This window comes from Acuticoccus kandeliae (genome assembly GCF_003073115.1).
Genome location: NZ_QBBV01000001.1, coordinates 1,874,106 through 2,104,791 on the forward strand (window position 1 = coordinate 1,874,106; position 230,686 = coordinate 2,104,791).

203 protein-coding genes, 1 tRNA gene and 1 pseudogene (2 of these 205 only partly in view) are annotated in these 230,686 nt (G+C 68.8%); 124 read left to right on the top strand and 81 right to left on the bottom strand.

Features of this window, described 5'->3' with window-relative positions; translation table 11 throughout:
• From DBV35_RS08550 to DBV35_RS08560, 3 genes are all read left to right on the top strand, one after another.
• A protein-coding gene (locus DBV35_RS08550; RefSeq protein WP_108659735.1) for a PQQ-like beta-propeller repeat protein crosses the window boundary here: on the top strand, positions 1–414 show its 3' end. The gene continues 915 nt to the left of window position 1, outside the view; only the last 414 of its 1,329 coding nucleotides appear in the window; its start codon lies off the left edge, out of view; it ends in the stop codon at positions 412–414.
• A 4-nt stretch (positions 415–418) separates the two neighbouring features.
• Positions 419–1,813 carry a ribosome biogenesis GTPase Der gene (gene der, locus DBV35_RS08555; protein ID WP_108659736.1) on the top strand — a complete coding sequence of 465 codons (1,395 nt, stop codon included), beginning with the start codon at positions 419–421 and terminating at the stop codon, positions 1,811–1,813.
• A 101-nt stretch (positions 1,814–1,914) separates the two neighbouring features.
• The gene (locus DBV35_RS08560; protein WP_108659737.1) at positions 1,915–3,615 is read left to right on the top strand and encodes a SulP family inorganic anion transporter; all 1,701 of its coding nucleotides are present in this window, start codon (positions 1,915–1,917) and stop codon (positions 3,613–3,615) included.
• An 18-nt stretch (positions 3,616–3,633) separates the two neighbouring features.
• Here the strand turns inward: DBV35_RS08560 and DBV35_RS08565 are convergent, their stop codons facing one another.
• From DBV35_RS08565 to DBV35_RS08590, 6 genes are all read right to left on the bottom strand, one after another.
• Positions 3,634–4,383 (bottom strand): SDR family NAD(P)-dependent oxidoreductase, encoded by a 750-nt coding sequence (locus tag DBV35_RS08565; protein ID WP_245943877.1) that lies wholly within the window; start codon positions 4,381–4,383, stop codon positions 3,634–3,636.
• On the bottom strand, positions 4,380–5,843 hold the full coding sequence (gene purF / locus DBV35_RS08570) for an amidophosphoribosyltransferase (RefSeq protein WP_245943878.1): 1,464 nt from the start codon (positions 5,841–5,843) through the stop codon (positions 4,380–4,382). Before purF ends, DBV35_RS08565 begins: the two co-directional genes overlap by 4 nt.
• 1 nt (position 5,844) lies before the next feature.
• On the bottom strand, positions 5,845–6,642 hold the full coding sequence (locus DBV35_RS08575; protein WP_108659739.1) for a CvpA family protein: 798 nt from the start codon (positions 6,640–6,642) through the stop codon (positions 5,845–5,847).
• Positions 6,642–8,054: a DNA repair protein RadA gene (gene radA / locus DBV35_RS08580; RefSeq protein WP_108659740.1), complete on the bottom strand. Its 1,413-nt coding sequence runs from the start codon at positions 8,052–8,054 to the stop codon at positions 6,642–6,644. Before radA ends, DBV35_RS08575 begins: the two co-directional genes overlap by 1 nt.
• Before the next feature lie 2 nt (positions 8,055–8,056).
• Entirely contained in the window at positions 8,057–9,112 is a 1,056-nt protein-coding gene (gene alr, locus DBV35_RS08585; protein WP_108659741.1) for an alanine racemase, read from the bottom strand.
• 197 nt (positions 9,113–9,309) lie between these two features.
• Positions 9,310–10,065 (bottom strand): SDR family NAD(P)-dependent oxidoreductase, encoded by a 756-nt coding sequence (locus tag DBV35_RS08590; protein ID WP_108659742.1) that lies wholly within the window; start codon positions 10,063–10,065, stop codon positions 9,310–9,312.
• Positions 10,066–10,236: 171 nt separating this feature from the next.
• On the opposite strand from DBV35_RS08590, the gene DBV35_RS08595 reads away from it, so the two are divergent.
• Positions 10,237–11,130 carry an AraC family transcriptional regulator gene (locus DBV35_RS08595; protein ID WP_108659743.1) on the top strand — a complete coding sequence of 298 codons (894 nt, stop codon included), beginning with the start codon at positions 10,237–10,239 and terminating at the stop codon, positions 11,128–11,130.
• A gap of 9 nt (positions 11,131–11,139) precedes the next feature.
• Here DBV35_RS08595 and DBV35_RS08600 read toward each other — a convergent pair whose 3' ends face one another.
• The 6 genes from DBV35_RS08600 to DBV35_RS08625 form a co-directional block, all read right to left on the bottom strand.
• The gene (locus DBV35_RS08600; RefSeq protein ID WP_157961643.1) at positions 11,140–12,495 is read right to left on the bottom strand and encodes a hypothetical protein; all 1,356 of its coding nucleotides are present in this window, start codon (positions 12,493–12,495) and stop codon (positions 11,140–11,142) included.
• 134 nt (positions 12,496–12,629) lie between these two features.
• Positions 12,630–13,148: a VOC family protein gene (locus DBV35_RS08605; protein WP_108659745.1), complete on the bottom strand. Its 519-nt coding sequence runs from the start codon at positions 13,146–13,148 to the stop codon at positions 12,630–12,632.
• 192 nt (positions 13,149–13,340) lie between these two features.
• Positions 13,341–15,647, bottom strand: coding sequence for a xanthine dehydrogenase family protein molybdopterin-binding subunit (locus DBV35_RS08610; RefSeq protein ID WP_108659746.1), 2,307 nt, complete (start codon positions 15,645–15,647; stop codon positions 13,341–13,343).
• A gap of 124 nt (positions 15,648–15,771) precedes the next feature.
• Positions 15,772–17,382 carry a glucose-6-phosphate isomerase gene (pgi, locus tag DBV35_RS08615; RefSeq protein ID WP_108659747.1) on the bottom strand — a complete coding sequence of 537 codons (1,611 nt, stop codon included), beginning with the start codon at positions 17,380–17,382 and terminating at the stop codon, positions 15,772–15,774.
• Positions 17,383–17,475: 93 nt separating this feature from the next.
• Positions 17,476–18,507, bottom strand: a complete 1,032-nt coding sequence (locus tag DBV35_RS08620; protein ID WP_108659748.1) for a glycosyltransferase family 4 protein — start codon at positions 18,505–18,507, stop codon at positions 17,476–17,478.
• Entirely contained in the window at positions 18,504–19,325 is an 822-nt protein-coding gene (locus DBV35_RS08625) for a UDP-2,3-diacylglucosamine diphosphatase (protein WP_108659749.1), read from the bottom strand. The genes DBV35_RS08620 and DBV35_RS08625 overlap by 4 nt, the downstream gene beginning before the upstream one ends.
• Positions 19,326–19,443: 118 nt before the next feature.
• On the opposite strand from DBV35_RS08625, the gene DBV35_RS08630 reads away from it, so the two are divergent.
• The 5 genes from DBV35_RS08630 to DBV35_RS08650 all read left to right on the top strand — a co-directional run bounded on the left by DBV35_RS08630 (position 19,444) and on the right by DBV35_RS08650 (position 24,746).
• Complete coding sequence (locus DBV35_RS08630; protein WP_108659750.1) at positions 19,444–20,442, top strand: hypothetical protein; 999 nt, start codon at positions 19,444–19,446, stop codon at positions 20,440–20,442.
• Between the two features lie 18 nt (positions 20,443–20,460).
• A complete protein-coding gene (locus DBV35_RS08635) occupies positions 20,461–22,623 on the top strand; it encodes an acetyl/propionyl/methylcrotonyl-CoA carboxylase subunit alpha (RefSeq protein WP_108659751.1) in 2,163 nt (720 codons plus the stop codon).
• Positions 22,624–22,712: 89 nt separating this feature from the next.
• Positions 22,713–23,147: a DUF1489 family protein gene (locus tag DBV35_RS08640; RefSeq protein WP_108659752.1), complete on the top strand. Its 435-nt coding sequence runs from the start codon at positions 22,713–22,715 to the stop codon at positions 23,145–23,147.
• A gap of 28 nt (positions 23,148–23,175) precedes the next feature.
• Positions 23,176–23,964 carry a VWA domain-containing protein gene (locus DBV35_RS08645; RefSeq protein WP_425428451.1) on the top strand — a complete coding sequence of 263 codons (789 nt, stop codon included), beginning with the start codon at positions 23,176–23,178 and terminating at the stop codon, positions 23,962–23,964.
• A complete protein-coding gene (locus tag DBV35_RS08650; RefSeq protein ID WP_205648516.1) occupies positions 23,961–24,746 on the top strand; it encodes a J domain-containing protein in 786 nt (261 codons plus the stop codon). Before DBV35_RS08645 ends, DBV35_RS08650 begins: the two co-directional genes overlap by 4 nt.
• 68 nt (positions 24,747–24,814) lie before the next feature.
• Here DBV35_RS08650 and DBV35_RS08655 read toward each other — a convergent pair whose 3' ends face one another.
• Complete coding sequence (locus DBV35_RS08655) at positions 24,815–26,452, bottom strand: D-alanyl-D-alanine carboxypeptidase (protein WP_245943879.1); 1,638 nt, start codon at positions 26,450–26,452, stop codon at positions 24,815–24,817.
• Between the two features lie 274 nt (positions 26,453–26,726).
• Between DBV35_RS08655 and DBV35_RS08660 the strand changes: the two genes are divergently transcribed.
• From DBV35_RS08660 to DBV35_RS08685, 6 genes are all read left to right on the top strand, one after another.
• Positions 26,727–27,626 carry a phosphotransferase family protein gene (locus tag DBV35_RS08660; protein WP_108659754.1) on the top strand — a complete coding sequence of 300 codons (900 nt, stop codon included), beginning with the start codon at positions 26,727–26,729 and terminating at the stop codon, positions 27,624–27,626.
• A gap of 221 nt (positions 27,627–27,847) precedes the next feature.
• Complete coding sequence (clpS, locus tag DBV35_RS08665) at positions 27,848–28,270, top strand: ATP-dependent Clp protease adapter ClpS (protein ID WP_205648517.1); 423 nt, start codon at positions 27,848–27,850, stop codon at positions 28,268–28,270.
• Between the two features lie 9 nt (positions 28,271–28,279).
• Positions 28,280–30,706 (top strand): ATP-dependent Clp protease ATP-binding subunit ClpA, encoded by a 2,427-nt coding sequence (clpA, locus tag DBV35_RS08670; RefSeq protein ID WP_108659756.1) that lies wholly within the window; start codon positions 28,280–28,282, stop codon positions 30,704–30,706.
• Between the two features lie 245 nt (positions 30,707–30,951).
• Positions 30,952–32,400, top strand: a complete 1,449-nt coding sequence (locus DBV35_RS08675; RefSeq protein WP_108659757.1) for a calcium-binding protein — start codon at positions 30,952–30,954, stop codon at positions 32,398–32,400.
• Between the two features lie 87 nt (positions 32,401–32,487).
• Entirely contained in the window at positions 32,488–33,222 is a 735-nt protein-coding gene (locus DBV35_RS08680; RefSeq protein ID WP_108659758.1) for an AzlC family ABC transporter permease, read from the top strand.
• Positions 33,219–33,575 carry an AzlD domain-containing protein gene (locus DBV35_RS08685; protein ID WP_108659759.1) on the top strand — a complete coding sequence of 119 codons (357 nt, stop codon included), beginning with the start codon at positions 33,219–33,221 and terminating at the stop codon, positions 33,573–33,575. Before DBV35_RS08680 ends, DBV35_RS08685 begins: the two co-directional genes overlap by 4 nt.
• Here DBV35_RS08685 and DBV35_RS08690 read toward each other — a convergent pair.
• The 5 genes from DBV35_RS08690 to DBV35_RS08710 form a co-directional block, all read right to left on the bottom strand.
• A complete protein-coding gene (locus tag DBV35_RS08690; protein ID WP_108659760.1) occupies positions 33,562–33,990 on the bottom strand; it encodes an HIT family protein in 429 nt (142 codons plus the stop codon). The two genes, DBV35_RS08685 and DBV35_RS08690, sit on opposite strands and share 14 nt — an antisense overlap.
• Positions 33,987–34,811, bottom strand: a complete 825-nt coding sequence (locus DBV35_RS08695; protein ID WP_108659761.1) for a sulfotransferase family protein — start codon at positions 34,809–34,811, stop codon at positions 33,987–33,989. Before DBV35_RS08695 ends, DBV35_RS08690 begins: the two co-directional genes overlap by 4 nt.
• Complete coding sequence (locus DBV35_RS08700; protein WP_108659762.1) at positions 34,780–35,982, bottom strand: GNAT family N-acetyltransferase; 1,203 nt, start codon at positions 35,980–35,982, stop codon at positions 34,780–34,782. Before DBV35_RS08700 ends, DBV35_RS08695 begins: the two co-directional genes overlap by 32 nt.
• A gap of 180 nt (positions 35,983–36,162) precedes the next feature.
• Entirely contained in the window at positions 36,163–36,894 is a 732-nt protein-coding gene (locus DBV35_RS08705) for a glycerophosphodiester phosphodiesterase family protein (protein WP_281262229.1), read from the bottom strand.
• Complete coding sequence (locus DBV35_RS08710) at positions 36,891–37,358, bottom strand: RidA family protein (protein WP_108660632.1); 468 nt, start codon at positions 37,356–37,358, stop codon at positions 36,891–36,893. Before DBV35_RS08710 ends, DBV35_RS08705 begins: the two co-directional genes overlap by 4 nt.
• 231 nt (positions 37,359–37,589) lie before the next feature.
• On the opposite strand from DBV35_RS08710, the gene DBV35_RS08715 reads away from it, so the two are divergent.
• Complete coding sequence (locus DBV35_RS08715) at positions 37,590–38,447, top strand: EipB family protein (protein WP_108659764.1); 858 nt, start codon at positions 37,590–37,592, stop codon at positions 38,445–38,447.
• Positions 38,448–39,131: 684 nt separating this feature from the next.
• Here the strand turns inward: DBV35_RS08715 and DBV35_RS08720 are convergent.
• The 3 genes from DBV35_RS08720 to DBV35_RS08730 all read right to left on the bottom strand — a co-directional run bounded on the left by DBV35_RS08720 (position 39,132) and on the right by DBV35_RS08730 (position 40,976).
• The gene (locus DBV35_RS08720; protein WP_108659765.1) at positions 39,132–39,608 is read right to left on the bottom strand and encodes a DUF1178 family protein; all 477 of its coding nucleotides are present in this window, start codon (positions 39,606–39,608) and stop codon (positions 39,132–39,134) included.
• 192 nt (positions 39,609–39,800) lie between these two features.
• Positions 39,801–40,064, bottom strand: coding sequence for a glutaredoxin 3 (gene grxC, locus DBV35_RS08725; RefSeq protein ID WP_108659766.1), 264 nt, complete (start codon positions 40,062–40,064; stop codon positions 39,801–39,803).
• 138 nt (positions 40,065–40,202) lie between these two features.
• Positions 40,203–40,976: a ComF family protein gene (locus tag DBV35_RS08730; RefSeq protein ID WP_108659767.1), complete on the bottom strand. Its 774-nt coding sequence runs from the start codon at positions 40,974–40,976 to the stop codon at positions 40,203–40,205.
• 101 nt (positions 40,977–41,077) lie between these two features.
• Here DBV35_RS08730 and DBV35_RS08735 point away from each other — a divergent pair, with 101 nt between their 5' ends.
• Positions 41,078–41,896, top strand: coding sequence for an SAM-dependent methyltransferase (locus tag DBV35_RS08735; RefSeq protein ID WP_108659768.1), 819 nt, complete (start codon positions 41,078–41,080; stop codon positions 41,894–41,896).
• Between the two features lie 22 nt (positions 41,897–41,918).
• On the opposite strand, the gene rpe is transcribed toward DBV35_RS08735, so the two are convergent.
• Together rpe and DBV35_RS08745 are read right to left on the bottom strand one after the other, a co-directional pair.
• Positions 41,919–42,575: a ribulose-phosphate 3-epimerase gene (gene rpe, locus DBV35_RS08740; protein WP_108659769.1), complete on the bottom strand. Its 657-nt coding sequence runs from the start codon at positions 42,573–42,575 to the stop codon at positions 41,919–41,921.
• A complete protein-coding gene (locus DBV35_RS08745) occupies positions 42,572–43,078 on the bottom strand; it encodes a CAP domain-containing protein (RefSeq protein ID WP_205648518.1) in 507 nt (168 codons plus the stop codon). The genes rpe and DBV35_RS08745 overlap by 4 nt, the downstream gene beginning before the upstream one ends.
• A 147-nt stretch (positions 43,079–43,225) precedes the next feature.
• Between DBV35_RS08745 and DBV35_RS08750 the strand changes: the two genes are divergently transcribed.
• Positions 43,226–44,668, top strand: coding sequence for a dihydrolipoyl dehydrogenase (locus DBV35_RS08750; protein ID WP_108659771.1), 1,443 nt, complete (start codon positions 43,226–43,228; stop codon positions 44,666–44,668).
• 6 nt (positions 44,669–44,674) lie between these two features.
• On the opposite strand, the gene DBV35_RS08755 is transcribed toward DBV35_RS08750, so the two are convergent.
• Positions 44,675–46,237, bottom strand: coding sequence for a calcium-binding protein (locus DBV35_RS08755; protein WP_108659772.1), 1,563 nt, complete (start codon positions 46,235–46,237; stop codon positions 44,675–44,677).
• Positions 46,238–46,503: 266 nt separating this feature from the next.
• Between DBV35_RS08755 and DBV35_RS08760 the strand changes: the two genes are divergently transcribed.
• The 8 genes from DBV35_RS08760 (at position 46,504) to DBV35_RS08795 (ending at position 56,698) form a co-directional block, all read left to right on the top strand.
• Positions 46,504–47,376, top strand: coding sequence for a LysR family transcriptional regulator (locus DBV35_RS08760; RefSeq protein ID WP_108659773.1), 873 nt, complete (start codon positions 46,504–46,506; stop codon positions 47,374–47,376).
• Positions 47,377–47,520: 144 nt separating this feature from the next.
• Entirely contained in the window at positions 47,521–48,408 is an 888-nt protein-coding gene (locus DBV35_RS08765) for a D-alanyl-D-alanine carboxypeptidase family protein (protein ID WP_108659774.1), read from the top strand.
• Positions 48,409–48,489: 81 nt separating this feature from the next.
• Positions 48,490–51,999 (top strand): bifunctional proline dehydrogenase/L-glutamate gamma-semialdehyde dehydrogenase PutA, encoded by a 3,510-nt coding sequence (putA, locus tag DBV35_RS08770; protein ID WP_108659775.1) that lies wholly within the window; start codon positions 48,490–48,492, stop codon positions 51,997–51,999.
• A gap of 79 nt (positions 52,000–52,078) precedes the next feature.
• On the top strand, positions 52,079–52,429 hold the full coding sequence (locus DBV35_RS08775) for a hypothetical protein (protein ID WP_108659776.1): 351 nt from the start codon (positions 52,079–52,081) through the stop codon (positions 52,427–52,429).
• 277 nt (positions 52,430–52,706) lie between these two features.
• Positions 52,707–53,711, top strand: a complete 1,005-nt coding sequence (locus DBV35_RS08780) for a metal ABC transporter solute-binding protein, Zn/Mn family (protein WP_108659777.1) — start codon at positions 52,707–52,709, stop codon at positions 53,709–53,711.
• 8 nt (positions 53,712–53,719) lie between these two features.
• Positions 53,720–54,535, top strand: coding sequence for a metal ABC transporter ATP-binding protein (locus tag DBV35_RS08785; protein ID WP_108659778.1), 816 nt, complete (start codon positions 53,720–53,722; stop codon positions 54,533–54,535).
• A gap of 4 nt (positions 54,536–54,539) precedes the next feature.
• Positions 54,540–55,763 (top strand): metal ABC transporter permease, encoded by a 1,224-nt coding sequence (locus DBV35_RS08790; protein ID WP_245943880.1) that lies wholly within the window; start codon positions 54,540–54,542, stop codon positions 55,761–55,763.
• A complete protein-coding gene (locus tag DBV35_RS08795; RefSeq protein WP_108659780.1) occupies positions 55,763–56,698 on the top strand; it encodes a metal ABC transporter permease in 936 nt (311 codons plus the stop codon). Before DBV35_RS08790 ends, DBV35_RS08795 begins: the two co-directional genes overlap by 1 nt.
• A 40-nt stretch (positions 56,699–56,738) precedes the next feature.
• Here DBV35_RS08795 and DBV35_RS08800 read toward each other — a convergent pair whose 3' ends face one another.
• Positions 56,739–57,191 (bottom strand): RrF2 family transcriptional regulator, encoded by a 453-nt coding sequence (locus DBV35_RS08800; RefSeq protein WP_108659781.1) that lies wholly within the window; start codon positions 57,189–57,191, stop codon positions 56,739–56,741.
• Between the two features lie 288 nt (positions 57,192–57,479).
• Between DBV35_RS08800 and DBV35_RS08805 the strand changes: the two genes are divergently transcribed.
• The 6 genes from DBV35_RS08805 to DBV35_RS08830 all read left to right on the top strand — a co-directional run bounded on the left by DBV35_RS08805 (position 57,480) and on the right by DBV35_RS08830 (position 62,264).
• Positions 57,480–58,019: a hypothetical protein gene (locus tag DBV35_RS08805; RefSeq protein WP_108659782.1), complete on the top strand. Its 540-nt coding sequence runs from the start codon at positions 57,480–57,482 to the stop codon at positions 58,017–58,019.
• A gap of 16 nt (positions 58,020–58,035) precedes the next feature.
• Positions 58,036–58,755 (top strand): MotA/TolQ/ExbB proton channel family protein, encoded by a 720-nt coding sequence (locus DBV35_RS08810; RefSeq protein WP_108659783.1) that lies wholly within the window; start codon positions 58,036–58,038, stop codon positions 58,753–58,755.
• Between the two features lie 143 nt (positions 58,756–58,898).
• Positions 58,899–59,315, top strand: a complete 417-nt coding sequence (locus DBV35_RS08815; protein WP_108659784.1) for an ExbD/TolR family protein — start codon at positions 58,899–58,901, stop codon at positions 59,313–59,315.
• Positions 59,315–59,758, top strand: coding sequence for an ExbD/TolR family protein (locus DBV35_RS08820; protein ID WP_108659785.1), 444 nt, complete (start codon positions 59,315–59,317; stop codon positions 59,756–59,758). Before DBV35_RS08815 ends, DBV35_RS08820 begins: the two co-directional genes overlap by 1 nt.
• Positions 59,755–61,380, top strand: a complete 1,626-nt coding sequence (locus DBV35_RS08825) for a TonB family protein (protein ID WP_108659786.1) — start codon at positions 59,755–59,757, stop codon at positions 61,378–61,380. Before DBV35_RS08820 ends, DBV35_RS08825 begins: the two co-directional genes overlap by 4 nt.
• On the top strand, positions 61,377–62,264 hold the full coding sequence (locus DBV35_RS08830; RefSeq protein ID WP_205648519.1) for an aminoglycoside adenylyltransferase domain-containing protein: 888 nt from the start codon (positions 61,377–61,379) through the stop codon (positions 62,262–62,264). The genes DBV35_RS08825 and DBV35_RS08830 overlap by 4 nt, the downstream gene beginning before the upstream one ends.
• Here DBV35_RS08830 and DBV35_RS08835 read toward each other — a convergent pair.
• Entirely contained in the window at positions 62,261–62,839 is a 579-nt protein-coding gene (locus DBV35_RS08835) for an OmpA family protein (RefSeq protein WP_108659787.1), read from the bottom strand. The two genes, DBV35_RS08830 and DBV35_RS08835, sit on opposite strands and share 4 nt — an antisense overlap.
• Before the next feature lie 11 nt (positions 62,840–62,850).
• Complete coding sequence (locus tag DBV35_RS08840) at positions 62,851–63,267, bottom strand: hypothetical protein (RefSeq protein WP_108659788.1); 417 nt, start codon at positions 63,265–63,267, stop codon at positions 62,851–62,853.
• Between the two features lie 302 nt (positions 63,268–63,569).
• On the opposite strand from DBV35_RS08840, the gene DBV35_RS08845 reads away from it, so the two are divergent.
• Positions 63,570–64,757: a patatin-like phospholipase family protein gene (locus tag DBV35_RS08845; RefSeq protein WP_108659789.1), complete on the top strand. Its 1,188-nt coding sequence runs from the start codon at positions 63,570–63,572 to the stop codon at positions 64,755–64,757.
• Positions 64,758–64,818: 61 nt separating this feature from the next.
• On the top strand, positions 64,819–65,574 hold the full coding sequence (locus DBV35_RS08850) for an acetoacetate decarboxylase (RefSeq protein WP_108659790.1): 756 nt from the start codon (positions 64,819–64,821) through the stop codon (positions 65,572–65,574).
• Between the two features lie 5 nt (positions 65,575–65,579).
• Here DBV35_RS08850 and DBV35_RS08855 read toward each other — a convergent pair whose 3' ends face one another.
• Positions 65,580–67,220, bottom strand: coding sequence for a hydantoinase B/oxoprolinase family protein (locus DBV35_RS08855; RefSeq protein ID WP_108659791.1), 1,641 nt, complete (start codon positions 67,218–67,220; stop codon positions 65,580–65,582).
• 8 nt (positions 67,221–67,228) lie between these two features.
• Positions 67,229–69,307 carry a hydantoinase/oxoprolinase family protein gene (locus DBV35_RS08860; protein WP_108659792.1) on the bottom strand — a complete coding sequence of 693 codons (2,079 nt, stop codon included), beginning with the start codon at positions 69,305–69,307 and terminating at the stop codon, positions 67,229–67,231.
• Between the two features lie 185 nt (positions 69,308–69,492).
• Between DBV35_RS08860 and DBV35_RS08865 the strand changes: the two genes are divergently transcribed.
• The 3 genes from DBV35_RS08865 to DBV35_RS08875 all read left to right on the top strand — a co-directional run bounded on the left by DBV35_RS08865 (position 69,493) and on the right by DBV35_RS08875 (position 72,846).
• Positions 69,493–70,641 carry a M20 aminoacylase family protein gene (locus DBV35_RS08865; RefSeq protein ID WP_108659793.1) on the top strand — a complete coding sequence of 383 codons (1,149 nt, stop codon included), beginning with the start codon at positions 69,493–69,495 and terminating at the stop codon, positions 70,639–70,641.
• 87 nt (positions 70,642–70,728) lie between these two features.
• Positions 70,729–71,655 carry an oxygenase MpaB family protein gene (locus DBV35_RS08870; RefSeq protein WP_205648521.1) on the top strand — a complete coding sequence of 309 codons (927 nt, stop codon included), beginning with the start codon at positions 70,729–70,731 and terminating at the stop codon, positions 71,653–71,655.
• A 78-nt stretch (positions 71,656–71,733) separates the two neighbouring features.
• Positions 71,734–72,846: a CaiB/BaiF CoA transferase family protein gene (locus tag DBV35_RS08875; RefSeq protein ID WP_108659795.1), complete on the top strand. Its 1,113-nt coding sequence runs from the start codon at positions 71,734–71,736 to the stop codon at positions 72,844–72,846.
• Between the two features lies 1 nt (position 72,847).
• Here DBV35_RS08875 and DBV35_RS08880 read toward each other — a convergent pair whose 3' ends face one another.
• On the bottom strand, positions 72,848–75,001 hold the full coding sequence (locus DBV35_RS08880) for a N,N-dimethylformamidase beta subunit family domain-containing protein (protein ID WP_108659796.1): 2,154 nt from the start codon (positions 74,999–75,001) through the stop codon (positions 72,848–72,850).
• Between the two features lie 427 nt (positions 75,002–75,428).
• Between DBV35_RS08880 and DBV35_RS08885 the strand changes: the two genes are divergently transcribed.
• From DBV35_RS08885 to DBV35_RS08940, 12 genes are all read left to right on the top strand, one after another.
• Positions 75,429–76,505: a type 2 periplasmic-binding domain-containing protein gene (locus DBV35_RS08885; protein WP_108659797.1), complete on the top strand. Its 1,077-nt coding sequence runs from the start codon at positions 75,429–75,431 to the stop codon at positions 76,503–76,505.
• A gap of 188 nt (positions 76,506–76,693) precedes the next feature.
• Entirely contained in the window at positions 76,694–77,212 is a 519-nt protein-coding gene (locus DBV35_RS08890) for a TRAP transporter small permease subunit (protein WP_108659798.1), read from the top strand.
• On the top strand, positions 77,205–78,515 hold the full coding sequence (locus DBV35_RS08895) for a TRAP transporter large permease (protein WP_108659799.1): 1,311 nt from the start codon (positions 77,205–77,207) through the stop codon (positions 78,513–78,515). The genes DBV35_RS08890 and DBV35_RS08895 overlap by 8 nt, the downstream gene beginning before the upstream one ends.
• A 46-nt stretch (positions 78,516–78,561) precedes the next feature.
• Positions 78,562–78,822: a hypothetical protein gene (locus tag DBV35_RS08900; protein WP_157961646.1), complete on the top strand. Its 261-nt coding sequence runs from the start codon at positions 78,562–78,564 to the stop codon at positions 78,820–78,822.
• 3 nt (positions 78,823–78,825) lie between these two features.
• Complete coding sequence (locus DBV35_RS08905) at positions 78,826–79,140, top strand: NIPSNAP family protein (RefSeq protein ID WP_108659801.1); 315 nt, start codon at positions 78,826–78,828, stop codon at positions 79,138–79,140.
• Complete coding sequence (locus DBV35_RS08910) at positions 79,140–79,943, top strand: alpha/beta fold hydrolase (RefSeq protein WP_108659802.1); 804 nt, start codon at positions 79,140–79,142, stop codon at positions 79,941–79,943. Before DBV35_RS08905 ends, DBV35_RS08910 begins: the two co-directional genes overlap by 1 nt.
• Before the next feature lie 106 nt (positions 79,944–80,049).
• Positions 80,050–80,811, top strand: a complete 762-nt coding sequence (locus DBV35_RS08915; protein ID WP_108659803.1) for an SDR family oxidoreductase — start codon at positions 80,050–80,052, stop codon at positions 80,809–80,811.
• A gap of 15 nt (positions 80,812–80,826) precedes the next feature.
• Positions 80,827–81,603 (top strand): SDR family NAD(P)-dependent oxidoreductase, encoded by a 777-nt coding sequence (locus tag DBV35_RS08920; protein ID WP_108659804.1) that lies wholly within the window; start codon positions 80,827–80,829, stop codon positions 81,601–81,603.
• Positions 81,604–81,742: 139 nt separating this feature from the next.
• Entirely contained in the window at positions 81,743–82,501 is a 759-nt protein-coding gene (locus DBV35_RS08925) for a TetR/AcrR family transcriptional regulator (RefSeq protein ID WP_108659805.1), read from the top strand.
• A 289-nt stretch (positions 82,502–82,790) separates the two neighbouring features.
• Positions 82,791–84,284 carry an ABC transporter substrate-binding protein gene (locus DBV35_RS08930; protein WP_170134892.1) on the top strand — a complete coding sequence of 498 codons (1,494 nt, stop codon included), beginning with the start codon at positions 82,791–82,793 and terminating at the stop codon, positions 84,282–84,284.
• Between the two features lie 113 nt (positions 84,285–84,397).
• On the top strand, positions 84,398–85,345 hold the full coding sequence (locus DBV35_RS08935; RefSeq protein WP_108659807.1) for an ABC transporter permease: 948 nt from the start codon (positions 84,398–84,400) through the stop codon (positions 85,343–85,345).
• Between the two features lie 9 nt (positions 85,346–85,354).
• A complete protein-coding gene (locus DBV35_RS08940; protein ID WP_170134893.1) occupies positions 85,355–86,248 on the top strand; it encodes an ABC transporter permease in 894 nt (297 codons plus the stop codon).
• Between the two features lie 28 nt (positions 86,249–86,276).
• Here the strand turns inward: DBV35_RS08940 and DBV35_RS08945 are convergent, their stop codons facing one another.
• The 6 genes from DBV35_RS08945 to rpsF all read right to left on the bottom strand — a co-directional run bounded on the left by DBV35_RS08945 (position 86,277) and on the right by rpsF (position 91,585).
• A complete protein-coding gene (locus DBV35_RS08945) occupies positions 86,277–87,755 on the bottom strand; it encodes a replicative DNA helicase (RefSeq protein WP_108659808.1) in 1,479 nt (492 codons plus the stop codon).
• Between the two features lie 160 nt (positions 87,756–87,915).
• Positions 87,916–88,719, bottom strand: coding sequence for a class I SAM-dependent DNA methyltransferase (locus DBV35_RS08950; protein ID WP_108659809.1), 804 nt, complete (start codon positions 88,717–88,719; stop codon positions 87,916–87,918).
• Positions 88,716–89,960 (bottom strand): cyclopropane fatty acid synthase, encoded by a 1,245-nt coding sequence (locus DBV35_RS08955; RefSeq protein WP_108659810.1) that lies wholly within the window; start codon positions 89,958–89,960, stop codon positions 88,716–88,718. The genes DBV35_RS08950 and DBV35_RS08955 overlap by 4 nt, the downstream gene beginning before the upstream one ends.
• A gap of 201 nt (positions 89,961–90,161) precedes the next feature.
• Positions 90,162–90,752 (bottom strand): 50S ribosomal protein L9, encoded by a 591-nt coding sequence (gene rplI / locus DBV35_RS08960; protein WP_108659811.1) that lies wholly within the window; start codon positions 90,750–90,752, stop codon positions 90,162–90,164.
• Positions 90,753–90,857: 105 nt separating this feature from the next.
• Positions 90,858–91,106, bottom strand: a complete 249-nt coding sequence (rpsR, locus tag DBV35_RS08965; protein WP_108659812.1) for a 30S ribosomal protein S18 — start codon at positions 91,104–91,106, stop codon at positions 90,858–90,860.
• Complete coding sequence (rpsF, locus tag DBV35_RS08970; RefSeq protein WP_108659813.1) at positions 91,106–91,585, bottom strand: 30S ribosomal protein S6; 480 nt, start codon at positions 91,583–91,585, stop codon at positions 91,106–91,108. Before rpsF ends, rpsR begins: the two co-directional genes overlap by 1 nt.
• Positions 91,586–91,928: 343 nt before the next feature.
• Between rpsF and fabD the strand changes: the two genes are divergently transcribed.
• The 8 genes from fabD (at position 91,929) to DBV35_RS09010 (ending at position 98,863) form a co-directional block, all read left to right on the top strand.
• Positions 91,929–92,876, top strand: coding sequence for an ACP S-malonyltransferase (gene fabD, locus DBV35_RS08975; RefSeq protein WP_108659814.1), 948 nt, complete (start codon positions 91,929–91,931; stop codon positions 92,874–92,876).
• Positions 92,876–93,610, top strand: coding sequence for a 3-oxoacyl-[acyl-carrier-protein] reductase (gene fabG / locus DBV35_RS08980; RefSeq protein ID WP_108660634.1), 735 nt, complete (start codon positions 92,876–92,878; stop codon positions 93,608–93,610). The genes fabD and fabG overlap by 1 nt, the downstream gene beginning before the upstream one ends.
• 170 nt (positions 93,611–93,780) lie before the next feature.
• Entirely contained in the window at positions 93,781–94,020 is a 240-nt protein-coding gene (locus DBV35_RS08985) for an acyl carrier protein (RefSeq protein WP_108659815.1), read from the top strand.
• 45 nt (positions 94,021–94,065) lie between these two features.
• A complete protein-coding gene (gene fabF / locus DBV35_RS08990) occupies positions 94,066–95,325 on the top strand; it encodes a beta-ketoacyl-ACP synthase II (protein WP_108660635.1) in 1,260 nt (419 codons plus the stop codon).
• Positions 95,326–95,427: 102 nt separating this feature from the next.
• A complete protein-coding gene (mltG, locus tag DBV35_RS08995; protein WP_108659816.1) occupies positions 95,428–96,567 on the top strand; it encodes an endolytic transglycosylase MltG in 1,140 nt (379 codons plus the stop codon).
• Positions 96,568–96,569: 2 nt separating this feature from the next.
• Positions 96,570–97,454 (top strand): YicC/YloC family endoribonuclease, encoded by an 885-nt coding sequence (locus DBV35_RS09000; RefSeq protein ID WP_108659817.1) that lies wholly within the window; start codon positions 96,570–96,572, stop codon positions 97,452–97,454.
• Positions 97,451–98,122: a guanylate kinase gene (gmk, locus tag DBV35_RS09005; protein ID WP_108659818.1), complete on the top strand. Its 672-nt coding sequence runs from the start codon at positions 97,451–97,453 to the stop codon at positions 98,120–98,122. The genes DBV35_RS09000 and gmk overlap by 4 nt, the downstream gene beginning before the upstream one ends.
• A 126-nt stretch (positions 98,123–98,248) precedes the next feature.
• Positions 98,249–98,863, top strand: a complete 615-nt coding sequence (locus tag DBV35_RS09010; protein ID WP_108659819.1) for a LysE family translocator — start codon at positions 98,249–98,251, stop codon at positions 98,861–98,863.
• An 18-nt stretch (positions 98,864–98,881) separates the two neighbouring features.
• Here the strand turns inward: DBV35_RS09010 and rsmA are convergent, their stop codons facing one another.
• The 5 genes from rsmA to lptF are packed head-to-tail and all read right to left on the bottom strand — an operon-like array spanning position 98,882 to position 105,497.
• Positions 98,882–99,805: a 16S rRNA (adenine(1518)-N(6)/adenine(1519)-N(6))-dimethyltransferase RsmA gene (gene rsmA, locus DBV35_RS09015; protein ID WP_245943881.1), complete on the bottom strand. Its 924-nt coding sequence runs from the start codon at positions 99,803–99,805 to the stop codon at positions 98,882–98,884.
• Positions 99,806–99,811: 6 nt separating this feature from the next.
• Positions 99,812–100,834 (bottom strand): SurA N-terminal domain-containing protein, encoded by a 1,023-nt coding sequence (locus DBV35_RS09020; RefSeq protein ID WP_281262222.1) that lies wholly within the window; start codon positions 100,832–100,834, stop codon positions 99,812–99,814.
• Between the two features lie 48 nt (positions 100,835–100,882).
• On the bottom strand, positions 100,883–103,225 hold the full coding sequence (locus tag DBV35_RS09025; protein WP_108659821.1) for an LPS-assembly protein LptD: 2,343 nt from the start codon (positions 103,223–103,225) through the stop codon (positions 100,883–100,885).
• Positions 103,225–104,331, bottom strand: coding sequence for an LPS export ABC transporter permease LptG (lptG, locus tag DBV35_RS09030; RefSeq protein ID WP_108659822.1), 1,107 nt, complete (start codon positions 104,329–104,331; stop codon positions 103,225–103,227). The genes DBV35_RS09025 and lptG overlap by 1 nt, the downstream gene beginning before the upstream one ends.
• The gene (gene lptF, locus DBV35_RS09035) at positions 104,328–105,497 is read right to left on the bottom strand and encodes an LPS export ABC transporter permease LptF (protein WP_108659823.1); all 1,170 of its coding nucleotides are present in this window, start codon (positions 105,495–105,497) and stop codon (positions 104,328–104,330) included. Before lptF ends, lptG begins: the two co-directional genes overlap by 4 nt.
• Before the next feature lie 220 nt (positions 105,498–105,717).
• Between lptF and DBV35_RS09040 the strand changes: the two genes are divergently transcribed.
• The 3 genes from DBV35_RS09040 to DBV35_RS09050 all read left to right on the top strand — a co-directional run bounded on the left by DBV35_RS09040 (position 105,718) and on the right by DBV35_RS09050 (position 108,394).
• Positions 105,718–107,244 carry a leucyl aminopeptidase gene (locus DBV35_RS09040; protein ID WP_108659824.1) on the top strand — a complete coding sequence of 509 codons (1,527 nt, stop codon included), beginning with the start codon at positions 105,718–105,720 and terminating at the stop codon, positions 107,242–107,244.
• Between the two features lie 11 nt (positions 107,245–107,255).
• Positions 107,256–107,867, top strand: a complete 612-nt coding sequence (locus DBV35_RS09045) for a glutathione S-transferase family protein (RefSeq protein WP_108659825.1) — start codon at positions 107,256–107,258, stop codon at positions 107,865–107,867.
• A gap of 77 nt (positions 107,868–107,944) precedes the next feature.
• On the top strand, positions 107,945–108,394 hold the full coding sequence (locus DBV35_RS09050) for a DNA polymerase III subunit chi (RefSeq protein ID WP_108659826.1): 450 nt from the start codon (positions 107,945–107,947) through the stop codon (positions 108,392–108,394).
• Positions 108,395–108,513: 119 nt separating this feature from the next.
• Here DBV35_RS09050 and DBV35_RS09055 read toward each other — a convergent pair whose 3' ends face one another.
• Positions 108,514–109,542, bottom strand: coding sequence for a hypothetical protein (locus DBV35_RS09055; RefSeq protein ID WP_108659827.1), 1,029 nt, complete (start codon positions 109,540–109,542; stop codon positions 108,514–108,516).
• A gap of 279 nt (positions 109,543–109,821) precedes the next feature.
• On the opposite strand from DBV35_RS09055, the gene DBV35_RS09060 reads away from it, so the two are divergent.
• The gene (locus DBV35_RS09060) at positions 109,822–110,436 is read left to right on the top strand and encodes a ribonuclease HII (RefSeq protein ID WP_108659828.1); all 615 of its coding nucleotides are present in this window, start codon (positions 109,822–109,824) and stop codon (positions 110,434–110,436) included.
• Positions 110,437–110,439: 3 nt separating this feature from the next.
• Here DBV35_RS09060 and DBV35_RS09065 read toward each other — a convergent pair whose 3' ends face one another.
• Entirely contained in the window at positions 110,440–111,525 is a 1,086-nt protein-coding gene (locus tag DBV35_RS09065; protein ID WP_108659829.1) for a PA0069 family radical SAM protein, read from the bottom strand.
• 80 nt (positions 111,526–111,605) lie between these two features.
• A complete protein-coding gene (gene moaB, locus DBV35_RS09070; RefSeq protein ID WP_108659830.1) occupies positions 111,606–112,136 on the bottom strand; it encodes a molybdenum cofactor biosynthesis protein B in 531 nt (176 codons plus the stop codon).
• Between the two features lie 97 nt (positions 112,137–112,233).
• Here moaB and DBV35_RS09075 point away from each other — a divergent pair, with 97 nt between their 5' ends.
• Positions 112,234–114,516 carry an NADP-dependent malic enzyme gene (locus DBV35_RS09075; protein WP_108659831.1) on the top strand — a complete coding sequence of 761 codons (2,283 nt, stop codon included), beginning with the start codon at positions 112,234–112,236 and terminating at the stop codon, positions 114,514–114,516.
• A gap of 48 nt (positions 114,517–114,564) precedes the next feature.
• Here the strand turns inward: DBV35_RS09075 and DBV35_RS09080 are convergent, their stop codons facing one another.
• The gene (locus DBV35_RS09080) at positions 114,565–115,563 is read right to left on the bottom strand and encodes a KpsF/GutQ family sugar-phosphate isomerase (RefSeq protein WP_108659832.1); all 999 of its coding nucleotides are present in this window, start codon (positions 115,561–115,563) and stop codon (positions 114,565–114,567) included.
• A gap of 164 nt (positions 115,564–115,727) precedes the next feature.
• On the opposite strand from DBV35_RS09080, the gene DBV35_RS09085 reads away from it, so the two are divergent.
• Positions 115,728–116,927: a lytic murein transglycosylase gene (locus tag DBV35_RS09085; protein WP_245943882.1), complete on the top strand. Its 1,200-nt coding sequence runs from the start codon at positions 115,728–115,730 to the stop codon at positions 116,925–116,927.
• A gap of 6 nt (positions 116,928–116,933) precedes the next feature.
• Here the strand turns inward: DBV35_RS09085 and DBV35_RS09090 are convergent, their stop codons facing one another.
• The 3 genes from DBV35_RS09090 to DBV35_RS09100 are packed head-to-tail and all read right to left on the bottom strand — an operon-like array spanning position 116,934 to position 119,697.
• On the bottom strand, positions 116,934–117,653 hold the full coding sequence (locus DBV35_RS09090; RefSeq protein ID WP_108659834.1) for an N-acetylmuramoyl-L-alanine amidase: 720 nt from the start codon (positions 117,651–117,653) through the stop codon (positions 116,934–116,936).
• Entirely contained in the window at positions 117,650–118,342 is a 693-nt protein-coding gene (locus DBV35_RS09095) for a J domain-containing protein (RefSeq protein WP_108659835.1), read from the bottom strand. Before DBV35_RS09095 ends, DBV35_RS09090 begins: the two co-directional genes overlap by 4 nt.
• Before the next feature lie 2 nt (positions 118,343–118,344).
• On the bottom strand, positions 118,345–119,697 hold the full coding sequence (locus tag DBV35_RS09100) for an alpha/beta fold hydrolase (protein ID WP_108659836.1): 1,353 nt from the start codon (positions 119,695–119,697) through the stop codon (positions 118,345–118,347).
• Between the two features lie 148 nt (positions 119,698–119,845).
• Here DBV35_RS09100 and DBV35_RS09105 point away from each other — a divergent pair, with 148 nt between their 5' ends.
• Entirely contained in the window at positions 119,846–120,298 is a 453-nt protein-coding gene (locus DBV35_RS09105) for an Hsp20 family protein (RefSeq protein WP_108659837.1), read from the top strand.
• A gap of 95 nt (positions 120,299–120,393) precedes the next feature.
• Here DBV35_RS09105 and DBV35_RS09110 read toward each other — a convergent pair whose 3' ends face one another.
• The 6 genes from DBV35_RS09110 to pcaQ form a co-directional block, all read right to left on the bottom strand.
• A complete protein-coding gene (locus DBV35_RS09110; RefSeq protein WP_108659838.1) occupies positions 120,394–121,449 on the bottom strand; it encodes a threonine aldolase family protein in 1,056 nt (351 codons plus the stop codon).
• Entirely contained in the window at positions 121,446–122,012 is a 567-nt protein-coding gene (locus DBV35_RS09115) for a DoxX family protein (RefSeq protein WP_108659839.1), read from the bottom strand. The genes DBV35_RS09110 and DBV35_RS09115 overlap by 4 nt, the downstream gene beginning before the upstream one ends.
• 57 nt (positions 122,013–122,069) lie before the next feature.
• Positions 122,070–122,825, bottom strand: coding sequence for an HvfC/BufC N-terminal domain-containing protein (locus DBV35_RS09120; protein ID WP_108659840.1), 756 nt, complete (start codon positions 122,823–122,825; stop codon positions 122,070–122,072).
• Positions 122,815–123,678: an MNIO family bufferin maturase gene (bufB, locus tag DBV35_RS09125; RefSeq protein WP_108659841.1), complete on the bottom strand. Its 864-nt coding sequence runs from the start codon at positions 123,676–123,678 to the stop codon at positions 122,815–122,817. The genes DBV35_RS09120 and bufB overlap by 11 nt, the downstream gene beginning before the upstream one ends.
• A 15-nt stretch (positions 123,679–123,693) precedes the next feature.
• Positions 123,694–124,053: a BufA1 family periplasmic bufferin-type metallophore gene (locus DBV35_RS09130; RefSeq protein ID WP_108659842.1), complete on the bottom strand. Its 360-nt coding sequence runs from the start codon at positions 124,051–124,053 to the stop codon at positions 123,694–123,696.
• Positions 124,054–124,156: 103 nt separating this feature from the next.
• On the bottom strand, positions 124,157–125,071 hold the full coding sequence (gene pcaQ / locus DBV35_RS09135) for a pca operon transcription factor PcaQ (RefSeq protein WP_108659843.1): 915 nt from the start codon (positions 125,069–125,071) through the stop codon (positions 124,157–124,159).
• Positions 125,072–125,157: 86 nt separating this feature from the next.
• On the opposite strand from pcaQ, the gene pcaD reads away from it, so the two are divergent.
• From pcaD to DBV35_RS09180, 9 genes are all read left to right on the top strand, one after another.
• Positions 125,158–125,958, top strand: coding sequence for a 3-oxoadipate enol-lactonase (gene pcaD, locus DBV35_RS09140; protein ID WP_108659844.1), 801 nt, complete (start codon positions 125,158–125,160; stop codon positions 125,956–125,958).
• Entirely contained in the window at positions 125,951–126,376 is a 426-nt protein-coding gene (gene pcaC, locus DBV35_RS09145) for a 4-carboxymuconolactone decarboxylase (protein ID WP_108659845.1), read from the top strand. Before pcaD ends, pcaC begins: the two co-directional genes overlap by 8 nt.
• Complete coding sequence (pcaH, locus tag DBV35_RS09150) at positions 126,373–127,113, top strand: protocatechuate 3,4-dioxygenase subunit beta (protein ID WP_108659846.1); 741 nt, start codon at positions 126,373–126,375, stop codon at positions 127,111–127,113. Before pcaC ends, pcaH begins: the two co-directional genes overlap by 4 nt.
• Positions 127,113–127,718, top strand: a complete 606-nt coding sequence (gene pcaG / locus DBV35_RS09155; RefSeq protein WP_108659847.1) for a protocatechuate 3,4-dioxygenase subunit alpha — start codon at positions 127,113–127,115, stop codon at positions 127,716–127,718. Before pcaH ends, pcaG begins: the two co-directional genes overlap by 1 nt.
• Positions 127,719–127,728: 10 nt before the next feature.
• The gene (locus DBV35_RS09160; protein WP_108659848.1) at positions 127,729–128,847 is read left to right on the top strand and encodes a 3-carboxy-cis,cis-muconate cycloisomerase; all 1,119 of its coding nucleotides are present in this window, start codon (positions 127,729–127,731) and stop codon (positions 128,845–128,847) included.
• A 96-nt stretch (positions 128,848–128,943) separates the two neighbouring features.
• Positions 128,944–129,987, top strand: a complete 1,044-nt coding sequence (locus tag DBV35_RS09165) for a TRAP transporter substrate-binding protein (protein ID WP_108659849.1) — start codon at positions 128,944–128,946, stop codon at positions 129,985–129,987.
• A 26-nt stretch (positions 129,988–130,013) separates the two neighbouring features.
• Complete coding sequence (locus tag DBV35_RS09170) at positions 130,014–130,580, top strand: TRAP transporter small permease (RefSeq protein ID WP_245943883.1); 567 nt, start codon at positions 130,014–130,016, stop codon at positions 130,578–130,580.
• Positions 130,577–131,902, top strand: a complete 1,326-nt coding sequence (locus DBV35_RS09175; protein WP_108659850.1) for a TRAP transporter large permease — start codon at positions 130,577–130,579, stop codon at positions 131,900–131,902. Before DBV35_RS09170 ends, DBV35_RS09175 begins: the two co-directional genes overlap by 4 nt.
• A gap of 37 nt (positions 131,903–131,939) precedes the next feature.
• Positions 131,940–133,046 carry a 5-methyltetrahydropteroyltriglutamate--homocysteine S-methyltransferase gene (locus DBV35_RS09180; RefSeq protein WP_108659851.1) on the top strand — a complete coding sequence of 369 codons (1,107 nt, stop codon included), beginning with the start codon at positions 131,940–131,942 and terminating at the stop codon, positions 133,044–133,046.
• 99 nt (positions 133,047–133,145) lie between these two features.
• On the opposite strand, the gene DBV35_RS09185 is transcribed toward DBV35_RS09180, so the two are convergent.
• Together DBV35_RS09185 and DBV35_RS09190 are read right to left on the bottom strand one after the other, a co-directional pair.
• Positions 133,146–134,756 (bottom strand): calcium-binding protein, encoded by a 1,611-nt coding sequence (locus DBV35_RS09185; RefSeq protein WP_170134894.1) that lies wholly within the window; start codon positions 134,754–134,756, stop codon positions 133,146–133,148.
• A gap of 577 nt (positions 134,757–135,333) precedes the next feature.
• Positions 135,334–136,194 carry a DMT family transporter gene (locus DBV35_RS09190; protein WP_108659853.1) on the bottom strand — a complete coding sequence of 287 codons (861 nt, stop codon included), beginning with the start codon at positions 136,192–136,194 and terminating at the stop codon, positions 135,334–135,336.
• A gap of 98 nt (positions 136,195–136,292) precedes the next feature.
• Here DBV35_RS09190 and DBV35_RS09195 point away from each other — a divergent pair, with 98 nt between their 5' ends.
• Complete coding sequence (locus tag DBV35_RS09195; RefSeq protein WP_108659854.1) at positions 136,293–137,723, top strand: aminotransferase-like domain-containing protein; 1,431 nt, start codon at positions 136,293–136,295, stop codon at positions 137,721–137,723.
• A 13-nt stretch (positions 137,724–137,736) separates the two neighbouring features.
• On the opposite strand, the gene DBV35_RS09200 is transcribed toward DBV35_RS09195, so the two are convergent.
• The 3 genes from DBV35_RS09200 to pobA all read right to left on the bottom strand — a co-directional run bounded on the left by DBV35_RS09200 (position 137,737) and on the right by pobA (position 142,220).
• Entirely contained in the window at positions 137,737–138,534 is a 798-nt protein-coding gene (locus DBV35_RS09200) for a class I SAM-dependent methyltransferase (RefSeq protein WP_245943884.1), read from the bottom strand.
• Between the two features lie 146 nt (positions 138,535–138,680).
• The gene (locus DBV35_RS09205; protein ID WP_108659855.1) at positions 138,681–140,450 is read right to left on the bottom strand and encodes a calcium-binding protein; all 1,770 of its coding nucleotides are present in this window, start codon (positions 140,448–140,450) and stop codon (positions 138,681–138,683) included.
• Between the two features lie 600 nt (positions 140,451–141,050).
• Complete coding sequence (gene pobA / locus DBV35_RS09210) at positions 141,051–142,220, bottom strand: 4-hydroxybenzoate 3-monooxygenase (RefSeq protein WP_108659856.1); 1,170 nt, start codon at positions 142,218–142,220, stop codon at positions 141,051–141,053.
• 48 nt (positions 142,221–142,268) lie between these two features.
• On the opposite strand from pobA, the gene DBV35_RS09215 reads away from it, so the two are divergent.
• Together DBV35_RS09215 and DBV35_RS09220 are read left to right on the top strand one after the other, a co-directional pair.
• Positions 142,269–143,168, top strand: a complete 900-nt coding sequence (locus DBV35_RS09215; protein ID WP_108659857.1) for a helix-turn-helix domain-containing protein — start codon at positions 142,269–142,271, stop codon at positions 143,166–143,168.
• 95 nt (positions 143,169–143,263) lie between these two features.
• The gene (locus DBV35_RS09220; RefSeq protein ID WP_211099943.1) at positions 143,264–145,165 is read left to right on the top strand and encodes an ABC transporter ATP-binding protein; all 1,902 of its coding nucleotides are present in this window, start codon (positions 143,264–143,266) and stop codon (positions 145,163–145,165) included.
• A 1-nt stretch (position 145,166) separates the two neighbouring features.
• Here DBV35_RS09220 and DBV35_RS09225 read toward each other — a convergent pair whose 3' ends face one another.
• The gene (locus DBV35_RS09225) at positions 145,167–146,138 is read right to left on the bottom strand and encodes an alpha/beta hydrolase (protein ID WP_108659859.1); all 972 of its coding nucleotides are present in this window, start codon (positions 146,136–146,138) and stop codon (positions 145,167–145,169) included.
• Between the two features lie 383 nt (positions 146,139–146,521).
• Between DBV35_RS09225 and gltB the strand changes: the two genes are divergently transcribed.
• Positions 146,522–151,261 (top strand): glutamate synthase large subunit, encoded by a 4,740-nt coding sequence (gltB, locus tag DBV35_RS09230; protein ID WP_108659860.1) that lies wholly within the window; start codon positions 146,522–146,524, stop codon positions 151,259–151,261.
• Between the two features lie 24 nt (positions 151,262–151,285).
• Here gltB and folB read toward each other — a convergent pair whose 3' ends face one another.
• Positions 151,286–151,651: a dihydroneopterin aldolase gene (gene folB, locus DBV35_RS09235; protein ID WP_108659861.1), complete on the bottom strand. Its 366-nt coding sequence runs from the start codon at positions 151,649–151,651 to the stop codon at positions 151,286–151,288.
• 94 nt (positions 151,652–151,745) lie between these two features.
• Between folB and DBV35_RS09240 the strand changes: the two genes are divergently transcribed.
• From DBV35_RS09240 to DBV35_RS09295, 12 genes are all read left to right on the top strand, one after another.
• Positions 151,746–152,594 (top strand): 23S rRNA (adenine(2030)-N(6))-methyltransferase RlmJ, encoded by an 849-nt coding sequence (locus DBV35_RS09240; RefSeq protein ID WP_108659862.1) that lies wholly within the window; start codon positions 151,746–151,748, stop codon positions 152,592–152,594.
• A 124-nt stretch (positions 152,595–152,718) separates the two neighbouring features.
• Positions 152,719–153,111 (top strand): hypothetical protein, encoded by a 393-nt coding sequence (locus tag DBV35_RS09245; protein ID WP_157961647.1) that lies wholly within the window; start codon positions 152,719–152,721, stop codon positions 153,109–153,111.
• 151 nt (positions 153,112–153,262) lie between these two features.
• The gene (locus DBV35_RS09250; protein ID WP_245943885.1) at positions 153,263–154,252 is read left to right on the top strand and encodes a 5'-methylthioadenosine/S-adenosylhomocysteine nucleosidase; all 990 of its coding nucleotides are present in this window, start codon (positions 153,263–153,265) and stop codon (positions 154,250–154,252) included.
• A gap of 103 nt (positions 154,253–154,355) precedes the next feature.
• Positions 154,356–155,774, top strand: coding sequence for a glutamate synthase subunit beta (locus DBV35_RS09255; protein WP_108659865.1), 1,419 nt, complete (start codon positions 154,356–154,358; stop codon positions 155,772–155,774).
• A 129-nt stretch (positions 155,775–155,903) separates the two neighbouring features.
• Positions 155,904–157,019, top strand: coding sequence for an AbrB family transcriptional regulator (locus tag DBV35_RS09260; RefSeq protein WP_108659866.1), 1,116 nt, complete (start codon positions 155,904–155,906; stop codon positions 157,017–157,019).
• A 98-nt stretch (positions 157,020–157,117) separates the two neighbouring features.
• Positions 157,118–158,347: a Bcr/CflA family efflux MFS transporter gene (locus DBV35_RS09265; protein ID WP_108659867.1), complete on the top strand. Its 1,230-nt coding sequence runs from the start codon at positions 157,118–157,120 to the stop codon at positions 158,345–158,347.
• Between the two features lie 63 nt (positions 158,348–158,410).
• The gene (locus tag DBV35_RS09270) at positions 158,411–158,587 is read left to right on the top strand and encodes a YdcH family protein (RefSeq protein WP_245943886.1); all 177 of its coding nucleotides are present in this window, start codon (positions 158,411–158,413) and stop codon (positions 158,585–158,587) included.
• Positions 158,588–158,761: 174 nt separating this feature from the next.
• Complete coding sequence (locus DBV35_RS09275) at positions 158,762–160,657, top strand: AMP-binding protein (RefSeq protein ID WP_108659868.1); 1,896 nt, start codon at positions 158,762–158,764, stop codon at positions 160,655–160,657.
• Positions 160,654–161,442, top strand: a complete 789-nt coding sequence (locus DBV35_RS09280; RefSeq protein ID WP_425428452.1) for an SDR family NAD(P)-dependent oxidoreductase — start codon at positions 160,654–160,656, stop codon at positions 161,440–161,442. The genes DBV35_RS09275 and DBV35_RS09280 overlap by 4 nt, the downstream gene beginning before the upstream one ends.
• A 154-nt stretch (positions 161,443–161,596) precedes the next feature.
• The gene (locus DBV35_RS09285; protein ID WP_108659869.1) at positions 161,597–162,766 is read left to right on the top strand and encodes an acetyl-CoA acetyltransferase; all 1,170 of its coding nucleotides are present in this window, start codon (positions 161,597–161,599) and stop codon (positions 162,764–162,766) included.
• A 154-nt stretch (positions 162,767–162,920) separates the two neighbouring features.
• Positions 162,921–164,303: a DUF1800 domain-containing protein gene (locus tag DBV35_RS09290; RefSeq protein WP_157961648.1), complete on the top strand. Its 1,383-nt coding sequence runs from the start codon at positions 162,921–162,923 to the stop codon at positions 164,301–164,303.
• 4 nt (positions 164,304–164,307) lie between these two features.
• Positions 164,308–165,543: a DUF1501 domain-containing protein gene (locus DBV35_RS09295; protein WP_108659871.1), complete on the top strand. Its 1,236-nt coding sequence runs from the start codon at positions 164,308–164,310 to the stop codon at positions 165,541–165,543.
• A gap of 15 nt (positions 165,544–165,558) precedes the next feature.
• On the opposite strand, the gene DBV35_RS09300 is transcribed toward DBV35_RS09295, so the two are convergent.
• Positions 165,559–166,893 carry a capsule biosynthesis protein gene (locus DBV35_RS09300; protein WP_157961649.1) on the bottom strand — a complete coding sequence of 445 codons (1,335 nt, stop codon included), beginning with the start codon at positions 166,891–166,893 and terminating at the stop codon, positions 165,559–165,561.
• 454 nt (positions 166,894–167,347) lie between these two features.
• On the opposite strand from DBV35_RS09300, the gene DBV35_RS09305 reads away from it, so the two are divergent.
• The 8 genes from DBV35_RS09305 (at position 167,348) to aptA (ending at position 175,550) form a co-directional block, all read left to right on the top strand.
• Positions 167,348–167,947, top strand: a complete 600-nt coding sequence (locus tag DBV35_RS09305; protein ID WP_157961650.1) for a GNAT family N-acetyltransferase — start codon at positions 167,348–167,350, stop codon at positions 167,945–167,947.
• 111 nt (positions 167,948–168,058) lie between these two features.
• Positions 168,059–169,846 (top strand): IlvD/Edd family dehydratase, encoded by a 1,788-nt coding sequence (locus DBV35_RS09310; RefSeq protein ID WP_108659874.1) that lies wholly within the window; start codon positions 168,059–168,061, stop codon positions 169,844–169,846.
• Positions 169,846–170,745 carry a 2-dehydro-3-deoxygalactonokinase gene (locus tag DBV35_RS09315; protein ID WP_108659875.1) on the top strand — a complete coding sequence of 300 codons (900 nt, stop codon included), beginning with the start codon at positions 169,846–169,848 and terminating at the stop codon, positions 170,743–170,745. The genes DBV35_RS09310 and DBV35_RS09315 overlap by 1 nt, the downstream gene beginning before the upstream one ends.
• Positions 170,746–170,806: 61 nt before the next feature.
• Positions 170,807–171,433, top strand: a complete 627-nt coding sequence (locus DBV35_RS09320; protein WP_108659876.1) for a 2-dehydro-3-deoxy-6-phosphogalactonate aldolase — start codon at positions 170,807–170,809, stop codon at positions 171,431–171,433.
• Positions 171,433–172,341, top strand: a complete 909-nt coding sequence (locus tag DBV35_RS09325; protein ID WP_108659877.1) for a sugar kinase — start codon at positions 171,433–171,435, stop codon at positions 172,339–172,341. Before DBV35_RS09320 ends, DBV35_RS09325 begins: the two co-directional genes overlap by 1 nt.
• Positions 172,342–172,421: 80 nt before the next feature.
• Positions 172,422–173,387: a M23 family metallopeptidase gene (locus DBV35_RS09330; protein WP_108659878.1), complete on the top strand. Its 966-nt coding sequence runs from the start codon at positions 172,422–172,424 to the stop codon at positions 173,385–173,387.
• A 75-nt stretch (positions 173,388–173,462) separates the two neighbouring features.
• Positions 173,463–174,113 carry a class I SAM-dependent methyltransferase gene (locus DBV35_RS09335; protein WP_245943887.1) on the top strand — a complete coding sequence of 217 codons (651 nt, stop codon included), beginning with the start codon at positions 173,463–173,465 and terminating at the stop codon, positions 174,111–174,113.
• Positions 174,114–174,224: 111 nt separating this feature from the next.
• Positions 174,225–175,550: an omega-aminotransferase AptA gene (gene aptA, locus DBV35_RS09340; RefSeq protein ID WP_108659880.1), complete on the top strand. Its 1,326-nt coding sequence runs from the start codon at positions 174,225–174,227 to the stop codon at positions 175,548–175,550.
• 3 nt (positions 175,551–175,553) lie between these two features.
• Here aptA and DBV35_RS09345 read toward each other — a convergent pair whose 3' ends face one another.
• Genes DBV35_RS09345 through DBV35_RS09360 form a run of 4 tightly spaced genes read right to left on the bottom strand, consistent with a single transcriptional unit; the run spans position 175,554 to position 180,236 of the window.
• The gene (locus tag DBV35_RS09345) at positions 175,554–176,603 is read right to left on the bottom strand and encodes a hypothetical protein (protein WP_108659882.1); all 1,050 of its coding nucleotides are present in this window, start codon (positions 176,601–176,603) and stop codon (positions 175,554–175,556) included.
• Positions 176,600–177,949, bottom strand: coding sequence for a hypothetical protein (locus tag DBV35_RS09350; protein ID WP_108659884.1), 1,350 nt, complete (start codon positions 177,947–177,949; stop codon positions 176,600–176,602). Before DBV35_RS09350 ends, DBV35_RS09345 begins: the two co-directional genes overlap by 4 nt.
• Positions 177,949–179,682, bottom strand: coding sequence for a hypothetical protein (locus DBV35_RS09355; protein WP_108659885.1), 1,734 nt, complete (start codon positions 179,680–179,682; stop codon positions 177,949–177,951). The genes DBV35_RS09350 and DBV35_RS09355 overlap by 1 nt, the downstream gene beginning before the upstream one ends.
• Positions 179,679–180,236 carry a hypothetical protein gene (locus tag DBV35_RS09360; protein ID WP_205648525.1) on the bottom strand — a complete coding sequence of 186 codons (558 nt, stop codon included), beginning with the start codon at positions 180,234–180,236 and terminating at the stop codon, positions 179,679–179,681. The genes DBV35_RS09355 and DBV35_RS09360 overlap by 4 nt, the downstream gene beginning before the upstream one ends.
• Before the next feature lie 405 nt (positions 180,237–180,641).
• Here DBV35_RS09360 and DBV35_RS09365 point away from each other — a divergent pair, with 405 nt between their 5' ends.
• Positions 180,642–183,065 (top strand): glycosyltransferase family 2 protein, encoded by a 2,424-nt coding sequence (locus DBV35_RS09365; RefSeq protein WP_108659886.1) that lies wholly within the window; start codon positions 180,642–180,644, stop codon positions 183,063–183,065.
• A gap of 39 nt (positions 183,066–183,104) precedes the next feature.
• On the opposite strand, the gene DBV35_RS09370 is transcribed toward DBV35_RS09365, so the two are convergent.
• The 5 genes from DBV35_RS09370 to DBV35_RS09390 form a co-directional block, all read right to left on the bottom strand.
• Positions 183,105–184,259 (bottom strand): fumarylacetoacetate hydrolase family protein, encoded by a 1,155-nt coding sequence (locus DBV35_RS09370; protein WP_108660642.1) that lies wholly within the window; start codon positions 184,257–184,259, stop codon positions 183,105–183,107.
• An 84-nt stretch (positions 184,260–184,343) separates the two neighbouring features.
• Entirely contained in the window at positions 184,344–185,627 is a 1,284-nt protein-coding gene (locus DBV35_RS09375) for a TRAP transporter large permease (protein WP_108659887.1), read from the bottom strand.
• Positions 185,624–186,232 carry a TRAP transporter small permease gene (locus DBV35_RS09380; protein WP_108659889.1) on the bottom strand — a complete coding sequence of 203 codons (609 nt, stop codon included), beginning with the start codon at positions 186,230–186,232 and terminating at the stop codon, positions 185,624–185,626. Before DBV35_RS09380 ends, DBV35_RS09375 begins: the two co-directional genes overlap by 4 nt.
• Before the next feature lie 63 nt (positions 186,233–186,295).
• Positions 186,296–187,276, bottom strand: coding sequence for a TRAP transporter substrate-binding protein (locus DBV35_RS09385; protein ID WP_108659891.1), 981 nt, complete (start codon positions 187,274–187,276; stop codon positions 186,296–186,298).
• A gap of 327 nt (positions 187,277–187,603) precedes the next feature.
• Positions 187,604–188,464, bottom strand: a complete 861-nt coding sequence (locus DBV35_RS09390) for an NAD(P)-dependent oxidoreductase (protein WP_157961651.1) — start codon at positions 188,462–188,464, stop codon at positions 187,604–187,606.
• A 497-nt stretch (positions 188,465–188,961) separates the two neighbouring features.
• Here DBV35_RS09390 and DBV35_RS09395 point away from each other — a divergent pair.
• The 12 genes and pseudogenes from DBV35_RS09395 to DBV35_RS31455 all read left to right on the top strand — a co-directional run.
• A tRNA-Ser gene (locus DBV35_RS09395) sits at positions 188,962–189,051 on the top strand.
• Positions 189,052–191,666: 2,615 nt separating this feature from the next.
• On the top strand, positions 191,667–192,752 hold the full coding sequence (locus tag DBV35_RS09400; RefSeq protein WP_157961652.1) for an autotransporter outer membrane beta-barrel domain-containing protein: 1,086 nt from the start codon (positions 191,667–191,669) through the stop codon (positions 192,750–192,752).
• Positions 192,753–193,043: 291 nt separating this feature from the next.
• Entirely contained in the window at positions 193,044–194,396 is a 1,353-nt protein-coding gene (locus tag DBV35_RS09405) for a V-type ATP synthase subunit B (RefSeq protein ID WP_108659895.1), read from the top strand.
• Between the two features lie 3 nt (positions 194,397–194,399).
• The gene (locus tag DBV35_RS09410) at positions 194,400–195,002 is read left to right on the top strand and encodes a V-type ATP synthase subunit D (protein WP_108659896.1); all 603 of its coding nucleotides are present in this window, start codon (positions 194,400–194,402) and stop codon (positions 195,000–195,002) included.
• Between the two features lie 11 nt (positions 195,003–195,013).
• Entirely contained in the window at positions 195,014–196,777 is a 1,764-nt protein-coding gene (locus DBV35_RS09415; protein ID WP_108659897.1) for a V-type ATP synthase subunit I, read from the top strand.
• Complete coding sequence (locus tag DBV35_RS09420; RefSeq protein ID WP_108659898.1) at positions 196,774–197,220, top strand: ATP synthase subunit C; 447 nt, start codon at positions 196,774–196,776, stop codon at positions 197,218–197,220. Before DBV35_RS09415 ends, DBV35_RS09420 begins: the two co-directional genes overlap by 4 nt.
• On the top strand, positions 197,174–197,920 hold the full coding sequence (locus DBV35_RS09425; protein WP_205648526.1) for a hypothetical protein: 747 nt from the start codon (positions 197,174–197,176) through the stop codon (positions 197,918–197,920). Before DBV35_RS09420 ends, DBV35_RS09425 begins: the two co-directional genes overlap by 47 nt.
• 4 nt (positions 197,921–197,924) lie before the next feature.
• Positions 197,925–198,614, top strand: coding sequence for a hypothetical protein (locus DBV35_RS09430; RefSeq protein WP_108659900.1), 690 nt, complete (start codon positions 197,925–197,927; stop codon positions 198,612–198,614).
• On the top strand, positions 198,611–200,476 hold the full coding sequence (locus tag DBV35_RS09435) for a V-type ATP synthase subunit A (RefSeq protein WP_108659901.1): 1,866 nt from the start codon (positions 198,611–198,613) through the stop codon (positions 200,474–200,476). The genes DBV35_RS09430 and DBV35_RS09435 overlap by 4 nt, the downstream gene beginning before the upstream one ends.
• A gap of 545 nt (positions 200,477–201,021) precedes the next feature.
• Positions 201,022–202,107, top strand: a complete 1,086-nt coding sequence (locus DBV35_RS09440) for an efflux RND transporter periplasmic adaptor subunit (protein WP_205648527.1) — start codon at positions 201,022–201,024, stop codon at positions 202,105–202,107.
• A 6-nt stretch (positions 202,108–202,113) separates the two neighbouring features.
• A complete protein-coding gene (locus DBV35_RS09445) occupies positions 202,114–205,275 on the top strand; it encodes an efflux RND transporter permease subunit (RefSeq protein WP_108659903.1) in 3,162 nt (1,053 codons plus the stop codon).
• A gap of 14 nt (positions 205,276–205,289) precedes the next feature.
• A pseudogene (locus DBV35_RS31455) lies at positions 205,290–205,466 on the top strand (integrase core domain-containing protein); the annotation flags it as partial.
• A gap of 154 nt (positions 205,467–205,620) precedes the next feature.
• Here DBV35_RS31455 and DBV35_RS09450 read toward each other — a convergent pair.
• Positions 205,621–206,400: an SDR family oxidoreductase gene (locus tag DBV35_RS09450; protein WP_108659904.1), complete on the bottom strand. Its 780-nt coding sequence runs from the start codon at positions 206,398–206,400 to the stop codon at positions 205,621–205,623.
• Positions 206,397–206,726: a nuclear transport factor 2 family protein gene (locus DBV35_RS09455; protein ID WP_108659905.1), complete on the bottom strand. Its 330-nt coding sequence runs from the start codon at positions 206,724–206,726 to the stop codon at positions 206,397–206,399. Before DBV35_RS09455 ends, DBV35_RS09450 begins: the two co-directional genes overlap by 4 nt.
• 100 nt (positions 206,727–206,826) lie before the next feature.
• On the opposite strand from DBV35_RS09455, the gene DBV35_RS09460 reads away from it, so the two are divergent.
• Entirely contained in the window at positions 206,827–207,723 is an 897-nt protein-coding gene (locus DBV35_RS09460) for a LysR family transcriptional regulator (RefSeq protein WP_108659906.1), read from the top strand.
• A gap of 222 nt (positions 207,724–207,945) precedes the next feature.
• Here the strand turns inward: DBV35_RS09460 and DBV35_RS09465 are convergent, their stop codons facing one another.
• Complete coding sequence (locus DBV35_RS09465; protein ID WP_108659907.1) at positions 207,946–208,734, bottom strand: DUF4394 domain-containing protein; 789 nt, start codon at positions 208,732–208,734, stop codon at positions 207,946–207,948.
• A 163-nt stretch (positions 208,735–208,897) separates the two neighbouring features.
• Between DBV35_RS09465 and DBV35_RS09470 the strand changes: the two genes are divergently transcribed.
• The 4 genes from DBV35_RS09470 to DBV35_RS09485 all read left to right on the top strand — a co-directional run bounded on the left by DBV35_RS09470 (position 208,898) and on the right by DBV35_RS09485 (position 213,035).
• Complete coding sequence (locus DBV35_RS09470; RefSeq protein ID WP_245943889.1) at positions 208,898–209,506, top strand: sigma-70 family RNA polymerase sigma factor; 609 nt, start codon at positions 208,898–208,900, stop codon at positions 209,504–209,506.
• The gene (locus tag DBV35_RS09475; RefSeq protein WP_205648529.1) at positions 209,503–210,243 is read left to right on the top strand and encodes an anti-sigma factor; all 741 of its coding nucleotides are present in this window, start codon (positions 209,503–209,505) and stop codon (positions 210,241–210,243) included. Before DBV35_RS09470 ends, DBV35_RS09475 begins: the two co-directional genes overlap by 4 nt.
• A gap of 385 nt (positions 210,244–210,628) precedes the next feature.
• Entirely contained in the window at positions 210,629–211,276 is a 648-nt protein-coding gene (locus DBV35_RS09480; protein ID WP_108659908.1) for a trimeric intracellular cation channel family protein, read from the top strand.
• 217 nt (positions 211,277–211,493) lie between these two features.
• Positions 211,494–213,035, top strand: coding sequence for a serine hydrolase domain-containing protein (locus DBV35_RS09485; protein WP_157961653.1), 1,542 nt, complete (start codon positions 211,494–211,496; stop codon positions 213,033–213,035).
• A 138-nt stretch (positions 213,036–213,173) separates the two neighbouring features.
• Here the strand turns inward: DBV35_RS09485 and DBV35_RS09490 are convergent, their stop codons facing one another.
• Complete coding sequence (locus tag DBV35_RS09490) at positions 213,174–214,076, bottom strand: transglutaminase-like domain-containing protein (protein ID WP_108659910.1); 903 nt, start codon at positions 214,074–214,076, stop codon at positions 213,174–213,176.
• 248 nt (positions 214,077–214,324) lie between these two features.
• Here DBV35_RS09490 and DBV35_RS09495 point away from each other — a divergent pair, with 248 nt between their 5' ends.
• Entirely contained in the window at positions 214,325–217,687 is a 3,363-nt protein-coding gene (locus tag DBV35_RS09495; RefSeq protein ID WP_108659911.1) for an AAA family ATPase, read from the top strand.
• 60 nt (positions 217,688–217,747) lie between these two features.
• Here the strand turns inward: DBV35_RS09495 and DBV35_RS09500 are convergent, their stop codons facing one another.
• The 4 genes from DBV35_RS09500 to DBV35_RS09515 all read right to left on the bottom strand — a co-directional run bounded on the left by DBV35_RS09500 (position 217,748) and on the right by DBV35_RS09515 (position 221,424).
• Entirely contained in the window at positions 217,748–218,134 is a 387-nt protein-coding gene (locus DBV35_RS09500; RefSeq protein WP_108659912.1) for a carboxylesterase family protein, read from the bottom strand.
• Positions 218,135–218,146: 12 nt separating this feature from the next.
• A complete protein-coding gene (locus tag DBV35_RS09505; protein ID WP_108659913.1) occupies positions 218,147–218,347 on the bottom strand; it encodes a hypothetical protein in 201 nt (66 codons plus the stop codon).
• Positions 218,348–218,620: 273 nt separating this feature from the next.
• Positions 218,621–220,453 (bottom strand): magnesium chelatase subunit D, encoded by a 1,833-nt coding sequence (locus DBV35_RS09510; RefSeq protein WP_205648530.1) that lies wholly within the window; start codon positions 220,451–220,453, stop codon positions 218,621–218,623.
• Complete coding sequence (locus tag DBV35_RS09515; protein ID WP_245943935.1) at positions 220,450–221,424, bottom strand: magnesium chelatase ATPase subunit I; 975 nt, start codon at positions 221,422–221,424, stop codon at positions 220,450–220,452. Before DBV35_RS09515 ends, DBV35_RS09510 begins: the two co-directional genes overlap by 4 nt.
• Before the next feature lie 297 nt (positions 221,425–221,721).
• On the opposite strand from DBV35_RS09515, the gene bchO reads away from it, so the two are divergent.
• From bchO to DBV35_RS09530, 3 genes are all read left to right on the top strand, one after another.
• Positions 221,722–222,630, top strand: coding sequence for an alpha/beta fold hydrolase BchO (bchO, locus tag DBV35_RS09520; protein WP_108659916.1), 909 nt, complete (start codon positions 221,722–221,724; stop codon positions 222,628–222,630).
• A gap of 123 nt (positions 222,631–222,753) precedes the next feature.
• Positions 222,754–223,236: a TspO/MBR family protein gene (locus tag DBV35_RS09525; protein WP_108660645.1), complete on the top strand. Its 483-nt coding sequence runs from the start codon at positions 222,754–222,756 to the stop codon at positions 223,234–223,236.
• Between the two features lie 18 nt (positions 223,237–223,254).
• Complete coding sequence (locus DBV35_RS09530; protein ID WP_108659917.1) at positions 223,255–223,449, top strand: hypothetical protein; 195 nt, start codon at positions 223,255–223,257, stop codon at positions 223,447–223,449.
• Here the strand turns inward: DBV35_RS09530 and DBV35_RS09535 are convergent.
• Together DBV35_RS09535 and crtD are read right to left on the bottom strand one after the other, a co-directional pair.
• Complete coding sequence (locus DBV35_RS09535) at positions 223,422–224,132, bottom strand: carotenoid 1,2-hydratase (protein ID WP_205648531.1); 711 nt, start codon at positions 224,130–224,132, stop codon at positions 223,422–223,424. The genes DBV35_RS09530 and DBV35_RS09535 overlap by 28 nt on opposite strands.
• A gap of 143 nt (positions 224,133–224,275) precedes the next feature.
• Positions 224,276–225,805, bottom strand: coding sequence for a 1-hydroxycarotenoid 3,4-desaturase CrtD (gene crtD, locus DBV35_RS09540; protein WP_108659918.1), 1,530 nt, complete (start codon positions 225,803–225,805; stop codon positions 224,276–224,278).
• Between the two features lie 98 nt (positions 225,806–225,903).
• On the opposite strand from crtD, the gene DBV35_RS09545 reads away from it, so the two are divergent.
• From DBV35_RS09545 to bchY, 5 genes are all read left to right on the top strand, one after another.
• Entirely contained in the window at positions 225,904–226,794 is an 891-nt protein-coding gene (locus tag DBV35_RS09545) for a polyprenyl synthetase family protein (protein WP_108660647.1), read from the top strand.
• An 8-nt stretch (positions 226,795–226,802) separates the two neighbouring features.
• Positions 226,803–227,951, top strand: a complete 1,149-nt coding sequence (locus tag DBV35_RS09550; protein ID WP_108659919.1) for a methyltransferase — start codon at positions 226,803–226,805, stop codon at positions 227,949–227,951.
• 84 nt (positions 227,952–228,035) lie between these two features.
• On the top strand, positions 228,036–228,959 hold the full coding sequence (gene bchC, locus DBV35_RS09555; RefSeq protein WP_108659920.1) for a chlorophyll synthesis pathway protein BchC: 924 nt from the start codon (positions 228,036–228,038) through the stop codon (positions 228,957–228,959).
• Positions 228,960–228,966: 7 nt separating this feature from the next.
• Complete coding sequence (locus DBV35_RS09560; RefSeq protein WP_108659921.1) at positions 228,967–229,977, top strand: chlorophyllide a reductase iron protein subunit X; 1,011 nt, start codon at positions 228,967–228,969, stop codon at positions 229,975–229,977.
• 3 nt (positions 229,978–229,980) lie between these two features.
• Positions 229,981–230,686, top strand: the beginning of a protein-coding gene (gene bchY / locus DBV35_RS09565; protein ID WP_108659922.1) for a chlorophyllide a reductase subunit Y. 854 nt of this gene lie beyond the right edge of the window; 706 of the gene's 1,560 nt are visible here — the first part of the coding sequence; its start codon is at positions 229,981–229,983; its stop codon lies beyond the right edge, outside the window.

The following is a 230,686-nucleotide window of genomic DNA, read 5'->3' on the forward strand; positions in this document are numbered from 1 at the left end:
TTCGCGACCGGCGTCTCGGGCCGCACCATCGCCGTCAATCTCGGCAATGGGGACCTCCGCTGGGAGCGCAATATCGGCTCCGCCCACACGCCGATCGTCTCGGGCGACGCGCTCTTCATCGTGGACCTCGGCGACCGGATGGTCGCGCTCAACAAGTCCACCGGCGTCACGCTGTGGATGACCGAGCTGCCGAAGCCCAACAAGAAGAAGGACCACGCCTATGCCGGGCCGGTCCTCGCGGGCGGGTCGCTCTACGCGGTCTCCAATGACGGACGCCTCGCGCAGATCGAGCCGTCGTCCGGCAAGCTCCTCAGCGAACGCAATATCGGGTCGGCGGCCTACACGGCGCCGATCGTTGCCTCCGGCCAGATGATCATCGTCTCGGACGCGGGCGAGATCACGGCTCTCAGATAACACCATGAAAATCGCCATCGCGGGGCGCGCGAACGTCGGCAAGTCGACGATCTTCAACCGCCTCGTCGGCAAGCGGCTTGCCATCGTCAACGACACGCCGGGCGTCACGCGCGACCGGCGTGAGGCCGATGCCCGCTTGCAGGACCTCACCTTCATTCTCGTCGACACCGCTGGTTTCGAAGGAGCCGACGAGGAGACGCTCGAAGGGCGCATGTGGCGCCAGATGGAGCGCGCCCTCGACGACGCCGACATCTACCTCTTCGTGGTCGATGCGCGCGCTGGCGTGACCCCGCTCGACGAGGTGCTTGCGGGTGACGTGCGCCGGCGCGGCAAGCCCGTCGTGCTCATCGCCAACAAGGCGGAGGGTCGTCTCGGCGACATCGCGAGCCTCGAGGCCTACAGCCTCGGCCTCGGCGACCCGATCGCCTTCTCGGCCGAGCATGGCGAGGGCCTCTCGGACCTGCGCGACGCGATCGCCGAGGCGATGGTCGCCGCCGGCGAGATGGCGGCCACCCATTCGGTCTTTTCCCCCGTCCTCGAGACCGAGCTCGAAGAGGGCTCCGAGGAGGACGGGGAGGCGGTCGACCCCGCGCGACCGATCCACGTCGCCTTCGTCGGCCGTCCGAATGTCGGCAAGTCGACGCTCCTCAACGCCGTCGTCGGCGAGGAGCGGATGCTGACGGGGCCGGAAGCCGGCCTCACGCGCGATTCGATCGCGGTGGAGTTCGCGTCCGGCGACCAGCGCTTCAAGCTCGTCGACACGGCGGGCCTGCGCCGCCGCGCCAAGGTCGTGGCGCCGCTGGAGCGCCTCTCCACGGCCGACACCATCCGCGCGCTGAAATATGCCGAGGCGGTGGTCGTCGTGCTCGACGCGACGCAGCCCTTCGAGAAGCAGGACCTCACGATCCTCGACCTCGTGGTGCGCGAGGGGCGGGCGGTGGTCATCGCCCTCAACAAGTGGGACCTCGTGGAGGCGCCGGATCCGACCATCCGCGCCGCGCGCGAGGCCGCGTCCCGGCTCGTGCCGCAGGCGGCGGGCGTGCGCGTCGTGCCGGTCTCGGCGCTCTCAGGCCGCGGCGTGCCGAAGCTGATGGAGACGGTGACGGACGCGGTGAAGCGCTGGTCGGCGCGCATCTCGACCGGGCGGCTCAATCGCTGGCTGGAGGCCGCGACCCAGCGCCATCCGCCCCCGGCGGTCGGCGGCCGTCGCATCCGCATCCGCTACATGACGCAGGCGAAGACCCGGCCCCCGACCTTCATCGCCTTCTGCTCACGCCCGGACGCGCTCCCCGCCTCTTACCAGCGCTACCTCGTGAACGGCATCCGCGAGCAATTCGATCTCCCCGGCGTGCCCATCCGTTTGACGTTGCGCAAGCAGGACAACCCGTACGCCGACTAAACTCGACCCCGCGCAACCGGGCCTTCCCGGAGCGCGGTGTCCCCGCGTTCCCTGACCGTCCCGGCTGTTCTCACCGATCGAACAGCACCCCGAGGACGAGAATGCGGGACGCGACGCGCCCAACCTTTGCCGAGCTTTTCACCCCGAAGCTCGTGACCGTCTTGCGCGAAGGCTACGGCCTCGCGAATCTCCGATCCGACGCCATCGCCGGCCTCACCGTCGCGATCGTGGCGCTGCCGCTCTCGATGGCGATCGCGATCGCCTCGGGCGCGAGCCCGGCGCAGGGGTTGTACACCGCGATCATCGGCGGCTTCATCGTCTCCGCCCTCGGCGGGAGCCGCTTCCAGATCGGCGGGCCTGCGGGCGCGTTCATCGTCCTCGTCGGCGCGACGGTGGACATGCACGGGATGGACGGGCTCATCCTCGCGACCTTCTTGTCGGGTCTCATCCTCGCCGCGATCGGCTTCCTGCGGCTCGGCACCTACATCAAGTTCATCCCCTATCCGGTGACGGTGGGCTTCACCGCCGGCATCGCCGTCATCATCTTCGCAAGCCAGATCTCCGGCCTTCTCGGCCTCACCCTTCCGGGCGAGGAGCCGCGCGCGCTCCTCGACAAGCTGCCGACCCTCTTCGCCGCGCTGCCGACCATCGACCCGGCGACGGTCGTCGTCTCCATCGGCACGATCGCGATCATCGTGGGTCTCAAGCGTTTCCGGCCGGGGTGGCCGGGGATGCTGATCGCGGTGGGGACGGGGGGCCTCGCGATGGCGCTCCTCGACCTTCCGATCGCGACCATCGGCACTGCCTTCGGCGGCATCCCGATGGGTCTGCCTTTGCCGCACGTGCCTGCCTTCTCCGTCGAGAAGATCATGGCGGTGCTGCCGAACGCGCTCGCCTTCGCGCTCCTCGGGTCGATCGAATCGCTTCTCTCCGCCGTGGTGGCGGACGGGATGACGGGGCGGCGCCACCGCTCGAACTGCGAGCTTGTGGCGCAAGGCGTTGCGAATGTCGGCTCCAGCCTCTTCCACGGCATCTGCGTCACGGGAACGATCGCGCGCACGGCGACCAATGTGCGCGCCGGGGCGCATGGTCCCGTCTCGGGGATGCTGCACGCGCTCTTCCTGCTCGTCTTCATCGTCGCGGCGGCGCCGGTCGCGGCCTATATCCCGCTCGCCTCGCTCGCCGGCGTGCTCGCGGTGGTCTCCTACAACATGGTGGAGAAGCACGCCTTCGCGACGCTCCTGAAGGCCTCCAAAGGCGATGCGGCGGTGCTCCTCGTCACCTTCGGGCTGACGGTCTTCCGCGACCTCACCGAGGCGATCGTCGTCGGCTTCGCGCTCGGCTCCGTGCTCTTCATCCACCGCATGTCGACGACCATCGCGGTGGAGACGGCGACGCCGCTGGTGGCGGAGGACAGGGCCGACGACGAGGACGGCCGCACGCCCTATGACGAGAGCGGGGCCGATCCCGACATCGTGGTCTACCGGATCTCGGGGGTGTTCTTCTTCGGCGCGGCGGCCTCGATCGGCTCCGTCCTCGACCGGATCTCGGGCCGCCAGCGCGCGCTGGTGGTCGACTTCAAGGCTGTGCCGTTCGTCGATTCCACCGCGGCGAACACCATCGAGGGGCTCGCCCAGAAGGCGCGGCGGCAGGGGACGGCGCTGGTGCTGACGGGGACGTCGACGGGAGTGCGGCGCGAGCTCGGTGCGCACGGGCTGCGCCCGCCCCTCGTCCATTTCGCGCCGACCATCGAGGCGGCGCTCGATCATCTGCGCGAGGGAAGGCGGGCGGAGGCGGCCTGAGGGCGCGCCTCCGGCCGGTCAGACGAAGGCGCGCTCGGTGTAGGAGTAGGTGACCCCGTTCGTCTCGAAGGCGGGGGTGCACATCGCGGCGATGCGGGTCGCGACCGCCTCGGGCGGCTCCAGCGTCTGCGGGTCCTCGCCGGGGACGGCGGTGGCGCGCATGCGCGTGCGCAGCGGTCCGGGGCTGAAGAGGTTGGCGCGGATCGGCGTGGACCCGGTCTCCGCCACATAGGTCGCGACGAGCGCGTTGAGGGCCGCCTTGGTGATCGAGTAGGCGCCCCAGTTGGCGCGCAGCTTGGTCGCGGCGCCGGAGGTCACGAACACGCAGCGCCCCGCATCGGAGCGGCGCAGCAGCGGGTCGAGCGTGCGGATCAGGCGCCAGTTCGCCGTGAGGTTCACGTCGATCGCTTCCTGCCAGACCTTCGCCGGGATGTGGGCGAGGGGGGCGATCCGTCCGAGCACGCCCGCGTTGCCGACGAGAATGTCGAGCTTGCCCCAACGGTCGTAGATCGACGCGCCGAGGCGGTCGATGCCGAGCCCGTCGGTGAGGTCGAGAGGGACGAGCGTCGCCGTCTCGCCGCCGGCGGCCTTGATCTTGTCGTCGAGCGCCTCGAGGTCTTCGATCTTGCGGCCGACGGCGATGACGTGCGCCCCGGCCTTCGCGAGCGTAATGGCGACGCCTTCACCGATCCCGCGCGTCGCACCCGTCACCACCGCGATCCTGCCGCCGAGAGGCGACAGGTCGAACCCGTCGAGAGGATCGTTCACTGCGCGTTTTCCAGGAAGGATAGCTGGGAGTGCGGCAGTTGTTCCATACGGTCGGTCAGCTCGGTCGGATATTCGCCCGTGAAGCAGGCGTCGCAATATTTCGGGGATTCGGGCTCGCGGCGCTCCTCGCCCGCGGCGCGATAGAGTCCGTCGATCGACAGGTAGGCGAGGCTGTCGACGCGGATATAGCGGGCGAGCTCGGCAAGGTTCATGCGCGAGGCGATGAGCTTCGACTTCTCCGGCGTGTCGACGCCGTAGAAGCAGGAGTCCGTCGTCGGCGGGCTCGCGATGCGCATGTGCACCTCGGCCGCGCCCGCCTCGCGCACCATCTCGACGATCTTGAGCGAGGTGGTGCCGCGCACGATGGAATCGTCCACCAGCACGACGCGCTTCCCGGCGAGCACCGGGCGGTTCGCGTTGTGCTTCAGCTTCACGCCCATGTGGCGGATCTGCTCGGACGGCTCGATGAAGGTGCGCCCGACATAGTGGTTGCGGATGATGCCGAGATCGAAGGGGAGGGCCGAGGCCTCGGCGAAGCCGATCGCGGCGGGGGTGCCGGAATCGGGGACGGGGACCACGACGTCGGCGGCGGCGGGGGCCTCGCGCGCGAGCTCCTCGCCGATGCGCTTGCGCACCGTGTAGACGTCCCGCCCGGCGACCGAGGAGTCGGGCCGCGCGAAATAGACGTACTCGAACACGCAGAAGCGGTCGGCGCTCGGCGGGAAGGGCCGGATCGATTCGAGGCCGCGATCGGAGATCACGACGAGCTCGCCGGGTTCCACGTCGCGCACATAGCGCGCGCCGATGATGTCGAGCGCGCAGGTCTCCGACGCGAGGACGAAGGAGCCCTCATAGTCGCCGATGACGAGCGGGCGGATGCCGAGCGCGTCGCGGCAGCCGATCATCATGGACGAGGTCAGCGCGACGAGGGCGAACGCGCCTTCGACCTGGCGGACCGCATCGATGAAGCGCTCGATGAAGGTGCCCTTGGTGGAGGTCGCGAGGAGATGGATCAGCACCTCGGTGTCCGAGGTGGACTGGAAGATCGACCCGCGCGCGCGCAGCTCGCCGCGCACGCGGCGGGCGTTGGTGAGGTTCCCGTTGTGCGCAACGGCGAAGCCCCCCATCGCGGTCTCGGCGAAGAGGGGCTGGACGTTGTGGAGCGCGGGTTCACCGGTCGTCGAGTAGCGATTGTGCCCGATGGCACTGTCGCCTTTCAGACGGTCGATGACGGTCTGGCTCGTGAAGTTGTCCCCCACGAGGCCCATGTGGCGTTCAACGCGAAAGCGGCCACGATCGCACGAGACGATCCCAGCCGCTTCCTGACCCCGGTGTTGCAGGGCGTGGAGGCCGAGCGCGGTGAGCGCGCTCGCACCTGAGTTGCGGAACACACCGAAGACGCCGCACTCGTCGTGGAAGCGGTCGCCTTCGCGAATGTCGATGAGGCGGCGTGTTGCCAAGTTAGTTCTGCACTCCGTTGTTGGCGGGCGCATCGGTCGTCCCGCTCGGAGCAGCGGCGTCGGGAGCGGGGGTCGTGGTGCCGCTCGTGTCCGGCGTGGTGGTGCCGCTCGGGGCGGGCGCCACGGTGCTGGAGCCGGTGTCGCTGCTGGTGTCGGTGGAGGGGGCGGGCGCCGTCGGGGCCGGGCTCGTCGGAGCCGTGGCGTCGGGCGCGGGCGTCGTCGTGGCCGGAGCCGGCGTCGTCACGGGCGCGGGGGTCGCGGGGGCCGTGCTCGCAGGCGTCGTCTCTTCCGGCTCGAAGGCACCGCGGATCGCCGCTTCCGGATCGTCGGGGATCGCCGCGAGCAGTTCCTCGCCGAGGTTCGACAGGCGCTCATAGCTCACCGCAGTGGTGACCCAGGCGGGGCGGTTCGCTTCGTCGACGAGCCAGTTGAAGAAGATCACCGCCACGACGACGAGGAGCAGGCCGCGGGCCGCACCGAAGACGAAGCCGATCAGACGGTCGAGCGCGCCGACGGGGCTGTCCATCACGAAGTCGGAGATCTTCATGGTGATGAGGCTGACGATGATCAGCGACACCAGGAAGATGGCCGCAGCGGAGACGCCGATGGCGATCGTCCGATTGTCGACGTACTGGCTGACAAAGGGGAGGAGATCTTCGTAAAACAGGTAGGCCAGGATCGCCGCAGCGACCCAAGCGGCGATGGACAAGACCTCGCGCACAAAGCCGCGGAACATGGCGAGGAGCGCCGAGATCAGCACCACGGCAATCACCACGCCGTCCAGGATCGCGATATTCATCAATCGTCTCCAGAGAAGGTGCTTTGCCGCTCGTCGGCAAAGCCAGCCGGTGCGATCCGGTGGACCAAATTCACGAGCAATGCAACCTCACTCGTGGCGCAACCGTCGATACCTGCACCAACCTGTGGAGGCACGATGGCGCCGCGGAACCCGAGTTTGGCGGCCTCTTTCAAGCGTCCTGGTGCATGGGGCACGGCTCTGACGCGTCCCGATAAACTGACTTCACCGAAGTAAACCACGTCCGCCGGAAGCGCGACACCCGCCCGCGACGAGATCAATGATGCCGCAACCGCGAGGTCCGCGGCCGGTTCGGCGATCCGAAGTCCCCCCGCAACCGCGAGGTAGATATCGTGAGCCGACAAAGCAACCCCGCAACGGGCTTCCAGGACGGCGAGAATCATGGACAGCCGTGCCCCGTCCCAACCGATGACGGAACGTCGCGGCGTGCCGAGGCGGGAGGGAGTGACGAGGGCCTGGATTTCCACAAGAAGAGGACGCGTCCCCTCCATGCCGGCGAAGACGGCGGCACCGGGGGTGGAGGTGTCGCGCTCGCCGAGGAAGAGCTCGGAGGGGTTCGCGACCTCGGCAAGGCCGCCCCCGGTCATCTCGAAGACGCCGAGCTCGTCGGTCGGGCCGAAGCGGTTCTTGGAGCCGCGCAGGAGGCGGAAGGCGTGGCTGGGGTCGCCCTCGAAGGTCAGCACCGCATCCACCATGTGCTCCACGACGCGCGGCCCCGCGATCTGTCCGTCCTTCGTCACATGGCCGACGAGGATGACCGCCGCACCCGACAATTTCGCATAGCGGATGAGCGCCTGCGCCGAGGCGCGGACCTGGGTCACCGTGCCGGGCGAGGCCTCGGCGACGGAGGTGTGGAGGGTCTGGATCGAGTCGATGACGACGAGGGTGGGCGCGGGGCCCGCCCCCAGCGTCTCCAGGATGGTCTCGACGCTCGTCTCGGCGGCGAGGGCGACGGGGGCGGTGTCGGCGCCGAGGCGGCGGGCGCGCAGCTGCACCTGCGCCGTCGCCTCCTCGCCGGTGACGTAGACGACGCGGTGGTTGCGCCGCGCGAGCGCCGCCGCCGCCTGGAGGAGGAGGGTCGACTTGCCGATGCCCGGATCGCCGCCGATGAGGATCGCCGAGCCCGGCACGATACCGCCGCCCGTCACCCGGTCGAACTCGCCGATCCCGGTGATGACGCGCGGCTCGGCCGCGATCGGCGCGTCGAGGCTCGACAATTCCAGCCGCCGCCCCTTGGTGCGCGCGGCCTTGCCCGTCGCCGCCGTCATGATGTCGGCGGTGGAGGCCTCCTCGACGATCGAATTCCACTCGCCGCAATTGTCGCAGCGGCCCGCCCAGCGCGTGGTGACTGCGCCGCAATTCTGGCAGACGAACCGGCTTTGCCGCTTCACCATCCTCAGAGCGGCCCGTAGCGGCGCGCCGCGCGGCGGGAGAGGCCGGTCAGGAGCTCGTAGCCGATGGTCTTCGCCTTGTGCGCCACCTGATCGAGCGGGACGTTGCGGCCGAGAAGCTCGACATAGTCGCCGCGTGCGACGTCGAGCCCGGTCACGTCGATCGCGATGAGGTCCATCGACACGCGCCCGACGAGGCGGGTGATGTGGCCGTTGACGGAGACCGGCGCGCCGCCGCGCCCGTCCGCCCCGCCCGCGATGCGCAGATAGCCGTCCGCGTAGCCGAGCGAGGCGATCGCGACCTTCGTCGGCCGCGAGACATGCTCGGCGGCGCCGTAGCCGACGCTCTCCCCCTCGGCGACGTCGCGCACCTGGATGATGCGCGCCTCGAGGCGGACGGCGACCTCGAGCGGCGTACCCTCGGTGATGGCCGTGCCGCCATAAAGGGCGATGCCGGGGCGGACGAGGTCGTAGTGGGATTGCGGGCGGGAGATGAGGGCGGCGGAATTCGCGAAGGAGGCCGGCACATCGGGGAAGTGGGCCTTCGCCGAACGGAAGGCGGCCTCCTGCGCCGCGTTCAGCGGGTCCAGCGGCTGGTCGGCGCAGGCGAAATGGCTCGCGATCAGGACCGGGCGGCGCGTCACCTGCCGCGCCTCGGCGACGCTGAGCCCGAGCCGGTTCATCCCGGTGTCGATGTTGAGGGCGAAGGGGAGGTCGCCCGGCCAGTCGGCGAGCGCGTCCGGCGAGGAGATGAAGGGGACGAGCTTGTGCGCGCGCGCCTCGGCGGGGTCGAAGATGCCGTTCAGGATATAGATCGTCGCGTCCGGGAGGACCGCGCGCAGGCGCACCCCCTCGGCCGGCAGCGCGACGCAGAACACCTCCGCTCCGGCGGCGGCGAGCGCGGGGGCGATCTCCTCCACCCCCAGCCCATAAGCGTCCGCCTTCACGACAGCGGCGCAGCGCGCCTTGGTGAGGCCGGCGAGGCGCTTGTAGTTCCGCGCCACCGCCTTCGGGTCGATCGTGATCCGCGAAGGCGCCTCGTCGAAGTCCAGTCTGGCCACACAAGCTCCCGTCACCGAGCGCCCGGACGCACCTCGCGATCGAAGGGGGCATCGAGCCGGGCTCGCGCGGGAAGGGTCACGACCCGCGCGAGTGCGCTTCGAGGGGCTGCCGCAGCGTGCGCGGAGTGTATCAGGCTTTCCGCGCACTGCATTGGGGCATTCGGTCGTGGTCCACCGCCGCGTGCGCGCGGGGCGCGTCAGAGGTTGACGCCGCCCGAGACCTCGATGCGCTGGGCGTTCACCCAGCGATTTTCGTCGCCGAGGAGGGCGGCGATCATCGGGCCGATATCGTCGGCGACGCCGACGCGGCCGAGCGCGGTGGCGCGCGCGATCGCGGCGTTGATCTCGGCATTGTCGCGCACGTGCCCGCCGCCGAAATCGGTCTCGATCGCGCCAGGCGCGACGACGTTGACGCTGATCCCGCGCGCGCCGAACTCCTTCGCCATGTAGCGCGTCAGGACTTCCACTGCGCCCTTCAGCGAGCCGTAGGCGGCGTAGCCGGGCATCGCGAAGCGGGCGAGGCCGCTGGAGAGGTTCACGATGCGCCCGCCATCTTCGATCACCGGCAGGAGCTTCTGGGTGAGAAAGAACGGCCCCTTGAGGTGGATCGCGACGAGCGTGTCGAAGTCGGCCTCGCTCATCTCCGCGATCGGCGCGCCGATGCCGACGCCGGCATTGTTGACGAGATAGTCGAACCGGCTCGCTCCGAAGGTCGTGCCGAGCACCGCGACGAGGCGGGCGACGAAGCCGTCGAAGGTGGCGCTCGCGCCGGCATCGAGCTGAAGCGCGGCGGCCTTGCGGCCGAGCGCCTCGATCTCGGCGACGGCCGCGTCGGCCTCCGCCTTGTTGGCGTGGTAGGTGAGGACGATGTCGACGCCGCGACGGGCAAGGCTCAGCGCCGTGTTGCGGCCGAGGCCGCGGCTGCCGCCGGTGATGAGGGCGATTTTCGCCATGGTGGATCCCCGTGATTGTGGGCTCTTTCGGATGACCGGGATCTAGGCGGAGGGGGCATCGCGCTGAATGCCGAGACCTCGAATGATATTGCCCAATCCTCCAGATCGGCTTCCGCCCGGCCCCGGATGGGACTATCTGGCGGGAGAGCCGAGCGGGCGCGGGAGGGGCGGATGAGCGAGACCTTGAAGGAGCGGATCGTCGCCGCCTGCGCCGCCGCCGGCGGAGGCACGGGATCGTTCGAGACCCCGCTCGACGGCCTCACGCTCCTCCGCCTCACCGAGGGGACGATGGCGCGTGTCCCGATGCTCTACGACCCCGCGCTCTGCATCGTCGCGCAGGGGGCGAAGTCGGTGACGATCGGCGCGACCGAGACCCTCTATCGCGAGAACCAGGCGCTGATCGTCGGGCTCGACCTGCCGATGCTGGGGGCGGTCGCGGAGGCGAGCGGTGAGCGGCCGCTGCTGCTCGCGAAATTCGCGCTCGACCTTGCGACCATGCGCGCCCTCCTCGCCGACATTCCCGCCCCGCCGCGTGCGGCCGGTGAGGAGCGCGGAGCATTTGTCATCGACGTGACAGGCCCGCTCGCCGATGCGATGACGCGGGTCATCGCCCTTCTCGAAACGCCGGAAGCGATCCCGGTCCTCTATCCGGCGCTCCGCCGCGAGGTCGGCTACTGGCTCCTCACCGGCCCGCACGGACCCGAGATCGCGCGGATCGTGCGGCCGAACAGCCGCACCGAGCGGATCGCCCGCGCGATTCGTGTCCTGCGCGAGGATCTCACCCGCCCGATTCGGATCGACGAGCTCGCCGCGATCGCGCGGATGAGCCCGTCCTCCTTCCACCAGCACTTCAAGGGGCTGACCGCGATCACGCCGATCCAGTACCAGAAGCGCCTGCGGCTCCTCGAGGCGCGGCGGCTGATGCTGACCGACGGGTCGACCGCCGCGCACGCCGCCCACCGCGTCGGCTACGAGAGCGTCTCCCAGTTCAGCCGCGAATATGCGCGCATGTTCGGCGCTCCGCCGCGCCGCGACATCGACGAGAAGATCGCGGCCGCTGCCTGAGGCCCGGCCTCAGCGAGCGAGCGCGAAGGCGAGGCCGCCGCCGAGGCTGACGGCCGCGAAGAGCAGGATCAGGAAGGCGAGATTGTTGCCGAAGACGAGCTGGCTCCGCGGGATGCGATAGACGGTCGAGGCCGTCAGCAGCGACAGCGAGCCGAGCCCGACGAGCGAGCCGAAGCACCAGCCGAGGAGGACGTGGATCGCGAGGATCAGCTCCTCGACGTGCGAGCCGGTGCCGATGTCCTGGTAGATCGCGAGGACGATCGTCGCCGGCACGATCATGTGCACCCCGACGACCGGGACGAGCCCGATGAGGAGCCCGCCCGCCATGATCAGCGGATAGAGCGGCAGGTGACGCTCGCTGAGGCTATGGAGCACGGACGCAAGGGCCGGGATGTCGAGGATCAGCCCCGCAAGCACGATCGCGAGGGTGAAGAGGGTGAGTTCGCTCGACAGCCGGTCGAGGGAGCCGAAGGTCGCGTGCACGACGCTCTTCGTCGTCCCCGGCCCCATGAAACGCGTCCAGGCGAGGCAGAAGGGGAGGAGGAGGAGCGTCGCCGCCGCGAGCGCCGGACGGTCCCAGACGCGGGCCAGCAGCAGGATCACGATGGTGATGCCGCACAGCGGCAGGAGGATCGGCTGCACCGCGACGAGGATCTTGCCGAGCGCGTCCGGCCGCAACCGGATCTCGCCGAGCGCGAGGCTTGCGAGGAAGGCGGCGAGCGTGATCACCGCGCCGACCGAAGCGATCTGCCAGAAGGGCACGTTGGTGAGGCTCGTCGTCACCGTCGCCATGCCGACGGTGAAGGGCGACCACATGATGATGAGCGCGACGCCGCGGATGCTGAGCTCGGCCGCGCGCCGCCGCTCCTCGTGCGGCGCGTCGCCGATGAGGGGGGCGAAGAAGGACATCACCCCCACCATCAGCACCGAGCCGAGGAGGTGGTTGACGAGGATGATGCCGCCGCTGCGGTCGCCCTTGTCGATCGCGACGAATTTGCGCCGGATCATCTCGAGCGCCGGATGCGCGCCGATCGTGCAACGCAGGAGCACGAGCATCATCAGGAAGGAGGCGATGAGGGTCGCCATCCACAGTCGCTCCAGCCCGCGCCAGGGATCGGCCCCCAGCGCGACGGAGACGATGCCGAGGAAGACGAGGAAGATCGCGCCGCCGCGCGTGAACGGGTCGAGCCGCGTCGCCGAGAGCACGAGAAAGCCGCACAGCGCCACCGCGGAGATCGCACCCGCCACCGTCCAGCCGAAGACGAGATTCAGGAACTCGCCGACCCACACCGTCGCCGCGAACACCCGCATGAGATCGCGGGCGGTCGAATGCCGGCCAGGCCGGACGAAGGCGGGGAGGGGCATGGGTGCCTCGAAGCGGACGGGCGGCGCCACGGGGCGGGGAGCGGCGTGGCGGGAGGAGGCTTCGAGTGTCGCGCCTTTTGGTCCCCGAGGGGAAGGGGGTGGAGCAAAAATGCTCCACCATTTGGTTGAATTTTTTACGCGGCGCGCAGGAGGGCCTGCAGGTCGAGCGGCAGGGTGACCATCTCGAGGTGGCCGTCCTTGTCGATCGGCCACTCCTCGCGCGGGCGGTCCCAGTAGAGTTCGAGGCCGTTCCCGTCCGGGTCCTGGAGGTAGAGGGCCTGGCTGACGCCATGGTCGCTCGCCCCGTCGAGGGGGATTTCGGCCTTCACGAGGCGGCGCAGCGCATCGCCGAGGGCGGCGCGGGTCGGGTAGAGGATCGCCGCGTGGAAGAGGCCGGTGGTGCCCGGCGCAGGCGGCCGTCCGCCTTTGCTCTGCCACGTGTTGAGGCCGATATGGTGGTGATAGCCGCCGGCCGACAGGAACGCCGCCTGGGAGCCGTAGCGCTGCGTCAGCTCGAAGCCGAGGATTCCGCAATAAAAGTCGATCGCGCGGTCGAGGTCCGCGACCTTCAGATGGACATGCCCGATCTGCACGCCCGGATCGATCGGCGCGGGGGTCCGCGTGTTCTCGATCTTGCTCAACACCTCACTCATGGCTCGCCTCCTTCGCCGCGGCCGCCGCCCGCCGCGCCGCGTGCGCGCCGGAATGGTGGCGACCATGCCCCCTTAGATAGGCGCAAAGTACGCTGGCGTGAATGCACCCGAGGGTGCGATTTCGAAAGGCTTACATTGCGTGAGTGCAATCCCGCGGCGTCCTCGGAAGGGCGCCGCGGGAGAGGGCCTTGATCAGGCCGCGGCCTTGTCGGCGTCGTGGATGAGCTGCCACAGGACGCCCGGCGTTGCCGGCATGTCGACCGCCGTCACGCCGACATTGCGCGAGAGCGAGTCGATCAGCGCGTTCATCACGGCCCCGCAGGAGCCGATCGAGCCCGCCTCGCCCGCGCCCTTGATGCCGAAATGGTTGTGCGTCGAGGGGACGTTGCGTGTCTCGAAGTGGAAGGACGGCACGTCGTCGGCGCGCGGCAGCGCGTAGTCGAGGAGGGAGGCGGTGATGAGCTGGCCTTCCTCGTCATAGACGGTGTGCTCGAGCAGCGCCTGGCCGATGCCCTGCACGATGCCGCCATGGACCTGCCCCTCGAGGAGGAGCGGGTTCACGGTCACGCCGAAATCGTCGACGATCGTGTAGCGCTGGATCTCGACGCGGCCGGTCGCCGGGTCGATTTCGAGTTCGCACACGTGCGAGCCGTTCGGGTAGGTGCAGTCGGCCTGGTTGATCTCGCCCTCGCCGGAGAGGCCGCCGGCCTCCTTGGCGAGCTCGGCGAAGGTCACCGAACGGTCGGTGCCGACGATGCGCACCGCGCCGCCGGAGAACTCGAGGTCGCTCTGCGCGGCCTCCAGCTTGTCGCTCGCGAGCGCCTTCAGCTTGTCGGCGAGCTGGGTCGAGGCGACGTCGACGGAGGGGAGGCCGAGCGGGATCGAGCGCGAGCCGCCCGTGCCGCCGCCGGTGCGCACCTTGTCGGTGTCGCCCTGGATCATCTTCACCGCCGAGGGCTCGACGCCGAGATGGTCCGCGATCACCTGCGCGTAGGCGGTGGCGTGGCCCTGCCCGTTCGACTGCGTGCCGATGAGGAGGGTGAGCTGGCCCGCCTCGTCGAGCTGCACCTCGGCCCGCTCGGAGCCGGGGAAGGCGCAGGCCTCGATATAGGTGGCGATGCCGATGCCGCGATAGACGCCGCGCGCCTTGCTTTCGGCCTCGCGCGCCGCAAAGCCCGTCCAGTCCGACTGCTCGAGCGCGCGGGTCATGTGCCCGTCGAACTCGCCACTGTCATAGATGCGGCCGGACGCGGTCTTGTAGGGCATTTGCTCCGGCTTGATGAAGTTGATGCGGCGCATCTCGAGCCGGTCCTTGCCCATCACGCGCGCCGCCTCGTCGACGAGACGCTCGATTGTGTAGGAGGCCTCCGGACGGCCGGCGCCACGATAGGCGTCGACCGGCACGGTGTTCGTGTAGATGCCCTTGATGGTCGCGTGCATCGTCGGGATCGAATAGACGCCAGGGCTCATGGTCGCCCCGCCCCAGGGGATGTAGGGGCCGAACTGGGCGAGGTAGGCGCCCATCGCCGCCTTCAGTTCCACGCGCAGCGCCGTGAACTTGCCGGTCGCGTCCATCGCCACCTCGGCGGTGGTGACGTTGTCGCGGCCCTGGCTGTCGGACATGAACGCTTCGGAGCGCCCGCACACCCACTTCACCGGCTTGCCGAGCTTCTTCGCCGCGACGAGCACCAGCGGATATTCGGAATAGACGAAGATCTTCGTGCCGAAGCCGCCGCCGACGTCCGGGGTGACGACGCGCAGGTCCGCCTCTTCGATCTTCAGGATCTCGGCGATGACGTTGCGCATCCCGTGGCCGCCCTGCGTGCCGGCGGTCAGCGTGTAGCGCCCGCTCGCCGCGTCGAACTCGCCGATCGCGCCGCGCGTCTCCATGTAGTTCGCGACGACGCGGTTGTTGATGAGCTCGACCTTGGCGACCTTGTGAGCGGCGGCGAAGGCGGCGTCCGTCGCCGCCTCGTTGCCGTGGCCGTAGGTGAAGGCGAGGTTGGTGCCGAGATCGGGCCACACGAGCGGGGCGCCGGGCGCCAGCGCAGCAGCGGTGTCGGCGATGCTCGGCGCGGCGTTCCACTCGACGTCGATCAGTTCGAGCGCGTCGTTCGCCGCCTCGACCGTCTCCGCGACGATGAGCGCGACCGGCTCGCCGACGTGATGGACGTGGTCCTTCGCGAGCGCATAGTGCGTCGGAATGGGGGTGTCCGACCCGTCGACCTGCGCCGTGGTGAAGCGGCAGGGGAGCGGGGCGATGTCGGTGATGTCGGCGTGGGTCAGGACGAGGTGGACGCCGGGCGCGGCCTTCGCCGCGTCGACATCGTTGATCGTGAACGTGCCGGACGCGATCGGCGATCGCAACAGAACGGCGTGGAGCGTCCCCTCCGGACGGACGTCATCGACATAGCAGCCGTGTCCGGTGATCAGCGCATTGTCCTCGATGCGCGTGACGCGAGCGCCGATCCCGAACTTCGCCATCGTCATGTCGTTCATGGAGTATCATCCCGCTGGATAGATATTGTTATTGGAAAGACCCTAACGCGCGAGCGCGCACGCCGCCAGCCGATGCGTGCGCGGCCGGGTCCAAGATGAGCCGGGTGGTCATCCGGCAGCGAGGCTAACCCTTGGCGACGAGATGCGCCAGGAGTTGCAATGTCGAGCTGTCGGCATCCGCCGCCGCCTCGCCCTTAACGGCAGGCAGGAGGCCGCCCGCTAGCTCCTTGCCGAGCTCCACGCCCCACTGGTCGTAGGAGTTGATGCCCCACAAGATCCCCTCGACGAAGACCTTGTGCTCATAGAGGCCGAGGAGGAAGCCGAGCGTGCGCGGGTCGAGCGTGCGGTAGGCGAGCGTGTTGGAGGGGCGGTTGCCTGGAAACACGCGGTGGGGGGCGATCGCGTCCGCCTCGGCGGCGCTCATCCCCTTGGCGAGGAGCTGGTCGCGGGCCTCTTCGAGGGTGCGGCCGCGCATCAGGGCCTGCGTCTGTGCGAGCGCGTTCGCGATCAGCTTCGCGTGATGGTCCGACAGCGCCTCGTGCGGCAGCGCCGCGATCAGGAAATCGCAGTGGACGACGTCGGTGCCCTGGTGGAGGAGCTGGTAGAAGGCGTGCTGGCCGTTGGTGCCGGGCTCGCCGAAGACGACGGCCCCGGTCGGGCCGGTGACGGGCGAGCCGTCGCGGCGGACGGACTTGCCGTTCGATTCCATGTCCACCTGCTGGAGGTGGGCGGCGAACTCCACGAGGCGCTGGTCGTAGGGGAGGATCGCGTGGGTCGCGAAGCCGAGATGGCGGCGATACCAGTCGCCGAGGAGGCCCATCACCATCGGGATGTTGTCCGCGATCGGGCGGGTGCGGAAATGGTCGTCCGCCGCCGCGCCGCCGGCGAGGAAGGCGCGGAAGTTGGCCGAGCCGATGGCGATCGCGACCGAGAGGCCGATCGCCGACCACACCGAATAGCGCCCGCCGACCCAGTCCCAGAACCCGAAGATGCGCTCCGGCGCGATGCCGAACGCGTCCACCTTGTCGAGCGCGGTCGAGATCGCGGCGAAGTGGGCGCCGACGGCCGCCTCGCCGAGCGTGTCGACGATCCAGGCGCGCGCCGTGCCCGCGTTCGTCATCGTCTCCTGCGTGGTGAAGGTCTTCGAGGCGATGAGGAAGAGGGTGCGCGCCGGATCGAGCCCGGCCAGCGTGTCGGCGATGTCGGCCCCATCGACATTGGCGACGAAATGCACCGTCGGGCCGCCCTCGCGGTAGGGCGAGAGCGCGCGCACGGCCATGCGCGGGCCGAGATCGGACCCGCCGATGCCGATGTTCACGACATCGGTGAAGCCGCCCCCGTCGGCGGCGACGATGGTCCCGTCGCGCACCCCGTCGGCGAAGGCGAGGACGCGGTGGAGAACCTCCGCGACATCGCCCGAGACGTCCTTGCCCTCGACAGTGAACGGGCCGGGATTGCGCAGCGCGACGTGGAGGACGGCGCGGCCCTCGGTGAGATTGATCGGTTCGCCCGCGAAGAGGCGGTCGCGCCAGCCCTCGACATCCGCCTCACGCGCGCGCTCGGCGAGGAGGCGCATCGTCTCGTCGGTGACGATGTTCTTGGAATAGTCGAAGAGGAGGTCGCCGTCGTGGATCGCAAAGCGGGCGGCGCGGCCCGGATCGGTCCGGAAGGCCTCGCGCAGGTGGAAGTCTGCGAGCGTGTCGCGGTGTGCCGAAAGGGCGTCGGTGGCGGCCATGGTCCTCTCCCGCGTCGCCCATGGGGCGCGACGCTCCACGTGTCGTGAGGGCGGTCGCGCCGGGGAAGGCGCGCGCCGGACTGATGCAACCCGCTAGACGGCCTCGGCGTTCGGCGTGAGGCCGTTCGCGGCCTGCAGATTCTCCCAGAACTGGCGCACGCTCGATTCCCAGGAGAATTGCAGCGCGTACTCGCGGCAGCGGTCGCGCGGGATCTCGAGCGCGTCGAGCGAGGCCTGGCGCAGATCGTTGCTGAGGACGCCGGTGCCCGAATCACCGATCACGTCGAGCGGCCCCATCGTCGGGAAGGCCGCGACCGGGACGCCGCAGGCGAGCGCCTCCATCTGGACGAGGCCCCACGTGTCGGTGAGGCTCGGGAAGACGAACACGTCGGCCGAGGTGTAGTGGGCGGTCAGCTCCCGCCCGAGCTTGTTGCCGACGAAGACGGCGTCCGGATAGCGCGCCTTCAGCTGCGGCAGCGCCGGCCCGTCGCCCACCACGAGCTTGGTGCCCGGCAGGTCGAGGTCGAGGAAGGCCTCGATATTCTTCTCCACCGACACGCGGCCGACATTGATGAAGACGGGCTTCGGCAGGTCGGGCAGGGCGGGCGGCACGTCGGGATTGAAGGTGTCGGTGTCGACGCCGCGGACCCAGCGGATGAGGCGGCGGAAGCCCCACGAGGCGAGCTCGCGCTCCAGCGTGGAGTTCGAGACCATGCAGCCGACGCCCGCATTGTGGAAGGAGCGCACCACCGCATAGGACCAGGACAGCGGGATCGGCGCGCGGGCGCGGACATATTCGGGAAAGCGGGTGTGATAGCTCGTGGTGTAGCCGACATTGTGATGGCGGCACCAACGCCGGGCGATCATGCCGAGCGGACCCTCGGTCGCGATGTGCACATAGTCCGGCTCGACCCTGCTGATCGCGCGATAGACGCGGCCCGGCCAGGAGACCGTGAGGCGGATCTCCGGATAGGTCGGCATCGGCACCGTCCGGTAGTCGGCCGGGGTGATCATCGTGACCGAGATGCCAAGCTTTTCGAGCTCGTTGCGGGTCGTGTCGAGCGTGCGGACCACGCCGTTCACTTGCGGATGCCAGGCATCCGTCACGAGGGCGAGACGGGTCATGCGGCCTGCGCGCGCTCGGTCGCCGGCGCGACCGTCGTCTCGGGCTTCTGCAGGACGCGGGTCCAGCGGATCAGCTCCAGGGTGCCGTCCTCGTGCTCGCCGACGGCGGTGCACGATTCCACCCAGTCACCGGTGTTCACGTAATGGGTCCCATGCATATCGTGGATCACTGCATGGTGGATATGGCCGCAGACGACCCCGTCCGCGCCGCGACGCTTCGCCTCGGAGGCGAGCGCGATCTCGAACTTTCCGATGAAGCTCACCGCATTCTTGACCTTCAGCTTGGCCCAGGCCGACAGCGACCAGTAGGTGAGGCCGAGCTTGCGGCGCACGATATTGACCCACGTGTTCATCGCGAGCGCGGTGACGTAGGCCCAGTCGCCGAGGAGGGCGAGCCATTTGGCGTGGCGGACGACGACGTCGAACTGATCGCCGTGGATAACGAGATAGCGCTTCCCGTCGGCGGTGATGTGAATGGCCGAATCGACCACCTCCACCCCGCCGAAATGGGTGCCGAGATAGTCGCGCAGGAATTCGTCGTGATTGCCGGGCAGATAGGTGATCGATGCGCCCTTGCGGCCTTTGCGCAAGATCTTCTGCACAACGTCGTTGTGGCTTTGCGGCCAGTACCAGGTCTTTTTCAGGCGCCAACCGTCGATGATGTCGCCGACGAGGTAGATCTTATCCGCATCGTGGTGCCGCAGGAAATCAATCAGCAGCTCTGCTTGGCAACCACGGGTTCCCAGGTGAATATCGGACAGGAATAATGTGCGAAACTTGCGGACCTCGGGCTCGTCCGCCGTATTGCTTTCCACCATTGATTCGCGCCGCTTGCCTATGCCGACGGAGGGCTAGCACAGTTCGATCGTCGATGCACATGGTGCGGGCACTCGGTCGATCAATCAATCGCCGACGTGTGGTGAAATGGGATCAGTGATGGAGACGCGCCGCGTCCTTGCGCATATCGGCCTGCCGAAATCGGCGAGCACGTCGCTTCAGGCCGCCCTCGCAGGCGGCCGGGAGGCACTGCACGCGGTGGGTTTTGCCTATCCGGAGCTCGGCGGGCGCGGGACGAAGGACCAGCGGCCGCTTCCGGGCGCGCTCGCCGGGAACGCGGCCGATCGGGCCGCCGTCGCGGCCGGAATCGCGGGCCATGCGGAGAGCGCAGGGCTGATCCTCAGCGGCGAGACTCTCTCATCGTCCGATCCGCGCGCGCTCGTCGCGGTCCTCGCCGAGGGGCCGTTCGCCGGCGCGCCGGTCGAGGCGCTGGCGGTGGTGCGCGATCCGGCGAGCTGGCTGAACTCGATGTACGCCTTCCGCGCGATCCAGTTCCTGGAGGCCGACCATTTCCCCCGCTTCCTCGACCGCCAGCTGAAGGCGGGACGGGCCGATTTCGAGACCGTCTTCGCGGCATGGAGCCGCGCGCCGGCCGCGGACTTCCGCCCGCTGCCGCTGCGCGCCCGTGGCGATACCCGCTCGGTGATCGTGCGCGTGATGGAGGCGTGGGGCCTCGCCGTGACGCTGCCTGAGGACGAGACGCGCAACCCGGCCCCCGATCCGCGCACGGTGGAGGTCGCGCGGCGCCTCGCCGGGCGGGGGCTCGCCAGGCGCGACCAGGCCGCCCGCCGCCGCGCACGCGGGCTCCTTATGAGCGAGGCGAAGGCACGGGGCTGGGCTCGCCGCTTCAGTGGGCTCGACCCGCAGAATGCGGCCGAAATCGCCCGGCGCACGGCCGGCAACGACGCCTTCGCGCGGCGTCACTGGAGGGCCGGATGGGACGAGATCTACGACATGCCCGACCCCGCGACGCTGCGCCCCGCGACGGCGGACGGCTTGCCCGCGGCCGATCAGGGCGCGATCACAGAGGTCGTTGATAGCTTGGCCGCGGCGTTGGCGCTGGAGCGCAAAAGTGTGTTTGGGTGGCTGCGGGCTTAGGTGTGTGGAGACAGCACGGTGTTCGAAAGCGTTTTGATCGCCAATCGTGGCGAAATCGCCGTGCGGATCATGCGCACCGCGAAGCAGCTCGGGATCCGCACCATCGCGGTCTATTCCGAGGCGGACAAGGGCGCGCTCCATGTGCGCGAGGCGGATCAGGCGATCCTGCTCGGCCCGGCCGAGGCGCGACGTTCTTATCTCGACAAGGACCGGCTGATCGCCGCGGCGAAGGAGGCGGGGGCCGAGGCGATCCACCCCGGCTACGGCTTCCTGTCGGAGAATGCCGACTTCGCCGAGGTCTGCGAGGCGAACGACATCGTCTTCGTCGGCCCGCCGCCCGCCGCGATCCGCGCGATGGGCTCGAAGTCCGGCGCGAAGCTCCTCATGGAGCGGGCGGGCGTGCCCGTCGTCCCCGGCTATCATGGCGACCTTCAGGACCCCGCCTTCCTGAAGCGCAAGGCCTATGAGACGGGCTATCCGGTGCTCATCAAGGCGGTGTCGGGCGGCGGCGGCAAGGGGATGCGCCGCGTCGACAAGGCGATCGATTTCGAGGAGGCGCTGGAGGCGGCCAAGCGCGAGGCGGGCGCCTCGTTCGGCGACGAGCGCGTCCTCGTCGAGCGCTATATCGCCCGCCCGCGCCATGTGGAGATCCAGGTCTTCGCCGACCGGCACGGCAACGCCGTCTCGCTCCACGAGCGCGACTGCTCGGTCCAGCGCCGCCACCAGAAGGTGGTGGAGGAGGCGCCCGCGCCCGGTATGAGCGCGGTTCTGCGCGCCAAAATGGGCGCCGCCGCGGTGCGGGCCGCGAACGCGGTCGGCTATGTCGGCGCGGGAACGGTGGAGTTCATCGTCGAGGGCGGCGAGGCGCTCTCCGAGGACCGCTATTATTTCATGGAGATGAACACCCGCCTCCAGGTCGAGCACCCGGTGACCGAGATGGTCATGGGCTACGACCTCGTGGAGTGGCAGTTCCGCGTCGCCGCGGGCGAGCTGCTGCCGCTGGAGGAGGAGATCGCGCCGCCGCCGTCCGGCCACGCGATCGAGGTGCGCCTCTATGCCGAGGATCCGGACCAGGGCTTCCTGCCCTCGGCCGGCCGCATCGCCGCGCTGCGCGTCCCGGACGGGGTGCGCCTCGACTCCGGCGTCGAGACCGGCGACACGGTCAGCCCCTTCTATGACCCGATGATGGCGAAGCTCATCGTCCACGCCGCGGACCGCGAGGGCGCGATCGCCGCGATGGCCGACGCGCTCGACCGCTCGGTGGTGATCGGGCCGAAGACGAACCTCGCCTTCCTGCGCGCGGTCATCACCCACCCCGAGTTCGCGATCGCGCGCCACGACACCGGCTTCGTCGACCGTGAGCTTGCCAACCTCACCGGCGGCCGGGTGAGCGCGAAGGCGATCGCGGACGCGGCGGCCTCGCTCCTCACCCCGCCCCCCGCGCCGCGCGAGGGCTGGGTCGATCCGTTCGATCAGAATGACGGCTTCCGCATCTCCGGTGAGGCGGCGGCCGGGATCGCGATCCTCGTCGACGGGCACGAGCGGGTCGCTCATCTCGTGGCGGGTCCGGGCGGGATCGTCCTCACCGTCGACGGCCATGTCGGCGAGGCGGGCTCGGAACATGTGATCGAGGCCGAAGGCGACGCCTTCGCGATCGAGGCGGGGCGGGCGGTGCGCGTCTCGCTCGTCGACCAGCTCTCGCGCGTCGTCGAGGATGACGATGCGGGCGGCCATGCGCTGGCGCCGATGCACGGCAAGATCGTCGCCGTCTACGTTTCGCCGGGGAGTGTGGTGGAGCGCGACGCGAAGCTCTTCGCGATCGAGGCGATGAAGATGGAGCACACGGTGAAAGCCGGGGCCGCTGCGCGCGTCGCCGCGGTCCGCTTCGCCGCGGGCGACCAGGTGGACGAGGGGGCGGAGGTCATCGTGCTTTCCCCGCTCGACGGGGAGGGGGAGGCGCCCGCCGCCGCGCCTCCCGCCGCCGCCGAGGAGGCCGCGCCCGCCGAGGCCGAGGCCCCGGTGGTGGAGGAGCCCGACGCGGGCGGCGCCGACATCGAGGCCGGCGAGCCGGAGCCGGACGGGGAGACCGAAGCCGCGATCGGCATCGCGGGCGCCGATTCCGATCCGGTCGGCGAGGATGTCGATCCGGACGAGCCGCCATCCTATCTGAGGGGGCAGTAGACCATTTCGGTGGATAGTCCGGTGGACATTTCGACAAGGCGGCGGGCGTCGGCTTGTGCGCTCCGCCCTCTCGCGCCAATGGCGAAGGGATGACCGTCCATCTCCTGAAACTCGCCGTCGGCGCGGCCTCGCTCGATGGATTGAAGGACTGGGTCGCACGCGAGGCGACCGAGCGTGCCGTCTCGGGCCTCGTGCCCGGCGCGCGGATCACCACGCGCATGGCGCCGAAGCGCGCGGACGAGGTGCTCGACGGGGGCAGCCTCTACTGGGTCATCAAGGGCTCGCTCCAGGCCCGCCAGCCGGTGCTCGCGATCGATCCCTTCACCGACGCCTCGGGGATCGGCCGCTATCACATCCTCCTCGGCCCCGGCGTGGTGCCCGTGCGCCCGCGCCCGTGCCGCCCCTTCCAGGGCTGGCGCTATCTGCGCCCGGCCGACGCCCCGGCCGATTTCGCGATGGATGCGGCGGGCGACGACATTCCGCCCGCCATGAAGCGCGACCTGATGGAGCTCTGCCTCCTCTAACCCCCTCCGCCGCCGTGGCAAATCGTGCATGGAGGCATCACCCCCCGTAGCGACTCTTGCGGTTCGCCTTATCTTAGGGGGCGTGAGCAGAGATCGAACGCACCGACCTCCCGTCGAAACCTCCGCCGACACGGCTCCGGCTGCGTCGCGTCGGAGCGAGATCGACGCCTTTCTGGAACGCGCGCGCACCATGGCGCCCGCGACCGGCGGCGCGCGTGGCCGCCTGATGTTCGCGCTCGACGCGACCATGAGCCGTCAGCCGACCTGGGACCGCGCCTGCGCGATCCAGGCGGATATGTTCAAGGAAGCCGGCGCTGTCGGCGGCCTCGACGTCCAGCTCGTCTATTTCCGCGGCTTCGGCGAGTGCCGGGCCTCGAAATGGGTGTCGGACGCCGAGACGCTCGGCGGCCTCATGACGCGAATCGATTGCCGCGGCGGTCTCACCCAGATCGGCAAGGTGCTCGGCCGCGCCTTGGAGGAGACGCGCAAGGCGCAGGTCCAGGCGCTCGTCTATATCGGCGATGCGATGGAGGAGGATATCGACCGGCTTTGCGCCAAGGCCGGCGAGCTCGGCCTCCTCAAGGTGCCGGTCTTCCTCTTCCAGGAGCGCAAGGATCCGGCCGCGACGCGCGCCTTCAAGGAGATCGCGCGGCTCTCGGGCGGCGCGCACCTCACCTTCGACAGCAGCGCCGGCCACGAACTCGCGCGGCTCCTGAAGGCCGTCGCCGTCTACGCGGCGGGTGGGCGCAAGGCCCTCGCCGATCGCAGCGCGAAGGGCGACGACGGCGCGCGCCTCCTCCTGGAGAAGCTCTCGTGATCGTCCTCCTCCTGCCGCTTCTTCTGGGCGTGGCGCTGTTCGGCGCGGCGGTGGTGGCGGGGCGCTGGGTGGCGAACACCAACCCGCAGCAGCTCGCGGCGACGCTGCGCTCGAGCGGCGGTGTCGCGATGATCGCGATCGGCGCGCTCCTCCTGATGCGCGGGCGCGGCCTCATCGGCATGAGCCTCATCACGGCCGGTCTCGGCCGCCTCGGTCTCACGGCGCAGGGGGGAGGGGGATTTGCGGGAGGGCCGTTCGCGGGTGGGCCCTTCGGCCCCGGCCCGTTCGGACCCGGACGGTCGAAGAAGCGGCCGGGTCAATCCTCGACGGTGCGCACGGCGCGCCTGGAGGCGAGCCTCGACCATGATTCGGGCGAGATGAGCGTCACGATGCGGACCGGCCGATTCGCGGGCCGGCGCCTGTCAGACCTCTCGGAGAAGGACGTCATCGCCGTCTGGCGCGAGTGCGCCGACGACGAACAGAGCCGCCTAGTCGTCGAGGCATATCTCGACCGCCGGCGACCCGAGTGGCGTGAAGACGTCGAGGGTCACGCTCACGGCGGGGCGGGCGGCTCGGGCGGCGCGCGCGGCGCTCACAGCTCCGGCGCGATGACGGAGCAGGACGCATATGAGGTTCTGGGTCTTAAGCCCGGCGCTGGCGAGACTGAGATCCGCGCAGCGCATCGCCGCCTCATGAAGGAGATGCACCCGGACCGGGGCGGCTCCGCCTATCTTGCGACCCAGCTCAACCTGGCTAAGGACGTCCTTCTGCGTCGACGGTGACACAACGCTCATTCGGCAACTCACAACTGGCGCACATGGGCGCGCCAGTCATTGGGGGCGCCGGTGCGTTACATCGATACCGCCCAGCATGGCCGGTTGTGGTTAGCGAACTGTTTGCAAGCTTGTTTGGCTTCTTCCTTTGTTTGGAAGCCGGCGAAGCGGGCGCGGTAGAGCGTGCCCTTATCAGTGCGCACTGGAAGCATTAGCCGCTCCTGCTGGCCCATGGCTGGCTCCTGGCGGACAGCGGCCTCCAGGAGATTCGCAGCCTCTTCCTTGCTCGCCACCGCGCCGACCTGGATCTGCCAGCCCGACAATTCCTGCGCGGGGATGGTCACCGCCTCGGTGCGCGCGCCATTGGGGGCTGCGGTGAGGGCGGCGGCGTGGGCGGCGATGAGGTCTGGCATCGCATTCGATTCGCGCGAGCGGGCGGAGCCCATCTCGATCGTGGTGACGCCGGGCGTCGCCTGGGAACGGGCGATCGCCGCGAGAAGGGCGTCGCTGTCGAGCGGCGCGCTCTCGGTCTCGGTGAAGACCGCGAAGGCGGACACGACGCGGCCGTCACGGATGATGTGCTCGGCGGCGATGGTCACGGTCTCGGACTGCGCCGAGCGGGGGAGGGCAGTCGGGCTCGGCATCGGCGCGACGGCGGCGAGCTGGATCTCGGCCGTCTCGACCTCGGCGGGCTCGGTGAGCGCGATGACGGCGGTGAGCGCGTCGGAGGGCACGCGCGGCGCGCTGATCCCGGCCCGCGTCTCGCTCGCGAAGGCGAGCACGGTGTCGGCGATCGGGTCGCCCTCCTTCGCCTTCAGGCGAGAGGCGTAGAGCGTGCGCAGCGAGGGCTTGCGGTCGGGGATCGGCGGCGGGCCGAAATCGCTCCAGGCGGCGAAGAGCATCGGCTGGCCCGACTGCGCCTTCGGCAGATATTTCGCGATGAGGTCCCGCATGTGCGCGTCGCGCGAGGCGCCGGTGTTCCCGCCCATGACGACGGCGACGAGGTGGCGCCCGTCGCGCCGCACCGAGGTCACGAGGTTGAAGCCCGAGGCGCGGATGTAGCCGGTCTTGATGCCGTCCACGCCCTCGACACGGCCGAGCAGCTTGTTGTGGTTGCCGTAGCGGCGGGTGCCGTACTCGAACACGCGCGTCTGGAAGGCGCCATAATATTGCGGGAAGTCGCGCTGGATCGCGATCCCGAGCGTCGCCATGTCGTGCGCGGTCGTGTGCTGGTCGGGGTGGGGCAGGCCCGAGGCGTTGTGGAAGACGGTGTTCTTCATGCCGAGGCGCTTGGCCGTGCGCGTCATGCGCTTGGCGAAGTCCACCTCGGAGCCCTCGATGTTCTCGCCGAGCGCGGTCGCGACGTCGTTCGCCGACTTCGTCACCAGCGCCTTCACGGCGTCGCGCACCGCGATCGTCCCACCCGGCTTGAAGCCGATCTTGGACGGCGGGCGCGCGGCGGCATAGGCCGACACGGTGATCTTGTCGTCGAGCTTGAGGCGGTTCGCGGCCAGCTCCTCGAACGTGATGTAGAGCGTCATGATCTTCGTGAGCGAGGCGGGGTAGCGGACATCGTCCGCGTCCTGCTCATAGAGGACCTTTCCGGCGATCACGTCATAGACGTAGCCGGCATATTTCTCATTCGCGCTCGCACGCCCGGGAGAGAGGAGGAGGGGCAGAAGGAGGCAGAAAACAAAGGTCAGACAGCGCGACAATGCGCTGTGTCGTCGTATGGAGGCGTGCATACGGTCCTTCGACGCTTCGGCTACGGCTGCATCACCGCAAATCGCCGACGGTTGGGGGACAAACACGTCTCCAACAAGGCGCTGGAAGGCGTTACATCCGGGTCAACCGCCGTGGTTGAAAACCGGTTTACGGAATCGGTCTGACTTCAGGCTTGTGGCACGAAAGGCTCGCAAACGTCCAATCTCGCCCCACCGCACGCGCGCCGTGTGGCAGAATCGCGCGGGGGCTGAAGGGTAAATAAAGATGAACGACGCCTCCCTCCTCGCGGTCGATCCCGTCCACGAGAAGGCGATCCGCGCGGCCCGTCCCGACCTCGACGGCGCCCCCCGCGTCGTGCGCTCGGACGGGTGGGACAGCCTCGCGATCGAGGTGGCGGGCCGGGTGATCTTCAAGTTCCCGAAGAACGAGGCGGCGCGGGAGCGTCTCCTGATGGAGCCACCGGCGCTCGACTTCATCGCCCCGCACATCCCGGTGCGGGTGCCGCGCATGCGCCTCCACGAGCGGCCGATCTTCTTCTCCGAGCACGACAAGATCGAAGGCGCGCAGATCGACCCCGAGACCTATGAGCGGCTCGACTCGGCGACGCGCGACCGGCTCGCGGCGACCCTCGCCGAGGTCTACCGCGCCGCCCACGCGCTCGACGTCGACGCCGCGCGTGCGGCGGGATGCGTGCCGGTGGAGGTGTGGCCGGGCGTCGATGCGATCCGCGCCGCCATCGCGCCGCACTTCGAGCCCGAGCTGATGGCCTATGCCGACACCGTGCTCGACGCGGCGCGCGAGGATGACGGCGACGTGACCGTCTTCGGTCACTTTGACACACACGGCTGGAACATGGCCTTCGACCTCGAGAGCGGCCGCCTCGACGGCCTCTTTGACTTCGCGGGGTCAGGCTATGGCGGCCTTCACAGAGATCTTTCCTATCCCGCCTTCGTCCACCCGGATCTCGTCGCGCGCATCCTCGCGCGCTATGCGCCTGGCGCACCCCACCCCATCGATCTCGACCGGGTCATCAACACGAACGCCCAGCTCCGGCTCTACGACGTGATGCGCGCGAGCGAGGCGGAGCGGCCGCGTGTGGTGGAACTCGTGCGCGAGTGGCGGAAAACCTACGATACGTGGCGCGCCGCCCCGGCGGTGGGTTAGCCTTGGCCAAGGGCCGCGGGGCATTCTGTCCCATGGACGATCTTGAACCGGAATGTGGACCATATCATCTAGGATTGGTGTGCCAGCGACCCTTTGACTGCGGCTCCAGAGTCTTTAACATCGAGACCGCGGGCTGCCCTTCATTCCTTCCATCGACCAATTTGGGTGAGAGACGTCCCGCCCGCTTGCGTGTTGATGATCTAAGACCCAGGATGGCAAACATGACGAGCCTTCCGGACCAATCGGCACCGCATGAGACCGGCATCTTGCCGGAGCGGATCTGGCTGTCCGCGCCGAGAGCATCCGACAAAGGCAACGAAAACGGCGGCGATGATGACGGCAACAACGATGCCGGCACACTTGTCATCACGCGGCCGAAGCCGAAGACCAAGCGCCCGAACATGTACCGGGTGCTGCTCTTGAATGACGACTACACCCCGATGGAGTTCGTCGTTCACGTCCTGGAGCGTTTTTTCCAGAAGTCGCGGGAAGAGGCCACTCGCGTCATGCTTCACGTCCACCATCACGGCGTCGGCGAATGCGGCGTCTACACCTACGAGGTGGCGGAAACAAAGGTGACGCAGGTGATGGACTTTGCCCGCAAGCATCAGCATCCTCTCCAATGTGTTATGGAGAAGAAGTGAGGAGCGACCGTGCCGTCATTCTCCCGTAGCCTCGAAAAGGCACTTCATCAGGCGCTCGCCGCCGCGAACGAACGCCGCCAGGAATATGCGACGCTCGAGCACCTTCTCCTCGCTCTTGTCGACGACCAGGACGCCGCCGCGGTCATGCGGGCGTGTAACGTGGATCTCGACCGCCTGCGGCGAGACCTGAGCGAATATATCGACGCCGAACTCGACAATCTCGTCGTCGACGGTGACGACGATTCCAAACCCACCGCGAGCTTCCAGCGCGTCATCCAGCGCGCGGTGATCCATGTGCAATCGTCGGGACGCGAGGAGGTGACAGGGGCGAACGTCCTCGTCGCGATCTTCGCCGAACGCGAAAGCCACGCGGCATACTTCCTGCAGGAGCAGGAAATGACGCGGTACGACGCCGTGAACTACATCAGCCATGGAATCGCGAAACGCGCCGGAATGGGCAGCGAACGCGCACGTGATGCGGAGGATGATACGCCAGCCGAGGAGGGCGGCAGCGGCCCCAAGCGCAAGACCGATGCGCTGGAGGCGTACTGCATCAACCTGAATGAGAAGTCCAAGAAGGGGAAAGTCGATCCCCTCATCGGTCGCGAAAACGAGGTCCGCCGGACCATCCAGGTCCTGTGCCGGCGGCAGAAGAACAACCCCCTCTTCGTGGGTGATCCGGGCGTCGGCAAGACGGCGATCGCCGAGGGTCTCGCCAAGCGCATCGTCGATGGCGAGGTGCCTGAGGTCCTCAACGGCTGCACGATCTTCGCGCTCGACATGGGCGCGCTCCTCGCCGGCACGCGCTATCGCGGCGACTTCGAGGAGCGGCTGAAACAGGTCGTCAAGGAGATCGAGGAGTATCCCGGCGCCATCATGTTCATCGACGAGATCCACACCGTGATCGGTGCGGGTGCGACGTCGGGCGGCGCGATGGATGCCTCGAACCTCCTGAAGCCGGCCCTCTCCTCCGGCGCGATCAAGTGCATCGGGTCGACGACCTACAAGGAATATCGCCAGTTCTTCGAGAAGGACCGCGCGCTGGTGCGGCGCTTCCAGAAGATCGACGTGGCCGAGCCGTCCGTGGACGACGCGATCGAGATCCTCAAGGGCCTCAAGCCCCACTACGAGGAGTTCCACTCGATCAAGTACACGAACGACGCGATCAAGTCGGCGGTCGAGCTTTCGCATCGCTACATCAACGACCGGAAGCTGCCGGACAAGGCGATCGACGTCATCGACGAGACGGGCGCGTCCCAGATGCTGCTGCCCGCCCACAAGCGGCGCAAGCAGGTCGGCGTGCGCGAGATCGAGGCGACCATCGCGACGATGGCGCGCATCCCGCCGAAGACCGTCTCCAAGGACGATGCGGAGGTGCTGCAGACGATCGAGACCAATCTCAAGCGGGTGGTCTACGGTCAGGAAGCGGCGATCGACGTCCTGTCCTCGGCGATCAAGCTGGCCCGCGCGGGTCTGCGCGAGCCCAACAAGCCGATCGGCTCCTACCTCTTCTCCGGCCCGACCGGCGTCGGCAAGACGGAGGTGGCGCGCCAGCTCGCCGAGCTTCTCGGCGTGGAGCTCCTGCGCTTCGACATGTCGGAGTACATGGAGCGTCACACGGTGAGCCGCCTGATCGGCGCGCCTCCGGGCTATGTGGGCTTCGACCAGGGCGGCCTTCTGACCGACGGTGTCGATCAGCACCCGCACTGCGTCCTGCTCCTGGATGAGATCGAGAAGGCCCACCCGGACCTCTTCAACATCCTTCTGCAGGTCATGGACCACGGCAAGCTGACCGACCACAACGGCAAGCAGGTCGACTTCCGCAACGTCATCGTCATCATGACGACGAACGCGGGCGCGGCCGATCTCGCCAAGGCCCCGATCGGCTTCAACCGTCAGCGCCGCGAGGGCGAGGACATGGACGCCATCAACCGGCTGTTCACGCCCGAGTTCCGCAACCGTCTCGACGCGATCGTGCCCTTCAGCCCGCTGCCGCAGGACGTCGTCCACCGCGTGGTCGAGAAGTTCGTCATGCAGCTCGAGGCGCAGCTCGCCGACCGCAACGTCACCTTCGAGCTCTCGGAGGACGCCATCCAGTGGCTCGCCGAGGAAGGCTATGACGAGAAGATGGGCGCGCGCCCGCTCGGCCGCGTCATCCAGGAGCACATCAAGCGGCCGCTCGCCGACGAGGTGCTCTTCGGCGAACTGAAGAAGGGCGGCACCGTGAAGGTGACGATCGTCGAGGACGAGGACGGCAAGAAGAAGTTGAACCTCGAGGCGATCGCCGACCCGGCGGCCCCCGCCCGCGCCATCTCCGACGACGATCCGGACGATTCCGATCCGGGCGACGAGGATGGGCCGGATCCGGAGCCGACCGGCGGCAGCGCCGGCAATGGCGGCTCCTCGCGGATCCCGCGGATCCCGGCATCGAGCTGAGGCTCGGCCGATCGACAATCGGGAAGGGGCGCGCCTGTCGCGCCCCTTTTTCGTTTGCGCCGCCTCACGACGCGCGATGCGTTCGCGCAGCATCGAGGCAAGGCGACCGCTTTCTTTAACAAGACATTATTCGATCTCTGCTGTGATGGCGGGGCCTTGCCGCCGGCCCCTGTGGCCGGCGCAATCGCGCCGGGCGGCGCCGACGCGCCGCTCTCCCTCCTCCAGTGACAGCGGATTGAAGAGTCATGGCGTCTCGCAGGACCTACTCGGACTACTACGATGCACTCGCGTATCGTGAGTCGTCCGACAACTATTTCCTCGAGAGCTCGCAGGGTTATCTCGGCCGCTACCAGATGGGCGAAGCCGCCCTTGAGGAGATCGGCTACTATAGCGGCGACTATACCCCGCAGAACGACTATATCGGCACGTGGACCGGGCGGGACGGGATCCGCTCCAAGCAGCATTTCCTGGAGAATCCCAACGTCCAGGATCAGGCCGCGCGCGAATACACCGAGTGGAACTGGAAGACGCTGACCGAATACGGCTACGACGTCTATGCCGGCCAGGTGTTGAACGGCCAGCGCATGACGGTGTCGGGCATCCTCGGCGCGACCTGGCTCGTCGGCTTCAACGGGATGCGGGCCTATCTGGATTCAGGCGGTCTCAACGTCGCGGTCGACGGCTACGGCACGTCGATGCTCGAATATCTGACCCTCTTCAACGACTACAAATTTCCCGCCAACCGGTTCGGCAACTCGCTGAACGAGGCGAACACGATCGCGGGCGGGGCGGGCGACGACATCCTCTTCGGCAAGGGCGGCGACGACACGCTGATCGGCGGCGAGGGGCGTGACGGGGCGACCTATCGCGGTGCCTTCGACGAGTACGACATCACCGCGACCGAGGAGGGGCTGATCGTCGCGCACGTGCACGGCACCGGCGTCGACGGCACCGACCTCCTGACGGACTTCGAGTTCCTGGAGTTCACCGACCAGACGGTCGAGGTCAGCGATTTCATCGTCGAGGAGCCTGAGGAGCCGGAGAATCCGGAACCCGGTCCGGGCGGGCGCGATCTGGTGGGCACCGCCGACGACGACCTCCTGCGCGGGGGCCGGCGCGGCGACGTGATCGAGGGGCTTCAGGGCAACGACACGCTGAAGGGCGGCGGCGGCGACGATTCGATGCTCGGCGGCCAGGGGGACGACCTCGTGGTCGGCGCGGCGGGCGATGACACGCTGGTCGGCGGCGGCGGACGGGACACGCTCCTCGGCGGCGGCGGGGACGACCGCATCGGCGGCTCGGTCGGCGCCGACACGCTGAAGGGCGGGCAGGGCGACGACAGCCTCGCCGGCGGCGCGAGCCGGGACTTCCTGTTCGGCAATGGCGGCATGGACACGCTGAACGGCGGCAAGGGCAACGACGTCCTGATGGGCGGCCCCGGCGACGACGTCCTCATCGGCGGGGCCGGGTCGGACCGCTTCGTGTTCGACAAGAGCTTCGGCGACGACTGGATCGCGGACTTCGACCCGGACGCCGACCGCCTCGATTTCCGCCGCGCGGACGGGATCGACGTCGCCGATCTCACGCTGTCGGAAAATGATGACGGGGATGCGGTCCTCACCCTCGACGGCAGCACCGTGACGCTCGTCGGCGTCGCCGTGTCCGAGGTGGACCTTCTCAGCATACTCGTTTAGGCGCGGCCGCGTTAGCCCCGAAACGGCGCGCGTGCCACGCGGGCGCGCCTCTAGCGGGGCGGCGCGGCGTCGGCTAAGGCGGACACCATGTCATCCTCCGACGAGTCGTCCGTCCACTGGCAGACATGGTTCTGGCGCGGCGCCGGGCATCTCTTCTCCCTGCCGGCGCTGGTCCTCGTCGGCGCGCAGATCGGCTTTGCCGCGCTCGCGCGCGAGGCGGGTTTCTCGCTCGTCCAGTCGCTGATCCTGACACTCACGGTCTGGGCGCTGCCGAGCCAGGTCGTGTTCGTCGGCATCGTCGGGGCGGGGGCCTCGCTTCCGGCGGTGATGCTCGCCGTGGGGCTCTCGGCGGTCCGCTTCATGCCGATGGTGATGTCGTGGACGCCGGTGGTGCGCACGCCGCAGACGCCGCGCTGGTTCCTGCTCTTCATGTCCTGGTTCGTGGCGGTCACGGCCTGGGTGTTCGCGATGCAGCACCTGCCGGACCTGCCCCGGCGCGGCCGGATGCCCTTCTTCGCGGGCTTCGCGATCTGCCTCACGCTGATGAACACGGCGGTCGTCGGCATCGGCTACACGATGCTCGGCGCCATGCCGCCGGTTGTTGCCGCAATGCTGGTCTTCCTCACGCCCATCTACTTCCTGATGGCGCTTTGGGGCGCGGCGCGGGTGAAGGCGGACCGGTTCGCCCTCGTCGCCGGGCTCATCCTCGGCCCGGTCTTCTCGGTGCTCGCGCCCGACATCGACCTCCTCGCTTCGGGCCTCATCGGCGGCACGATCGCCTATGGGCTCGGACGGCTCGCCTCCCGCAAGGCCGCGTCGTGACAGAAGAGACCGTCAGGACATTCGCCGGGCTCAGCCCCTATCTCGCCATCCTGATCGGGGCGGCGCTGCCGACGCACATCTGGCGCTGGCTGGGCGTTCTCTTCGCGGGCCGGCTCGACGACCAGTCCGAGCTCTTCACCTGGGTGAAGGCCGTGGCGACGGCGCTCGTCGCCGGGGTGATCTCGAAGCTGATCCTGTTCCCGACCGGGCCGCTCGCGACGCTCGATCTGTGGATCCGGATCTTTGCGGCGGCGGCGGGCTTCGGCGCCTATCTGGCGTCGGGTCGCCGCCTGGCGCTCGGCGTCGTGGCGGCCGAACTGGTCCTTCTGATCAGCTGGTTCACGCTCCGCTGAGCGCGGCGCGCAGCTTGTCGGCCGCGGCGCGGATCTCGTCGGCGGGGGCCATCTCGCCGGTGTGCGGGCGCAGCGCCACCCCCTCGAAGCGGGGCAGGACGTGCCAATGGGTGTGGAAGACCACCTGACCGCCCGCGCCCTCCACGAAATGCTGCACCGTCATCCCGTCGGCGCCGAACGCCTTCATGCCGGCTTTCGCGATTCTCTGCACGGTCGCCACGCACGCCGCGAGGTCCGCGGGGGCGATGTCGAGCACGTTGCGCGAGGGGGCCTTCGGAATCACCAGCGCGTGGCCGGTCGTGCGGGGCATGATGTCCATGATGACGATCGTCGCCTCGTCCTCGTAGATCTTTTCGCACGGGAGCTCCCCGCGCAGGATCTTGGCGAAGATGTTTTGCGGGTCGTAGGCGGTCATCGGGTGTCCCCTGGTTCGAGCGTGCGGATCGCGCCGTCCGCGCCGGAGGGGCGCGGCTGGCCGAGGAGGCCGCGCCACCGCCTGTACAGCGCCTGCAGGCGGGTGTCACGGATGCCGAGACGGCGGATCGAGAGTTCGAGCGCGTAGGAATAGAGGCCGAGATCGTCGCCGATCTGGCGGGCGATGGCGCTGCGCGTGTCGCGGTCGACGATCGGCTTCTCGGCGTTGACGTTCGACCAGCGCATCTGGTCGCGCAGCCCGATGAGCGGCAGCATCCGCGAGAATTGCTCGGTGATGCCGACGAAGCCGGCCTCCTCGATCCTCAGCTGTCCGCAATATTGGCTCTGGATGTTTTCGACCTGCGGCAGCGAGACGAACTCATCGAGCGAGATGCCGCGTTCCTGGACGGCCTCGTAGAGCGGCCCGCCATCGCCCTTCGAGGTGCGCACGAAGTGGTAGTAGGAGATAACCTGCTCGACCGGCTCGCGCAGCCAGACCCAGTATCGCGCAGGGTCCGGGATCGTGCGCATGAGGAGGTGGGCGCGCATGTGGCCGTGCAGGATGCGCACGCCCGAGGCGTGAAGGCGGTCCATGAGGTCGGCGTCGAGATCCTTGGGCCGCACCCGCGCCAGGGGATGGGTCTTCGGATTGTTCGGCCCGTAATAGAAGGCGAGGGCGTCGCCATAGCGCGCCTTCAGGATCTGGCCGAACCGGCTCCCGGCGGTCTTCGGGATGTGGATCGAGAGAATAACCGGCCCGTCCCGTCCGACGCGGGCCGCCGGCCTCGCGTCAGGAAGCGCCTTCTTTTCGGAACGGTGCATAGGTGTTGAGCACCTCGTTGTGGTGGTGAACGGCCCGGCGCTCTTCCCGCAGGAACTGCTCGACCGCCGCGCGCAGGCCCGGATGGCTGACATAGTGCGCGGACCGCGTCTCGCACGCCTCGTATCCGCGTGCAAGCTTGTGCTCGCCCTGCGCCCCGGCCTCGACGCGCTGGAGCCCGTGCGCGATCGCGAAGTCGATCGCCTGGTGGTAGCAGACCTCGAAGTGGAGGAAGGGGTGGTCCTCCACGCAGCCCCAATAGCGGCCATAGAGGGTGTGCGAGCCGATGAGGTTGAGCGCCCCGGCGATCGGCCGCCCGCCGCGCTCGGCGAAGACCAGCAGCACCGCATGGGCGAGCCGCTCGCCGAGCATCGAGAAGAAGGTGCGGTTGAGGTAGGGCTTGCCCCATTTGCGCGAGCCCGTGTCCATGTAGAACTCGTAGAACGCGTCCCAATGGTCCTCGGTGATGTCGTCGCCGGTGACCCAGCGGATGGTGATGTCGTTCGCGAGCGCCTCGCGCCGCTCCCGCTTGATCTGCTTGCGCTTGCGGGAGGCGAGGGCGGCGAGGAAGTCGTCCGGGCTCGCATAGCCGCGGTTCGTCCAGTGGAACTGGGTGTCGAGGCGGGCGAGATAGCCCGCATCGTCGAGGACGGCGAAATCCTCCGGCTCCGTGAAGGTGACGTGGACGGATGAGGCGTTCGACTGGTCGGCGAGCGCGACGAGCGCCTGGGCGAGGATCTGTCGCCGCTCCGCCTCGTCTCGGTCGCCGACGAGGAGGCGGGGCCCCTGCGCGGGCGTGAACGGCACCGAGACCTGGAGCTTCGGATAGTAGCTGCCGCCGGCGCGCTCGAAGGCGTCGGCCCAGCCATAGTCGAAGACATATTCGCCGCGCGAGTGGGTCTTGAGGTAGGCGGGGGCGGCCGCGATCGGCGCGCCGTCGGCCCCGCGCACGAAAAGGTGGCGCGGGAACCAGCCGGTGCGCCCGCCGACGCAGCCCGAATCCTCGAGCGCCTTCAGGAAGTCGTAGGTGACGAACGGGTTGAACGGGCGGGGGCCGCGCCCCGACAGGGCGCCCTTCGGACCGAGCGACCATCCCGGATTGGCGAGGTGGTCCCACGCCGCCCGGTCGACCGCCTCGAGACTCCCGACCGCTTCGATCGTCAGTTGGTCCATGATGCACTCCTTCGGCGCCGTGGCGCCGCACACGCCTCAGTCGCTTCAGCCGGCCCCGATCCCGCCAAAGGGTACGAAAAACCCGTCAGCGCGGATGATGGCGCGTCGCCACGGCCGGGAGCGTTGTGCCGAACGCGCGCCGCGCGGCCGTCTCGATCGAGCCGGGATGCAAGGCGCGTGTCAGGCGAGGAAATCCTCGAAGATGATCTGGTCACAGTATCGCGACACCCGGTCGGCCTCGGCGCGGGAGCGGACCGTCCAGGTGAGGACGGGGCGCTTGCGGCGGCCGAGCGTGGTGGCCGGGTGGGGCAATGCCGTGACGTAGTAGGAGATAAAGTCGGGCTGGGTCCGTGCCATGTGGAGCAACATGTCGCGGCCGAAGCGGGTGACCAGAGGGGTCGTGCGTTCCTCGCCGCCGGCGAGGATGCCGAGCGGTGTCGTCTTCAGCGCCTGGCGCAGCATGGCGAGGAGGTCGGGGTCGAAGGTCATGAGCGCCGCGGCGCCGCCATAGGTGTCGAGCGCGCGGGTGATGGCGGCGGCCATGCGTGCCTTGTCCTCGTGCCGCGGCGGCGCCTTCAATTCGATGAAGAGCGCGGCGCGGCCGGCGGTGAGCGCGAGAAGGTCGGTCACGGACGAGAGCGTCTCGTCCGAGCCCGCGATCTGGATCGACCGCAGCTCGTCGAGCGTGCGGTCGAGGATGCGGCCCTTCTCGCGGGTCGTGCGGTCGAGCGTCTCGTCATGGTTGATGACGAGACCGCCATCGGCCGTGAGCTGGAGGTCGATCTCCACCGCATAGTCGGCCGCGATCGCCGCCTCGACCGCGCCCAGCGTGTTCTCCACGAGCGTCTCGTCGTGGAGGCCGCGATGGGCGATCGGCCGGCGCAGCAGCCAGTCGGGGACGATCCCGGTTATGGGAGGACCTCCACCACCGCCTCGACCTCGACGGAGACGCCGAAGGGGAGGTTCGCGACGCCGACCGCGGCGCGGGCGTGCTTGCCCTTCTCGCCGAAGAGGGAGACGAAGAAGTCGGACGCGCCGTTGATCACCTTCGGATGATCGGGGAAGTCCGGGGTGGAGTTGACGAAGCCGTTCACCTTCACGATCCGGGCGATCTTGTCGAGGCTGCCGACCGTGCCCTTGATCTGGGCGAGGATGTTGAGGGCGCACAGCTGCGCGGCGGCCTGTGCATCCTCGATGCTCATCCCGGCGCCGCACTTGCCGACATATTGGAGGCCTTCGGGCGTCATCGGGATCTGCCCCGAGACAAAAAGCAGCGAGCCGGTCTGCACCACCGGAACGTACGAGCCGGCGGGCTTGGCGGCCGGCGGCAGCGACAGGTTCATCGATTTCAGTTTGTCTTCAATGCTATCGGTCATGCTATTCATCCTTGTCGCGCTGCCGATTCATTAGGTGCCATCGGGGAAGACGGTCAAGCCACCGCGCGTTGCGTCTCTTGACGCGCTGCCGTGCGCGTGCGCTAAGCGCGAGCCGATTGGGCGCTCGCCGGGCCGGTTCGGCCGCGGGATCGGGCGCCGACACCATGCAGGTCGCGTTTCCCGCCGCGCGTTTTTGCGCGCGCACGGGAATGACCTTTGAGGAGAGCGCTGATGTTGCTGGCCTTGTCTGTCTCCAACCGCCGCGGGCGCGCGGTCGCCTTCGCGGCGGGCCTGTCCGCCCTTGCCGCAATGTCCGCGCCGGCCGCCGCGGACGGTCTCCTGCCGCACCGGGCCGTCTATGACGTGTCGCTGGCGCGCGCGGAGGCGGGGGCGAGCATGGTCTCCGCCAAGGGCCGCCTGGTGATCGAGATCTCGGGCGGTGCGTGCGAGGGCTATGTCGTCAATTCGCGCTTCGTGACGCGGATCACCGACCGTGAGGGCGACGAGCGCACGACGGACCTGCGCTCCTCCACGTTCGAAACGGTGGATCCGGCGAACTTCACCTTCCTGAACCAGACCTATGTCGACAACGTCCTCGCCGGGGTCGTGAAGGGCGAGGCGAAGGCGACGGCGAGCGGCGTGACGGTGGCCCTCACCGACCCGAAGGAGACGACGATCGAGCTCGGCCGCGCGATGTTCCCGACGAGCCACACGGCGTTCATCCTCCAGGCCGCGCAGGCGGGGGAGACGCTGGTGGAGGCGCCGGTCTTCGACGGCGGCGATTCGGCCGACCAGATCTACCAGACAACGGCGCTGATCGGCCCGCGCCAGACCGGCCTTCCGGGTGCCTCGGCGCTGGAGAAGGACGTGCTCGGCGTCCTCCAGGGCGCGGCGAATGCCGACACCTGGCGGCTCGTGATCAGCTATTTCTCGCAGGACGGCTCGGCGGGCGAGAGCATCCCGGACTACCAGCTCACCTTCCAGATGCTCGACAACGGCATCAGCTACGACGTGAATTTCGACTATGGGACGTTCGCGCTGGTGGGCAAGCTGCGCGAGCTCGAGGTCGGCACCCCGCCCGACTGCTGAGGCGCGGCCATGAAAAATCCCATCGGAGGCGTGAGACCTGCCGATGGGATGAAGGCTAAAAAATATTGCGCGAAAAATAGTCTGAAACAGGGCTTGCGGTGAGTATGTCCTCCAAAAAAGGCTTTGCTTTCCAATAGAGTGCGGACACGGACATGTGGTTTCGCGTGAGCACGGGGCGATAGTCCCAGCCTCCGCGCCATCGCGCCCCCCTCAAATTGAGGGGGCGGTGAATTTTCCTTCCGGCAATGCGCATTGCCTCCCGGAATCGCCAGCGTTTCCTGATCCGCCACTGCAATTGGAAATGAACGCCGGCTAACGGCCGTTCAGGATGAGGCGGATCACGTCGGATTGGCGGCGGGCCTTCAGCTTGTCGCGCGTGCTCGCCTGATAGCCGCGCGCCGTGTGCTCGGTGATGCCGGCGGCTTTCGCGTATTCGATCAGCGTCGCCCCCTCGGCGAGGGCGATCGCGAGCTTCGCTTCCGCCTCCGTCAGCCCGAATTGCAGGCGGGCGGTTCATGTGGCGGACAATGCCGTGCATGTCGATGAGGATGATCCCATCGAATGCCGTGGGCTTCGCTCATCGCGCTCCGATTGCAAGCGCGCCGCGCGGGTCCTCTCTGATGGATTGGTGGCCGCCCTCGGGCGCTCACGCGCGGCGGGAGCGGTCCGCCTTGGCCGGTCCGGTCAGTTGCGGTCGTCCGGCAGGATGGGGAGGGGGAGGATGTCGATGCCTTCCTCGATGAGGGCGCGGGCCTCCTCGATTTCGGCCTGGCCGTAGATGCCGCGCGGCTCGCTCTCGCCATAGTGGATCTTGCGCGCTTCCTCGGGGAAATCGCGGCCGACATCGACGCCGTTCTCTTCCACGGCCTTGCGCAAGGCGAGGAGGGCGGCGCGGAGCCGCTCGGCCCGGTCATCGTTCAGCGTGACGTTGGGGGCCTGGGTCGCCGGGGCGTTGAACTCGGCCTCCGCCGCCGCAACGGCCTGCGGCTCGGCACCGCCTTTGTTGATCGCCGGGGCCATCAGCGCGCGCTCGACCTCGGCCGATCCGCAGACGGGGCACGACAGGAGGCCGGACGTCTGCTGCTTCTCGAATGCGTCGGACGACGCAAACCAGCCGTCGAAGCCGTGTCCCGTGGCGCAGCGCAGAGTGTAGTGGATCATAAGCCGACCGGCGTCTTTCCTTTGGTGGCCAACTTTGCCGTCTTAACTCTCTCGTAAAGTATCGGCCGGAGACCGGGTGGCAAGGGCGCACGCGCCGCTGAATGCCACCACCGGTTCGCAGGCTAATACACCGAGCTTGATCGAGCGTATCCGATTCCGTGCGTGGCGCGTCGCCGCGCTGTCATCGAACCGTCACAGCATCCCTTGCAGGACCGCGTCGAGCTTGCCCGAGCGCTCGAACGTCATGAGGTCGTCCGACCCGCCGACATGGAAGTCGCCGATGAAGACCTGCGGGAAGGTCTGCCGTCCGCTGCGCTTGATCATCACGTCGCGAAGGGAAGGATCCTTCGAGGCGTTGTGCTCGGTGTAGCGCACGCCCTTGGAGTCGAGCAGGCGCAGCGCGCGCGTGCAGTAGCCGCAATAGTCCCGCGTATAGATGTCCACTGTATTGGACATAGGTAAATCCTTAAGATCCGTCTTGGCTGGATATGGTAACGCCGATTGTGCGGGGCAACTGCGTTGACCCATTCGCCGTTGTCAACCGATCGCACCTTGGAAGGCAAGTCCGCCGCCACTTGCGTGCGGCGGATCGGCTCAAGCCGGCTCGCGCACGTCCCCGACCACGCGGGAGAACACCGCGATCGACACCGTGCGCGCGCCGGCCGCCTGGAGGGTGAGGGCGATCGCGTCGGCCGACGCGCCTGTTGTGAGCACGTCGTCCACCACCACCACGGCCTTCCCGGCGACCGCCTCGCGCGTGAAGACGCGGAAGGCCTTGTGAAGATTGTTCGCCCGGTCCTGCCGGTTGAGGCCGACCTGACGGGGCGTGTTGCGCACGCGGCGGACGGCGAAACGGTCGACCGGGACGCCGCTTTCCCCCGAAATCGCGTCGGCGAGGAGGACGGCCTGGTTGAAGCGGCGCGCGGCGAGGCGGCGGCGGTGGAGCGGCATCGGGATGAGGACGTCCGCCCCCGTCGTGATGTCACGGATCGCGGGCAGCATCAGCCGCGCCATCAGCCGCGCGACGCCGGGCACGTCCTGATATTTGAGGGCGTGGACGAGGCGGCGGCTCATCGGCCCGAACACCGTCGCGGCGCGGGCGCGGTCGTAGAGCGGATGGTTCCAGCGCAGTTCGGGCGAGCGGGCGGTTGGGCCCGCGTCGAAGGCGAGCGGCGTTCCGGTGATCGGGCAGATCGGCGGGGTGATGATCTCGAGCGTGCGCCAGCATTCGGCGCAGAGCGCATGCGGCTCCACCACCGGCCGCCGGCATCCGAGGCAGATCGGCGGGACGAGCGCGTCGAGCACGCGCCGCCACAGCCCGTCGGCGCGATCAGGGGGCGGGGCGGAGGGGGCGAGGGCGTCTTCCATCGCGCCACGGTAGCGCGGCGCTTGGTGCAATCATAGGTGTATATTGCGCGGCGCAAGGGGCGGCGGATAGAGGTGGCGTGTCCTCCGCCCGATCAGGTGTCATGTTCGATCGCGCCAAGCTCCGTCACCGCCCGCATCTCGCGACGGCCGATTTCCTCCACACGCTCGTCGCGGGCGAGCTGGTGGACCGCCTCTCGCTCGTGACGCGCCATTTCGAGCGCGGTCTCGCGGTCGGCCCGCTGACGCCGGCGTTGCGCGAGATCTGGGCCGGGATGCCCATCGATTGGACCTTCGCGAGCCCGGACGCGGCCGATCGGCCGGACGTCGTCGCCGACATCGCGATGCCGTTCCGGCGCGCCTTCCCGCTCGCGGTGTCGATCAACGAGATCCACCTCGCGGACGATCCGGTCCGCGTCCTCGGCGAGATGCGCGGGACGCTCCAGGCGGACGGGCTCTTCCTCGGCGCGGTCGCGGCGTCGGGCACGCTCGCCGAACTCGTCGACGCGTTGCTTTATGCCGAGGCGGAGATCTCGGGTGGCGCCGCGATGCGCGTCGCGCCCTTCGGCGACGTGCGGCGGTGGGGGGACGCGCTCTCGCGGGCGGGGTTCGCGCTGCCGGTCGCCGACGAGATCCGCGTGACCGTGCGCTATGACAGCCTCTTCGCGCTCCTGAAGGACATCGGCGCGATGGGGCTGCGGGGCATCCTGACCGAGCGGAGCCCGGCGCCGCGCGCGCTCTTCGCGGCGGCCGACGCGCACTATCGCGCCCACCATGCCGACGCGGACGGGCGGCTGCGGGCGACCTTCGCGTTCGCCCTCCTGTCCGGCTGGGCGCCCGACCCCTCGCAGCAGAAGCCGTCGAAGCGCGGCTCGGCGTCGATGCGGCTCGAGGATGCGCTGAAGGCGATCGACCCGGAATAGGCCGCTCGCCCCTGGCGCGGTCTTAGTCGCGCAGCGCCGCGATCGCCTGGCGATAGTCGGACTTGCCGAAGACGGCCGATCCCGCGACGAGCACGTCCGCGCCCGCCGCCTTCGCGGCCGGGGCGGTCTCGGCGGTGATGCCGCCATCCACCTCGATCCGAATCGGGCGGTCGCCGACGAGGCGCTTCACCGAGGCGATCTTCTCCGGTGCGTTCGGCAGGAAGCGCTGTCCGCCGAAGCCCGGATTGACGGTCATCACGCAGACGAGGTCGACCCGGTGGAGGACATTCTCGATGGCGCTCGCCGGGGTCGCCGGATTGAGCGCGACGCCAACCTTCACCCCATGGTCGCGAATGGCCTCCAGCGCGCGGTCGAGATGGCGCGTCGCCTCGGCATGGACCGTGATCCCGTTCGCGCCGGCATCGACGAAATGGGCGATGTAGGGCTCGAACGGCTCGATCATGAGGTGGACGTCGAACGGGATGTCCGTCGCCGGCCGCAGCGCCTTGATGAGAGCCGGGCCGAACGAGATGTTCGGCACGAAGTGACCGTCCATCACGTCGAGATGCAGCCAGTCCGCGCCGGCCTCTGCGATCGCCGCCGCTTCCGCGCCGAGCCGGGTGTAGTCCGCCGCGAGGAGGGAGGGGGCGACGACGAGGGAGGGAGCGTCCCAGCTCATAGAGGATTGTCCGGGTTGGCGAGGATCAGCACCCAATAGGAGTGGTATCGGCCCTTGTCGGTGAGGGCGAGGCCGATGCCCATGTGGGTCACGTCGCGGATGAGAAGGTTCTTGTTGTGGCCGCTCGACCCCTTCCATCCGTCGACCGCCATGACGAGCGTCGGATAGCCGGAGCCGAGATTTTCGGCCGCGCGGGACGCGCCGTAGCCGGCCGCGTCGAGGCGGCGGGCGAGGCCGCTCGCGGTGTGCATGTCGGTCGCGAGCGTGTCGCGCCGGGCGAGCTCGCGCGCCGTGTTCGCGGCGATCGCGTTGAGGCGCGGGTCGACCGTCAGCGGCGGGCGGCCCTTGGTGGCCCGGTGCGCGTTGATGAGCTCGGCCGCGGTCGCCGGACTGACCGTCCGCTCGCGCGGCACGTCAGGCACTCTCGACGGCGGTTTCTTTTCGCCGAACCCGCCGCAGCCGGCAAGCGCGATGGCGGCCAGGAAGAGGATGAGAAGACGCATTCGCATGTGCGCTCCATGCACGGTCCGGGCGGACCACTCAAGGGGAACTGTTGCGGCCCTGCGTTGCGGAGCCCGCACGCGGGCGTCGCACCGTGGAACCGGAGCCCAGGGTGCGGCGTAGGAAGTAAGACTGGTGTGCGAGGATTTATGGCTGATCGATCGGTCGCCGTCGCCGTGATCGGTGCGGGGACGGCTGGACTTGCGGCATTGCGCGCCGCGCGACGCGAGACCGACAATGTGCTCCTCATCGAGCACGGGCCATTCGGAACGACGTGCGCCCGCGTCGGCTGCATGCCGTCCAAGCTCCTCATCGCCGCCGCGAACCAGGCCGAAGCCATCCGCCGCGCACCCGAGTTCGGGATCGGCGTGGACGCGTGGTCGGTCGACGGCACCCGCGTGATGCGCCGCCTCCATGCCCTGCGCGACCATTTTGTCGGCCACGTCCTGGAATCGGTCGATGCCATTCCGGAGCGGCTGAAGCTCATCGGCCGCGCGCGCTTCGACGGCGACCAGCGCCTCTGCGTCGAGACGCATGCGGGCGAGATCATGGTCGACGCGGAGCGGGTGGTGATCGCGACCGGCTCGCGCGCGACCGTCCCGCCCGAGTTCAGCGGCCTCGACAGCGCCCGCATCAGCGACGACGTCTTCACCTGGAGCGACCTGCCGAGCTCGCTGACGATCGTCGGGGCGGGGGTGATCGGGCTGGAGATCGGCCAGGCGCTCGCCCGGCTCGGCGTGCGGGTGAAGGTGCTGACGAAGGGCGGCCATATCGGCCCGCTCACCGATCCGGACCTCGCCGAGCACGCCCGCGCGATCTTCGAGACCGCGTTCGACCTCGTCGCCGACTACCAGCTCACCGAGATCAGCGACACGCCGGAGTCGGTCACGATCGACTACCGTGCGCAGGGGCGGGACTTCTCGGTGACCGCCGAGCGCGTGCTCCTGACGCTCGGCCGCGCTCCCAACGTCGACGGGCTGGCGCTGGAGACGACCTCCCTCGCGCTCGACGGGGACGGCGTGCCGGACTTCGACCGCGAGACCGGGCGCTGCGGCGAGAGCTCCATCTACATCGCCGGCGACGTGATGGACGAGGCGCCGCTCCTCCACGAGGCCTCGGACACCGGCACGATCGCCGGCCTCAACGCCGCGCGCCATCCGCTGGCGATGGCGGCGCGGCGCAAGGTGCCGATGACCATCGTCTTCAGCGCGCCGCAGACCGCGCTCGTCGGCGAGACGCACCGGGCGCTGACCGATCGCGGGGCGCGCTTCGTGACCGGCGCGGTGGACTTCGCCGACCAGGGGCGGGCGATCGTGATGGGGGAGGGGCTCGGGCGGCTCCACCTCTACGCGGAGGCGGAGACCGGGCGCATCCTCGGCGCGGAAATGCTGGCGCCGGAGGCGGAGCACCTCGCCCACATCCTCGCCCTCGCGATCGATCGCGATGCGCGCCTCGAGGAGATGATGGACCTCCCCTTCTACCACCCCACGGTGGAGGAGGGGCTGCGCACCGCGATCTGCGATGCGCTCGCGAAGCTCGGCCAGCGCGACTGTCTCCTGCCGCACGGCCTCTCCTTCAGCGCGGGCGCGTGAGGTGGGTCAGCTCAGGAGGTCGTCGAAATTGCTGACGAGGCGGAAGTCGCCGGGGTCGACCGTGGCGTTGCCGCTCGTCTCGTAGGAGAAGCCGAAGAGCTTCGTGACCTCGCCGGGCGCGAGGTCCGGACGGGAGGTGCCCTCCCACGGCTCCACCGCGAAGGTGCGGTTGTAGAAATCCGCGCCCCAGACCTCGTTGGTGACTTTGATGTCGCGGTCCACGAAGCGCATCTCGATGTTCTCGAGGTCGGTCAGCGTCGTGTTGCCGATATTGCGGATGTAGACCTCCGCCGACGCCCCGTCTTCGTAGACGTTCGAGATCTTCACCGTGATGCGGAAGCCGACCTCGTTCTTGATCTCGTCCCCGTCGAAATCCACCGGCTTGTAGTTCACGGGGACGAAATCCTCGCCCTCGATGATGACATTGTCCGGCCGGTCGCGGACGAAGAAGCCGAACAGCTCGATCTCCGAATCCTTCGCGACGCTGCGCTCGCCCGCGCTCGCCATGTCGAAGACGCCGTCGCTATAGTCGGCGTTGTACGTGCGGTCGCCCTCGACGGTGACCTTGCCCGCCTCGGTGAAGCGCAGGTCGAGATCTTCGATGTTGGCGATCGTGACGGTGGATTCGTTGCGCAGGAACACCGAGTAGATCTCGACGACGCTGTCGCCGTCCATGAACTGGCCGGTCTTGCGCACGCTGAGGGAGAAAACGTCGTCCTTTTCGACGACGCGGTCGTCTCCGCCGCCGCTGTTGGCGGGCGGCTCGCGGTAGCGGTCGCGGATGTCCTTCTGGGTCAGGATCGCGTTCTTGACGAAGATCTGGTCCCCGGTCTCGACATTTTCGATCAGCGTGCCGCGCCCGTTGAAGAGCTCGATCCGGCCCGACGCGATGACGCGCAGGTCCCCGGTGAGGTCGACGATCTGATCGCCGGCGCGATAGTCGCGGATGATGTCGCGCGAGCGGCCGCCGTCGAAATCACGCGGGCCGAAGATGAAGGCGTCCGCCCCGGCCGAGCCCGCGAGGAGGTCGCTGCCCGGCCCGCCATAGATGATGTCGTTGCCGTCGCCGCCGATGATCGTGTCGGCGCCGGCCCCGCCCTTCAGGAGGTCGTCGCCGCGCGCGCCCTGGATCGTGTCGCGGCCCGCCCCGCCATCGACGAAATCGTCGCCCGCGCCGGCGACCACGCGGTCGTTGCCCCCTTGCGCGAGGATCACGTCGTCGAGCTTCGTGCCGCGCACGCGCGAGGAGGCGTTGTCGTCGATCACCCAAAAGTCGCGGAAGCCGTCGAGCGGCTCGGCATAGTTGATGAGCCCGCGCACGCCGCGCACGTCGATCTGCTTGATGCCGTTGTTGATCGGCTCTTCGCGAAGCTGGACGAGGATGTCTTCGAGGTCGCCCTGCTTCACCCCGCGCGGCAGGCCGATATCGATGAGCTTGTTCGGCTTGCGGGCGAGATCGTCGAGGAAGCGCTGAAAGCCCTGGCGCTCCACATCGTCGGAGATGTTGCTGATGACGTAGCCATCCTTGCGCGTGAAGCGGACGGTCGAAAAGGATCCAATTCGCGCCATATTCGTTCTCCGGGCAGCAACGCCACGATTCGGCCAAATTCAGTGGGGCGCAGACTGATAGCGGAAAGCGCGCGCGATGCGAACTGCCGAAATCATAAGCTTCCGTAATGTCGGTTATCGCACGCGATTTCGCGCTGGATCGTGCGCCGTCATTCTGTGTATCGGGCGCGGACGGTGTTTTCGTCCGGCGATAATGAACTAGAATTTTGCACCGATGCGTGCACGCCCCCTGCCGTGCGCGAAGTCTCACCCATGGAGCCCGTCGAATGCCGCTCAGCTCGTCGCGCGTTCGCGCCTTGAACGCGGTGGTGGAGGAGGGCGGCTACTCCGCGGCCGCGCGCCGGCTCGGCGTGTCACAGCCGGCGATCACCCAGCACATCCGCGAGCTTCAGGCGGAGTTCGACGTGGTGCTCTTCGACCGCACGCCGACGGGACTCGTGCCGACCGCGCTCTGCCGCGATCTCTACCGGATCACCTCCGCGATCAGCCAGCGCGAGGACGACGCGCTTTTGCTGCTGCGCCAGGCGCAGGAGTTCGACCGGGGGGAGCTGCGTGTCGGGCTCGGCAACGCGATGCCGGGGATGCGCCTCATCGGCAGCTTCCAGCGCCGCTATCCGGGCGTGCGCGTCCATGTGGAGATGGGATCGTTCCAAAAGATCATGGAGGCGGTGGTCGAGCAGCGGGTCGATGTCGGCGTGCTGCCCGACGTCCCGGACGACGGCCGTTTCCGCCGCATCGTCTGCGCGCGGCAGGACGTTGTGGCGATCGTCCACCCGTCCGATCCGCTGGCGGAGCGGACGGCGGTGCGTCTTGCCGAACTGATGCCGCACAGGCTGATCTTCCGCGACCGGACCTCGCGCATGCAGCGCACGCTCGACGCCGCGATCGCCGCCGCCGGGCTCGACCCGCGCCCCTCGATGGTGCTCGACACGCGCGACGGGGTGCTCGAGGCCGTCGCCAACGGGCTCGGCGTCGGCTTCATCTGGCGCCATGGCTCCTCGCGCGAGGACAGGATGCACCGGCTGACGGTGGTGGAGCTTGCCGCCAAGATCGACGAGCACGTCTTCCACCTCGCAAACCCCGTCCCGCGGATCGCGCCGCATTTCATGAGCGTGGTGGGCGCCGAGAACCTCCCCTGAGGGGCGCTGCCGCGGCATTCAAGCAACGCCCGCAAGTAAACGACTCCTGCCGGCGGATTCCGTCCCGCTCCACCAACGACAACACAGGGGCGCTGCGCCATAACGGACAGCATTCGAGTTGCGTTGATCTTTCATGGAGCCGGTATGCGCCGCCTACTCGCCGTCCTGTTCGTTGCAGTGCTGGCCGGGTGTACGTCCTCGCCGCCGACGACGCAGGGGCCGAGCCTTGCCGCCGCGCCCGCCGAGCCGCTCCAGCCCGTCGCCGCGCCGACCATCGCCGCCCGCGCCTATGCCGCGATCGTGGTCGACGCCAATAGCGGGAAGATCCTCCACGAGGACGGGGCGCGGAGCCTGCGCTATCCGGCCTCCCTCACCAAGATGATGACGCTCTATCTCTTGTTCGAGCAGCTGGAGTCGGGCCGCCTCACCACCGCCTCCGCCCTCCAGGTGAGCGCGGAGGCCGCGAGCCGCCCGCCGACGAAGCTCGGCCTCAAGGCCGGTTCCACGGTGACGGTCGACACCGCGGCGCGCGCGCTCGCCGTGCGCTCGGCGAACGACGTCGCCGTCGTCGTCGCGGAGAATATCGCGGGGTCGGAGGAGGCCTTCGCCGGGATGATGACGCGCAAGGCGCGCCAGCTCGGCATGTCGCAGACGAATTTCCACAACGCATCCGGCCTGCCGGATCCGCTGCAATATACGACGGCCATGGACATGGCAATTCTCGGCCGTGCCCTCTACGACCGCTACCCGCGCTACGCCAAATATTTCGAGCTCGAGGAGCTCACCTACAATGGGCGCACCTGGAAGAACACGAACAAACTCCTCAACAAGGTCGAGGGCGTGAACGGCATCAAGACCGGCTACATCCGCGATTCGGGGTACAATCTTTGCACGTCCGTCCAGCGCGGCGGAAAGCACATCATCGCGTGTGTGCTCGGTGGCAAGAGCGGGACTGCCCGGAACAAAAAGATGGAGGAGCTGATCGAGAGCAACATGCCGCAGGCCTCCGGCGGCGGGTTGTTCGGGTTCTAGCTTCTCGGCCGGGGTCTACATTGTCACTCTCCGCTGGCAGGATCGGCCGATCGGTCGGCTTGTACGAGCAAGGAGAGTTCTATGGACGCGACCATTGTCGATCTCGAAGGCGCCCGCGCCGAGATCCGTGCCGCGACCCTCGGTGACGAGGCCACGCTTCTGGAGGGGCTCGCCGCCGCCTCCGGCCTCGATGCGGCGACCCGCGCGGCGAATGCCGTCCGCGCGGCCGAGATCGTGGAGGCCGTGCGCAAGGCCGCTTCGCCCGGCCTCATGGAGACCTTCCTCGCCGAATACGGGCTGTCGACCGACGAGGGCATCGCCCTCATGTGCCTCGCCGAGGCACTGCTGCGCGTTCCCGACGCGCAAACCATCGACGCGCTGATCGAAGACAAGATCGCCCCGGCCGACTGGGGCAAGCATCTCGGCCATTCCTCCTCCTCACTCGTGAACGCCTCGACCTGGGCGCTCCTCCTCACCGGCCGCGTCCTCGACGAGCGCGGCAAGGGTGTCGCGGGCGCGCTGCGCGGGGCGATCCGCCGGCTCGGCGAGCCCGTGATCCGGACCGCGGTCGCCGAGGCGATGCGACGTCTCGGCCGCCAGTTCGTGCTCGGCGAGACGATCGACGGCGCGTTGAAGCGTGCGGCGGGGATGGAGGCGAAGGGCTACACCTACTCCTACGACATGCTGGGGGAGGCGGCCCGCACGGCGGCCGACGCCGAGCGCTACCGGATCGCCTACGCCAACGCGATCGACGCTATCGCGACGCGCGCCGACAAGAACGACCCGCGCCTCAATCCGGGCATCTCGATCAAGCTCTCCGCCCTCCACCCGCGCTATGAGTGGGCGCAGCGGGAGGATTGTGTCGGCGCGCTGGTGCCGATCGTGGCGGACCTTTCGCGCCAGGCGGCAGCCGCCAACATGGGCCTCAATATCGACGCGGAGGAGCAAGACCGGCTCGACCTCTCGCTCGACATCATCGCCGCCGTCGCCGCCGACCCCCGGCTTTCCGGCTGGGACGGGTTCGGCGTCGTCGTGCAGGGCTACGGGCGGCGCGCGCTCCCCGTCATCAAGTGGCTCGATGCGCTCGCCCGCACCACGAAGCGGCGCCTGATGGTGCGCCTCGTGAAGGGGGCCTACTGGGACTATGAGATCAAGCGTGCGCAGGTGACGGGCGTCGAGACCTTCCCGGTCTTCACCCGCAAGGCCGGGACGGACGTCTCCTATCTCGGCTGCGCCCGCGCGCTCCTGGACCGGGCGGACCAAATCTACCCGCAATTCGCGACCCACAATGCCCACACAGTGGTGAGCGTCCTCTCCATGGCGAAGGGCGAGCGGTTCGAGTTCCAGCGCCTCCACGGCATGGGCGAGGCGCTGCACGAGGTCGTGCGCAAGGAGACGGACGTGCGCTCGCGCATCTACGCCCCCGTCGGCGCGCACGAGGATCTGCTCGCCTATCTCGTCCGCCGCCTCCTCGAGAACGGCGCCAACTCGTCCTTCGCGAACCAGATCGTCGACCATCGCGTCCCGGCGAGCGTCGTCGCGGCGGACCCGTTCGACAAACTCGCCCGCGCGCCGGTCGTGAACACCAAGCTGCGCCAGCCGCCCGCGCTCTTCGGCACGCGCCGCAACTCGCGCGGGTGGGACCTTGCCGACCCGATCGGCGAGGCGGCGTTCGAGGCCGCGCGCGCCCCCTTCGAGTCCGAGACGTGGCTCGCCGAGCCGCTGACGGTGACCGAGGCCGCGATCTCGGGCGAGGCGCCGGTGGTGAACCCGGCCCGTTCCGACGATGAAGTCGGCCGCGTGCGCGCGCTCGCCCCGGCCGCGGCCTCGGCCGTGATCGCGAATGCCGCGGCGGGGGTGGACTGGGCGAGCGCCGACGAGCGCGCCACGGCGCTGCGGCGCACGGCCGACCTCTACGAGGACCACGCCGGCGCGTTCTTCGCGCTCTGCGCCCGTGAGGCGGGCAAGTCGCCGATCGATGCGGTGGCGGAGCTGCGCGAGGCGGTGGACTTCCTGCGCTACTACGCGGCGGAGGCCGAGCGCGAGGCGCCCGATCCTCTCGGGATCGTGGTCGCGATCTCGCCCTGGAACTTCCCGCTCGCGATCTTCACCGGCCAGATCGCTTCGGCGCTCGCCGCCGGCAACGCGGTGGTCGCCAAGCCCGCCGAGCAGACGCCGCTGATCGCGACCTTCGCGGCGAAGCTTTTCCATGAGGCGGGTGTGCCGCGCGCGGCGCTCCAGCTTGTCCCCGGCGACGGGGCCGTCGGCGCCGCGCTGGTCGGGGAGCCCGGCATCGCGGCCGTCGCCTTCACCGGATCCACGGCGACGGCGAAGGCCATCGACCGCCAGCTCGCCAAGACCGCGCCCGACGCGGTGCTCGTCGCCGAGACGGGCGGGCTCAACGCCATGATTGTCGATTCCACCGCGCTCCCCGAGCAGGCCGTGCGCGACATCGTCGCCTCCGCCTTCCAGAGTGCCGGCCAGCGCTGCTCGGCGCTGCGCATCCTCTATGTCCAGGAGGACGTCGCCGACCGCGTCGTGAAGATGCTGCGCGGGGCGATGGACATCCTCGTCATCGGCGATCCGTGGGCGCGCACGACCGATATCGGGCCGGTGATCGACGGCGAGGCGAAGGCGAAGATCGAGGCGCACGTCTCCGAGGCGGCGAGGGCTGGACGCCTCGCCCTGCGCGTCGGGCCGGAGCATGGTCTCTTCGTGTCGCCGACGCTCATCAAGGTCGGCGGGATCGAGGATCTGAAGGAGGAGATCTTCGGCCCGGTCCTCCATGTGGCGACCTTCGCGGCCGAGCGGATCGACGACGTGATCGCGGCGATCAACGCCAAGGGGTACGGCCTCACCTTCGGCCTCCACACCCGGATCGACGACCGGGTCGACGAGGTGGTCCGCCAGATCCACGTCGGCAACATCTACGTGAACCGCAACCAGATCGGTGCGGTGGTCGGCTCGCAGCCGTTCGGCGGGGAGGGGCTCTCGGGCACCGGCCCCAAGGCGGGCGGGCCGCGCACGATCGCGCGCATGGCGCGCCGCGCCGCCGAGTGGCTGCCGGCGGACGAGGGACCGGCCGCCACGCGGGCCGACATCCAGGCCGCGCTCGACACGGTGCGCCCGCTCACCGAGCCGGTCTCGGTCGCCGACCTTCCGGGGCCGACGGGCGAATCAAACCGCCTCTCCACCTTCGCGCGCGGCAAGGTGCTGTGCGCCGGGCCGACGCTGCGGCGCGCTCGCGCGCAGGCGGCCGCCGCGCGTGAGGCGGGCAACGCGGCGGTGATCGTCGCGCCAGGCGCGGTCGATGCGGGTGATCCGCACCTCGCCGTCGTCGACGGCGTGCTCGACCCGGCGGACCTTGCGACCCTCCACGGCCTCTCCGCGCTCGCCTATGAGGGGGACGATCTCGGACCGGTGCGGCGGGCGCTCGCGGAGCGCTGGGGGCCGATCATCCCGGTGATGGGGGCGAGCGATTCCTTTGTCATCGAACGGCATCTTTGCATCGACACGGCGGCAGCCGGCGGCAACGCCAAGCTCCTCTCCTCGACGGAGGACGACACTTTCGTGGCGTCGGGCGGTGGTTGACTGAAGATTTAATCTTACAGCCGGTCGAGCCGTGTTAGGGTCCCGGCAAGGCCCCGGTTGAGTCAGGAGGAGCCAGCGGATGAACAACACCACCAAGGGTACCGCTGAATTCCTGCGCTTTTTGATCACCCACGCGGCGATCGGGGTGGCCGGCGCGGTTGCGATGGTGGGGCTTTGCCTCGCAACTGACTTCTTGAATCTCTGGACACTCGTGAGTTCCAGTGATGCCGGCCCCCTCGCCGTGGCGGTGATGACGGTCTTCTTCGCGATCACCTTCGCCAGCGTGCAGATGGGCTTTGCCATCATGCTGCGCGCCGAGGACAACGGACCGCCGCGCGCCAAGATGTTCCGCCTCGTCCCCGCCCGCGTGACACCGCGCGAGGGCATGGTCGCCGCGACGGCGCGCGCCTCCGCCCGCAAGAACCGCTGATCCCGCCCGCCGCCACCCGGCGGCGCGACGGACCAACGCGCCTTTCACCCCGAGGGGCCGCGCGCTGACGCCCGCGCTGCCAGGGCGCTTGCCGGACCTCGATCGTTGCGACAATGCGGCGCATCGGGTGGTCGCGATCAGCGCCCTTGCAGATTTTTCAAATTCAAGCTTCTCTTTCGTTCGTACACCCTAAATCGACGGGCTTCTTGCAACTCGTTCGCAATTGCAGTATCTAGATGAGACTGGATCTCATATTCAACTGGCTTTCGGCGGCACGATGACATTCGACGAATACCAACCCGAGCGGACCCCGCTCCCGACCCGCCGCCACCTGCTGACGGCCGCCCTCGCCGCGGCGTCGGCCACAGCCTTCGCCCCGCGTCTCGCCTTCGCGGCGGGCCCGCTCACCGTCGTCGCCACCACGGGCATGATCGCGGACGCCGCGCGCCGCGTCGGCGGCGATCTCGTCGAGGTGAAGGGGCTGATGGGTCCGGGCGTCGACCCCCATTCCTACCGCCAGACGCGCACGGACATCGTGGCGCTCACCCGCGCCGATCTCGTCCTGTGGCACGGCCTCTATCTGGAGGCGCAGATGGAGGAATTTCTCGTCAAGCTCGGCGCGCGCAACACGGTGGTGCCGGTCGCCGACTCCCTCGCCAAGGACCGTCTCCTCGCCCACGCCCAATATGAAGACAAGTTCGACCCGCACGTGTGGATGAGCCCCGGCCTCTGGCACGACGTGATCCCCGCCGTGCGCGACGCGCTGATCGAGGCGCTGCCGGAGGGGGAGGCGACCTTCCGCGCCAACGCCGAGGCCTATGAGGGCGAGATCGCCGCCCTCGGCGAATACGTCGCCAAGGTGATGGCGACGGTTCCGGCGGAGCGGCGCGTCCTCGTCACCGCGCACGACGCCTTCTCCTATTTCGGCCGCGACTATGACGTGGAGGTCGTCGGCGTCCAGGGCATCTCGACCGAGAGCGAGGCCGGCCTCGCGCGGATCGAGGAGATCGTTGACGCGCTCGTGACGCGCAAGATCGAGGCGGTCTTCGTCGAGACCTCGGTCTCGGACCGCAACATGCGCGCGCTCGTCGAAGGGGCCGGTGCGCGCGGCCACGCGGTGCGGATCGGCGGCGAGCTCTTCTCCGACGCCATGGGCGAACCCGGCACCTACGAGGGCACCTATCTCGGCATGATCGACCACAACGCGACGACCATTGCGCGCGCGCTCGGCGGGGATGCGCCGGCGCGCGGGATGGTCGGCGCGCTGAGCGCGACCATTTAGGACAGAGTATGACCGCAAGCGCTCTCGAACTCGCATCGATGGACGGGCGGACCGCCAGCGCCGCCGACCTCGCCATCGCGCAAAGCCCGCTCGCCGTGCGCGGGCTCACCGTCTCCTACGGCGACAAGCCGGCGGTCTTCTCCGTCGACGCCACCTTCCCGGCGCAGGCGATGACCGCGATCATCGGCCCGAACGGGGCCGGCAAGTCGACCCTCCTGAAGGCCGCCCTCGGCATCATCCCGCGCCTCTCCGGCATCGTCACCGTGTTCGGCGCGCCGATCGAGACGGCGCGGCGGCGCGTCGCCTACGTCCCCCAGCGCGCGAGCGTCGACTGGGACTTCCCGACCCGCGTCATCGATGTCGTCCTCATGGGGATGTACCAGCAGCTCGGCCTCATCCGGATCGTGCGGGAGAGCCACCGGGCGAAGGCGCGCGCGTGCCTGGAACAGGTCGGCATGGCCGATTTCGCGGACCGCCAGATCGGCCAGCTCTCCGGCGGCCAGCAGCAGCGCGTCTTCCTGGCGCGTGCGCTCGCGCAGGACGCGGACATCTACCTCCTCGACGAACCCTTCGCCGGCGTCGACGCGGCGACCGAGAAGGCGATCATCGACGTCCTCAAGACGCTGAAGGCGGCCGGCAAGTCGGTCGTCTGCGTCCATCACGACCTTGCGACGGTGGTCGACTATTTCGACCACGTCTTCTTCATCAACGTGCGCAAGATCGGGGAGGGGCCGGTCGCGACCACCTTCACCGCCGAGATGCTCCAGGCGACCTATGGCGGACGCCTCGCGAGCACGCACATCGACCAGCTCCGCTTCGGCTGATCCCGTGAGCCCGTTCCTCGCTGCGCTCACCCTCCAGGCCGGCTACAATTCCGCGCTCGTTGCGATCGGCGCGGCGCTCCTCGGGCTCGCGGCCGGGGCGGGCGGCACCTTCCTGTTCCTGCGCAAGCGCGCCCTCGTCAGCGACGCGGTCGCCCACGCGACGCTGCCGGGTGTCGGCCTCGCCTTCATCCTGATGGTCTCGCTCGGCGGTGACGGGCGCAACCTCGTCGGCCTTCTCGCCGGCTCGGCGCTGTCGGCCTTCATCGGCCTCGTCGCCGTGGAGTGGATCTCGCGCCGCACGCGCCTTGCCGAGGACACCGCGATCGGCGGCGTCCTCTCGGTCTTCTTCGGCTTCGGCGTGGTGCTTCTGACGCTGATCCAGACGATGTCGTCCGGACGGCAGGCGGGCCTCGAAAGCTTCCTCCTCGGCTCCACCGCCGGGATGCTGATGGCGGACGCGGCGGTCATCCTCGCGGGCGGGGCGGTCACCGCGCTCGCGATCGTGCTCCTGCGCCGCCCGATGACGCTCGTCGCCTTCGACCCCGAATATGCCGCCGCGATCGGCATCAACGTCGCCCGCGTCGATATCGCGATGATGGGCATCGTGATGGCGGTGACGGTGATCGGACTGAAGCTCGTCGGCCTCATCCTGATCGTGGCGCTCCTCATCATCCCGGCCGTCGCCGCGCGCTTCTGGACCGAGCGCTCGAACGACGTCATCTGGATCGCGGGCCTCATCGGCGGCGCATCTGGCTATGTGGGCTCGGCGCTGTCGGCCTCCGCGCCGGCGCTCCCCACCGGGCCGATCATCGTCCTGACGGCGGCGGCGATCTTCCTCGTCTCGCTGCTCTTCGCGCCGGGCCGGGGCGTGCTCGCGGCGGTGATCCGCCACCGCCGCTTCCAGCGCCGCGTCCACCGTCGGCAGGGCCTCCTCGCGCTCTCGCGCGCCGAGCCGATCCACGACCCCTTCACCCTCTCCGAGCTGATCCGCGAGAAGCTGATCCGCGCCGACGGCGTCGCGACCGAGGCGGGCCGCGCGCAGGCCGCGAAGGCCTCGCGGGACGAGCGGCGCTGGGAGATCGCGCGCGTCCTCTACCAGGACACCGCGCTCGCCGGCCGCTATGACGGACTGACCCCGATCGAGGCCGTCTTCACGCAGGACGAGATCGCCGACATCGACCGCCGCCTCGGCCCCCCGGTCGCCGTGCCCCAGGGAGGGATCGCTTGATGGGTGCCGAGTTCGTACAGCTGAGCCTCACGCCGATCCTCATCGGCACGCTCGCCTCGATCGCCTGCGCGATCCCCGGCAACTACCTGATCCTGCGCCGTCAGGCGCTGATCGGGGACGCGATCAGTCATGTCGTCCTCCCCGGCATCGTCGTCGCATTCCTCGTCACGGGCTCGGTGCAGAGCATCCCGATGATGCTCGGCGCGTGCGTCGCGGCGAGCATCGCCGTGGTGCTGATCGAGGCGATCAAGCGGCTCGGCCGGGTCGAGCCGGGGGCCGCGATGGGGGTGGTCTTCACCTCGCTCTTCGCGGCGGGCGTGCTGATCCTGGAGCAATCCGACACGAGTTCGGTCCATCTCGACGTCCAGCACGCGCTGATGGGCAATCTCGAAAGCCTCATCTGGTTCTCCGCCGACGGCTGGGCCTCGCTCCTCGACCCCGTGGCGCTCGCCGACCTCCCCGTGGAGCTGCCGCGCATGGCGGTGGTGTGCGCGATCGTGGTCGCCCTCGCGGTCCTCTTCTGGCGCCCGCTCGCGATCACGACCTTCGACGAAGGGTTCGCGCGGACGCTCGGCCTGCCGGTCAATCTCGTCGGGTTCGGTCTCGTGGTGGTGGCGGCGGTCGCGGCGGTGGCGGCGTTCGACGCGGTCGGCTCGATCATCGTCATCGCGATGTTCATCTGTCCGCCCGCCACGGCGCGGCTGATGACGAACCGGCTCCTCCACCAGGTGCTCCTCAGCGCAGCCTTCGCGGCGCTCGCCTCCGTGCTCGGCTATGTCGCGGCCGGATACGGGCCGATCTGGCTCGGCGGCACCGACGCGGTCAGCGCGGCGGGGATGATCGCGGTGGTCTCGGGCCTGCTCCTGGGGCTCGCCTGCCTCTTCGGCCCGCACCGTCACCGGGTCGGGGCGTCCGCCGGGGTGGGGGCGGTCTAGAGCGATCGTCTCGTCCGCGCCCGGTCGAGCGCGGGATGAGCTAGCGCGCCTTCATCGACGGCGTCAGCTCCAGCGACGCCGCGATATCCTCGCGCAGGAGGTCGACGATCGTCACCTGGTCGAGCGCGGTGAGGAAGGCGCGGAAGCCGTGGCCGAGCGCGCGGTTGAGGTTGCGCTCCACGATGTCGTTCTGCGCCGATTCGATGGTGAGAAGCTCCGCCGGCGCGCAGTCGCGGAAGCGCGGCTCGAACGTGCGCACGACCGACCCGAGGCTCGTGAGCTGAGGCTCCCGCGCGAGGCGGATCCCCCCATTGCGTCCCCGCACCGTCACGATGAGGTCCGCGCGCGTCGCCGTCTTCAGCAGCTTGAAGATCGTGTATTCGGTGAGTTGCGTCGATTGCGCGATCGCGCCGACCTGAACAAGGTTGGGATGTTGCGAAGCGCACTCGGCGAGGACACGCAGGGCATGGCGGGTTTGTTCGGTCAAACGCATAGGCGCATTGGTACTGACTTTTTTCAATTCCTCTAGATAAAAATTAGCCTCCCGGCGTGCGTTGGATCAATCCACTCTAATTCGCGACTGGACATGGCGAGGTTTGGGTGGCGACGTTGCGCCGCAATTCAATGTTCGCAAGGAATTGTGCCACCTCGGCGTGGACGAAAACGCCTTCAGTTTGCGCGTGCGAAGGGAAACTTGTCAGGATAACCGAACTCCGATAGTCAACTTTCCGGCCCCAACACGCTTCGGGCGATTTCATAAAAAATCATGTGGAGATAACGAATGCGCCACGCTTTGCTGCTCTCGGCGGCCTTTGCCATCATGGCCTCGGCCGGTGCGGTCCAAGCGCAAGACGGACCGTCGAGCGGCAAAACGAGCGCTCCGGCGGCGGCGCCTGCCGTTGAGGTGGCGTCTCCCGCAGCGCCGGAAGCGGCCGCTACAATCCCCGTGGCCGACGCGCCGGCGGCATCGCCCGCCCACCTCGTCCTCGACCTCAACGCCCTGTCGCCGCACGAGGGCGGGTGCCGCGTCTCCTTCGTGGTGCGCAACCAGATGGCGACGGAGATCGAAGATCTGAGCCTCGAAGTTGCAATCTTCGGAGATTCGGGCGCCCTCGATCGTCTGCTGCGACTGAATTTCGGCCTTCTTCTCGACGGGAAGACGCGTGTTCGGCAGTTCGATCTTGACGGCACGGCGTGTGATGGGATCGGTAGCGTCCTCGTCAACGACGTTTCCGCGTGCTCGGGCGCCGACCTGACACCGCTTGCTTGCCTGCGGGCGTTGGAGACGCGCTCCGAGCTCGATGTAACCTTCGGCCTATAGCTTTACAGGATACGCCATGGACATGAACTCCGTCGTCACGACCCTCCGGTCGGTGGACTTTGATGGGCTGTTCGGGATCCTCACGCTCGGCGGGCCGGTCGTCGCGTTGCTGCTCGTCCTGTCGGTGGTGGCGATCGCGGTGGCGATCGCGAAGGCGTGGCAGTTCAGCCTCGCCCGCGTCGGCCGTCACGGCCGGGCGAGCGATGCGGTCCGCCTCTGGCGCGAAGGCCGTACGCGGGCCGCGCGCGATGCGCTGCGCGGCCGCGCCCTCAGCGTCGAGGTGATCGAGCGGGCGATGGACCTTTATGAAGACGTCAGCATCGAGGCCGCGCGCGAAGGATCGGAGAGCTACGCCGCCGTCCGCCTCCACGAGCTGCGCAAGATGACGGGCGTGCTGGAGACGATCGCGCAGGTCGCCCCGCTGCTCGGCCTCTTCGGCACGGTCATCGGCATGATCGAGGCGTTCCAGGCGCTCGAAGGGGCGGGCTCGGCGGTCGATCCGTCGATCCTCGCGGGCGGCATCTGGGTCGCGCTGCTGACGACCGCCGTCGGCCTCGCCGTCGCGATGCCCGCCTCGGTGCTCGCGGCCTGGTTCGACGGGCGGCTCGAGAACGAACGCATCGCGCTCGACGCGCTCCTCACCGACATGTTCACCGGCTCGGTCGAGATCGACGTGCCCTTCGAGGCGAGCCTCGCGAAGGCCACCCCGAAGCCCGCGCCCGCGCCGGCCGAGTAAGCCGGGCGCGACCGGTCGGACGGCGAGTGGACAGAGTAGAGATCGTGATGGCGGCGAGACGGGCCTCGATCCTTCTGCGCGACGGCGGCGCGGCCGTGCGCGGCCCCGCGCGCCCGCGCGGCTGCGCGGTTGAGGGCTGAACCATGGCGATCCGCGCCCCCCACCGCATCAAGCGCCGCCTGCCGCTGACGCCGCTGATCGACGTCATCTTCCTGCTTCTCCTCTTCTTCATGCTGTCCTCCACCTTTCTGCGTTTTGCCGCCGTCGACATCGCGACGACGCCGCCCTCGGCGACGCGCGCGGCGAGCAGCGGCCCCTCGCGCACCGCGCTCCTGAAGCTGCGCAATGACGGCTCGCTCGCGCTCAACGGCGCGACGGTGTCGGCTGACGGCCTCATCGACCAGCTCGGCACGCTGAAGGAGACGGGGATCACGCAGATCCTCCTGTCGAGCGAGACCGGCGCCTCGGTGCAGGACCTCGTCACGCTGATGGAGCACCTGAAGACCGGGCCGCTGCCGGTCGCGCTCTCCGCCTCGCGCGTCAACCGGGGGACGCCCTGATGGCCCACCGGCGGCGGCGCCCTCTCTCCACCCCCGCGCGGCGGCGTGATGTCGGCGAGAGCACGATTCCGCTCATCAACGTCGTCTTCCTGCTCCTCATCTTCTTCCTCGTCGCGGGCACGCTCTCCGCGCCGCGCGATCCCGAGGTCGATCTCGCGACGGCGCAGGAATTCACCCCCGTGCCGCTCGCCCCGGACGCGCTCTACATCGCGGCGGACGGGACGCTGCGCGTCGGCGGGGAGGCGATGAACCCGGCAGAGGCTGTCGCCGCGATCGCCGCCGTCAACGAGGCGGCCGGCGATGCGACGGACGAGATCACCGTCATCCCCGACCGCAATCTCGACGCGCCGACGCTGCTCGGCCTTCTCGGCGAGCTGCGCGTCGCGACCGAGATTCCGCTCCGCCTCATCGTGCGCCGGCCGAGCGCGGGGGAGGGGCAATGATCCCCGCTCTCACCCGTCGCGCCTGGATCGTCGCGTTCGTCCTCTCCCTGATGCTCCACGCTGTCTTCGCGGGGTGGATGTTCCTGCGCGATCCGGAGACCGAAGAGGAAGAGGCCTACAACGAGCCGATTCCGGTCTATATCGACCCGTCGACCTTCCGGGACGTGGAGACCGCCGAGGCGGCGGCCGAGACCGCGCCCGAGGTCGAGGTGGCCGAAGCCGAGAGTGCCGAGGCCGCCGAGACGCCGCCATCTTCCCTTCCCGAGGTCTTGGACACGGCGAGCGCCGAGGCGCCGGAGGCGGACGCGCCCGTCGAGGCGGAGACCGCGCCGGTGGAGGGGGCGGACCCCGTCGACGACGAGATCGCGACGCCCGCGGTTGAGCCGCCGCTCTCGCCCGTCGTCCCGCCGGAGACCACCGCGCCGGAGCCACCGCCGGTCGAGCCGCAGCCTGCGCCCGCGGCCGTTGCCGAGGTCGTCGAGCCGCAGCCACTCGAAGCGCCCGAGACGCCGGAGGCGCCCGCCGAGCCTGAGGTCGCCGCGCCGCAGGAGTCCGCACCGCCGGCCGAGCCCGAAATCGTCGAGACGGTCGAGGCGGAAGCCGTCGAGCCGGAGGCCGAGGAGGTCGCCGAGGCCGCGCCGGAGGCGGCGCCCGAGATGCCTCAGACGATCGAGGCCCCGGCGGTCGAGCCCGTGCCCGAGGAGACCGCGCCCGCCGAGCTTGCCGCGCAGCCCGCGCCGCTCGTGGAGGACGAGGCCGCGCCGGGCATCGCGCTCGCCGAGGCGGTCGAGGCGGAGGAGCCGGCCTTGCCGACCGAGGCGGAAGCTGCGCCCGAGACCCCGCCCGAGCCCGACCTGCCGCTCGCGGGCCTCGAAGTCCCCGACATTCCGATCCCGACTCCGTCCCCGCTCGCGCGCCCCGCCGAGGCTGAGGCCGAGCAGGAGGTCGCCGCCGTCGATGCGACGGAGACCCCTGTCACAGCGCCCGCCGCCGCCGCGCCGACGATCGAGCCGGAGGCGCGGCCGGACGACAACTGGATCCCGTTCCCGACGCGCCGCCCGCCGCCGGACGCGCCGAACACGATCACCGACCCCGAGGCGCTCGCGAAGCTCGAGACGATGCCGATGCCGCGGAGCAACCCGGTCCCGTCCGAGACGCGCGAGAGCGCGCCCCTCAGCGAAGTCGCCCAGCGCAACGCCGAGCGTCGCGAGGCGGCGGCAGCCGCGGCCGCAGCGGCGGCGGCCCAGCGTGCGGCAGCCGCGCGCGCCGCGGCTGCCGCAGCGCAGCGCAACGTCGCCGACACCGCGCCGAGCGGGGCGGAGGGCGGCCAGCCACCCGCGCAGAACAGCGCGCGGGCCGAGGCGAACTACGCCCGCGTGGTCCGCTCGCGCATCGCGGCGAGCTTCCGCGGCCGTGACGCCCTGTCGACCGCGACGGCGACCGTCTCGGTGACGATCAGCAGCAACGGCCGCGTGACCGGCGCGCGCCTCCTGCAGAGCTCGGGTGACAACGCGGTCGATCAGGCCGCGCTCGACGCCGTGCGCAGCGCCCGCTACCCGCCATTCCCGCCCGACATCTCCCGCCCGAGCCTCGTCTTCGCCGTCCCGCTGCGCGTGCGGTGAGCGGCGGCGCGGGCGATCCCTGGTCCGCGCTCGACGGGGGCGCGGCGGGGCAGGTCCGGGCCGTCGCCGAGGCGCTGCGGTCGATCTTCGGTGAGGCGCTCGTCGCCCTGCTTCTCCACGGCTCGGCCGTCTCGGGCGGCATGCGACCGGAAAGCGATATCGACCTCATCGCGGTCCTCGACCGGCGGCCATCCGCCGCCGAGCGTTCAATGCTCCTCGCGCATCTTCTGAGGATCTCCGGCCTTTATCCCGCAAGAGCGGGCGGGCCGCGGCCGATCGAGCTCACGGCCTTCACGCGCGCAGACCTCGACCCGCCTACCGAACCGGCGCACGCCGAATTCGTCTATGGCGAGTGGCTGCGGGCGGGGTTCGAGGCGGGCGCGGTGGCGCTTCCGTCGACAGACCCCGAGTTCACGCTTCTGCTGGCGCAGGCGCGGCGGGAGGCGCAGCCCCTGTTCGGTCCGGCGCTCGGGTGTCTCATGTCTGAGATTCCGGCCGATGCGGTCCGCCGCGCCATCGGTGCGGCGATGCCCTCTCTCCTCGACGGGCTCGACGGCGACACGCGCAACGTCCTCCTCACCCTCGCGCGCATGTGGCGGACGGTAGTCGTCGGCGATTTCGTCCCGAAGGACTCGGCGGCGGAGTGGGCGTTGGCGCGGCTGCCGGAGGGGGAGCCGGCGGCGATGCTCGACCTCGCGCGGCGCGGCTATCGCGGCGCGGCCGAGGGGCGCTGGGACGACCGGCGGGAGGCGGTGAGGAGGGCGGCGGATGCGCTCGCCGAGCGCGTGACGCAGAGCCTTCGAGCCGGGGGAGGAGGGATCGCGCCGCTGGGGCGCGATCCGGAGCTTGGGGGCGCCGTCTCGGGGACGGCGCGCGGCGTTTAGCGGCCGAGGTTGATGATCTGGACGCGGCGGTTCAGCGCCGAGGTCGGGTTGCCCGGATCCTGGAGCTGCTCTTCGCCGAGACCGATCGAGATCACCTCGGTCGCCGGCACGTTGAACGTCGTCGTCAGGGCGGCGGCGACGGAGGCGGCGCGCTGCTTGCTGAGGTCGAGGTTGAACTGGCGCGGGCCGCTCGCGTCGGTGTGGCCGACCACGAGGAGGCGCTGGCCCATCAGCTGCGGCGTGTGGAGCGCGTCGGCGATGAGGCCGACCGCGCGATAGCTCTCCGGCCGGATGCGGGCGGAGTTCAGGTCGAAATTGATCTCGACGCTGAGCTGCGGGAGCTGCGCGATGCGGTTCGAGATCGGACCCGGCGCGTTGTCGCCGCCCATGGCGGCGGCGCGCTCGGCCTCACGCTGGAGCGCCATCGGGTCGAAGGCGCCGATGGTGCCCTCTGTGCGCTGGAGGCTGTTCACGATCTGGTTGCGCGTGAGCTGCGACTGGGCGTACGCGCCGACGGCGCCGCCGAGGATCGTCGCGCCGGCCAGGATGGCGGCAAGAAGCTTCGTCGTCTTCATGGTCGGTCCTCTCAACGCCAGCCGGCGTTCGTGATCGCTTGGTTGCAGGCCTGGCTGACGCTGCGCTCGGCGGTGATGAGGCAGGCAAGCACGAAGCCGCGGCCGCGCTGGGTCATCGGGCAGCGGCGCTGGGCGTCGCGGTCACACACGCGCCAGACCTCGGCCTGCGCCTGCTGGCGGGCGGCGAGGGAGTTGCGCACCTGCACGAGCGAGGTCGAGCACTGACCGCTGATGCGCGAGGCGTTCTCGGCAAGGCAGCGCGTGATGCCGAAATTGGCGAGGTTCGCCGTGCGGCAGAAACGCTCGATGTCGTTGCCGCAGTCGCGGGACAAAATCGTCACCGCGTCGGCATAGCCGAGCGTCTGCGCCTTGGCGGTCGCGCCGAGACTGAAGGCGATGAGGAGCGATAGGGCGAAAGTGCGTAGCATGGTCACCTCTCGTGTTTTCTTGTCTGGGATCGTTCGTTTCGCCATCACGACATGAGAGATCCCGCAGGTCGCTCTCCTGACATGTTCCGCGTTTGCAACCCGACACATGCAGGCAACACTTTTTGAAATTTTTTCGCGAGCTTCGCCACTCTCATCGCCGATTCGTTCACAATGACGCCACCAAAAGGCTTTGATATAAAAGTGCTCGATTTCTCCGGCATTCCCATGCACGTGGGGAGGGGAGCAGATTTGCGCACGCTGCAGCGCGCAATTGGCCAAGTTCTCGCCATGGATGATCGTCGATGAGCCCACCGAGCCCCGCGAAACTCAAGAATGTCGGCCCTCGATCCTCTGTCCCGTTCGAGAGGATCGCGCTTCTGTTACAGGGGGGCGGCGCCTTGGGCGCGTACCAGGCGGGCGTCTATCAGGCCCTTTCGGAGGCCGATCTCCACCCGGATTGGGTTGCCGGAATATCGATCGGCGCCATCAACTGCGCGCTGATCGCCGGAAACCCCAAGGAAAAGCGGGTCGAGGCGCTGCGCCGCTTCTGGGAGCGCATCACGACGCCGCCGGCGAACGCGACCTCGGCGATGCTCTCGTTCCTCGGCGACATGACCCCGCGGGGCGACTTCGCCCACCAGATCCTCAACCAGACGCGCGCCTTCTCGACGCTGATGGGCGGCGCGCCGAACTTCTTCCAGCCCCGCACGATCCCGCCCTTCTTCCACCCGCCCGGCAGCATCGAGGCGCAGAGTTTCTATGACGTGAGCCCGCTGCGCTCCACGCTCGAGGAGCTCGTGGATTTCGACCGCCTCAACGCGGGCGAGATGCGCTTCAGCGTCGGCGCGGTGAACGTGCGGTCGGGCAATTTCGCCTATTTCGATTCCACCAGCCACCATATCGGCCCCGAACACGTGATGGCGAGCGGGGCGCTGCCGCCCGGCTTCCCGGCCGCGAAGGTCGACGGCGAGTTCTATTGGGACGGCGGGCTCGTCTCCAACACGCCGCTCCAGTGGGTGCTGGAGAACAAGCCGCGCAAGGACACGCTGGCCTTCCAGGTGGACCTGTGGAGCTCGCGCGGCGAGTTCCCGCGCGACCTCCTCAGCCAGGAATTGCGCCAGAAGGACATCCGCTTCTCGAGCCGCACCCGCGCGGCGACCGACCAGTTCCGCAAGATGCAGCGGATGCGGCGCGCGCTCTGCAATCTCCTCGAACATCTGCCGGATCGCGCCGCGCTGGAGGATGATCCGGAGCTCGCCGCGCTGATGCACGAGGCGGACAAGAAGGTCTACAACATCGTCCACCTGATCTACCGGGCGAAGAACTACGAAGGGTCCTCCAAGGACTACGAGTTCTCGCGCCTGACCATGGAAGAGCATTGGGCGAGCGGGTACAACGACGCGATCCGCACGCTGCGCTTCCCGGTGGTGCTCCAGCGGCCCCAATCGCCCGACGGCGTCGCCACCTTCGACATCGCCGAACTGACCTGACGCGCCGCGCGCGCGTCGTCCCGGCCCCTCCGTCCCCGTCTCACGCAACACGGATGAACCCATGAAGATCGCTGACGTGCGCGCCAAGGCCTTCGCGATGCCGCTCAACAACCCGGCCTATCCGAAGCCACCCTACAAGTTCTACAACCGCGAATTCGTTGTGATCACCTATCGGACCGATCCGGAGAAGCTGCGCGCCATGGTGCCGGAGCCGCTGGAGGTGGTCGGCGACCTGGTGGCCTACGAGTTCATCCGGATGCCGGACTCCACCGGCTTCGGCGACTATACCGAGACCGGCCAGGTCATCCCCGTGCGCTACACGACGCCCTCGGGCGAGGTGCAGACCGGCGGCTATGTCCACGCGATGTATCTCGACGACAATTCGCCGATCGCCGGCGGGCGCGAGATCTGGGGCTTTCCGAAGAAGCTCGCCTCACCCAAGCTCGTCCACGAGCAGGAGACGCTGGTCGGGACGCTCCACTACGGCTCGGTCCTCTGCGTCACGGCGACGATGGGCTACAAGCACCGCGAAGCCGACATGGACGCCGTCCTCAAGGGGATGAAGAACCCGGCCTTCATGATCAAGATCATCCCGCATGTGGACGGCACGGCGCGCGTGTGCGAGCTCGTGCGCTACTACATGGAGGACATTGTCCTGAAGGGTGCGTGGGAGGGGCCGGCCGCGCTACAGCTCTTCGAGCATGTGAGCTGCGACGTCGCCAAGCTCCCCGTCCTCGAGGTCGTGAAGGCGAGCCACTATATCGCCGACATCACCCTCGGCCTCGGCGAGGTGATCCACGACTATCTGAAGGACTGAGAGCCTCAGCGCTCCCAGCGCACGCCATAGATGCGCGCCGCCCCGTCGGGGGAGAGGAAGCCCTTCTCGAGGTCCTTCTTCACCTCCACCGTCGGGCGCCGCGCGGGCGGGCCGTAGCCGCCGCCGCCCGCCTGGTGGAGCGTCAGCGCGCTGCCGGGGGCGAGCACGTGGCGGCCCTGCGCGCTCACCTTCTCCCCGTCGATCCAGTGCTCGCGCAGCGCGCCCGGCTTGCCACCGAAGAGGCCGGTCGCCGGGAACTGGGTGCGGTTGCCCATGGTGAAGACGGTCATGTCGTGGCCGGACACGTTGCGCAGCACGATCGTCTGCCCCGCGCCGCCGTGGAACTCGCCGGCGCCGCCGGAGTCCGGCCGCATCGCCTTCTTTTCGATCAGAAGGCCGCTCATCGGCTCGAAGATCTCGACCGGGTTGGTGCCGATATTGGAGGAGCCCGGCGTCGTCTGCCGCCCGTCGAGGCCGGAGAGGGCGCCGAAGCCGCCGGCCGCGAAATAGGTCGCCGAGAGGGGCGTCCCGTCGGGGTGCCGGCCCTGGACGGTCAGGATGTCGGTGAGGCCGGAGGCGGCGGTGACGCGGTCCGGCACGATCTCGGCCATTGCGCTGAAGATCAGCGGCACCACGAAATGGCCGATCGTGTGGCGGCCCGCCGAGGGGGCGGGCGGCAGGGCGTGCAGGATCGAGCCGACGGGGGCGACCACGTCGATCGGCACGGTCGAGCCGTCATTGTTCGGGATGTCCGGCGTCGTCAGGCACTTGATCGCGTAGAGCGCCATCGAGCGCGTGTAGGGGAAGGGCACGTTGATGCCCGCCCCGACGCAGGGGCCCGTTCCCTCGAAATCGACCGTCAGCGTGTCGCCCGTCTTGATGACGCGGCACTTCAGCGTGCGGATCTCGTCGAACGCCTCGACGTCGGTCTCGCTCGTATATTCGGCGTCCGGGAGGGCGAGGAGGGCCTTGCGCACCGCCGCCTCGGTCTGGCGCAGGATCTCGTCGGCGAGCGGTGTCAGAGACGCGAGGTCGTACTCCTCCATGAAGTCGAGCACGTGGCGCGCGACGACCGTGGTGGACGCGACGCTCGCATGGATGTCGCCCATCACCTGGTCGGGGACGCGCACATTGAGGCGGATCAGCTCGATCACGTCCTCGTCGATCACGCCCGCCTTCACGAGCTTCAGGATCGGGAGGCGCAGGCCCTCATGGTAGATCTCGCGTGCGGAGACGGAGAAGCCCATGCCACCGATATCGGGCAGGTGCGTGATGCTCATCGCGTAGCCCGCGACCGTCCCGTCGCGGAAGATCGGCCGCATGACCGCGAGGTCGTACATGTGGCCGGTGCCGATCTGCGGGTCGTTCGAGATCACGACATCGCCGGAGACGAGCTTGCCGCCATACTTCTTCAGCATGTGCGAGAGCGTGACCGGCGCCGTCCCGATGAAGACCGGGATGCATTTCTTGCTCTGCGCGATCATCCGCCCGTCGGCGTCGAAGATGAGGACCGAGAGGTCGAACCCCTCACGCACCAGCGTGGAGAAGGAGGTGCGGATCAGCGCCGTCGCGCCCTCGTCGGTGATCGAGCAGAGCCGGTCCCACAGGATCGAGAGGTCGACCGGATCGAATTGGGTCTCAGCCATGGGGTGCCTCAGCTCGACGCGATCATGGCGACGATGTCGCCCGACGGGGTGACGAGGCCGACATCGCCCGAATCGAGGAGGACGGTCGATTCCCGCTCCTCGATCAGCGCCGGCCCCATGATGTCGCTGCCGGGGGCAAGGCGGTAGCGGTCGTAGACCGGCGTCTCGATGAGGCCGCCGGCGGTGGGGAAGTAGGCGAGGCGCGAGCCCTTGAGCGCGGCCTCCGCGTCCCCATCGCCGCCATAGCCGGAGACGGCGAGCGTCGCCGGGCGCGGGCCCGATGCCTCCACCTTGAGGCTCACGATCTCGATCGGCTCGGCGAGGGTCACCTCGAAGATGCGCCCATAGGCCTCGGCGAAGAGGCCCGGAAGGGCGGCGACGAGCGTGTCGGCCGGACCGTCGGGCAGGACGATCTCGATGTCGTAGCCCTGGCCCGAATAGCGCATGTCGAGACGGCGCTCGACGCGGATCTCCTCGTCGGAGAGGCCGGAAGCGCGCAGATAGGCGCTCGCCTCGTCCGCGAGTTCGGCGAGACGCGCGGCGAAGGCGTCGGGCTCCAGGGCGTCGAGGCGGACGCTCTCGGAGCGGATCACCTCGAACTGCACCTCGCCCGCGAGCATCCCGAACGCGGACATGACGCCGGCGCCTGCCGGGAAGATCACGTGGGGGACCTTCAGTTTGCGCGCGATGCGGGCGGCGTGGATCGGCCCGCCGCCCCCGAAGGCGGCCATGCCGGAGCGGCGATAGTCGAAGCCGCGCTCGGTCGCGTGCATCCGGAAGGCGCGCGCGATGTCCTCATTGGCGATGTCGTGGATGCCCCAGGCGGCGCGAAGCGGCTCGAGGTCGAGTGGCTTTGCGACCGCGGCGAGCGCCCGCTCGGCGGCCGCGGCGTCGAGCGGCATCGTCCCACCGAGAAAATAGTCGGGGTCGAGATAGCCGAGGGCGAGGTTCGCGTCGGTGAGGGTGAGCGCCTTGCCGCCGCGCGCGTAGGCGACGGGGCCGGGCGCCGCGCCCGCGCTCTCCGGCCCGACGCGCAGGAGGCCGAGCGCGTCGACGCGCACGATGCTGCCGCCGCCCGCGCCGATCTCGACCATGTCGATGACGGGGATCTGGAGCTTCAGCCCGCTGCCGCTCATGTGCTTGTAGGTGTGGGCCGCCTCGAAGGTGTAGGCCTTCGCGGGCTTGCCGCCGCGCACGAGCGCGCCCTTCGCCGTCGTCCCGCCGAGGTCGAAGGAGAGGAGGCTCTCGGTGCCGTGCACGTCGCTGAGGCGCGCGGCCATCAGGACGCCGGCCGCGGGGCCGGATTCCAGGAGCCGCACGGGGTAGCGCCTCGCGGTCTCCGGGCTGAGGAGCCCGCCGCCGGAGCCGATGATGGCGAGGCTTCCGGCGAACCCGATGCCGGTCAGCCCGTCGAGGAGGCGGGCGAGATAGCGGTCCACCATCGGCTGCGCGTAGGCGTTGGCCGCGGTGGTCGTCCACCGCTCCAACTCGCGCGCATAGGGGAAGACGCCGGACGAGGTGGAGACGAAGAGGTCCGGATAGCGGGCCGCGATGAGGGCGCGCGTCGCCTCCTCATGCGCGGGGTTGCGGTAGGCGTGGAGATAGCAGACCGCGATCGCCTCGCACGCCTCCGTCTCGACGAGCGTCGTGAGGGCCTCTTCCACCGCCGCCTCGTCGAGCGGGGTCAGCACGGCGCCCGTGTGGCTGATGCGCTCCTTGATCTCCATGCGGTGGCGCCGGGCGATCAGGGGCTCGGCGAAGCGCAGGCGCAGGTCGTAGAGGTCGTAGCGCTGTTCCTGGCCGATATCGAACGTGTCGCGGAACCCTTCCGTGACGAGCATCCCGACCTTCGCGCCGCGCCGCTCGATGAGCGCATTGGTGACGAGCGTCGTCCCGTGGACGATCTCGCCGATGTCGCCGACGGCGATCCCCGCCTCGGCAGCGATCGCGGAAATTCCGTCGATCACCGCGCGCGAAGGTTCGTCGGGCGTCGTGAGGCGTTTGTGAACGACCGTGCGCTCTTGCGCACCGTCGATGAGGGCGAAATCCGTGAAGGTTCCGCCGATGTCGATACCGAGTCGAAGCATCCCAGGGTCCAGCGAGGCGCGGCGAACCTAACGAGGGGCCGGGCCGCGGGTCAATCCGGGGGACGATGGGCGCGCAAATGGCCGCGTTTCGGGCATGTCGCGGCGTCGCGCCGGCGGCGGCCGGGCCTTCCGGTCGGCCGCGATCCCCGATAGACCCGTTCCGGACAGCCCCGGAGACGCGCGCGATGGACGACACCACCAACGAGACCCTCAAGGCCTGGCGCCGCCACCTGCATGCCCACCCCGAGCTCGGCTACGAGGAGAAGGCGACGTCGGATTTTGTCGCGCAGAAGCTCGCGAGCTTCGGCCTCAGCGTGCATCGCGGCCTCGGCGGCACGGGTGTCGTCGGCACGCTGTCACGCGGCGAGGGGCGAGCGATTGCGCTGCGCGCCGACATGGACGCGTTGCCGATCGAGGAGATGACCAACCTCGAATACCGCTCCAAAACGTCCGGCGTGATGCACGCCTGCGGCCATGACGGGCACATGACGATGCTGCTCGGCGCCGCCCAGGCCCTCGCGGCGAGCGACAAGGTGACCGGCACCGTCCACTTCGTCTTCCAGCCCGCCGAGGAGACCGGCGGGGGCGGGCGCAAGATGGTCGAGGACGGGCTCTTCAAGGAATTCCCGGTCGACGCGGTTTACGGCGCGCACAACTGGCCGGGCCTGCCGTTCGGCGCCGTCGCGGTGCGTCCCGGCCCGGTGATGGCCGCCTCCGACATGTTCGAGATCACCATCGAGGGGAAGGGGATGCACGCCGGGATGCCCAATCTCGGCGTCGACGCGATCGTCATCGCGGGCGAGATTCTGGGCGCGCTCCAGCTGATCGCGAGCCGCAACACCCATCCGGCCGACGCCTCGACGGTGAGCGTGACGCAGATCCACGCCGGCGACAGCTGGAACGCGGTGCCGCAGACGGTGGTGCTGCGCGGCACGGCCCGCTCCTTCCGCGCCGAGACGCGCAAGATGATCGAAGCGCGGATGAAGCAGATCGCGAACGGGATCGCCGCCGCGCACGGCGCGCGCGCCGAGGTCGATTTCCGCCGCGGCTATCCGGCGACCGTCAACGACGCGGAGGCGGCCGCGTTCGTGACCGGCGTCGCGATGGAAGAGGTCGGCGCGGACAAGGTGCTGACGGGCGAATTGCCGTCCATGGGGACGGAGGATTTCGCCTACATGCTGGAGGCGGAGAAGGGGTGCTATTTCTGGCTCGGCGCCGGGCCGGCCGAGCACGGCCACATCCTCCACAATGCCGGCTACGACTTCAACGACGACCTGATCCCGGTCGGCGTCGACTTCTGGGTGAAGCTCGCCGAAGCCTCCTTCGCGCGCTGACGGTGCGGCGGCGCGGCGGATGAACCCCGCGCCGCCATCGACCGTTCCTCCTGCGCGAAGCGGCATCGGCCGCAAGAGGGGGAGCCGATGAGCATGGATCCGGCCCACGCGCCGATCCGGCTGCCGCGCCCGATCGAGGCGCGCGCGGGCGAAGCGCTGACCCGCCTCCTCGAAGGCGACGGGCGCGGCTTCGATTTCCTCACACCCCCCGGGGAGCCCGCGCTCGTCGCCGCGGATTCGGTCTCCTGGCGCGTCTACAAGAACCCGCTCGCCCTCTTCATCGGCGGCGTCGCCGCGGTCTTCCTGGAGCTCGCGGAACCCAGCGTGCGCACGGGCGTCTGGGAGCACACCTCGTTTCGCGACGATCCGGTCCGCCGCCTCCAGCGCACCGGGCTCGCCGCGATGATCACGGTCTACGGCGCGCGCTCCAAGGCGGAGGCGATGATCGCCGGAGTCGGACGCGCGCATGCGCAGGTGAGTGGGAAGACACCGGAAGGGGTCGCCTATCGCGCCGACGATTCTGACCTTCTCGACTGGGTGCAGGCGACCGCGATGTGGGGCTTCGCGACCGCTTATTCGCGCTATGTCGCCCCGCTCTCGCCCGCCGAGTTCGACAGCCTCTATGCGGAGGGCGTCACCGCCGGCCGCCTCTATGGCGCGCTGCACACGCCGCGGAGCGTCGCGGAGATGGAGGCGCTCTTCGCGCGGATGGATCCCCGCCTCGTCGCCCACCCGATCGTGTTCGAGTATCTCGCGACCCTCCGGCGGGCCCCGCTGGTGCCCCTGCCGCTGCGCCCGGTGCAGGCGCTCCTCATCCGCGCCGCGGTGGACCTCGTGCCCGTCCCTTTGCGCGAGCGGCTGGGGCTCGGCCGCCGGCATGGGCTGCGCCCCGGCGAGGCCTTTCTCGTGCGGCGGATGGGGGCGCTCGTCGACCGGGTCATGATCGCGCGCCACCCCGCCGTCCTCGCCTGCCGCCGCCTCGGCCTCCCGGCCGACACGCTCTACACGCGCTGACGGCCGCCTCTTGCGGTTCGGGGCGCAATCACCGGATGATGCGGCAACGCGCCGGGACGAGCGCGACGGGAGGTGCGCATGGCCGGACCGCTTCAGGGCCTGAGGGTCGTCGAGTTCGACGCGATCGGCCCCGTTCCCCTCTGCGCGATGCTGTTCGGCGACCTCGGCGCCGACATCGTCCGCATCGCCCGGCCGGGCGGACAGGCCGCCTACGCGGAGGCCGGCAACCGCATCCTCCACCGAAGCCGCCCGAGCGCCCCGCTCGACCTCAAGACGGCCGAGGGGCGGAGCGCGGCCCTTGCCCTCGTCGAGAAGGCGGACGTGCTCCTCGAAGGCTTCCGCCCCGGCGTGATGGAGCGGCTCGGCCTCGGACCGGACGTGGCGCTCGCGGCGAACCAGCGCCTCGTCTATGGGCGGATGACGGGATGGGGGCAGACCGGCCCGCTCGCCGACCGCGCAGGGCACGACATCAACTACATCTCGCTGACGGGCGCGCTGTCGGCCGTCGGCGAGAAGGACGGCCCGCCACTCCCGCCCCTCAACCTCTTCGGCGACTATGCGGGCGGGGCGATGTTCCTCGCCTATGGCGTGCTCGCGGCGGTGATTTCCGCGCGCGCGACCGGAACGGGGCAGGTGGTCGACGCGGCGATGATCGACGGCGTGCCGCTCCTCCTCAGCCTCTTCCTCGCGCTCGCGGATGCCGGCGAATGGGGGGAGGAGCGGGGGACGAACCTCCTCGACGGGGGCGCGCCCTTCTACCGCTGCTATCGGTGCGCGGATGGGCGCTATGTGGCGGTCGGCGCGATGGAGCCGAAATTCTTCGCCGCGCTCATCGGCGGCCTCGGGATCTGCCCCGAGAGCGTAAACCAGCACGACCGGTGCGCCTGGCCGGCGCTCGCGCAGCGGATCGGCGAGCGTTTCCTGACGCGGAGCGTGGCCGAATGGGCGGAGCATTTCGCGGGCACCGACGCGTGCGTGACCCCCGTCCTCACGATGGCCGAGGCGCCCACCCACCCGCAAAGCCGGGCGCGCGGGGCCTATGTGCCGCTCGGCGATGGGGATGGGTGCCCGCAGCCCGCCCCCGCGCCGCGCTTCAGCGCGACGCACGCGGCGCCGACCGAAACGGGCGCCACGACGGCCGAGGCGGTGCTCGCCCGCTGGAGCGCCGCCGCCGCGACCGCGCGCGGCTGAGCTACGCGGTCTCGCGCAGCGGGCCGCGGCGGAAGCGGCGCAGCACGTTCTCCACCATGCGCGCGACGTCGTTGTCGAAGTCGTTGTGGGGGAGGCTGCCGCAGAACGTGATCGAGCCGACCGAGAAGACCGACCCGCCGCCCGGCAGCGTCATCAGCACGATCTCCGCGCGCAGGAGATCCTTCGGCGGCTCACCCGTCACCGTGCGGGTGTGGGTCAGCACCTCCTCGGGGACGAGGACGAAGCTTTCGCTGTGCGCCTCGCTGCGCGCGAGGATGATCGCGCCCTCCGGCGTGCCGAGCTCGCGGTCGGCCCGGTCGAGCTCGAACCCCGCCGCGCCACCGCCCGAGAGGCCGTAGTCGCCGATGATCTCGTTCTCGATCCCCTCGAACACCCAGGCGACTTCGGGGTCGTGGGAGGCGGGGAGGCGGCGATAGTAGGAGCCGTCGAAGAGGCCCTGCGCCGAAAAGCCGACGCCGACGAGCGCCTGGGGCGGACGTCCGTTCCGTCGCCAAAGGCCGCCATAGGCCCCGTCGAGCGCGTTGTAGTTCTCGCCGGGCTCGGTCGCCCAGGCGCGGATCCCGGTCTCGGCCCGCCGGATCTCAAGGACGCCCGGCAGCGCGTCCGACTTCGCGATGCGCCAATAGAAGCCGTTGCCGCCGAGATAGATGAGATTGCCGCCCCCGTCGCGGTAGGCGGCGAGCGCGTCGAGCGTCTCCTTGGTGTGATATTCGGGGTGGCTCCCGGTCACCACCACCGGATAGTCGGCGAGGAGGCCGACGCCCTCGCGGTGAAGCTCCTCGTCGGTGACGATGTCGAAGGCGAGGTCCTTGCGGCGCATGAATTCGAGGAGGTGGGAGTCGGCCGGAAAGTGGCGCAGGCCCGAGCCGCGCGGGTCGGCGAAGGTGAGGAAGCCCGGCCGGAAGGTCAGCACCGGCCGCAGGCGCGAGGAGTAGGACGTGCCGCTCCCGTCCGGGTGAAAATTGTAGGTCGAGAAGCCGTAATCGCGCACGCTGTCCGGCCCCGGCGGCGTGCCCCATTCGGCGATCCGCCCCTTCATCGCGTCGTCGAGATTGCCGCGCGCGTGATTCGCGTAGGCCTGATAGGTGAAGGTCGAGGCGAGATAGCAGATGTCGGCCGTGCGTGTGCCCCGCGGCGGGGGGACGAAGAAGGGGATGATGTCCTCGTGCGCGTCCGCCCCGGTGAGGCGCACCCCGTAGACGCCCGTCGGCAGGTCGTCCGGGATCGTGATCGCGAAATCGGTCTCCCACGCGCAATCGTGGATGTCGTCCTCGTGGAAGTGGACGGCGGCGTAGTGCGTCGGCGCATGGCGCCAGCATTGTTCCGTCCCGTCCCAGAGCGAGCCCCGCACCGCGCGCGTCGGCAGGTTGACGAAGTGGCCGTGAAGGCCGCTCGGGCCGACATCGATGATCGCCTGGGTGTCGATCATCCGCGAGAAATCCCACGACGCGACCATCTCGCCCTCGGCGCGATCGGCGTGGACTGACACCGTCTCGATCCGCCCGTTGAAGTGGCCGCCCATCGTGCCGCCCTCGGCATGGGCCGCGATGAAGAGCGGCGCGTCGGCGGGTGAGGCGGGCAGCGCGCCCTCGGCCGAGCCGGTCGCCTGCGGCCCGTCGATCGCGAGGCGCGCGCGCCCGGCGGCGCGGTCGAGGGTGAGGGCGAGCGCGTACCAGGCGCGCCGCCTCATCGCGACGGGGAGGGTGAGACGCGGCGTGCTCTCGCCGGCGGCCGTGAGGGTGAGCGCGTCCTTCGTGGCTGCCAGCGTCCACCCGATGCCGTCGCCGAGCGAGAGGAGGGCGGACGGGGAATCCTTCAAAAGCCAGGGCTGGACCTTGAAGCGGACGACGCTCACCGGCCGGTCGAAGACGCGCCCGGTCGGCACCGTCCCATATGAGCCGAGCGTCACGCTCTGGAGGCGCGCGGGGAAGGTGCCGGCGAAGATCGTATCCAGCGATTCGAACTTGAGGCCCGGTCCCGCCGGGTTCGCGTCCGCACACAGGATGCGCAGAAGCGTGGCGGTATAATGCTCACCCTTTGCGCTGACCTTGATCTCGATGCGCTCCCCGGGGCGGGCCGAGACCCGGTCGGTGTAGCCGACGATCGGGAGCGTCTGTGTGTGCGGTGATGTCACGGATCGCGTTCCGGCTTTGTGGATCTTGCCGGGGATTGTTCGATGGTCCGGCGCGCCCTGTCCACCCTTCGGCCGGCGAGACGGGTCCGTCCCGCCGCGCCAAAACCCAGTTGGCGAGGGTCTTGCATTGGCGCCGGCTGCCGCGCCGCAGCACACACACCCTGCCTAATTGTTGCGCCGCAATAGCCATTGACAGGGGGGACGCATCTGCTCCTACTTACCTACAGGTTAGTAAGTGAGTGGGCCCGCTCCGGGACTGGACAAGGCAGCTCCGCCGAGGCGCAGACCGCGCCGTCGGTGCGATGTTGCATTGCACAATGACCGGGTGCCGAGCGGGCAGAATTGTGCGGCCTTCGACGCGATCGCCGACGCGGTGAGCCCCGCGTTCGACGCACTGAGAAACGAGCAACCTCGAAAGGAAGACTGGATGAGCAAAGTGAGGACGACCCTGGGTGCCGCCATGATGGCGCTCGCACTCGGCACGGGTTCCGCCGCGGTCGCGCAGGACACCCTCGAAATCAACATGGCGACCCCCTGGGCGGGCGGTCACTGGCTTGAGATCGGCGCGACGCGCTATGCCGATATCGTCAACGAGATCACCGACGGCCGCATCAAGATCAACGTCTTCCCGGCGGGCGCCCTCGGCCCGGCCCTCAAGGTCACCGAGACCGTGCAGATGGGCATCGCCGACATGGGCCATGCCTGGGGCGGCTACGACTGGGCGGTGGATCGCACGAGCGCCCTCTTCGGCGGCTGGCCGGGCGGCGGCACGCCGGAAGAGCTCATGATGTGGCTCTATAACGGCAACGGCCTCACGCTCTGGAAGGAGTGGCGGGACGACGTGTTCGACGTGGTCGCGATCCCCTGCGGCGTGACCGAGACCGAAATCTTCATGCACGCCCACAAGCCGGTCCGCACCGTCGAGGATCTGAACGGCCTCAAGCTGCGCACCTCCTCCGCCTGGGCCGAGATCGCGCCGAAGCTCGGCGTCTCCACCGTCGTCCTGCCAGGCTCGGAAGTGTTCTCCGCGCTGGAGCGCAAGGTCGTCGACGCCATCGAGTGGGGCGGCCCCGGCGGCAACCTCCAGGAAGGCTTCGACAAGATCGCACCGTACATCATGATGCCCGGCGTGCATTCCCCCGGCGCCATCCATGACTGCATCTACAACAAGGCGGTCTGGGAGAAGATCAGCGACAAGGACAAGTCGCTCCTGGAACTCGCCGGCAAGATGACGATGCTGGAATCCTATCTCGGCTACGTGAAGCTCGACATCGCGGCCTATGACGTGATGAAGAACAACCCGAACGTCGAGATGATCGTCGTGGAGGACAGCCTCGTCGCCGCCGTGAACAAGGCCTCCGCCGAATGGGCCGAGGAGCAGTCCGCGAACAACGAGTGGTTCAAGCGCGTCTACGAGGACCAGTCGGCCTTCCTGAAGTCGCTCGCCGGTCTCTCCGAGTTCCGCTTCCAGCCGGGTGCTCGCGCGGCTGCGTCCGCCGAATAAGCCGGACGGCGCCCCTCGCGGGCGCCCCCAACTCCGCGATGGCGCAGGCCCCGCCCGCGCCATCGCTTCGCTTACGAAACGCGGCCCGGCCGCACCCCACCCACAAGACGAGATCGCATGGCTTTTCCCATCGTCCGCCGACGCGTCACGGGCCGACACGGCCCTGATGTCATGTTCTGGAGGCGCGCATGCAGCCTGTAATCACCACGATCGGACGGATATCGCTCTGGTCGGGCCGGATCGCGGCGCTCCTTGTGCTGCCGCTCGTGCTCGCCATGGTCTACGAGGTGCTGAGCCGCTACCTCTTCGACGCGCCGACCCAGTGGGCGTTCGAAGTCAGCTACATGATGATGGGCACGATCTTCCTGCTCGGCCTGTCCTACGCGCTGTCGGTCAACCAGCACGTCCATGTCGACTTCATCCATCAGCGCCTGCCCAAGCGCGCGATCGCGGTGATCGACACGCTCGGCTACATCGCGCTGACGGGCCTTCTCGTCTGGCTCACCTACACGCTCTTCAACAACATGCTGCGCGTCTACAACACCGGCGAAGGGTCGGGCCTGTCGGCCTGGAACCCCAAGGTGTGGCCCTACCGCCTCGTCTACATGATCGGCTTCGGCCTCTTCGCGCTGCAGGCCTTCGCGAAAATCCTGGAGAATCTGTTGATCATCCTCGGCCATGAGAGCGGGGGCGACGCCCATGGGTGATTACGTCCTGTGGATGTTCCCCGTCCTCCTGGGGCTCGTCTTCCTCGGCTTCCCTGTCGCCTTCTCGATGATGCTCGCAGCGCTCGGGTTCGGCCTCTACCGCTTCGGCGACATCCTGATCCTCCAGTTCGCACAGCGCGTCGACGAGATCGCGTCGAACTACGTCCTCGGCGCGATCCCGCTCTTCATCTTCATGGGTGCGGTGCTGGAGCGGGCGGGGATCGCGGAACGCCTCTTCGACGCACTCTACATGTGGACGCGGCGGCTGCCGGGCGGCCTCGCCGTGGCCGCGCTCCTCATGTGCACCATCTTCGCCGCCGCGAGCGGCGTGGTGGGCGCGACGGAGACGCTCGTCGGCATGCTCGCGATCCCGGGGATGCTGAAGCGCGGCTACAACAACTCGCTCATCGCCGGCACCATCTGCGGCGGCGGCTCGCTCGGCACGATCATCCCGCCCTCGATCCCCGTCGTCGTCCTCGCCCCGATCGCGGCGCTGCCGGTCGGCGACCTTCTCGCCGGCATCATGATCCCCGGCCTGCTGATGTCGGGCCTCTTCATCACCTACATCCTCATCGTCTGCACGCTGAAGCCGAGCCTCGCCCCGGCCGACCTCGAGGATGACGGGATGAGCTTCGGCGAGAAGGTGCGCTACACCGCCTTCGCGCTGGTGCCGCCCGCGATCATCATCGCGACGGTGCTGGGCACGCTCTTCCTCGGCCTCGCGACGCCGACGGAGGCGGCCGCCTGCGGCTCGTTCGGCGTGGTGCTCCTCACCATCCTCTATCGCCGCTTCAGCCTGCGCCTCATCTTCGAGGCCTCGATCCAGACCGTCTCGCTGACGGCGATGATCCTCGCGATCGTTCTCGCCGGCTCGATGTTCGCGGGCGTCTTCTTCGCTTCGGGCGGCATGATGGCCACCAAGGGCATCCTCGACGCGTTCGGGCTCGATACCTGGTCGGTGATCGCGGTCATCCTGGTGGTGACCTTCCTCCTCGGCTTCGCGGTCGACCTCATCTCGATCGTCCTCATCATGATGACGGTCTCGATCCCGATCCTGCGGTCCTACGGCGTCGACCCGCTCTGGTTCTCGGTGGTCTTCCTCGTGACGCTCCAGACGAGCTACCTCTCGCCCCCGATGGCCCCGTCGATCTTCTATCTGCGCGCCATCGCACCGCCGGAGATGAAGCTCAAACAGATGTATTGGGGCGTCATCCCCTTCATCGGCTGCCAGCTCGTGGTCCTCGCGCTCCTGCTCATGTTCCCAGGGCTCGCCACCTGGATGCCGAAGCTGATCTACGGCTGATCGTCTGGCAGAGGGGCCCAAAAAGATGCAGGAATCCGAGACAGCGATGACCACCCCGACGGCCGGCGGTGCCGGGGCCCTCGGCCACGATCGCAAGCATCGCTTCATCAACCCGGCCGATGAGCGGTTGACCTTCGTCCGGTTCTGCATGCCGGGTGGGCTCGACCATGTCTTCGGGGAGATCGGCCGTCCGCGCACGCCGGGAGCGCGTGCGCCCGAGCCGTTCGGGCGTCCGGGGCATGTCGAGGAAATCGAGCAGCGCACTGTCTTCGGCCGGGCCGACGGCAGCCACACACCGAAGAATTGAGCCATGATCTACGAAGAACGCGACTATCGGGTGAAGGTCGGCAAGCTCGCCGAGTTCGTGAAGCTCTATGGCGAGTACGGCCTGCCGCTTCAGAAGAAATATCTCGGCACCTTCATCGCCTATTTCACGACCGAGATCGGCGAGCTGAACCACGTCGTCGCGCTGTGGGGCTATAACAGCCTCGACGAGCGGGCCGAGAAGCGTAAGGCCATGCTCGCCGACCCCGCGTGGCAGGACTATCTCGCCCGCGTCACCGACCTTCTCGACCGTCAGGAAACGCGGATCCTCACCCCCGTCTCCTACTCGCCGCTCCAGTGATGGGGACGGCGTTCGAGGTCACGACCGCCGACGGCGCCGTCCTGACGGCGAGCCGGGACGGGGAGGGGCCCGCGCTCCTTCTCGTCAGCGGCCTCGGCGGCACGGCGAGCTTCTGGGGGCCGACGATCCCGGCCCTCAGCGCGCATTTCGACGTGATCCGCTTCGATCAGCGCGGCATCGGCGGCGCGACGCGGGGAACGGCACCCGTCGACATCGCCCAGCTTGCCCGCGACGCCGTCGCCGTGCTCGACGCGGCGGGGGTGGAGAAGGCGATCCTCGTCGGCCATTCGACCGGCGGCTGCATCGGACAGGCCGTGGCGCACACGATGCCGGAGCGGCTGACGGCGCTCGCTCTCAGCGCGACCTGGCTCCGCCCGAGCCACTATATGAGTGCGCTGTTTCAGACGCGCCGCGCGATCCTCGCCGACAATCCCGAGGCGTACGCCGCGACCGCCGCGCTCCTCGCCTTCCCGCCGGACTGGCTGGAGGCGAACTTCGCGCAATATGGGACCTCGGTCGCCAAGGCTCCGAAGAGCGAGGCCGCCCGCACCATCGTGCGCGAGCGGATCGACGCGCTCCTCGCCTTCGACGGCCGCGACAAGGTCGGCGCCATCACGATGCCGACCATCGTCATCGGTGCGGTGGACGATATGATCGTCCCGGTCTTCCTCCAGCGGGAGCTTGCCGAGGCGCTGCCGTCGCCGCGCCTGGAACTCTACCCGAGCGGGGGGCACTTCTTCCCGATCTCCCGCACGGACCTCTTCACGACGACGCTGATCGACTGGGCCGCGACCCTCGCGTGAGCGGGCGACGTGCCGACGAGACCGGCATCGGCGGCATGGCCCGCCGGCGCCACGCGGATTTGGATGAACTTACCTACCTGTAAGTCAAGAAACTCTGGGGAATAGAATGAAGCTGGCCGGCAAGGTTGCAATCATCACCGGCGCGGGGTCCGGCATCGGCCACGAGGCGGCGCTCCTGTTCGCATCCGAGGGGGCGACCGTGGTCGTCGCGGACCGCAACGCCGCCGCCGCGAGCAAGGTGGTGGACGAGATCGTCGCCGCCGGCGGCAAGGCGACGCCGTTCACGGTCGACGTCTCGCAGGAGGCCGAGATCGAGGCCATGATCGCGGACACCGTCGCCCGCCACGGCAAGCTCGACGTCCTCGTCAACAATGCCGGCTACGGCATCGCCGGGACCGTCCTCGACACGAGCGTCGAGGACTGGGACGCGCTCTTCAGCGTCAATGTCCGTGGCGTGTTCCTCGGCTGCAAGCACGCGATTCCCGTGATGGAGAAGCAGGGCGGCGGCGTCATCGTCAACACGGCGTCCGGCGTCGCGATGGTCGGCATCTACAATCGCGCCGCCTATGTCGCCTCCAAGGGCGCGGTCGCGGCGCTGACGCGCGCCATCGCGATGGACCATGCGGGCGCGAAGATCCGCATCAACTCCGTCGCGCCCGGCACGATCGAGACGCCCTATTTCACGAAGATCTTCGCCGAATCGCCCGACGCGGCGGAGCTGCGCCACAATCTGGAGCAGCGCCAGCTCATGGAGCGCCTCGGCAAGCCGATCGAGATCGCCCGCGCCATGCTCTTCCTCGCCTCGGACGATTCCTCCTTCTGCACCGGCTCCACGCTCGTCGTCGACGGCGGCTGGACGGCGCGCTGAGCATACGGACCCAACATGTACGGATTGACTGGAAAAACCGCCATCGTGACCGGCGCCGCGCACGGCATCGGCAAGGCGATCGCGACGCGCCTCCTGAAGGAAGGCTGCGCCGTCGGCATCTTCGACTTCGACCCGGTGGCCGCCGAGGCGACGGTCGAGGCGCTGAAGGCGACGACCGGCGGGACGGTGGCGCTCGCCATCGGCGACGTGTCGAAGGGGGACGAGGTCGGCGCGGGCGTCGCGGCGCTGAAGGCGACCCTCGGCGCGCCGATCGACATCCTCGTGAACAATGCCGGCATCTGCCGCCTCGGCAAGGTGCTGGAGACGACCGAGTCCGAGTGGCGCGCCCACTTCGCGGTGAACGCGGACGGCATCTTCCACACGACCCGCGCCGTCGCGCCGGAGATGGTGGAGCGCCGGGCGGGGGCGATCGTCAACATCGCGTCCTGGATGAGCAAGCAGGGCGCCGAGGCCTATGGCGCCTATTGCGCCTCGAAGGCGGCGGCGATGTCGATCACGCAGACCTTGGCGCTGGAGCTCGCCGAGACGGGGGTGCGCGTCAACGCCGTCGCGCCGGGCCTCATCGTCGAGACCAAGATGCGTGACGAGTCGGAATTGCTGCGACGCCAGCAGGGCTTGCCCACCGCGCAGGATCGCGCCAAGTCGATCCCGCTGCGCCGCGCGGGCGTGCCGGAGGACATCGCCAAGGCGGTGCTGTTCCTCGCCTCCGACGAGGCCGCCTACATCACCGGCGAGACGATCAACATCACCGGCGGCATGTACAACGACTGACCCGTCAGCGGTCGGCGCGCAAGCGAACGAGAAGGGGGAGGACGGACGAGATGGATCGGATCGTGGGGGCTGACGCCGCCGGACGGAGCACGGGCGACCGTGCCGCCTTGGTGCGGGCGCCAGCCGCGATGGCCTGTCCATGAGCCGTCCTCGCCAAGGCGCGCCCGTTGCCCAGGCGGCGCGCCCCGCCGCGCCCGCCGAGACGGGCCAGGCCGTGCGCCACGCGCTTGGCTTCCCCGACGTTCCCGACCCCTACGCCCCGGCGATCGACGGGCCGGGGACGAAGGCCAAGATCGAGGCGCTCTCGGTCGAGCTTCTCGTACGGGACGGCTACCAGGGTTTCCGCTTCCGCGACCTCGCCGAGCAGCTCGGCGTGACGCGCGCGACGATCCACTACTACTACGGCAGCAAGCAGAATCTGTGCGAGGAGGTGGTGGTCGAATATGTCCGCCACACGCTCGCGCGGTGGGAGAAGAACTGGCTGAGCGACGCCACCTTCAGCCAGAAGATCGTCGGCATGATGGAGGCGAACCGGGCGCGCTATCTGCGCGTCAATCCGAACGGGAAGTCCGGCAACCCGTGGAGCCTTCTCGGCCGGATGCGGCTTGAGCGCGACCAGATCGGCCCGCGTGCCCGCGAGGCGCTCGTGAGCTTCGCCGTCACGCTTGAGGGCTTCATCATCGAGGCGATCGATCAGGCGGTCCTGCGCGGCGAGCTCTCGCCCGAGATCCCTCGCGCCGACGTCGCCCTCCAGCTCGTCGCGATCGCCGACAGCGCCGGCGCGATCACGCAGGACGAGGGCAATTTCGACCGGCTCGACAAGCTCTACCGCTCCTTCGCCCGCATCGTCGACCACGCCTACGGCACGGGGCGCGACCGGGCGCACACCGCCGACTAACGGCGCGCCACCTCTCGACAATTTGCGCCACGACGCCCCCGCCAGTCCCCTCTGGCGGGGCGATTTCGCATGCCCGATCGCATGGCACGCCGCCTCTTATTTAATCGTGACACCCGCCTGCCGCCAAAATAGGCTTCGATCAATCGAGCGCGTTCCCGCGTCTGTGTAGATCACCACCCGGATTGAACAAACATCAGAGAAAGGGATCACGGCGATGATCTCAGCGAAGATGATCAGGCCTTGGCTCGCGGCAATCCTTCTGTCGACTGGATTGTCCGCGACGAACACGATGGCGCAGGAATCCGTCCTGCGCGTGGTCCCTTACGCCGACCTGCGCAACCTGGACCCGGTGTGGACGACTGCGATGATTACGCAGCACCACGCCTACATGATCTATGACACCCTCTTCGGCCTCGACGAGCAGCTGATGCCGCAGCCGCAGATGGTCGGCGAGTATTCGGTCAGCGATGACGGGCTGACCTACACCTTCACCCTGCGCGACGGCATGACCTTCCATGACGGTGCCCCGGTCACGACGGCCGACGTCGTCGCCTCCATCAAGCGCTGGTGGGCGCGCGACAATGCCGGCGGCTCCCTCGCCGAGGTGACGGCGAGCCTCGAAGCTGTCGACGACAAGACCTTCACCCTCGTCCTGTCCGAGCCCTACGGCCTCGTCCTCGACACCTTCGCCTCGCTGACCGGCCCCTTCATCATGCCCGCCGCCGTCGCCGCGACCGACCCGTTCGAGCAGGTCGAGAGCCACATCGGCTCCGGTCCCTTCGTCTTCAACGAGGAGGAGTGGGTCCCCGGCAACAAGGTCGTCTACGACAAGTTCGAGGGCTACGTCCCGCGCGACGAGCCGCCGAGCGGGGCGTCCGGCGGCAAGGTCGTGAAGGTCGACCGGGTGGAGTGGTCGTACCTGCCCGATCCCGGCACCGCGATGGCCGCCCTTATCAACGATGAGGTGGACTATTGGGAGGCCCCGCCGGTCGACCTCGTGCCGGTGCTGGAGGGCGATCCCAACATCACCGTCGGCGTGCAGAACCCGTTCGGCCTCATCGTCATCCTGCGCCCGAACCACCTCTATCCGCCCTTCGACAAGAAGGAGGCCCGCCAGGCGCTCGCCTACATGGTCGACGAGACCGAGTACATGACGGCGATGGTCGGCGACCCGAAATATTGGCAGGTCTGCGTCTCGCTGATGATGTGCGGCACGCCGGGCGAGACGAGCGCGGGCGGGGCCGAGATCATGACGTCCTCCGACATGGCGAAAGCCAAGGAGCTGATGGATTCGGTCTATCAGGGCGAGACCGTCGTCGTGATGCACCCGACCGACCACCCGTCGGGCCCCGCCGCCCTCATCACCGCGGCGAAGCTGCGCGAGCTCGGCGTCAACGTCGAGCTCCAGGCGATGGACTGGGCGACGCTCACCTCCCGCCGCGCCTCCAAGAACGAGCCGACGGAGGGGGGCTGGTCGATCTTCCACACCCGCACCGGCCTCGGCTCGGCCTCGCCCGTCTCCCATCTCGGTGTCGCGGCAGGTGAGAATGCGTGGTTCGGCTGGCCCGCGAACGAGAAGATCGAGGAGCTGCGCGCGGCCTGGGGTGCGGAGGCCGACCCCGACAAGCGCGCCGAGATCATGGACGCGCTCCACGAGGAGATGATGGATTACGCCCCCTTCGTCATGCTCGGCCAGTACCAGATGCCCTCCGGCTGGCGCTCCAACGTCTCCGGCGTCGTGAAGGGCTCGATCCTCGGCTTCTGGAACATCGAGAAGCAGTGAGAGCGGCGCCTTCGGGCGCCCAGCAGACCGCAATCCTCTCGTCCGGGTCGGGTGGCAACGCCTGACCCGGCGCCGTTCGGGCCCACCGGCCCCACTCGAACCCCAGGGGATCCATGCTCGCCTACACCGTGCGGCGCCTCCTCGCGACGATCCCCGTTCTCTTCGTCGTGGCGGTGCTGATCTTCCTGCTCCTCCATCTCGGCCCGAACGATCCGGCCGCGGTGATCGCGGGTGACTTCGCCCAGCCCGAGCACATCGCCAAGATCCGCACCCAGCTCGGTCTCGACCGGCCGCTCTATGTCCAGTTCGTCGACTGGCTCTGGCACGTCCTCCAGGGCGATCTCGGCCAGTCGATCTACAACAAGCAGCCCGTCACCAACCTCGTCCTCCAGCGCGTCGAGCCGACCATCGCGCTGACGCTCTCCACCATCTCCTTCGCCGTCCTCGTCGGCATCCCGATGGGCGTCCTCGCGGCCTGGAAGGCGGGGAGCCTCCTCGATCGCGGCGTGATGATGGTCGCCGTCACCGGCTTCTCGCTGCCGGTCTTCGTGCTCGGCTACATCCTCGTCTACGTCTTCGCGCTCCAGCTCCAGCTCCTGCCGGTGCAGGGTTATACGAGCTACCGCGACGGGGTCGTCCCCTTCCTGCGCAGTCTTGCCCTGCCGACCCTGTCGCTCGGCATGATCTACGTGGCGCTGATCGCGCGGATGACGCGCGCGAGCGTCATCGAGGTGCTGAACCAGGACTATATCCGCACCGCGCGGGCGAAGGGGCTCACCACCCCGCCGATCCTCCTGATCCACGCGCTGAAGAACGCGGCGATCCCGATCGTCACCACCGTCGGGCTCGGCATCGCGCTCCTCATCTCGGGCGTCGTCGTCACCGAGACAGTGTTCGCGCTGCCGGGGGTGGGGCGCCTCACGGTCGATGCCATCGTGCGCAAGGACTACCCCGTCATCCAGGGCGTCCTCCTGATCTTCACGGTCGTCTATGTGCTGATCAATCTCCTGGTCGATCTCAGCTACTCGCTGTTCGACCCCCGCATCCGCTACCAGAGCTGAGGGCGCGCCGTGGCCATCTCCTCCGTCCCGGTCGAGGCTGCGCGCGAGGGGCGCCTCGCCGCCGCCCTCGGCGGCGCCGGCACCTTCACCCGGCGCAACCCGACGCTCGTGATCGGCGGGGCGGCGCTCTCGCTGCTGGCCCTCTGCGCGATCGCGGCGCCCCTCATCACCGGCTACGACCCGATCGCGCTCGACGTCGTCTCGCGCCTCAAGCCGCCGACGGCCGAGCACCTCTTCGGCACCGACATGATGGGGCGGGACATCTTCGCCCGCGTCATCTACGGCAGCCGCGTCTCGCTGACGGTCGGCCTCTCGGTCGCGGTGATCGCGACGGCGATCGGCCTCGTCGTCGGCCTCGCGGCGGGCCTCCTGCGCTGGGTCGATGTCGTGGTGATGCGCGTCATGGACGGGCTGATGGCGATCCCGTCCGTCCTCCTCGCCATCGCCTTCATGGCGCTCGCCGGCTCCTCGATCCGCAACATCATCATCGCGATCACGATCCCCGAGATCCCGCGGATCGCGCGCCTCGTGCGCGGCATCGTGATGAGCGTGAAGGAGCAGCCTTTCGTGGAGGCGGCGATCGCGGCGGGCACGAAGGACATCGCGCTGCTGCGCCGCCACATCCTGCCGAGCACGATCAACCCGCTGATCGTGCAGGCGACCTATATCGCGGCGTCCGCCATCATCTCGGAGGCGTATCTCTCATTCCTCGGAGCGGGCACGCCGCCGGAGATCCCGAGCTGGGGCAACATCGTCGCCGAGGGGCGCTCGCTCTTCACGATCGCCCCCGGCGCGGTGCTCTTTCCGAGCGCCTTCCTGGCGCTCACCGTGCTTGCGGTGAACATGCTCGGCGACGGGCTGCGCGACCGGCTCGACCCGCAGATGCAGCGCGGGCTGCGCTGACGACAGACGCGCGGGAGAGGGGGCGGCGCTACTCGTAGCCGCCCTGGAAGCCGTCCTGCACGGCAAGGTTCGAGAAGCGGGTGATCTCGGCGTCGAACTGCAGCTTCACGGTGCCGGTCGGGCCGTGGCGCTGCTTGCCGACGATCACTTCGGCAACGCCGTGGCAGGCCTCCATCTTGGCCTCCCACTCGAAGAATTCCTGGCTGCCCTCGGCGGGCTTGCGGCTCTGCAGGTAGTACTCCTCGCGATAGACGAACATCACGACGTCCGCGTCCTGCTCGATCGAGCCCGACTCGCGAAGGTCGGAGAGCTGGGGCCGCTTGTCGTCGCGCTGCTCGACCTGACGGGAGAGCTGGGAGAGGGCGACGATCGGCACCTCGAGCTCCTTGGCGAGCGCCTTCAGGCCGGTGGTGATCTCGGTGATCTCGTTCACGCGGCTGTCGGAGGCGCGCTTGCCGGAGCCGGAGAGGAGCTGGAGATAGTCGACGATCAGGAGGTCGAGCCCCTTCTGGCGCTTGAGGCGCCGGGCGCGCGCCGCGAGCGCGCCGATCGTGATGCCGCCGGTCTGGTCGATATAGAACGGCATCGTCTGCATGGCCTTCGAGGCCTCGACGAGGTCGTGGAACTGGTTCTCGTCGATCGAGCCGCGGCGGATGTGGGAGGAGGAGATGCCGGACTGTTCGGCGAGGATACGCGTCGCGAGCTGTTCGGCCGACATTTCAAGGCTGAAGAAGCCGACGACGCCGCCGTCGGTCGTCTTCGGCACCCCGTTCTCCAACTTGGTGCGGAAGTTCCGCGCGATGGCGAAGCCGATATTGGTGACGAGCGAAGTTTTGCCCATCGCCGGACGGCCGGCGAGGATGATGAGGTCGGACCGCTGGAGGCCGCCCATCAGCCGGTCGAGATCGGTGAGGCCGGTCGCGATGCCCGAGAGGCCGCCCGCGCGGTGGAAGGCGGCGTCCGCCATGTCGATCGCGGCGGTGAGCGCGTCGGAGAAGCCGACGAAGCCCTGGTCGAAGCGCCCGGTCTCGGCGAGCTCGTAGAGGCGCCGTTCCACCGCCTCGATCTGGTTGCGCGGCGTCGTCTCGGGCGGCGCGTCATAGGCCTCGTTGACCATGTCCTCGCCGATCGAGATCAGCGAGCGGCGCAGCGCGAGGTCGAAGAGGGTGCGGCCGTAATCCTCGGCGTTGATGATGGTGGTGGCGTTCGCGGCGAGGCGGCCGAGATATTCGACGACCTGAAGCTCGGCGATGCGCTCCTCGGCCTTGAAGAAGGTCTTGACCGTGAGCGGCGTCGCGACCTTGCCCTGGCGGATCAGCTTGGTCGCGATGTCGTAGACGCGGCGGTGCGGCTCGACGAAGAAATGGTCGATCTTCAGGAAGTCGCTGACGCGGTAGAACGCCTCGTTGTTGACGAGGATCGCGCCGAGCAGCTGCTGCTCCAGCTCCACATTCTGCGGGGCCGTGCGAATGAGTTCGAGTGCGGCATGGTCCAGCGGTTGGTTCATGAAGCTCGCCTTTCGTTGGCGGCATTTCTACGCCGCCTCAGTGGCGGGCGCGCGGCGGCACAGCAGATCAAAACGAGAACCGCCGTGCTATCCACTCTTGCTGTCCACACACTCCATCCGCGTTCGCAAAAAGAAGGTTAACGCCTTGACTGCGACCCGCTCATTCGGCGAGGCGCGCGACGAGGAGGTCGCCATCGACGGGGACGCCTTCCTCGTGCCGCACGGTGACGGGGGTCTCGGCGAGGATCGCGAAGCCCGCCGCGCCCAGCGTCTCGTGGAGATAGGCCGTCGCGTGGGCGAAGCGCTGCGTGGCGGTGACGCGCCAGCCGGTCTCGGCCCGCTCGGTGGAGGCGATGAGCAGCCCGCCCGGCGTCAGCGTCTTCGCTGCGGCCGCCACGAAGGGGGCGAGGTCGCCGAGATAGGGCCAGACGTCGGTCGCGACGATCACGTCGAACGGCGCCTCGTCCCACTCCTCCAGGAAGTTGACGGCCTCGGCGATGTAGAGGTCGGTGTAGACGTCGCGCTCGTCGGCCATGGCGAGCATCGTCTCGGCGAGGTCGACGCCGACGAGCTGGCCCGCGCGGTCGGCGAACGCCTCGCCCGCGAGGCCGGTGCCGCAGCCAAGATCGAGGATGCGCAGATGCTCGCCGAGGAACGGCTCCGCAAGCGCGCGCGAGAGGGCCGGCACGTCGTAGCCGAGCCGCGCGACGAGGATCTCGTCGAACATCTCGGCGTGCTGGTCGAAGAGGGTCGCGACGTAGGCGGCGGGCGCCTTGTCCGGGCTCGCGAGGCCGAAGGCGGCGAGCCGCATCGTCACGCCGCAATGGTCCTCGGGGTCCATCTCCAGGCATTCGCGGAAGAGGCGGGCGGCGGTTTCCACGTCGCCGGCATCCTCGGCCTCGCGCGCGGCGGCGTAGAGGTCTCCGAGCGCGTCCGCGTCGAAGGCGGGGGACTCGGCGCTCACCCGTGTCGCGCCACGAGAGAGGGGGTCGAGGCGCGGCCGGAATCGCGCGCGGCGAGGGCGCGCTCGGCCGTCGGGATATAGTCGCGCGTCAAGGGCACTGCGAACGCGTCCTTCGTGAGCTGGATCTGGAACACCATCATGTCTCCGACGCGGAAAGAGGCTTCGGACCCGGCAAGATAGAACTCCCACATGCGCAAAAACGCCTCGTCCATGATTTCCACGACCTTGTCGCGTTGGGCCATGAAGCGTTCGCGCCAATGTTTCAGCGTCTCGGCATAATGAAGGCGCAGGATCTCGACGTCCGTCACGATGAGGCCCGCCCGCTCGATCGCGGGGATCACCTCCGAGAGGGCCGGGATGTAGCCGCCCGGAAAGATATATTTCGCGATGAACGGGTTGGTGGAGCCCGGCATGTCGGTCCGGCCGATGGAGTGGAGGAGCATCACGCCGTCATCCTTCAGGAGGCGGGCGCAGTTGCGGAAATACTCGTCATAATAGCCGACGCCCACATGCTCGAACATGCCGACCGAGACGATCCGGTCGAACCGCTCGGCGACGTTGCGATAGTCCTGGATGCGGAAGGTGACGTTCGACCGGCCGGCGGCGCGCTCGTTGGCGCGGGCGGCCTGGTTGTCGGCGAGCGTGATGCCGACGACGTCGACATTCGCGTTGTCGGCGAGATAGAGCCCCATCCCGCCCCAGCCGCAGCCGATATCGAGCACCTTCTGCCCCGGCTCCAGGAGCATCTTCGCCGCGATGTGCCGCTTCTTGGCGAGCTGCGCCTCCTCGAGCGTGATGTCGGGCTGGTAGAAATAGGCACAGCTATATTGCCAGTCCTCGTCGAGGAAGAGGCGGTAGATGTCGTTGCCGACGTCATAATGGTGGGTGGCGTTCTTGCGCGCGGCGCTCTGCGTGTTGTGCTGCGTGATCGGCCGCAGCCACTTGCGAAGGGCGAGGCGGAGGCGGGACGGGTGCTCCACCTTCATGTTGTTCATGAAGAGGATGAGGAGGCCGATCAGGCTTCCCTCGGTGACGGTCCACCGGCCTTGCATGTAGGTCTCGCCGAAAGTCAGCTCGGGGTGGCGCATCAGCGCGGTTTCGACGCCCTTGTCGTGGAATTTGATGGCCTGGCGCGGGCCGGTGCCGTCACCGAATTCATGCGTGCGCCCGTCCGCATCGGTGATCGTGAGGGCGCCACGACGAATGACGCGCTTCATGAGTCGAGACAGAAGAGAATTCATCGTAGGGGCTTGCCTTTCGCAACCCCGAAAATTCTCTGGACGGGAGAAGATCTGTCAAGGCCGAGAACGGCCGAATTCGCCCGCACAGGCTGACCTTAGCCCTGTCCGTGGCGTCAATGCTGGCGATTTGTGTGCGCTGGCACCTATCGAATGTGCCGGCGCGGGGAGCAAGGCGCGCCGAGCGCGCCTTGCAGAAGCGAATCAGAGCGGCTGGGGACCCGTGCCGGGCGCGCCCTCGGACTCCTCGTCCGTGGTCTCGTCGGCTTCGTCCTCGAACTCTTCCTCGTCGTCCTCGTAGACCTCGGGGGCGAGCACGTCTTCGCCGGCGGCCTGACGGTCGGCCTCGTCGCGCGAACGGGCGACGTTGATCGTGACGGGCACGATCACCTCGGGGTGCAGGACGAGGCTGATCTCGTGGAGACCGATCGTCTTGATCGGCATCGACATGTCGACCTGGCGACGCTCGACCGTGAAGCCTTCCTCGGCGAGGACGTCGACGATGTCGCGCGTCGAGACCGAGCCGTAGAGCTGGCCGGTCTGGCCCGCCTGGCGGATGGCGACGAAGGTCTTGCCGGACACGCGGCCGGAGAGGGCGGCGGCCTGCGCGCGACGCTCCTGGTTGCGCTGGACGAGGTCGGCGCGGTCGGCCTCGAAGCGGGCGCGGTTCGCGTCGTTGGCGCGGAGCGCCTTGCCCTGCGGCAGGAGGAAGTTGCGGGCGAACCCGTCGCGGACACGGACTTCTTCGCCCATGTCGCCGAGCTTGGGAACGCGCTCGAGCAGAATGACTTGCATTGGATTGTCTCCGATCTGTCCCGCGCGGAGGCGGTTAGGAGCCGGGGCCCCAGATGGAGGCCGGGCAGGGAGCCCGGCCTTGGAAGAGACGGCCGGAGGGCCGTCTTATTTGATGACGTAGGGGAGGAGGCCCAGGAAGCGCGCGCGCTTGATGGCCTTGGCAAGCTCACGCTGCTTGCGCGCCGAAACGGCGGTGATGCGCGAGGGGACGATCTTGCCGCGCTCGGACACGTAGCGCTGCAGGAGCTTCACGTCCTTGTAGTCGATCTTCGGCGCGTTCGGCCCAGAGAAGGGGCAGGTCTTGCGACGGCGGAAGAACGGACGGCGGGTGGGGAGCTGCGCGATATCAACCATTAGGAATACTCCCGCTCGCGCCGCTCAGGACGATCACCACGTTCGCCGCGCTCACCGCGCTCCGGGCGATCGCCACGCTCCGGACGATCGCCGAAGCGGTCGCCACCTTCACCGTCTTCACGGCCGCCACGCTCACGGCGACGGCGATCGTCGCGGTCACGCTTCTGCTTCATGACCGACGGGCCGTCCTCGTGCTCTTCCACGCGGATGGTGAGGGTGCGCAGCACGTCTTCGTTGAGACGCATCTGACGCTCCATCTCCTGCACGGCGGCAGCGGGGGCTTCGATGTCCATCAGCGCGAAGTGCGCCTTGCGGTTCTTGGCGATGCGGTAGCTGAGGGTCTTGAGACCCCAGTTCTCGACACGGCCGACCGAACCACCATTCTCGGCGAGGACGGACTTGTACTGCTCGACAAGCTCGTCCACCGCCTGACCCGACACATCCTGTCGGACCAGAAACACGGTCTCGTATAAAGGCATCTGTTCCTCAGTTCCTTGCGCCGACCATCGGCGCGGCACTCCGTCGGCGCCAAGCCTCGTCGAAAGCCCCGTGAGGCTGCCGACCTTCGCGAGCAAGGACACGGGAGGATCGGGACACGGGAAAACCCGCGCCCGGGATGCGAACATGACGCACCCCTCCGTTCAGCCCTTGGCCAACGTGAGTGAGCGCCCACATAGGCGCTGTCCTGCACACAAATCAAGCGTGAAATAGGTTGTGACGCACACTTTCTGGTCTTCCGGACTTGACGCGCCATTTGAGCTAGTGGTCTTTGCGCCCACGCTGCGGCTTTCGAGTCGCGCCTCACAATAAGTCGGCTAATCGATGACGTTTGCGTACACCTTTCCAGGACAAGGCAGCCAGAGCGCCGGGATGGGCCTTTCGCTCTATCAGGCCTACCCCTCCGCACGCGCTGTTTTCGAAGAGGTCGATGACGCGCTGGGCGAGCATCTGTCCCGTGTCATCTTCGAGGGGCCGGAGGAGACGCTCCGCCTCACCGCCAACGCGCAACCCGCGCTGATGGCCGTCAGCCTCGCCGCCATGCGCGCGCTTGAGGCCGAGGGCGTCGGGCTCGACAATGCGCTTCTCGTCGGCGGTCACTCGCTCGGCGAATATTCCGCGCTCGCCGCGGCCGGCGCGCTCACCGTCGCCGACGCCGCCCGGCTCCTGCGCCTGCGTGGCGAGGCCATGCAAGAGGCCGTGCCGGAAGGCGAGGGCGCAATGGCCGCGCTCCTCGGTCTCGACCTCGAGACGGCCGAATCGGTCGCCCAGGCCGCCTCCGAAGGCGAGGTATGCGAGGTCGCGAACGACAACGCGCCCGGCCAATGCGTGGTATCGGGCACCCGCTCCGCGGTCGAGCGGGCCATCTCCATCGCCCGCGAACGTGGCGCCCGCCGCCCCGTCCTCCTTCCCGTCAGCGCCCCCTTCCACTGCTCGCTGATGGCCCCGGCCGCCGCCGCGATGGCCGCCGCGCTCGAAAGCGCCACCATCAACGCCCCGAAGGCGCCGCTCCTCGCCAACGTCTCGGCCTCCCGCCTCATCGATCCGTCCAGCATCAAGCGCAGCCTCATCGCCCAGGTGACGGGCCGCGTGCGCTGGCGCGAGTCGGTCTCGCAGTTCGCCAATCTCGGCGTGCGCACAGTGCTCGAGATCGGTGCGGGCCGCGTCCTCACCGGGCTCGCCAAGCGCATCGATTCCTCACTGGAGGCGATCTCCATCAACAGCGCCTCCGACGTCGCCCTCATCGCGCAGCGCGGATCCGCGGCGGCATGATGTTCGACCTTTCCGGAAAGACCGCCCTCGTCACCGGTGCGACCGGCGGGATCGGCGGGGCCATCGCCGCTGCGCTGAAGGCGCAGGGCGCGAAGGTCATCGTGACCGGCTCGACGCTGGAGCGCGCGGAAGCGGCAAAGGCGCGCATCGGCGCCGACGGCGCGCTCGCCGCGAACCTTGCCGACCGCGCCGCCGTCGACGCCCTCGCGACCGACGCCGAGGCGCTCGGCCCTGTGGACATCCTCGTCAACTGCGCCGGCGTGACGCGTGACGGTCTCGTCATGCGCATGAAGGATGCCGACTTCGACGACGTCATCGAGGTCAACCTCACCGCCGCCTTCCGCCTCTCGCGCGCGCTCGTGCGCGGGATGATCAAGCGGCGCGGGGGCCGAATCATCAATATCGGCTCCGTCGTCGGATCGACCGGCAATGCGGGCCAGGTGAACTATTCCACCGCCAAGGCGGGTCTCACCGGCCTCACCAAATCGCTTGCCCGCGAGCTCGCGGCGCGCAACATCACGGTCAACCTCGTCGCACCCGGATTCATCGGCACCGCGATGACCGACGTGCTGACGGACGACCAGCGATCCGCCATCATGAAGGACATCCCCGCCGGAACGCTCGGGCAGCCCGAGGACGTTGCTGCGGCGGTCGTTTATCTCGCGAGTGCGGAGGCGCAATATGTCACCGGCCAGACACTTCATGTGAATGGCGGGATGACAATGGGTTTCTAAGGGCAGGACCGGCGCAACGCCGCTTTTCAAACGGCAAACTGTTGTGATACCGGCGATCCCACATTCAAGCCCCACCGGTTCGGTGGGGATCTGCACCACTCGTCACGCGCCGTGCCGCGCCAGACACCATCCCACAGGCCGATGAGGCCAAGAGACTTGAAGGACAATCCATGAGCGACACCGCAGAACGCGTGAAGAAAATCGTCGTTGAGCACCTCGGCGTCGAGAAGGAGAAGGTCACCGAGGAAGCGAGCTTCATCGACGACCTCGGTGCGGACTCCCTCGACACCGTCGAGCTCGTGATGGCGTTCGAGGAAGAGTTCGGCGTCGAGATCCCGGACGACGCGGCCGAGACCATCCTCACGGTCGGCGACGCGATCAAGTTCCTCGACAAGAACGCCGTCGCCTGATTCGTCAGGTAACGACTTTCGTCAATCTCGATAGGGAGTGTGATGGTGCGGCGCGTCGTGGTGACCGGTCTAGGAACCGTCAATCCGCTGGGCAGCGGGGTTGACGCCTCCTGGAGCGGCATCCTTGAGGGGAAAAGCGGCGCAGCGCCGGTCACGCGCTGCGACGTCAGCGACCTGGCGGCGCGAGTCGCCTGCCAGGTTCCGCGCGGAACCGGCGTGGCGGGCGCGTTCGACGCCGACGCCACGATGGACCCGAAGGACCAGCGAAAGTTCGACGAGTTCATCGTGTTCGCGACTGCGGCCGCCGACGAGGCGATCGCCGACGCGGGCTGGCGGCCGACGGACGAGGAAGAGCAGAACCGGACCGGCGTGCTCATCGGCTCCGGCATCGGCGGGTTGCTCGGCATCGAACGGGCGGCTCTGATCCTCGCCGAGAAGGGGCCGCGCCGGATCTCTCCGTTCTTCATTCCGGGCGCGCTCATCAACATGGCGTCGGGCTACGTGTCGATCCGCTACAATTTCCGCGGACCGAATCACGCCGTCGTCACGGCCTGCTCCACGGGCGCCCACGCCATCGGCGATGCCGCCCGCCTCATCGCGCTCGATGATGCGGACGTCATGATCGCCGGCGGCGCGGAGGCCCCGATCGGCCGCCTCGCGATCTCCGGCTTCGCGGCCTGCCGCGCGCTGTCCACGGGGTTCAACGACACGCCCGAAAAGGCGTCTCGCCCCTATGACCGTCAGCGGGACGGGTTCGTGATCGGCGAGGGCGCGGGTGTCGTCGTCCTCGAAGAGCTCGAACACGCCAAGGCCCGCGGCGCGAAGATTTACGGCGAGATCATCGGCTACGGCCTCTCGGGCGATGCCTTCCACATCACCGCTCCGGCGAGTGACGGGAACGGTGCCTATCGCTGCATGAAGGCGGCGCTGAAGCGCGCGCAGATCGATTCCTCCGCGATCGATTATGTGAACGCACACGGCACGTCGACGCCGCTCGGCGACGAGATCGAGCTCGCGGCGGTCCATCGTGTCATGGGCGGCGACGGCAAGGGGCTCACCATGAGCTCCACCAAGTCGGCGACCGGCCACCTCCTCGGTGCCGCCGGTGCCGTCGAGGCGATCTTCTCGCTGCTCGCGATCCGGGACAATATCGCCCCGCCGACGATCAATCTCGACGATCCCTCTGTGGAAACCGCGGTAGACCTCGTGCCGCACTCCGCACGGGAGAAGAAGATCGATACGGTGCTATCGAATTCCTTCGGATTCGGGGGCACGAACGCCTCTCTGGTGTTCCGTCGATATTGATCAGAGGAGGCGCTTGTGCGGCATCGTCGTCGGGGCCAGGTCGGGGACAACGAACCCACGCAACCTGAGCGGCATGACCGTCGCGCGAGCGACAAGGCACGGATGGGCGGGGCGGACGAGATCCGCCCCACGAAGCGCCGCCCCGAGCCGCTGGTGTCCAACTCCACCAAGTCGCGGGGCGGGACGCGGCGGCCCTCCGAGGCGCCGCCGCCCGTGAAGCGCCGCTCCCGCGCGGCGCGCCACCCGCTGATCCTCGCCGCCAATCTCGTGATCTTCCTGATCGTGCTCGTCCTCATCGGGGGCGGGGCGCTGCTGCTGCTCGGCCGCCAGGCCTATGTCGCGGCCGGTCCGCTCGCCGAGGATGTCGGCGTGATCATCGACCGGGGCGCCTCGGTCGAGGCGATCGCCGCCGGGCTCGAGGAGCGCGGCATCATCACGAACCGCTACGTCTTCCTCGCCGCCGCCTATGGCACGGGCGCGACGCGACGCCTCCAGGCCGGCGAATATCTGATCCCGGCCGGCGCCTCGATGGAGGCGGTGATGGACCACATCGTGTCCGGCCGCGTCGTGCGCCACGCGATCACGCTCGCCGAAGGGCTCACCTCGGCGCAGATCGTCGCGCGCCTCAATGAATCGGACCTCTTGTCGGGGCGGATCGATTCCATCCCGGCCGAGGGCTCGCTCCTGCCGGAGACCTACCAGGTCACCCGCGGCATGTCGCGCCAGCGCCTCATCGAGACGATGCAGACCGCGCAGGCCCGCGTCCTTTCGGAGATCTGGGCGAATCGCGACCCCAGCGTGCCGCTCTCCTCGCCCGAGGAACTGGTGACGCTCGCCTCGGTCGTCGAGAAGGAGACCGGCGAGCCGGATGAGCGCGACCGGGTCGCGGCGGTGTTCATCAACCGCCTGAACCGCAAGATGCGCCTCCAGTCGGATCCCACGATCCTCTACGGCCTCTATGGCGGTGACGCGTGGGCGCAGGCGCGCACCATCTACCGCTCCGACCTCGAGCGCCCGAACCCGTACAACACCTACCAGATCGACGGGCTGCCACCCGGACCGATCACCAATCCGGGCCGCCAGGCGATGGAAGCGACCGCCCACCCGGCCGAGACGAACGAGCTCTATTTCGTCGCCGACGGCACCGGCGGCCACGCCTTCGCCGTCTCCTATGACGAGCATCAGCGCAACGTCGCGCGGTGGCGCGACATCGAGCGCCAGCGCGGCACGGCGGCGAACTGAGGATGGGCGCACCGATCCAGTCGATGACCGGCTTCGCCAGCCTCGAAGGCGAGGTGAACGGTTTCGCCTACCAGTTCGACGCGCGCTCGGTGAACGGGCGCTCGCTCGACCTGCGCCTGCGCCTGCCGCCGGGGATGGAGCGGGTGGAGCCCGAGCTTCGCCGCCTCGTCAACACCACCTTCAAGCGCGGCAGCGTCTCGCTCTCCCTCTCGCTGAAGCGCGGCGAGGTTGCGACGCGCTACACGGTGAACCAGGTCCAGCTCGACGCCTATATCGAGGCGATCCAGGCGCTGGCCGCCAGCGGCTCGGTCGCCGCCCCGCGCGCGGACGGCCTCCTCGCCCTCAAGGGCGTGATCGAGACCGCGACGGAAGAGGAAGAGGCGAGCGTCGACGAGGCGACCATCGCCGCGCTCGGCGCCGAGCTTCTCGCCGCGCTCGAGGTGAACCGGCGCGAGGAGGGGGCGCGGATCGCCCCCATCATCCTCGACCAGCTCTCCGAGATGGACCGCCTGCGCGTCGAGATCGACGCCCACCCCGAGCGCACGATCGCGGCCATCAAGGCCCGTTTCGACCGCCAGCTCTCCGACCTTCTCGCCGGCCGCGAGGGCATCTCGCCCGAACGCCTCCACCAGGAGGCGGCGCTGATGGCGACCCGCGTCGACGTGCGCGAGGAGCTCGACCGGCTGAGCGCCCACATCGCCGCCTCACGTGAGCTCCTGGAGGAGGGCGGCCCCGTCGGCCGCAAGCTCGATTTCCTGTGCCAGGAGTTCAACCGCGAGACGAACACCATCTGCTCGAAGGCCCCCCATCACGCGATCACCGCGCTCGGCCTCTCGCTGAAGGCCGTGGTCGAGCAGATGCGGGAGCAGGTTCAGAACCTCGAATGAGCGCGCCGAAGCGGTACACGCGGCGCGGGCTCCTCGTCGTCCTCTCCTCGCCGTCGGGCGCGGGCAAGAGCACGATCTCGCGCCTCCTCCTGGAGCAGGACAAGAACCTCTCTCTGTCGATCTCCGTCACGACGCGCGCGCGCCGGCCGAGCGAGGTCGACCACGTCCACTATCATTTCGTCACGATGCGCGAGTTCGAGCGGATGCGCGACCGGGGCGAGCTCCTCGAATGGGCCGAGGTCCACGGCAATTGCTACGGCACGCCGCGCGATCCTGTGGAGCAGGCGCTCTCCGAGGGGCGCGACGTGCTCTTCGACATCGACTGGCAAGGGGCCTCGCAGCTCCAGGCGGCGATGCCGGACGATCTCGTCTCGATCTTCGTCCTGCCGCCCTCCGGGGCCGAGCTGCACGCCCGCCTGGTGCGCCGCGCCGAGGACGACGAGGCGACCATCCTGCGCCGCCTCACCAACGCGCGGGACGAGCTGACCCACTACATCGAGTACGACTACGTCATCGTCAATGACGAGCTGCAGTCCGCGCTCGCGAGCGTCGGGGCGATCCTGTCGGCCGAGCGCGTCCGCCGCCGCCGCCTCTCCGGGCTCGACCGCTTCGTGAGCGACGTCTCCACCGCGCTGGCGGACGGGACCGCCGAGAAGGCGCGCGACTGAGCCGGCCGCACCGCGCGGCGCCGATGTGACACGATTTGTGATCGGCCGGGCGATTTCCAACGCACGCGAACGCCTCTACCTCCACCGGCGGCCGGGCGCTTACATCCCGTGCCGTCGGAGACGCCGATGTTCCTGCTGACGGTCGCCCTCATCTGGCTCGTCGCCGCGATCACGCCGGGGCCGAACTTCCTCGTCGTCGTGCGCTGCGCGCTGACGGGCTCGCGGCCCGTCGCTTACGCCGCCGTGGGCGGGACGCTGTTCGGGACCTTCCTGTGGGGCCTTGCGGGCTGGCTGGGGATCACTGCGCTCTTCGCCGCCGCGCCCTACGCCTACGCGGCGCTGAAGCTCGTGGGCGGCATCTACATCGCCTATCTCGGCGTCCGCATCCTGTGGCGGCTCCGCCGTGCGGGCGACGCGGCGCTGCCCGACCGCGCGCTCGACCTCACGCCGCGCGCCGCCTTCCGCCTCGCCCTCTTCACCAATCTCGCGAACCCCAAGTCGGCGGTGTTCGTCGCGAGCCTCTTCGCCGCCGCGCTGCCGCAGGATCATCCGTGGTGGGCGGGGCCGGTCGCGGTGGCGATGATGGTCTCGATCTCGGCCCTCTGGTACGCGATCCTGTCGACCTCGCTCTCGCACCGCTCGGTCGCGAACGCCTATCTCGGGGTGCGCCGGGCCGTGGATGCGGCGACGGGCATGGTCTTCGTCGCCTTCGGCACCGCGCTCGCCGCCGCGAGCCGATAGCCCGGCGCGGCCGCCCGCTTAGGCGGCGGCCTTCTCCCGCGCGTAAAGTTCGGCAAGGCGCACGAAATCGGCGATCGCAAGCTGCTCGGCCCGCTCGGTGGGGGTGATGCCGGCTGCTTCGAGGAGGCCTTCCGGGTCCTTCGTCAGAGACTTGAGGCTGGAGCGCAGCATCTTGCGCCGCTGGCCGAAGGCGGCCGCCGTCACGGCCGAGAGAGCGGCGATCGGCACCGCCCCGCCCTCGGGCTTCGGGTCGAGACGCACCACGGACGACCACACCTTCGGCGGGGGCACGAAGGCGGCGGGGGCGATGTCGAACACGCTCGTTGCGTGCGTGCGCACCCCCGCGAGCACGCCGAGGCGGCCATAATCGTCGCCGCCGGGGGCGGCGGTGATGCGGTGGGCGACCTCGCGCTGGACCATGATCGTCGCGCTCGCCCACCAGGACGGCCAGTTGCCCTTGGTGAGCCAGCCGACGAGGAGCGGGGTCGCGACATTGTAGGGAAGGTTCGCGCAGATCACCGCGCTCTCGGGCGCGATCTCGCGCCAGTCGGCGGTGAGCGCGTCGGCGATGTGGACGGTGAGGCGACCGTCGGCCACCGCGGCGAGCTGGTCGAGGACGCCCGCCGCGCGCGCATCCTTCTCGACCGCGATGACCCGCGCCCCGGCCTTCAGGAGCGAGCGGGTGAGGCCGCCGGGGCCGGGCCCCACCTCCACGACCGTCCGCCCGGCGAGCGGCGCGTCGGCCGGCGCGCCCGGCATCCGCGCCGCGCGGGCGATCTTGTCGGTGAGGTTGAGGTCGAAGAGGAAGTGCTGGCCGAGCGACTTCTTCGCCGTCAGCCCTTCGCTGGCGAGCACGTCGCGCAGGGGCGGCAGCGCCTCGATCCGGGCCCGCAGGGCGTCGAGCCCGGCCGTGTCGGCCTCATCCCCCGCGAGCGTGTCCACCGGCCCTCAGCGCTTCTCGATGACGGCGTCGCGGCGGAGCTGCCGCATGTACTGCTTGGTGAAATCCTCGCCGCGCTTGCTGGTCAGCTCCGGCTCCAGCGCCTTCATGGCGGCGTTGGTGGACTGGAAGGTGCGCTTGTCGCAGACCGCGAACATGACGAGGCCGCGCGGGGTTTCGATCGGCGCGGCGAGCTTGCCGATTGCGACGTCCTTCAGCGCGTCGCGCGCGTCGGTGGTGAGCTCGGCCTCGGTGCGGCGGCCGAAAGGGCGCACCACGACGTTGCGGGTCTTCTTGGCCATCGCGAGGCCGTTGGCGCAGCCGTTGAACTTGCTGCGCAGGTCGTTGGCGCGGGCCTTCTCCTGCGCGAGGCGCTGCGGGGAGGGGTTTTCCGGCAGCGCGATGATCACCTGCTCCAGCGTGTACTCGGCGGTCTCGATCTGCCGCTCGGCGTCCTTGTCCTTCAGGAGGGCGGCGACGAGGTCCTGCTCGGAGACCTGGACCTGGGTCTGGAAGCGGGCGCGCACGAGGCGGCCAAAGGCGATCTGCGCGCGGATGCGGTCGCGCAGGGTCGAGATGGCGACGCCCTGCTGCTGGAGCGCCTGGCCGAGCTGGCTCGGCGACAGCTTCACGCGGCTCGCGATCTCGCCGATGGCGCGGTCGACGTCGGAATCGGCGACCTCGATATTCGATTGCTGCGCCGCCTTCAGCTGCAGCTTCTCATCGATGAGCTCGTCGAGCGCCATCGTGCTCAGCGCGCCGCGCGAGCCGGTGAGGCGCAGGAGCCGCTCGCGCTGGCCGACATCATAGGAGGTGATGGGGACGCCGTTCACCACCGCGACGATGGAGGTCGCGGAGGCGGGGGCGGTCTGCGCGGCGACGAGGAACGCGAGCAGGACGAGGACGAAACGGACCATGACAACACACTCTCGGCTACGGGGCGGAGACGCTGCCCCAGTCGGATTTGTCGTTATGGGAGACCGCCGCCGATCGGCGTCCGCGGATCTTGAGACGTTCCCCCCTCCAATCACCTGTCACTCATAAAGGACGTGGCGGGAGTTTCAACGCGCCCGACGGTCTCAGTTATCAAGCCCGGTTGAGACGGTGCCGTCGCCGATGGTGCGCAGGCCGATCCGGAAGAAGATCGTGCGGTCGACCGGATCCTCGGGCAGGCCGCCGCGATCCTCAGAGTAGGCGACCGAGACGGACAGCGAATCGTCGTCATAGGCGACGCCGACCCCCTCGCGGATCACGTCGCGATCCTTGAGGTCGTAGCGGAGCTGGCCGAAGACGCGGATCCGGTCGAGCGCGCGCACGGAGGCGGCGAGCTGGATCTCCTCGCGATCGTCGATGATGCCGAGCTCGGGCTGCTTGGCGAGGAAGGTGTAGATCGCGCTGCTGGTGACGGGGCCGGTGCGGGCCGCGGCACCCACCTCGGCGCGCTGCACGTCGAGCGTCTGCTGGTCGAAGCGGCCCTTCGCGGTGACGGCGAGGCCGCCATTGGTGTCGAGATAGAGGCCGGCGACGAGGTCCGATTCGTCGGAGGAGAGGCCCGAATCGCCCGTCGAGTTCATGATGTCGGCGACATCGTAGGAGTTGCGTCCGGCGAGGTGATAGGACTGGCCGATCGTCGCGGCGAGCATGCCGCCCGAATAGGTCTGCAGCACGTAGCGCACGCCGAGATTGGCGCGCACGCCGCCTTCCACCCGGTCATAGCCGGAGAATTTGGTGACGCCGAAGAGGTCGGTGTCGTCGAACACCACGCTCTGCGCATCCTCGTTCGGCAGGTCGCCAATATGGGTCTCGTTCGGACGGGCGATGATCTCGGCGATCGGCTCGATCGTCTGCGTGCCCCAGCTCGACGCGATGAGCCACGGCCAGCGATAGGTGAGGCCGACCCACGGCATCGCGCGGCCGAGCACGTCGTCCTCGAGCTGGGTGACGTTCGGGTCGCGATTGTCGAGGGCGAAGACGTCGCCGCGGAAGCCGGCGAACGGGGTCAGCACCTGGCCGACGGGGGCGAAGACGCGCTTGCGCCAGGAGACCTCGGCGCTGCCGCGGGTGAAGGTGCCCTCGACGCCGCGGAAGCGAGCGATGCGAGTGCCGTCCTCCATCGCGCCGAACGCGTCCGTCTCCTGCCGGCTCAGCGAGGTGATGTTGAACTTGTAGGAGAGCTCGCCCGACAGGACGCTGCCGTCATAGACGCCCTCATAGTCGATCGCCGGATGGACATAGGCCTGCTTGCCCTGGAGGCGCTGGCCGACGCCGCTGAAGGGGGCAGGTGGGTTCAGCACCTGCTCGGACACATAGTCGTCCTGCAGGATGCGGAAGGCCCACAGGCGCGCGTCGAAGATGTTCCGGTCGCCGAGGCCGGTCAGGTAGAGCGTCGTCGGCGCGGTGAGGTCGTCCCCGGTCGACTGCTTGTAGTCGCTGAGATAGCGCCGGTCGGTGGTGATCGTGCTTTCCCAGCCCCACTGCCAGTCGGGGTTCAGGTAGAAATTGCCGCTCGTCGTCACCGACCCGCGGAAGCGCCGGCTGCCGGACGAATCGTCGAACGCGTCCGGGTCGAGCTGGTAGATGCCCGTGCCGCGGACCTTGAAGTTCCCGTTCGCGGTGCGCTGGCGGTATTCGAGATCGGTGAAGAGGCCCTGGCGGCTGAGCGGGGTCAGGCCGAGCGTCACGTCGCGGCTCGGGCCGAGCGTCTGGAAGTAGGGGACGCGGACGCCGAAGCCGAGGAGGTTCGAATAGATCGCCGTCGGCGTGAGGACGCCTGACTTGCGGCGCACCGACGGGTCCGGCACCGAGAAGGACGGGAGCACGGCGACGGTGTTGCCGAAGAGGTCGAACTCCGGATGCTCGAAGCGGAGCGACTTCTCGTTCTCGTCATAGACGACGCGACGCGCCTTGATCACCCAGGTGGGCGGCTGGTCCGGCCGGTTGCGGCAGGAATAGCAGGCCGTGTAGGCGGCATCCTCGAAGATCGTGACCGAGCCGCCATTGCGCTCGGCCCGGTTCGCGGCAAGGCGCGTGCGGTAGATCGTGTCGGCGCGCAGCCCCGTCAGGAACCCGTCGCGCAGGTCGTCGGAGAGCTCGACCTCCTTGGCGACGACGATGTTGCCGTTCGGCTCCTCGAGGCGCACGCCGCCGGCGGCCGACAGCCTGTTGCTCGCCTGGTCGTAGCGCACGCGCGAGGCGAAGAGCTGGTAGCCGTTATATTCGATGAACACGTTGCCGATCGCGTTCACCTCGCCGGTTTCGACGTTGTAGGTGAGCGTATCGGTCTCGAGCAGCATCTTCGCGCCGGGCTCCGCCTGGAGCGGCTGGTCAAAGAACTGCGCCGCCGCGGGGATCGGGGCCGTGGCGGCGAGGCCGACGAGGCACGTGAGGGTGAGCGCCAGGTGGCGCGTCGAGAAGCGCGCCATTACCCGTCCTCGCTGTGGAGGAGGGAGGAGACGCCGAAGAGCACCGCGCCGATGCCGGGGAGCCACGCGGCGAGGACCGGGGCGACCGCGCCCGCCTCGCCGAGATCGGAGGCGACCGCCGAGGCGATGTAGAGCGCGAAGCCGGCGACGATGCCGCCCGTCACCGCGCGCGTCACGCCGCCGAGCCGCACGAGGCGCAAGGAGACGCTCGCCGCGATCAGCACCATCGCCGCAAGGAGGAGCGGGCGGGCGAGGAGCACCTGGAATTGGAGGGCGAAGCGGTGTGTCGGCAGGCCCGCGCGCTCGGCGAGGGAGACGGCGTCCGGCAGGCGCCAGAAGGAGATCGAATCGGGCCGCGCGACGGCCTCGCGCACCTCGATCGCGGTGAGCGCGGTCTCCACCGTGGTCGTGTCCTGGTGGACGCTGTTGCCGTCGACATCGTAGCGGGTGACGTCGGTCAGCAGCCATTCGCCGGGCTCGAGGCTCGCCGTCGCGGCCTCGACGCGGCCGGCGAAGCGGTTCTCCGCGTCGAGAAGGTGGGCCTCGACGCCGAAGAGGGTGAGGCCGTCCGAGCTTGCGGCGCGGGCGTGGATGATCGAGCCGCCATTCGGCCCTTCCTGGCGGAACCAGACCGACTGGGCGCTCCCCGTCAGGATGCGGGCCTCGTTGCCGAGGACGCGGGCGCTCAGTTCTTCCGATCGCTCGCGCGCGGCGGCGGAGAGGGGGTTGTAGACCGTCGTCGAGAACACGCCGATGAGGAGGACCGTCACGATCCCCGGCAGGATGAACTGCCAGGCGGAGATCCCCGCGGCGCGCATCACCGCGAGCTCAAGCCGGCGGTTGAGGGCGAGGAAGGCCGCGATCGCCCCGAAGAGGACGGCGAACGGCATGAACTCTTCGCTCAGCGACGGCGTCTTGAAGAAGGACGCCGCGACCGCCTCGGCCGCGTTGAAGGTCTCACGGTCGGACGCGCGGCGCACGAGCTCGATCACGTCCGCGAGGAAGATGATCGCGGTGCCGAGCAGGAAGAAGCCGACGATCCAGCGGAAGAAGGTCGTCGCCAGATAGAAGGAGAGGGTGCGGCCGGGACCGATGCGCGCCATCATGCGGGCGCCCCCGCCGGTGTCTTCGTCGCAAGGCGCGAGAGGGCGGCGCCGAGCGAGGCCCAGAGCCGCTCGTGGATGGTGACCGAGCGATCGGTCGCGATGAGAGTGAAGGCGACGGCACCCGCTCCGAGGAAGAAGGGATAGACGAGGATTGCGAGCTGCGGTGTCTCTTCCACCGCGAGGAGGAGGCCGTAGGAGGCGCCGCGCACGACCGCGACGCAGATCGCGGCGGCGAAGATGCCGGCCATGCGGCCCTGACGGTGCATCCGCGGGTCGCCGACGAACAGGAACACGATCAGCGCGTAGACGAACGGAGCGAGTGGCTGGGACAGGCGGTCGTGCAGCTCGATCGTGAAGCGCGCCTCGCGCTCGGCGCGGTAGGTGTCTTCCGGCGAGGGGTTGAGCAGCTCGAAGAGGGTCCGCTCGGACGGGCGGAAGGTCGGGGTCACCGGGCCGGCCGTGAGGTCGGTGAGGTCGAAGGCGTAGGCGTCGAACGCCGCGACGGAGAGCTCGTTCGAGGGGCGCTCCATCCGCTGGGCGCTGCCGTTGGTCATGACGAGGAGCGTGTTGTCCTCCGCCTCCACCACGCGGCCATTCTCCGCGAGATAGGTGATCGCGAGATCGGGCCGGCGCTGATCGTCGAGGAGGAGGCCGCGCAGCGTCCCGTCGGCCTGGCGGTCGCGGATGTGGACGGTGAGCCCGTCCTCGATGTCGATGAAGCGGCCGGGCTGCACGATCGAGGTCACGACGTCGGCGCGCACGCTCGTCAGCATGACGCGCGCTTCGGCAAGGCCTGCCGGGCCGATATAGGCCGCGCCCAGCGCGACGAAGGCGGCGCAGACCGCGGCGGCGGCCATCGCCGGCTGAAGGAGGCGCAGGCGGCCCGCGCCCGCGGCGCCGATGACCACGAGCTCGCTGTCGCGGTTCATCGTGTCATAAACGACGACCATCGCGATCACGAAGGCGATCGGGGCGAGCATGGTGGCGAGGAAGGGGACGGCGAGCGCGGTCAGCGCGAAGAAGACGGCAAAGGTCTGGCCCTTGGCGGTCACGAGGTCGAGCCGCTGCAGCGCCTGCGTCGACCAGATCACGGCGGTCAGGATCAGGAGAGCCGCCGGAAAAATGGTCAGGATCCGCCGACACATATACCAATTGATCAGCGGCATGTGGCTTTCCAGACTCTCCCTGGGCAACTCCGGCAGCCCCGCGCGACGGTGCGCGACGCTCCCCACCCAACTCGCCTACACTAAGGTGCGCCAGGGTTGAAGAATCGCTCGCAATATAGGTGAACGAATGATTGCCGGCGTGGCATCCCGGCCGCACTTGGGGGCAGTTGTGAACAACGGCGAAACGGTCTAGGTGCGGTTCAGCAGCGAAAGGACCGTCATGGCCAAGAGCCCACTCATCCAATTCCGCCCTGTTGAATTGCCGAAAACCGGAACGCTGGTCGTGTTCGCCGGGGACAATATGGCCCTTGGCGAAGCGGCGCGACGCGTGGATGGTGCGACGGATGGTCTGATCACCTCGGCCGCGAAGGCGCAGGGCTACAAGGGCAAGCGCTTTGCCACGATGCTGCTGCCGTTGCCGCGCGGCATGGACGTTTCGGCGCTCCTCGTCGTGGGCCTCGGCGATCTCACCAAAATGAAGGAAGCGGACTGGACGCGGCTCGGCGGCGCCGTCATGGGCGCGCTCCCGAACGGCCCGCAGACCGACGTCACCGTCTTCGCGGAGACGGCGGACGGCCCGCTCGGCGCCTATCAGGCGGCCGACCTCGCCCTTGGCCTGACGCTCCGCGCCTATTCGTTCGACCTATATAAGAGCAAGAAGGACGACGACGATTCGGCCGCGCGCACCATCGCGATCGCGCTGCCGGACCCGCACCCGGCAGAGATCCGCTGGAACGCCGTCCAGGCCATCGGCGAGGGCGTCTATCTCGCGCGCGACCTCACCAACGAGCCGCCGAACGTGCTCGGCCCGGTCGAGTTCGCCGACCGCGCCGCGGCGCTCCGTGATCTCGGCGTCGAAGTCACCATCATGGAGCCGGAGGAGCTTGCGCGGCTCGAGATGCGCGCCCTTCTTGGCGTCGCGCAGGGCTCGGTCCGTCCGGCCCGCGTCGCCGTCATGGAGTGGAAGGGCGGCCCCGCCGAGGTGAAGCCCGTCGCCTTCGTCGGCAAGGGCGTCGTCTTCGACACCGGCGGCATCTCCATCAAGCCGGCCGCCGGCATGGAGGACATGAAGGGCGACATGGCCGGCGCCGCCGCCGTCGTCGGCACGATGCACGCGCTCGCCGCGCGCAAGGCCAAGGTCAACGCCATCGGCGTGATCGGCCTCGTCGAGAACATGCCCGACGGCAACGCCCAGCGTCCGGGCGACATCGTCAAGTCGAAGTCCGGCCAGACGATCGAGATCATCAACACCGACGCCGAGGGCCGCCTCGTCCTCGCCGATCTCCTCACCTACACGATCGGCACCTATTCGCCCCGCGTCGTCATCGACCTCGCGACGCTGACGGGCGCGATCATCGTCGCGCTCGGCCACCATCATGCCGGCCTCTACAGCGACGACGACACCGTCGCCGCCCAGCTCTCGGACGCCGGCAAGGCGACGGGCGATCTCGTCTGGCGCATGCCGCTGTCCAAGGATTACGACCAGCTCATCGATTCCAAGGTCGCCGACATGAAGAACACCGGCGGGCGCTGGGGCGGGTCGATCACCGCCGCCCAGTTCCTGCGCCGCTTCGCGTCCGATTCGACCTGGGTCCATCTCGACGTCGCCGGCACCGCCATGGGCTCGCCCTCGACCGAGATCAGCCGCACCTTCGCCTCCGGCTTCGGCGTGCGTCTCCTTGAGCGTTTCGTTGCCGACTTCTATGAGGATGGGGCCGACGCCATACCCCGTGGCCCGGCCGCATAAGGACCACGCGGATGAAGCTTTACACCACGCGGGCAACGCCGTTCGGGAGGACGGTGGAGATCGTCGCGCACGAACTCGGCCTTCACGAGGATCTCGACATCGTGGAGACGATCGTCGCACCGATGAAGGACAACCCGGCCTACCAGCAGATCACGCCGATGCGGAAGATCCCGGCCCTCATCATCGAGGACGGGACGCTGATCGTCGATTCGCCGGTGATCGCCGAGTACCTCGCCGCCCGCGTCGGCGACACGCGCCTCTTCGCGAAGTCCTCGCCGGATCACTGGAAGGTGCTGAGCCGCTACGCGATCGCGCGCGGCATCGCCGAGGCGAGCGTCGCCGCGCGCTACGAGTTCGCGGCCCGGCCGGAGGCGTTCCGCTGGCAGGGGTGGGTGGACGACCAGTTCGACCGCATCACCGCCGCGCTCGGCGTGTTCGAGAAGGATCCGCCCGCGGCGACCGGCGCGATCACGATCGCCGACATCGCGCTCGGCACGGCGCTCGGCTATCTCGACTTCCGCTTCCCCGACTATGGCTGGCGTGACCGCTTTCCCGCGCTCGCGGCCTGGGTCAAGCCGGTCGAGGCGCGTCCGTCTTTCGCAGCGACGCGCCCGCCGATCTGATCGGGAGAGGATGATTCGCGCCGCACGGCCTCGTCCGCCGGTCCTTGCGGCCGCCTGAGCCGAACCCGGAGCGCGCGATGACGGAAGTCCTCTTCTACCACCTGGAGCGGCAGACCCTCGAAGAGGTGCTGCCGACCCTCCTCGAGAAGACGCTGCAGCGCGGCTGGCGTGCCGTGGTGCAAGTGAGCGACGAGGGCGTGCGCGATGCGCTCGACCGTCACCTATGGGTCTATCGCGACGACAGCTTCCTCCCGCACGGCACGAGCGCGGACGGGCAGGGGGAGCGCCAGCCCGTCTGGCTGACGGTCGAGGACGACAACCCCAACCGCGCCGCGGTGCGCTTCTACGCCGACCGCGCAGCGCCGAAGAATGTCGAGGCCTATGAGCGGGTGGTGATCCTGTTCTCGGCCGACGATGCGGCCGCCGTGCAGGAGGCGCGGCGCCAATGGACCCCGCTCAAGAATGCAGGCCACACCTGCACCTATTGGCAGCAATCGGCGACCGGCCGATGGGAGAAGAAGGGCTAGGCCCCGTCATCTCCTGGCGGGTGCGCCGGGTTCTCGCCAGTCGTGCGACGGGCGCCTGACCCTCGCGGCGCGCGGCGGCCTCCCAAGCCCCCCAGGGATCGGACGGTGTTCGCGGCCGCTCAGCGCCAGAGGCGGCGCGGGGCGGCGTGGGCGCGAGCGGCCTGGAGGGGGGCGAGCGCCTCCTCGATGTCGCGCTCGATCGTGACCGGCGGGGTGGCGATTTGGCGGGTCGGGATGCGGGCCTCGGTCTCGTCGAGGTCGGGCGCGGCGGCGCTCGGCGACGTGCGGGCCGACATGCGCGCCGCCCGTTCGCGGGCGCGGGTGTTCGACCGGTCCTCCTCCAGCGCGACGACGCGGCGCATGAGGTGGGTGAGCATCTCCTCAAGGCGCGTCACGTCCCCCTTCGTCGCGAGGACGGACAGCTCCTTCTGGATGAGGGTGAGAAGCTCGCGCTCGCGCGGCGGCTCGGGCGCCTTGCGCGGCGGCTCGCCGGCGCTGCCGCGGGTCTCACTGGCGCTGCCGCGGGGCTCGGGCGCGCTGCTGCGAGGGTCGGGGGCACCGCGGAAGGACGCGGCCTCGGGCCGCCGTGCGCTCTGGGGGGCGTGCGCGGGCGCGGGGTCGGCGCGGAAATTGTCCCGCACATCGTCGAGCCAGGTCGGGCGCGCGGGGGCTGGCGCCGGCTGCGGCTCGGCGTGATGCATCGGGCGGCGGCCGGCATCGACGCCGCGCGGCTCGTGCATCGGCTCCGCGGCATAACGGTGGCGCGGGGCGGGCTGCGGCGCGGGCTCCTCATAGCGCGCCGTGTAGGTCACGGTGCGGGCGGGGCGCTGGCGCGGCGGGTCGACGGGTTCCGGCGCGCGGGCGGGACCCGGCGCGGCATTCTTCAGGCGGAGGCGCTCGATCGAGCGGGCGAGGTCGCGGAAGCCCTCCGCGCTCGCGTCCGCACTGGAGGCGAAGGTCGCCCGCATTGTGCTCGGCCGTTCGGGCTCGCGGGGCGGGGCGGGGCGGCGGGCATAGTCGCGCGCGGTCGGGCGCTCCGACATGTCGGGCTGGCTCCAGGGTGTCGCGACGCGCGGCATCGTCTCGTACGGCTCCCAGGCGTCGGCCTCTCCTGCGACCGGGGTGAGCTCGGCGCTGCGTTGCGACATCGTCCTGAACATCGGCGCCCCCGGTTGGCACAATTGGGGCCGCCGGATCCGAATCAAGCGTCGGATTCCGTGCGGCTCGCGCAATTGGACTGAGGTCGGCCGATCCGCGCAAAGGATTTGCGCAATTTTACACAGTCGCACCGGGCGGCCGTTCGCCCGTCGTGGAAAACGGCGATTTTGTGGCGACGCCGCGCCTGTGGGTTCGACCCGAAGCGGCGAATTTCGTATGGTCCCGCCTTCGCCTGAGTCGCGCGTTGAGGTTCCAGAGTGGCGTTGCGGATGCCGCGCTATAGCCAGACCGTCTGTGGGGTCGACGAGGCCGGCCGCGGCCCGTGGGCCGGACCGGTCGTGGTCGCGGCCGTGATCCTGCCGCGCGACCGGCGGATCGACGGCATCGCCGATTCCAAGGTGCTGACGGCGGAGGTCCGCGCCGAGCTGTTCGATTACATCGTGCGCGAGGCGACCGTCTCCACCGCGATCGTGGGCGCTTCGCGCATCGACACCATGAACATCCGCGCCGCGACCCTCTGGGGCATGGTCCGCGCGGTCGAGACTCTGCCGGACCTTCCGACCGTCGCGCTGATCGACGGGAAAGACATCCCGCCCGGCCTCACCGTGCGCGGCCGCGCCCTCATCAAGGGGGACGGGCGGTCGACGGCGATCGCCGCGGCCTCGATCGTCGCCAAGGTCACCCGCGACCGGTTGATGACGCGCCTTGCCCGCGCCTTCCCCGGCTACGGCTTCGAGCGCCACAAGGGATACGGCACGCCCGAGCACCGCGAGGCGCTGGACGCGCTCGGCCCCTGCTGCCACCACCGTCGCAGCTTCGCCCCGATCCGCGAGGCGTACGAGCGCGTCGCCCCGCCGCCGCTCGCCGCGATGGCGGGGGACTGAGCCTCAGCCGAAGAGGTCGAGCTGCGGGGAGGGGGCGCGCGGGCGGATGAAGCGCTCCGTGTCGAGGCGGACCGAGCCGATATTCAGCCCGTGCCGCTTCGCCGCGAGCGCCATGCGCTCCGCGATCGCCTTCGCGAACGGGCCCTCGCCGCGCTGGCGCAGGCCCCATGTCGCGTCGTAGTCCTTCCCGCCGCGCATCGCCTGCATCACCGACATGACGCGCCGCGCGCGGTCGGGGAAGTGCTTGGCGAGCCAGTCGCGCACGATGTCCTTCACCTCGTGCGGGAGGCGCAGGATCACGAAATTCACGTGCGTCGCCCCCGCCCCGGCCACGGCCTCCACGATCGATTCGATCTCGTGATCGTTGATCGAGGGCACGATGGGCGCGATCAGCGCGCTCACCGGGACGCCCGCCTCGGTCAGCGCCTTAATCGCCGCGAGGCGCTTCTTCGGCGTCGGCGCGCGCGGCTCCATCGTGCGCGCAAGCGTCGGGTTCAGCGTGGTGACGGAGAAGCCGACCTTGGTGAGATTCTCGCCCGCCATCGGCCCCAGAATGTCGAGATCGCGCACCACGAGGTCCGACTTCGTGACGATCCCCACTGGGTGCTTCGTTTCCGACAGCACCTCAAGGATCGACCGTGTGATCCTCAGCTTGCGCTCGATCGGCTGGTAGGGGTCGGTGTTGGTGCCGATCGCAATGGAGCGGCAGCGATAGGAGGGCGCGCCGAGCTCGCGCCGCAGGAGCTCGGCGGCGTCGGGCTTGGCAAAGAGGCGCGTCTCGAAATCGAGGCCCGGCGACAGGCCGAGATAGGCGTGTGTCGGCCGGGCGAAGCAATAGACGCAGCCGTGCTCGCAGCCGCGATAGGCGTTGATCGACCGGTCGAACCCGATATCGGGCGAATTGTTGCGGGTGATGATGGTCTTCGCGCGCTCCTCCGTGACGGTGGTGCGCAGCGGGGCGACCTCGTCCTCGAGGTCCCACCCATCGTCGAAGGCTTCGCGCCGTTCAGCGTCGAAGCGGGGGTGCGGATTGATGTCCGCGCCCCGGCCGGCCTTGCGGCCTTTTGGAACAAAAAGTGTCTCGACCATGCAGCCCGATCCCCGCGACGGGGGGACAATAGCGTGGACCGCGTGGCCGTTCAATCACTCTTTGTTCGCATTATGTACACTTATTTTTCCGTCAGCCGCGGCATGATCTCGACGAAGTTGCAGGGCATGAAGCGGGAGTCGAACTGCTCGACGAGGATGTTGTCCCACGCGTCCTTGCACGCGCCCGGCGAGCCCGGAAGCACGAACACGAAGGTCGTGCCGATGAGGCCCGCGGTGCAGCGCGACTGGATCGTCGAGGTGCCGATCACGGCGCGCGAGACGGCGTGGAAGACGGCGCTGAACCCGTCCATCCGCTTGTCGAACATCGGCTCGATGGTGTCGGGCGTGACGTCGCGGCCGGTGAAGCCGGTGCCGCCGGACGTGATGATCACGTCGATCGCGGGGTCGGCGACCCGTTCCTCGACCGCCGCGCGGATCGCGTCCCGCTCGTCCGGTACGATGGTGCGCGCGAGGATCGCGTGGCCGGCGGCCTTGATTCGGCCCTCCAGCGTGTCGCCGGACTTGTCGGTCTCCGCATCGCGCGTGTCTGACACGATGACGACGGAAAATGTGACCGGGTGGAACGGCAGAGTTTCGTCGATATGCGGCATTCTTGACCTTTCTCACACGCGGCGCGACGCGGATCGCTGACACCCATTGCGCCGACGGCCCCCGGCCGCCTAAAGGCTAAAGGACGGGAGGCCTTCAATGACAGATGAACCGACAGCCGCCGACGCTGCAGCGCTCGCCTACCATAGGCTGGATCCCCCCGGAAAGCTCGAGATCCGCGCGACGAAGCCGCTGTCCACCCAGCGCGACCTTTCGCTCGCCTACTCCCCCGGCGTCGCCGCGCCGAGCCTCGCGATCGCCCGCGACCCGCTGACCGCGCTCGACTACACGAACCGCGGCAACGTGGTCGCCGTGGTGACGAACGGCACCGCCGTCCTCGGCCTCGGCGCGATCGGCCCGCTCGCCGCGAAGCCGGTGATGGAAGGCAAGGCCGTCCTCTTCAAGAAATTCGCGAACATCGACGGCATCGACATCGAGGTCGACGAGACCGACGTCGACCGCTTCGTCGACATCGTCGCCGCGCTGGAGCCCTCCTTCGGCGGCATCAACCTCGAAGATATTCGCGGGCCCGCCTGCTTCGCCATCGAGGAGAAGCTGAAGGCGCGGATGGCGATCCCCGTCTTTCACGACGACCAGCACGGCACGGCGATCATCGTCTCGGCCGCGATCAAGAACGCGCTCCTCATCTCCGGCAAGTCGATCGAGGACGTGAAGATCGTGACGTCGGGGGCGGGGGCGGCGGCGCTCTCGTGCCTCAACCTCCTGATCTCGCAGGGCGCGAAGCCGGAAAACATCATCGCGACCGACATTCATGGCGTCGTCTATGAGGGCCGCGAGATCGAGATGGATCCGTGGAAGGCGCGCCACGCCCGCAAGACCGAGAAGCGCACGCTCGCCGAAGCGATCGTCGGGGCGGACATCTTCCTCGGCCTCTCGGCGGCCGGCGTCCTGAAGCCGGAAATGCTGAAGACGATGGCCGCGCGCCCGCTCGTCCTTGCGCTCGCGAATCCCAACCCGGAGATCATGCCGGAGGTGGTGAACGAGCTTCGTCCCGACGCGCTGATGTGCACCGGGCGCTCGGACTATCCGAACCAGGTCAACAACGTCCTGTGCTTCCCCTTCCTCTTCCGCGGCGCGCTCGATGTCGGCGCGACGGGGATCGACGAGGCGATGAAGATCGCCGCCGCCGAGGCGATCGCGGCGCTCGCGCGCGAGCGGCCGACCGAGGAGGTCGCCCGCGCCTATGGCGGCGCGGCGAAGACGTTCGGCCCGGATTATCTGATCCCCGCGCCCTTCGATCCGCGCCTCATCCTGCGCATCGCTCCGGCGGTGGCGGAGGCAGCGCAGAAGAGCGGCCTCGCCCAGCGCCCGATCGCCGACATGTCCGCCTACAAGGACCGGCTGAACCGCTTCGTCTTCCGCTCCGGCTCCATCATGAAGCCGGTCTTCGACAAGGCGAGCCAGTCGAAGACGCGCGTCGTCTATTGCGAGGGCGAGGACGAGCGCGTCCTGCGCGCCGCCGAGATCGTGCTCGAGGAGGGGATCGGCGTGCCGATCCTCATCGGCCGCCGCCGCGTGGTGGAAGCGCGCGCGCAGCGCGCCGGGCTGAAGCGCGTGCCGGGTGAGATCGAGATCATCGACCCCGAAGACGATCCGCGCTATCGCGACTATGTGGATTCCTACTGGTCGGTCGTCGGCCGCCTCGGTGTGACGCCGGAGGCCGCGCGCACCGTGGTGCGCACGAACACGACCGTCATCGGCGCGCTCGCGGTGATGCGCGGCGAGGCGGACGCGATGATCTGCGGCGTCGAGAGCCCGTTCAGCCAGCACGTGAAGACCGTGCGCGACGTGATTGGCATCCGCGAGGGCGTGACGGAGCTCGCCGCGCTGTCGCTCCTCCTGGAGGATCATGGCCCGCTCTTCCTCCTCGACACGCAGGTCTGCGACGCGCCGACCGCGAGCCAGGTCGCGGAGATGACGCTGCTTGCGGCAGAGCAGGTCGCCGCCTTCGGCATCACGCCCCGCGTCGCGCTCCTGTCGGCCTCGCGCTTCGGCTCGCGCGACATCGCCTCGGCCCGCGTGATGCGCGAGGCGCTCGAGAAGCTCCACGCCGCCGCGCCGGACCTTCAGGTCGATGGCGAGATGAACGGCGAGGATGCGCTCAGCGAAGTCGTGCGCAGCCGCGCGATGCCGAACAGCCCACTGACGGGCTCGGCGAACCTTCTGGTGTTCCCGAACATCGACGCCGCGCACATCGCGATGACCCTCCTCAAGGAGGTCACCAAGGCGCTCCATGTCGGGCCGATCCTGCTCGGAACGCGCCTGCCGGCGCACATCATCACCCAGTCCTCCACCGCCCGCGGCGTCCTCAACATGACGGCGATCGCGGTGGTGGACGCGGAATCGCGCCGCAAGGGGTGAGGGGAGCGGCCGGCGCGGAGCCGGCCGCGAAAGACCCTGCCGCCGGGGTTAGACGACGCCGGCGCGCAGGAGGTCGTGCATGTGGAGGATGCCCACCGGGCGCTTCCCGTCGACGACGAAGAGGGCGGAGATCTTCGCCCCGTTCATCACGTCGAGCGCGGCCGAGGCGACGACGCCCGGCTCGATCGTCTTCGGCGCGCCGCTCATCACGCTCTCCACGGTGAGGGCGAGGAGCCCGTCATGGAGATGGCGGCGCAGGTCACCGTCGGTGATGACGCCGCACAGTCCGCCATTCTCGTCGGTCACGCCGAGGATGCCGAACCCCTTGTTGGTCATCGCGAGGATCGCGTCGCTCATCCGCGTCCCGCGCGGGGCGAGCGGTACCTCCGCCCCCTCGTGCATGAGGTCGCGCACGAACTGGAGGCGCGCGCCGAGGCGCCCGCCCGGATGGAAGACGTGGAAATCGTCGGAGGTGAAGCCGCGACGTTCCAGGAGCGCCACGGCGAGCGCGTCGCCGATGGCGAGCTGCTGGATCGCCGAGGAGGTCGGGGCGAGGCCGAGGGGGCACGCCTCCTTGCTGGCCGGCAGGATCAGCGGCACGTCCGCCGCGCGGCCGAGCGCGGATTTCGCCCGCGAGGTGATCGCGATCACCGCGACGCCGAAGCGCTTGGCGTAGGCGAGGATCGGCGCGAGCTCCTTCGATTCACCCGACCAGGAGAGGGCGAGCACCACGTCCTTCGCGGTGATCATGCCGAGGTCGCCGTGGCTCGCTTCGGCCGGATGGACGAACTGGGCCGGGGTGCCGGTGGAGGCGAGCGTCGCGGAGATCTTCGCGCTGATGTGGCCGGACTTGCCCATGCCGGTGACGATGATGCGGCCCTCGCAGGCGGCCATCCTCTCCACGGCACGCGCGACGTTCCGTCCCAGGGGGCCGTTCAAAGCCTTCTCGAGCGCTCCCAGGGCGACGGTCTCGGCCTGGATCGTACGGATCGCGGACGCGATCGCGTCACGATCCGCGGGGCTCGGCCTCAGCTCAACGACGGACATGCCGAATCTCTCTATCAGTCACTCGACAGTTGCTTAAACTGCGCGCGATTTCATGCAAGGTGAGGACGTCCTTAACAGTTTGTACGTAATACGGCGCTGTCGACGCGTTGCAGTTGGAGTCCCGCATGATGCGCGAATCCCTTTCCAGAATCCTTGACGGCCGTTTGGGCCGCCTTCTCGCCGTCTCGGCGGTCGCCGCGGCCCTCGCCGCCACGGTGTCGCTGCCCGAAGCCCGTGCGGACGCCTTTTCGAACTGCGTTGCCGGCAAATGGGGCGCGGCGAAGCGGATCGGCGTGACCCGTGCGAATTTCGATGCGGCGACACGCAACCTGCGTCCCGATCCGACGACGCTGAAGCTCGTCAACAATCAATCCGAGTTCGTCAAGCCGATTTGGGAATATCTGGACAGCGCCGTGTCCGAAAAGCGCGTGTCCACCGGCCGGCAGAAGTATCGTGAGTACCAGTCGGTGCTCCAGAGCGTCGGCGCGCGCTACAAGGTCGACCCCGAGGTGATCCTCGCGATCTGGGGCATGGAGACGAGCTACGGCTCGTTCATGGGCGAGCACAACGCGGTCCGCGCGGCCGCGACGCTCGCGTGCGCCAGCAAGCGACGTCAGGATTTCTGGACGCAGCAGATGGTCGCGGCGATCAAGATCGCGCAGGACGGGCACGTTCCCCTCGACAAGATGGAATCGTCCTGGGGCGCGGCGATGGGGCACACCCAGTTCATCCCGACGAGCTGGCAGGCCTACGCCGCCGACTTCGACGGGGACGGCAAGCGCGACATCTGGCGCTCGATCCCGGACGCCTTCGCCTCGACCGCGAACTACCTCGCCAAGCACGGCTGGAACTACCAGGAGACGTGGGGCTACGAGGTCGTCGTGCCGCGCAATTTCGACCACGCCCTCGCGGACGGTCGCAAGAAGCGCACCCTCGCCGAGTGGAGCCGCTACGGGATCAACCGCGTCGGCGGGCAGAACTGGCCGCGCCCGAGCGATCAGGCCTATCTCTACTACCCGGCGGGCGCCAACGGCCCGGCCTTCCTGATGTTGCACAATTTCGATGTCATCAAGCGCTACAACAACGCCGACGCCTATGCGCTCGGCGTCGGCCATCTCGCCGACCGGATCGTCGGCGGGGGTGATTTCTCGCAGAACTGGCCGCGCGACGAGCGGCCGCTGTCGCGGGTGCAGGTCCAGGAGATGCAGTCGCTTTTGACGCGGCGCGGCTTCTCCACCGGCGGCGTCGACGGCCAGGTCGGCCCGATGACGCGCGAGGCGATCCGCGCCTACCAGAAATCCTCCGGCACCGTGCCGGACGGCTTCGCCTCGACGAAGCTCCTGAACGAGCTGCAGCGGCGCTGACCGCGCTCAGACGAGCGGGACGCTCTCAGCGTCCCGCTCGGCGGCGACCGCCGCCGCGAAGGCCGTCGCCGCCGCAAGGGTGAGCCCGTCCGCCGGCGTCTCGACCCGGCGCGGAAGATGGCGGCGATGGAAGCCGCGCACCAGGATCGGAAAGCGGTCCGCCTCCTCCTCCACGAGATAGCCGCCGTCCGCAAGCGCGCGCTTCAGCGCGGCCTCGTCATAGGCGAGCGGCGCGGCCGGCTCGGGCACGTGGATCGCGTGCCCCTCGGCGGCGAGGCGCGCCCAGGGGAAGCGCTCGCCGGGATCGATCTTGCGGGCGGGCGCGATGTCGGAATGGGCGACGATGTTGCGCTTCGGGATCGCCCAGCGCGTGCGGATCCCGCCGAGGAGGGCGAAGAGGGCGGCGAGCTGCGCCTCGGGGAATTCGGGCGCGTCGGGCTGGTGGCCGGGGCTGTCGAGCTCGATCCCGATCGAGCGGCTGTTGATGTCGCGCGTCCCGTCCCAGCCGCTGATCCCGGCGTGCCAGGCGCGCCGGTCCTCGTCGACCATCTGGACGAGGTCGCCGTCCATCCCGATCAGGTAGTGGCAGGAGACCTTGGAGACGGGGTTGCACAGCCAGTCCACCGCCGCCTTCGCGCTCACCATCTCGGTGTAGTGGATCACGACGATGTCGGGCGCGATGCCGCCCGCGCGCTCGTTGGTGTTGGGCGAGGGGACGGTGATCATGAGGGCCGCCTCGTGCGCATGATCGCCTCATAGGCGGTGTTGATGGCGGCGAGCCGGTCGGTCGCGACGCGCACGAAATCCTCCGGCACGCCACGGGCGATGAGGCGGTCCGGGTGATGCTCGCTGACGAGCGCGCGGTAGCGCTGGCGCACGGCCGAATAGTCCGCGTCGCGCGGCAGGCCGAGGACGGCGTAAGGGTCGCCCTCCGGCTCCAGATGGGCGGCCTTCACGCGGTTGAAGCGGACCTTGTCGAGCCCGAAGATCGCGGCGACCCGCTCCAGGAAGTCGAGCTCGGCCTCGTGGATCACCCCGTCGGCGGCGGCGATGGTGAAGAGGATGTCGAGAATGTCCTCCTTCAGCGCGTCGTCGGTCGGGAAGAGGCGGGCGATCTTGTGGGCGTAGGCCTCGAAGCCGGCGACGTCACGCTGGGCGAGGTCGAAGAGGCGGCGGATCGAGCGGCGCGCATCGTCCGGCACGTCGAACCGGCGCCAGAAGACGGCCGCCTCCGACATGGTGACGACGCCGTCCGCCTTCGCCATCTTCGCCGCGAGCGCGACGACGGCCATGGAGAAGGCCGCCTGGCGCGACTGCTCGCTCGACCCCGACGCGCCGCGGATGCGGTCGAACGCGTCCGCCCCGAACGCGCCGACGGACTGGACGGCCTGCGAGAGCTGATCCCAGATCGCCATCCTCAGTTGCGCCTTTTGAGGAGCCGCCTGACATTGCGCGGCCCGCCGGCCGGCTGCGCCTCGTCGGCGGCCTCATCTCGCGCGAGGTCGAGCCGCCGCATCGCGGCCGCCGCATTGTCCGCGGCAGTCTCGTCCGGCGGCGTCTCGCTCTGAGGGGGCTCGCTCTGTGCCGGGGCGCCCGGCGGCGGCGTCTGGCTCGACGGGGTGACGACGAGCGGGGGCGGCGGGGTGAAGGCGGGCTCGGCATCCTTGCCGCGGCGCAGGCTCAGCCGCCGCTGGCGGATCTTGGCGCGCAGGTTCGCCTTCGCCTTGCGGCCGCCGGGCTCGGCCTCGCCCGTGTCCTCGGCCGCGGCCTCGACCACCAGCGGCGGCGCCTCCGCCACCTTGCCGATGGTGAAGGGAGTCGCCGGGCCGGTGGGAGCGGGGCGCTTCTCCGGTGCAAGGCGGGGCTCGGCGCGTGTCACGAACGCGTCGAAGGCGGCGAAGAAGAGGTTGCGCAGCTCGTCCCGCTCCAGCAGCGCCTGATGCCGTGCGCCCGGCAGCATCACGAGCCCGCCGCCCGGCGTCGCGCGCGCGAAGCGGTCGATCGCCGGGGTCGAGACCACCGTGTCGTGTCCGCTCGCGACGAAGAGGGTCGGGATCGGCAGCGGGTCGCCCTTCGTACGCTCGAAGCGCTGCATCGCGCCGAGCGCGGCGCGGAGCCAGCCGACGGTGGGGGCGCCGACCATCAGCTCGGGGTTCTCGTCGGCGACCTTCACGAGGCGGGCATAGCGGGCCGCGTCGCTCGTCAGGCGGTTGTGGGCGAAGGGGGTCGTGCCGCCATTCTTGCTGACGGGCATCCGGCCGAAGCCGATCAGGGTGCCGATCGTGGAGGCGGCGGAGATGAGGCCGGGCGAGGCGGGCAGGCGCACCACCTCCAGCATCGGCGCGGCGAGCACGATCCGGTCGACCTCGCTCGCAAGGTGCGGCGCGGCGAGCATCGTCGCGAGCCCGCCCATCGAGTGGGCGAGGATGGTGAAGGGCTTCGGGAGACCGACCGCCCCCGCGTGGCGCACGACGGCGACGATATCGTCCCGATACTGGCTGAAGCGGGCGACGTGCCCCCCGGCCTTCGACCGTCTTTCCGAGCCGCCCTGGCCACGGAAATCGAAGGCGATGACGGCGAAGCCGCGCCCCCTCAGATCGTCGATGGTTTCGCGATAGACTTCGATGAATTCGCCGCGCCCCTGAACGAGGATGATCGTTCCGCGACCTTTGACGGTCTCGGGCCAATACGCGACGCGCAGGTTCGCTTTCGCATGCAACATGCCGATGGTGCCGCCGAGATCGGTGGACCCCCAAGTCGCTGTCGCCACGTTCGCTCCACGGGTTAGGACCCTTGAAAGGCACGAGGACCGTGCCCAGATCTCGAAAGCGGTCGCCGGTGTCGGGGCCGCACATCAAGCAGGATCGCTGGCCATTTGGCAGCCATCCACAAACCGTTGCTTCTCACGGAGGACGACTATGCGTCAATTCGATCTCACCCCCCTCTATCGTTCCACCGTCGGCTTCGATCGGCTGTTTTCGCTGCTCGACAACTCTACGGCGGTCAATCAGACCCAGAGCTACCCACCCTACAACATCGAGCGTACGGCCGAAGACGAATACCGCATCACGATGGCGGTCGCCGGCTTTACCGAAGATGAACTCACCGTCGAGGTGAAGGAGGGTTCGCTTACGGTCACCGGCCAGAAGGCCGATGCGGATCAATCCAACGAGAACATGCTCTATCGCGGGATCGCCGCGCGCGCGTTCGAGCGCCGCTTCCAGCTCGCCGACCACGTCCACGTCACGGGCGCGTCGCTGGAGCACGGCCTGCTGCATGTCTCGCTGAAGCGTGAGGTTCCGGAGGCCAAGAAGCCCCGCACCATCGCGATCCAGCACGGCAACCAGCCGAAGACCATCGAGGCCGCGTAACACCGGCTCGCCGGCCGGCCTCGCGCCGGCCGCAGGGTCTCAAGGGGGCGCTCCGCTTGTGCGGGGCGCCTTTTTTCATGCCCGCGTGACGGGCCTCAGGCGGCGAGCGCCTGCTTGAGGGCGGCGATGTCGCCGTCCGAGGTGCGGAAGCTCGCGACGAAGCGGTAGAGCGACCAGTCGGGCGAGCGCGGGCCGGGCATCGTGCGCGACAGGCTCTCCCATTGCCCGGCCTTGATGCCGAGATCGGCGAGGCGGGCGGCGAGTTCAGGCGAGAGATAGGCAAAGACTTCATTTGCCTGCGGTGGGTAGAGGATCTGCCCCTTGCCGCTCTCCGACAGCGCGTCCGCCACCGCGCGGGCCATGCGGTTGGCGTGGCGCGAGAGGGTGAGGGCGTGCTCGTCCTTCACCATCGCCCCGACCTGCGCCGCGACGAAGCGGTTCTTCGAGAAGAGCTGGCCGAGCTGCTTGTGGCGGTAGGCGACGTCGCGCTTCATCAGGGGCTCGAAGAAGACGACGGCCTCGGCGCACCAGGCCCCGGCCTTGGTGAAGCCGAGCGAGATGACGTCGACGCCCGAGCGCCAGGTCAGCTCCGCCGGGGAGACGCCCAGAAAGGCGAGCGCGTTCGAGAAGCGCGCCCCGTCCATGTGGACCGGCACGCCGCGTTCCTTGGCGATCTCGGCGAGCGTCGCCACCTCGCGCGGAGTGTAGCACTGGCCGATCTCGTTGGCGTTGGTAAGGCTGACGAGCGCGGGCTGGCCGTGATGGACGTTGCCCTCCTGGTAGGCGGCGAGGCGGGCGCGCAGCGCCTCGGGGGCGATCTGCCCGCGCGGGCCGTCGAGGAGGTCGAGCATGAGGCCGGGCGCGGCGAGCCCCGGCGCGCCCGCCTCGTCGCGCGCGAGGTGGGCGTCGACATGGCAGAAGACGACGCCGCCGGGGCGCGAATAGCTCGCGACGGCGAGGCTGTTCGCGGCGCTCCCCGTCGAGACGAAGAAGACCGCGATCTCCTTCTCGAAATAGGCCGCGAGGGCCTCTGTGGCCTTCGCGGTGGTGACGTCCGCCCCGTAGCTCGGGGCGAGGCCGTTGTTGGCTGCGGCCAGCGCCTCCATGACCTTGTCGGAGGCGCCGGCCCAGTTGTCGGAGGCGAAGCTCATCGACGAAGCCGGCGGAGGCGACGCGTTCCGTAGAAATAGTCGAGCGAGATCGGGCCCGGACCATTCAGCATGAGGACGAGGAGGAGATAGGCCCAAAGCGCGCGCGCGTCGGCGATCGGCGAGTTCGTCTCGCCGTTGAACCAGGCGCCGATCGTCTCGCTGGCGACATGGTGGCCGGTGATGTCGACATAGGTCATCACGCCGAGGAAGATCAGCATCCCGAGCGAGGCGAGGCGCGTGAAGAGGCCCACCACGATCAGGATCGGCAGGATGATCTCGGCATAGGTGCCGGCATAGACCGTCACCTGGTCGATCAGGGGGAGCTGCGTCGGGTCGTAGCCGACCGCCTCCATCTTCTCCGGCAGGATCTGCACGTAGGCGGCGGGGCTCAGCTCGAAGAGGCCGCGCAGGCCCGAACCGAGCTTGGTGAGCGCGCTTTCGAGGAAATAGACCAAGAGGATGCCGGCGAAGACCAGGCGTCCCAGCGTTCCGAGGAGCCACGTCCCGAAGAGCCGGTTGACGAGGCGGAACACCCCCGTGTGCATCCGCAGAATCATCAGCATGAGGTTTGCCTCTTTATATTTCTCTGTGTGCGTCGTGCGCGATCGGAGCGCCCTCGGCTAGGGCGTTTGTGCAACACTCGTCGCGGCGAACGCCCCGATCGACAGGAGAGAGGCGAGCGCGGCCGAGAGGTCCACATTGTCGACCGTGGCGGCCTCGCCGAGCGGCCGTCCGGCGAGGAGGCGGGCGGCGAATTCGGCCTCCGATTCGCCGAGCGGCGTGACCATCACGGCGAGCGCCGGCCGCGTCACGAGCGCGGCGGCGGCCTCCACCGGATGGAGCGGCGGCGACTGGTTCGCGAGCCACGCCGCGACGCCGCCGTCCGGGAGCATCAGCAGGCGGGCGGCGGGGTGCGGCACGAAGACGAGGGCGGCGAGCGCCTCGGGCGCGACGGCCGCGAGCGCGGCGGGGTCGAGCGGCGGCGCGTCGGCCGCGTGGTAGGCCGCGACGCGTGCCGCCTCGATCCGCGCGGCCTCCACCACGAAGGGATAGGGGGCGAGGCCGGGGAGGGTCGCGAGGAAGTCCGGAAAGGCCTCGCCATAGCGGAAGAGGAGCGGGGAGGACGGGCGGTTCTGCGCCGCATAGTCGGCCGCGGCGGCGTCGAAGAAGGCCTCGCCCATCAGGCGGCGCGTCGCCTTGAAGGTCGAGGCGAGCGCTTCGCAGAGCGAGGCGAGCACGGTGTTGCGATAGACGCCGAAGCGGTCGCTCGCGTCGCGCCCGCGCCCGTCATGGAGGCCCGCGACGGGGGTGCGCTCGCCGAGGGCGGCGGCGAACTCGCCCTCGCGCGCGACGTCGCGCGGCGTCTCAGGCGGCATGGGCGTGGAGGGCCTCTGCCATCACCCGGTCCGCCGTCCGCGCCTCTTCGACGAGGCGGGCGAATTCGGGCACATCGCTGTCCCATTCGACGAGGGTCGGGACCGGCCGCCCGATCCGCGCGATCACGGAGCGATAGAGCGACCAGACGGGGGCGGCGACCGGCCGGTCGTGCGTGTCGATGAGAAGGGGCTCGCCCCGCGCGTCCGCCTCTTCGAGGTGTCCCGCGAGATGGATCTCGCCGACGGCCTCGACCGGGAAGGCGGCGACGTAGGCCTCGGCGGAGAGGCCGAGATTGGTCGCCGACACGAAGACGTTGTTCACGTCGAGGATCAGCCCGCAGCCGGTCCGCGCGGCGATCGCGCGGATGAAGTCCGCCTCGTCCATCGTCGAGGCGTCGAAGGCGGCGTAGCGGGACGGGTTTTCGAGGAGGATCGTGCGGCCGAGCGCGCTCTGCACCGCGTCGATATGGTCGGCGACGCGGGCGAGTGTCGCCGCGGTGTAGGGGAGCGGCAGGAGGTCGTTGAAATAGGCGCCCTCGTGCGTCGACCAGGCGAGATGCTCGGAGACGAGGCCCGGCTCGTAGCGTGCCGCGACGGCGGCGAGGCGGGCAAGGTGCGCCTTGTCGAGCGGAGCTTCGGCGCCGATCGACAGGCCGACGCCGTGGAGCGAGACGGGCACGTGCTCGCGCACGGCCGACAGCGCGTGATGGGGCGGCCCGCCATCGCCCATGTAGTTCTCGGCGTGGATCTCGACGAAGCCCACGCTCTCCGGCGCGTCGAGGAGTGCGTCCGCATGGGGCAGCTTGAAGCTGACGCCTGCCCGGCAGGGGATCGTCGCCTCGCAGCGTCCCATGCGATGCGCCCCGGATCAGGCCGTCGGCTTCGGGACCGGCTTGAGATCCGCTGTGTCGGCGCCGGCCGGCAGGTCACGGTCGAGCCCCTCGAACCCCTCCGCCTTCAGCGAGGCTGCGGTGGCGCCGACGCGCCCGCCGGGCAGCTTGATCTCCGTGCAGGTGCCCGCCGGGACGAGCTTCCAGGCATTGCCCTGATAGTTGATCGTGGAGGTCGCGGCGCAGGTGGTGCCGGGGCCGGCGGCGCAATCATTCTCGCCGGCGAGCGCCACGCCGAAGCACTTCTCGTTTTCGGCGGCCTTCACGTTCGTCGCGGCCATCGAGGTGGCGGCGGCGACGGCGCCCGCGAGGGCGGCAAGGGCGATGGCTTTGCTCATCGTTCGGCTCCGGTTTGTCCTGTTCCAGGCAGCCTAGAGACTATCCTGCGGCGATGTCACGCGACAATGAACAGCACGCGAGCACGGCGTGACCGCGGATTGATCAGCCGCCCACGACCTTGCGCAGGCTCTCGATGAAAAGCTCGGCCGCCGGGGTGCGCTCCACGCCCGCGCGCGTCGTGAGGCCGACCGCGCCGGAAGTGTTGCGCGTGTCGATCGCGAGGGTGCGGAACTCGCCCGACTCGATCTCCGGCAGCACCACGCCGCGCGAGATGATCCAGATCGCCATGTAGCGGCGCACGAAGGCGCGGCCGAACGAATCGGAAACCGTCTCCACCCGGCGCGGCGGCTCGGAAAGACCGTGCTCCACGAAGAGGCGATCGACCATCGGCCGGATGATCGAGTTCTTCGGCGGGATGAGGACGACATAGTCGGCGAGCCCCTGGGAGAGGCTCGCACCCTGGGCCGCCAGCGGATGGGCGTGGTGGACGACGAACTCCACGCGGTCGCGCGTCAGCGGCTCGAAGGCGAGGCCGTCCATGTCCTCGGGGGCGGGGAGGCGGCCGACGACGAGGTCGAGCCCGCCGCGCCGCAGCCGGTCGAGGAGGAGGTCCTGGTCGCCGCTCGCGATGCGCAGCCGGTTCGCGGGCCCGAGGCGCAGGAAGAGGGCGACCGCGTCCGGCACCAGCGTCGTCGCGACCGTCGGCAGCGCGCCGATGCGCACCGGCGGCCCGTCCCCCGTGCCGATATCGGCGAGCGCGGAGAGCCCGCCCCGCAGCGCCGCGAGGCTCGCCCCGCCGTGGCGCAGGAAGATCTCGCCGGAGGCGGTGAGGCGGATGCCGCGCCCGTCCCGTTCCACGAGGGACGTGCCGCAGATGGCCTCGAGCTCGCGCATCGTGCGCGTGACGGCGGGCTGGCTGAGATTGAGCGCCTCCGCCGCCCGGCTGACGCTGCGATGGCGCGCGACCTCGACCAGGACTTCCAGGTGGCGCAGGCGGATCCGGCTGATCGCATTCATATCAGAATTGATATCGTTTCGAGCGAAATCGTCATTTCTCATGTTCGCCCGGTCGTGGCAACGTCCGCCTCCGGGGAGGAATGACAATGCCGTTTGTGACGCTCGATGGCGTGGTCGTGCACTACGAGGCGCGGCCCGCCGCGGCGGGAGCGCCGACCATCCTGTTCTCGAATTCGCTCGGGACGGACTTTCGGATCTGGGATCCGATCGTCGCGCGCCTGCCCGATTCGTTCGGCCTCGTGCGCTATGACAAGCGCGGCCACGGCCTCACCGACCTTGCGAAGGCCGACACGCTCGACGCCCATGTCGGCGACGCGGTCGGCCTCCTCGACCATCTCGGCCTCGGCAAGGTCGTGGTCTGCGGCCTCTCGGTCGGCGGGCTGATCGCGCAGGGCTTCGCCGCCGCGCATCCGGACCGGCTCGCCGCGCTCATCCTGTGCTGCACCGGCGCCAAGGTCGGCGCCCCGGCGGACTGGAACGCGCGCATCAAGGCGGTGGAGGAGGGCGGCATCGTCTCGCTCGCGGGGCCCATCATGGAGCGCTGGTTCTCCCCCGCCTTCCATCGCGCCGAGCCCGCGATCCTCGCCGGGATGACCAACATGCTGGTGCGCCAGCCCGACGATGGTTACGCCGCCGTCTGCCGGATGCTGCGCGACACGGATTTGCGCGAGGCGGCGGGCCGCGTTTCGGTGCCGACCCTCGCCATTGCCGGCAGCGAGGACAAGGCGACCCCGCCAGACCTCGTGCGCGGCACCGCCGACCTCATCCCCGGCGCGCGCTTCCGCCTCATCGAGGGGGCGGGGCACATTCCCTGCGTCGAGGCCCCGGACGCGCTCGCCGGCCACCTTCTGGAATTCCTCAAGGACAACGGGTTCTGCGATGTCTGACGCGTCCGATCCCTTCGCCGCCGGCATGGCGGTGCGCCGCGAGGTGCTCGGCGGCGCGCACGTCGACCGCGCCGAGGCGTCGAAGACCCCGTTCGACACCAACTTCCAGCGCTTCATCACCGAAACCGCGTGGGGCAAGGTCTGGGCGCGGGACGATCTCAGCCGGCGCGAGCGCTCGATGATCACGCTCGCGATCCTCGCGACGCTCGGCCAGTGGGAGGAGTTCGCGATGCACGTCCGCGCCGCGCGCAACACCGGCACGAGTGCGGACGACATCGCCGGCCTCCTGATGCACGTCGCCGTCTATGCGGGCGTGCCGGCGGGCAACCACGCGTTCAAGATCGCCAAGGCCGCGATCGCGGAGGCCGACCGGGCCGCCGCGGCCGGGACCAACGGCGAAGGAGGAATGACATCATGAGAAACTACCCCTCCGATGCGCGACCCTTCCGGCCGCGCGACCTCGACCTCCATCCGCCGGCCTACCATCCGGGCTACAAGACGAGCGTCCTGCGCTCACCGCGGCAGGCGCTGCTCTCCTTCTCCAACACGCCGACCGAGATCACCGGGCCCGTCTTCGGCCACGACATGATCGGCCCGCTCGACCACGACCTCACGCGCAACTACGCGCAGGACGGCGGCAGCGCGATCGGCGAGCGGATCATCGTCTACGGCAAGCTGATGGACGATGAGGGGCGGCCCGTCCCCGGTGCGTTGATCGAGATCTGGCAGACCAATGCGGGCGGCCGCTATCGCCATGTGCGCGACACCTATGTTGCCCCGCTCGACCCCAATTTCGGCGGCTGCGGGCGCACGTTGACGGACGACGAGGGCTATTACAGCTTCCTCACCATCCGCCCCGGCGCCTATCCCTGGCCGAACCGGGCGAACGACTGGCGGCCGGCCCACATCCACTATTCGGTGTTCGGCCACGGCTTCGCCCAGCGCCTCATCACGCAGATGTATTTCGAGGGCGACCCTTCGATTCCGCTCTGCCCGATCGTCGGCACGGTGCCCGATCCCGTCGGCATCGACATGATGACCGCCAAGCTCGACATGGACGCGACCATCCCCTTCGATGCGCGCGCGTGGCGTTTTGATATCGTTCTGCGCGGCCGTCGCTCGACGCCGTTCGAAAACCGGCCGGAGGGGAACTGATGGCGCGCCTGCGTGAGACGCCGTCCCAGACGGCGGGACCCTATGTCCATATCGGCATGGTGCCGACCTTCGCCGGCGTGCTCGGAGTCTTCCCCGGCGATCTCGGCGACGGGCCGCTCTATCGCGACGGGGTGAAGGGGGAGCGCATCACCGTGAAGGGCCGCGTCATCGACGGGGCGGGCGCGCCGCTGCGCGATGCCTGCGTCGAGCTCTGGCAGGCCGATGCGGACGGGCTCTACAACGCCCCGTCCGAACGCCGGGGCCGCGCCGACCCGAACTTCATCGGCTGGGGCCGCGCGGCGGCAGGCGGCGATGAGGGAATCTTCACGTTCGAGACGATCAAGCCCGGCAAGGTCCCGTTCGGGGATGGGCGGATCCAGGCGCCGCATCTGGCGCTCTGGATCATCGCGCGCGGCATCAATATCGGCCTCCACACCCGCATGTATTTCCCCGAGGAGACGGAGGCGAACGCCGCCGACCCGGTGCTGAACCGCATCGAGCATGGCTGGCGGCGCGAGACTCTGATCGCCAAGCGGCAGGATGGCGTCTACCAATTCGACATCCACCTCCAGGGCGACGGGGAGACCGTCTTCCTGGACATCTGAGGAGCGAGCCTTGGCCGCCGATCTCTTCGAGGACGCGCTGTTCGGAGCGCTTGTCGGTGATCCGGCGGTCGCCTCCGTCTTCGCAACCGAGCGCACCATCGCGCGCTACAACGCGGTCGAAATGGCGCTGACCCGCGCGCTCGCCGCCGAGGACGCGATCAGCGCGGACGCCGCGGCCGCGATCTCGGCAACGCTCGAGACCTTCTCGCCCGACATCGCGACCCTTCGCGCCGCGACGGTGGAGGACGGGCTGCCGATCCCGGCCTATGTCCGCGCGCTACGCGAGGCGGTGGGGCCGCCCTTCGCCGAGTTCGTTCATCTCGGGGCGACGAGCCAGGACATCATCGACACCGCGCTGGTCCTCGCGCTGCGCGACGTCAACGACATCCTCGCCGGGCGGCTCGGCCGGGTGATCGACGCGCTCGACCGGCTCGGCGGGCGCTACGGGGCGAACCCGATGATGGCGCGCACCCGGATGCAGGTCGCGCTCCCCATCACCGTCGGCGACCGGATCAAGGCCTGGCGCGCCCCGCTCGCGCGCCACCTCACTCACCTCAACGGGATGGGCGAGCGGCTTGATGTCATCCAGCTCGGCGGGCCGGTCGGCACGCGGGCGGGGTGGAACGGGCGCGGCGACCGGATCGCGGGCCACATGGCGACCGCGCTCGGCCTCACCGATCCGGGTGCGGCCTGGCACACGGCGCGCGACGGGCTCGGCGAATATGCGGGGTGGCTCTCCAACGTCTCGGCGAGCCTCGGCAAGATCGGCGGCGACCTCTGCCTCATGGCCCAGCAGGGGATCGAGACCGTCGCCTTCGCCGGCGGCGGCTCCTCCTCGGCGATGCCCCACAAGCAGAATCCGGTGCGGGCGGAGCTTCTCGTCACCCTCGCCCGCTACCAGGCGGCCCAGCTCGGCGGCTTCGCGCAGGGGCTGATCCACGAGCAGGAGCGCTCCGGCGCGGCGTGGGCGCTCGAATGGCTGATCCTGCCGCAGATGTGCGTCGCCACCGGGGCGAGCCTTCTGACCACCCAATCCCTCGTCGGCACCGTCACCCGAATGGGCGCCCAGCCGGCGAGCCCGGATCGCGGCGCCACCGACGCCGAACAGGCGCTCGCGCATCGACCCTGAGAGAAGGAAACCAATCACACATTCTCTCACAATAACAAACTCCGGGAACCACCCGGCACAAAGGTCCCCAAGGGACCGCCATCAAGGGAGCGAACGATGAGACGACACACGACAATCCTGGCGAGCCTGGCCGCGCTCGCCGCCTCGACGCTGCTGACCGGCATGGCTCAGGCGCAGGAAGTGACGCTGACGCTGCATCACCTCCTCAGCCCGAAATCGAACGCGCACGCGAACATGCTGGAGCCGTGGGCGAAGAAGATCGAAGAGGCCTCCAACGGGCGCATCAAGATCGAGATCTATCCCTCGATGAGCCTCGGCGGCACGCCCCCGCAGCTCGTGCGCCAGGCGGCGGACGGCGTCGTCGACATCGTCTGGACCGTCAACGGCTACACGCCCGGCCTCTTCCCGCGCTCGGAGGTGTTCGAGCTGCCGACCGTCTTCACCGGCGACACGGCCGCGACCAACCTCGCCATGCGCGAGATGTTCGACGAGTATCTGGCGGCCGACTACAAGGGCCTCCACGTCCTGTGGAACCACGTCCATTCCGGCAACGCGCTCCACACGGCCGACAAGAAAGTCCATTCCCCCGCCGACACCAAGGGCCTGAAGCTGCGCGTGCCGGGCGCGACGGCGAACACGGTGGTGGAAGCGATGGGCGCGACGCCGGTGACGATGCCGGTGCCGGACCTGCCCCAGTCGCTCGCGACGGGCGTCGTCGACGGCGCGCTGATCCCCTACGAGATCATTCCGCCGCTCCAGCTCCAGGACGTGACGAAATATCAGATCGAGGGCCCGGACAATGAGCGCTTCGGCGGCACGGTCTTCCAGGTGTCGATGAACCAGGACCGGTGGGATTCGCTGCCCGACGATCTGAAGCAGGTCTTCATCGACAACACCGGCGACGACTGGCTCGTCGAGGTCGGCCGCGTCTGGGACGCGGAGGACGAGCGGGCGATCAAGATGGCGGTCGAATCCGGCAACGAGCGCATCATCCTCACCCCCGAGGAGATGGCGGCCTTCAACGAGGTCCTCGCCCCGACGGTGGATCTGTGGATCGAGGCGCACCCCGATATCGACGCGCGCGCGCTCGTCGACAAGGCGCGTGAGACGATCGCCAAGCACGCGAACGGCAAGTCTTGACCATCCGGACCGACGATGGCGGGGGCGTGGACCCCCGCACTGGTCTTGCGAACGGCCCGCTCGCGCGTCTGGCGCGGGCGGCGGCGCGCCTCATCACGTTCTGGGCGATCCTCGGCGGGCTCGGCGCCTGCGCGCTCGCCCTGATGACGGCGGCGAGCGCGGTCTCCAACCTTCTCTTCGCCAAGCCCTTCGCCGCCGATCACGAGCTGATCAAGCACGTCATCGCGGTCGTCATCTTCATGTTCCTGCCCTACTGCCAGATCGCCGGGGCGAACGTGACGGTCGACATCTTCACCGAGCGCATGGGGGAGCGGGCGAAGTCGGTGATGGCGGTGTTCGCCTCGCTCTTCGCGCTCATCTTCTCGGCGGTGCTGCTGCGGCAGATGTATTTCGGCTATCTGAGCTACCGGAACTATGTCGAGGTGACGCCGGTGCTGAAGCTGCCGCTGTGGACGGCCTTCCCGCCGATCCTCGCCTCGCTGGCGCTCCTCTTCATCGCGGCGCTCATCACCGCCGGGGAGGGGGTGCGCAAGCTGACCGGCCGGGCGCCGATCCTGCCGCACCCGCGCGCCCTGTCGGAGGAGCCGGCATGATCGACGGGTTCGTGCTGGGGATCGGCGGGCTACTCGTCCTCCTCGCCCTCATCGCGGTGCGCGTGCCGATCGCCTACACGATGATCCTCGTGGGTGCGGCCGGCATCATGATCCAGACGCGGCCGATGATCCTGTTCAACCAGCTCAAGGATCTCGCCTACGCACAATTCTCGAACTACGACCTCTCGGTCCTGCCGATGTTCATCCTGATGGGCGGGCTCGCGGCGCGCACCGGCCTCTCGCGCGATCTCTTTCGTGCGGCGAACGCCTGGCTCGGGCGGCTGCGCGGCGGGGTGGCGATGGCCGCGCTCGTCGGCTGCGCGGGCTTCGGCGCGCTCTGCGGCTCCTCCACAGCCACCGCCTCGACGATGGGGCAGGTCGCGCTCCCGGAGCTGAAGCGCTACCGCTTCGCCGATTCGCTCGCGACCGGGACGATCGCCGCCGGCGGCACGCTGGGCATCCTCATCCCGCCCTCGGTCGTCCTCATCGTCTATGCGATCACGGTGGAGGCGAACATCGTGACGATGTTCGCGGCGGCCCTCATTCCGGGCATCCTCGCCCTCATCCTCTTCATGGTCACGGTCGCGGTCTATGTCCGCCTCGTGCCGGGATCGGGGCCGGAGGGGACGGCGGTCTCACGCGAGGAGCTGGTCTCGGCCTCGGTCGGCGTGATCCCCGTCTTCATCATCTTCGCCATCGTGATCGGCGGCATCTATGCCGGGATCTACAACCCGACGCCGGCGGCCGCGATCGGCGTCGTGCTCGTCGCGCTCTACGGGATCGTGCGGGCGAAGCTCGGCTGGCGCGCCTTCGTGGACGCGCTCCTAGACACGGCGCGCTTCACCGGGATGATTTACCTGATCCTCTTCGGGGCGGAGCTTCTTAAGATATTCATGGCGCGCGCGGGCGTCCCGCAGGCGGCGGCGACCTTCCTGCAGACGAGCGGGCTCGGACCCTACGAGATCCTGACGCTCGTCATCATCGCCTTCCTGATCCTCGGCTGCCTGATGGACTCGCTGTCGATGGTCATCCTCGCGATCCCGTTCTTCTGGCCGGTCATCTCGGGGCTCGATTTCGGCCTCGGCCCGAACGAACTGAAGATCTGGTTCGGCATCATCATCCTCGTCGTCGTGGAGCTGGGCCTCATCACGCCACCCGTCGGGCTCAACGTCTTCATCATCAACAGTCTCGCGAAGGACGTGCCGATGCGGCAGACGTTTAAGGGCGTGATGCCGTTCTTCGCCTCGGAGATCGTGCGCGTCGTGCTCCTCGTCGCCTTCCCGACGATCTCGCTCCTTCTGCCGCGTCTACTCGCCGGCTGATCAGAACGCCGGAACAACCATGAAAAGTGAGGGAGACATGCCCACACCCCCCTTCCGCGCCGACCATGTCGGGAGCCTGCTTCGCCCGAAATCCGTCCACGACGCGCGCCGCAAGGCCGCCGGCAAGCGCACGGCCGAGCTCGCGGCCGTCGAGGACGAGGCGATCCGCGACGTCATCAAGCTGCAGGAGGAGATCGGCCTCAAGGCGGTGACGGACGGCGAGTTCCGCCGCTCCTGGTGGCACTATGATTTCATGGGCGCGCTGACGGGCTTCGAGCTTGAGGAGCGCAGCGAGGGCGTGCAGTTCGCCGGGGTGCAGCTCCGCCCGATCCACCCGACCATCAAGGCCAAGGTCGACTTCCCGGCCGACCATCCGATGATCGAGCATTTCAGGTTCGTCGCCGCCAACACGAAGGTGGTGCCCAAGATCTCGATCCCCGGCCCGAGCTGCTGCCATTTCCGCACGGCGCCGGCCGACATCGCCCCGCCCGAATACAAGGATCTCGACGTCCTCTTCGCCGACATCGCGGCGATGTACAAAAAGGCGGTCGAGGCCTTCTATGCCGCCGGCTGCCGCTATCTGCAGCTCGACGACATCTTCTTCGCCTACCTGTGCGACCCGGCCCAGCGCGAGAAGAAGGCGGCCGAGGGGCAGGACCCGGACATGCTGATCGACCGCTACGCGTGGATGACCCACGAGGCGATCAAGGACCGTCCCGACGACATGATCATCGGCATGCACATGTGCCGGGGCAATTTCCGCTCCACCTACGCCGCCTCTGGCGGGTACGACCCGGCGGCGGACGCGATCTTCAACAAGACCGACGTCGACATCTTCTTCATGGAATACGACACGGAGCGGGCTGGGGGGCTCGAGCCGCTGCGCCTTCTCGCCAAGGGCAAGCAGCGCGTGTTGCCGGGCTTCATCACCACCAAGACCGGCGACATGGAGAGCCTCGAGACGCTGAAGCGTCAGTTCGAGGAGGCCTCGAAATTCGCCCCGCTCGACCAGCTCGGCATCGCCCCCCAATGCGGCTTCGCCTCGACCGAGGAGGGCAACACGATCTCGATGGACGACGAGCGGCGCAAGCTGGAGCTCGTCGTCGCGACGGCCGAGGCGATCTGGGGCGGGGTCGAGGCCTGACGGCACCCGCCACCCTCTCAGAATGCAGAAAAGCGCCGGCAAGACCGGCGCTTTTCCATGTCGTGGCAGGGAACCCCGCCGGAGCGGGGCGCCGCAGGATCAGAGGCCGAAGAGGTCCTCGAGGAGGAGCGAGCCGCCACCGTCGAATTCGAGGTAGAGGTCCGTCCCGTCGATCGACGCGCTCGTGCCCGGGTTGAAGTCCGTGTTGAGCTCGAAGGCGAGAGCGAGGAAGTCGCCCCGGGTGCTGAGGGAGTAGTTCGTCCCGTCGAGCGTGAGCTCGAGCGTGTCGTACGACCACGCACCGCGACCGGCGGTGAAGTCGGTAATCACGTCGTCGCCGCTGTCGACGTTGGTGACGTCGCCGAGGTCGAACGTGTTGTAGGTGCGGGCGAAGAACGGCACGTCGCCGCCGTCGCCGGTCATGACGTCGTCGCCTTCACCACCCACGATGAAGTCGTTGCCGGCGCCGCCCTCGATGGTGTCGTTGCCGAGGCCGCCATAGAGGAAGTCGTTGCCGCTGCCGCCGAAGAGGGCGTCGTCGCCGTCATTGCCTTCCATGGTGTCGGAGCCCGACCCGCCGAAGAGCGCGTCGTCACCGGTGCCGCCGAAGATCAGGTCGTCACCGGCGTTGCCGTAGACCACGTCGTCGCCTTCGCCGGCGTCGACATAGTCGTTGCCCTCGCCACCGGCGATGTTGTCCGCACCGGCGCCGCCATAGATGTTGTCGTCGCCCGCGCCGCCCTTCAGGACGTCGTCGCCCTGCTGGCCCTCGATGGTGTCGTTGCCTTCGCCGCCGAGGATGGTGTCGTTGCCCTCGCCGCCATAGACGAGATCGTCGCCGAGGCCGGCATCGATGTGGTCGTCACCGGCATTGCCGTGCAGCTCGTCGTTGCCTTCGCCGCCCTCGATCGTGTCGTTGCCGTCCTGGCCCCAGATGAGGTCGTTGCCGGCACCGCCCATGAGGAGGTCGTCGCCCGCGCCGCCTTCGATCACGTCGTCGTCGTCGCCGCCATCGACGGTGTCGTTGCCGTCACCGCCGAGGAGGGTGTCGAAGCCCGCGCCGCCGAGGATGGAATCGTCGCCGGCGCCGCCGGAGATCACGTCGTCGCCCGCGTCGCCGCTGATGACGTCGTCGCCCTGCTGGCCATCGATCGAGTCGTTGCCTTCGCCGCCTTCGATCGTGTCGTTGCCGAGCCCGCCATAGACGAGGTCCGCGCCGAGGCCGCCGATGATGGAATCGTCGCCGGCATTGCCGTGCAGCGTGTCGTCGCCTTCACCGCCGTCGAGCGTGTCGTTGCCGTCACCGCCCCACAGGAGGTCGTTGCCGAGGCCGCCGATCAGGTAGTCGTCGCCGGCATTGCCCTGAAGCTCGTCGTCGTCCTCGCCACCGTCGAGGGTGTCGTTGCCGTCACCGCCGAAGAGGGAGTCGAAGCCGAGGCCGCCGAGGATCGAATCGTCGCCCTGCTGGCCGGCGAGACGGTCGTCGCCCTCGCCGCCGTCGATGGTGTCGTTGCCGAGACCACCATAGGCGATGTCGTCGCCGGCCTCGCCGTAGAGGAGGTCGTCGCCGGCATTGCCGTTGAGGGTGTCGTCAGCGCCGCCGCCGTAAAGCGTGTCGTTGCCGTTGAAGCCCCACATGATGTTGCGCGCGGCACCACCGAAGCGGATGTCGTCGCCGTCGGTCCCAAAGATGGGAATGATTGGATTCATGTCCTCACCATATCCGTGTGCCAGCGACCCGTTCCCCGCGGCCGGGTTCCACATGGCAATGCTCGAATATTCGTGGAATGAATTTCTGTATTCATGCCGTTAGTACGCGAGTACTAGGAGTCAATGAGCCTGAATGCAGAGCTTATGGGATTCATTCCGCGAATGTTAGCGTAACAAATGGCGCTTTGTCACATTTTGGTCTGTATCTAGAATGATATTGGTCGAGCAACGGACCGTAGGTTGCAAATATAAATGATAACAACGGTCGAAAAACAGATACATTCGTGGATAGATCGAGATTATGTCTTAAGTTTTGTTTCTGTACTAAACGGTGCACGCGCGAATTCTTGATGTCGGGACGGATCCGGACATCGAGCGAAATGATTTGACATGCACGCAATCAAACAAAGGTGTGCGAAACGCACCGTGCAAAAATCTTAAGTTGAGATTTTGTTTTCGACATGTTTCGGCGTGGGCGTTCGATTCACACGTGTGACTGTTATGCCCAAAAATGAGCGCCGCCGGATGAGGCCATCCGGTTGACGCGTCTGCCGAATTTCGGGTCGCCGCGCTCCGCTCAGGCGAAGCGCTTGGCGCCCGCGACGCACAGGATCGTCAGCCCCGTCGCCGCCACCATCGTCCACGCGATGCCTTCGCCGAGGACGAGGGCGGCGAGCATCAGCCCGAGAAAGGGTTGGAGAAGCTGGAGTTGGCCGACCCCGGCCGCCCCGCCGAGCGCGAGCCCGCGATACCAGAAGACGAAGCCGACGAGCATCGAGAAGACCGACACATAGGCAAGTCCCGCGACGGCCGGCGCTCCGATGCCGGTCCACTCAGGCGGCCAGGTGGCGAGCGCCAGCGCCGCCGTGAAGGGGAGCGCGAGGACGAGCGCCCACGAGATCACCTGCCAGCCGCCGAGCCGGCGCGACAGGTGCGCCCCCTCCGCATAGCCGAGCCCGCACACGATGATCGCGGCGAGCATCAGGAGATCGCCGGTGAGGGACGCGCCGCCGCTCTCGCGCAGGGCGAAGCCCGCGACCGAGGCGCTGCCGAGGCAGGAGAAGACCCAGAAGGCCGGCTTCGGCCGCTCGCCCCCTCGCACCACCGCGAAGATCGCCGTCGACAGCGGCAGGAGGCCGATGAAGACGATCGAATGTGCGGCCGTGATGTGGGTGAGGGCGAGCGCGGTGAGGAGTGGAAAGCCGATGACGACGCCGAGCGCGATGAGCGTCAGCGAGACGAGATCGTCCCGCTCCGGGCGCTTTTCGCGCAGGGCAACGAGGAGCGCGGCCGCGATCAGCGCCGCGATCACCGCGCGCGCGGAGGTCAGGAAGAGCGGGGTGAACCCCGCGACCGCCGCCCGCGTCGCCGGGAGCGAGCCCGCGAAGATCATCACCCCGATGAGGCCGCTGCCCCAGCCCCGCGTCGTCTCGTCCATCGTCCCGTCCCCATGCGACGCCTTAGCGATAGAGCGGGGGAGGCTGGTGCGGACAGGAACAGTCCAGTACGCTTTGGCCAAACTGTATGGCTGATTGAATGGGTACGGTTGGAGCGAGCGTGACAGCACCCGACACCGGCACCCGCACCGAGGCGGTGATGGAGGCGATCCGCGCGCGCATCGCCCGGCGTGGCCTCGCGCACGGGGAGAAGCTCCCCTCGATCCGCGCCTTCGCCGCCACCATGGGCGTCTCCCCCTCCACGGTGGTGGACGCCTATGACCGCCTCGTCGCGGAAGGGGTGATCCGCGCGCGCCGCGGCTCCGGCTTCTATGTGGTCGACGCGCGCCCGCCGCTCCTCCTCGAGGACGCGCCGCCGCGGGCGGACCGCGCCATCGATCCCTTCTGGGTCTCGCGCCAGTCGCTCGATGCGCGCGACATGGCAAAGCCCGGCTGCGGCTGGCTGCCGGCGGACTGGCTGCCGAACGCCGCGCTCCGGCGGGCGCTGCGCACGCTCGCCCGCAGCGCCGAGGACGCGCTCCTCGCCGACTATGGCCGCTCGCACGGGTCGCTGGCGCTGCGCCGCCTTCTCGCCCGCCAGCTCGCGGAGGAGGGGCTCGATGCCGGCGCCGACCGCATCCTCCTCACCGGATCCGGCACGCAGGCGATCGACCTCATCTGCCGCCTCTTCCTGCGGCCGGGCGACACCGTCCTCGTGGACGACCCGTGCTATTTCAACTTCCGCGCCCTTCTCGCCGCGCACCGGGCGACCGTCATCGGCGTGCCCTACACGGCGGACGGGCCGGATATCGAGCGCTTCACCGCCGCGCTCGCCCACCGGCCGCGCCTCTACATCACCAACTCCGCGCTCCACAATCCGACGGGCGCGACGCTGTCGATGCAGACCGCGCACCGCCTCCTGATGGCCGCCGCCGCGCACGACGACTTCACCATCGTGGAGGACGACATCTTCGCCGCCTTCGAGCCGGAGCCATCGCCCCGCCTTGCCGCGCTCGACGGGCTCGCCCGGGTCATCCGCATCGGCAGCTTCTCGAAGACGCTCTCCGCCTCGGTACGCTGCGGCTATGTGGTGGCACGGGCGGAGTGGATCGACGCGCTCGCGGACCTTCAGATCGCGACGAATTTCGGCGGCCCGAGCCCGCTCGCCGCCGAGCTCGTCGCGGCGATCCTCACCGACGGGAGCTACGCCCGGCACCTCGACGGCCTGCGCCGCCGCCTGGTGAAGGCGCGGCGGGAGGCGGCGGCGGGGCTCGAGACGCTCGGCATCCGGCCCTGGCTGATGCCCCGCGGCGGCTTTTATCTGTGGTGCCGCCTGCCGGAGGGACGCGACGCGGCGGCGCTCGCGCGCGCGGCGCTGAAGGAGAATGTCATCCTCGCGCCGGGGAACGTGTTCAGCGTCAGCCAGTCCGCGGCGCACGACATGCGCTTCAACGTCGCCCATGTCGGCGGCACACTGCCGACGCTGCGCCGCGCGCTCGACAGCGCGGGGGCGGATGAGGCCCTGTCCTGATCGGGTCCGGCGCCTAGGCCGGCGGCGTGCCCCGCACCGCCCAGGCGCGCGCCGGGAGGCGGATCGGGCCGCCGGTCCCGACGATGCCGGCGAGCGCGTCCTTCAGGCGCGCGCGCTCGGTCGGCGGCAGGCTGCGGCAATAGCCGGGCGCGGGGCCGGCGCCGAGCGTGAACGGGTGCCAGAAGGCCTCGAAATCGGAGAACAGCGTTTCACCCTCCAGCGCCGCGACGGCGATGTCGGCAAGGCCCGCCTCCGCGCAGAGCGCCGCGAGCCCCGCCTCGGTGCAGAAGGGGAAGCGGTCGGCCTCGTTGAGGGACGCCGCGGCGGGGTCGATGTCCGCGGCCGCCCGCCAGAAGGCGTCGATGAAGCCCATGCCGCCGCCCGGATAGTCCCACACATAGAAGGCGATCGTGCCGCCCGGCCGCAGGACCCGCGCCATCTCGCGCAAGGCGGCGACGCGGTCGGGGATGAAGTTGAAGACGAGGCCCGACGTCGCGATGTCGATGCTCCCGGCCGCGGCGGGGAGGGCGGCGGCGTCCGCGACCTCGAAGCGGACGCGGCCGTCGCGGATCGTCTCGGCGCTGTGGCGCACGAAATCCGCCGAGGCGTCGGTTGCGAGGAGGCTCGTCGGGGCGGTGCGGTCGAGGATCGCCTGCGTCAGCGCGCCGGTGCCGCAGCCGATCTCGAGCCAGTCGAGGCCGGGGGCGGGGGTGAGCCAGTCGATGAAGAGCGCGGCGATGTCGCGGCTCCAACGGCCCATGTAGCGCTCGTAGCTGTCGCCTGCGTTCCAGGCGTCGTGCCGGTTCTTCACCGCTCCCTCCCGCGCTGCACGCAGTACGCGAGTGTCCGCCTCGCGCGGCGATCGCGCAATCCTTTTGGCGGTCGGGAGGCGGGCAAAAAGAATGCGCCGGCCACGAGGGCCGGCGCATCGGATCGCAACAGGGTCGCGGGGAAGGCTTAGAAGAAGTCTTCCAGGAGGAGCGAGCCGCCGCCATCGAACGTCAGGAGCAGGTCGTCACCGCCGCCCACCACAACCGCGGAGGTCGACAGGTCGCCGTCGTTGTTCAGCAGGAAGCTGAACCCGGCGAACTGCTTGTAGGTGGAGAGGTTGTAGGTCGTGCCCTTGAAGTCGAGCGAGAGGGTGTCGAAGTAGAACTCGCCCAGGAAGCGCGCGTCGAAGTCGACGATCACGTCGTCGCCCGAGTCCGAGCCGCTGACGTCGCCGAGCAGGAAGAGGTTGCGCTCTTCGATCGTCTCCGCGCCGACGCCGAACTCGTCACCGGCCATGGAGTCGTTGCCTGCGCCGCCGGTCAGCGTGTCCCAACCGGTGCCGCCCTGCATGGTGTCGGCGCCGTCGCCACCGATGAGGGCGTCGTTGCCGGAGTCACCGAAGAGCATGTCGTCTTCCGTGCCGCCGTCGATCACGTCGTCGTCGGAGCCGCCGGAGAGCGAGTCGTTGCCGGCATCGCCGTAGATCTCGTCTTCGCCGCTCTCGCCGTCGACCGTGTCGGCGCCGTTGCCGCCGTAGATGGTGTCGTTCTCGGACCCGCCGAGGATGGAGTCGTTGTCGTCACCACCGTCGAGATAGTCGGCGCCGGAGCTGCCGTTGATCGAGTCGTCGCCGGCTTCACCGTAGATGGAGTCGTCGTCGGCACCGCCGTCCATGGTGTCGTTGCCGGAGCCACCTTCCATGGTGTCGTTGCCGGCGTCGCCGTACATGGTGTCGGCATCGTCTTCGCCGTCCATGAAGTCGGCATCGTCGCCGCCGCTCATGGAGTCTTCACCGGTGCCGCCGAGCATCGAGTCTTCGCCCGTGCCGCCGTTCATGGTGTCGCCGTCGGCGCCGCCATACATGGAGTCGTTGCCGGCATCGCCGTCCATGGAGTCGGCGCCGTCATTGCCTTCCATGTAGTCGGCGTCGTCGCCACCGCTCATGTCGTCGGCGTCGGAGCCGCCATACATGGTGTCGGAGCCGAGGCCACCGTCCATGGTGTCGTTGCCGGCGTCGCCATACATGGTGTCGCCGTCATCGCCGCCGTCCATGTAGTCGCCGTCGTCGCCGCCTTCCATGTAGTCGGCGCCCGTGCCGCCGAGCATGGAGTCGGCACCGAGGCCGCCATACATGGAATCGTCGCCACCGCCACCGTCCATGGTGTCGTTGCCGTCATCGCCGTACATGGTGTCGGCGTCTTCCTCGCCGTACATTTCGTCGGCATCGTCGCCGCCTTCCATGTAGTCGGTACCAGCGCCGCCGTACATCGTGTCGGAGCCGGTCTCGCCATACATGGTGTCGGCATCTTCGTTGCCTTCCATGTAGTCGCCGCCTTCGCCGCCATAGAGCGTGTCGTTGCCGGCCGAACCGTAGACGCTGTCGAAGCCCTTGCCGCCATAGACGAGGTCGTCGCCATTGTCGCCGTCGAGGCTGTCATTGCCGACGCCGCCATCGAGCTCGTCGTTCTGGTCGCCGCCATAGAGGACGTCGGCGCCCTTGTCGCCGTACATGGTGTCCTCGCCGAAGCCACCTTCGGCGGTGTCGTCGCCAGGCCCGCCATAGATCAGATCATCGTCGCTCTGGCCGAACAGGCTGTCGTCGCCGCGACCACCGTAGATCGTGTCGTCGTTGCCGTCGCCGTAGATCGTGTCGTCACCTGTGAAGCCCCAGATGCGATTGCGCAGGATGCCGCCGATCAGCAGGTCGTCGAAGATGGTGCCGAAGATAGGAAACATGTGTGTCCTCACCTCAAGGTTGTTCGAGCCGACGGCACCACCAGGTGCGCCAGACGCGAGAAAACCGACAATTTTGGAAACGCGATTACTCGGTAGGAAGGTTCTTATTGCCGGCTCGATGGCCGGAGATCGTTAGAATTTTACGGACATCCGTCGTCGTCTGAGATCGGCTCAGTAAAAGCTGTCCAAAGTCTGACTTGCCTCAGTCGCCAATATGAGAATGTCAGCATGTTGCGCAAGATGCCATCGTTCACGTGTCGTGTCGTTCCGGTCGTCAAACGACACGGATGGAAACGCCAGAGCGCGATGCGGGACACGTGACGAAACGGTGTCGCCACAATTCCCCCGTGGCGGCATGTCGCAATGGTGTCATTTTATCCCCAAAATAGTCCGATTTTGTTGACGACTCCGCGTCGCCTAAAACCAGGATAAAGATGACATATGTCGGTTTGAGCTTCGAGTTTTCCCAATTATTGCCGTCGTCGCCCGATAAATGTGCAATGGCACTCGGTTTCGGACAATGCGGTCACAATCGCGTGATCGATTGATGGATGTGCCACAATTCGGTATCCGACTGCCGTCCCGGCCGGGAAGCGGCTCTCAGTAGGGCAGGCCCGTGTAGTTTTCCGCCAATGCGGTCTTTGCGGCAATCGACCCCTCAAGGTAATCGATTTCCGTCTTTTGCATCATTTGTTGAAATGGATCGTGGTCGGCGAAGCGGTGGACAGTGTTCGTCATCCACCAGGAGAAGCGCATCGCTTTCCAAACGCGTTTTAAGGTTGTGTCGGAATATTCCTCCAGCAGCCGGTCGTCCCGGTGGCGGAAGTGGGCGATCAGCGCTTCGGACGCGTAGTGGACGTCCGAGATCGCAAGGTTCAGCCCCTTCGCCCCCGTCGGCGGCACGATATGCGCCGCATCGCCGACGAGGAGGAGGCGGCCATAGCGCATCGGCTCGCACACGAAGCTGCGCAGCGGGGCGATGGACTTCTCGATGGAGGGACCGGTGACGAGGCGCCCGGCGGCGTCGGCCGGGAGCCGCCGGCGCAATTCGTCCCAGAAGAGGGTGTCGGGCCAGGCCTCGATCGGCTCGCCGTTGGGGATCTGCAGGTAGTAGCGCGACAGGTGCCGGTTGCGCATTGAGGCGAGGGCGAAGCCGCGCGGATGGCTGGCGTAGATCAGTTCGTCCGCGACGGGCGGCGTCTCCGACAGGACGCCGAGCCAGCTGAAGGGGAAGACGACCTCGTATTCCTGCCGCCGCCCAGCAGGGATGGTGGGGCGGCTCACGCCATGGAAGCCGTCGCAGCCGATCACGAAGTCGGCGACGAGGCCGTGCTCGCGCCCGTCCTTGCGGTAGGTGACGGTCGCAGCGCCCGCGTCGAGGTCGGCGAGGGCGACGTCGGCCGCCTCCGTCACGATCGTCGCGCCGAGCGCGTCCTGCGCGGCATAGAGGTCCTTGGTAATCTCGGTCTGGCCGTAGATCATGACCGCCTTGCCGACGAGAGTGTCGAAGTCGATCCGGAACTGGCGGTTGTCGTCACCGATCGCGACGCCGCGATGGATCTCGCCCTCCGCATCCATGCGCGCGCCGATTCCTGCCGCGCGCAGCATCTCCACCGAGCCCCATTCGAGCACGCCGGCGCGGATGCGGCTGAGGACGTGTTCGCGCGTGTGCCGTTCGAGGACGACCGTCTCGATCCCATGGCGCATCAGGATCTGCGACAGGAGCAGGCCGGACGGCCCGCCGCCGATGATGGCCACTTGTGTTCTCATGGTGGCTCCTCCCCACCATAAGACCTACGCGACGTTGCGATCCCCGGCATGGACACGCCGGGCCCGTGCTTGCACTATTCGAACATGCGCCAGACCGCCGCCATCCGCATCCCCGTCTTCGATCTCTATGGAGAGCGGCGCGGTTTGCCGGACATCCTCCATTGCGAGACGATCGCGGCGCGCTCCAGCTTGCACGGTTGGAACATCCGGCCGCACCGTCATTTCGGCCTCCACCAGTTCCTCCTCGTCGCGGAAGGGGCGGCGACGATCCGATGGGAGGGGGAGGAGCGTGCGCTCGCCGTGCCCGGCCTCGTCAGCGTGCCGAGCCGGGTCGTCCACGGCTTCCGCTTCGCCCCGGAGACGACGGGATATGTGCTGAGCCTGCCGGTCGAGCTCGTGGAGCCGTCGATCCGACTCGCGCCGATGCTCGCCGCGCCCGCGACGGGGCCGGCCGATGCGCGCATCGCCCACCTCTTCGCCGAGGCCGCGCACGAGCACGCGGGCTTCTCGCCGATGCGGGACCAGAACCTTGCCGCCCTCGCGATCCTCATCGCCGGCCGCGTCGCCGAGGCGATCGACGCGACCGGGGCGGGGCGGGGGGCGAGGCCGCCGCTGCTGGCCCGGTTCGAGGCGCTGATCGAGGCCCACTTTCGCGAGCATTGGCGCGTCGGCGACTATGCGGCTTCGCTCGGCGTGTCGGCGGCCCACCTCAGCCGCGTCTGCCGCGAGGGGGCGGGGGCGAGCGCCTCGCACCTCATCGAGGCGCGGCTCGTCGTGGAGGCGCGGCGGCTCCTTGCCTACACCGCCCATCCCGTCGCCCGCATCGCCGACGATCTCGGCTTCGCCGATCCCGCCTACTTCACGCGCGCCTTCTCACGCGCCACGTCGATGACACCGACGGCCTTTCGCGCCCGCCTTGCGAGCGCGGTGCCGCCGGGCGAACATTAAGTCGCGACGCCGCGGCGGACGGATCAGCCCGGCTCCCTATATGTCTCTTCAAGTGTGAGTGTGCGTCGGCCGAAATGTCGACGGAAAGGACGCGTGTGACAGACGGCACCAAGATCCGAACGCCCGATCCGGAGACGCTGCCGGAGACCGAACCCTTCCACCGAGCCTTCGCCCGCTTCGAGAACATCATCGACCCGTTCGCGCCCTATGAGGGCAGCCGGCCGCCGGCGGGGCTGATGGATTTCCTCAGGTGGAGCCTCAAGGACGCGCGCTGGGCGATCGTGCTCCTCGCGATCTTCTCGCTGAGCTTCGGTGCGGCGGAGGCGGTGGTCTTCTATCTCATCGGCAGCCTCGTCGACCGCGCCGCGTCCGCCGGGCCGGCGGAGATCTTCGCGCGCGAGTGGCCGTTCCTGCTGACGCTCCTCTTCTTCGTCGTCGTCGCGAAGCCCGTCACCCAGCTCTGCCAGAGCGCGATGACCTCGCTCGCCCTCGGCCCCGGCCTCAACCCGATGACGATCTGGCGTCTCCACCGCCACACGCTCGGCCAGGCGATGACCTTCTTCGAGGAGGACTTCACCGGTCGCATCGCGCAGAAGCAGTCCCAGACCGCGAACGCGCTGACGACGGTGACGGTCGACACGCTGACCGCGCTCGGGATGCTCGCGGCCTATATCGTCGCGATGGCCGCGATCCTCGGCACGTCCGAGCCGTGGCTCGCCGCGATCGTCGCCGCGTGGGCGATGACCTTCGTGCTGGCGCTGCGCTGGGGCGTGCCGCGCATCCGGGCGCGCGCCAAGGCGCGGGCGGCGGCGCGGGCGACCGTGACCGGCCAGCTCGTCGACAGCCTGAGCCACATCAAGACGGTGAAGCTCTTCGCCCACGCCAAGCGCGAGGAGGACGCCGCCAAGCGGGCGCTGGAGCGCTTCCGCAGGACCGGGCTTCTGTTCGGCCGCTCCATGATGGCGATGCGCGTGATCATGGCGGTGATGAACACGGTGGTCACGATCGCGATGATCGGCGGGGCGCTGTGGTTCTTCCATCTCGGCCAGGCGACGATCGGCGTCGTCGCGATGGCGGCGATGATGACGCTGCGCCTCACCGCGATGTCGAACTGGATGGCCCAGTCCGCGCTGTCGATCTTCGGCGAGCTCGGCACGATCGAGGACGGGGCCGTCACGCTGTCGCCGGCCCACACCGTCGTCGACCGCCCGGCCGCGCAGGAGCCCGTCATCACGCGCGGCCACATCCGTTTCGACGACGTCACCTTCCGCTATGGCCGTCCGATCGGCGGCGTCACCCACTTCGATCTCGAGATCCGGCCGGGCGAGAAGGTCGGCCTCGTCGGGCGTTCGGGCGCGGGCAAGTCGACCGCCGTCTCGCTGCTCCTGCGCCTTTATGACGTGGAGGAGGGCCGCATCACGCTCGACGGCGTGGACATTCGCGACCTGACGCAGGATGGCCTCCGCCGCGCGATCTCGACGGTCACGCAGGAGACCGCGATCTTCAACCGCTCCGCCCTCGACAACGTCCTCTATGGGCGCACGGACGCCGGCCAGGAGGCCGCGCTCGAGGCGGCGCGCCGGGCGCGTGCGCACGATTTCATCATGAACCTGCGCGACGGGCGCGGGCGCACCGGCTACGAGGCCCATCTCGGCGAGCGGGGCGTGAAGCTCTCCGGCGGCCAGCGCCAGCGGATCGCGCTCGCCCGCGCGATCCTGAAGGACGCGCCGATCCTGGTGCTCGACGAGGCGACGAGCGCGCTCGATTCGGAGGTCGAGGCGGACATCCAGGAGGCGCTCCTGGAGGTGATGGCGAACAAGACCGTCGTCGCCATCGCCCACCGCCTCTCCACCATCGCCGCGATGGACCGCATCGTGGTGATGGACGGCGGGCGCGTGGTGGAGGAGGGGCCGCACACGGTGCTTCTGAAGCGCGGCGGCCTCTATGCGGACCTGTGGTCGCGCCAGTCGGGCGGCTTCCTGCAGGCGGCAGAGTAGGTCAGAGCGTCTCGCAATCGGCCTCACACGCGGCGGCCGGGTCCTCGGCGAGACGCATCAGGATCTGGCTGAGCGGCGCGAGCGAGGGGCCGTATTGGGCAAGGTGCGATCCGGTGGCGAGCGCGTGCATCCGGCACCCCGCCATCGCCGCGCACATCTCGGCCGTGCCGGCGAAGGCGACGTCCCCATCATCGCGCGCCATGACGATGTTGATGGGCGCCGCCACCGCCGGCGCCCGCGCCGCGAGGCCCTTCGCGTAGTCGAAGAGGCGGAGCGCGGTGTCGGGCACGATGTAGAAGAAGATGTTCTGCGCGAAGATCGCCGCGCGCACCGGCCCGTCCGTCGCGCGCGGGTTGGGGACGAGGCAGCCGATCTCGGCGAAATCGCAATAGGGCGACCAGAGGCGGAAGGCTTCGAGGGCGAGGCGGTTCTTCTGCGTGTCGGCCGGCAGGTACACGGCCGGCGCGTAGAGGATCACCGAGGCGTTCTGCGGGAGCCGCCCCTCGGCGAGGAGGTCGAGCAGGATCGCCCCGCCGAACGAATGGCCGATGAGGACGATCCTCTGATAGCCCGACGTCTCGGCGTCGAGCTGGTTGAGGAAGTCGTCGCGAATCGCCTCGGGGGCGAAGGCGCGGTATTCGCGCAGCGAGCGTCCGTGCTGCGCAAGAAGCGGCAACCAGAGATCAAAATTCGTTGCAGATTCGAACGCCGCGCCGAGCGGAAGCATCGTCATCGGCGAGGCGCCGAAGCCGTGGATAAGAACGACGAGCGTGTCCGACCCGCGCTTCACCCGCTGCGGCTCGGCCTTCAGGATCACGCCCTCGGCGTTGAAGGGGTTGTGGTGGGTGTGGGTGCGCTCGGCATTGAAGGCGTAGAGCCAGCCCGAGCCGAACCACAGCGCGGCGAGCACGGCCACCGTGAGGATCGTGCGGCGGAGCCAGCGAAGTCTGCCTGATTGGGTCGGTCCTGCCATCGTCCCGCTTGCCGTTCGCCACAGAGGCGCGCACCGTTGCACAGTTCGCCCCGGCGGGTCTCCCCCGGCCCGAGAATTGCACGGTCAAGGCGAGTGGGACCGGGCGCGGCCACCTTCGTCGGGAGGCGCGCGCTTCGCCTGCGGCGGGGGCGGGGCGAGGGGCGGGGAAACGCCCCTCTTCGGCTGACGCGGACGAGCTCTGTCATGACGGCATTTGCGGACGGCTCCAAAAAGGCTATATGCGACGGCCGCGTTGGGTCAGAATTGATCTGGCCGCGCGACTGACGAGCCTCCGAACAAATTGACGGGTGCTCGAGCCGCTTGTCCTGCGGGAGGCGAGCGACCCGATGAGGAGGCGTGCCGGCATTGCCGGGCAAAGGAGGATGACGATGACAAGACTGCCCATCGCACAATCATCCCATGCGGCGACCGCCGCTGAGCGTGATGTCACGGCGACCACCGCGACCAACGCCCATGCGAACGCCACTGCCCGCGCCAACACCACCAATATCGCGCGCCGCGCGCCGACGGACGGCCTCTACCGGGCCGACCGCGAGCACGACGCGTGCGGCGTCGGCTTCATCGCCGACATCCACAACAAGCCGACGCACAGCATCATCGAGCAGGGTCTGCAGATCCTCGTGAACCTCACCCACCGCGGCGCGGTGGGCGCCGACCCGGAGATGGGTGACGGCGCGGGGATGCTCGTCCAGCTGCCGCATGAGTTCTTCGCCGAAGAGGCCGCGCGCCTCGGCTTTTCGCTGCCGGCGCCCGGCGAATATGCCGTCGGCATGGTCTTCCTGCCGAAGGGCAGCGACCATCGCGCGATGATCGAGGGGGTCGTCGCGGCCGAAGGCCAGCGCGTCCTCGGCTGGCGCGAGGTGCCGGTGAACTCGGCGTGCCTGCCGGATTCCGTGCTCGCCTCCGAGCCGGAGATCGTCCAGTTCTTCATCGGGCGGGGCGAGGGTGTCGCCGACGCGACCGCCTTCGAGCGGCGCTTGTTCATCCTGCGCAAGGTGATCTCGAACACCGTCTATGACGGGACGCCGCCGGCCGACCGCGGCTTCGTGATCTGCTCGCTCTCGTGCCGGACGATCGTCTACAAGGGCATGTTCCTCGCCCACCAGCTCGGCGAGTATTATCACGACCTCCAGGACAAGCGCTTCGCCTCCGCGCTCGCGCTCGTCCACCAGCGCTTCTCCACCAACACCTTCCCGTCCTGGGGGCTCGCTCACCCGTACCGGATGGTCGCCCACAACGGCGAGATCAACACGCTGCGCGGCAACGTGAACTGGATGGCGGCGCGCCAGGCGTCCGCCTCCTCGAAGCTGTTCGGCGAGGAGATCTCCAAGCTCTGGCCGATCTCCTATGAGGGCCAGTCCGACACGGCGTGCTTCGACAACGCGCTCGAATTCCTCGTGCAGGGCGGCTACTCGCTCGCCCACGCGATGGCGATGCTCGTGCCCGAGGCCTGGGCCGGCAACCCGCTGATGGATGACGAGCGCCGCGCCTTCTACGAGTACCACGCCGCCCTGATGGAGCCGTGGGACGGGCCGGCCGCGATCGTCTTCACCGACGGGCGCCAGATCGGCGCGACGCTCGACCGCAACGGCCTGCGTCCGGCGCGCTACTGCATCACCCATGACGGCCTCGTCATCATGGGCTCGGAGGCGGGCGTCCTGCCGGTCGAGGAAGAGCGGATCGCCAAGAAGTGGCGCCTGCAGCCCGGCCGCATGCTGCTCCTCGACCTCGAGCAGCACCGCATCGTCTCCGACGAGGAGGTGAAGCACCAGCTCGCCACCAGCCAGCCCTACGGCGAATGGCTCGAGAAGTCGCAGATCGTGCTGGAGGACCAGCACCCGGTGCGCCCGCGCGCGCCGCGCACGAACGAGTCGCTGCTCGATCGCCAGCAATCCTTCGGCTACACGCAGGAGGACCTGAAGCTCCTCCTGTCGCCGATGGCGATCACCGGCCAGGAAGCGCTCGGCTCGATGGGCACCGACACGCCGCTGTCGGTCCTCTCCGATCGCTCGAAGCTGCTCTACACCTACTTCAAGCAGAACTTCGCCCAGGTCACGAACCCACCGATCGACCCGATCCGCGAAGAGCTCGTGATGAGCCTCGTCTCGTTCATCGGGCCGCGCCCGAACCTGTTCGACATCGAGGGTCTGCAGGAGAAGAAGCGGCTCGAAGTGCGTCAGCCGATCCTGACGAACGACGATCTGGAGAAGATCCGCGAGATCGGCGACATCGCCGACAACCACTTCCACACGAAGACGCTGGACATCACCTACTCGGCCGACCGTGGCGCGCCGGGCATGGCGGCGATGCTCGAGCGGCTGTGCGAGCGCGCCGAGAAGGCGGTCCATGACGGCTACAACATCATCGTGCTGTCGGACCGGCTCGTGTCGCGCAACCGGATCGCGATCCCCGCGCTCCTCGCGACGGCGGGCGTGCACCATCACCTGATCCGCAAGGGTCTGCGCACGTCGGTCGGCCTCGTCGTGGAGTCGGGCGAGCCGCGCGAAGTGCACCATTTCTGCGTCCTCGCCGGCTACGGCGCGGAAGCGATCAACCCGTATCTCGCCTTCGAGACGCTGGTCGAGCTCCACACCACCTTCCCGGAGGAGGTGGACGAGCACGAGGTGGTCGCGCGCTACATCAAGTCGCTCGACAAGGGGATTCTGAAGGTGATGTCCAAGATGGGCATCTCGACCTATCAGTCCTATTGCGGCGCGCAGATCTTCGACGCGGTGGGCCTCTCCCAGGCGTTCGTGGACCGCTTCTTCTTCGGCACCGCGACGACGATCGAAGGCGTCGGCCTCGAGGAGGTCGCCGAGGAGACGGTGCGCCGCCACACGGTCGCGTTCTCCGAGGACGTGCTCCTTGCCCGTTCGCTCGATGTCGGCGGCGAGTATGCCTACCGCACGCGCGGCGAGCACCACATGTGGCTCGCCGACACCGTCGCGAACCTGCAGCACGCCGTGCGCCTCAATGCGCAGGAGAAGTATGACGAGTATTCCCGCCTCGTGAACGAGGAGGCGGGCCGCTACAACGTGCGCGGCCTCTTCCGCATCAAGGACGCGAGCGAGTTCGGCGCGACGGCGATCCCGATCGAGGAGGTGGAGCCTGCCTCGGAGATCGTGAAGCGCTTCGTGACGGGGGCGATGAGCCTCGGCGCCATCTCCAAGGAGGCGCACGAGACGCTGGCGCTCGCCATGAACCAGATCGGCGGCCGCTCGAACACGGGCGAGGGCGGCGAAGACCCGATGCGCTTCATCCCGCTGCCGTCGGGCGCCTCCAAGCGTTCGGCGATCAAGCAGGTGGCCTCGGGCCGGTTCGGCGTCACGACCGAATATCTCGTCAACGCGGACCAGATCCAGATCAAGGTCGCGCAGGGCGCCAAGCCCGGCGAAGGCGGTCAGCTGCCCGGCCACAAGGTCGACGCGGTCATCGCCAAGCTGCGCTACTCGACGCCCGGCGTCGGCCTGATCTCGCCGCCGCCGCACCACGACATCTACTCGATCGAGGATCTCGCCCAGCTGATCTTCGACCTGAAGAACGTGAACCCGGCGGCCGACATCTCGGTCAAGCTCGTCTCCGAGGTCGGGGTCGGGACGGTGGCGGCCGGCGTCGCGAAGGCGCGCGCCGATCACATCACCATCGCCGGCTATGATGGCGGGACGGGCGCCTCGCCCCTCACGTCGATCAAGCACGCGGGCTCGCCGTGGGAGATGGGTCTTGCCGAGACGCACCAGACGCTGGTCGCGAACGGGCTGCGCTCGCGCGTGGCGCTGCAGGTCGATGGCGGCCTGAAGACCGGGCGGGACGTGTTCATCGGCGCGCTTCTGGGCGCCGACGAGTTCGGCTTCTCGACCGCGCCGCTGGTCGCTACCGGCTGCATCATGATGCGCAAGTGCCACCTCAACACCTGCCCGGTGGGCGTCGCGACCCAGGACCCTGTCCTGCGCCGCCGCTTCAAGGGGCAGCCCGAGCACGTCATCAACTTCATGTTCTTCGTCGCCGAGGAGCTGCGCCGCTATCTCGCGGCCGCGGGCTTCCGCTCGCTCGCCGAGGCGACGGGTCACGTGGAGGTGCTCGACCAGACGCGCCTCGTCGACCACTACAAGGCGAAGGGCCTCGATTTCCGCAAGGTGTTCGTCAAGATGGACGCCCCGGCGGACGAGCAGCGCCACACCACGGTGCAGATCCATCCGATCGAGACCGTGCTCGACCGCGAGCTGATCGCGCAGGCCCGCCCCGCGATCGAGGACGGCGAGCCGGTCACGATCACCATGCCGATCAACAGCGTCGACCGCACGGCCGGCGCGATGATCTCGGGCGTCATCGCCAAGGCGCACGGCATGGAGGGGCTTCCGGACGGCACCGTCACGGTGAACCTCACCGGCACGGCGGGGCAGTCCTTCGGCGCCTGGCTCGCCCAGGGCGTGACGCTGAACCTCACCGGTGACGCGAACGACTATGTCGGCAAGGGGCTGTGCGGCGGCCGCATCATTGTGCGTCCGCGGCCGGGATCGCACATCATCGCGGCCGACTCCATCATCGTCGGCAACACGGTGCTCTACGGCGCGGTGTCGGGCGAGTGCTACTTCGCCGGCGTCGCCGGCGAGCGCTTCGCCGTGCGCAACTCGGGTGCCGTTGCGGTGGTCGAGGGTGTCGGCGACCATGGCTGCGAGTACATGACCGGCGGCGTCGTTGCGGTTCTCGGCCACACCGGCCGCAACTTCGCGGCGGGCATGTCGGGCGGCGTCGCCTACGTGCTCGACGAGGCGGGTGACTTCGCGCGGCGCTGCAACCTCGCGATGGTCGAGCTGGAGCCGGTGGCGGAGGAGGACGACCTCCTGGAGCGTCTCCACCACCATGGCGGCGACCTCGAGACGAAGGGCCGGGTCGACGTCACCGCGAACATGACGCGCCATGACGACGAGCGGCTGCGCCAGCTCATCGTCAACCATGTCGAGTACACGGGCTCGGTGCGCGGCAAGCTGATCCTCGACCATTGGGACGAGTACCGGCCGAAGTTCGTGAAGGTGATGCCCGTCGACTATCGCCGCGCGATGGACGAGATGGAATCGCAGCGCCTCGGCGTGGCGGCGGAATAATCCGCCGCCGGTCGGCGCGACGGGTCAGGCCGGCCTGTCGCGCACGATCTCGACGCTGACACGGCCCGACGCGATCGGTATCGGCGCGCCGGGCTTGTGGACCCGCACCTTCACCTTCTCGATGCGCGCGTCCGTCGCGAACACCGCCTCCGCGATCGCTCCGGCGAGGCGCTCGATCAGCTTGAAGCGGGACTGGGTGACGACGCGCCCGACCGCCTCGGTGATCGTGCCATAGTCGACGGTGAGGGCGTACGCGTCCTCACGGCTCGCGGGGCCGAGATCGAGCCAGCAGACGAGGTCGACGACGAAGCGCTGGCCGAGCCGCGATTCCTCGTCGAACACGCCGTGAAAGGCGTAGAAGGCGAGATCGTCGAGATAGATCGCGTCCAAAGCGCTTCCTTCCCTTGGCGTCCGGCCGGACGGCGCCGGCCGGGGTCGTCACATGCGGGCGGAGACGATCCGCCAAAGGCCCGCGAGGAGACACGTGAACTACCGCCACATCTACCACGCCGGGAATTTCGCGGACGTCCTGAAGCACGCGGTCCTCGTCCGTCTCCTCGACTATCTGAAGCGCAAGGACAAGGCGTTTCGGGTCATCGACACGCACGCCGGGATCGGCCTCTACGACCTCTCGTCCGACGAGGCGATGAAGACGGGGGAGTGGCGGGAGGGGATCGGCCGTCTCGTGGACGCGCCGCTCGAGGCGGACGCCGCCGCGCTGCTCGCGCCCTATCTCGCCGCCGTCGCTGCGTTCAACCCGGACGGCGGGGTGACGAACTATCCCGGATCCCCCCTCCTGGTGCGCGCGCTGCTGCGCCCGCAGGACCGCCTGTCGGCGATCGAGCTCCACCCGGAGGACTATCGCGAGCTCGCCGGCCGCTTCGCCGGCGACCATCAGGTCCGCGTCACCCATCTCGACGGGTGGCTGGCGCTCGGCGCCCATGTGCCGCCCAAGGAGCGGCGCGGGATCGTCCTCGTCGACCCGCCCTTCGAGGAGCGGGGCGAATATGAGCGCATGGTCGAGCGCTTCGCCGTCGCCTACCGCCGCTTTCCGACCGGCACCTATTGCCTCTGGTATCCGCTGAAGGAGGGGGCGCCGATCGGCCGCTTCCATGCGAGCCTTGCCGCACTCGACATCCCGGCGATCCTTGCCGCCGAACTCAACGTGCGCGGCCCCGCGACGACCGGGCTCACGGGGTCCGGCCTCATCCTCGTCAATCCGCCTTATATGCTGGCCGACGAGCTTTCAGTTCTCCTCCCCGCGCTGACCGAGCGGCTCGCGCAAGACAAGAGTGCAAGCTATCGGGTTCTGTGGATCCGAGAGCAACGCTAGCGAATTCAATCCTCTAGATTGAATCGAGAGAAATTTTGCGACTTGTGATAAGTTCTTCCAAAACATCAAGGGAGGAACCGGTAACATGTCGATAACGCATTTCGTTCGTATCGCGGCCGCGTTGATGTTTGTCGCGATCTTCGCCGGGACGTCGACCCGCGCGGCTGATCTCGCGGTCACCACGTCCTCGCCCGGCATACTCTACGAGTTCGGGCCCTTCCAGCGCCACGGCGTGACGATCCTCGAGAACGGCCTCTTCGAGGTGCGGGTCGACGGGTGCTGGAACAGCACGATGCGCGTCGCGAACGCCAATTCGGCCCCCGCGACGGTCTCGATCACCTTGAATTTCTACACGCCGCGCGGCGACCCCTACACGTCGGTCGCGATCGCCCGGCACGTCGTCGTGAACGAGGTGTCGACGGTCACGATCACCGAGTCGGGGTGCAACGCGCACCTCAGCCGCGCCTTCGGCGGGCTGTTGCGCTACACGACGCGGCGCGTCTTCTCGGTTCGCTGAACCGGGAGGCCCAGCGGCGCACCGATCGGACGGGTCCGGCCGCGCGCCGGCCGGGCCGCAGCGCCCCTTTGTGCGCGCGAAATCGCGAAAACTCGGCAAACGGCCTTCCATTCGCGCTCCGGTTCGGGAATCTCTGCGCCCGAACCACCGGATGAGGACCCCGATGCCGATCCTGCCGCGCGCCGCGCTCGCCGCCATCTTCGCCGTCTCGCTCGGGACGGGCTCCGCCCTTGCGGGCTCGCTCGACGACACGCCGCGGATCGCGGTCATCTCCGCCTACGAACCCGAGTGGGTCGCGCTGCAGACCCCGATCGCGGGGCGGAGCGACCATGTCGAGCACGGTATCCGCTTCGTGACCGGCACGCTGGAAGGGGAGGACGTGGTCCTGCTCCTCTCCGGCGTCGGCATGGTGAACGCGGCGATGACCGCGCAGATGGCGCTCGACCGCTACAACATCTCAGCGATCGTCTTCTCCGGGATCGCGGGCGGCGTGGACCCGGCGCTCAATATCGGCGACGTCGTCGTCGCCGACCGGTGGGGGACCTACTTCAACCTCCTCCTCGCGCGCGAAGTGGACGGATCCTACCAGATCCCGCCCTTCCTCACCGGCGACTTCCCGAACTACGGGATGATGTTCGCGCAGCCCGAGGAGGTCCGGCGCGACGGCGTCGAGACGCCGGAGGCGAAGTTCTGGTTCGAGGTGGACCCGGCCCTTCTCGCCCGCGCACAGAAGGCCGCGGACGCCGTGGACCTCGTTGGCTGCAATGCCAAAAACTCATGTCTTGAGAAGGCGCCCGCGGTGTATGTCGGCGGGAGCGGAGTCTCAGGCTCGGCCTTCCTCGACAACGCGGATTTCCGCGATTTCGTGTTCGACACGTTCAAGGCGCGCGTCGTCGACATGGAGAGCGCGTCGGTCGCGCAGGTCGCCTACACGAACGGCGTGCCCTTCATCGCCTTCCGCTCCCTGTCCGATCTCGCCGGGGGCGGGGAGGGGGAGAACGAGCTGCCGCTCTTCTTCAGCCTCGCCGCGGAGAACTCGGCCGCTCTGGTCCGGGAATTTCTCAAGGTGAGCGACGCGGCCGGCGAAAATGGCCCGGCGCGTGCAACGAACGAGACCGAAACGCAACAGTCTAAACCCTGAAGCGGCTGGTTCGCGCACCGGCGAACCGGCGAGGAGCACGGCGGCACTTTACCTTCCGGCGCTGGGTCATTACTCCGCGTTGGAAGCGATAGAAAGCGAGCGTATGGGCAAGGTTACGGGATTTCTGGAAATCGATCGGCAGGAGCTGAAGTATCAGCCGGCCGCGGACCGCATTCGCCACTTCAAAGAGTTCACCCTGCCGCTGACCGACCCCGAGGTCGAACGGCAGGCGGCGCGATGCATGGACTGCGGCATTCCGTTTTGTCAGAGCGATGCCGGCTGCCCGGTCGACAACCAGATTCCCGACTGGAATGACCTCGTCTATTCGCAGAATTGGCAGGAAGCGGCCCGCAACCTCCATTCGACCAACAACTTCCCGGAGTTCACCGGCCGCATCTGCCCCGCCCCGTGCGAGGAGGCGTGCACGCTGAACATCGAGAACACGCCCGTCGCGATCAAGGCGGTGGAGCAGGCGATCGCCGACAAGGCGTGGGACAATGGCTGGATCACGCCGCAGCCGCCCTCGCGCCTCACGGGCAAGAGCGTCGCCATCATTGGCGCGGGCTCGGCCGGGCTCGCGGCCGCGCAGCAGCTCGCACGCGTCGGCCACGACGTTCACGTCTACGAGCGCTATGCGCGTCCGGGCGGGCTCCTGCGCTACGGCATTCCCGACTTCAAGATGGAGAAGGGGATCATCGACCGCCGCGCCGGGCAGATGGAGGCGGAAGGGGTGACCTTCCACTACAACGCCGACATCGACGGCGAGCGGCTGCGCGCGCTCGTCGGCCAGTATGACGCCGTGCTCCTGACGACGGGTGCTGAGCGGCCGCGCGACCCCGGCCTTCCGGGTGTCGAGCTGTCCGGCGTCCACTATGCGATGCCGTTCCTCCTCCAGCAGAACCGCCGCGTCGGGCGCGAGCCGTTCGACGACATGCCGATCGTCGCCTCCGGCAAGCACGTCGTCGTCATCGGCGGCGGCGACACGGCGTCGGACTGCATCGGCACGTCGATCCGTCAGGGCGCCCTCCAGGTCACCCAGCTCGACATCCGCCCGATGCCGCCGATCCGCGAGAACAAGGACATCGTGTGGCCCTACTGGCCGACGAAGTTCCGCACCTCGTCGAGCCAGGCCGAGGGCGCGGACCGCGAGTTCGCCGCGGCGACGCTGGAGCTCGGCGGCAAGAACGGCCGCGTCACACACGTGCGCTGCGCTCGCGTCGACCCGTCCCGTCGCCCGATCGAGGGGACCGAGTTCGACATTCGCGCCGACCTCGTCCTCGTCGCGATCGGCTTCTCGGGCCCGCTCCTCGACACGTACCTCACGGGCTACGAGTTCGACCTCGACAAGCGGACCAACATCGCCGCCAACACGGACGACTACCGCACCAACGTGCCGAAGGTGTACGCCGCCGGTGACGTGCGGCGCGGCCAGTCGCTGGTCGTCTGGGCGATCCGCGAGGGGCGCCAGGCGGCCCGCGCCATCGACCTCGACCTCATGGGCGAGACGACGCTGCCGCGCTGATCGCGCGCCGCTCGGGGGGGCGCTGGCCCACCCATCGGAGGGGCGCCCGCGGTGCCCCCCGGCACGCGCATAGTTGCAATGCGTCCGTGCATGGTTCGAAGATGCGGCGACTTGGCCTAGAAGGACGGAATGGCATCGCCATTCCTCCCCTTTGCTTCCCCTGGACGTGAATCGCCCAAGGTCCGCGACGCCGTCGCGGTGCTGGGGACGTTCGCCGTCGGCTCGCTCGGCGGGCTGCTCTTCTACTGGCTGAACGCGCCCGCCGCCTTCCTGACCGGCAGCACCACCGCGGTGACGATCTGGGTCGTGCTGAAGCTGCCCTCGCGCATGCCGGACTGGCTGCGTTTCTGCACCTTCTCGATCCTCGGCACCATGATCGGGGCGGGCATCACGCCGGACGCGCTCAGCCATCTCGCGAACTTCCCCGTCGCGCTCATCGGCCTCTTGTGCGTTGTCGTCGGCGCCACGGCGGCGAGCTATTGGGTGCTGCGCCATGTGGGCGGTTGGGATCGGCTCTCAAGCCTCTGCGGCTCGATTCCGGGCAACTTCTCGCTGGTGCTGGCGGTGTCGATCGACCAGGGCGCGCGGATCGACCGCGTGGTGATGTCCCAGGTCACGCGCCTCATCATCCTCGTCGCCATCGTCCCGTTCCTGATCGGCGGATCGGAAGCGGCCGGGATGCGCTCCACCGCGCCCCCTGACTACACGCTCATCGACGTGGCGGTGACGATCGCGATCGCCTTCGCCGCAGCCTTCATCGCGACGAAGCTGCGCCTTCCGGCGGCGACGCTGCTCGGACCGCTCCTCGCCTCGACCTTCCTCTCCGGGGCGGGGCTCGTGACGATCGCGGTGCCCGCCTGGCTCGCCGCGATCGCCTTCATCGCGCTCGGCACCTCGATCGCGGTCCGCTTCACGAACATGTCGCGCAAGGGGCTGCGGCGGATGATCGTCGCCTCGCTGCTCTCCTTCGTGGCGGCGTTCGGCGTCGCCTTCATCATAGCCTTTCTGATATCACTTGTTATTGAAGCGCCGCTCGGCGCGGTCTTCCTCAGCTATTCGCCCGGTGGCATCGATGCGATGATCGCCCTGTCTTTCCTTCTCGGGATGGACGTGGCCTTCGTGGCGCTGTTGCACGCGACGCGAATGATCGCCTTGTCCATTTCAGTACCGTTCATCATCGCCTATTTCGCCGGCAGGGTCAGAGACGCCGACCGGCAGGACGAAGAGCGCGCCTCTCAGGCCTGAGACGACGCCCCGGCGCTCTTGGCTTCACTTCGATGGGACCCGTGGTCCCGGATCCGGCTGGGCACACGGGGGCCCGTCCGATTGATAAGGAACTTGCAATGAACCGCGAGGCGAACGCGCTCGGCCTCTCGATGGGCGAATTCGTGGCGATGATGGCGATGATGATGGCGATGACAGCGCTGTCGGTCGACGTCATGCTCGTCGTGCTGCCGGACATGGCGGCCTATTTCAGCCTGACCGATCCGAACCAGCAGCAATTCATCGTCACCGTCTATCTCGTCGCCTTCGCGACCGGTCACCTCATCGCCGGGCCGCTCTCCGACAGGCTCGGGCGGCGCCCCATCATCATGGCGGGCCTCGTCGTCTACTTCATCGGCGGGGCGGTGGCGCTCAGCGCCGACAGCTTCACGATGCTCCTCGTCGGGCGGGCGATCCAGGGCATCGGCGCGGCGGGGCCGCGCGTCGTCGCCGTCGCCGTCGTTCGCGACAATTTCGCCGGCCGTGCCATGAGCCAGGTGATGAGCTTCATCATGATGGTCTTCATCATGGTGCCGATCATCGCGCCGGCGATCGGCAGCCTGATCGCGATGGCGGGCTCCTGGCACACGATCTTCGCCTTCCTGCTCCTCGTCGCGGCGCTGAACCTCGTGTGGGTCTATCTGCGCCTGCCGGAGACCAACAAGGCGCTGATCGAGCACAAGCCGGTGACGCTCGTCGAAGCGATTCGCCTGATGATCAACAGCCGCCTCACCATGGGTTACATGCTGGCGCTCGGCTTCCTGTTCGGCGGGTTGATGAACTATGTCGCGACCTCGCAGCAGCTCTTCGCGGACGTCTACGGCATCGTCGACTGGTTCCCGGCGGCCTTCGCGAGCGGTGCGGCGGCGATGGTGGTCGCGACCTTCGTGAACGCCCGTCTTGTCCAAAAGCTCGGGATGCGCCTTTTGTCGCACGGGGCGCTCCTCGCGCTCATCGGCGCTTCGATTTTGGCAAGTCTCTCGCTCCTGGTGAGCGCCGAGATGCCGGTCGCGATGATGCTCGGCTTCACGATTATCTGCTTCTTCTGCATCGGAATCATTCTGCCGAACTTTAATGCAATCGCGATGGAGCCGCTCGGCCGCGTGGCCGGAACAGGCGCGGCTTTCGTGGGCTTTGTGATGACGGGCATCGGCGCCGTGCTCGGTGGTGCGATGGGGCAGCTCTACAATCAGACGGTGGGGCCGCTCGTCCTCGGCTATCTCATCTACTCCTCGATCGTGCTCGCCATCGTCCTCGTGACGGAGCGGGGGAAGATCCTCACGCCGTCCACAGCACACGCAACACGATAGGTGATTTTCAACCGACGGATGTACATCTCGCGTTATTCTGTGCTAATCTTGAGTGAGCTAAGCATGGAGGAGCCGATGTCGGCAGAGTCACGCAAGGCTGCGTTGGAACGTAAGCACGCCGCTCTGGAAGCAGAGCTGCAGTCTCTTTCCCATCAGCCGAGTCTCGATGGACTGCAGGCAATTCAGATCAAGCGCGAAAAGCTCCGAGTAAAAGACGAAATTGCACGTCTCAAAACTTAACAAAAACTAATAGCAACAATCAGAACATTGTAATAGCGGCCTCGGCACGCCACATGGAGACGTTTGTCATCTGCTGACAAGCGGCTCAGTGGCTGCGAACCAGACCGTTTGCGCAGACCCGGCGTTGGTGGCATCGTTCAACCTGCGCCGGGAAGAGCGTCGACGGGGGGAGCTATGGCTGGGGAATATGCCGCCACGATGACCGCGTGGCGGGATGATCCGTACGCGTTCTGGTTGAGCGCTGCGAAGGCAATCGATTGGTTCGAGGCGCCCCGCACGGCGTTCGACCCGAAAGACGGACCCTATGGCCGCTGGTTTCCCGACGCGGTCTGCAACACGTGCTGGAACGCGGTCGACCGCCACCTCGACACGCGCCCGGACCAACTGGCGATCATCCACGATTCCCCGCTGACGGGATCGCAGACGAAGTGGACCTATCGCGACCTCGCGGTCCGCGTGAACGCGATGGCCGCCGTCCTGAAGGATTTCGGGATCGCCAAGGGCGACCGCGTGATCATCTACATGCCGATGATCCCGGAGACGCTCGTCGCCATGCTCGCCTGCGCGCGGGTGGGGGCGATCCATTCGGTCGTGTTCGGCGGCTTCGCCGCGCGCGAGCTCGCCGCCCGTCTCGACGATGCGGCGCCGTCCCTCATCCTCGCCGCCTCCTGCGGCATCGAGCCCGGCCGCATCGTCGCCTACGAGCCGCTGATCACCGAGGCGACGCGTCTCGCGCGCGAGCGCCCGCCCGTTCTCTATTTCCAGCGGCCCGAGCGTGCGGCCGACCTTTCGGCGGCGGACGATCACGATCTCGGCGCGCTCTACGAGGCCGCACTCGCCGCCGGCCGCACCGTCCCGTGCGAGCCGATGAAGGGCACCGACCCGCTCTATATTCTCTACACCTCCGGCACGACGGGGCGCCCCAAGGGCGTCGTGCGCGACAATGCCGGGCACATGGTGGCGCTCGCCTGGTCGATGCGGAACATCTACGGCATCAAGCCGGGGGAGGTGTTCTGGGCCGCCTCCGACGTCGGCTGGGTCGTCGGCCACTCCTATATCGTCTACGCCCCGCTCCTCCATGGCGCGACGACGCTCGTCTATGAGGGCAAGCCCATCGGCACGCCCGACGCCAACGCCTTCTGGCGCGTGATCGCCGAGCACAAGGTCGCGGCCCTCTTCACCGCGCCGACCGCGATCCGCGCGATCAAGAAGGAGGATCCGGACGGCAAGCTCCCCGCGAATCACGACCTTACCGATTTCCGCGCGCTCTTCCTCGCCGGCGAGCGGGCGGACCCCGCCTCCGTCGCCTGGGCCGAGACCGCGCTCGGCGTCCCGGTCATCGATCACTGGTGGCAGACCGAGACGGGGTGGACCATCGTCGGCAACCCGATGGGCCTCGAACTTCTCCCCATCAAGCACGGCTCGCCGACGAAGCCGATGCCGGGCTATGACGTCACGATCCTGTCTGACGAAGGGGAGGTGCTGGCGCCGGGAATCCTCGGCAATGTCGCGATCCGCCTGCCGCTGCCGCCCTCGTGCCTGCCCACCCTGTGGGGCGACGACGCGCGCTTCCGCTCGGCCTATCTCGACGCGTTCGAGGGCTACTACAACACCTCCGACGCCGGCCTCATCGACGATGACGGCTATGTCTTCATCATGGCGCGCACGGATGACGTCATCAACGTCGCGGGCCATCGCCTCTCCACCGGCGTGATGGAGGACGTGCTCACCTCCCACCCCGCGATCGTGGAATGCGCGGTCATCGGGGCGGACGATCCGATCAAGGGGCAGGTGCCTGTCGGCTTCGTCGTCCTGCGTCCTGGGAGCGCCAGCGAGGGTCTCGAGGCCGAACTTGTGGCAAAGGTGCGCCAGGAGGTCGGTCCCGTCGCCGCTTTCAAGCATGTGATCCCCGTCCCCCGCTTGCCGAAGACGCGTTCCGGGAAGACGTTGCGGGCCACGATCAAAAAGATCGCTGACGGGGAGACCTACACCATGCCCGCAACAATCGATGACCCCGAGGCGCTCGCCGATATCGAGATCGCCGTGAGCCAGCGCGGAACCACCGCGTGAAGGGGCTGAAAGGCAAAGTCGCCATCGTCACCGGAGGCGCGCGCGGCATCGGGCGCGCGATCGCCGAGCGCCTCGTCGCCGAAGGCATGTGCGTGATGATCGCCGATATCGACACGCAGGGCGGGTCGAAGACGGCGAAGGCGCTCGGCCCGGAAGACACGGTGCGCTTCACCGAGTGCAATGTCGGAGAGAAGCTCGACGTGCGCAATCTGGTGGCCGCGACGCTGAACGCGTTCGGCGGCATCCACGTGCTCGTCAACAATGCCGGGATCGTCGGCGGCGCCGAGTTCCTGGAGCTGAAGGAGGAGGATTTCGACCGCGTGATGCGGACGAACCTCAAGGGCGCGTTCCTGCTGAGCCAGGCCGTTGCGCGCCACATGGTCGAGCGCGTGAAGGCGGGCGAGGGGCCCGGCAGCATCGTCAACATGAGCTCGATCAACGCGGTCTTCGCGCTGCCCGGCCAGGTGCCCTATTCGATCTCGAAGGCGGGCCTCTCGCAACTCACCCGTGTTTCGGCGCTGTCCCTCGCGCAATACGGGATTCGCGTGAACGCGGTCGGCCCCGGCAGCATCCAGACCGAGATGCTCGCCACGGTGAACCGCGACCCGGCCGCCAAGCGCACCGTCATGTCGCGCACCCCGATGGGCCGCGTCGGCGAACCGGAGGAGATCGCGGCCGTGGTCGCCTTCCTCGCCTCCGACGAGGCGAGCTACATCACCGGCCAGACGATCTACGCCGATGGCGGCCGCCTGCCGCTGAACTATGTGGTGGCGACCAACACCTAGCGCCCCCAAATTCCCCTCAAGGGGAGGCGGGTGCCGCCGGGCCCTGAGCCTCGGCATCACTGCCTCCCCAATCGCGCGGCGGCGCGCTAAGGTCGCCGCGTCCGGCCGGCCGGCTTCCAGCCTCGCCGGGACCAATGATGGGGGGTGAGAGACGATGACCGCAGCCATGGTGGGGTGGGCGCACACGCCCTTCGGCAAGCTCGCCGATGAAACGGTCGAAAGCCTGATCACGAAGGTCGCGACCGAGGCGATGGCGGACGCCGGCATCGGCCCGGAAGACGTCGACGAGATCGTGCTCGGCCACTTCAATGGCGGCTTCTCGCGCCAGGATTTCACCGCCTCGCTGGTGCTCCAGGCCGACGACCGGCTGCGCTTCAAGCCGGCGACGCGCGTGGAGAATGCCTGCGCCACCGGCTCCGGCGCGATCCACCAGGGCATCAAGTCCATCGCGGCGGGCCAGTCGCGCTTCGTCCTCGTCGTCGGCGTCGAGCAGATGACGAAGACGCCGGGGCCCGAGATCGCCGAGAACCTCCTGCGCGCCTCCTACCTCGCCGAGGAGGGGGAGATTCCGGGCGGCTTCGCCGGCGTGTTCGGCAAGATCGCCGGCCTCTATTTCCAGCGCCATGGCGACCAGTCGGACGCGCTCGCGAAGATCGCGGCGAAGAACCACAAGAACGGCGTGAAGAACCCGTTCGCCCAGATGCGCAAGGATCTCGGCTATGAGTTCTGCCGCACCGAGAGCGAGAAGAACCCCTTCGTCGCGGGGCCGCTGAAGCGGACGGACTGCTCGCTGGTCTCCGACGGGGCGGCGGCCGTGGTGCTGACGGATCTTGCGACCGCGATGACGCGCAAGAAGGCCGTCGCCTTCCGCGGCCTTGCCCACGTGCAGGATTTCCTGCCGATGTCCAAGCGCGACATCATCCGCTTCGAGGGTTGCGCCGAGGCCTGGCGTCGGGCGCTCGGCGCCGCGAATGTCGGCCTCGAGGATCTTTCCTTCGTCGAGACACATGATTGCTTCACCGTCGCCGAACTCCTCGAATATGAGGCGATGGGGCTGACGAAGGAGGGCGAGGGCGCGCGGGCCATCGAGGAAGGCTGGACCGAGATCACCGGCAAGCTGCCGGTCAACGTGTCGGGCGGGCTGAAGTCGAAGGGCCACCCGATCGGCGCGACGGGCGTCTCGATGCACGTCATCAGCGCGATGCAGCTCGCGGGGGAGGCTGGCGACATGCAGCTTGCCAATCCGCAACTGGGCGGCATCTTCAACATGGGTGGCGCGGCCGTCGCGAACTACGTCTCGATCCTGCAGCCGCTCCGGAGCTAGGCCGGGCGGGGCGAACGCGCGCGGAGGCGGCTTCAGCGGCGGTTCAGCCATCGGGCTGCAAGGATGCACCCTATCGTGCCGGTCGTGACCGGCACGCGCTTTCTGGAGTCCGGCGAGGCGCTGTCTCGCCGCCATGTGCCCATGGGGAGCGAGGATGAGGACACGCGAGCTGACCGCGCTGACGCGGTTCGGCCTCGGGCCGCGCCCGGGAGACATCGAAGCCATCGCCGGTGACCCGGTCGGCTATGTCGAGGCGCAATGCGAGCGCCCCGGCGCCGCTATGATCACCGCCGACCTGCCCGGCGTCGACACGATCCGCGAGACCTTCGTCGCGATCCAGATTCCGGTGCAGGAGGCCTCGCGCGCGCTGCGCACCGACGATGCGACGCCGGAGGAGATGGCGGCGCGCGAGGACGCGGTCCGCAATCGCGGCGCGACCGTGCAGGAGGGGCGCCGCGCCGAGGTGCTCGCCCGCATCGAGCACGGCATCGCGACCGACGATCCGTTCGTGGAGCGGCTCGTTCTCTTCTGGTCGAACCACTTCTCCATCGAGTGGAAGAAGCAGCTTCCCGTGCGCCTCCTCGCCGGGGCGTTCGAGCGGGAGGCGATCCGCCCCCATGTGCTCGGCCACTTCCCCGACATGCTCGCCGCGGCGACGACGCATCCGGCGATGCTCATCTATCTCGACAATCACCGCTCGATCGGCCCGAACAGCCGGGCCGGGCAGCGGCGCGGCAACACCGCGATCAACGAGAATCTGGCGCGCGAGCTCCTGGAGCTCCACACGCTCGGCGTCGATGGCGGCTACACGCAGACCGACGTCATCGCGCTCGCCCACACGCTGACCGGTTGGAATGGCGGCTTCCTCGCCCGGCGCGAGGTGCCGGTCTTCGAGCGGCGCTGGCATGAGCCGGGCCCGCGCACGATCCTCGGCAAGACCTACGACACCGCGCCGGACGAGGAGCTGATCGCCGTCCTCGACGATCTCGCCGCGCACCCGGCGACCGCGCGCCACGTCGCGCGCAAGTTCGCCCGCCACTTCGTGGGCGACGATGCGCCCGACACGCTGATCGCGGCGCTGGAGGACAGCTTCCGCGTCACCGGCGGGGATCTGCGCGAGCTCGCCCGCACCCTCGTGCGGAGCGACGTCGCCTGGGACACGCCGCCGGTGAAGACCGTGCTGCCCTACGATTTCATGGTGGCGAGCGGGCGCGCGCTCGGGGTGAAGGCGCTGCCCGCGCCCTTCGTGCTGCGCGCCGCGAACGCGCTGTCGCAGGAGGTGTGGGGCGCGCCGTCGCCTGCCGGCTGGCCGGACGACGACCGCGCCTTTCTCGGTGGCGACAGCATGCTCGAGCGGATGGACTTCGTGCTTGAAGTCGCCCGCCGCCACGCCATGATCCGCGATGTGCCGGAGCTCGCCGTCGCGCTTTTCGGCGACGACCTCGACCCCTTCGTCGCCGAGGCCGTCACCCGCGCCGAGGATCCGTCCCAGGCGATCGTCCTTCTCCTCATGAGTCCCGCGTTTCAACGGAGATAGTCCCGTGCTGCATCCCACTCGACGCGGCTTTCTGGCCGGTGGCGCTGCCTTCACCGCGTGGGCCTCGATCCCGAAGCTCGCGCGCGCGGCCGGCACACGTGATCCGCGTTACATCACCATCATCCTTCGCGGCGGGATGGACGGCCTCGCGACCGTCGCCCCCATCGGCGACCCCGCCTACGAGGCGGTGCGCGACATGGCGGCGATGCCGACCGAGGGGCCCGATGCCGGCGTCCCGCTCGACGGCTTCTTCGTGCTGAACAGCCGCATGCCGCGCCTTGCCGACCTCTATCGCAACGGCGAAGCGCTCTTCGTCCACGCCGCCCACACCCCCTATCGTGACCGTTCCCACTTCCAGGCGCAGGATGTCCTGGAGAACGGGACGACGTCCGACCTCCACCACCGCGACGGCTGGCTCGGCCGCGCGATCGGCCTCCTCGATCCCGACGAGCGGATCGCCCGCCAGGGCGGGTTCGCCGCGGCGTCCGCGACGCCGCTCGTGATGCGCGGCGCGCCGAATGTCGTGACGTGGCTGCCGCCGGGCCTCCCCGCCGCCTCCGACGACACGCGCGCCCGTCTCCTCTCGCTCTACGAGCACACCGACCCGGTGCTGGCGCAGGCGCTGTCGGAGGGGCTGCGGCTCGAAATGGTCGCGGGCTCGGAGCGCGAGGTCGCCGCCTCGCTGAAGGCGGGGATGGAGGGGATGGACGTGCGCGGCATCCACCGCCAGACCGTCGCCGCCGCCACCGCAGCGGGCCGCGCGATGTCCGCCGATGACGGCCCGCGGATCGGCTTCCTCGACATGACCGGCTTCGATACCCATCGCGGCCAGCGCGTCGTGAACGGGAGCCTCGGGCTGACCCTTTCCGGGCTCGACCTCGCGATCGAGGCGCTGCGACTCGCCCTGGGGCCGGCGTGGAAGGACACCGTCGTCACCGTCATGACGGAGTTCGGCCGCACGGTTCGCATGAACGGCTCGCAAGGCACCGACCACGGCACGGCGACGGTCGCGATGATCCTCGGCGGCGCAGTCGCGGGCGGGCGGGTGATCAGCGACTGGCCGGGCCTCTCGGACAAGGCCCTCTACGAGGGGCGTGACCTCTATCCGACGACGGACCTGCGCGCCGTCCTCAAGGGGACGCTGCGCGACCATCTCGGCATCGACGCCAAGGCGCTCGGGGTGGACGTGTTTCCGGAAACGGCGGACCTGCGCCCGGTCGACGGGCTTCTGCGCGGCTGACGCCGAAGGCCAGCCTCAGGGAGGGCCGATGCGGCCCTTGTTGCGCGGCGGGTGGCGGCCGGGGACGGGATCGGCGGGCACGCCCATCGCGAGCGCGGCTTCGAGGCGCGGGGGCGGGGTGACGAACATGTCGCTCGCCCCGTAGCCGGCGGCGACGCGGCGGACGATCTCGCGCGCGCCAATTTCCATGCCCGTCCGGTCATAGAACGAGCCCTTGAGCTGCGTCGCCTTCGCGAGCGCGCGCACGAAGGCGTCCACATAGTCGAGGTCTGGCTTCTTCGGCTGCTGCCAGAAATCGTCGAGCGGCTGCGGGTCGGTGAGGCCCGGCAGATTGTAGATCGCGGCGCCCAGCGACTTCGTCGGCTTGCCCGCGCGCAGTGAGTAGATGCCGACGGTGGAGTTCACGAGCGCGACGCCCTCGCAATGGTGCAGCATCTCCGGCAGCGAGCCGGCCGACAGCATCCGGATGCGACCCGTCAGCCCATAGTCGCGCTTGGCGCGCTTCAAGGTGCGCTGCCAATTCTCCAGCCCATTGTCGAGCGGATGGATCTTCACAAGCAGCGACGTCTCGCGCGGCGCGGAGCGCGCGAACGAGGAGAAGATCTCGTGCACCAGGTCCGCGAGCCGCTGGTAGGGCGAGTTGTGGCGGATCTGGTAGTCTTCCTGAAGCTGCATCGGGAACAGGAAGAAGGGTTTGCTCTCCGTCGTGACGCGCCGCATCTGCGTCGGCGCGCGCGCCCGCGCGATCTGCCGGCGCACGAGCTGGGGGAGCCAGGAAATGTACTCCTTCAGCGGGTGATTCGGCCGGTCCCGCTCGAAATGGCTGTAGCCGCCGCTGCCCGCGAGGCGGGTGAGGGTGTAGCTCACGTCGAAGAACGCCTCGGAGGCGAACGAGTGGCGGAAGTGGATCGAATCGTCGATCGGCGGCGCGTCCGCGGCGATCGCCTCGATCTGCGCGCGCTCGGCCGGGAAGCGGGAATAGGCGCCCATGCCGCCCGGCTCGAGAGTCAGCCAGTCCGGCCGCAGATAGCCGTTCTCGACGGCGTAGGGGATCGCGCCGCGCCGCGTCGCCACCCGCTCCGCGATGCGGTGATAGGGGATCCGGTCGGCGAAATAGATGACGTCGGTGATCGCCTCGTCGCCCATCAGCGCGTCGAGGAAGGGCTCGAACTCAGCGAGGGTGCCGCGATAGGGGATGCCCTTGTAGCTCGCCCGCAGCGCGTCCCCGGCGTGCAGCAGCACGCGGCGGACGGGGATCTCCTGATCCGCGAACGCGCGCTCGAGCACGGAGAAGAAGGGAGTCGGCGGCCCCTGAAGCAGGAGGACGCGCCGCGACTGGGGTGGCGACATTAGGCTCGACTGGACTCCGACCCCGAACGCTGGGGCACGCGCCCCATGTCCAACGCCACCTTGGCCCACTTTGCAAGTGTTGAGCGCATCCATATGCCCGCTGCCGAGCCCATTGTTACAACGTGCGACGTGGATCAACGCGCCGGAAGCGTTCTTTATTCCTCGCTTCCGAAAAATGTCTGAATCGGTTGCTGTTTTCTGCCATTTCTATCCTGCGATGCAACACGGCGCGGCCCGTTCGCGCTTGGGTTTCCGCGGCGGAGAGCATGCGTGTTGCGGCGCAGCAACGCAGGGCCGTCACGGCCGCCTCCAAACGCCGGATTCCCGGGAGAATCCGGCAGTTAGGCCCTGGCGGCAAAGCTGCTTTGCGTCCGCTTGCCTTCCCCTTTCGACCCCGCTGAACATTTTTGTGCTGTGCACACCGAATGTGTGTGCGGTGCACGGAGTACGAGTCGTGGGACGGCAAGCCGCGGAGCCCTTCATTCGAAGCGAGGTCGTCGTTCGACGGCTGTGGCCGAACGAGGTCCCGCTCTATCGCGACCATCTGCTGCGCCTCGATCGCGAGGGGCGGCGGATGCGCTTCGGCCGCGCGATCGGAGATACGTTCCTCGTCGAGCATGCGGCGCGCGAGCCGGACCCCGGCACGGTGATCGAGGGGGCCTTCGTCGAGGGCGTCCTGCGCGGCGTCGGTGAGCTGCGACCCTTCGGCGCGGACGCGCCGGACCGCGCCGAGCTCGCCTTCAGCGTCGAGGAAGAGTTCCGCTGCCGCGGCCTCGGCGGCCTGCTTCTCGACCGGCTGGTCCTCATCGCCAAGAATGACGGGCTCAGAATGCTGCAGATGACGTGCCTGCGCGAGAACCGCGTGATGCAGAAGCTCGCCCGCCATTATGGCGGCCGGCTCGCCGCTTCGCCCGACGAAGTGGACGGCATCATCCTGACGCCGGACCCGACCCCGTTCTCGCTCGCACGCGAGGCGATGTTGGAGGGCTCGAACCTCATGAGCGCCGCCTTCGGCGCGCTCGTCCCCGGCGCCGGAACCGCCCGCGCGGCCTGACGCGCCGCGCCGCGGCAGGCCGCCAGAATGCGGTCATTCAAAACTGTCGCAAACCACTGTTCTTCTTAGATCGGTTTAAGCTAGAGGTGATGGCCTCTGGGAGGATGAACCGTGTCTGAAAAACGCAAACTGCGCAGCCGTGAGTGGTTCGACGATCCGTCGGATCCGTCTGCCACCGCGCTCTATCTCGAGCGCTACCTGAACTACGGCATCACGCTGGACGAGCTCCAGTCGGGCAAGCCGATCATCGGCATCGCGCAGACGGGCTCGGACCTGTCTCCGTGCAACCGCCCGCATGTCGAGCTTGCCAAGCGCATTCGCGAAGGCATCCGCGAGGCGGGTGGCATCGCGCTGGAATTCCCCGTCCATCCCATTCAGGAAACCGGCAAGCGCCCGACCGCCTCGGTCGACCGCAACCTTGCCTATCTCAGCCTCGTCGAGGTGATGCACGGCTATCCGCTCGACGGCGTCGTGCTGACGATCGGCTGCGACAAGACGATGCCGGCCTGCATGATGGCCGCCGCCACCGTCGACATGCCGGCGATCGCCTTCTCGGCGGGCCCGATGCTGAACGGCTGGTACAAGGGCAAGCGCACCGGCGCGGGCACCATCGTGTGGGAGGCGCGCCGCCTCCTCGCCGCCGGTGAGATCGACTATAAGGGCTTCATCGACCTCGTCGCCTCCGGCTCCCCGTCGCCCGGCTACTGCAACACCATGGGCACGGCGACGACGATGAACTCGCTCGCCGAGGCGCTCGGCATGAGCCTGCCGGGCTCGGCCGCGATCCCCGCCGTCCACAAGGAACGCGCGGCGATGGCCTACCTTACGGGCAAGCGCATCGTGGAGATGGTGCACGAGGACCTGAAGCCCTCCGACATCATGACCCGCAAGGCCTTCGAGAACGCGATCGTTATCAACTCGGCGATCGGTGGCTCCTCGAACGCGCCGATCCACATCAACGCGATCGCGCGCCACATGGGCGTCGAGCTCGACATCAAGGACTGGGAGAAGGTCGGCCTGAATGTGCCGCTCCTCGTCAACCTGATGCCGGCCGGCGACTATCTCGGCGAGGACTATCACCACGCGGGCGGTGTCCCGGCGGTGGTGGCCGAGCTGATGCGGCATGGCAAGATCCACGAGGACGTGATCACCGCCAACGGCCGGACGATGGGCGAGAATTGCCGCGATGCGGAGATCCTCGACGCCGACGTCATCCGCACCTTCGACACCGCGCTGAAGCCGTCGGCCGGCTTCAAGGTGATGCACGGCAATCTCTTCGATTCGGCGATCATGAAGCTCTCGGTGATCAGCCCGGACTTCCGCAAGCGCTACCTCTCGCACCCGGACCATCCGGAAGTGTTCGAGGGCCGCGCCATCGTCTTCGACGGGCCGGAGCACTATCACCACGCGATCGACGATCCCGCGCTGGAGATCGACGCCGACTGCATCCTCTTCATCCGTGGCACGGGGCCGATCGGCTATCCGGGCGCGGCGGAAGTGGTGAACATGCGGGCGCCCGACTACCTCATCAAGAAGGGCATCGGGGAGCTGCCGTGCGTCGGTGACGGGCGTCAGTCCGGCACCTCCGGCTCGCCCTCGATCCTGAACGCCTCGCCGGAAGCGGCGGCGGGCGGCGGGCTCGCGCTCCTGCGCACCAACGACAAGGTGCGGTTCGACCTCAAGAACGGTCAGGCCGACATCCTGATCAGCGACGAGGAGCTGGCGCTGCGCCGCAAGGAGCTCGAGGATGCGGGCGGCTACCAGTACCCGGAGAGCCAGACCCCGTGGCAGGAGCTGCAGCGCGGCTGCGTCGACCAGCTCGCCGAGGGCATGGTTCTGAAGCCGGCGGTCAAATACAAGAAGATCGCCCGCCGCTTCATCCCCCGTCACAGCCACTGATGCTGATCGGGGTTGATTGGGGGACGACGCGGCTTCGCGCGTACCTCATCGGCGATGACGGCGCCGTCGTCGAACGCACCGAATCGTCGGCCGGACTGATGTCCGTGCCGGCGGGCGGGTTCGAGGCGGTGCTGTCCGAGACCGTGGGCGCCTGGCGCGCCCACGATCCCCAGGCGATGATCCTGATGTCCGGCATGGTGGGCAGCCGCCAGGGTTGGCACGAGGCGCCCTATGTGCCGACGCCGGCTGACCTCCCGGCGCTCGCGCGCGGGCTGATGCCCGTGGTCGCCCCCTCGCTCGGCGAGGTCGCGATCGTGCCCGGCGTCGCCAAGGGCATGGACGGCGGCGACTGGGCCGACGTGATGCGCGGCGAGGAGGTCGAGGTGTTCGGCGCGCTCGACGCGCTCGGCGATTCGTCCGGCACGCTTGTCCTGCCGGGGACGCACTCCAAGTGGGTCACCGTCGCGGACGACACGATCACCGATTTCCGCACCTTCATGACCGGCGACGTGTTCGGCGCGCTGAAGGACCACACGATCCTCTCCCGCATGATGGGGAAGGGGGGCGACGACGCCGCCTTCACGAAGGGGCTCGAGGCCGCCGACGGGCTGACGGAGCCGGGCGACATCCTGACCCGCGTCTTCTCGATCCGCGCCGAGGGGCTGATGGGCCGCGTCGACGAGAACGCGGCCGCCGATCTCCTGTCGGGCCTCCTCATCGGGGCCGAGGTGAAGTCGGCCTGCGCCGGCATCGGCAAGGCCATCATCGTCGGCGCCTCCGCGCTCAGCGTGCGCTATCGCGCGGCGTTCGACCATTTCGGCATCGAGGCCGTCACCGCGCCGGAGGAGAGCGCGGCCCGTGGGCTCGTTCTCGTCGCCAAGGCGCGCGGCGCCATTTGACGGCCCCTCCGCGACGCGGCAGGAAGAGGCCGTCGCTTACCCCACCAATGAAAGGTGCGTCATGACCCTTGATGAGGCGCTCGCCCGGATGCCGATCGTCGCCGTCTTGCGCGGCATGGCGCCGGATGAGGCGATCGGTGTCGGTCGTGCGCTGCTCGACGCGCACATCCCGATCATGGAAGTGCCGCTCAACTCGCCCGATCCGTTCCGCTCCATCGCCATCCAGGCGAAGGAGTTCAGCGCCGAGGCGATCGTCGGGGCCGGGACGGTGCTGCAGCCCGAGGACGTCGCGCGCGTCGCGGACGCGGGCGGCACGATCATCGTCTCGCCGAACTTCAACGAGGAGGTCGTGCGGGCGACGAAGCGCTGCGGCCTCATCTCCGTGCCGGGCGTGTTCACCCCGTCCGAGGCCTTCCGCGCGCTCGACGCAGGGGCCGACGCGCTGAAGCTCTTCCCCGGCGACGGCATCTCGCCGAAATTCGTGAAGGCGCTGCGCGCGGTGCTGCCGAAGGAGACGCGCCTCGTCGTCACCGGCGGCGTCGACGCGGAGAATCTCGCTGAATGGATTGCGGGCGGCGCGACGGGCGTCGGCATCGGCTCCGCGCTCTACAAGCCCGGCAAGTCGCTGGAGGCGGTCGCCAAGGACGCCAAGCGCTTCGCCGACGCCGCCCAGAGCGCGATCGCCTGATGGATATCGTCGCGCTCGGGGAGCCGCTGGTCGAGTTCAACCAGCAGCATGATGGCCGCTGGCTGGAGGGTTTCGGCGGCGACACGTCGAACGTGGCGATCGCCGCGGCCCGCCAGGGGGTGAAGACCGGCATGATCAGCCGCGTCGGCACCGACGAGTTCGGCGACGCGCTGATGGGGCTCTGGGCGCGCGAGGGGGTGTCGTCCGAAACCGTCGCGCGCGATCCGCACGCACCGACGGGCATCTATTTCGTCCACCACCGGCCCGAGGGGCACGTCTTCTCCTACCGCCGCGCAGGCTCGGCCGCGGCGCTGATGCGGCCCGAGGACCTGCCGGAGGCGACGATCCGTGGCGCGAAGGTGCTGCACCTCTCCGGCATCAGCCAGGCGATCTCCGACAGCGCGGCCGACACCTGCTTCGCCGCGATGCGGATGGCGCGCGAGGCGGGCGTCACCGTCGCCTACGACACCAATCTGCGCCTCCGCCTCTGGCCGATCGACCGGGCGCGCGCGGTGATCCACGGCGCGCTCTCCCTCGTCGACATATGCCTCCCCGGCATCGACGACGCGCGCGCGCTCACCGGCCTCGATTCCCCGGCCGAGATCGTGCGCTTCTATCAGGGCCTCGGCCCGCGCATCGTCGCCTTGACGCTCGGCGACAACGGCGCCCTCGTCGGCGATGGCGACACGTTGCATGAAATCGCACCGCGCCGCACCAAGCTCGTGGACGCGAGCGGGGCGGGCGATTGCTTCGACGGCACCTTCCTCGCCTCCTGGATCGGGGATCGCGATGTCGGCAAGGCGGCGCGCTACGCCAATTGCGCGGCCTCCCTGTCGGTCGAGGGGTATGGGGCGATCGCGCCGATCCCGCGCCGCGCCGATGTCGAGGCCGCGCTCGCAAGCGGCTGATCACATAGGCGTTTGGCCTCACCCCCTTGAGACAATGCGCCGGGGGCGTCATCTCATCGGGGCGACATAAGGGGGCCCCTATGAGAACCGCACTCGCGATCGCCGCCAGCCTTGCCATCACCGGGGCCGCGACCGCGGCCGAGCCGATCCGGCTCGGCATGCCGGTCGACTGCGTGCCGGGCGAGACGTGCTTCGTGCAGAAATATGTCGACGTGGACCCCACCGAGGGCATGTCCGACTATCTGTGCGGCCACATGACGAATGACGGCCACAAGGGCACCGACTTCCGCCCCCTCATGGGCGAGACGTTCGATGTCATCGCTCCCGCCGACGGCACGATGCTGCGCGGCCGGGACGGGGTGCCGAACCGCGACTTCTCCGAGCCGCTCAACGTCGATTCGCGCATGGCCTGCGGCAATGGCGTGATCCTCGATCTCGGCGGCGGCTGGCAGTCCCAGATCTGCCACCTGGAGCCGGGCTCGCTGCGCGTGCGACCGGGGCAGGCGCTGAAGAAGGGCGACGTGATCGGCGTCGCGGGCGCGTCCGGCCTCGTCGATTTCCGGCACGTCCACGTCCAGTACATGAAGGACGGGAAGGTGATCGATCCCTTCACCGGCCTCGTCCAGGGCGAGGCCGCGTGCGGCGACATGGGCACGCCTCTGTGGGATGAGGCGACCGCCGCCGCGATGAAGAATGTCGGCGAGACGCACATCATCGCGCTCGGCTTCAACGATGCGCCGGTGACGATCGACATGATCGAGAACGGGCGCACGAACCAGACCATCAAGCCCGGCGCGGGCGCCTTCGTCGCCTACGGTCTCGCGATCGGCGTGGAGGAGGGCGACGAGCAGCGCCTCGTCCTGAAGGGCCCCGGCTTCGACATCGACAACACCGAGGCGGTCGACCGCCCGATGGCCCAGTCGATGCGCTTCGGCGGCCGCCGCCTGAAAGACGGGCTGGAGCCCGGCACCTACGAGGCGCGCATGGAGATCGTGCGCGACGGTGCGGTGATTTCCGCGCGGGACGCCTCCATCACGATTGACTAGGGCGCGGCCCGGGTCTCCAAGTCCTCCCAAAAGGGGCGGCCGCCAGCGGCCGTCCGAGACATGGGAGGCGGCACAATGGACACCGACACGGCGCACCTTGCCTGGGACGCCACATGGCGCACCGAGGACGGGCGTGCGGAGTGGAGCGAGCCGGAGGCCGACATCGTCGCCTTCGCAGCGGCCGCGCGGCTCGCCGGCGCCGCACGTGCGCTCGATCTCGGCTGCGGCGTCGGCCGCCATGCGCTGGCGCTCGCCCGGCTCGGCTTCGTGGTCGACGCGCTCGATGCGAGCCCCGAGGCGCTGGAGCAGACCCGCGCCGCCGCGCGCGGCCTCCCCGTCACCACCCACGCCTCGAAGATGAACGCGCTCCCCTTCGCGGACGCGACCTTCGACGCTGTCGTCTCCTGGAACGTCATCTATCACGGCGATCCGCCGGTCGTGGCGGCGACGATCGCCGAGATCGCGCGCGTCCTGCGGCCAGGCGGCCGGCTCGCGATCACCATGCTGTCGAAGCGCAACATCCTGTGCGGGGTGGGGCGGATGGTGGCGACCGACACCTGGGTCGACGATATGGCCGAGGACGACAAGATCCACCCGCACTTCTATTGCGACGCGGAGGGCTTCACCGTCCTCTTCCGCGCCTTCCACCTCGTCACGCTGCGCGAGGACGATCTCGGCACACCGGGCCGCGCCCACTGGGTGGCGACGCTGCAAAAGCGTGCGTGACGGCGAGGGCAGCATTGATCGCGGGACACTGACAGAGGCGGCGCACACCTGCTATCACTCGGGTTTGCGCCGTCACCTCCCGGCGCGTCCCATCTCGAAAAGGCCGTGACCATGGACGCTCGCGTCAACCGCCCCAACGATCTTGAAAGCTTCTGGATGCCGTACACGGCGAACAAGGCCTTCAAGCGGGAGCCGCGCATGTGCGTGTCCGCCAAGGACATGCACTACGTCACCGATGACGGGCGCCAGATCCTCGACGGGACGGCGGGCCTCTGGTGCGTCAATGCCGGCCATTCGCGCCCGCGCATCGTGGAGGCGGTGCAGCGCCAGGTCGCCGAGCTCGACTTCGCGCCGACCTTCCAGTTCGGCCACCCGCTGGTGTTCGAGCTCGCCTCGCGCCTCACCCAGCTCTTCCCGTCCGGCCTCAACCACGTCTTCTTCGCGAATTCGGGGTCCGAGGCGGTCGACAGCGCGCTGAAGATCGCGATCGCCTATCACCGTGCGCGCGGTGAGGGCCAGCGCACCCGCCTCATCGGGCGCGAGCGTGGCTATCATGGCTCCGGCTGGGGCGGCATGGCCGTCGGCGGCATCATGAAGAACCGCGAGGCGTTCGGCACCGGCCTCCAGCCGGTCGCGCACATGCGCCACACGCACCTCAAGGAAAATCTCTTCACCAAGGGTTCGCCGCGCCACGGGGCCGAGCTTGCGGACGATCTGGAGCGGCTCGTCCAGCTTCACGGGGCGAGCACGATCGCGGCCGTCATCGTCGAGCCGCTCGCCGGCTCCACCGGCGTCCTCCTGCCGCCCGACAACTACCTCCAGCGCCTGCGCGAGATCTGCAACCGGCACGGCATCCTCCTCATCTTCGACGAGGTGATCACCGGGTTCGGCCGTCTCGGCACCGCCTCCGCCGCCGACTATTTCGGCGTGACGCCAGATATCATGACGCTCGCCAAGGGCATCACCAACGCGGTCGTGCCGATGGGCGCGGCGCTCGTCTCGCGCGACATCTACGAGACGGTGGTGGACGCGACATCGGGGGCCTCGATCGAGTTCTTCCACGGCTACACCTATTCGGGCCATCCGCTCGCCTGCGCCGCCGCGCTCGCGACGCTCGACACCTACGAGGAGGAGAACCTTTTCCTGCGCGCGGCCTATCTCGCGCCGATGTGGGAGGAGCGGATCCACCGCCTCGCGGACCGGCGCAACGTGATCGACATCCGCAATCTCGGCCTCGTCGGCGCGATCGAGCTTGCGCCGCGCGACGGGGCGCCGGGCGCGCGCGCCTACGAGGCGATGGTGAAGGCGTTCGATCGCGGGCTGATGATCCGCATCACCGGCGACATCATCGCCCTGTCTCCGCCCCTCATCATCACCGAGGAGCAGATCGAGATCCTGTTCTCGACGCTGGAGAGCGTGCTCGACGAGATCGAGTAGGGCTCAGAGATCCTCGCCGAGCGCGAGGAGCGCGTCGAAGCGCGCCCGCGTGTCGGCAGGGAAGCCGAGATAGCGCACGAACGCGCGCTGGCCGGCGATCGCCGCCGGGTCGGCCGCGCGCTCGTGGAAGGCGAGCCATTCGCCGGGCGGCCCGACGCGCGGCAGATTCCCATAGAGGCGGTCGTCGATGATGCCGTGCGGGTCGCGCCACAGCGCGACCGGCACGTCGTGCCGCATGAGGTCGAAGAGCACCGTCGAGGGCGGTGAGATCGCGGCGCGATACTGGCCGAGATCCGCCGCCTCGATCGGCCGCGCGTCGAGCGTGACGCCGGGCGGCACCGCGAGCTCTCCCTTTGCGAACGGCCCGGCCGGATGCGGGCGCACCACGACGGGGCGCGTGCGCGCGACCGCCTTCAGCGCATCGAGGAAGGCGGCCTTCGGCGCGCCGGCGAGGCGAACCGAGCCGAGATTTTCACACACGAGCAGCGCGTCGCTGCGCCCCACGGGGTCGGGGGCGGGGGCGCCCGCCATCACCGCGTCGAGCCAGTCGGCCGGTCCGTCATCGAGGAAGAGGGTCGAGCCGGTCGTCATGATCTTGCCCCGGTCGGCGGGCGGGACGGAGACGAGCCTGTCGGCCGCGAACCAGCCGCAGACGATGTCGGCCGCAAAGCCCGCGTCGCCCGGCGTGCGGTCATGAGCGCGGTTGTGCAGGAAGCCGATGCACTCATAGCCGTGCTGGAGCGTTGCCGACACGAAGCGCGCGGGGAGCGCGGCGGCGAGCCGGTGGGTCGGCTGGTGGTGGGGCGATCGCGATTCGGCCGGGAAGAGCACGAGGCCCGACCGGTCGTTCAGCGCGTGGAGCCCGCCCGCCGTGCTCTCGAACACCGAGACGCTGGAGAGATCCGCCGTCAGCGCGGCGAGGCGCTCGCGCGCAGCAGGGACCAGCGCGAGGCGTTGCGCGAGGAGGATCGCGACGTCCCGCCCCGCCGCCCGGCGCAGGATGGGGGCGGCGATCGCGATGTCCTGGATCAGCGAGAGGACGATCGTGATCATGGCGCGAGGAGCCCGTCATGGGCGAGAAAGACGGCGTGGTCCGGCAGGAGCGCTGCCGCAGCCGCCCGCGCCGCGCCGAAGCGTTCGCGCTGGCGCACGAGGTCGACGACGCCGTGGCCGGAGAGGGGTGGCGGCACGGCGAGCCCCAGGCTGGCGGGGGCGAGCGTCGCCCCGCTGCGATGCGCCGGAGCGAGTTGGGCGCGGGCGGCCGGGGAGAGATGGATCGCGTCGCCGAGGGCACCGAGGGCGATGTCGGCCGCATCGTCGAAGCCGATCGTGAGGGCGCCGCTCGCCGCGACGAGGTCGCGCTCCGCCCCTTCGCCGAGGATGACCGCGTGCGGGGGGCGGGGCTCCGGCGCGATCGCCTCGAACATCGCGGCGAGGCGGCGCGCGCCGTCGGCCGCGCTCGCGACGCGGTCGAGCTTGTCGATGAGCCAGGCCGCGCGCGACCAGCGCAGCCGCAGAGAGCCGCACCGCGCGTCGGCGATGAGCGTTTCGAGATCGCGATAGAGGAAGGTGTCGAGCGGGGCGTAGAGCGGCGCGCCGAGGGAGAGGACCTGCGTCCCGGCGCTGAGGGCGGTGATCGCCCGGTTCAGCGACTTCGCCGTCACGAACGGGCCGCTCCCGACCGGAAGGACCGCAACGTCCGCGCGGGCGAGCGCCTCGGCCTCCGCCGCCTCGGACCATTCGGCCCACCGGACCGGAACCGGCGCCTTGGCGAGGGCCGCCAGCGCCTCCTCCTTCGCCCCGGCCGCGTTCGTGAGGATCGTGAGGCGGTGGCGCGTGCCCGCCGCGCCGAGCGCGCCCGCGAAGGCGGCGAGGTCGCCGAGACCCGCCTCGAAATAGGGGTTCGAGGCGATGCCGAACCACAGGATTTCGAGCGCGTCCGGATCCATCGCCTCGGCCTTCCGCCGCAGCGTTGCCGCGAGCGCGGCGGGGTCGATCGGCGCGGCGGGGTCGGGGATGACGAGGGGGCGTGCGGGAAGGCGCGGTTCGAGGCGGTCGGCCAGCGCCGGGGTCGAGACGGTCACGCGGTGGACGGCGCGGGCCATCTCGTCGAACCAGTGGCGGAAGCGGGCCATGCGCGTGTCGCGCGGGTCGGAGAAATAGTCGTCGAACACGTCGAGCGCGACGCGCTTGCCGCGCGCGGCGAGGCTGTAGGCGAGCGCGGGCGCGGCGCTCTGATAGGTCTTGGAGAAGAGGTAGGCGTCGGCCTCGGCGAGAGCGTCGATGGGGGTCATCGCGATGGTGCCTGCCGGGGCGGCGTCGATCAGGCGGCGATAGCGGATGCGCGCCCCGGCCGACTCGGCGAAGGCGGCGGACGGGGCGACGATCGCGATCCGCATCAGATGAGCCGGCGCGCGGTGGAGACGGGGGTCGCGTCCGCCGCGTGGAAGGCCGGCGCGACGGTCGGCCGGACTGCCGAGCCGCGATCGAAGACGCTGAACCAGGTCGTCGCGATGTGGGCGCCACCGACGCGGCTCGCGTGCGCCATCAGGCGTGGCAGCGCGTCGGGCTCATCGGGAGAAAGGTCGGGCGCGAGGGGGAAGACGTCGGCCGCGACCATCACGCAGGCGGGGTCGTTGGCGGCGACGGCGTAGGCCGTGCGCGGCAGAAAGCGGCTCACCTTGATCGGGCCGACGGCCGGACGCCACGGCGCGTCGACGGCCGCATAGGTCGGGAAGAGGCCGGCCGCGCGCACCCGGTCGTGCGCGGTGATCTGGCCCTCCGCCGGCTCGCCGATGATCATGGCGGCGGCGGTCGCGACCCCGTCCGCGACGGCGATGCGGGTGAGGGCGGCGACGGTGCGCCGGTCGTGAAAGACGATCGCGGGGTCGGCGAAGAGGACCGGGCGCGGGTCGTCGGCGAGGCTGCCGAACGGGCCGCGCTCCACCGTCTCGAACGGCAGGCCGGCGAGGGATTCCAGAAGCGGCTCCGGCGTGTGCACGCCGGGGAGGACCGCGAGGCGGAAGCGGAGCGGGTCCGGATAGGGGGCGTCCGACGGGAGGGGGAAGAGGAGCGGGTCGAGCCCCTCGTCGCGCACCGCGCGTGCGCGGATGACCGCCGGAGCCTCCAGCGCGTGGCCGGCCGGGGGCGGCGGGCACCCCTCGGGCAGCACGGCGCGGACCGCGTCCGGCAGAATCGGGCCGAGCATCCATGTCTCGCCGCCGGGGGCGGGGTCGGTCACGATGAGGCCGGAGGCCTCGCCGCAGAGGGCCGCGATCGTCGGGATCTCGTCCTCGCCGAGGGGGAGGGGCGGCTCGTCCGCAGCGCCCGGCACGGTCGTCGTGTGGGCGGCGATGAAGCCGGCCATCGCGCTGTCGGCGAGGAGGTGGCTCGTCTCCCAGCCGGGCTCCGGGGCGATGAGGCGCGGCGCGGTGCGGCGCGCGAGGCGGGCGGCGAGCGTGCTCGCACGGGCCGGGAGCCCCGCATCGCCGCCGACGGTCGCGAGCGTCTCGGCCGCATGGGCGCCGCCGCGCAGCAGCGTCGGGAAGGGGATGAGGTCGATGACGGGCCCCGGGTCGGTCTCGACGAGGAGGAGGATCGGCGCGGTGGGGTCGGCGAGGCCGAGCGTTACGATCGCTTCGCGCGGCGGCGCGGCCGCCTCGGCGCGGAAGACGCGGCCGTCATATTGGAGGAGGATGATGCGGGCTGGCGCGCCGCCGGTGCGCATCCGGATGTGGCGGCTGTCGGCGAGCCACATGTCCACGAACACCGCGCCGAGCGTTGCCATCGTGCGCGCGGGCGGCGCGGGGTCGATGGCGAGACGCGCCTCGCCGAAGCCGAGTGTCGCGGCAGGCCGCCGGCCTTCCGGCAACAGCGCGAGGAATCCTCCGAGGGGGGCGACCGGGAAGGTGAAGCCTTTCGGGCCGGACGTGTCGCCGACGGCCTCGTCGACGTCCGGCCGGTCGATCGCGCGGCGCCACGTGGCGACGGGGTCGTCGTCGAGACGCAGAGTGAGCGGCGTGCCGGCCGGACCGTGCGCCCAGCCGTGCAGGACGCGGTCCTCCACACGGTCGGCGTGGAGGCGGGCGGGGACCGCCTCCGGCGTGTCGGGATCGGCCGGCGCGTCGCTCATGGGCGCAGCATCGCGAGCTCTTTCAGCCAGAGGTCGGCGAAGTCGACATCCTGGCAGTTCTCGAACCACGGGCCGCCGTTCGTGTAGTGGATCGAGGCCGGCGGGGCCGACGGCGCATCATATTCGCCGACGAGGAAGTTCCATTTGAGGTCGAGCTTGCCGATCTCGTCATCCTCCAGCCAGCTGAAGCGGTGGAGGTAGGCGGGGCTTTCCTTGTTCACGACCGAGGGGGTGAGCGCCTTCACCTTCGGATGGCGCCCGTCGAACAGGATGAAGGACGACCAGTTCTTGCGGGGGTAGGTGCTCTGGGTGCGCCCGTCCATCTTCATCTGCTGGCGCGGCACATAATCGTGCTGCACGACGTAGACGGCCTTGCCGGGCTCGAGTCCGTTCAGAACATTTGTCACCGATTCGGTGAAGAGGAAGTCACAGTCGACGAAGATACAGTAATCGTCCGCCGCGGCGAGGTAGGGCGTCAGGAAACGGGTGAGGGAAAACGCCGTCGCCGCGCCGACATCCGCCGCGCGGGCGTAGAGACCCAGTTCTCTCAGCACGTCTTGCTTGAGGGGGTGGACACTGATCGGCCCCGTCGTGTGCCGCAAGAGCGAATTGACGCATACCCGATAGGCATCATCTTCACGCGCGTCATAACCAACGAAAATCTTCACAATGCCCCCATCTCTGATACCAAGGGTCGGGTTAAACCATGGCGGTGTCGTTGGCCATGATTTCTGTCAGGGTCGGGCGAGATGGGCCGACCGTGACACGGCCTGGTGCAACGATTACGGTGGGTTTCGGCACAGCTCGCGCGCTTGCCGCTGAGGTTGGAGCAACCTGAGCGAAGAGCAATCGCGCCGGATATCGGAAGCGAGCACGCTTTCCCCGCACAATCCGAATCGGATTGTCCGGGGCGTGCTCTCGCGTGAAAGTTGCCCGATCGACGGGCGAGGTGGGGTCGCGTGTCCGCGTTCGACGGCCAGATCGAGACGATTGACGGTCACATCGAAGGGGTGGGCGGCGGTCGGATCCGCGGCTGGGTTTGGGCGCCGCAGACGCCGGACGATCCGCTCATCGTCACCGCGTCGCGCGCCGGCACGATCCTCGGCGCCGCACGGGCCGACATCTACCGCCCCGACCTTGAAGCGCACGGAAAGCGCGGCGGCTTCTGCGGTTTTGCGCTGCCGATCGACCAGGACGCCGCCTTCCTCGCCCACCAGGGCGCTGAGGCCGGGGGCGGGGACGGTGTGGAGATCGCCGTCCAGCGCCTCGTGAAGGGGGAACTGACGCGCCGCACCACGTGGCGCACCCTCACGGCGGACGAGGCGGCGGCGCTCGGCGAGAGCGCCGATGCGGGCGCGGCGGGCGCGGCGAAGAGCGCCTTCGGTGCGATGGACCGTCTCGACGAGGTGGCGATCGCGGGCTGGTGCTATGCGAGCCAGGCCGTCCACGCCGAGGGCCCTCTGGTTCTCGACCTCTTGATCGACAACGTGTGGGCCGACACGACGGTCGCCGCCAGCCCGGGCTGGGGCGAGGCGATCCGCGGGCGGCTGCGCGGCGCGCCGGCGCTGCCCTCGCGCATGCGCTTCCGCTTTCGCACGCCCCTCTGGCTGAAGGACGGGCGCGCCCACGCCGTGACGGTCGCGGTCAAGGGTGCGGACGGGGCGGTGATCGACCGCGCGACGAACATCCGCCTGCCGCTCGCCGAGACCGATCGCGGCGAGGGCTTCGCCCTCCCGCCCCTCGTCCCTGTCGCGGCGGGGGTGGAGCCGCCGGCCGACGGGCCGCAGCGGGGCGAATATGAGCGCTGGATCGAGGCGCACGAGACGCTGCCGCCGCCGCGCGCGGTCGCGGCCGAGATCACGCTCCTCGTCGAGACGCGGCAGGGGCGGCGCGGGGATGCCGCGCTCGCCGCGACCCGCGAGTCGCTTGGCGCCCAGGGTATCACCGCCGACCTCGTCGCCTACGGACCGCGCGCACGCCAGACCTTGCGCGAGGCGATCAGCGCGACGGCGGGCGATTATTTCGCGCTCGTGACCGCCGGCGACAGGCTCGCCGATGGTGCGCTCGCACGGCTCGGCGCGGCGGCGGCGGGCGACCCCGGCGCGGCGCTCCTCTATAGCGACGACGACCGGCTCGACGCGCTCGGCATCCGCCGCCGCCCGCGCTTCAAGACGGCCTACTGCCCGGACCGCGCCCTCACCGACGACCTCTTCTCCGGCCTCACCCTCATCCGCGCCGATGCGGTGCGGCGGGCGCTCCAGACCGCGCCCAACGTGATCGACGGGGCGAGCCTCGCACTGAAGGTCGCGCGGGCCGTGGGGCCGTCCGCGATCCGCCACGTCCCGATGGTGCTCGCCCACCGCGCGATGGAGGAGGCGGCGCCGCTGCCGGGGCGCACCGCCTTCGTCGCCGCGCTCCTCGCCGCAGAGGCCGCGGCCGCGGAGGGCCCCGCACCGCTGGTGGTGGACGGGGCCGACCGGCGCATCGTCTGGCCGCTCCCGGAAGCGCGCCCCAGCGTCGCCGCCATCATTCCGACGCGGGACGGCGCGGCCCTCTTCGAGCCGCTCGTGACCGCGCTCCTCGCGCAGGAGGGGGCGGATCGGCTCGCCATCACCATCGTCGACAACCGCAGCGAGGAGAAAGAGACGTTCGCCGCCTTCGGCCGGCTGACCGCCGATCCGCGCGTGCGGGTGATGCGCGTCGACGAGCCGTTCAACTTCTCGCGCCTCAACAATCTGGCGGTTGCGGCGAGCGAAGGTGACATCCTCCTCTTCGTGAACAACGACATCGCGAAGCCGCAGCCCGGCCTCCTCGACGAGATGGTCCGCCAGGCGATGCGGCCGGATGTCGGCGCGGTGGGGGCGCGCCTCGCCTATGCCGACGGGACAAACCAGCATTGCGGCGTGGGGCTCGGCATCGGCGGGGTCGGCTCACACCTCCTCAAGGGCCATGCGGATCTCGGCCGGGCCGATCATGGCCGGTTCCGCCACGTTCAGACGATGTCGGCCGTGACGGCGGCCCTCCTCGCGATGCGGCGGGATGTGTTCGAGACGGTCGGCGGCTTCGACGAGGCGCTCGCCGTCGCCTACAACGATGTCGACCTCTGCCTTAAGGTTGGCGCGGCGGGATACCGCGTCCTCTACACGCCGCACGCTGCGGCCTATCATCTGGAATCGCAGTCGCGCGGGCTCGACAAGAGCGCGGAGAAGCGGGCGCGGCTCGATGCGGAGAAGGCCGTGATGATCGCCCGCTGGGGCGCGCGCCTTCTCCACGACCCGGCCATCAGCCCCAACCACACCCTGGCGAGCCGGGACCTGCGGCCCGCGATCGGCGCGCGTAACGTGGCCGCGCCGGCCGACGCGGCGATCGCCGCCGCCGAATAGGGGGACGCCGCGACCGGATGGCGCGGCGCCCGTACGGCCTTAGAGGAGGCCGCGGCTCGCGAGGTTGTTCATCAGCGAGCGCATCCCGAACGTCCAGGGCGGGGCCTTGGTCGACAGCGTCACGCGGTTGACGAGCGTGCCGAGCGCCGGGGTGTGGATCGCGACGATATCGCCCTCGTGGTGGGTGAAGCCTTCGCCGGGGCCGTCGCGGTCCTTGATCGGGGCGAACATGGTGCCGCAATAAAGGACGAGGCCGTCCGGATATTGGTGGTGCCCGCCGATGGTCGCGGCGACAAGCTTCTCCGGGCTGCGGCTGATCTCCGACATCGAGGAGCTGCCTTCGAGGCTGAACCCGTCCGTCCCCTCGACCGTGAGGGAGACGTGGGCGGAGGCGACATCGGCCGCGCCGAACCCGTCATCATAGAGGCGGATAAAGGGGCCGAGGGCGGCGGAGGCGTTGTTGTCCTTCGCCTTGCCGAGGAGGAGGGCGGAGCGGCCCTCGACGTCGCGCAGGTTCACGTCGTTGCCGAGCGTCGCGCCGACGATCGTGCCGTCGGAGCGCACGACGAGGACGACCTCGGGCTCGGGGTTGTTCCAGTGGGAGACGGGGTGGAGGCCCACATAGGCGCCGTGCCCGACCGAGCTCATCGGCTGCGCCTTGGTGAAGATCTCCGCATCCGGGCCGATACCGACTTCCAGATATTGCGACCAGACCTTGCGCTCCTGGAGGACCGTCTTCAGCTGCATCGCCTCGGCCGAGCCGGGCTCCAGCTTGGAGAGGTCCGTGCCGATCACGTCGTTGATCTCGTGGCGCAGCGTCGCCGCGCGCGAGGGGTCCCCGCGCGCCTGCTCCTCGATGACGCGCTCCAGAAGGCTCGTCACGAACGTCACGCCCGAGGCCTTGATCGCCTGGAGGTCGACCGGGGAGATCAGATAGGGCGCGTCGCGGTCGCGCTTCGCCTCGTCGGAATTGGCGAGGAGGTCGTCGACATCGATGAACGCCTCGCCCGGCGCGCCGGCGGCGATGACGCCCGGATGCGCGGCCTCCGTCACGTCGCGCACGGTCGGGTGCTCGCGGCTCGTGATGTCGACGACGTCACCGTCGCGAACGGTGACGACGGCCGGGCCGATGCCCGGTCGCCAGACGCGGCCGAGGAGCAGTGGATCCCCGCTGGTCGGCAGAGCGCCAGTCATGTCCATTTCAGGATTCTCCGTGTGAAGCGGCGGCGGCGCGCGGGGGCGCGACGCCGAATCTGCGAGCGCATTTGCGCCAACCTCTTATCGATAGAGCCACTCGACAAGCCCCAGCGACACGAATGGCACGTAGGTCACCAGAAGGAGGAGGGCGAGGAGGAGCAGGATGAACGGCACGTTGGTGCGCGTCGTGCCCCAGATGTCGGTCCGCGCGATCGAGCAGGCGGTGACGAGCACGCTCGCCACCGGCGGCGTCTGCTGCCCGATCGCGATGTTGAGCGTCAGCATCACGCCGAACTGCACGGGGTCGATTCCGATCTGGTGGATGAGCGGCAGCACGATCGGCGTCACGAGGATGATCGCCGCCGCCCCGTGCAGGATCATGCCGAGGAAGAGCAGCATGACGTTGAGGAGCATCAGGACGAAGATCTTGTTGTCCGTGAGGCCGATGATCGCCTGGGCGAAGCGCTGCGGCGCCTCCGATTCGGTGAGGTAGAGGCCGAGCACGGCCGAGGTCGCGACGAGGAGCATCACGATCGCCGTCTGCGTCACCCCCTCGATGAGGGCGTGGTAGAGCGCGACGATGCGCACCTCGCGATAGACGAGCGTGCCGATGATGAGCGCGGCGACCACCGCAAGCCCCGCCCCCTCCGTCGCCGTCACGATCCCGCCGAAGATGCCACCGAGGATGATGAGCGGCAGGAGGAGGGCCGGCCCCGCCGCGACGAACGCCTTGCCGAGGCGCGGGAGCGAGAACGCCTCCTCGCGCGGGAGGTCGTAGCGCACGGCGAACCAGTAGCACAGGACCAGCATCGAGAAGCCGCCGAGAAGGCCCGGCACGATGCCCGCGATGAAGAGCTGCGTGATCGAGGTGTCCGCGATCGCGCCATAGAGGATCATCGGGATCGAGGGCGGAATGATGATCGCGAGCGAGGCCGAGGACGAGGTGACGGCCGCCGCGAAGCGCGGGCGATAGCCCTTGCGCTTCATGGAGGGGATCAGCACCGAGCCGATCGCGGCGACGTCGGCGACGGCCGAGCCCGAGATCTCGGCGAAGAAGAGCGAGACGCCGACATTCACCATCGCGAGCCCGCCGCGCACGAAGCCGATGAGGGCGGAGGTGAAGTCGATGAGGCGGCGCGAGATGCCGCCCGTGTTCATCAGCGCGCCCGCGAGGATGAAGAGCGGGATCGCGATCAGCGGGAACGAAGTGGCTCCGTCGAAGATCGTGAGCGCGGCGTCATAAAGGCCGAAGACGCCCTTGTTGATGACGATGCCGAAGAGGGCGACCGCGAGGATCGCCACCGCGATCGGCACGTTGATCGCGATGAGGACGACGAGAAGGACGAGGACGGCAAGGGTGATCATCGCGCGCCGCCTCCCGGTCGCGGGGCCTCGGTGATGGCGCTCTGGCCGGCCCCGATCGGGGCGTGCCCGTCCGCGTCGCGGTCGCCGCCGGCGCGCGCGATCTCCTCGGCGATCTCCTCATCCTCCGAGCTGATGCCGGAGGCGAGCGAGCGCCAGGCGGACGGGGCGGACAGGAGCGTCGCGACGATGAAGAGGGCGGCCCCGATCGGCACGACCGACTGCGTCACCGCGAGCGGCACGTCGAGCGAGATGAGCGTGTCGCTCCCCATCACTTCCAGGATGAACCAGCCGCCATAGCCGATCGCGGCGAACACCACGAGGACGATGATCTCACCGGCGAGGAAGGTGGCGAAGCGGGCCGATTTCGGCATCGCGAGCACGACGCCCGGAAAGCCGAGATGGCGCCGGCGCAGCGCCGCCAGCGCCGCGCCATAGAAGGACAGCCACGCGAGCATCACCGAGGCGACCTCGTCGTACCAGACGAAGGAGGAGTTGAAGCCATAGCGCGCCACCACCGCCGCCACGACCACGATGGCCAGCGCGACGAGGATGGTGATGGTGATGGCTTCCAGGACGTGCCGCAGCACGGTGGCGAGCGCAGTCATCGGGGTCTCTGGGCAAGGGAAGGGGGCCGGTGACGCGCGGGGCGCCGCCGGCCGTTCAGCGGATCAGCTGCCGGAGCCGAGGGCGATCGCCTCGTCGATCATCTCCTGGCCGCCATCGACCTCCGCGGCGAAGGCTTCGTAGATGGGCTTGGAGGCCTCCACGAAGGCGTTGCGGTCGGCGGTGTTCATCTCCATCCCGCCCTCGACGAGCTTCTTCTCGAGCGCCGCGTCGTCGGCCTCGCCCTCGTCGCGCGCCCATTGTTCGAGCTCCAGCGCGGTCTCGACGAGGATGTCCCGGATCGCGGGGTCCATGTTGTCGTAGACGCGCTTGCCCATGGTCGGATAGGCGGGGGTGTACACGTGGCCGGTCTTCGAGAGGTACTTCTGCACCTCGTTCAGCTTCGCCGCGTCGATGTTGGTGTAGGGGTTCTCCTGCCCGTCGATGACGCCGGTCTGGAGCGCGGTGAACACCTCCGAAAAGGCCATCGGCGTCGGATTCGCGCCATATTCCTCGAACATGCGCACGCGCCAGGTGGAGCGCGGGGTGCGGATCTTCACGCCGTCGAGGTCCGCCGGCACGTTGATCGGGCGCACATTGTTGGTGATGTGGCGCACGCCGTTCTCCCACACGGCGATGACCTTGTAGCCGTCATCCTCCACGGTGGGGGCGATCTTGTCCCAGAAGAGCGCCTCCTCGATCCGGCCCATATGGTCGCGATCGGCGACGAGGAAGGGCATGTCGAAGAGGGCGAACTCGTCCGAGACCGACGACATGATCGAGGTCGGCAGCGACAGGTGGACGGTGCCGAGCTTCAGCTTCTGGAGAAGCTCCTTGTCCTTCCCGAGCTGGGAGGAATCGAACACCTTCACGACGGCCTTGTCGCCGAGCTTCTCGTTCGCGCGCTTGGCGAACTCGGCCGCCGTGCGCTGCTGCAAGGAGCCCGTGGCGGCGGAGATGCCGAAGAGGATCTCCTCCTGTGCGCTCGCGGGGCCGGCGACGGCCAGCATCAGCGCGCCCGCAAGGGCGTATTGGAATGGTCTCATGCGTTCCTCCTGTCTGTCTCGCCCGCGTTCGCGGTGCGTGTGTGTTGGGCGGCTGTGCGGGCCGCCGGGTGTCGCTCCTCATGGGTCCGCGCGGCGCCGGCTCCTCGCCGGTGCGCGTGCGGCCTTGTCCCGTGCCCGCACGCCATCGCGCGGGCCTTGGTGGTGAAGGTTAGACCAGGCGAGCGGGCCGAGGGAACCGGGAAGGGCAATCCTTCCCCTTTCCGCGCCCCCCGGCTTGTGTCCGCCGGGACCGGCCGCGCCGCGCTGCGCCGCCCGTGCGCGCGCCCGTCCCGCCGCGGTGTCGCGGCGGCGGCGCGCGATCCCCGGTCAGACCGAGGGATCGAGGAGGCGCGAGACGTTGAGGTCCCCGAGCCCGTTCTCCACGTGCTGGGTGAGGACGCCGAGGATCGCCGCCGCGACGGGGCTCGGCTTGCCGTCCATCGCTTCCGCGAGTGCGGCGTAGTAGCGCACATCCTTCGCCGAGTTGCGGACGGAGAATTTCGCGCCGTCAAAATCGCCCTCGAGCGCCGGGGCGACCATCTTCTCGAGCGTGCCGGACCGCGCCGCCCCGGTCGACATCACGTCGAAGAGGGAGTGCCAGTCGACGTCCGCCGCACGCGCCCGCCTGTACGCCTCGGTGAGGAGGGCGGTCGTCCCGTTCGTGACGAAATTGTTGATGAGCTTGGCGGTATGGCCCGCCCCGACACCGCCAAAATGGCGCACCTTGACCGACCATGTGCCGGCGATCGCCGTGGCGCGCGCGGCATCCTCCGGCTCCGCGCCGAGGAGCGTCGCGAGCTTGCCTTCGGCCGCGTTCGCCGGGCTCCCGGTGACGGGCGCGTCGACGAGCCGGACGCCGATCTCTGCGAGCGCACCATGAAGGCGCTTCGTCACCTCCGGCGCCGAGGTGCTCGCATCCATGACGAGCTGCCCCTCATGAAGGCCGGGCCGCAGGCGCTCGATGGCGTCCTCGACGGCGGGCGCATCGCTGACGCAGAGCGCGATCACGTCGACATCGCGCGCCATCGCGGCGAGATCGGCGGCTTCGCTCGCGCCGGCGGCGGTGAGCCGTTCGACCGCATCGCGCTTGCGATGGGCGACGACCGTCAGCGGATGGCCGGCCTTCAGCGCATTCGCGGCCATGCCCTCGCCCATATAGCCGACGCCGACAAATCCAATCCTCTCCAAGAACCCCTCCCGATTTTTGCAAGAACCATAACGGCGCCGCGCCTGGTGTCCACTGGAATGGCGGGGGCGGGGGGATTTGCCGATGCCGGGAGGCAAGGGGCGGGGCCGGGGCGCGGGGGTGTGGTGGCGGCGTGCCGCGGTCGCGGCGGCGCGGAGTCCCCACCGAAGCGACAGCGCGGCGGCGTCCTCACCAACGCGGAAGCGCGGGGGCGTCCTCAACGTCGCGCGTTCTTCTGCCGTGCTGTGCAGGGCTGGCGACGCCGCGTGGATCCTCACGGACGAGCATCGGAAACCGGACCGCCGACACCGAAGCGTGGCAGGGGGAGGGGGCCGACGCCGCCAGGGCTGGCGCCTCCCGGCGCCCCTCCCAAGCCACCAAATTTCCCGCCGCGCGAAGCCCCCGAGGCGGGCGATGTCATCGCCCTGTGATCTTCCTCCACATCCCCCCACGAACGGGCTTGCCCCGGCGCGCTTCCCCGACTAGGTTCCGCCGCGCGGGAGAGATGCCGGAGTGGTCGAACGGGGCGGTCTCGAAAACCGTTGTACGGGCAACCGTACCGAGGGTTCGAATCCCTCTCTCTCCGCCACCCCACCAAATGTGCCCCCATACACACCCCAAACGTCAGGCCGCGGACCCAACTCGGGTTTTCGTGCGTCGCGTGTTGCCCCATCCCCACCCGAACAGCGGGGCGGATGTCGGGGCATCAATGACGTTGGCGGGTCTCCGGTCCCTGTCTCTTCGCGCTCGCCGCGGGCGGCGGGTGCATGTGGGGGAATTCGAAGCGCCCCGTGCGCTTGGGAACCCCGTGGGACAACGCTGAGGCCGGGCTGAAACTGGCGTTCGCCTTCGGCTGCGTGCACGTGTACTACGAGGTAGCCGGGCACCGTCTTCTAGGCCGTGGCTCATCCCGAAGATCATCGACCTCGCGTCATCGGCGATGGGGTCAGCGGACCGGCGCCGGACGCGCGCGCCCCTCCTGGTGCGCCGCAACCGGGTCGGGCTCGGGTGATCGACCCTCGGCTTGCCGTGCGTGTCGGTCGGCGAGTGCGGAGCGAGGCTCTCGAAATGCGCCTCGCTTGGCCAGAGGTGCACTCAGGTCGTGGAAATCACCCTGCGGAGATCGTGGAGTCGGCTTCACCTTAAAAACCGTGTCGTTGAACCTGAGCATAGGGGAAATGAACGGGGATGAGGGCAGGGCGGATATCAGCCCCGCAAAGCCTGGTCGTGTGATCTCCCGGCAAATCGGAGACACTATAATCGGTCGCGATGCTCGGGCTTTGCTTAAAGGGCGCGACCTAACAACCATTTTCAACGTCCGCAGGCCTGGCCGGAAGCGCAATCAACACATCGACCGCACACCGCGCAGTGGAAGCACGAACTTCCAACTGGTCGCTCGCTCTCACCTTATAGTTGCTGAATAGATACACTTGCCGGCGATAGATAGAGGCAAATTTTGCGCGTGAAGCATTCGTCTTAGCGGTTCCCTCATTTTTGCCCTAACCCTGGCGGGGCAGAATACGCGAGAGCCGACGCAGTATAGACCATAGTTCACTGACGAGTTTTGCAGCGACATCTCCTTGGGCGGAGGGAGAGACCATACCGATGCTCGCATTGTTCATGAAGAACGCGCGTCTGCGCCGCTCCTGGTCGACCGCTGCAATGTTCGCTGTGTGGCCGGCAATCACGCTGCTGCCGATGCCCGCGGCGGCGCAAAGCTGCAAGGATCTCGGCGGCTTGCGCTATCTCGGCAACAATCGGGCCGAGACGCGTTCGATCTGGGTCTCAAGAACGGTGGCTGGAGACTACGAGCTCGAAGCAGCCCAGCAAGGCCAGGTCGTCGACACGTGGTCGCGTAGCCGTCGTGGTCTGCATATCTCAACATCGCCCAACGTGTCGGCGGGGAATGGTGGGGTTCATCGCCTCTTCACGCTGAGCGACGGCACACGGTGCTTGATCGATACTCAGAACCAGAAGGGCGGAATTCGACTGCCTCCGAACATCTCGAGGCCGGATCTCAACCTCCCGCCAATCGGCGGCATCTTCCCCGATTTCGAGCTGCCGATCGGCAGGCTCCCGCCCGGCGGGCTGCGGCCGGACCTCCCGGCGCGACCGGAGGCGCCCATCGCGAGGCTTCCGCCGACCGGCGTCACGCCGGGCCTTCCATCCCGGCCGCCCAGCGGCGTGATACCGCCCCCGCCAACCCGGCCGCAGCCCCCGATCGCCAGGCTCCCCCCGACCGGCGTGACGCCGGGTCTCCCGGCCCGGCCGGAGCCACCCATAGGAACGCTCCCCCCAACTGGCGTGACGCCGGGTCTCCCGGCCCGGCCGGAGCCACCCATCGGAACGCTCCCCCCAACTGGCGTGACGCCGGGTCTCCCGGCCCGACCGGAGCCGCCCATCGGGACGCTTCCGCCGACCGGGGTGACGCCGGGCCTCCCGGCCCGGCCGGAGCCGCCCATCGGAACGCTGCCCCCGACCGGGGTGACGCCGGGTCTCCCAGCCCGGCCGGAGCCGCCCACCGGGACGCTTCCGCCGACCGGGGTGACGCCGGGTCTCCCGGTCCGGCCTGAGCCGCCGATCGGGACGCTGCCCCCGAGCGGGGTGACGCCGGGTCTCCCGGTCCGGCCTGAGCCGCCGATCGGGACGCTGCCCCCGAGCGGGGTGACGCCGGGTCTCCCGGCCCGGCCGGAGCCGCCCATTGGGACGCTGCCCCCGAGCGGGGTGACGCCGGGTCTCCCGGCCCGGCCTGAGCCGCCGATCGGAACGCTTCCGCCGACCGGGGTGACGCCGGGCCTCCCGGCTCGGCCTGAGCCGCCCATCGGGACGCTGCCGCCGACCGGGGTGACGCCGGGTCTCCCGGCCCGGCCGGAGCCACCCATCGGGACGCTGCCCCCGACCGGGGTGACGCCGGGTCTTCCGGCCCGGCCGGAACCGCCCATCGGGACGCTGCCCCCGAGCGGGGTGACGCCGGGTCTCCCGGCCCGGCCGGAGCCGCCCATCGGAACGCTGCCCCCGACCGGGGTGACGCCGGGTCTCCCGGCCCGGCCGGAGCCGCCCATTGGGACGCTGCCCCCGACCGGGGTGACGCCGGGTCTCCCGGCCCGGCCGGAGCCGCCCATCGGGACGCTGCCCCCGAGCGGGGTGACGCCGGGTCTCCCGGCCCGGCCCGAGCCGCCCATCGGAACGCTGCCCCCGAGCGGGGTGACGCCGGGTCTTCCGGCCCGGCCTGAGCCGCCCATCGGGACGCGGCCCCCGGCCGGGGTGACGCCCGGTCGCCCGGCCCGGCCGGAACCGCCGATCGGGACGCTGCCGCCGCGCGATGTCGCGCGGAGCACCTCGGCCTCAGACGTCGCTGAAAGCCGATGCGCTGAAAACGATCAGGATCCGGCAGAAGCGCGCAATGATCGACGTCAGCCGGAGGTTGATTGTCTCGCTCAGAACGTCCCCGTCCCGTTGACGCCCGGCCGCGATCTCGTGCCGGTCTCGAAATGGAATTCCTGGGTCAATGGCCAGGTCACGGCCGTCCAAGACCGCCGCTACGATCTCGATTCCGATACGGTGGTCGGCACACTCACCGCCGGCATCGACCGCATGGTGAACGAGCGTGTCTCCGTCGGCTTCAGCGTCGCCTTGAACAGCTATGGGGTTCGCGCGTTCGACGACACCTTGAGGGCCGACGCGACAGGCTTCACCGCCGGCCCATACGCGGCTGTCCGCCTCAACGAGCACTGGGCGCTGTCGAACTCCTTGACTTATGGCCTTACGGAAAACCAGCTGAGTATCAGCGTTCTCGACGGCAGCTACGAAACCCATCAAGTGGCCGCTTCATTTGAGCTTAACGGGCAATATACCGTCCATGGCATCTTTGTGCGCCCGAAGATCAGCACGAGCCTCACGTATTTCTACAACACCGCTTACGATCTTTCCGGGACCACGCTCGCAGGTCGCGAGATAACATCGCCAACGCCGGCTTCGGACGACGTGTACGGCATCGTGACGGCGTCCGCCGAATTCAGCCGTCTCTTTGCCTTGGCGAATGGCGACGTGTTCATGCCCTTTGTCAGGGTCGGGGTCGACTATGAATATCTGCGCCCGGGAGACGGCGCCATCCTCACCGGCGAGCTGGCGTTGGCCACGCCTGAGCCATGGGCCGGCACCGTGGAACTCGGCGCTCGCGCGGTCATCAACAAGAACCTCCTCATCAGTGCCAGGGGAGCCTACCGCTCGATCGGCCAGCCGAATTTCGACGTCTGGGAAGCCGAGCTCATGGCCTCGTTCTCGTTCTAGATCCCGGAACCGTCAATCGCTCTGCCGTTGCTGTGCGTCGTCGAGATATTTTTCTTAGTTGTATATAATTTTGAGAATGTCATCATTGGTCCAATAATGGATATGAATATCAATATCGCAAACTATCTAATTTCAGGATAGTATTGATGATGATTTGAGGCGATTTGCTTGAACCTCTCCCAAGAGACGGGTTGACCCATGTCAAGGGTGCGCCGACGGACCTCTGGCAGGATCGAGCCCTTGCTGAAGCGGCCTGCAAAACCAAGTCGGTGGTTGCCGCGGTGATGTCCCATGTCAGACACGCTGATCAGTCACACGCTTGTCCTGTCGATTGTCGGAGACATCATCCGTATCCGACTTCCGAATGCGGCGCGTTCGGGGGCGGACAGTCCGGCCTTCGGTGACCTTGCCGAGGTGCGCGACGTAGACGGCCGGGTGCGCCTCGCCCAGGTTGTCAAACTGGACGGTGACGAGGCCTCGCTGCAGATTTTCTCCGGCTCGAAAGGTGTCTCGACACGGGCCGCCGTCCGCTTCCTCGGCCATCCGCCGCAGGTGACCTTCTCCGACAATGTCCTCGGCCGCGTCTTTGGCGGAACCGGCTCACCGATTGACGGCGGCCCCACCCTTGAGATGGATCCAAGGATCGACATCGGCGGGCCGTCGGCAAATCCGGCGCGTCGGCGATTGGCGTCGAAGATCATCCGCACCGACGTGCCGATGATCGATGTGTTCAACTCGCTGGTGGAGAGCCAGAAGATCCCGATTTTCTCGGTCTCGGGCGAGCCGTTCAATCAACTGCTGGCCCGCATCGGCATCCAGGCCGATGCCGACATCGTCGTGTTCGGCGGACTGGGCATGCTCTTCGACGACTACTGGCGCTTCAGGCGCACGTTCGAGGATGCCGGCGTGTTTTCCCGCACGGTGATGTTTGTCAACCAGGCGTCCGATCCGATGGTCGAGCGGCTCCTGGTGCCCGATATGGCGCTCGCCGTCGCGGAACGTTTCGCTGTCGAGGGGAAGAAGCGGGTTCTGGTTCTGCTGACGGACATGACCGCCTATGCCGACGCGCTCAAGGAGGTGGGCATTTCGATGGATCGGGTGCCGTCGAATCGCGGCTATCTGGGCGACCTCTACAGCCAGATGGCGCGCCGATACGAGAAGGCTGCGGACTTCGATGGTGCGGGGTCGGTCACGATCCTGACCGTGACGACAATGCCGGGGAATGACGTGACTCACCCGGTGCCGGACAACACCGGCTACATCACCGAAGGCCAGTTTTACTTGCATGATGGCGCGATCGATCCCTTCGGTTCGCTCTCGCGACTGAAGCAGCACGTAATCGGAAAGATGACGCGCGAGGATCACTCGGCCGTCATGAACACGATGATCCGCTTGTATTCGGAAGCCCGTGACGCACAGCAGAAACAGGCGATGGCATTCGACCTGTCCGAGTACGACCATCAGCTTCTCAAGTTCGGGGATCTCTTTCGCGACCGGTTCATGAACATCGAGGTGTCGCTGCCGTTGGAGAAGGCGCTGGATCTCGGCTGGCAAACCATGGCCGAGTGCTTCGAGCCCGAGCAGCTTCTGATGAAGCAAGGACTGGTGGAGAAGTACTTCCCCGACACGTCGCGGGCGGCCTGAACGGTGGCCCGGCTGACACTCAGCAAGGCGCAGCTTGCCCGCGAGAGGGCCGCGCTCGACATGTACCGAAGATACCTCCCATCCCTCGATCTCAAGCGACGCCAACTGATGGCCGAGCGCAAGCGGACCGAGGTGCGGATCGTGACGCTGCGCGAGGAGGAGGCTTTACGCGTGGACGGCATCGGCGCCGAGATTCCGATGCTCGCCGATACGCGCATCGACCTCAATGGTCTCGCGACGCTCAAGTCGGTGCGGTTGGGTGAGCGCAATGTCGTCGGGCAGCGCGTGCCGGTGGTTGAGAATATCGAGGTCGACATCGCGCCCTACGGGCGGCTGACGCGCCCTCATTGGGTCGACCTCGTCGCCACGCGGCTGAAGGAGGTGTTGCGCATCCGTGTCGAGATGCAAGTCGCCGCGCGCGAAATCGTCCTTCTCGATGGGGCCATCACCAAGGTGACGCAACGGGTCAACCTGTTCGAGAAGGTCCTGATTCCTCGGGCGGAGACGAATATCCGACGCCTCGGGATCGCGCTCGGCGACATGGAACGCTCGGCGGTGGTGAACTCCAAGATCGGCAAGCGAAAGCGCGAGGCAACTGGCGCATGACGATAGAGCCCATGAATCGCGTCACCGTCTGCGGCCTGTCCCGGGCGAAGGGCGAGGTGCTCGCCGCGCTTCAGGATCTCGGGTGCCTGCACCTCGTACCACTTCGCGAAGCGGGACCGCTCGATGCGCCGGACGCGGCCACGCGGAGGAGGGCAGCCGCCGCGTGGCGCCATCTCGACAGCGCGCCGCGGTGGCAGCGGCCGTGGCCCGTCGGCCGGGACATCGATCTCGATTGCGTCATCGAAGCGACCCTTGCCAACAAGGAGCGGCTGAGAAAGGGGCGCGATCGTCGCGACGCTCTCACCCGCCGAATTGCGGACTTGAAGCCCTTTGGTGACTTCGAGCTTCCTCCGGAGGCGGCCCTGCGTGGCCGCAAGCTCTGGTTCTATGTCTTGCCGATCAAGCAGCGTCGCGCGCTCGAAAAGCTTGAGTTGCCCTGGGCGATCGTCGGCCGTGGGCCGACAGAGCTCCGCCTGGCCGTGATCTCGCCGGACGAGCCCGCGCCGGATCTCCTTCCCACCCCCCGTATTCACACCGGATCACGCGCCCTGTCGGCCCTGCACCGAGAGCTGGAAACGACGGAGATCGAGATCGAACAGGCGGAAGCCGAATTGGCCGAGCTGACGCGAAACCGCCTGGCGCTCGGCTTGCGGCTCGCCGAGGCGGAAGACGAGGACGCGAGGCGGTTGGCCGCGCAAGGCACGTACGATGAACCGAGATTCTTCGCGCTGCAGGGGTGGGCGCCCACTGATGCGGTCGACGACATCGCCGCACTGGCGCACCAGCGGGGACTCGCCGTGCATGTCGCGGCGCCCGGACCCGACGATGATCCACCGACCTTGCTGAAGAATCCGGGTCACTTCCAGGACATCGGGGCGCTGACGCGCTTCTATCAGACCCCGGCTTACCGGTCGTGGGATCCGAGCCTGATCGTCTTCGTGTCGTTCGCGATCTTTTTCTCGATGATCCTCGCCGACGCCGGGTATGCGGCCGTACTCGCAGGCCTCGTCTGGTTTTTTCGAGGCCGGATCGGCCGCGGGGCAAGTGGCCGCCGCCTTCGGCTGATGCTGTTGGCCGTGCTCGGTACGGCGTTCGCGTACGGCGTGGCGGCCGGGAGTTATTTCGGGATGGCTCTGCCTGAGGGCAGCCTCCTATCGCGTATCGCGTTCATCGACCTGAGCGACTTCGAGGTGATGATGCGCGCGTCCGTGATGATCGGCGTCCTGCACATCTGTATCGCCAATGCCGAGGTTGCGTGGCGTCGTTGGGGAACCCCGGACGCGATGGGCCGAGTGGGCTGGATCGTTGTCGCGGTGGGTGGGCTCGTCGTGTGGTTGGGGCCGACGACCGTTGGCGTCCTCGCCATTGTCGCCGGCCTCGCCGTGGTGTTCGTCTCGAATGCCCTGGTGCGGCCAATCACGAAACCCACCGACTGGCTTTTTCGTCTGGCCGATGGCGGCCTCTCGCTGACGAGGCTTAGCAAGCTCTTCGGCGACGTTCTGAGCTACATGCGCCTCTTTGCGCTTGGCCTCGCCAGCGCGTCACTCGCCGCGACGTTCAATGGCCTGGCGCGCGATCTTGCCGGCGTCACCGGCGTTGGTGTCCTTCTCGCGATCCTCGTTCTGATCTTCGGCCACGCCGCCAACCTCGCGCTCGGGATCTTGAGCGGCGTCGTCCATGGGCTTCGCCTCAACTTCATCGAGTTCTTCGGATGGGGGCTTTCCGACGAGGGCTACCCGTTCAAGGCCTTCGCACGAAAGGAAAGGACATCATGAGCGAGCTCGTGATCGCGCTCGGCTGGGTCGGTATTTTCGGATCGATGGCGCTGGCGGCGATCGGAAGCATCATCGGCTGCGCCATTGCCGGACAAGCCGCCATCGGCGCCATGTTGGAGACGGATGGCGGCTATGGGCGCTTCATCGGCATCTCCGCGATGCCGTCGTCGCAGATCATCTTCGGCATCGTCATCATGTTCTCTTTGAACCAGGAGGTGACGGCGGCGAATGGCGGCGGCCTCTTCGCGATAGGCTTTCTGGCCGGAATCGCCCTCATGATGAGCGCGATTTGGCAAGGACGCGCATGCGCGTCAGCCATCGCGGCCTCCAAGGACAAGCCGGAGATCTTCGGCCTGTCACTCGCTCCGGCGGCCATCGTGGAAGGGTTCGCGGTGTTTGCGTTCGTCTTCGCGCTGGTGCTCGCCGGGTCGTTGCCGAGCTGAGGGGATCGCAATGGCTGAAACATCCACCGTCCCTACCTCCGCCGGCATCGAGGAATTGATCTCGAAGCTCCGCCGGGAAGGCGTCGAGGAGGGGGAGGCCGAAGCGGCCCGGCTCGTCGCCGAGGCCGAGACCAGGGCGAAGGCCATCCTCGAAACGGCCGAAGCCGATGCGCGTGACCTTCGCGAAGACGCTCGCAAGGAGGCGGAGCGAACCCTTCAGGCCGGCAAGGAGGCGCTGCGCGGTGCCATGCGCGACGCCGTCCTCGAGCTGAAAGACGGCCTCAGTCGCCGCTTTGCCGCGGAGGTTCAGGCGACGGTCTCGAACCTTGCGCGCGATGAGGAAATGCTGAAGCGCATGATCCTCGCCGTGGCCGGTCGGGCCCGTGAGGAGGCGAACACCGACGACGCCGCTGCGATGGAGGTCGTCCTCCCGCGATCCGCCGTTGGGCTCGACGAGCTGCGGCGCAATCCGGAGGAGTTGAAGGAGGGCTCGATCACCCACTTCGTTGCGGCAACGGCCGCCGAGATGCTGAGGCGCGGGGTCACCTTCGAGCGCGCCGCCGATGACGCGGAAGGCATCCGCCTCGTGCTGAAGGACGAGGGCCTCGTGGTCGATCTGTCCGACAGCGCCGTGGCGAGTGTCATTCTGCGTCACCTTCAGCCACGCTTCCGTGCGCTGCTCGAAGGGGTGGTGAGGTGAACAGGTGTCGCACCAGTACGTCACCCTGATGGCGAGCCTCCCGGCGCTCGGTCCCATGCTCGCGGCAAAGCATGCCCCGATCAATCGGGACCGGCTGCGAGCCCGGTTGTCCATGCTGGCGCCAGAGCATCGCGAGGAGGTGGACGAACTGACCGGTCTCATGGTCTGGTCCAGGATCGGACTCGCCGAAACGGATGCCGCGATGGTCCTGCGGGCCCGAAGGCTGGTGTCGCGGCTTTCAAGCGAAACGCTGATCCAGCTCGTGCGCGGAAGGATGGAGTTGCGGACGACCGTCGCAGCGTTGCGAAGCCGCAATGCGGGCGAGGACGCGCCCGGCCGGGATGCGGTGTGGGGGTATGGCCGCTACGTCAATCGCATCCGGGAGAATTGGGGCCAGCCGGGGTTCGGCGTGACGGCGGCCTTCCCCTGGATTCTGCAGGCGAAGGATCGCCTTGAGAAGGGGGATTCGGCCGCCTTGGAGCGCATCATCCTGGAAGCGGCTTGGCGGCAAGCAGCCTGGCTCGCGGCCGGCCACGACTTCGACTACGAGGCCGTCGCGCTCTATCTCGTGCGTTGGAACCTCCTCGACCGTTGGACCCGGTATGACGCGCAGGCGGCGGCCGCACGTTTCGCCGCGCTGGTGGACGACGCGCTGGCACGCGCTCCCGAGTCCCTCACGGAGATCCTGACATGATCGATAAGTCCGGCAACGGGCCCACGGCTCGGATTTCCGCGGTCCAGGAAGACATCGTGCGCATCAAGCTCACGGACCCGGACACGCAGTCCATGGTCAAGAACGAGGTTGTCTACGTGCGGCCTGCGCGCTTTCCCGATCAGCGGCTCAAGGCCGAAGTGCTGCGGATCAGTGGCGACGAGGCCGATGCGCAGGTCTACGAGAATACTGCCGGGATCGGGCTCGGGGACGCGGTGGAACAGACCGGCCGGCTGCTCTCGGTATCGCTCGGACCGGGCCTCCTCGGCCAAGTCTTTGACGGCTTGCAAAATCCGTTGGAGGCACTGGCCGTCGCGCACGGCACCTTCCTCGCGAGGGGTGTCGAACTGCCTGGCTTGGACAGGACGGCAAAGTGGGCCTTCTCCCCCTCGCGCCGCATCGGCGATCGCGTGGCGGGAGGCGATCCCCTCGGCACCGTTCCGGAGGGCGTCCTCCGGCACAAGATCATGGTGCCATTCGATATCGACGAGACGGTCGAGGTGGTCTGGCTGCGCGAAGGCAACGTGGCGGTCGATGAGCCGGTCGCGCGATTGCGTGATGCGGCCGGCGTCGAACGCACCATCAGTATGGTTCAGGAATGGCCGGTCCGGATCCCGTTGCCGAGGCGGATGCTGGAGCGACGCGCGTCGGAGCGGCTCTATCCGGATGCGCCGATGACCACCAATCAGCGGCTCATCGATACGTTCTTCCCGATAGCGCAGGGCGGCACGGCCTGTATTCCCGGTCCTTTCGGGGCGGGCAAAACCGTTTTGCAGAACCTGATTTCCCGGCACGCCGACGTCGATGTGGTCATCGTGGTGGCGTGCGGCGAACGGGCTGGCGAAGTCGTGGAGACGATCACGGAATTTCCGAAGCTTCGCGACCCGCGCACGGGCGGCTCGCTGATGGACCGCACGGTGATCGTCTGCAACACGTCCTCGATGCCGGTCGCCTCGCGCGAGGCGTCGATCTACACCGGCCTTACCATCGGCGAATATTATCGGCAGATGGGGCTTCGAGCGCTCCTGATCGCCGACTCGACCTCTCGTTGGGCGCAGGCCATGCGTGAGACGTCCGGGCGCCTGGAGGAGATCCCGGGCGAAGAGGGTTTTCCGGCCTATCTCGACAGTTCCATCAAGGGTGTCTACGAGCGCGCCGGCGTCCTGCGGACGAACGACGGAGCGGTCGGCGCGCTGACCATGATCGGTACCGTTTCGCCTGCGGGTGGAAATTTCGAGGAGCCGGTGACGCAGTCGACCTTGTCGGCCGTCAAATGCTTCCTCGGACTGTCGGCGACCCGAGCCTACAAACGCTTCTACCCGGCGGTTGATCCGCTGCTGTCGTGGTCCCGCTACAGGGAGCAGCTCACGCCATGGTTCGCGGAACGGATGGGTGCCGAGTGGGCGGGGAGGGTCCGGCTGATGGAGGCTCTCCTTGTGCGCGGCGAAGAGATCGCCGAGATGATGCAGGTGACCGGGGAGGACGGCGTGACGATCGAAGATTTCGTCACGCACCAGTTGGCCCTCTACGTGGACATGGTCTTCCTGCAGCAGGACGCGTTCGACGCGGTGGACTCCTCCGTGGCGCTCGAGCGCCAGAAGGTGCAGTTCGGTCGCGTCTTCACGGCCACCACACGCAGTTACGCATTTCAGGACAAGGCGGCGGCGCGCGCATACTTCACGCGGCTTACGGGTCTCGCGAAGAACCTCAACTATGCGCCACCTGGCTCGGGTGAAGAGGCACGCCTGGTCGACGAGATCGATGCCCTGGACCGGACGGTGCCGGTGATGGCCCTGCCAGTCGATCCGGCTCCTCGTTCAACCGAAAGACCGGACGCAACCTGAGCCACCTGCGCAAGCTGAAGGTGAGCCGATGGCAGAATGGGCGATGACGAGAAGCGGCGTCCAACGCATCATGAGACCGGTGGGGTCAGTTTTAATAGATTTAAATTTCAAATCTATGTAATTATTACTTACAAACCAAAATATTTTATTGTATAGTATAGCGAATTGTCAGGCGGATATATCCGTTGACTTAAGTGGGGGAGGGGAGGGTTTTGCGAAATCGGGCGTTGCGTGCGGGGGAGTTCGGCTGCGTCTCGGGCTGATGATCGAGCCGTGCGACCGGATGTGTCGCCGAAATCCTGCAACGTCGAAGTTCCGGTCGAAGTGGCGCATCCTTTGACGAGGTGTGAGCCATCGGACGGTCCAGTTCCGCACGTCAGCTGCATCCGGCGGTCGTGCGGGGAAGCGCGCGAATACTAGAACGGTTCATAAGCGTTGGCTGCGAGACGGGCCTGTGCGCCACGTTGATAAAGCCGCAGCATGTCTGGCCAGGAGACCTGGAAGGAGCGCCCATGCTTACCTCGTCCGTTTCGAATTGGCCCGCCGTGATCATCCTCGTGTCATTCGTAAACTTGCAGCCGCTGCCGGCCGCCGGGCAAGACGCACCACTTCCGGCGGTCGTGGTCGCGCCGGCAGAGATTCGCGAACTCAGGCCGCAGGCCGCCTTCACCGGGCGCCTTCGCGCGATCCAGAAGGTGACCATAAGATCGCGCGTGACCGGGTTCCTCGAAAAGCTGGCTTTCGAGGAAGGAGAGCATGTCGAGGCGCACGCTCTCCTCTATCAGATCGAAGATCAAAGCTACCGGGCGACGGTGGAAGAGATCCGAGGTCAGATCACGTCCGCCGAGGCGTTGAAATCCCTGGCCGAGATCGAGGTCGATCGTCAGCGCCGGCTCGTCGAGCGAGGGACGGTGGCCCAAGCCATTCTCGACCAAGCGGAGGCGCGTCTCGGTCAGGCCGAGGGCGAACTGACACGGCTTCAGGCACAGCTCGACAAAGCAATTCTGGATTTGTCCTACACGGAGATCAAGGCCCCGTTCGCCGGTGTGACAGGCCTCTCGGCCGTCGATGTCGGGGCATTCGTGGAGCCGGGGACCGGGACGTTGACGACGCTCACGCGGCTTGACCCCATGACGGTGCAATTCCCTGTCGCGACGGCCGAGCTGCTCCGCTACAGGGCCGCGGTCGACCGAGGCGAGGCAAGCGAAGAGGCGAGCGTTCAGATCGAGCTGCCCGATGGCACCGTTTACCCGTCCAAGGGCACGATCAATTTCATCGATGCCGCGGTCTCGCCAGGCACCGACACCGTCACCGTACGCGCGGTCTTCGCCAATCCGGATGGGCGGCTCCTTGACGGTGCGCTCGTGGGCGTCCGGCTCGAGGCGGAGCAGGCGGACCGAGTGCTGGCTGTGCCGCAGCGCGCCGTGCAGCGCGACCAGATCGGCACCTTCGTCATGGTCGTTGACGAGAACGGAATCGTCGAACTGAGGCGTGTCGACGTCTCCAGTACGACCGGCGGCCTCTCGGTGATCCGTGACGGGCTCGGGAACGGCGAACTCGTCGTGACGGACGGGATCAACAAGATCCGGCCCGGGATCAAGGTCGACGCCGCCCTCGCATCGGAGGGCTGATCGGACATGATTTCCTCGGTTTTCATCGACCGCCCGCGCCTCGCGATCGTCATCTCGATCGTGATCACCGTGGCGGGCATCGTCGCGCTCGGGCGTCTTCCCGTTGCCCAATTCCCGGAGGTCGTCCCCCCGCAGGTGAAGGTGAGCGCGTTCTACCCCGGCGCTGGCGCGGAGGTGGTGGAGCAAACGGTTGCCCAGCCGATCGAGCAACAGGTGATCGGCGTCGAGGACATGATCTACATGAAGTCCACCAGCGGCGCGGACGGGAGCTACGCGCTGACCGTGAGCTTCGCCGTCGGCACCGATCCCGACATCGCGACCGTCAACGTTCAGAACCGCATCGCAGCCGCCGAGGCCCAGCTCCCCGCGGAAGTCCGCGCCACAGGTGTGACCGTGCGCAAGGCGTCCAACGCCGCGCTCCTTCTCCTGTCGATCTCGGACAATGAGGGCAAACTCGACGAGCTGCTCCTGTCGAACTATGCCACCATCAACCTCGTCGATCCGTTGAAGCGGGTGCCGGGCATCGGCGATGTGACCGTGATCGGTGCGCGCGACTATTCCATGCGCATCGTGCTCGATGTCGACCGCCTCACGAGCCTCGGCCTCACGCCGAGCGACGTCGCGGCAGCGCTGCGGTCGCAGAACATCCAGGCCGCGATCGGCCGTGTCGGCGCACAGCCGCTCGTCGACGATCCGGTGCTCCAACTCAACATGACCACGCAGGGCCGCCTCGCGGACCCCGAGGCGTTCGGCAATGTCGTCTTGCGCGCCGAGCCCGACGGCTCACAACTGCGCGTCAAGGACGTGGCGACGGTCGAGCTCGGAGCGCGCAACTACGACGCCATCAGCGCCTTCAACGACAGGCCGACGGTGCTCATCGCGATCTCGCAGGCGCCAGGCGGCAACGCGCTCGCCGTGAAACGGGGCGTCGTCGACACGCTGGAGCGGCTCTCGCTCAACTTTCCCGGCGGACTGACCTACGACCTCACCTACGACCTGACGACGTTCATCGAGGCGAGCATTGCCGAGCTGAAGGTCACGCTTGTTCAGGCCTTCGCGCTCGTCATCCTCGTCGTGTTCCTGTTTCTCGGAAGCGTGCGGGCAACGTTCGTGCCGGCTGCCGCAGTGCCGGTGGCGCTCATTGGCACGTTCGCCGTCCTGCTCGCGCTAGGCTTTACCCTCAATACGATCAACCTGTTGGCGCTCGTCTTGGCGATCGGAACGGTCGTGGACGACGCGATCGTCGTGACCGAGAATTGCGAACGAGTGATGGCGGAAAATCCCGACCTTCCTCGGCGCGAAGCCGTGCGCAAGGCGATGGGGGAGATCACCGGAGCCGTCATCTCCACCACGCTCGTACTCCTGGCGGTCTTCGTCCCCATCGCGTTCATCCCCGGCCTCTCCGGGGTCTTGTTCCAGCAGTTCGCGGTGGCGGTTTCGACCGCTGTTGTCCTGTCCACCGTGAACGCGCTGACCTTGAGCCCGGCGCTCTGCGGCATGTTGCTGAAGGCTCGGACGGGGCCGCAGCGGGGGCTCCTCGGCCATATCTCGCATGGGATCGACTGGACCCGAGACGGCTATGTGCGCATTGCAGCCTGGATCGCGCGTCGGGCGGTCGTGGGTGTCCTCCTGCTGCTGGTGGCGATCGGTGCGAGCGGCTGGCTCTTTCAGGTCGTGCCGACCGGCTTTCTTCCAGTGGAGGATCAGGGCGCGTTCGTCGTCGAGCTGCGCCTGCCGGAAGGCGCTTCGGTGAACCGGACCAACGAGGTCCGTCGCGCATTCGCCGCGCAGATTGGCGGCATCGATGGAGTGGCCGACACGGTGAGCGCCGCCGGCTACAGTCTCCTCGACGGCCTCGTCGTGCCCAACACCGCGTTCATTTCGGTCACGCTGGAGCCGTTCGCGGACCGGAGCGAGGCGGTGAAAAGCGTCTACGCAATCATCGCGGACACCGCCCGACGCGGCCTTGCCGTGCGCGAGGCCGCCGTCTTCGCGTACAATCTCCCGCCGATCATCGGTCTCGGTTCGGGGTCGGGCTTCGAATATCAGCTCCTCGACCTTGAAGGGCGTCCCCCGGCTGACCTTGCCGCCGTGGCCGGCGGTCTCATGATCTCCGCCAATCAGGACGAGCGCATCGGCCAGGCCTTCACGACGTACTCGGCCTCGACGCCTCAGCTCTATCTCGATATCGACCGTGAAAGGCTTCAGACGCTCGGCGTCAGGGTGGATGACGTCTTCGCAACGCTCCAGGGCACATTCGGCTCCACCTACATCAACGACTTCAACCTCTTCGGCCGGTCATGGCAGGTCAACATGCAGGCCGCCCAGGCCGACCGCGCGTCCGTCACGGACCTGTCGAAGCTCCATGTGCGGAATGCGACCGGCGAGATGGTGCCGCTTTCAGCCTTCATGACCCCGGAGATGGTGCTGGGGCCGCAATCGGTGGTGCGTTACAACAATTACCGCTCGGTGACGCTGATCGGAGAGCCAGCCGCTGGCGTCGCTTCGGGAACGGCACTTCAAGCGATGGCGGAGGTCTCTCGGGCGACACTCCCGAGCGGTTACGATTTCGAGTGGACCGGCACGGCACTGCAGGAGATCGAGGCGGCGGGGCAGACGGCGATGATCCTCGCCTTCTCGATCTTCTTCGCCTACCTGTTCCTGGTCGGGCTCTACGAGAGCTGGACGATCCCCATTCCGGTGTTGCTCTCCGTTGCCTTCGGCGTTGCCGGTGCGCTCGGCGCGCTCCTGATCGCGGGCCTCGCCTTCGACATTTACGGGCAGATCGGACTTGTCGTGCTCATCGCGCTGGTGGCGAAGAACGCCATCCTCATCGTCGAGTTCGCCAAGGCACGGCGTGAAGCGGGCGTCGATATCGTCGAAGCGGCGATCGATGCGGGCCGCACCCGGTATCGCGCCGTGATGATGACGGGTCTGTCCTTCGTTGCCGGCATTCTGCCCCTGGTGTTCGCGAGCGGGGCGGCGGCGATCACGCGCCGGACCGTCGGCACCTCGGTCTTCGGCGGCATGCTGGTGGCGACGCTCGTCGGGATCTTCGCAATTCCCGCTCTATATGTCGTCTTCCAGTGGCTCCGCGAGCGGGGCAAGGCCTTCCTTGGCGGTAAGCGGCCGGCAGCCCCGGTCGAGACGGATGGCGCGGGGATGTGAGTCATTCGGCATTGAGGCTCAGGGCGGAGTACCTGAATGTTCACTGGTTCCCGACCCTTGCCGACGCGGCCGAAGAGTTGGCGGCTTGGCGTAGAGAATAAGACGAGGAACGGCCCCACGGCGCGATCGGGAACAAGGTTCCGGCCGCGCTCATGAAATTGGCACCCGAGCCCAGCCCGGCGGGCCGATGAGAGCCGGAAAACTCTACCGTCACGTCGGGGCACGGCGGGGAGTGCTCCCGATGAACTCCGAACTCTGGTGGGCCTTGATGACCTTTGGGGTGCCGATCGCCGCGCTCGTCGTGCCCGAGGAGTTCTCGACCATTCCCGTGCGGCGCCCCGGCCCTCATGCGGTCGGCACCGTACCGCCATCGATCACCACCTCGGTGCCGGTGATCGTTGCCGCCCGGTCGGAGGCGAGAAAGGCGATCAGGTTCGCAATCTCCTCCGGCTTTGACGGGCGGCCGATCGGGATGCCGCCGAGCGAGGCCATGATGATGCGCTTGCCGCCCTCGATGTCGGTTCCGGCCTCGTGCGCAATCCGGGTGGCGAGATCAACCGCGCTCTCTGTCTCGATCCAGCCGGGCGCGACGCGCACCACGCGCACGCCCTTCGGCGAGACCTCCTTCGACAGGCTCTTGCTGTAGGTCGACAATGCCGCCTTTGCGGCCGCGTAGGCGGTGGTGGATTCGGGCAGCGGGAGCTGGCGCTGGATCGAGCTGACGTGGATCACCACGCCACGCCCTTCTGCCACCATCATGGGGAGAAGCGCCCGGTCGAGCCTGACCGCGGCCATCAGGTTGAGGTCGATCTCCCCGGCCCAGACGTCGTCGTCGAGCGCGGCAAACCCTCCGGCCGGAGCGGACGAGCCGCCCAGCATGTGGACGAGGATGTCGATGCCGCCCAGCCGCGCCTTCGCCTCGCGCGCGAGCGTGGCGCAGCCTTCGGCCGTGGTGAGGTCGGCTGCGACGAACATCGCCTCGGGCAGGTCCGGCGGCCGCGAGCGTGCGGACGTCAGAACGTTGACCCCCATATCACGGAGGAGGGCGACGGTCGCCGCCCCTGCGCCGCGCGTTCCGGACGTGACCAGCGCGCGGCGCCCCTTCAGCGCGAGGAAGTCGCTCATGCGGTGATCCGCAGGCCGACGATGGCGTCCTCTCGGTCGCTCAGCCGGAACGCGAATGTCAGTTCGGCCGGGCTCCCTGGGAAAATCCCGGAGACCTTCGCGCGCACCTCGGTGACCTCACCCTTGTCGTCGATCGTGATCGGCTCGGCGACGTGCTGGTTCTCTGCCTTGGCTTTGCGCCACCAGGCGTCGATCGCCTCACGGCCACGGTAGGTGTGGTTCTCATCCTCGACGACCGCATCCTGCGCGAAAGCGCTGATCGGCGGGGTCCCGTCGGGCTTCCCGTCGGCGTCGAAATAGGCGCGGATCGGTGCTGGCAGGTTCATGGCTTGTCCTTCCCTTGGTGTTCACGAGCTAGAACTAGGGGTGGACAATCGTCCCTATAAGCGGGATTGATTAGGATGTGTCATCCTTGAATACGGGACAATGTATCGACCTGGCCTGAACGATTTCGACGCGGTCGTCGCGATTGCGCGACGGGGCTCGTTCCGGGCCGCGGCGCTCGACCTCGGCATCTCGACGACCGCGCTCAGCAACATGGTCGCCAAGCTCGAGGCGGACCTCGGCGTGCGCCTCTTCAACCGGACCACCCGCAGCGTCTCGCTGACCGGCGCGGGCCAAACCTTTGTCGACGGGATCGCCGGGCCGCTCGCCGACATCCATGGCGCAATGGATGCGGCGCGCTCGCAGCAAGAGACGCCGTCCGGAACGCTGCGCATCAACACCTTCGCCACCGCAGCGCGCGAGATCCTCTCGCCGCTCGTGCTGGCGTTCCTCCGGCGCTATCCCGAGGTGCACGTCGATCTGGTGACGGAGGGCCGGCTGGTCGACATCGTCGCCGAGGGGTTCGACCTCGGCGTGCGCGCGGGCAACCTCGTGCCGAGCGACATGATCGCGGTGCCGCTCGGGCGGCCGCAACGGTCCGCCGTGGTGGGCTCGCCCCTCTATTTCGAGACGCACGATCGGCCCGCGAATCCTGCCGACCTCGTCGCCCACCCCTGCATCCGCGTCCGTCTGCCGAATGGCGCCCTCTATCGCTGGCACTTCGAGAAGGGTGGTGAGACGGCGCAAGTCGAGGTCGCCGGACCGATTACGCTAGACGAGCCATCGCTCGCGCGCATCGCCGTTATGGAGGGCGTCGGACTCGGCTACCTCATGGAGGCCAACGTGCGTGCGGACATCGAGGAAGGCCGCCTGATCCGCGTGCTCGAAGACTGGACGCCGTCCCTGTCCGATCTTTGCCTCTACTATCCTGGCCGACGCCACGCGTCCGCCGCGCTGAAGGCGTTTGTCGCGCTCGCGCGGGATCTCCGCAGGAGGTAACGGCGGGGGCGGGCGCTGCGGTCAAAACGCCGTGCGGGCGGTCCGAAATCCCGCGGACATTGGCACTGCCACCACGCGCTTTGCAGACCTTCGCAGTGCTCAGTTAGGAGACGCGTCGGCGCGAAGCCAAAGGATCGATGCGCCACGCCCGACCGAAGAACTTTGAGCCGGCCCGGCCCGGGGAGCGGCGCCGGCCGCTCCCCGGGCTCTCGCGCGAGCGCGTTACATCGCGGGCAAGATCGTGATGTCGCGGACCTCACCGTCGACACCCTCGATCATGCCAACGCTTGTGGCGGCGCCGGTCTCAAGGTCGATCGAGTAGAGCGTGTTGCCGTTCACCAGCCAGGCCGTGTTCGTCATATCCTCGGTGGTCTGGACGTCGAAGGCATAGGCGTCGGCCGGATTGTCGATGCCGAGCTTGCCGATCGCGGCCAGCGTGCCGTCATTGGGGGACGTCTGTCGGATCAGCGCGACGATCGTGGAATCGATGTCGTACATCGCCGTGGAATCCGGCTTGCCGAAGCTGTTGATGTAGGCCGCGGCGACGATCGCGGGCTCTTCGCCTGCGTGCATGTCGTTGCCCTCGAAGGCGAGGCTGCCGTCGACCGTGACCGCGCCGGTGTCGACATTCACGCGATGATTGGTCGTTCCGGTCATGTAGCGCAGTCGATCGGCCATCGGATTGAAGTCGACGATCACCGGCATGTCCGCGATGGGGAGCGGGGTGTCCATCGTCGACAACGGCGTCGCTTCGCCGGTGGACGTGTCGATCGTCACGATGGTGTTGTCGCGCGTCACCCCGACGAGGGTGTTGTTCGCCGGACGCAGGTCGATGCCGACGAGGCTATCGACGCCCGAGACCTCGATCTGACCGGAGACAGCGCGTGTCTCGGTGTCGAACATGACCAGCGTCTTGTCTCCCACAAGGCCCACTGCCGGCGCGGCCATGGCAGCGGAAAGAGAGAGGGCGAGGCTGGATGCTGAGACGGCTGCAATGCGAAACATGTTCAGTTCCTTGATCTGATGACTTCAGGATTGGCGGGAAAGCCGCCGTCCTGACCCCCGATGACTCGCCGGCCGCCCGATCGGATGCAGCCCGCCAAAGTTTTTTTGCTTTTGACGATCGGGTTCCCCTTCGCGCAGCATCCAAGCTAGGGTCGACGCGGCCGCACCAATGACGCGCTTGGCCATGGCGCGAGAGCTGATCGAAATGGACACGGGCTTGGGCGGTGACCGCGATCGGGCGGAGCGATTGGCCGACGCGCTGGCGGCATGCGCGGCCGGCGAGCGGAGCGGCCTCGACGTCGTGCTGTCGATCGAAGGGCCGCAGATGTTGGGGCTCGCCGACCGAATCCTGAAGCGTCACGACCTCGCGGAAGAAGCCCTTCAGGACGCATTGGTGAGCATTTGGCAGAAGTCGGCGCAGTTTCGACGCGAAAGCGGCTCTGCCCGTGGCTGGATCTATGCGATCCTGCGCAATCGCTGCCTTTCCATTCTGCGGGACGGGCACAGGCTTCAGCTGCTCCCGCCGGACGATCTCGCGGCGCTCCAGGATGCGCGCCAAGACACCGTCGATGATGCGGACTGGACCCAGATGGTGGAGCCGTCGCGGCTCAAGACGTGCCTGGAAGGGCTGGACGACCAGATGCGGGCGGCGATCCTGCACGCCTATGTCGGTGGGTATTCTCACAGTGAGATCGCCGCGCGTCAGTCGGTCCCCCTCGGAACGGCCAAATCGTGGATCCGACGTGGGCTTGTCGCTTTGAGGGAGTGTCTGCAATGAGCATCCACTCGGACGACCTCGCGAACCTTGCCGACGAGTACGTCCTCGGGCTGCTGTCCGAGACGGAGGCGGGCCTGCTCGAGGAGGTGATGGCGCGCGACCCGGCGCTTGCCGCGCGCGTCGGCTTCCTCAGGGATCAACTTTTGCCCCTTGACCTCACCGCAGATGCGCGACGCCCGCCTGAGGGCTTTGTGGCGGCGCTCGATGAGCGGTTGGCGCGCCATGGCTCGGTCGAGCGCAGAGCGGCGCCGGGATCGACGGTCTCAGCCCCGATCGCAAGGTCCGCCGCCCCGGCGAAGTGGAGGTGGCTGCCGGCCGGGCGGTTGGTCGCCGCGACGGTCGGGCTGGCGGTGGGTGTGGTGGTCGGCATCGCGGCCGGCTGGTTCCAGCCGACCCCGGAGCCTGTCGTCATTGCGGTCCTGTTGGACGCAGAGGGCGTGCCGACGGCGGTGATCGAGGATTTCGGGCAGGACCGGGCGCGGGTCCGGTTCGTTGCCGATGTCGAGATTCCGCCCGGCCGTGCGCTTCAGGCGTGGACGCTGCCGTCGCAAGAGCGAGGGCCGACATCTCTCGGCGTCATGTCGGAGATCAGGCCGACATTCCTGCAAGGTCTCGATCTGCCGACCCCGGTCGAGCGGCAACTCTACGAAATCACGTTGGAACCCGCCGGCGGCTCACCGACCGGTCGACCGACCGGCCCCGTTCTCGGCATTGGGTACGCGGCACTGCAGAATTGAATGGAGAATGCTGGATCCAAGCGTCTCCTCCTGCGCCATCAGCGCATTCGGACTGGTTCTCCAATTTCCGAAGTACCGCGGCGGCCCGCAGAATCTGCGCGTGCTCGGCGTCTGAGCTGACACCTCGGCCATCAATCCCCGGCCGTGTTCGCCGCAACGAGCCCACTGGAACCCAGGGCGCCTGAGGCAATGAATCAACCCTCGGATTCTCCCCTAAGCCGGAGGAGAAAAGGTCTCAGCTCAACGGATGAGGTGCTGGCGCTCCTCCAGGGTGTGACCGCCGCCGACATGACGGCCCCTCATTGAGGGGAAGGGTCAAGGATATCAGTGGTTGCCCGCCGCCGACTTCCTACGGTCAATAGGCCGACCCAGGAGAGCCTCCGCCATGGACTTCGTCGCGCTGCAATATTTGCTCGGAATGGCGGGGACGGTTGCCTTCGCGGCGACGGGGGTCGCGGCCGTCGCGCCGAAGCGGGTCGACCTGTTCGGGGCTGTTGTCCTCGGGATCATCACCGCCATCGGCGGCGGGACGATCCGGGACCTCATCCTGGACGTGCCGGTCTTCTGGGCCGTCGACCTCAACTATCTCTGGGTCGCCCTCGGTGCGAGCATGCTCGCGTTCCTGGCGCACAAATCCATGACCCGCGGGCAGATCTACCGCAGCATGCTCTATCTCGATGGCTTCGGGGCCGCGATGTTCGCAATTCAGGCCGCACGGAAGGTCATGGACCTCGATTTCGGACTGCCGCTGGCGCCGATCCTTCTTGGCGTGACCACGGCCATCGGCGGGGGGCTGATCCGTGACGTGCTGGCCGGCAACACCACGCTTCTCATGCGCCGGGATATCTACGCCGTCCCCATCACGCTGGGCTGCGTCGTCTATGCCGCCCTGATGCCTCTCTTTCCCGGGAACGCGGGGACCGTCGGTGTCGTCAGTGTCGCTCTCATCTTCGGAATTCGCTCAGCCGCGATCCGCTGGGATCTCAAGTTTCCGGACTGGCTCGCAACGCGGCCGGACAATAACGGGCTCTAGTATTGCGGCCGTGTTGTTGAGCGCATGCTTCCGGTCGCAAGGTGACACGGTGGGAGGCGGCCCGTCGCGCAAGAATGGGCCACCGGTAGAGGGGCGGGCGGCACAAATATCGGCTTGCTCACGTCTCTCGGGCCCATCACTGTCGACGCGCGTTCTCCGCTAGGGAGATCCCCGTTCGCCTGATCGTATCGATCGAGCGCGACAGAAGGTGGCGAACATGGCTCGCAGGACATCGCGTCTCACCCTTCTGGTTGCCGGGATGGCGAGCCTCATCGCGCCGCCGCTCGCGTCGGCGGCCGACACGGCGGTCGCCGACCGGGTGCAGGCCCTCGTCCCGGCGATCGAGGCCTATGCCGAAGCCGGCATGGCGCTCTTCGATCTGCCGGGGCTCGCAATCGGAATCGTGGCCGACGACACGCTCGTCTACGCCAAGGGGTTCGGCAAGCGGAGCAAGAGCGCAGAAGGCCTCGTCGACACCAGGACGATCTTCCAGATCGGCTCGCTCGCCAAGGCGTTCCTGGCGGCCACCCAGGCGATCATGGTCGATCGCGGCGCCCTGCGGTGGGACGACCGTGTCGTCGATCTCTACCCGTCCTTCCAGATGAAGGACCCTTGGGTCACGCGCGAATTCCGCGTGTTCGACCTGCTCGCGCAGCGCTCCGGGATGCCACCGCTCGCCAATGACCTCGTCATCATGCTCGGCTTCGACGCGGACCGGGCCATCGCCTCGCTAAAGGACGTCGAACCGGTGACGAGCTTCCGCTCGTCCTTCGCCTACACGAACATCACCCATCTCCTGGCGAGCTGCATCGTGGCGGAGGCCGCCGGCGCCGCGACCTGGAATGAGGTTCTCCAGCGCGAACTCCTCGATCCGCTCGGCATGGGCGAGACGACCTATTCGCCCGAGAGCATCGCGGCAGCGCCCAATCATGCCGTCGGTCACCGCTGGTCGCCGGACGGCACGGTCGAGGTCAGCGCCTTCTCGCAGGCCTTTCCCTACCGCCTGGAAGGGGCCGGCAACATCAACTCCAACATCGAGGACATGGCGCGGTGGGTGCGCATGCAACTCGGCACCGGCACGTTTGAAGGCAAGGTGATCGTCCCCGCCGAGGGGCTGACCCGCATGCGCCGCCCGATGGTCGCCGTTGCCGACAACATCACCTACGCGACCGGCTGGATGACCTTGGACACTCCCGAGGGACACATCGTCTGGCACGAAGGAGACGCGCTGAGCTTCGGCTCGTTCATCGGGATGGTGCCGGACCAGAATTTCGGCGTCGTCGTCCTCAGCAACGAGACGAACGTGTCCTTCCCGCCCTCGTTCGGCTTCTGGGTGTTGCGGCAGATTCTCGGCAGTCCCGAGATCGACCTCGTGGCAAACGGGCACGCCGACGCCGTGGCGAATTTCGAAGCCGCGCGGAAGGCGCTGGAGCGCCCCGCATCGGCCCAGCCCGCGCCGCCCCCGGACAGTCTCGTCGGCGATTTCGTTCATCCGAGCATGGGCCGGGCCACGGTGCGGCAGACCGGCGGCGGGCTGAGCATGATGTTCCAGGCGACCGGCGCCGAGCTCAGCCTCGAGCCCGTGGACGGCGCCACCTTCCGCTACGCGCTCGTGCCGGCCGGCGAATTCGGCCCGCTGGCAGAGCTCGACTACATGACGCGCGGCCTCGCCGCATTCTATCCGGGGGAGGGGCCGGGCTTCGATCGGCTGCGCCTTTCCACGCAGGACCATCAGGCCTTCGAGTTTCGACGCGAATGACGACCGGCCGGGCCGCGGCGATCCCGTGGCACAGCCGGCGACGACGGCGAACGCGGCGGCGCCTCGACGCTCTGGTGTCCTTGGCAGGCTTCGCGATGCCGGCCGACGGGCCTCTCGCGTTCGCAACGACGCGGAGCGTCAAGCGGTCGTGACGAAGCCGTTCGTCGGAGCGAGGGTGAGCGCGGCGGCCCTCGGGCGTGTCTCCAGGAGGGACAGGATTTCGTTGTCCGAGATCTCGCCGGCGAGATGGTCGCACCAGACCCGGAAGAGGGTCATTTCGTAATTTCCGAACGACGTGATCATCGCGACATCCGCCGCATCCCGGCCGCGCACCATGAGGATGCGGCCGATCCGCGGCGTGTTGTAGCGCGCGTCAAACGTGTACCATTGGCCGTCGAGAAACGCCTCGAACCAGGCACAGAAATCACCCGGTCCGCTGTTTGGAACGCCGATATCGCCGAGATATCCGCTGGCATATCGTGCGGGAATGTTCATGGCGCGGCAGAGCGCGACGGAAAGCTGCGCGAAGTCGCGGCACACGCCGGTGCACTCCTTGATGGCGTCGACCGCGGTCTTCGTGGGCCGGCCGAACCGGTAGCCGAAGGCGAGGTGATGGTGGACCCAGTCGCAGATGGCGTGGACGCGCGCCCATCCGGGCGGCGTGGCGCCGAACAGCTCCCACGCCTTGGCGACGAGCTCGTCCACCTCGCAATAGCGGCTCGCCATCAGGAAGGTGAGCGTGTCGCTCGGAAGGTCCGCGATCTCGTGCTGACGCGCACCCCAGTCGACCCGGTCCGGCTGACCGCTGTCCTCCACGACGAAATCCGACCAAAGCGTCAGCTCACCGGCGGGCGTGACGAGCCGGGTCCGCCGGTTGCCGAACTCGTCGAGGTAGTTCTCGGTCGGCACATAGGGGTCGGTGCGCACGCAATCCTGGCCGATGATGCGGTTCGCGTAGGTCGAATGCGCGCTGAGGGCGAGCAGCACCGGCGTTTCGCGCTCGGACATGATCCGAATTTCAAAGCCGGCGCGGATGAGCATGCGGGTGTCCTCTGACTGGGCCTTAACCTCAACCGTCAGGTAGTGCGCTTCGGCCGTGATGGGGAGCATTCAAAGACAGGGTGTCCTGAGCGGGGCGGGAGTCGGGCCCTATCCAAGCGCCAAGAGGGTCTTGATCCCGTCGTTGCGGCAACCGCCGCCGTTGCGGCCCTGCCGAGAGTTCATCGGAGCCACAAATTCCGCTAGTCTCGCGTTCGAGTGAGCGTCTTTGCGAAGGGGACGGCAAACTCGTGGCGAAGCTCGGAGAATGGCTGAACACTCTCGGACTAGAGCGCTACGCTGATCTCCTGGCCGAGAACGACGTCGACTATGAAACCTTGTTTCTGTTGAAGGACGAGGATTTCAAGGAGCTTGGCCTATCGCTCGGCCATCGACGGAAGCTTTTGGCGGCATTGGCGGCCGAACGCCTTCCCTCGCCTGAGATCGCGGCAAAGCCCACCCCTGCGCCGGAGGACGAGCCTTCGAGAGACGCGGAGCGCGAGGCCGAGCGGCGCCAGCTGACCGTCTTGTTCTGTGATCTCGCCGACTCGACCGCGTTGTCGGAATCCCTCGACCCGGAAGACCTCCGAACGATCCTCGGCCTCTATCACGATGCCGTCGCGGCGACGGTCAAGGACAATGGAGGCCACGTCGCGAAGCTTCTGGGTGATGGGGTGCTCGCCTATTTCGGTTGGCCCGAAGCGCGTGAGAACGCCGCTGAATGCGCTGTCCGGGCAGGTCTGGCGGCGGTGGAGGCGGTGCGGTCCATCGAGGCTGCCGGGCGGACGCTTGCCGCGCGTGTCGGCATCGCCACCGGGCCGGTCGTCGTCGGCGATGCCACGAGCGCGGCGACGTCGGAACGGGGGGCCATCGCCGGGGCGACGCCGAACCTCGCCGCGCGGCTTCAGTCTGAAGCAGAGCGCGGGGAGGTCGTCATCCACCATGGGACGCGGCGGCTGATCGGGTCGTCCTTCGAGATGGAGGCCGCCGGCGAGCGGGCGCTGAAGGGGTTCGCGGCACCGGTCGCGATGTGGCGCGTCACGGGCATTGCCCGGACCGAGAGCCGTTTCGATGCACTGCATGGCGGCACGCTGACCGAGTTCGTCGGGCGCGAGCACGAGATTGGCCTGCTCAACGACCGCTGGCGGCAGGCTCGCGGCGGCGAAGGGCAGATCGTGCTTCTCTCCGGCGAGGCCGGTATCGGCAAGAGCCGGATCTTGCGCGAAGTCGCCAGCGGCTTCGCGAGCGAGGATTGCACGGTCCTGCGCCTCCAGTGCTCGCCGCACGAGGTCAACGCCGCGTTCGCCCCGGCGATCGCGGAGATCGAGGCGACGGCGGGGCTGTCGCTGGAGGCCGATCCTTTGGACCGTCTGGCCAAGCTCGAAACCCACCTCGCGGAGATGTTCGAGCACGTCGAGGAGGTGGCCCCGCTCTTTGCGGCCCTCCTTCGCCTGCCGACCGACCGCTACGAGCCCGTCGAGATGGGGCCGCAGCGGCGCAAGCAGCAGACGGTCGCGTTCCTCGCCGAGCGGGTCGCGCGTCTCGCCGCGAAGACGCCCGTCGTGATCCTGTTCGAGGATGTCCACTGGATTGACCCGTCCACCCTCGAGGCGCTGCAGGCGCTCGTTCCGCGGGTGGAGGTCCTGCCCATTCTGATCGTGGTGACGCACCGGCCGGAATTCTCGAACCGCTGGGCCGGGTACGGCCACGTCACCGCCCATTCGCTCGGCCGCCTCGGTCGCGGGGACCGGCGCATGATCGCCGAGAGGGTGGCGCGCGGCAAAGCGCTGCCGGCGGAGCTGTTGGAACGGATCGTCGTTCAGACCGATGGCGTGCCGCTCTTCGTCGAAGAGCTGACGAAATCGGTGATCGAGGCCAATCTTCTCGAGGAGAGGGGCGACCGCTATGTCCTGACCGGGCCGCTGCCGGCGCTCGGCCTGCCATCGACGCTGCACGATTCGCTGATGGCGCGGCTCGACAGGCTGGCTCCGGTGCGGGGTGTCATCCAGGCCGCGGCCTGCATCGGCCGCGAGTTCGACGCCGATCTCCTCGGCGCGGCGCTCGCGATGGCGCGCGAGTCGCTCGATCACGCGCTCGCCCAGTTGACGGACGCCCAGCTCATCTTCCCGCGCGGCGGCGCGGACACGGACCGCTATGTCTTCAAGCACGCCCTCGTCCAGGACGCCGCCTATGGCAGCCTCCTGTCCGCGACCAGGCAGAATCTCCACGGCAAGCTGGCCGAGGCGTTGGCGCGGCAGAGCGATCCGGACGTGCTCGCTCTCGCGCGGCACCGCGCCGAGGCGGGGCAACACGCCGAGGCGGCGCGGCTCTATCTCGATGCCGGGCGGCGCTCGCTGGCCGTCAACGCGCTGCCGGAGGCGGTGGGGGCGTTGGAATTGGGGCTCGTCGCGGCCGGCGCGTTGCAGCCGTCGGCGGACCAGGAACGCCTCGCGCTCGACCTGCGCGTCGCGCTCGGCACGGCGCGGATGGCCTGCTTCGGCTGGGCGCATCCCTCGGTGGCGGAGGCGTTCGAGCCGGCCTTCACGCTGGCCGCTTCGTTCGGCGACGAGGACGCCTTCGTCTCGATCCTCTGGGGGCTGTGGGTCCATTACCAGACCCGCACGGACTTCCCGCAGGCCCATTCGTGGCTGGCGCGGTTGAAGACCGTCGCGTCCGAGATGCCGCAATCCGACCTCCCCGCGGTCTACGACATGTCGGCGGGCTGCCAGTCCTTCTGGGAGGCTGACTATGATCGGGCCGTTGCCCACACCGACCATCTTCGCGACCACTATTGCGGACCGCGCCACTCCCGGCTGGCGGCGCTGACGAACCACGATCCGCTCGTCTTCGCCCAGCACTGGGCGGGGAGCCTCGCCGACTGGATCCGCGGCCATCCCGATCGCTCGGTTGCGCGCATGGACGAGGCGATCGACATCGCGCGGCGGGTCGGGCACCCCTTCAACCTCGCCTTCGCCCTCACGGCCGGGACGACGAGCCTCCTCTATCTCGACGAGATCGACCGCCTGCTCGCCTTCTGCGACGAGGCGCAGGCGATCGTGACGGACGAAGCGCTCGGGCCGTTCTCGGAGCGGGTCATGGTCATGCAATGGCGCGGGGGAGCGCTCGTCCAGCGCGGCGAATACGAGACCGGGCACGCGCTTCTGCGTCGCGGCAACGACTTCTGGAACGAGAGCGGCGGACGCGTGTGCAACGCGATGTTCCGAAGCTGGATCGTGCGGGGCCTCACCGGCCTCGGCCGCGTGGAGGAGGCCGCCGCACTGAACGTCCTCAACATCGCGCATTGCCGCGAAACCGGCGATCGCTACATGCTGCCCGAATGCCTGCGTCTCCAGGGAGAGCTCGCTCTTTCCTCCGATGTCGAGGAAAGCGCTCGCGCCGAACGCCTGTTCCGCGAGGCACTCGACACGGCACGCGAACACCGTGCGCGCTCCTGGGAGCTGCGCGCGGCAACCTCACTCGCGCGCCTGCTGATCGAGTCCGGTCGAAAAGTCGAGGCCGTGTCCTGCCTCGAACCGGTCACGAATGGCTTCGCCGGCGGCGCAACGACCAGGGACCTTGCGCGCGCCATCGAAACGCTCGACTCAGCGTGCTGATTGCCCGTCCGGTACGGAGAGCGATGGAGTCGGCGCCAGCCCAACCCAGCACCTCAGAAGTCACGCCCCAATACGCCAGAAAGCGTACCCCATTCGGGACTTCGCCCGCGCCTCCTGCGCTTCGTATCCGTAGAGTGCGGCGCGGTTGAAGGGGGCGATCCGGAGATCGGCGAGGGCTTCGCGGGCAGCGCCGCGCCAGTCGCGAGCGGCCGTCGGGGTCGCGTTGATCAGCATCGAGGTTCGCGTCTCGGCGTCGTAGGGTGCCCAGGCAGGGAGGCGGTCGGTGTTCGGGTTGCCGGTGCGGGCGGAGGCGGCGAAGGCGCTCATCATGTTGAGCGCCTTCGCCGGGTCCGACTCACCTGCGCCGATCGTTGCCCCGGCCGCGTCCATCGTCCCGAAGACGATCGGGAAGTCGACCGCGTGCGGCGCGCCGAGAACGCCGCCCATCGCCGGAAACGTCTAGGTAAGATTGACCATCCAGGCCCGCGCCCGGCCGGGTGTTGCCGACTTCATCTCGGCGACATGGGCGAGCGGCACGCGGAACTGCACTTCGGAGCAGACGGCGAAGAGTGTGTCGGACGGCGCCATCGCCGGCGCGTCCTCGCGATAGGCCTCGACGATCTCGGCCACCTTGGCATCGTCCACCCCGAAGCCGCGCATTGAGCCCCTGGCGCTTCAGCAAGGACGGGAAGGAGATCCGCGTGGGCCCCAACCGGACGGGTCGTCTTCAGCGGCGGCGGCCTTCGGCTGAGCGCGGCCATCGGTCGCCTCGGGATCGCCGCCATGCTGGAGACGATCGCGGCGCCCTATCTGGCCGATAGACGGCTGATGCATGTCCTCGACGAATGGGCGCCGTTCCCCGGCTTCCACCTCAACGAGCCGAGCCGGCGCGAGCATTCCCCAGGCCTCCGCCCTCGTCGTCGACGCGCTCCGCTAGCGCGGCTGAACCCGCTGCCCGGCACTGCTCCGGGGATCGTCGCCGCCCTGCAGGGGATGCCAGTCGCGCATGTCGGGGAGCCACAGATAGCGGGCGGCGGCGGCCTCGGCGATGGCGTGGGCCTCCTCGCCCGGGCGGCGGGCGGTGTCGACGAAGAGGGCGCCGATGCCATGGGCACGCAGCGTTCGCGCGGCGGCGACCGCGTCTTCGTGCGCCCGCGCGCGACCCGGGGTTCCGTCACGGCCGACATTGGCGCGGCCGTCGCTCAGGATCACGACGGAGGGCGTGCGCCCTTTGCGCGTGACCTCGTCGCAGACGAGGCGTGCGGCCTCGAGGCCGGCGGCGAGCGGCGTTCCCCCGCCGCCCGGCAGGCCGCCGAGGAGGCGGTTGGCGCGCGTCAGGGAGCGGGTGGGGGGGACGATGGTCTCGGCCTCCGCGCCGCGAAAGGCGATGAGGGCGACGTTCGCCCGCCGCGAGTAGGATTCGGCGAACATGCGCCCGATCGCGCCCTTGGCCTCGGCCAGCCGCGCCGCCGCCATCGAGCCGGACGCGTCGACGAGGAAGATCGTGACGCTCTCCCGCCGGTCCTTGTAGCGGCGGATGCGGAAGTCTTCCGGCCGGACGATCAGGCGCGTCGGGCCGAGGGTCGGGGGCGCGCCTGCGCGGCGGATGGGTTGCCACGGCGCGGCCGCGCGAAGCGTGTCGACGAGGGCGAGCCGTGTTCGCTCGCGGGGTCGGCCGGACCGTGTGCCGGTCGGCCGGCCGCGCAGGCCCGAGGCCTGGGTGGCGCCCGTCCCGCGCGAGGCCGCCGCCGCCGCGCGGCCGACGGCGCGGTCGAGAGCGTCGAGGAGACCTCGCGGCAGTGCGGAGAGCACGGCCTCGACGAGCTGCTCCGCATCCGAGGGGGCAGGCGGGGTGTCGCGCTCGGCCATCTCGCGATCGGACGGCGGCTCGGGCGCGCCATCGTTCGCCTCGGGTGCCGCCTCGTCGGGCGGCTCCGTGTCGGCGGGCGCGTCTTCCGGGAGGGCGCGGTCTGGGATCTGCGTCGCCCGTGGCAGGAGGACGAGCCGGGTTGCGAGGCCGACATCCGCCTCGCTCACCGCGTCCCGGCCCGCGAGTGCGGCGAGCACCCGTGCGACGCACAGCGCGTGGAGCGGGGCCCTCAGCGAGGCGATCCCGAAGGCGAAGGCGAGGCTCGCGACGGCCTCCGTGATCTCGTCGCTCACCGCGATCGTCGGAAGCCGCCTCCGAGCGCTTGCGAGGCGCGCCGGGTCGGCCGGCGGCGCGTCGGCGGCACCGATGGCGGGATCATTGAGGTCGAGGTGGAGCGCCAGGCGGTCGCGGAGCGCGGCACCGAGGCCTTCGCCCTCGCCGATCCCCTCGTCGAGGGCGACCGCGCCGAAGCGCGCGGGGATCCGCGCGGCAAAGCCGTCCCGCTCCACGGCGACAGCGCCGGTGTCGAGCGCGCTCGCGATGATCGCCGTCGTCTCCGGCGGCTGCCGCTCGGCCATCGCGAGGAGGGCGAGGCCGCCATCGAGCCCGCCGAGGATGCCCCGCTCGCGGACGGGCACGCCGCACCGGAGGGTCTCGGAAAGGTCCAGCCCGCCGACCAGCCGGTCCGCGCCGACCGTTGCCGGGATCTTGCGTAAGGGCACGCCCCGCGGGAGCCGCGCCGCGAGCGCTGCGAGCCAGCGATCACGCGACGGACCCGCCCGCGCGACGAGGTGGATGCCGCCGAGGCCGATCCAATCCACCGCCAGAATGTCGGCGGCGAGGGCGGCGAGGTCGACGGGGCGCACCTCCGCAGCGCCGCCAGCGCGCGTTGTCACGGCCCGAAGATCTCGGCGATGGCGCGGTCGACGCGGGCCGTCGAGCCGGTCTCGTCCAGCGGGTCACGGCGGAGGCGATGGCGCAGCGTCATCGGCGCGACGCGGCGGATCTCGTCATCCCCGACCGCGCCGGCGCCGTCGAGCGCCGCGACGGCGCGGGCGGCGCGGATGAGGGTCAGCTCGCCGCGCAACCCGTCGGTGCCGAGCGCGAGGCAAAGCTGGGCGGCGCGCTCGACCGCGCTGTCCGGCACGGCAATCCTCGCGAGCCGCTTGCGCGCGGCGGCGAGGTTGCGCGCGAGTGCGGCGTCCGCGTCCTTCCAGGTCGCGGCGAAGGCCTCGCGGTCGCGCTCGAACGCGTCGCGCCGGCGCACGACCGTCACCCGCGTCGCGAGGTCCTGCGGCGTCTTCACGTCGACGCTGAGGCCGAATCGGTCGAGGAGCTGCGGGCGCAGCTCGCCCTCCTCGGGATTGCCGCTCCCGATGAGCACGAAGCGGGCGGGATGGCGGATGCTGAGACCCTCGCGCTCCACGACATTCTCGCCGGAGGCGGCGACGTCGAGGAGGAGGTCCACGAGGTGGTCCTCCAGGAGGTTCGCCTCGTCGATATAGAGGAAGCCGCGATGGGCGCGGGCGAGGAGGCCCGGCTCGAACACCTTCTCGCCACAGGTGAGCGCCCGTTCGAGGTCGATCGCCCCGACCACCCGGTCCTCCGTCGCGCCGAGCGGCAGGTCCACCACCGGCACCGGGACGGCGCGGGTCGTGGTGCGCCTCGCCGCCTTCAGCCGGCAGCCTTCGACGCAGGTGTCCCCCGTGGGCGCGCAATTGTAGCGGCATCCCTCGACCGCCTGCATCGGCGGCAGCAGCCCCGCAAGGCCGCGCACGGCGGTCGATTTGCCGGTCCCCCGGTCGCCGAAAACGAGGATGCCGCCGACGGTCGGATCGACGGCGACGATCATCAGCCCGAGCTTCATCTCATCCTGGCCGGCGATCGCGGAGAAAGGGTAGGCCGTCCGCCGCTCCGCCTTCGGCGCGGCGGGCCGGTGGCCACCGCGGCGACCCGCCTTGGTGGCGCACGGCTCGGCGTGATCGGCCGCGCTGGTGAAGGCGTCCGGCGTCGGGGGTGTGGCGCGCTGGTCCATGTGAGTTCCGTTGCGAGCGATCGGGATTGTCCCGTCCTTCGCCGTCAACGTCAACAAGAATTGACACTATGGAGTGTCTTGTTGTCCTGTCATCTTGTTCGCCAGTGGGGGGCTGCCGCATCATCCGCCATGTTCGATTTCGCCAAACCAGATTGGGCGGTCGAGGGGAAAAACTGGCCGCTGCGCGACTGGAGCCGCTTCTGTGACGCGGGCGGGATGCGCTGGCACGTCCAGACGGGCGGGGCGGGCCCGGTCTGCCTCCTTCTGCACGGGACGGGGGCGTCGACCCACTCCTGGCGGGGCCTCGCGCCGCTTCTCGCCGCGCATTTCACCGTCGTCGCGCCGGATCTGCCGGGGCACGGCTTCACCGCGACGCCGCGCGGTGTCGGCCTTTCGCTGGGGGTGATGGCGCGGCTCGTCGGCCGCCTGGTGGCGCATCTGGAGGTCGAGCCGGCGCTCGTCGTCGGGCACTCGGCGGGGGCGGCGATCGGGCTCAGGATGGCGATCGACCGGTCGATCGTGCCGGCCGGCATCGTCGGCCTCAACGCGGCGCTGCGGCCCTATCGCGGCGCGGCGGGGCCGCTCTTCTCGATGATGGCGAAGGCGCTCTTCGTCAATCCGCTCGCGCCGCGCATCTTTTCGGCGAGCGCCCGCGACCCGCGGCGGGTTGCGAAGCTGCTCGCGAGCACCGGCTCGCCGCTCGATGCCGAAGGCGTCGCCTACTATCAGCGCCTCCTCACGTGTCCGGGCCACGTCGCGGGGGCGCTCTCGATGATGGCGGGCTGGGACCTCGCCGGCCTGCAGGACGATTTCCCCCGCCTGAAGCCGGAGGTGCTGCTCGTCGCGACGGTCGGGGACCGTGCCGTCCCGCCGGCCGGCGCGTTCGAGGCGGCGCGCCGGATCCCCGATGCGCGGGTGGTGACGCTGCCCCGTCTCGGCCACCTCGCGCACGAGGAGGACGCGCGCGCGATCGCCTCGGTCATCGAGCGCTTCGCGGGCGAGATCGGTGTGCGCGTTCCCGAAGCGGCCTCCGCCTGACGCGGTTGGACGGATGGACGCGCGGACTGTCACGCCTAATTTACACGAGGGCCTTCGCGGTCCGGTGACCGGCCGCGGCCGACGCCCACATCGGGGCAGGACGGAAGGAGCGTTCCTTTGAGCATGATCGAGAACTGGCCGGCGCTGCTGGTGTTCATCGCGGTCAATTGCGCGGCCGCCGCCACCGGCGGCATCTTCCGTCCCGGCCGCTGGTACGAGACGCTGCGAAAGCCCTCATGGACCCCGCCGAACTGGCTGTTCGGGCCCGCGTGGAGCCTCCTCTATGCCGCGAACGCGTTCGCGGGCTATCTCGTCTGGCAATATGGGGGACCGGGCGACATCACCGTCGCGATGGCCTTCTACGCGCTGCAGCTCATCCTGAACGGGTGCTGGTCGGCGATCTTCTTCGGCATGCGGCGGCCGGACCTCGCGTTCGGCGAGCTGATCTTCCTGTGGCTCGCCATCCTCGGCACGATCCTCACCTTCTGGCCGCTGCGCACCGACGCGGCGCTGCTGCTCCTGCCCTATCTCGCCTGGGTCACGTTCGCCGGGGCGCTGAATTTCGCGGTCTGGCAGCTGAACGCGCCCCAGCGCCGATCGGCCTAGCGGCGAGGGGGCGGGCCGGTGGACGCGGGCATCGGATCCGGCGCGGCGGCGCTCGTCGAGATGGGGCTGGTCTTCGGCATCGTCCTCGCCATCGCCTTCTATCAGCTCTGGTCGATCCGGCGGACGATCGCGCGACGCAAGGCCCTTGAGGCCGCAACGCGGCCGAGCGGGGAGGAGTCGCGCGATCAGGTCGGGCGGCGCGGCATCCGGTAGGGGAGGAGGGCCTGCACCCAGCGGCTCGCGAAACGGTCGAGATCGACGCTCTCGTGAATGGTCTCGGCCGCCTCCCCGAAGAGGCGCATCCCGACGATGCTGCGGGTGTAGAAGGGCGTGTCCTCCAGCGTGCGCGTGATGCGCGCCCCGTCCGGGTCGTCGGAGCGGGTGCGGCGCGGCAGGAGCCAGTTGGTGCGGCGAAGGTGGCGCACGGGCGGCGGCTCGATCGCCTCCGCACGGCCCGCCGCGTCGAAGCGGACGGCGAGGTCGCTGGAGCCACCGTCCCGGCCGACCGCCTCGTAGAAGACCACGCACCGTTTGCCGAGGTGGCTGCGCGACCAGTGCCAGCGCCGGAACCCCGCCTCCAAGGGCGCGTCCCCCCAGTTCATGTCGAGATAGGCCCGGCCCGACCAGGACACTGCCGGAGCGCGCATCCGTACCTCGATGCGGGCGGTGGGGGCCGTCGGATGCCAGACGTGGGCGCCGTCCTTGGACAGCGCGAAGGGGTGCGGGTTGGCGGACTCCGGGATGATTCGGATCGTCCCCTCGGCGCGGCGGGGGATCGGCGTCGCGCGCTCCTCGACGCGGGCGACGAGGGCGTCGCCCTCCCATCTGAGGCTGCTCGGGCCGATCGCGAGGTGATCGTCGCCGCGCGTCACGGCCGCCGCCCCGCGTTCGGTCATCGTCCAGCGGGGCGCGCTGCCATAGAGGCAGAGATTGAAGGCGCTGTGGTCGAGCGGGAGAGCGCGGCCGGCGGCGCGATAATAGGGGGAAAAGACGCTGCCGATGAAGGCGATCAGCGTGAGGGCGTGCCGTCCGTCATCGCTCAGCGCGTCGACATACCACCAGCGATAACCACCGGGCGGAACCGCGGCTGCGAAGTAAAGTCCGAGAGGATCGCGGCGGCGGCCTTCCGGCCGGAGAGCGCCACCATCGGCACCCCCGGACCCGGATGGGCCCCGCCGCCCACGATATAGAGGCCGGGCACCTTCGTGCGCGCCGGGGGACGGCCCATCGCCGCCGCCCACCCGTGCATCGCCTTGCCGTAGAGCGCGCCGCCGCTCGCCGGAAACATCGTCGCGAAGGCGCTCGGCGTTGTCGTGACCATCCGGTCCGGACGGACGGTGAGCGTCAAACCGCAGCGCGCCATCAGCGCGAAGGCTCGTGTCTGGCATTCCTCGATCTCCGCTCGTGGCAGGGTGCGCTGGTCGGCGGTGGCGGGGGCGTTGATGACGACGAGGAAGCGCTCGTCCTCGGGGGAGGCGTCCGCGCCGGTGTCCCGGTCCTGCGCGCAGAGGTAGACGGTCGGCGCGTCGGGGAGCCGCCGCCGATGGAAAAGGTCCTTGAACTCGGCGCGATAGTCGGCACCGAAGAAGACCGTGTGGCGCGACGGCCGGAACCCTTCCGGACGGGCGAGGAAGGCCATCGTCAGCCCTGACAAAGAGCGTTGCCCGCGGCGCACCGGCGGCACCGCCGATCGCGCGCCGGGGCCGAAGAGGCCCGTCCCGAAAGCCGAGATGTCGGCGTTGCTGACGACGGCGTCCGCCGCGATCGGCTCACCGTTCGCGAGCCGCACGCCCGTCACGCCGCGCGCGTCCGTGGTGATCTCTGCGACGTGCGCGTTGCAGCGGATGGTTGCCCCATGCCGGACCGCGAGGTCGGCGAGCGCCTTCGCGACGCTCCAGATGCCGCCATCCACCGACCAGCAGCCCTCGCGCTCGACGTGGGCGATCAGCATCATCGTCGCGGTCGTCTCGAAGGGGGATGCCCCGACATAGGTGGCGTAGCGGCCGAAGAGCTGGCGCATCCGCGCGTCGCGGAAATATTTGCCGAGCCCGCTCCACATCGTCTCGAGCGCCTTCAGCTTGCCGAGCGTCGCAAGCCCCTCGCGCGAGGCGAAGAGGGTCGGCGTCGACCGGTCGGACAGGAGGAACGGCTCCTTCGCGATCCGGAACATCTCGGCGGTGTCGGCGCAGAAGCGGCGATAGCCGGCCGCCTCCGCCGCGCCGGCGAATTGCGCGATCGCGTCCGCCGTGGCGTCGACGTCCTCGTGCAGGTCGAGATGGGATTGGCCATCCCACACGTTGCGGGAGATCACCGGGAGGCGTCTCAGCGAGACCGCCGCGTCGAAGGAGGCGCCGGCGGCCGCGAAGAGGGCGTCGAACACCCACTTCATCGTCAGCACCGTCGGCCCGGCGTCGATCGGCCGGCCCTCGATCGTGATCCGCCGCATCTTGCCGCCGACGGTCGCGGCCCGTTCGAGCACGGTGACGTCGGCGCCGCGCGCGGCAAGCTCCACGGCGCTCGACAACCCGCCGATTCCGGAGCCCACGACGACGACCCGATCCCGCCTCAAGGCGACCTCCGATGCCGGTTGACAATTTCCGGCGTCAGTGTCCAATTTTATTTACGAATAATAGTGTCAATATTACTTGTCATGCAATGGGGGACGCCATGGAGCCTGCGGGGGCGAGGATCGAAGCAGCGCTGACACGGGCGCTCTCCGTGGCCTGTGGCCCGGACCATGATGGCGAGCGGCGGGGCCCGAAGCGGCTCGGGAGGGCCATGCACCACGCGGTCTTTCCGGGCGGCGCGCGGATCCGCCCGCGCCTCGCGCTCGCCGTCGCCGATGCGTGCGGCGACGATCACCCGACGCTCACCGATGCGGGCGCGGTGGCGATCGAGCTCCTGCACTGCGCATCGCTGGTCCACGACGACCTTCCCGCCTTCGACGACGCCGACACCCGCCGGGGGAAGCCGTCAGTTCACGCCGCGTTCGGCGAACCGCTCGCGATCCTGACCGGCGACGCCCTGATCGTCCTCGCCTTCGAGGTCCTGGGGCGCACCATTCCGGTCGCGCCCGAGCGGGCGGCGGCGCTGATCGCGACGGTCGCCGGCGCGGTCGGGGCGCCGAACGGCATCGTCGCGGGCCAGGCCTGGGAGTGCGAGGAGGCGATCGACCTCAGCCACTATCACCGTGCCAAGACCGGCTCGCTCTTCGTCGCTTCCGTCGTCTGCGGCGCGCAGGCGGCGGGTGCCGACCCCGCGCCGTGGCGCGCGATCGGGGAGTCGCTCGGCGAGGCCTACCAGGTGGCGGACGACATCCGCGACGCGACGGCGACGGCGTGCGAGATCGGCAAGCCCGTGCTGCGGGACGCGGCGCTCGGGCGGCCGAGCGCGGTGACCGAGCTTGGCCTGCGCGGCGCGATCGAGCGCGTGGAGGGCCTCGTCGCCGCCGGTGTCGCGGCCATTCCGGACTGTCCCGGCGCGCACGCGCTGAGGGCGCTGCTCGCGGCCCAGTCGCAGCGCTTTCTCCCGAAGGGGCTGTCGCGGCGCGCAGCGTGAGGGCGGGCATGGGGGAGGCGGCCGAGATCCCCGGCCGCGCCCTGTCGGTCGGCGACCGGATCCGCCGCCTCCGCGACCGTGTCCTCAGCGATCCGGCGTTCCTGCGCTGGGCGGGCGGCACGATGCTCGGGCGCGCCATCTCGCGGCGCGAGTCGCGGGCGATGTTCGACGTCGCGGCGGGCTTCGTCTACGCGCAGGTCCTCACCGCCGCGGTGCGCCTGCGTCTCTTCGAGACCCTCATGGAGGGGCCGCTGACGGTCGGCGATCTCGCCCGCCGGCTCGGCCTGCCCGAGCGGTCGACGGATCTCCTCCTCCTCGCGGCGGAGCCGATGCGGCTCGTCGAGCGGCGCAGCGGCGGCCGGTGGGGGATCGGCCGCCGGGGTGCGGCGCTCTTCGGCAATGCCGGCCTCATCGCGATGATCCGCCACCACGACCTCTTCTACCGAGAGCTCGCCGACCCCGTCGCGCTCCTGAAGCGCGGGACGAGCGAGGCGATGGGCGCGTTCTGGCCTTATGCGGGGGCCGCCGCGCCGGGCGCCATCGCCGCCGACAGCGTCGCCCCCTATAGCCGCCTGATGGCGGCCTCGCAGAGCTTCCTCGCGCCCGAGATCCTCGCCGCCTACAAGTTCGGCCGCCACCGCCACCTCGTCGACGTCGGCGGCGGGGAGGGGGTGTTCGCGATCGCGGCGGCCGAGCGATATCCGGCCCTTCGCGTGACGGTGGTGGACCTGCCGCCGGTCGCGGCGCGGGCGCGGGAGCGGATCGACGACGCGGGGCTCGGCGGGCGGGTCGACGCAATCGGCGCCGATTTCGTCCGCGACGCTCTCCCCGAGGGCGCCGACATCGTGTCCCTCGTGCGGATCGTCCACGACCACGACGATGCGGTCGCGCTGGCGCTCCTGCGCAATGTCTTCGCGGCGCTGCCGCCGGGCGGGACCGTGGTGATCGCCGAACCGACCGCCGGGGCCGCGGCCGCGCCGGGAATCGCGAGCTATTTCGCCCTCTATCTCCTCGCCATGGGCACCGGCCGGCCGCGCACGATTGCCGAACTGTCCAACCTTCTCACCACTGCCGGATTCCGTTCAGTGCGTTGTCTTCGCGACCGGAATCCGATCGCGACGCGCGTCGTGACGGCGAAAGTCCCGGTTCGATTGTAAAGACGAATTGACACTTAAGAATGTAAATCTAGAATGACACTTGGATATGGGGAGGACACGCTCCGCATAAGGAGCGGCAACACCATGCAGACCGCCGCCGTCATCATAGAGAGCCCCTTCGGCATCGCGCTCCGCGATCTCGAACTTGCCGAGCCGGGCGCTTCGGACGTGGTGGTCGATGTCCTTCACTCCGGCATCAGCACGGGAACGGAGCGGCTGCTCTGGTCGGGCCGGATGCCGCCCTTTCCCGGCCTCGGCTATCCGCTCGTTCCCGGCTACGAATCGGTCGGCATCGTCACCCACGCCGCGCCCCAATCGGGCCGGCGGGTGGGGGAGACGGTGTTCGTTCCGGGCGCGCGATGCTTCACCGAGGCGCGCTGCCTCTTCGGCGCGACGGCCGGCACGCTGGTCGCCGCCGGCGACCGGGTGATCCCGGTCGACCCCTCGCTCGGCGCCGAGGCGGTGCTTCTCGCCCTCGCGGCGACTGCGCGCCACGCCCTTGCCGGTGGCCCGCTGCCGGACCTCATCGTCGGACACGGCGTGCTCGCGCGCCTCCTCGCGCGCCTCGCGGTGGCGGACGGCGGCGCACCGACGGTGTGGGAGACGCGGCCTGAGCGGCGGAGCGGTGCGACAGGCTATCAGGTGCTCGATCCGGCCGATGACGTGCGCCACGACTACCGCACGATCTGCGACGTCAGCGGCGACAGCGACCTCCTCGACGCCCTCGTCCGGCGGCTCGCGCCGGGCGGTGAGATCGTGCTCGCCGGCTTCTACGCCGAGCGGCTGAGCTTCGCCTTTCCCCCCGCCTTCATGAAGGAGGCGCGGCTGCGCATCGCCGCGCAGTGGCAGCCGGACGACCTTGCCGCCGCCGCGCGGGCCGTCGCCGACGGCACGCTGTCGCTCGACGGGTTGCTGACGCACAGCGCGCCCGCGACCGACGCCGGCACCGCCTACCGCACGGCATTCGACGATCCCGCCTGTCTCAAGATGGTTCTCGACTGGAGCTGATGCGCCGATGGACATCCACGACACCGGCGCCCGCAGCGCCTCCGAGATCCACGCGGACCTGCGCAAGGAGGCGGCGATCGAGCCCGACGCCCCGGCCACCGGCCCGGTGACGAAGGAAACACAGATCATCGCGATCTACGGCAAGGGCGGGATCGGCAAGTCGTTCACCCTCTCGAACCTCAGCTACATGATGGCCCAGCAGGGCAAGCGCGTGCTCCTCATCGGCTGCGATCCGAAGTCGGACACGACCTCGCTGCTGTTCGGCGGCAAGGCGTGCCCCACGATCATCGAGACCTCCTCCAAGAAGAAGCTCGCCGGCGACGACCTCACGATCGAGGACGTCTGCTTCAAGCGCGACGGGGTGTTCGCGATGGAGCTCGGCGGCCCGGAGGTCGGGCGTGGCTGCGGCGGTCGCGGCATCATCCACGGCTTCGAGCAGCTCGAGAAGCTCGGCTTCCACGACTGGGATTTCGACTATGTGCTCCTCGACTTCCTGGGAGACGTGGTGTGCGGCGGCTTCGGCCTGCCGATCGCGCGCGACATGTGCCAGAAGGTGATCGTCGTCGGCTCGAACGATCTCCAGTCCCTCTACGTCGCGAACAACGTCTGCTCGGCGGTCGAATATTTCCGCAAGCTCGGCGGCAATGTCGGTGTCGCCGGTCTCGTCGTGAACAAGGATGACGGCACGGGCGAGGCGGCGGCGTTCGCCGAGGCGGTCGGCATTCCGGTGCTGGCGGCGATCCCGGCCAACGAGGATATCCGCCGCAAATCAGCGAACTACCAGATCGTCGGCCGGCCGGGCAGCCCCTGGGCCTCGCTGTTCGAGGCGCTGGCGAAGAACGTCGCCGAAGCGCCGCCGGTGCACCCGACGCCGCTCTCCTCGGACGGTCTCCTCGGCCTCTTCTCGGCCGACGACACGGGGGCGAACGTGCGCCTCCAGCCGGCGAGCCAGGCCGATATGCGCGGCGTCGACTATGTCGAGAAGCGCTCCCTCGAAGTGATCTACGACGGGGCCTGACCGATGGATCTGCTGAGCCGCCTCGATCGCCAGCGAAACGGCAGCGCCACCCCGGAGGCGGATGCGCCGCGCGCGGAGGGCCCGCCCGCCGAGGAGGGCGCGGGCTGTCACGCCGGGGCCGCGACCCTGCGGGAGGCGGCGGAGGCGGCCGGCAAGTCCGACGTCCTCGCGCGCTATGCCGAGGACTATCCCAAGGGGCCGCACGACCAGCCGCAATCGATGTGTCCGGCATTCGGCTCGCTGCGGGTGGGGCTCAGGATGCGGCGCACCGCGACGATCCTCTCCGGCTCGGCCTGCTGCGTCTACGGCCTCACCTTCACCTCGCACTTCTATGGCGCGAAGCGGACCGTCGGCTACGTCCCGTTCGATTCGGGCAGCCTCGTCACCGGCAAGCTCTTCGAGGACATGCGCGAGGCGGTCTTCGCGATCGCCGACCCCGACCAGTATGACGCGATCGTGGTGACGAATCTGTGCGTTCCGACCGCGTCCGGCGTGCCCTTGCAGCTGTTGCCGAAGGAGATCAACGGCGTGCGGATCGTCGGGATCGACGTGCCGGGCTTCGGCGTGCCGACCCACGCCGAGGCGAAGGACGTCCTCGCCGGCGCGATGCTCCACTATGCCCGATGCGAGGCGGAGGCCGGCCCCGTCGCCCCGCCGCGCCAGCGCACCGACCTGCCGACGGTAACGCTCCTCGGCGAGATGTTCCCTG

Bases quoted from the DNA above. Each gene is read 5' to 3' on its own strand.
- DBV35_RS09205 (WP_108659855.1), bottom strand. From the start codon at position 140,450: ATGTTTCCTATCTTCGGCACCATCTTCGACGACCTGCTGATCGGCGGC.
- rpsR (WP_108659812.1), bottom strand. From the start codon at position 91,106: ATGGTTGATATCGCGCAGCTCCCCACCCGCCGTCCGTTCTTCCGCCGT.
- DBV35_RS08735 (WP_108659768.1), top strand. From the start codon at position 41,078: ATGTTCGATCGCGCCAAGCTCCGTCACCGCCCGCATCTCGCGACGGCC.
- DBV35_RS09455 (WP_108659905.1), bottom strand. From the start codon at position 206,726: ATGAACCTGCCAGCACCGATCCGCGCCTATTTCGACGCCGACGGGAAG.
- DBV35_RS08710 (WP_108660632.1), bottom strand. From the start codon at position 37,358: ATGACCGATAGCATTGAAGACAAACTGAAATCGATGAACCTGTCGCTG.
- DBV35_RS08660 (WP_108659754.1), top strand. From the start codon at position 26,727: ATGAACGACGCCTCCCTCCTCGCGGTCGATCCCGTCCACGAGAAGGCG.
- DBV35_RS09075 (WP_108659831.1), top strand. From the start codon at position 112,234: ATGACAGATGAACCGACAGCCGCCGACGCTGCAGCGCTCGCCTACCAT.
- DBV35_RS09330 (WP_108659878.1), top strand. From the start codon at position 172,422: ATGAGAACCGCACTCGCGATCGCCGCCAGCCTTGCCATCACCGGGGCC.
- DBV35_RS08870 (WP_205648521.1), top strand. From the start codon at position 70,729: ATGAGCATGGATCCGGCCCACGCGCCGATCCGGCTGCCGCGCCCGATC.
- DBV35_RS08595 (WP_108659743.1), top strand. From the start codon at position 10,237: ATGAGCGAGACCTTGAAGGAGCGGATCGTCGCCGCCTGCGCCGCCGCC.
- DBV35_RS08920 (WP_108659804.1), top strand. From the start codon at position 80,827: ATGTACGGATTGACTGGAAAAACCGCCATCGTGACCGGCGCCGCGCAC.
- rplI (WP_108659811.1), bottom strand. From the start codon at position 90,752: ATGCAAGTCATTCTGCTCGAGCGCGTTCCCAAGCTCGGCGACATGGGC.
- bchO (WP_108659916.1), top strand. From the start codon at position 221,722: ATGTTCGATTTCGCCAAACCAGATTGGGCGGTCGAGGGGAAAAACTGG.
- DBV35_RS08785 (WP_108659778.1), top strand. From the start codon at position 53,720: ATGACCGCAAGCGCTCTCGAACTCGCATCGATGGACGGGCGGACCGCC.
- fabD (WP_108659814.1), top strand. From the start codon at position 91,929: ATGACGTTTGCGTACACCTTTCCAGGACAAGGCAGCCAGAGCGCCGGG.
- DBV35_RS09115 (WP_108659839.1), bottom strand. From the start codon at position 122,012: ATGCTGATGATTCTGCGGATGCACACGGGGGTGTTCCGCCTCGTCAAC.
- DBV35_RS09000 (WP_108659817.1), top strand. From the start codon at position 96,570: ATGGGCGCACCGATCCAGTCGATGACCGGCTTCGCCAGCCTCGAAGGC.
- DBV35_RS08750 (WP_108659771.1), top strand. From the start codon at position 43,226: ATGGCTGATCGATCGGTCGCCGTCGCCGTGATCGGTGCGGGGACGGCT.
- DBV35_RS08810 (WP_108659783.1), top strand. From the start codon at position 58,036: ATGGACATGAACTCCGTCGTCACGACCCTCCGGTCGGTGGACTTTGAT.
- der (WP_108659736.1), top strand. From the start codon at position 419: ATGAAAATCGCCATCGCGGGGCGCGCGAACGTCGGCAAGTCGACGATC.
- DBV35_RS09285 (WP_108659869.1), top strand. From the start codon at position 161,597: ATGACCGCAGCCATGGTGGGGTGGGCGCACACGCCCTTCGGCAAGCTC.
- DBV35_RS09065 (WP_108659829.1), bottom strand. From the start codon at position 111,525: ATGGTCGAGACACTTTTTGTTCCAAAAGGCCGCAAGGCCGGCCGGGGC.
- DBV35_RS09515 (WP_245943935.1), bottom strand. From the start codon at position 221,424: ATGAAGCTCGGGCTGATGATCGTCGCCGTCGATCCGACCGTCGGCGGC.
- DBV35_RS09325 (WP_108659877.1), top strand. From the start codon at position 171,433: ATGGATATCGTCGCGCTCGGGGAGCCGCTGGTCGAGTTCAACCAGCAG.
- DBV35_RS08925 (WP_108659805.1), top strand. From the start codon at position 81,743: ATGAGCCGTCCTCGCCAAGGCGCGCCCGTTGCCCAGGCGGCGCGCCCC.
- DBV35_RS09010 (WP_108659819.1), top strand. From the start codon at position 98,249: ATGTTCCTGCTGACGGTCGCCCTCATCTGGCTCGTCGCCGCGATCACG.
- DBV35_RS09480 (WP_108659908.1), top strand. From the start codon at position 210,629: ATGGACTTCGTCGCGCTGCAATATTTGCTCGGAATGGCGGGGACGGTT.
- pcaC (WP_108659845.1), top strand. From the start codon at position 125,951: ATGTCTGACGCGTCCGATCCCTTCGCCGCCGGCATGGCGGTGCGCCGC.
- DBV35_RS09260 (WP_108659866.1), top strand. From the start codon at position 155,904: ATGGCATCGCCATTCCTCCCCTTTGCTTCCCCTGGACGTGAATCGCCC.
- DBV35_RS08820 (WP_108659785.1), top strand. From the start codon at position 59,315: ATGGCCCACCGGCGGCGGCGCCCTCTCTCCACCCCCGCGCGGCGGCGT.
- DBV35_RS08640 (WP_108659752.1), top strand. From the start codon at position 22,713: ATGACCGTCCATCTCCTGAAACTCGCCGTCGGCGCGGCCTCGCTCGAT.
- DBV35_RS09355 (WP_108659885.1), bottom strand. From the start codon at position 179,682: ATGAGCGACGCGCCGGCCGATCCCGACACGCCGGAGGCGGTCCCCGCC.
- DBV35_RS08630 (WP_108659750.1), top strand. From the start codon at position 19,444: ATGGAGACGCGCCGCGTCCTTGCGCATATCGGCCTGCCGAAATCGGCG.
- DBV35_RS08915 (WP_108659803.1), top strand. From the start codon at position 80,050: ATGAAGCTGGCCGGCAAGGTTGCAATCATCACCGGCGCGGGGTCCGGC.
- DBV35_RS08895 (WP_108659799.1), top strand. From the start codon at position 77,205: ATGGGTGATTACGTCCTGTGGATGTTCCCCGTCCTCCTGGGGCTCGTC.
- DBV35_RS08875 (WP_108659795.1), top strand. From the start codon at position 71,734: ATGGCCGGACCGCTTCAGGGCCTGAGGGTCGTCGAGTTCGACGCGATC.
- pcaG (WP_108659847.1), top strand. From the start codon at position 127,113: ATGGCGCGCCTGCGTGAGACGCCGTCCCAGACGGCGGGACCCTATGTC.
- DBV35_RS08885 (WP_108659797.1), top strand. From the start codon at position 75,429: ATGAGCAAAGTGAGGACGACCCTGGGTGCCGCCATGATGGCGCTCGCA.
- DBV35_RS09405 (WP_108659895.1), top strand. From the start codon at position 193,044: ATGTCAGACACGCTGATCAGTCACACGCTTGTCCTGTCGATTGTCGGA.
- DBV35_RS09185 (WP_170134894.1), bottom strand. From the start codon at position 134,756: ATGAATCCAATCATTCCCATCTTTGGGACCGACGGCGACGACATCCGC.
- DBV35_RS08695 (WP_108659761.1), bottom strand. From the start codon at position 34,811: ATGCACCGTTCCGAAAAGAAGGCGCTTCCTGACGCGAGGCCGGCGGCC.
- DBV35_RS09415 (WP_108659897.1), top strand. From the start codon at position 195,014: ATGAATCGCGTCACCGTCTGCGGCCTGTCCCGGGCGAAGGGCGAGGTG.
- pobA (WP_108659856.1), bottom strand. From the start codon at position 142,220: ATGAGAACACAAGTGGCCATCATCGGCGGCGGGCCGTCCGGCCTGCTC.
- DBV35_RS09535 (WP_205648531.1), bottom strand. From the start codon at position 224,132: ATGACCGAACGCGGGGCGGCGGCCGTGACGCGCGGCGACGATCACCTC.
- DBV35_RS08760 (WP_108659773.1), top strand. From the start codon at position 46,504: ATGCCGCTCAGCTCGTCGCGCGTTCGCGCCTTGAACGCGGTGGTGGAG.
- DBV35_RS08560 (WP_108659737.1), top strand. From the start codon at position 1,915: ATGCGGGACGCGACGCGCCCAACCTTTGCCGAGCTTTTCACCCCGAAG.
- DBV35_RS09300 (WP_157961649.1), bottom strand. From the start codon at position 166,893: ATGTCGCCACCCCAGTCGCGGCGCGTCCTCCTGCTTCAGGGGCCGCCG.
- DBV35_RS09050 (WP_108659826.1), top strand. From the start codon at position 107,945: ATGACGGAAGTCCTCTTCTACCACCTGGAGCGGCAGACCCTCGAAGAG.
- DBV35_RS08815 (WP_108659784.1), top strand. From the start codon at position 58,899: ATGGCGATCCGCGCCCCCCACCGCATCAAGCGCCGCCTGCCGCTGACG.
- DBV35_RS09275 (WP_108659868.1), top strand. From the start codon at position 158,762: ATGGCTGGGGAATATGCCGCCACGATGACCGCGTGGCGGGATGATCCG.
- DBV35_RS09255 (WP_108659865.1), top strand. From the start codon at position 154,356: ATGGGCAAGGTTACGGGATTTCTGGAAATCGATCGGCAGGAGCTGAAG.
- DBV35_RS08835 (WP_108659787.1), bottom strand. From the start codon at position 62,839: ATGAAGACGACGAAGCTTCTTGCCGCCATCCTGGCCGGCGCGACGATC.
- rpsF (WP_108659813.1), bottom strand. From the start codon at position 91,585: ATGCCTTTATACGAGACCGTGTTTCTGGTCCGACAGGATGTGTCGGGT.
- DBV35_RS09175 (WP_108659850.1), top strand. From the start codon at position 130,577: ATGATCGACGGGTTCGTGCTGGGGATCGGCGGGCTACTCGTCCTCCTC.
- DBV35_RS09110 (WP_108659838.1), bottom strand. From the start codon at position 121,449: ATGAGCTTCGCCTCCGACAACTGGGCCGGCGCCTCCGACAAGGTCATG.
- DBV35_RS09225 (WP_108659859.1), bottom strand. From the start codon at position 146,138: ATGGCAGGACCGACCCAATCAGGCAGACTTCGCTGGCTCCGCCGCACG.
- DBV35_RS08845 (WP_108659789.1), top strand. From the start codon at position 63,570: ATGAGCCCACCGAGCCCCGCGAAACTCAAGAATGTCGGCCCTCGATCC.
- DBV35_RS08715 (WP_108659764.1), top strand. From the start codon at position 37,590: ATGTTGCTGGCCTTGTCTGTCTCCAACCGCCGCGGGCGCGCGGTCGCC.
- DBV35_RS08645 (WP_425428451.1), top strand. From the start codon at position 23,176: ATGGAGGCATCACCCCCCGTAGCGACTCTTGCGGTTCGCCTTATCTTA.
- DBV35_RS08905 (WP_108659801.1), top strand. From the start codon at position 78,826: ATGATCTACGAAGAACGCGACTATCGGGTGAAGGTCGGCAAGCTCGCC.
- DBV35_RS08930 (WP_170134892.1), top strand. From the start codon at position 82,791: ATGGCGCAGGAATCCGTCCTGCGCGTGGTCCCTTACGCCGACCTGCGC.
- DBV35_RS08590 (WP_108659742.1), bottom strand. From the start codon at position 10,065: ATGGCGAAAATCGCCCTCATCACCGGCGGCAGCCGCGGCCTCGGCCGC.
- gltB (WP_108659860.1), top strand. From the start codon at position 146,522: ATGACGATGACAAGACTGCCCATCGCACAATCATCCCATGCGGCGACC.
- DBV35_RS09195 (WP_108659854.1), top strand. From the start codon at position 136,293: ATGGGTACGGTTGGAGCGAGCGTGACAGCACCCGACACCGGCACCCGC.
- aptA (WP_108659880.1), top strand. From the start codon at position 174,225: ATGGACGCTCGCGTCAACCGCCCCAACGATCTTGAAAGCTTCTGGATG.
- DBV35_RS09080 (WP_108659832.1), bottom strand. From the start codon at position 115,563: ATGTCCGTCGTTGAGCTGAGGCCGAGCCCCGCGGATCGTGACGCGATC.
- DBV35_RS08825 (WP_108659786.1), top strand. From the start codon at position 59,755: ATGATCCCCGCTCTCACCCGTCGCGCCTGGATCGTCGCGTTCGTCCTC.
- DBV35_RS09470 (WP_245943889.1), top strand. From the start codon at position 208,898: ATGACGCGCTTGGCCATGGCGCGAGAGCTGATCGAAATGGACACGGGC.
- DBV35_RS08675 (WP_108659757.1), top strand. From the start codon at position 30,952: ATGGCGTCTCGCAGGACCTACTCGGACTACTACGATGCACTCGCGTAT.
- DBV35_RS08955 (WP_108659810.1), bottom strand. From the start codon at position 89,960: ATGAATTCTCTTCTGTCTCGACTCATGAAGCGCGTCATTCGTCGTGGC.
- DBV35_RS08855 (WP_108659791.1), bottom strand. From the start codon at position 67,220: ATGGCTGAGACCCAATTCGATCCGGTCGACCTCTCGATCCTGTGGGAC.
- DBV35_RS09025 (WP_108659821.1), bottom strand. From the start codon at position 103,225: ATGGCGCGCTTCTCGACGCGCCACCTGGCGCTCACCCTCACGTGCCTC.
- DBV35_RS09385 (WP_108659891.1), bottom strand. From the start codon at position 187,276: ATGAGACCATTCCAATACGCCCTTGCGGGCGCGCTGATGCTGGCCGTC.
- DBV35_RS09105 (WP_108659837.1), top strand. From the start codon at position 119,846: ATGCGTCAATTCGATCTCACCCCCCTCTATCGTTCCACCGTCGGCTTC.
- DBV35_RS09560 (WP_108659921.1), top strand. From the start codon at position 228,967: ATGGACATCCACGACACCGGCGCCCGCAGCGCCTCCGAGATCCACGCG.
- DBV35_RS08900 (WP_157961646.1), top strand. From the start codon at position 78,562: ATGACCACCCCGACGGCCGGCGGTGCCGGGGCCCTCGGCCACGATCGC.
- gmk (WP_108659818.1), top strand. From the start codon at position 97,451: ATGAGCGCGCCGAAGCGGTACACGCGGCGCGGGCTCCTCGTCGTCCTC.
- DBV35_RS09490 (WP_108659910.1), bottom strand. From the start codon at position 214,076: ATGCTCATCCGCGCCGGCTTTGAAATTCGGATCATGTCCGAGCGCGAA.
- DBV35_RS09265 (WP_108659867.1), top strand. From the start codon at position 157,118: ATGAACCGCGAGGCGAACGCGCTCGGCCTCTCGATGGGCGAATTCGTG.
- DBV35_RS09130 (WP_108659842.1), bottom strand. From the start codon at position 124,053: ATGAGCAAAGCCATCGCCCTTGCCGCCCTCGCGGGCGCCGTCGCCGCC.
- DBV35_RS08755 (WP_108659772.1), bottom strand. From the start codon at position 46,237: ATGGCGCGAATTGGATCCTTTTCGACCGTCCGCTTCACGCGCAAGGAT.
- bufB (WP_108659841.1), bottom strand. From the start codon at position 123,678: ATGGGACGCTGCGAGGCGACGATCCCCTGCCGGGCAGGCGTCAGCTTC.
- mltG (WP_108659816.1), top strand. From the start codon at position 95,428: ATGGGCGGGGCGGACGAGATCCGCCCCACGAAGCGCCGCCCCGAGCCG.
- pcaQ (WP_108659843.1), bottom strand. From the start codon at position 125,071: ATGAATGCGATCAGCCGGATCCGCCTGCGCCACCTGGAAGTCCTGGTC.
- DBV35_RS09500 (WP_108659912.1), bottom strand. From the start codon at position 218,134: ATGGGCGGCGTTCTCGGCGCGCCGCACGCGGTCGACTTCCCGATCGTC.
- DBV35_RS08730 (WP_108659767.1), bottom strand. From the start codon at position 40,976: ATGGAAGACGCCCTCGCCCCCTCCGCCCCGCCCCCTGATCGCGCCGAC.
- DBV35_RS09485 (WP_157961653.1), top strand. From the start codon at position 211,494: ATGGCTCGCAGGACATCGCGTCTCACCCTTCTGGTTGCCGGGATGGCG.
- DBV35_RS09250 (WP_245943885.1), top strand. From the start codon at position 153,263: ATGAGGACCCCGATGCCGATCCTGCCGCGCGCCGCGCTCGCCGCCATC.
- radA (WP_108659740.1), bottom strand. From the start codon at position 8,054: ATGGTGAAGCGGCAAAGCCGGTTCGTCTGCCAGAATTGCGGCGCAGTC.
- rpe (WP_108659769.1), bottom strand. From the start codon at position 42,575: ATGAGCTGGGACGCTCCCTCCCTCGTCGTCGCCCCCTCCCTCCTCGCG.
- DBV35_RS08945 (WP_108659808.1), bottom strand. From the start codon at position 87,755: ATGAACCAACCGCTGGACCATGCCGCACTCGAACTCATTCGCACGGCC.
- DBV35_RS09350 (WP_108659884.1), bottom strand. From the start codon at position 177,949: ATGCGGATCGCGATCGTCGCCCCGTCCGCCGCCTTCGCCGAGTCGGCC.
- DBV35_RS08700 (WP_108659762.1), bottom strand. From the start codon at position 35,982: ATGGACCAACTGACGATCGAAGCGGTCGGGAGTCTCGAGGCGGTCGAC.
- DBV35_RS09475 (WP_205648529.1), top strand. From the start codon at position 209,503: ATGAGCATCCACTCGGACGACCTCGCGAACCTTGCCGACGAGTACGTC.
- DBV35_RS08775 (WP_108659776.1), top strand. From the start codon at position 52,079: ATGAACAACACCACCAAGGGTACCGCTGAATTCCTGCGCTTTTTGATC.
- DBV35_RS08745 (WP_205648518.1), bottom strand. From the start codon at position 43,078: ATGCGTCTTCTCATCCTCTTCCTGGCCGCCATCGCGCTTGCCGGCTGC.
- DBV35_RS09375 (WP_108659887.1), bottom strand. From the start codon at position 185,627: ATGATCACCCTTGCCGTCCTCGTCCTTCTCGTCGTCCTCATCGCGATC.
- DBV35_RS09045 (WP_108659825.1), top strand. From the start codon at position 107,256: ATGAAGCTTTACACCACGCGGGCAACGCCGTTCGGGAGGACGGTGGAG.
- DBV35_RS08850 (WP_108659790.1), top strand. From the start codon at position 64,819: ATGAAGATCGCTGACGTGCGCGCCAAGGCCTTCGCGATGCCGCTCAAC.
- lptF (WP_108659823.1), bottom strand. From the start codon at position 105,497: ATGCCGCTGATCAATTGGTATATGTGTCGGCGGATCCTGACCATTTTT.
- DBV35_RS09345 (WP_108659882.1), bottom strand. From the start codon at position 176,603: ATGATCACGATCGTCCTCTCGCTGATCCAGGACATCGCGATCGCCGCC.
- DBV35_RS09190 (WP_108659853.1), bottom strand. From the start codon at position 136,194: ATGGACGAGACGACGCGGGGCTGGGGCAGCGGCCTCATCGGGGTGATG.
- DBV35_RS09450 (WP_108659904.1), bottom strand. From the start codon at position 206,400: ATGAGCGACTTCCTCGCGCTGAAGGGGCGCCGCGCGCTGGTCACGTCC.
- DBV35_RS08985 (WP_108659815.1), top strand. From the start codon at position 93,781: ATGAGCGACACCGCAGAACGCGTGAAGAAAATCGTCGTTGAGCACCTC.
- DBV35_RS08720 (WP_108659765.1), bottom strand. From the start codon at position 39,608: ATGATCCACTACACTCTGCGCTGCGCCACGGGACACGGCTTCGACGGC.
- DBV35_RS08610 (WP_108659746.1), bottom strand. From the start codon at position 15,647: ATGAACGACATGACGATGGCGAAGTTCGGGATCGGCGCTCGCGTCACG.
- clpS (WP_205648517.1), top strand. From the start codon at position 27,848: ATGACGAGCCTTCCGGACCAATCGGCACCGCATGAGACCGGCATCTTG.
- DBV35_RS09525 (WP_108660645.1), top strand. From the start codon at position 222,754: ATGATCGAGAACTGGCCGGCGCTGCTGGTGTTCATCGCGGTCAATTGC.
- DBV35_RS08840 (WP_108659788.1), bottom strand. From the start codon at position 63,267: ATGCTACGCACTTTCGCCCTATCGCTCCTCATCGCCTTCAGTCTCGGC.
- DBV35_RS08575 (WP_108659739.1), bottom strand. From the start codon at position 6,642: ATGAATATCGCGATCCTGGACGGCGTGGTGATTGCCGTGGTGCTGATC.
- grxC (WP_108659766.1), bottom strand. From the start codon at position 40,064: ATGTCCAATACAGTGGACATCTATACGCGGGACTATTGCGGCTACTGC.
- DBV35_RS09055 (WP_108659827.1), bottom strand. From the start codon at position 109,542: ATGTCGCAACGCAGCGCCGAGCTCACCCCGGTCGCAGGAGAGGCCGAC.
- DBV35_RS08600 (WP_157961643.1), bottom strand. From the start codon at position 12,495: ATGCCCCTCCCCGCCTTCGTCCGGCCTGGCCGGCATTCGACCGCCCGC.
- DBV35_RS09095 (WP_108659835.1), bottom strand. From the start codon at position 118,342: ATGGCGATCTGGGATCAGCTCTCGCAGGCCGTCCAGTCCGTCGGCGCG.
- DBV35_RS09335 (WP_245943887.1), top strand. From the start codon at position 173,463: ATGGACACCGACACGGCGCACCTTGCCTGGGACGCCACATGGCGCACC.
- DBV35_RS08865 (WP_108659793.1), top strand. From the start codon at position 69,493: ATGGACGACACCACCAACGAGACCCTCAAGGCCTGGCGCCGCCACCTG.
- DBV35_RS09060 (WP_108659828.1), top strand. From the start codon at position 109,822: ATGCCGCGCTATAGCCAGACCGTCTGTGGGGTCGACGAGGCCGGCCGC.
- putA (WP_108659775.1), top strand. From the start codon at position 48,490: ATGGACGCGACCATTGTCGATCTCGAAGGCGCCCGCGCCGAGATCCGT.
- DBV35_RS09380 (WP_108659889.1), bottom strand. From the start codon at position 186,232: ATGACTGCGCTCGCCACCGTGCTGCGGCACGTCCTGGAAGCCATCACC.
- moaB (WP_108659830.1), bottom strand. From the start codon at position 112,136: ATGCCGCATATCGACGAAACTCTGCCGTTCCACCCGGTCACATTTTCC.
- DBV35_RS08795 (WP_108659780.1), top strand. From the start codon at position 55,763: ATGGGTGCCGAGTTCGTACAGCTGAGCCTCACGCCGATCCTCATCGGC.
- DBV35_RS09315 (WP_108659875.1), top strand. From the start codon at position 169,846: ATGCTGATCGGGGTTGATTGGGGGACGACGCGGCTTCGCGCGTACCTC.
- DBV35_RS08935 (WP_108659807.1), top strand. From the start codon at position 84,398: ATGCTCGCCTACACCGTGCGGCGCCTCCTCGCGACGATCCCCGTTCTC.
- DBV35_RS08890 (WP_108659798.1), top strand. From the start codon at position 76,694: ATGCAGCCTGTAATCACCACGATCGGACGGATATCGCTCTGGTCGGGC.
- DBV35_RS09545 (WP_108660647.1), top strand. From the start codon at position 225,904: ATGGAGCCTGCGGGGGCGAGGATCGAAGCAGCGCTGACACGGGCGCTC.
- DBV35_RS09460 (WP_108659906.1), top strand. From the start codon at position 206,827: ATGTATCGACCTGGCCTGAACGATTTCGACGCGGTCGTCGCGATTGCG.
- DBV35_RS09165 (WP_108659849.1), top strand. From the start codon at position 128,944: ATGAGACGACACACGACAATCCTGGCGAGCCTGGCCGCGCTCGCCGCC.
- DBV35_RS09290 (WP_157961648.1), top strand. From the start codon at position 162,921: ATGAGGACACGCGAGCTGACCGCGCTGACGCGGTTCGGCCTCGGGCCG.
- lptG (WP_108659822.1), bottom strand. From the start codon at position 104,331: ATGATGGCGCGCATCGGTCCCGGCCGCACCCTCTCCTTCTATCTGGCG.
- DBV35_RS09420 (WP_108659898.1), top strand. From the start codon at position 196,774: ATGAGCGAGCTCGTGATCGCGCTCGGCTGGGTCGGTATTTTCGGATCG.
- DBV35_RS08805 (WP_108659782.1), top strand. From the start codon at position 57,480: ATGCGCCACGCTTTGCTGCTCTCGGCGGCCTTTGCCATCATGGCCTCG.
- DBV35_RS09040 (WP_108659824.1), top strand. From the start codon at position 105,718: ATGGCCAAGAGCCCACTCATCCAATTCCGCCCTGTTGAATTGCCGAAA.
- pgi (WP_108659747.1), bottom strand. From the start codon at position 17,382: ATGGCCGCCACCGACGCCCTTTCGGCACACCGCGACACGCTCGCAGAC.
- DBV35_RS08680 (WP_108659758.1), top strand. From the start codon at position 32,488: ATGTCATCCTCCGACGAGTCGTCCGTCCACTGGCAGACATGGTTCTGG.
- DBV35_RS09215 (WP_108659857.1), top strand. From the start codon at position 142,269: ATGGACACGCCGGGCCCGTGCTTGCACTATTCGAACATGCGCCAGACC.
- DBV35_RS09180 (WP_108659851.1), top strand. From the start codon at position 131,940: ATGCCCACACCCCCCTTCCGCGCCGACCATGTCGGGAGCCTGCTTCGC.
- DBV35_RS09270 (WP_245943886.1), top strand. From the start codon at position 158,411: ATGGAGGAGCCGATGTCGGCAGAGTCACGCAAGGCTGCGTTGGAACGT.
- DBV35_RS09550 (WP_108659919.1), top strand. From the start codon at position 226,803: ATGGGGGAGGCGGCCGAGATCCCCGGCCGCGCCCTGTCGGTCGGCGAC.
- pcaD (WP_108659844.1), top strand. From the start codon at position 125,158: ATGCCGTTTGTGACGCTCGATGGCGTGGTCGTGCACTACGAGGCGCGG.
- DBV35_RS08800 (WP_108659781.1), bottom strand. From the start codon at position 57,191: ATGCGTTTGACCGAACAAACCCGCCATGCCCTGCGTGTCCTCGCCGAG.
- DBV35_RS09120 (WP_108659840.1), bottom strand. From the start codon at position 122,825: ATGCCGCCTGAGACGCCGCGCGACGTCGCGCGCGAGGGCGAGTTCGCC.
- DBV35_RS08765 (WP_108659774.1), top strand. From the start codon at position 47,521: ATGCGCCGCCTACTCGCCGTCCTGTTCGTTGCAGTGCTGGCCGGGTGT.
- DBV35_RS08625 (WP_108659749.1), bottom strand. From the start codon at position 19,325: ATGGTGGAAAGCAATACGGCGGACGAGCCCGAGGTCCGCAAGTTTCGC.
- DBV35_RS08860 (WP_108659792.1), bottom strand. From the start codon at position 69,307: ATGCTTCGACTCGGTATCGACATCGGCGGAACCTTCACGGATTTCGCC.
- DBV35_RS08780 (WP_108659777.1), top strand. From the start codon at position 52,707: ATGACATTCGACGAATACCAACCCGAGCGGACCCCGCTCCCGACCCGC.
- DBV35_RS09245 (WP_157961647.1), top strand. From the start codon at position 152,719: ATGTTTGTCGCGATCTTCGCCGGGACGTCGACCCGCGCGGCTGATCTC.
- DBV35_RS08620 (WP_108659748.1), bottom strand. From the start codon at position 18,507: ATGACCCGTCTCGCCCTCGTGACGGATGCCTGGCATCCGCAAGTGAAC.
- DBV35_RS08910 (WP_108659802.1), top strand. From the start codon at position 79,140: ATGGGGACGGCGTTCGAGGTCACGACCGCCGACGGCGCCGTCCTGACG.
- DBV35_RS09435 (WP_108659901.1), top strand. From the start codon at position 198,611: ATGATCGATAAGTCCGGCAACGGGCCCACGGCTCGGATTTCCGCGGTC.
- DBV35_RS08605 (WP_108659745.1), bottom strand. From the start codon at position 13,148: ATGAGTGAGGTGTTGAGCAAGATCGAGAACACGCGGACCCCCGCGCCG.
- bchC (WP_108659920.1), top strand. From the start codon at position 228,036: ATGCAGACCGCCGCCGTCATCATAGAGAGCCCCTTCGGCATCGCGCTC.
- DBV35_RS09090 (WP_108659834.1), bottom strand. From the start codon at position 117,653: ATGATCACCGTCCCCTCGCCCAACACCAACGAGCGCGCGGGCGGCATC.
- DBV35_RS09445 (WP_108659903.1), top strand. From the start codon at position 202,114: ATGATTTCCTCGGTTTTCATCGACCGCCCGCGCCTCGCGATCGTCATC.
- DBV35_RS09370 (WP_108660642.1), bottom strand. From the start codon at position 184,259: ATGACTGGCGCTCTGCCGACCAGCGGGGATCCACTGCTCCTCGGCCGC.
- pcaH (WP_108659846.1), top strand. From the start codon at position 126,373: ATGAGAAACTACCCCTCCGATGCGCGACCCTTCCGGCCGCGCGACCTC.
- DBV35_RS08690 (WP_108659760.1), bottom strand. From the start codon at position 33,990: ATGACCGCCTACGACCCGCAAAACATCTTCGCCAAGATCCTGCGCGGG.
- DBV35_RS09505 (WP_108659913.1), bottom strand. From the start codon at position 218,347: ATGCGCGGCTTCGGGGTGGACGATGCCAAGGTGGCCGAGATCGTCGAG.
- DBV35_RS09320 (WP_108659876.1), top strand. From the start codon at position 170,807: ATGACCCTTGATGAGGCGCTCGCCCGGATGCCGATCGTCGCCGTCTTG.
- fabG (WP_108660634.1), top strand. From the start codon at position 92,876: ATGTTCGACCTTTCCGGAAAGACCGCCCTCGTCACCGGTGCGACCGGC.